231 protein-coding genes, 1 pseudogene and 1 riboswitch (2 of these 233 running past the window's edge) are annotated in these 230,686 nt (G+C 36.9%); of the genes and pseudogenes, 96 read left to right on the top strand and 136 right to left on the bottom strand.

The window, feature by feature from the left end; all coding sequences use genetic code 11:
• From E4O04_RS12485 to E4O04_RS12515, 7 genes are all read right to left on the bottom strand, one after another.
• Nucleotides 1-714, bottom strand: the 5' portion of a protein-coding gene (locus E4O04_RS12485) for an LIC_12708 family protein (RefSeq protein ID WP_253708367.1). The gene continues 492 nt to the left of window position 1, outside the view; 714 of the gene's 1,206 nt are visible here — the first part of the coding sequence; it begins with the start codon at nt 712-714; the stop codon falls past the left edge of the window.
• 15 nt (nt 715-729) lie between these two features.
• The gene (locus E4O04_RS12490; protein WP_253708368.1) at nt 730-1,917 is read right to left on the bottom strand and encodes a class II aldolase/adducin family protein; all 1,188 of its coding nucleotides are present in this window, start codon (nt 1,915-1,917) and stop codon (nt 730-732) included.
• A gap of 5 nt (nt 1,918-1,922) precedes the next feature.
• Nucleotides 1,923-2,492, bottom strand: a complete 570-nt coding sequence (locus tag E4O04_RS12495; RefSeq protein ID WP_253688107.1) for a response regulator — start codon at nt 2,490-2,492, stop codon at nt 1,923-1,925.
• 54 nt (nt 2,493-2,546) lie between these two features.
• On the bottom strand, nt 2,547-3,215 hold the full coding sequence (gene recX, locus E4O04_RS12500) for a recombination regulator RecX (RefSeq protein WP_253708370.1): 669 nt from the start codon (nt 3,213-3,215) through the stop codon (nt 2,547-2,549).
• Nucleotides 3,181-3,570, bottom strand: a complete 390-nt coding sequence (gene rpsI / locus E4O04_RS12505; RefSeq protein ID WP_253686918.1) for a 30S ribosomal protein S9 — start codon at nt 3,568-3,570, stop codon at nt 3,181-3,183. Before rpsI ends, recX begins: the two co-directional genes overlap by 35 nt.
• 10 nt (nt 3,571-3,580) lie before the next feature.
• The gene (gene rplM, locus E4O04_RS12510) at nt 3,581-4,009 is read right to left on the bottom strand and encodes a 50S ribosomal protein L13 (RefSeq protein WP_253686917.1); all 429 of its coding nucleotides are present in this window, start codon (nt 4,007-4,009) and stop codon (nt 3,581-3,583) included.
• A 98-nt stretch (nt 4,010-4,107) separates the two neighbouring features.
• Complete coding sequence (locus E4O04_RS12515; protein WP_002670146.1) at nt 4,108-4,341, bottom strand: hypothetical protein; 234 nt, start codon at nt 4,339-4,341, stop codon at nt 4,108-4,110.
• A 412-nt stretch (nt 4,342-4,753) separates the two neighbouring features.
• Between E4O04_RS12515 and E4O04_RS12520 the strand changes: the two are divergent.
• The 3 genes and pseudogenes from E4O04_RS12520 to E4O04_RS12530 form a co-directional block, all read left to right on the top strand.
• A pseudogene (locus E4O04_RS12520) lies at nt 4,754-6,319 on the top strand (methyl-accepting chemotaxis protein); the annotation flags it as partial.
• 102 nt (nt 6,320-6,421) lie between these two features.
• A complete protein-coding gene (locus E4O04_RS12525) occupies nt 6,422-8,569 on the top strand; it encodes a methyl-accepting chemotaxis protein (RefSeq protein WP_253708372.1) in 2,148 nt (715 codons plus the stop codon).
• A gap of 81 nt (nt 8,570-8,650) precedes the next feature.
• A complete protein-coding gene (locus E4O04_RS12530; protein WP_253708374.1) occupies nt 8,651-10,816 on the top strand; it encodes a methyl-accepting chemotaxis protein in 2,166 nt (721 codons plus the stop codon).
• 74 nt (nt 10,817-10,890) lie between these two features.
• Here the strand turns inward: E4O04_RS12530 and E4O04_RS12535 are convergent, their stop codons facing one another.
• From E4O04_RS12535 to cfpA, 7 genes are all read right to left on the bottom strand, one after another.
• Nucleotides 10,891-11,604, bottom strand: a complete 714-nt coding sequence (locus tag E4O04_RS12535) for a queuosine precursor transporter (RefSeq protein WP_253686913.1) — start codon at nt 11,602-11,604, stop codon at nt 10,891-10,893.
• A gap of 49 nt (nt 11,605-11,653) precedes the next feature.
• Nucleotides 11,654-12,340: a YkgJ family cysteine cluster protein gene (locus tag E4O04_RS12540; RefSeq protein ID WP_253686912.1), complete on the bottom strand. Its 687-nt coding sequence runs from the start codon at nt 12,338-12,340 to the stop codon at nt 11,654-11,656.
• Nucleotides 12,341-12,346: 6 nt separating this feature from the next.
• The gene (locus E4O04_RS12545; RefSeq protein ID WP_253708376.1) at nt 12,347-14,518 is read right to left on the bottom strand and encodes a DUF4954 family protein; all 2,172 of its coding nucleotides are present in this window, start codon (nt 14,516-14,518) and stop codon (nt 12,347-12,349) included.
• A 21-nt stretch (nt 14,519-14,539) separates the two neighbouring features.
• On the bottom strand, nt 14,540-15,217 hold the full coding sequence (locus E4O04_RS12550) for a TIGR00266 family protein (protein WP_253686910.1): 678 nt from the start codon (nt 15,215-15,217) through the stop codon (nt 14,540-14,542).
• 63 nt (nt 15,218-15,280) lie between these two features.
• Nucleotides 15,281-18,076, bottom strand: a complete 2,796-nt coding sequence (locus E4O04_RS12555) for a putative PEP-binding protein (protein WP_253708378.1) — start codon at nt 18,074-18,076, stop codon at nt 15,281-15,283.
• Between the two features lie 10 nt (nt 18,077-18,086).
• The gene (locus E4O04_RS12560) at nt 18,087-19,115 is read right to left on the bottom strand and encodes a hypothetical protein (RefSeq protein WP_253708380.1); all 1,029 of its coding nucleotides are present in this window, start codon (nt 19,113-19,115) and stop codon (nt 18,087-18,089) included.
• An 85-nt stretch (nt 19,116-19,200) separates the two neighbouring features.
• Nucleotides 19,201-21,246: a cytoplasmic filament protein CfpA gene (gene cfpA, locus E4O04_RS12565; RefSeq protein ID WP_253686907.1), complete on the bottom strand. Its 2,046-nt coding sequence runs from the start codon at nt 21,244-21,246 to the stop codon at nt 19,201-19,203.
• A gap of 167 nt (nt 21,247-21,413) precedes the next feature.
• Between cfpA and E4O04_RS12570 the strand changes: the two genes are divergently transcribed.
• From E4O04_RS12570 to mnmG, 11 genes are all read left to right on the top strand, one after another.
• A complete protein-coding gene (locus E4O04_RS12570) occupies nt 21,414-22,076 on the top strand; it encodes a vWA domain-containing protein (protein WP_253708382.1) in 663 nt (220 codons plus the stop codon).
• Nucleotides 22,077-22,107: 31 nt separating this feature from the next.
• Nucleotides 22,108-23,583 (top strand): pallilysin-related adhesin, encoded by a 1,476-nt coding sequence (locus E4O04_RS12575; RefSeq protein WP_253708385.1) that lies wholly within the window; start codon nt 22,108-22,110, stop codon nt 23,581-23,583.
• A 74-nt stretch (nt 23,584-23,657) separates the two neighbouring features.
• Nucleotides 23,658-24,344, top strand: a complete 687-nt coding sequence (locus tag E4O04_RS12580) for a rhodanese-like domain-containing protein (RefSeq protein WP_253708388.1) — start codon at nt 23,658-23,660, stop codon at nt 24,342-24,344.
• 61 nt (nt 24,345-24,405) lie between these two features.
• Nucleotides 24,406-25,824 (top strand): electron transport complex subunit RsxC, encoded by a 1,419-nt coding sequence (gene rsxC / locus E4O04_RS12585; RefSeq protein ID WP_253708391.1) that lies wholly within the window; start codon nt 24,406-24,408, stop codon nt 25,822-25,824.
• Nucleotides 25,824-26,840, top strand: coding sequence for an RnfABCDGE type electron transport complex subunit D (locus E4O04_RS12590; protein ID WP_253708394.1), 1,017 nt, complete (start codon nt 25,824-25,826; stop codon nt 26,838-26,840). The genes rsxC and E4O04_RS12590 overlap by 1 nt, the downstream gene beginning before the upstream one ends.
• Complete coding sequence (locus E4O04_RS12595; protein ID WP_253708396.1) at nt 26,837-27,412, top strand: RnfABCDGE type electron transport complex subunit G; 576 nt, start codon at nt 26,837-26,839, stop codon at nt 27,410-27,412. Before E4O04_RS12590 ends, E4O04_RS12595 begins: the two co-directional genes overlap by 4 nt.
• Nucleotides 27,409-28,068 carry an electron transport complex subunit RsxE gene (gene rsxE / locus E4O04_RS12600; RefSeq protein WP_253686900.1) on the top strand — a complete coding sequence of 220 codons (660 nt, stop codon included), beginning with the start codon at nt 27,409-27,411 and terminating at the stop codon, nt 28,066-28,068. The genes E4O04_RS12595 and rsxE overlap by 4 nt, the downstream gene beginning before the upstream one ends.
• A 4-nt stretch (nt 28,069-28,072) precedes the next feature.
• Entirely contained in the window at nt 28,073-28,645 is a 573-nt protein-coding gene (locus tag E4O04_RS12605) for an electron transport complex protein RnfA (protein ID WP_253686899.1), read from the top strand.
• 232 nt (nt 28,646-28,877) lie between these two features.
• On the top strand, nt 28,878-30,890 hold the full coding sequence (locus E4O04_RS12610; RefSeq protein WP_253708398.1) for a lipoprotein 17-related variable surface protein: 2,013 nt from the start codon (nt 28,878-28,880) through the stop codon (nt 30,888-30,890).
• A gap of 97 nt (nt 30,891-30,987) precedes the next feature.
• Complete coding sequence (locus E4O04_RS12615; protein ID WP_253686897.1) at nt 30,988-32,280, top strand: M18 family aminopeptidase; 1,293 nt, start codon at nt 30,988-30,990, stop codon at nt 32,278-32,280.
• Nucleotides 32,281-32,311: 31 nt separating this feature from the next.
• Nucleotides 32,312-34,198, top strand: coding sequence for a tRNA uridine-5-carboxymethylaminomethyl(34) synthesis enzyme MnmG (gene mnmG / locus E4O04_RS12620; protein ID WP_253686896.1), 1,887 nt, complete (start codon nt 32,312-32,314; stop codon nt 34,196-34,198).
• 595 nt (nt 34,199-34,793) lie between these two features.
• Here mnmG and mtnK (E4O04_RS12625) read toward each other — a convergent pair.
• From mtnK (E4O04_RS12625) to E4O04_RS12660, 8 genes are all read right to left on the bottom strand, one after another.
• Entirely contained in the window at nt 34,794-35,993 is a 1,200-nt protein-coding gene (gene mtnK / locus E4O04_RS12625; RefSeq protein ID WP_253686895.1) for an S-methyl-5-thioribose kinase, read from the bottom strand.
• 29 nt (nt 35,994-36,022) lie between these two features.
• Nucleotides 36,023-37,078 (bottom strand): S-methyl-5-thioribose-1-phosphate isomerase, encoded by a 1,056-nt coding sequence (locus E4O04_RS12630; RefSeq protein ID WP_253686894.1) that lies wholly within the window; start codon nt 37,076-37,078, stop codon nt 36,023-36,025.
• Between the two features lie 24 nt (nt 37,079-37,102).
• Entirely contained in the window at nt 37,103-38,395 is a 1,293-nt protein-coding gene (locus E4O04_RS12635; protein WP_253686893.1) for a Na+/H+ antiporter NhaC family protein, read from the bottom strand.
• A 67-nt stretch (nt 38,396-38,462) separates the two neighbouring features.
• Nucleotides 38,463-39,104, bottom strand: coding sequence for an L-fuculose-phosphate aldolase (locus tag E4O04_RS12640; RefSeq protein WP_253686892.1), 642 nt, complete (start codon nt 39,102-39,104; stop codon nt 38,463-38,465).
• An 18-nt stretch (nt 39,105-39,122) separates the two neighbouring features.
• On the bottom strand, nt 39,123-40,316 hold the full coding sequence (locus E4O04_RS12645) for a trans-sulfuration enzyme family protein (RefSeq protein WP_253686891.1): 1,194 nt from the start codon (nt 40,314-40,316) through the stop codon (nt 39,123-39,125).
• Between the two features lie 10 nt (nt 40,317-40,326).
• Nucleotides 40,327-41,352, bottom strand: a complete 1,026-nt coding sequence (locus E4O04_RS12650) for a 2-hydroxyacid dehydrogenase (RefSeq protein WP_253686890.1) — start codon at nt 41,350-41,352, stop codon at nt 40,327-40,329.
• Complete coding sequence (locus E4O04_RS12655; RefSeq protein ID WP_253708400.1) at nt 41,349-42,920, bottom strand: FGGY-family carbohydrate kinase; 1,572 nt, start codon at nt 42,918-42,920, stop codon at nt 41,349-41,351. The genes E4O04_RS12650 and E4O04_RS12655 overlap by 4 nt, the downstream gene beginning before the upstream one ends.
• A gap of 226 nt (nt 42,921-43,146) precedes the next feature.
• Nucleotides 43,147-44,775 (bottom strand): UDP-N-acetylmuramoyl-L-alanyl-D-glutamate--2,6-diaminopimelate ligase, encoded by a 1,629-nt coding sequence (locus E4O04_RS12660; protein WP_253708402.1) that lies wholly within the window; start codon nt 44,773-44,775, stop codon nt 43,147-43,149.
• A gap of 107 nt (nt 44,776-44,882) precedes the next feature.
• On the opposite strand from E4O04_RS12660, the gene E4O04_RS12665 reads away from it, so the two are divergent.
• The gene (locus E4O04_RS12665) at nt 44,883-45,584 is read left to right on the top strand and encodes a CAP domain-containing protein (RefSeq protein WP_253708404.1); all 702 of its coding nucleotides are present in this window, start codon (nt 44,883-44,885) and stop codon (nt 45,582-45,584) included.
• A gap of 3 nt (nt 45,585-45,587) precedes the next feature.
• Here the strand turns inward: E4O04_RS12665 and fabZ are convergent, their stop codons facing one another.
• Complete coding sequence (gene fabZ, locus E4O04_RS12670) at nt 45,588-46,019, bottom strand: 3-hydroxyacyl-ACP dehydratase FabZ (RefSeq protein WP_253708406.1); 432 nt, start codon at nt 46,017-46,019, stop codon at nt 45,588-45,590.
• 277 nt (nt 46,020-46,296) lie between these two features.
• Between fabZ and E4O04_RS12675 the strand changes: the two genes are divergently transcribed.
• From E4O04_RS12675 to E4O04_RS12700, 6 genes are all read left to right on the top strand, one after another.
• Nucleotides 46,297-46,941 (top strand): TetR/AcrR family transcriptional regulator, encoded by a 645-nt coding sequence (locus E4O04_RS12675; protein ID WP_253708408.1) that lies wholly within the window; start codon nt 46,297-46,299, stop codon nt 46,939-46,941.
• Nucleotides 46,942-47,294: 353 nt separating this feature from the next.
• Nucleotides 47,295-47,876, top strand: a complete 582-nt coding sequence (locus tag E4O04_RS12680; protein WP_253708409.1) for an MptD family putative ECF transporter S component — start codon at nt 47,295-47,297, stop codon at nt 47,874-47,876.
• A 122-nt stretch (nt 47,877-47,998) separates the two neighbouring features.
• Entirely contained in the window at nt 47,999-48,703 is a 705-nt protein-coding gene (locus E4O04_RS12685) for an energy-coupling factor transporter transmembrane component T family protein (protein WP_253708411.1), read from the top strand.
• The gene (locus E4O04_RS12690; RefSeq protein WP_253708413.1) at nt 48,703-50,268 is read left to right on the top strand and encodes an ABC transporter ATP-binding protein; all 1,566 of its coding nucleotides are present in this window, start codon (nt 48,703-48,705) and stop codon (nt 50,266-50,268) included. The genes E4O04_RS12685 and E4O04_RS12690 overlap by 1 nt, the downstream gene beginning before the upstream one ends.
• Before the next feature lie 39 nt (nt 50,269-50,307).
• Nucleotides 50,308-52,044, top strand: a complete 1,737-nt coding sequence (locus E4O04_RS12695) for an ABC transporter ATP-binding protein (RefSeq protein WP_253708415.1) — start codon at nt 50,308-50,310, stop codon at nt 52,042-52,044.
• A 398-nt stretch (nt 52,045-52,442) separates the two neighbouring features.
• Nucleotides 52,443-54,164 carry an ABC transporter ATP-binding protein gene (locus E4O04_RS12700; RefSeq protein ID WP_253686877.1) on the top strand — a complete coding sequence of 574 codons (1,722 nt, stop codon included), beginning with the start codon at nt 52,443-52,445 and terminating at the stop codon, nt 54,162-54,164.
• A gap of 73 nt (nt 54,165-54,237) precedes the next feature.
• Here the strand turns inward: E4O04_RS12700 and E4O04_RS12705 are convergent, their stop codons facing one another.
• Entirely contained in the window at nt 54,238-55,122 is an 885-nt protein-coding gene (locus E4O04_RS12705) for a radical SAM protein (RefSeq protein WP_253686876.1), read from the bottom strand.
• Between the two features lie 325 nt (nt 55,123-55,447).
• On the opposite strand from E4O04_RS12705, the gene E4O04_RS12710 reads away from it, so the two are divergent.
• The 4 genes from E4O04_RS12710 to E4O04_RS12725 all read left to right on the top strand — a co-directional run bounded on the left by E4O04_RS12710 (nt 55,448) and on the right by E4O04_RS12725 (nt 59,193).
• Nucleotides 55,448-56,641, top strand: coding sequence for an amidohydrolase (locus E4O04_RS12710; protein WP_253686875.1), 1,194 nt, complete (start codon nt 55,448-55,450; stop codon nt 56,639-56,641).
• Nucleotides 56,642-56,646: 5 nt separating this feature from the next.
• Nucleotides 56,647-58,035, top strand: a complete 1,389-nt coding sequence (locus tag E4O04_RS12715; protein ID WP_253708418.1) for a YfcC family protein — start codon at nt 56,647-56,649, stop codon at nt 58,033-58,035.
• A 98-nt stretch (nt 58,036-58,133) separates the two neighbouring features.
• Nucleotides 58,134-58,481, top strand: coding sequence for a winged helix-turn-helix transcriptional regulator (locus E4O04_RS12720; protein ID WP_253686873.1), 348 nt, complete (start codon nt 58,134-58,136; stop codon nt 58,479-58,481).
• Nucleotides 58,482-58,623: 142 nt separating this feature from the next.
• Nucleotides 58,624-59,193, top strand: a complete 570-nt coding sequence (locus E4O04_RS12725) for a flavin reductase family protein (protein WP_253677242.1) — start codon at nt 58,624-58,626, stop codon at nt 59,191-59,193.
• A gap of 66 nt (nt 59,194-59,259) precedes the next feature.
• On the opposite strand, the gene E4O04_RS12730 is transcribed toward E4O04_RS12725, so the two are convergent.
• The gene (locus tag E4O04_RS12730) at nt 59,260-59,574 is read right to left on the bottom strand and encodes a hypothetical protein (protein ID WP_253708420.1); all 315 of its coding nucleotides are present in this window, start codon (nt 59,572-59,574) and stop codon (nt 59,260-59,262) included.
• A gap of 249 nt (nt 59,575-59,823) precedes the next feature.
• Here E4O04_RS12730 and E4O04_RS12735 point away from each other — a divergent pair, with 249 nt between their 5' ends.
• The 4 genes from E4O04_RS12735 to E4O04_RS12750 all read left to right on the top strand — a co-directional run bounded on the left by E4O04_RS12735 (nt 59,824) and on the right by E4O04_RS12750 (nt 62,256).
• Nucleotides 59,824-60,651, top strand: coding sequence for a pirin family protein (locus tag E4O04_RS12735; RefSeq protein WP_253677244.1), 828 nt, complete (start codon nt 59,824-59,826; stop codon nt 60,649-60,651).
• 9 nt (nt 60,652-60,660) lie between these two features.
• Entirely contained in the window at nt 60,661-61,233 is a 573-nt protein-coding gene (locus E4O04_RS12740) for a nitroreductase family protein (RefSeq protein WP_253677245.1), read from the top strand.
• 266 nt (nt 61,234-61,499) lie between these two features.
• Nucleotides 61,500-61,904, top strand: a complete 405-nt coding sequence (locus E4O04_RS12745; protein WP_253708421.1) for a YbgA family protein — start codon at nt 61,500-61,502, stop codon at nt 61,902-61,904.
• Nucleotides 61,888-62,256 carry a TIGR02328 family protein gene (locus E4O04_RS12750; protein WP_253677247.1) on the top strand — a complete coding sequence of 123 codons (369 nt, stop codon included), beginning with the start codon at nt 61,888-61,890 and terminating at the stop codon, nt 62,254-62,256. The genes E4O04_RS12745 and E4O04_RS12750 overlap by 17 nt, the downstream gene beginning before the upstream one ends.
• 30 nt (nt 62,257-62,286) lie before the next feature.
• On the opposite strand, the gene E4O04_RS12755 is transcribed toward E4O04_RS12750, so the two are convergent.
• From E4O04_RS12755 to E4O04_RS12765, 3 genes are all read right to left on the bottom strand, one after another.
• A complete protein-coding gene (locus tag E4O04_RS12755) occupies nt 62,287-63,873 on the bottom strand; it encodes an ATP-binding cassette domain-containing protein (RefSeq protein ID WP_253708423.1) in 1,587 nt (528 codons plus the stop codon).
• Nucleotides 63,857-65,470, bottom strand: coding sequence for an ATP-binding cassette domain-containing protein (locus E4O04_RS12760; protein ID WP_253708425.1), 1,614 nt, complete (start codon nt 65,468-65,470; stop codon nt 63,857-63,859). The genes E4O04_RS12755 and E4O04_RS12760 overlap by 17 nt, the downstream gene beginning before the upstream one ends.
• Nucleotides 65,471-65,577: 107 nt before the next feature.
• Nucleotides 65,578-66,543 (bottom strand): helix-turn-helix transcriptional regulator, encoded by a 966-nt coding sequence (locus tag E4O04_RS12765; protein ID WP_253708427.1) that lies wholly within the window; start codon nt 66,541-66,543, stop codon nt 65,578-65,580.
• Between the two features lie 168 nt (nt 66,544-66,711).
• Here E4O04_RS12765 and E4O04_RS12770 point away from each other — a divergent pair, with 168 nt between their 5' ends.
• The 18 genes from E4O04_RS12770 (at nt 66,712) to E4O04_RS12855 (ending at nt 85,463) form a co-directional block, all read left to right on the top strand.
• Nucleotides 66,712-68,100, top strand: a complete 1,389-nt coding sequence (locus tag E4O04_RS12770; RefSeq protein WP_253708429.1) for an MATE family efflux transporter — start codon at nt 66,712-66,714, stop codon at nt 68,098-68,100.
• A gap of 130 nt (nt 68,101-68,230) precedes the next feature.
• Nucleotides 68,231-70,069 (top strand): methyl-accepting chemotaxis protein, encoded by a 1,839-nt coding sequence (locus tag E4O04_RS12775; protein ID WP_253708431.1) that lies wholly within the window; start codon nt 68,231-68,233, stop codon nt 70,067-70,069.
• A gap of 246 nt (nt 70,070-70,315) precedes the next feature.
• Nucleotides 70,316-70,915, top strand: a complete 600-nt coding sequence (locus E4O04_RS12780; protein WP_253708432.1) for a DUF4194 domain-containing protein — start codon at nt 70,316-70,318, stop codon at nt 70,913-70,915.
• The gene (locus E4O04_RS12785) at nt 70,912-74,301 is read left to right on the top strand and encodes an ATP-binding protein (protein WP_253708434.1); all 3,390 of its coding nucleotides are present in this window, start codon (nt 70,912-70,914) and stop codon (nt 74,299-74,301) included. The genes E4O04_RS12780 and E4O04_RS12785 overlap by 4 nt, the downstream gene beginning before the upstream one ends.
• 23 nt (nt 74,302-74,324) lie before the next feature.
• The gene (locus tag E4O04_RS12790) at nt 74,325-75,542 is read left to right on the top strand and encodes a Wadjet anti-phage system protein JetD domain-containing protein (protein WP_253708436.1); all 1,218 of its coding nucleotides are present in this window, start codon (nt 74,325-74,327) and stop codon (nt 75,540-75,542) included.
• Nucleotides 75,539-77,053 (top strand): DUF3375 family protein, encoded by a 1,515-nt coding sequence (locus E4O04_RS12795; protein WP_253686860.1) that lies wholly within the window; start codon nt 75,539-75,541, stop codon nt 77,051-77,053. Before E4O04_RS12790 ends, E4O04_RS12795 begins: the two co-directional genes overlap by 4 nt.
• A gap of 102 nt (nt 77,054-77,155) precedes the next feature.
• Nucleotides 77,156-77,431 (top strand): autorepressor SdpR family transcription factor, encoded by a 276-nt coding sequence (locus tag E4O04_RS12800; RefSeq protein WP_253686859.1) that lies wholly within the window; start codon nt 77,156-77,158, stop codon nt 77,429-77,431.
• Complete coding sequence (locus tag E4O04_RS12805; protein ID WP_253686858.1) at nt 77,424-78,011, top strand: SdpI family protein; 588 nt, start codon at nt 77,424-77,426, stop codon at nt 78,009-78,011. Before E4O04_RS12800 ends, E4O04_RS12805 begins: the two co-directional genes overlap by 8 nt.
• Nucleotides 78,004-78,315, top strand: a complete 312-nt coding sequence (locus tag E4O04_RS12810; RefSeq protein ID WP_253708438.1) for a DUF1648 domain-containing protein — start codon at nt 78,004-78,006, stop codon at nt 78,313-78,315. The genes E4O04_RS12805 and E4O04_RS12810 overlap by 8 nt, the downstream gene beginning before the upstream one ends.
• Before the next feature lie 62 nt (nt 78,316-78,377).
• On the top strand, nt 78,378-79,109 hold the full coding sequence (locus E4O04_RS12815) for an ABC transporter ATP-binding protein (RefSeq protein ID WP_253708440.1): 732 nt from the start codon (nt 78,378-78,380) through the stop codon (nt 79,107-79,109).
• A 241-nt stretch (nt 79,110-79,350) separates the two neighbouring features.
• Nucleotides 79,351-80,613: a hypothetical protein gene (locus E4O04_RS12820; RefSeq protein ID WP_253708442.1), complete on the top strand. Its 1,263-nt coding sequence runs from the start codon at nt 79,351-79,353 to the stop codon at nt 80,611-80,613.
• A 67-nt stretch (nt 80,614-80,680) separates the two neighbouring features.
• Entirely contained in the window at nt 80,681-81,826 is a 1,146-nt protein-coding gene (locus tag E4O04_RS12825; RefSeq protein ID WP_253708444.1) for an immunity 26/phosphotriesterase HocA family protein, read from the top strand.
• Nucleotides 81,827-81,831: 5 nt separating this feature from the next.
• Entirely contained in the window at nt 81,832-82,455 is a 624-nt protein-coding gene (locus tag E4O04_RS12830) for a class I SAM-dependent methyltransferase (RefSeq protein ID WP_253708446.1), read from the top strand.
• Nucleotides 82,456-82,473: 18 nt separating this feature from the next.
• Nucleotides 82,474-82,944, top strand: coding sequence for a GNAT family N-acetyltransferase (locus tag E4O04_RS12835; protein WP_253708448.1), 471 nt, complete (start codon nt 82,474-82,476; stop codon nt 82,942-82,944).
• Nucleotides 82,945-83,456: 512 nt separating this feature from the next.
• Nucleotides 83,457-83,753 (top strand): hypothetical protein, encoded by a 297-nt coding sequence (locus tag E4O04_RS12840; RefSeq protein WP_253708451.1) that lies wholly within the window; start codon nt 83,457-83,459, stop codon nt 83,751-83,753.
• A gap of 127 nt (nt 83,754-83,880) precedes the next feature.
• Nucleotides 83,881-84,186, top strand: a complete 306-nt coding sequence (locus tag E4O04_RS12845; RefSeq protein WP_253708454.1) for a hypothetical protein — start codon at nt 83,881-83,883, stop codon at nt 84,184-84,186.
• A gap of 100 nt (nt 84,187-84,286) precedes the next feature.
• Nucleotides 84,287-85,030, top strand: coding sequence for a hypothetical protein (locus tag E4O04_RS12850; protein WP_253708456.1), 744 nt, complete (start codon nt 84,287-84,289; stop codon nt 85,028-85,030).
• 10 nt (nt 85,031-85,040) lie between these two features.
• Nucleotides 85,041-85,463: a YkvA family protein gene (locus E4O04_RS12855; RefSeq protein ID WP_253708458.1), complete on the top strand. Its 423-nt coding sequence runs from the start codon at nt 85,041-85,043 to the stop codon at nt 85,461-85,463.
• Nucleotides 85,464-85,849: 386 nt separating this feature from the next.
• On the opposite strand, the gene E4O04_RS12860 is transcribed toward E4O04_RS12855, so the two are convergent.
• Together E4O04_RS12860 and E4O04_RS12865 are read right to left on the bottom strand one after the other, a co-directional pair.
• Nucleotides 85,850-86,164 carry a DUF4469 domain-containing protein gene (locus tag E4O04_RS12860; RefSeq protein ID WP_253708461.1) on the bottom strand — a complete coding sequence of 105 codons (315 nt, stop codon included), beginning with the start codon at nt 86,162-86,164 and terminating at the stop codon, nt 85,850-85,852.
• Nucleotides 86,165-86,171: 7 nt separating this feature from the next.
• The gene (locus E4O04_RS12865; protein WP_253708463.1) at nt 86,172-86,825 is read right to left on the bottom strand and encodes a hypothetical protein; all 654 of its coding nucleotides are present in this window, start codon (nt 86,823-86,825) and stop codon (nt 86,172-86,174) included.
• 266 nt (nt 86,826-87,091) lie between these two features.
• On the opposite strand from E4O04_RS12865, the gene E4O04_RS12870 reads away from it, so the two are divergent.
• From E4O04_RS12870 to E4O04_RS12880, 3 genes are all read left to right on the top strand, one after another.
• Nucleotides 87,092-87,454 carry a DNA methyltransferase gene (locus tag E4O04_RS12870; protein ID WP_256488901.1) on the top strand — a complete coding sequence of 121 codons (363 nt, stop codon included), beginning with the start codon at nt 87,092-87,094 and terminating at the stop codon, nt 87,452-87,454.
• A gap of 65 nt (nt 87,455-87,519) precedes the next feature.
• Complete coding sequence (locus tag E4O04_RS12875; RefSeq protein ID WP_253708466.1) at nt 87,520-87,858, top strand: hypothetical protein; 339 nt, start codon at nt 87,520-87,522, stop codon at nt 87,856-87,858.
• Nucleotides 87,859-87,897: 39 nt separating this feature from the next.
• Nucleotides 87,898-88,188, top strand: a complete 291-nt coding sequence (locus tag E4O04_RS12880; RefSeq protein ID WP_253708469.1) for a BrnA antitoxin family protein — start codon at nt 87,898-87,900, stop codon at nt 88,186-88,188.
• Here E4O04_RS12880 and E4O04_RS12885 read toward each other — a convergent pair.
• Nucleotides 88,180-88,347 carry a hypothetical protein gene (locus E4O04_RS12885; RefSeq protein ID WP_253708473.1) on the bottom strand — a complete coding sequence of 56 codons (168 nt, stop codon included), beginning with the start codon at nt 88,345-88,347 and terminating at the stop codon, nt 88,180-88,182. The two genes, E4O04_RS12880 and E4O04_RS12885, sit on opposite strands and share 9 nt — an antisense overlap.
• Before the next feature lie 231 nt (nt 88,348-88,578).
• On the opposite strand from E4O04_RS12885, the gene E4O04_RS12890 reads away from it, so the two are divergent.
• Nucleotides 88,579-91,956: a helicase-related protein gene (locus E4O04_RS12890; protein WP_256488902.1), complete on the top strand. Its 3,378-nt coding sequence runs from the start codon at nt 88,579-88,581 to the stop codon at nt 91,954-91,956.
• Nucleotides 91,957-92,033: 77 nt separating this feature from the next.
• Here the strand turns inward: E4O04_RS12890 and E4O04_RS12895 are convergent, their stop codons facing one another.
• Entirely contained in the window at nt 92,034-93,236 is a 1,203-nt protein-coding gene (locus E4O04_RS12895; protein ID WP_371922250.1) for a DDE-type integrase/transposase/recombinase, read from the bottom strand.
• Nucleotides 93,237-93,395: 159 nt separating this feature from the next.
• Here E4O04_RS12895 and E4O04_RS12900 point away from each other — a divergent pair, with 159 nt between their 5' ends.
• Nucleotides 93,396-96,650 (top strand): Eco57I restriction-modification methylase domain-containing protein, encoded by a 3,255-nt coding sequence (locus tag E4O04_RS12900; RefSeq protein WP_253708478.1) that lies wholly within the window; start codon nt 93,396-93,398, stop codon nt 96,648-96,650.
• A gap of 108 nt (nt 96,651-96,758) precedes the next feature.
• Here the strand turns inward: E4O04_RS12900 and E4O04_RS12905 are convergent, their stop codons facing one another.
• Both E4O04_RS12905 and E4O04_RS12910 read right to left on the bottom strand, forming a co-directional pair.
• Entirely contained in the window at nt 96,759-97,541 is a 783-nt protein-coding gene (locus E4O04_RS12905; protein ID WP_253708481.1) for a TaqI-like C-terminal specificity domain-containing protein, read from the bottom strand.
• Nucleotides 97,542-97,773: 232 nt separating this feature from the next.
• Nucleotides 97,774-98,379, bottom strand: a complete 606-nt coding sequence (locus E4O04_RS12910) for a master DNA invertase Mpi family serine-type recombinase (RefSeq protein ID WP_253708485.1) — start codon at nt 98,377-98,379, stop codon at nt 97,774-97,776.
• A 227-nt stretch (nt 98,380-98,606) separates the two neighbouring features.
• Here E4O04_RS12910 and E4O04_RS12915 point away from each other — a divergent pair, with 227 nt between their 5' ends.
• Nucleotides 98,607-99,746 carry a hypothetical protein gene (locus E4O04_RS12915; protein ID WP_253708488.1) on the top strand — a complete coding sequence of 380 codons (1,140 nt, stop codon included), beginning with the start codon at nt 98,607-98,609 and terminating at the stop codon, nt 99,744-99,746.
• 62 nt (nt 99,747-99,808) lie between these two features.
• Here E4O04_RS12915 and E4O04_RS12920 read toward each other — a convergent pair whose 3' ends face one another.
• The gene (locus E4O04_RS12920) at nt 99,809-100,558 is read right to left on the bottom strand and encodes an alpha/beta fold hydrolase (protein WP_253686834.1); all 750 of its coding nucleotides are present in this window, start codon (nt 100,556-100,558) and stop codon (nt 99,809-99,811) included.
• Nucleotides 100,559-100,689: 131 nt separating this feature from the next.
• Between E4O04_RS12920 and E4O04_RS12925 the strand changes: the two genes are divergently transcribed.
• Nucleotides 100,690-101,817 carry an RtcB family protein gene (locus tag E4O04_RS12925; protein ID WP_253708490.1) on the top strand — a complete coding sequence of 376 codons (1,128 nt, stop codon included), beginning with the start codon at nt 100,690-100,692 and terminating at the stop codon, nt 101,815-101,817.
• 7 nt (nt 101,818-101,824) lie between these two features.
• Here the strand turns inward: E4O04_RS12925 and cls are convergent, their stop codons facing one another.
• Nucleotides 101,825-103,228 (bottom strand): cardiolipin synthase, encoded by a 1,404-nt coding sequence (gene cls / locus E4O04_RS12930; RefSeq protein WP_253708493.1) that lies wholly within the window; start codon nt 103,226-103,228, stop codon nt 101,825-101,827.
• 50 nt (nt 103,229-103,278) lie between these two features.
• Complete coding sequence (locus E4O04_RS12935) at nt 103,279-104,757, bottom strand: hypothetical protein (protein WP_253708496.1); 1,479 nt, start codon at nt 104,755-104,757, stop codon at nt 103,279-103,281.
• 81 nt (nt 104,758-104,838) lie between these two features.
• Here E4O04_RS12935 and E4O04_RS12940 point away from each other — a divergent pair, with 81 nt between their 5' ends.
• The 6 genes from E4O04_RS12940 (at nt 104,839) to E4O04_RS12965 (ending at nt 108,214) form a co-directional block, all read left to right on the top strand.
• Entirely contained in the window at nt 104,839-105,066 is a 228-nt protein-coding gene (locus E4O04_RS12940) for a DUF2281 domain-containing protein (protein WP_253677300.1), read from the top strand.
• The gene (locus E4O04_RS12945; protein WP_253686830.1) at nt 105,063-105,470 is read left to right on the top strand and encodes a type II toxin-antitoxin system VapC family toxin; all 408 of its coding nucleotides are present in this window, start codon (nt 105,063-105,065) and stop codon (nt 105,468-105,470) included. The genes E4O04_RS12940 and E4O04_RS12945 overlap by 4 nt, the downstream gene beginning before the upstream one ends.
• A gap of 206 nt (nt 105,471-105,676) precedes the next feature.
• Nucleotides 105,677-106,312 carry an SDR family oxidoreductase gene (locus E4O04_RS12950; RefSeq protein WP_253686829.1) on the top strand — a complete coding sequence of 212 codons (636 nt, stop codon included), beginning with the start codon at nt 105,677-105,679 and terminating at the stop codon, nt 106,310-106,312.
• Between the two features lie 73 nt (nt 106,313-106,385).
• A complete protein-coding gene (locus E4O04_RS12955; RefSeq protein WP_253686828.1) occupies nt 106,386-106,820 on the top strand; it encodes an Rrf2 family transcriptional regulator in 435 nt (144 codons plus the stop codon).
• Complete coding sequence (locus E4O04_RS12960; RefSeq protein ID WP_253686827.1) at nt 106,817-107,332, top strand: GNAT family N-acetyltransferase; 516 nt, start codon at nt 106,817-106,819, stop codon at nt 107,330-107,332. Before E4O04_RS12955 ends, E4O04_RS12960 begins: the two co-directional genes overlap by 4 nt.
• Nucleotides 107,333-107,341: 9 nt before the next feature.
• Nucleotides 107,342-108,214 (top strand): ketopantoate reductase family protein, encoded by an 873-nt coding sequence (locus E4O04_RS12965; RefSeq protein WP_253708498.1) that lies wholly within the window; start codon nt 107,342-107,344, stop codon nt 108,212-108,214.
• Here E4O04_RS12965 and E4O04_RS12970 read toward each other — a convergent pair.
• Entirely contained in the window at nt 108,209-108,991 is a 783-nt protein-coding gene (locus E4O04_RS12970; protein ID WP_253686825.1) for a glycerophosphodiester phosphodiesterase, read from the bottom strand. The genes E4O04_RS12965 and E4O04_RS12970 overlap by 6 nt on opposite strands.
• Before the next feature lie 97 nt (nt 108,992-109,088).
• On the opposite strand from E4O04_RS12970, the gene E4O04_RS12975 reads away from it, so the two are divergent.
• On the top strand, nt 109,089-110,417 hold the full coding sequence (locus E4O04_RS12975; RefSeq protein ID WP_253686824.1) for an MFS transporter: 1,329 nt from the start codon (nt 109,089-109,091) through the stop codon (nt 110,415-110,417).
• Nucleotides 110,418-110,455: 38 nt separating this feature from the next.
• On the opposite strand, the gene E4O04_RS12980 is transcribed toward E4O04_RS12975, so the two are convergent.
• Both E4O04_RS12980 and E4O04_RS12985 read right to left on the bottom strand, forming a co-directional pair.
• Nucleotides 110,456-110,740: an acylphosphatase gene (locus tag E4O04_RS12980; protein ID WP_253708500.1), complete on the bottom strand. Its 285-nt coding sequence runs from the start codon at nt 110,738-110,740 to the stop codon at nt 110,456-110,458.
• Nucleotides 110,733-111,566, bottom strand: a complete 834-nt coding sequence (locus tag E4O04_RS12985; RefSeq protein WP_253686822.1) for a PHP domain-containing protein — start codon at nt 111,564-111,566, stop codon at nt 110,733-110,735. The genes E4O04_RS12980 and E4O04_RS12985 overlap by 8 nt, the downstream gene beginning before the upstream one ends.
• Before the next feature lie 442 nt (nt 111,567-112,008).
• On the opposite strand from E4O04_RS12985, the gene E4O04_RS12990 reads away from it, so the two are divergent.
• Nucleotides 112,009-112,371 carry a TIGR02328 family protein gene (locus tag E4O04_RS12990; RefSeq protein WP_253686821.1) on the top strand — a complete coding sequence of 121 codons (363 nt, stop codon included), beginning with the start codon at nt 112,009-112,011 and terminating at the stop codon, nt 112,369-112,371.
• Between the two features lie 49 nt (nt 112,372-112,420).
• Here the strand turns inward: E4O04_RS12990 and E4O04_RS12995 are convergent, their stop codons facing one another.
• From E4O04_RS12995 to tuf, 29 genes are all read right to left on the bottom strand, one after another.
• Entirely contained in the window at nt 112,421-112,636 is a 216-nt protein-coding gene (locus E4O04_RS12995; RefSeq protein ID WP_253686820.1) for a hypothetical protein, read from the bottom strand.
• Entirely contained in the window at nt 112,620-113,159 is a 540-nt protein-coding gene (gene rplQ, locus E4O04_RS13000) for a 50S ribosomal protein L17 (protein WP_253686819.1), read from the bottom strand. The genes E4O04_RS12995 and rplQ overlap by 17 nt, the downstream gene beginning before the upstream one ends.
• Nucleotides 113,149-114,204, bottom strand: coding sequence for a DNA-directed RNA polymerase subunit alpha (locus tag E4O04_RS13005; RefSeq protein WP_253708503.1), 1,056 nt, complete (start codon nt 114,202-114,204; stop codon nt 113,149-113,151). The genes rplQ and E4O04_RS13005 overlap by 11 nt, the downstream gene beginning before the upstream one ends.
• A gap of 10 nt (nt 114,205-114,214) precedes the next feature.
• Nucleotides 114,215-114,595, bottom strand: coding sequence for a 30S ribosomal protein S11 (rpsK, locus tag E4O04_RS13010; RefSeq protein WP_002670039.1), 381 nt, complete (start codon nt 114,593-114,595; stop codon nt 114,215-114,217).
• Between the two features lie 24 nt (nt 114,596-114,619).
• A complete protein-coding gene (rpsM, locus tag E4O04_RS13015) occupies nt 114,620-114,985 on the bottom strand; it encodes a 30S ribosomal protein S13 (RefSeq protein WP_002670034.1) in 366 nt (121 codons plus the stop codon).
• A gap of 16 nt (nt 114,986-115,001) precedes the next feature.
• Nucleotides 115,002-115,115 (bottom strand): 50S ribosomal protein L36, encoded by a 114-nt coding sequence (gene rpmJ / locus E4O04_RS13020; RefSeq protein ID WP_002672206.1) that lies wholly within the window; start codon nt 115,113-115,115, stop codon nt 115,002-115,004.
• 47 nt (nt 115,116-115,162) lie between these two features.
• Nucleotides 115,163-116,479, bottom strand: a complete 1,317-nt coding sequence (gene secY, locus E4O04_RS13025) for a preprotein translocase subunit SecY (protein WP_253686817.1) — start codon at nt 116,477-116,479, stop codon at nt 115,163-115,165.
• 13 nt (nt 116,480-116,492) lie between these two features.
• Nucleotides 116,493-116,945, bottom strand: a complete 453-nt coding sequence (rplO, locus tag E4O04_RS13030) for a 50S ribosomal protein L15 (protein WP_253677316.1) — start codon at nt 116,943-116,945, stop codon at nt 116,493-116,495.
• Nucleotides 116,945-117,130 carry a 50S ribosomal protein L30 gene (gene rpmD / locus E4O04_RS13035; RefSeq protein WP_253686816.1) on the bottom strand — a complete coding sequence of 62 codons (186 nt, stop codon included), beginning with the start codon at nt 117,128-117,130 and terminating at the stop codon, nt 116,945-116,947. The genes rplO and rpmD overlap by 1 nt, the downstream gene beginning before the upstream one ends.
• A 4-nt stretch (nt 117,131-117,134) precedes the next feature.
• Nucleotides 117,135-117,656, bottom strand: a complete 522-nt coding sequence (rpsE, locus tag E4O04_RS13040; RefSeq protein ID WP_253677317.1) for a 30S ribosomal protein S5 — start codon at nt 117,654-117,656, stop codon at nt 117,135-117,137.
• An 8-nt stretch (nt 117,657-117,664) separates the two neighbouring features.
• Nucleotides 117,665-118,027: a 50S ribosomal protein L18 gene (rplR, locus tag E4O04_RS13045; RefSeq protein ID WP_253677318.1), complete on the bottom strand. Its 363-nt coding sequence runs from the start codon at nt 118,025-118,027 to the stop codon at nt 117,665-117,667.
• Nucleotides 118,028-118,037: 10 nt separating this feature from the next.
• Entirely contained in the window at nt 118,038-118,577 is a 540-nt protein-coding gene (gene rplF, locus E4O04_RS13050) for a 50S ribosomal protein L6 (RefSeq protein ID WP_253686815.1), read from the bottom strand.
• A gap of 10 nt (nt 118,578-118,587) precedes the next feature.
• Nucleotides 118,588-118,986 carry a 30S ribosomal protein S8 gene (gene rpsH / locus E4O04_RS13055; protein WP_253686814.1) on the bottom strand — a complete coding sequence of 133 codons (399 nt, stop codon included), beginning with the start codon at nt 118,984-118,986 and terminating at the stop codon, nt 118,588-118,590.
• A 10-nt stretch (nt 118,987-118,996) separates the two neighbouring features.
• Nucleotides 118,997-119,182, bottom strand: coding sequence for a type Z 30S ribosomal protein S14 (locus tag E4O04_RS13060; protein WP_002670020.1), 186 nt, complete (start codon nt 119,180-119,182; stop codon nt 118,997-118,999).
• An 11-nt stretch (nt 119,183-119,193) separates the two neighbouring features.
• Entirely contained in the window at nt 119,194-119,745 is a 552-nt protein-coding gene (gene rplE, locus E4O04_RS13065) for a 50S ribosomal protein L5 (protein ID WP_002670018.1), read from the bottom strand.
• On the bottom strand, nt 119,745-120,059 hold the full coding sequence (gene rplX / locus E4O04_RS13070) for a 50S ribosomal protein L24 (protein WP_253677322.1): 315 nt from the start codon (nt 120,057-120,059) through the stop codon (nt 119,745-119,747). The genes rplE and rplX overlap by 1 nt, the downstream gene beginning before the upstream one ends.
• Before the next feature lie 9 nt (nt 120,060-120,068).
• Nucleotides 120,069-120,437 carry a 50S ribosomal protein L14 gene (rplN, locus tag E4O04_RS13075; RefSeq protein WP_253686813.1) on the bottom strand — a complete coding sequence of 123 codons (369 nt, stop codon included), beginning with the start codon at nt 120,435-120,437 and terminating at the stop codon, nt 120,069-120,071.
• Between the two features lie 18 nt (nt 120,438-120,455).
• Nucleotides 120,456-120,728: a 30S ribosomal protein S17 gene (rpsQ, locus tag E4O04_RS13080; protein ID WP_253686812.1), complete on the bottom strand. Its 273-nt coding sequence runs from the start codon at nt 120,726-120,728 to the stop codon at nt 120,456-120,458.
• 10 nt (nt 120,729-120,738) lie between these two features.
• Nucleotides 120,739-120,948: a 50S ribosomal protein L29 gene (rpmC, locus tag E4O04_RS13085; RefSeq protein ID WP_253677325.1), complete on the bottom strand. Its 210-nt coding sequence runs from the start codon at nt 120,946-120,948 to the stop codon at nt 120,739-120,741.
• A gap of 12 nt (nt 120,949-120,960) precedes the next feature.
• The gene (gene rplP, locus E4O04_RS13090; RefSeq protein WP_002670003.1) at nt 120,961-121,380 is read right to left on the bottom strand and encodes a 50S ribosomal protein L16; all 420 of its coding nucleotides are present in this window, start codon (nt 121,378-121,380) and stop codon (nt 120,961-120,963) included.
• Nucleotides 121,381-121,382: 2 nt separating this feature from the next.
• Complete coding sequence (gene rpsC / locus E4O04_RS13095; RefSeq protein ID WP_253708506.1) at nt 121,383-122,102, bottom strand: 30S ribosomal protein S3; 720 nt, start codon at nt 122,100-122,102, stop codon at nt 121,383-121,385.
• 2 nt (nt 122,103-122,104) lie between these two features.
• Entirely contained in the window at nt 122,105-122,467 is a 363-nt protein-coding gene (rplV, locus tag E4O04_RS13100; protein ID WP_002670000.1) for a 50S ribosomal protein L22, read from the bottom strand.
• Nucleotides 122,468-122,471: 4 nt separating this feature from the next.
• Nucleotides 122,472-122,750: a 30S ribosomal protein S19 gene (gene rpsS / locus E4O04_RS13105; protein ID WP_253677329.1), complete on the bottom strand. Its 279-nt coding sequence runs from the start codon at nt 122,748-122,750 to the stop codon at nt 122,472-122,474.
• A gap of 12 nt (nt 122,751-122,762) precedes the next feature.
• Entirely contained in the window at nt 122,763-123,593 is an 831-nt protein-coding gene (gene rplB, locus E4O04_RS13110) for a 50S ribosomal protein L2 (RefSeq protein WP_253677330.1), read from the bottom strand.
• A gap of 33 nt (nt 123,594-123,626) precedes the next feature.
• Nucleotides 123,627-123,911, bottom strand: a complete 285-nt coding sequence (locus tag E4O04_RS13115; RefSeq protein ID WP_002672216.1) for a 50S ribosomal protein L23 — start codon at nt 123,909-123,911, stop codon at nt 123,627-123,629.
• Between the two features lie 2 nt (nt 123,912-123,913).
• Nucleotides 123,914-124,549, bottom strand: coding sequence for a 50S ribosomal protein L4 (rplD, locus tag E4O04_RS13120; protein WP_253686810.1), 636 nt, complete (start codon nt 124,547-124,549; stop codon nt 123,914-123,916).
• Nucleotides 124,550-124,563: 14 nt separating this feature from the next.
• On the bottom strand, nt 124,564-125,190 hold the full coding sequence (gene rplC / locus E4O04_RS13125) for a 50S ribosomal protein L3 (RefSeq protein WP_253677332.1): 627 nt from the start codon (nt 125,188-125,190) through the stop codon (nt 124,564-124,566).
• 57 nt (nt 125,191-125,247) lie between these two features.
• The gene (rpsJ, locus tag E4O04_RS13130) at nt 125,248-125,556 is read right to left on the bottom strand and encodes a 30S ribosomal protein S10 (protein ID WP_253688106.1); all 309 of its coding nucleotides are present in this window, start codon (nt 125,554-125,556) and stop codon (nt 125,248-125,250) included.
• A 63-nt stretch (nt 125,557-125,619) separates the two neighbouring features.
• A complete protein-coding gene (gene tuf / locus E4O04_RS13135; RefSeq protein WP_253686809.1) occupies nt 125,620-126,807 on the bottom strand; it encodes an elongation factor Tu in 1,188 nt (395 codons plus the stop codon).
• A gap of 259 nt (nt 126,808-127,066) precedes the next feature.
• Between tuf and E4O04_RS13140 the strand changes: the two genes are divergently transcribed.
• Nucleotides 127,067-127,216, top strand: a complete 150-nt coding sequence (locus E4O04_RS13140; RefSeq protein WP_253708509.1) for a hypothetical protein — start codon at nt 127,067-127,069, stop codon at nt 127,214-127,216.
• Nucleotides 127,217-127,366: 150 nt separating this feature from the next.
• Here the strand turns inward: E4O04_RS13140 and prtP are convergent, their stop codons facing one another.
• From prtP to prcB, 3 genes are all read right to left on the bottom strand, one after another.
• Entirely contained in the window at nt 127,367-129,640 is a 2,274-nt protein-coding gene (gene prtP, locus E4O04_RS13145) for a dentilisin complex serine proteinase subunit PrtP (protein ID WP_253708512.1), read from the bottom strand.
• Between the two features lie 10 nt (nt 129,641-129,650).
• Nucleotides 129,651-131,528, bottom strand: a complete 1,878-nt coding sequence (prcA, locus tag E4O04_RS13150; RefSeq protein WP_253708515.1) for a dentilisin complex subunit PrcA — start codon at nt 131,526-131,528, stop codon at nt 129,651-129,653.
• A gap of 85 nt (nt 131,529-131,613) precedes the next feature.
• Complete coding sequence (gene prcB / locus E4O04_RS13155) at nt 131,614-132,183, bottom strand: dentilisin complex subunit PrcB (RefSeq protein WP_253686806.1); 570 nt, start codon at nt 132,181-132,183, stop codon at nt 131,614-131,616.
• 166 nt (nt 132,184-132,349) lie between these two features.
• Nucleotides 132,350-132,533, top strand: a riboswitch (cobalamin riboswitch).
• A 160-nt stretch (nt 132,534-132,693) separates the two neighbouring features.
• On the opposite strand from prcB, the gene E4O04_RS13160 reads away from it, so the two are divergent.
• The 5 genes from E4O04_RS13160 (at nt 132,694) to E4O04_RS13180 (ending at nt 137,727) form a co-directional block, all read left to right on the top strand.
• Nucleotides 132,694-133,689 (top strand): ABC transporter substrate-binding protein, encoded by a 996-nt coding sequence (locus E4O04_RS13160; RefSeq protein ID WP_253708516.1) that lies wholly within the window; start codon nt 132,694-132,696, stop codon nt 133,687-133,689.
• A gap of 1 nt (nt 133,690) precedes the next feature.
• Nucleotides 133,691-134,758, top strand: coding sequence for a FecCD family ABC transporter permease (locus tag E4O04_RS13165; protein ID WP_253693232.1), 1,068 nt, complete (start codon nt 133,691-133,693; stop codon nt 134,756-134,758).
• Entirely contained in the window at nt 134,758-135,519 is a 762-nt protein-coding gene (locus tag E4O04_RS13170; RefSeq protein ID WP_253708519.1) for an ABC transporter ATP-binding protein, read from the top strand. The genes E4O04_RS13165 and E4O04_RS13170 overlap by 1 nt, the downstream gene beginning before the upstream one ends.
• A gap of 99 nt (nt 135,520-135,618) precedes the next feature.
• On the top strand, nt 135,619-137,094 hold the full coding sequence (locus E4O04_RS13175) for a Na+/H+ antiporter NhaC family protein (protein ID WP_253708521.1): 1,476 nt from the start codon (nt 135,619-135,621) through the stop codon (nt 137,092-137,094).
• A 141-nt stretch (nt 137,095-137,235) separates the two neighbouring features.
• A complete protein-coding gene (locus E4O04_RS13180) occupies nt 137,236-137,727 on the top strand; it encodes a hypothetical protein (protein WP_253686801.1) in 492 nt (163 codons plus the stop codon).
• Nucleotides 137,728-137,754: 27 nt separating this feature from the next.
• On the opposite strand, the gene E4O04_RS13185 is transcribed toward E4O04_RS13180, so the two are convergent.
• Nucleotides 137,755-140,886: a type I restriction endonuclease subunit R gene (locus tag E4O04_RS13185; RefSeq protein WP_253708522.1), complete on the bottom strand. Its 3,132-nt coding sequence runs from the start codon at nt 140,884-140,886 to the stop codon at nt 137,755-137,757.
• Nucleotides 140,887-140,977: 91 nt separating this feature from the next.
• Between E4O04_RS13185 and E4O04_RS13190 the strand changes: the two genes are divergently transcribed.
• From E4O04_RS13190 to E4O04_RS13220, 7 genes are all read left to right on the top strand, one after another.
• Entirely contained in the window at nt 140,978-141,637 is a 660-nt protein-coding gene (locus E4O04_RS13190; protein ID WP_253708524.1) for a restriction endonuclease subunit S, read from the top strand.
• A 117-nt stretch (nt 141,638-141,754) separates the two neighbouring features.
• Nucleotides 141,755-142,114, top strand: coding sequence for a type II toxin-antitoxin system RelE/ParE family toxin (locus E4O04_RS13195; protein ID WP_253708526.1), 360 nt, complete (start codon nt 141,755-141,757; stop codon nt 142,112-142,114).
• Complete coding sequence (locus tag E4O04_RS13200) at nt 142,107-142,388, top strand: helix-turn-helix domain-containing protein (RefSeq protein WP_253708528.1); 282 nt, start codon at nt 142,107-142,109, stop codon at nt 142,386-142,388. The genes E4O04_RS13195 and E4O04_RS13200 overlap by 8 nt, the downstream gene beginning before the upstream one ends.
• A gap of 300 nt (nt 142,389-142,688) precedes the next feature.
• Nucleotides 142,689-143,672, top strand: coding sequence for a site-specific tyrosine recombinase/integron integrase (gene xerA, locus E4O04_RS13205; protein WP_253686799.1), 984 nt, complete (start codon nt 142,689-142,691; stop codon nt 143,670-143,672).
• Nucleotides 143,673-143,678: 6 nt separating this feature from the next.
• A complete protein-coding gene (locus E4O04_RS13210) occupies nt 143,679-144,797 on the top strand; it encodes a restriction endonuclease subunit S (protein WP_253708530.1) in 1,119 nt (372 codons plus the stop codon).
• 164 nt (nt 144,798-144,961) lie between these two features.
• Nucleotides 144,962-145,273, top strand: a complete 312-nt coding sequence (locus tag E4O04_RS13215; RefSeq protein ID WP_253686796.1) for a type II toxin-antitoxin system RelB/DinJ family antitoxin — start codon at nt 144,962-144,964, stop codon at nt 145,271-145,273.
• 1 nt (nt 145,274) lies between these two features.
• Nucleotides 145,275-145,688 (top strand): PIN domain-containing protein, encoded by a 414-nt coding sequence (locus E4O04_RS13220; RefSeq protein ID WP_253686797.1) that lies wholly within the window; start codon nt 145,275-145,277, stop codon nt 145,686-145,688.
• 29 nt (nt 145,689-145,717) lie between these two features.
• Here the strand turns inward: E4O04_RS13220 and E4O04_RS13225 are convergent, their stop codons facing one another.
• The 5 genes from E4O04_RS13225 to trxB all read right to left on the bottom strand — a co-directional run bounded on the left by E4O04_RS13225 (nt 145,718) and on the right by trxB (nt 149,933).
• Nucleotides 145,718-146,290 (bottom strand): restriction endonuclease subunit S, encoded by a 573-nt coding sequence (locus E4O04_RS13225; protein ID WP_253708533.1) that lies wholly within the window; start codon nt 146,288-146,290, stop codon nt 145,718-145,720.
• Nucleotides 146,280-147,785, bottom strand: coding sequence for a class I SAM-dependent DNA methyltransferase (locus tag E4O04_RS13230; protein ID WP_253708536.1), 1,506 nt, complete (start codon nt 147,783-147,785; stop codon nt 146,280-146,282). The genes E4O04_RS13225 and E4O04_RS13230 overlap by 11 nt, the downstream gene beginning before the upstream one ends.
• A 200-nt stretch (nt 147,786-147,985) precedes the next feature.
• Complete coding sequence (gene grdA / locus E4O04_RS13235; RefSeq protein ID WP_253677343.1) at nt 147,986-148,459, bottom strand: glycine/sarcosine/betaine reductase complex selenoprotein A; 474 nt, start codon at nt 148,457-148,459, stop codon at nt 147,986-147,988.
• A gap of 132 nt (nt 148,460-148,591) precedes the next feature.
• Entirely contained in the window at nt 148,592-148,909 is a 318-nt protein-coding gene (locus tag E4O04_RS13240) for a thioredoxin TrxA (RefSeq protein ID WP_253686793.1), read from the bottom strand.
• Nucleotides 148,910-148,979: 70 nt separating this feature from the next.
• Nucleotides 148,980-149,933, bottom strand: coding sequence for a thioredoxin-disulfide reductase (gene trxB, locus E4O04_RS13245; protein WP_253708539.1), 954 nt, complete (start codon nt 149,931-149,933; stop codon nt 148,980-148,982).
• Nucleotides 149,934-150,154: 221 nt separating this feature from the next.
• Between trxB and E4O04_RS13250 the strand changes: the two genes are divergently transcribed.
• The 5 genes from E4O04_RS13250 (at nt 150,155) to holA (ending at nt 156,089) form a co-directional block, all read left to right on the top strand.
• A complete protein-coding gene (locus E4O04_RS13250) occupies nt 150,155-151,471 on the top strand; it encodes a hypothetical protein (RefSeq protein WP_253686791.1) in 1,317 nt (438 codons plus the stop codon).
• A gap of 16 nt (nt 151,472-151,487) precedes the next feature.
• Nucleotides 151,488-152,810, top strand: coding sequence for a DUF6175 family protein (locus E4O04_RS13255; protein ID WP_253686790.1), 1,323 nt, complete (start codon nt 151,488-151,490; stop codon nt 152,808-152,810).
• Between the two features lie 60 nt (nt 152,811-152,870).
• Nucleotides 152,871-153,527: a hypothetical protein gene (locus E4O04_RS13260; protein ID WP_253686789.1), complete on the top strand. Its 657-nt coding sequence runs from the start codon at nt 152,871-152,873 to the stop codon at nt 153,525-153,527.
• Between the two features lie 97 nt (nt 153,528-153,624).
• Nucleotides 153,625-155,007: a hypothetical protein gene (locus tag E4O04_RS13265; protein ID WP_253708542.1), complete on the top strand. Its 1,383-nt coding sequence runs from the start codon at nt 153,625-153,627 to the stop codon at nt 155,005-155,007.
• A gap of 65 nt (nt 155,008-155,072) precedes the next feature.
• The gene (gene holA, locus E4O04_RS13270; protein ID WP_253708544.1) at nt 155,073-156,089 is read left to right on the top strand and encodes a DNA polymerase III subunit delta; all 1,017 of its coding nucleotides are present in this window, start codon (nt 155,073-155,075) and stop codon (nt 156,087-156,089) included.
• A 7-nt stretch (nt 156,090-156,096) separates the two neighbouring features.
• On the opposite strand, the gene E4O04_RS13275 is transcribed toward holA, so the two are convergent.
• From E4O04_RS13275 to loaP, 24 genes are all read right to left on the bottom strand, one after another.
• Nucleotides 156,097-156,942, bottom strand: coding sequence for an FAD binding domain-containing protein (locus E4O04_RS13275; protein ID WP_253708547.1), 846 nt, complete (start codon nt 156,940-156,942; stop codon nt 156,097-156,099).
• Nucleotides 156,943-156,947: 5 nt separating this feature from the next.
• Nucleotides 156,948-157,427 (bottom strand): (2Fe-2S)-binding protein, encoded by a 480-nt coding sequence (locus E4O04_RS13280; RefSeq protein WP_253708550.1) that lies wholly within the window; start codon nt 157,425-157,427, stop codon nt 156,948-156,950.
• Nucleotides 157,417-159,504, bottom strand: a complete 2,088-nt coding sequence (locus E4O04_RS13285; RefSeq protein WP_253708553.1) for a xanthine dehydrogenase family protein molybdopterin-binding subunit — start codon at nt 159,502-159,504, stop codon at nt 157,417-157,419. Before E4O04_RS13285 ends, E4O04_RS13280 begins: the two co-directional genes overlap by 11 nt.
• A gap of 3 nt (nt 159,505-159,507) precedes the next feature.
• On the bottom strand, nt 159,508-160,683 hold the full coding sequence (locus E4O04_RS13290) for a DegT/DnrJ/EryC1/StrS family aminotransferase (RefSeq protein ID WP_253708556.1): 1,176 nt from the start codon (nt 160,681-160,683) through the stop codon (nt 159,508-159,510).
• A 98-nt stretch (nt 160,684-160,781) separates the two neighbouring features.
• Nucleotides 160,782-162,077 carry a S41 family peptidase gene (locus E4O04_RS13295; protein ID WP_253708558.1) on the bottom strand — a complete coding sequence of 432 codons (1,296 nt, stop codon included), beginning with the start codon at nt 162,075-162,077 and terminating at the stop codon, nt 160,782-160,784.
• A gap of 227 nt (nt 162,078-162,304) precedes the next feature.
• Nucleotides 162,305-163,498 carry a retropepsin-like aspartic protease gene (locus E4O04_RS13300; RefSeq protein WP_253708561.1) on the bottom strand — a complete coding sequence of 398 codons (1,194 nt, stop codon included), beginning with the start codon at nt 163,496-163,498 and terminating at the stop codon, nt 162,305-162,307.
• A 1-nt stretch (nt 163,499) separates the two neighbouring features.
• Nucleotides 163,500-164,771 carry a S41 family peptidase gene (locus E4O04_RS13305; protein ID WP_253686780.1) on the bottom strand — a complete coding sequence of 424 codons (1,272 nt, stop codon included), beginning with the start codon at nt 164,769-164,771 and terminating at the stop codon, nt 163,500-163,502.
• 72 nt (nt 164,772-164,843) lie between these two features.
• Nucleotides 164,844-165,020, bottom strand: a complete 177-nt coding sequence (locus tag E4O04_RS13310) for a hypothetical protein (RefSeq protein WP_253686779.1) — start codon at nt 165,018-165,020, stop codon at nt 164,844-164,846.
• Nucleotides 165,021-165,174: 154 nt separating this feature from the next.
• Nucleotides 165,175-165,777 (bottom strand): hypothetical protein, encoded by a 603-nt coding sequence (locus E4O04_RS13315; protein WP_253708563.1) that lies wholly within the window; start codon nt 165,775-165,777, stop codon nt 165,175-165,177.
• A 236-nt stretch (nt 165,778-166,013) separates the two neighbouring features.
• Nucleotides 166,014-166,409 carry a hypothetical protein gene (locus E4O04_RS13320; protein ID WP_253686777.1) on the bottom strand — a complete coding sequence of 132 codons (396 nt, stop codon included), beginning with the start codon at nt 166,407-166,409 and terminating at the stop codon, nt 166,014-166,016.
• A gap of 233 nt (nt 166,410-166,642) precedes the next feature.
• Complete coding sequence (locus E4O04_RS13325; protein WP_253686776.1) at nt 166,643-167,911, bottom strand: S41 family peptidase; 1,269 nt, start codon at nt 167,909-167,911, stop codon at nt 166,643-166,645.
• 65 nt (nt 167,912-167,976) lie between these two features.
• Complete coding sequence (locus E4O04_RS13330; RefSeq protein ID WP_253686775.1) at nt 167,977-168,165, bottom strand: hypothetical protein; 189 nt, start codon at nt 168,163-168,165, stop codon at nt 167,977-167,979.
• A gap of 128 nt (nt 168,166-168,293) precedes the next feature.
• On the bottom strand, nt 168,294-169,679 hold the full coding sequence (locus tag E4O04_RS13335; RefSeq protein ID WP_253686774.1) for a hypothetical protein: 1,386 nt from the start codon (nt 169,677-169,679) through the stop codon (nt 168,294-168,296).
• Nucleotides 169,676-170,818, bottom strand: coding sequence for an HlyD family secretion protein (locus E4O04_RS13340; RefSeq protein ID WP_253708565.1), 1,143 nt, complete (start codon nt 170,816-170,818; stop codon nt 169,676-169,678). Before E4O04_RS13340 ends, E4O04_RS13335 begins: the two co-directional genes overlap by 4 nt.
• Nucleotides 170,815-172,968 carry a peptidase domain-containing ABC transporter gene (locus E4O04_RS13345; RefSeq protein ID WP_253708567.1) on the bottom strand — a complete coding sequence of 718 codons (2,154 nt, stop codon included), beginning with the start codon at nt 172,966-172,968 and terminating at the stop codon, nt 170,815-170,817. The genes E4O04_RS13340 and E4O04_RS13345 overlap by 4 nt, the downstream gene beginning before the upstream one ends.
• Nucleotides 172,969-172,974: 6 nt before the next feature.
• A complete protein-coding gene (locus E4O04_RS13350) occupies nt 172,975-174,207 on the bottom strand; it encodes a S41 family peptidase (RefSeq protein ID WP_253708569.1) in 1,233 nt (410 codons plus the stop codon).
• A 62-nt stretch (nt 174,208-174,269) separates the two neighbouring features.
• Nucleotides 174,270-174,467, bottom strand: a complete 198-nt coding sequence (locus tag E4O04_RS13355; RefSeq protein WP_253708571.1) for a hypothetical protein — start codon at nt 174,465-174,467, stop codon at nt 174,270-174,272.
• 267 nt (nt 174,468-174,734) lie between these two features.
• Complete coding sequence (locus tag E4O04_RS13360) at nt 174,735-176,006, bottom strand: S41 family peptidase (RefSeq protein WP_253708573.1); 1,272 nt, start codon at nt 176,004-176,006, stop codon at nt 174,735-174,737.
• 51 nt (nt 176,007-176,057) lie between these two features.
• A complete protein-coding gene (locus E4O04_RS13365) occupies nt 176,058-176,315 on the bottom strand; it encodes a hypothetical protein (protein ID WP_253686766.1) in 258 nt (85 codons plus the stop codon).
• 244 nt (nt 176,316-176,559) lie between these two features.
• A complete protein-coding gene (locus E4O04_RS13370) occupies nt 176,560-177,840 on the bottom strand; it encodes a S41 family peptidase (RefSeq protein ID WP_253708614.1) in 1,281 nt (426 codons plus the stop codon).
• A gap of 68 nt (nt 177,841-177,908) precedes the next feature.
• Entirely contained in the window at nt 177,909-178,100 is a 192-nt protein-coding gene (locus tag E4O04_RS13375; RefSeq protein ID WP_253686763.1) for a hypothetical protein, read from the bottom strand.
• A 340-nt stretch (nt 178,101-178,440) separates the two neighbouring features.
• Nucleotides 178,441-179,742, bottom strand: a complete 1,302-nt coding sequence (locus tag E4O04_RS13380) for a S41 family peptidase (RefSeq protein ID WP_253708617.1) — start codon at nt 179,740-179,742, stop codon at nt 178,441-178,443.
• Between the two features lie 165 nt (nt 179,743-179,907).
• On the bottom strand, nt 179,908-181,383 hold the full coding sequence (locus tag E4O04_RS13385; RefSeq protein ID WP_253708620.1) for a polysaccharide biosynthesis protein: 1,476 nt from the start codon (nt 181,381-181,383) through the stop codon (nt 179,908-179,910).
• Nucleotides 181,370-181,906 (bottom strand): antiterminator LoaP, encoded by a 537-nt coding sequence (loaP, locus tag E4O04_RS13390; protein WP_253686760.1) that lies wholly within the window; start codon nt 181,904-181,906, stop codon nt 181,370-181,372. The genes E4O04_RS13385 and loaP overlap by 14 nt, the downstream gene beginning before the upstream one ends.
• Before the next feature lie 185 nt (nt 181,907-182,091).
• On the opposite strand from loaP, the gene E4O04_RS13395 reads away from it, so the two are divergent.
• The 3 genes from E4O04_RS13395 (at nt 182,092) to msrB (ending at nt 184,453) form a co-directional block, all read left to right on the top strand.
• Nucleotides 182,092-182,862, top strand: a complete 771-nt coding sequence (locus E4O04_RS13395) for a threonine/serine exporter family protein (protein WP_253708623.1) — start codon at nt 182,092-182,094, stop codon at nt 182,860-182,862.
• Entirely contained in the window at nt 182,862-183,320 is a 459-nt protein-coding gene (locus tag E4O04_RS13400) for a threonine/serine exporter family protein (RefSeq protein WP_253708626.1), read from the top strand. Before E4O04_RS13395 ends, E4O04_RS13400 begins: the two co-directional genes overlap by 1 nt.
• Nucleotides 183,321-183,388: 68 nt before the next feature.
• Nucleotides 183,389-184,453 carry a peptide-methionine (R)-S-oxide reductase MsrB gene (msrB, locus tag E4O04_RS13405; protein ID WP_253708629.1) on the top strand — a complete coding sequence of 355 codons (1,065 nt, stop codon included), beginning with the start codon at nt 183,389-183,391 and terminating at the stop codon, nt 184,451-184,453.
• Nucleotides 184,454-184,541: 88 nt separating this feature from the next.
• On the opposite strand, the gene E4O04_RS13410 is transcribed toward msrB, so the two are convergent.
• From E4O04_RS13410 to E4O04_RS13420, 3 genes are read right to left on the bottom strand one after another with little or no spacing between them, the layout of a single operon-like run.
• Nucleotides 184,542-185,057 carry a nitroreductase family protein gene (locus tag E4O04_RS13410; protein ID WP_253708632.1) on the bottom strand — a complete coding sequence of 172 codons (516 nt, stop codon included), beginning with the start codon at nt 185,055-185,057 and terminating at the stop codon, nt 184,542-184,544.
• 15 nt (nt 185,058-185,072) lie between these two features.
• Complete coding sequence (locus E4O04_RS13415; protein ID WP_253708635.1) at nt 185,073-187,385, bottom strand: MFS transporter; 2,313 nt, start codon at nt 187,383-187,385, stop codon at nt 185,073-185,075.
• 15 nt (nt 187,386-187,400) lie between these two features.
• Entirely contained in the window at nt 187,401-188,513 is a 1,113-nt protein-coding gene (locus E4O04_RS13420) for a DNA adenine methylase (RefSeq protein ID WP_253708638.1), read from the bottom strand.
• A gap of 241 nt (nt 188,514-188,754) precedes the next feature.
• Here E4O04_RS13420 and E4O04_RS13425 point away from each other — a divergent pair, with 241 nt between their 5' ends.
• From E4O04_RS13425 to E4O04_RS14115, 4 genes are all read left to right on the top strand, one after another.
• Nucleotides 188,755-189,684 carry an SPFH domain-containing protein gene (locus tag E4O04_RS13425; RefSeq protein ID WP_253686754.1) on the top strand — a complete coding sequence of 310 codons (930 nt, stop codon included), beginning with the start codon at nt 188,755-188,757 and terminating at the stop codon, nt 189,682-189,684.
• Nucleotides 189,677-190,594 (top strand): SPFH domain-containing protein, encoded by a 918-nt coding sequence (locus E4O04_RS13430; RefSeq protein WP_253686753.1) that lies wholly within the window; start codon nt 189,677-189,679, stop codon nt 190,592-190,594. Before E4O04_RS13425 ends, E4O04_RS13430 begins: the two co-directional genes overlap by 8 nt.
• Before the next feature lie 78 nt (nt 190,595-190,672).
• A complete protein-coding gene (locus E4O04_RS13435; RefSeq protein WP_253708641.1) occupies nt 190,673-191,773 on the top strand; it encodes a hypothetical protein in 1,101 nt (366 codons plus the stop codon).
• A gap of 129 nt (nt 191,774-191,902) precedes the next feature.
• Nucleotides 191,903-192,184 (top strand): CC/Se motif family (seleno)protein, encoded by a 282-nt coding sequence (locus tag E4O04_RS14115; RefSeq protein ID WP_305880129.1) that lies wholly within the window; start codon nt 191,903-191,905, stop codon nt 192,182-192,184.
• A gap of 38 nt (nt 192,185-192,222) precedes the next feature.
• On the opposite strand, the gene E4O04_RS13440 is transcribed toward E4O04_RS14115, so the two are convergent.
• The 10 genes from E4O04_RS13440 to E4O04_RS13485 form a co-directional block, all read right to left on the bottom strand.
• Nucleotides 192,223-193,389 (bottom strand): ABC transporter permease, encoded by a 1,167-nt coding sequence (locus tag E4O04_RS13440; protein ID WP_253708643.1) that lies wholly within the window; start codon nt 193,387-193,389, stop codon nt 192,223-192,225.
• Nucleotides 193,376-194,431 (bottom strand): ABC transporter permease, encoded by a 1,056-nt coding sequence (locus E4O04_RS13445; protein WP_253708646.1) that lies wholly within the window; start codon nt 194,429-194,431, stop codon nt 193,376-193,378. The genes E4O04_RS13440 and E4O04_RS13445 overlap by 14 nt, the downstream gene beginning before the upstream one ends.
• Nucleotides 194,431-195,363, bottom strand: coding sequence for an ABC transporter ATP-binding protein (locus E4O04_RS13450; RefSeq protein WP_253692193.1), 933 nt, complete (start codon nt 195,361-195,363; stop codon nt 194,431-194,433). Before E4O04_RS13450 ends, E4O04_RS13445 begins: the two co-directional genes overlap by 1 nt.
• Nucleotides 195,364-195,551: 188 nt before the next feature.
• Complete coding sequence (gene thiD, locus E4O04_RS13455) at nt 195,552-196,361, bottom strand: bifunctional hydroxymethylpyrimidine kinase/phosphomethylpyrimidine kinase (RefSeq protein ID WP_253708649.1); 810 nt, start codon at nt 196,359-196,361, stop codon at nt 195,552-195,554.
• A gap of 84 nt (nt 196,362-196,445) precedes the next feature.
• Nucleotides 196,446-198,032 carry an ABC transporter transmembrane domain-containing protein gene (locus E4O04_RS13460; RefSeq protein WP_253686746.1) on the bottom strand — a complete coding sequence of 529 codons (1,587 nt, stop codon included), beginning with the start codon at nt 198,030-198,032 and terminating at the stop codon, nt 196,446-196,448.
• 114 nt (nt 198,033-198,146) lie between these two features.
• Nucleotides 198,147-199,247 (bottom strand): tRNA 2-thiouridine(34) synthase MnmA, encoded by a 1,101-nt coding sequence (gene mnmA, locus E4O04_RS13465; protein ID WP_253710865.1) that lies wholly within the window; start codon nt 199,245-199,247, stop codon nt 198,147-198,149.
• Nucleotides 199,247-200,452: an S-methyl-5-thioribose kinase gene (gene mtnK, locus E4O04_RS13470; RefSeq protein WP_253708652.1), complete on the bottom strand. Its 1,206-nt coding sequence runs from the start codon at nt 200,450-200,452 to the stop codon at nt 199,247-199,249. Before mtnK (E4O04_RS13470) ends, mnmA begins: the two co-directional genes overlap by 1 nt.
• A 30-nt stretch (nt 200,453-200,482) precedes the next feature.
• Nucleotides 200,483-201,988: a hypothetical protein gene (locus E4O04_RS13475; protein ID WP_253686743.1), complete on the bottom strand. Its 1,506-nt coding sequence runs from the start codon at nt 201,986-201,988 to the stop codon at nt 200,483-200,485.
• Nucleotides 201,989-202,053: 65 nt separating this feature from the next.
• A complete protein-coding gene (purE, locus tag E4O04_RS13480) occupies nt 202,054-202,539 on the bottom strand; it encodes a phosphoribosylaminoimidazole carboxylase (protein ID WP_253686742.1) in 486 nt (161 codons plus the stop codon).
• Nucleotides 202,536-203,486: a phosphoribosylaminoimidazolesuccinocarboxamide synthase gene (locus E4O04_RS13485; RefSeq protein WP_253708655.1), complete on the bottom strand. Its 951-nt coding sequence runs from the start codon at nt 203,484-203,486 to the stop codon at nt 202,536-202,538. The genes purE and E4O04_RS13485 overlap by 4 nt, the downstream gene beginning before the upstream one ends.
• Before the next feature lie 155 nt (nt 203,487-203,641).
• Between E4O04_RS13485 and E4O04_RS13490 the strand changes: the two genes are divergently transcribed.
• Nucleotides 203,642-204,439, top strand: coding sequence for an SDR family NAD(P)-dependent oxidoreductase (locus E4O04_RS13490; RefSeq protein ID WP_253708657.1), 798 nt, complete (start codon nt 203,642-203,644; stop codon nt 204,437-204,439).
• Nucleotides 204,440-204,527: 88 nt separating this feature from the next.
• On the opposite strand, the gene E4O04_RS13495 is transcribed toward E4O04_RS13490, so the two are convergent.
• A complete protein-coding gene (locus E4O04_RS13495) occupies nt 204,528-204,923 on the bottom strand; it encodes a single-stranded DNA-binding protein (RefSeq protein WP_253708660.1) in 396 nt (131 codons plus the stop codon).
• A gap of 272 nt (nt 204,924-205,195) precedes the next feature.
• Here E4O04_RS13495 and yajC point away from each other — a divergent pair, with 272 nt between their 5' ends.
• Genes yajC through secF form a run of 3 tightly spaced genes read left to right on the top strand, consistent with a single transcriptional unit; the run spans nt 205,196 to nt 208,668 of the window.
• Complete coding sequence (gene yajC, locus E4O04_RS13500; RefSeq protein WP_253686738.1) at nt 205,196-205,609, top strand: preprotein translocase subunit YajC; 414 nt, start codon at nt 205,196-205,198, stop codon at nt 205,607-205,609.
• A 52-nt stretch (nt 205,610-205,661) separates the two neighbouring features.
• Nucleotides 205,662-207,443 (top strand): protein translocase subunit SecD, encoded by a 1,782-nt coding sequence (gene secD / locus E4O04_RS13505; protein WP_253708662.1) that lies wholly within the window; start codon nt 205,662-205,664, stop codon nt 207,441-207,443.
• Nucleotides 207,427-208,668: a protein translocase subunit SecF gene (secF, locus tag E4O04_RS13510; protein WP_253686736.1), complete on the top strand. Its 1,242-nt coding sequence runs from the start codon at nt 207,427-207,429 to the stop codon at nt 208,666-208,668. The genes secD and secF overlap by 17 nt, the downstream gene beginning before the upstream one ends.
• 72 nt (nt 208,669-208,740) lie before the next feature.
• Here secF and E4O04_RS13515 read toward each other — a convergent pair whose 3' ends face one another.
• From E4O04_RS13515 to sufC, 18 genes are all read right to left on the bottom strand, one after another.
• Nucleotides 208,741-209,892: an aminotransferase class V-fold PLP-dependent enzyme gene (locus tag E4O04_RS13515; protein ID WP_253686735.1), complete on the bottom strand. Its 1,152-nt coding sequence runs from the start codon at nt 209,890-209,892 to the stop codon at nt 208,741-208,743.
• Nucleotides 209,879-210,166, bottom strand: a complete 288-nt coding sequence (locus tag E4O04_RS13520; RefSeq protein WP_253686734.1) for a putative Se/S carrier protein — start codon at nt 210,164-210,166, stop codon at nt 209,879-209,881. Before E4O04_RS13520 ends, E4O04_RS13515 begins: the two co-directional genes overlap by 14 nt.
• A 42-nt stretch (nt 210,167-210,208) precedes the next feature.
• Nucleotides 210,209-210,802: a sulfurtransferase-like selenium metabolism protein YedF gene (yedF, locus tag E4O04_RS13525; RefSeq protein WP_253708665.1), complete on the bottom strand. Its 594-nt coding sequence runs from the start codon at nt 210,800-210,802 to the stop codon at nt 210,209-210,211.
• A gap of 307 nt (nt 210,803-211,109) precedes the next feature.
• Nucleotides 211,110-211,406, bottom strand: coding sequence for a HigA family addiction module antitoxin (locus E4O04_RS13530; protein WP_253686732.1), 297 nt, complete (start codon nt 211,404-211,406; stop codon nt 211,110-211,112).
• A gap of 9 nt (nt 211,407-211,415) precedes the next feature.
• Nucleotides 211,416-211,697 carry a type II toxin-antitoxin system RelE/ParE family toxin gene (locus E4O04_RS13535; RefSeq protein WP_253686731.1) on the bottom strand — a complete coding sequence of 94 codons (282 nt, stop codon included), beginning with the start codon at nt 211,695-211,697 and terminating at the stop codon, nt 211,416-211,418.
• 88 nt (nt 211,698-211,785) lie between these two features.
• Nucleotides 211,786-212,106 carry a hypothetical protein gene (locus E4O04_RS13540; protein WP_253708667.1) on the bottom strand — a complete coding sequence of 107 codons (321 nt, stop codon included), beginning with the start codon at nt 212,104-212,106 and terminating at the stop codon, nt 211,786-211,788.
• Between the two features lie 106 nt (nt 212,107-212,212).
• A complete protein-coding gene (locus E4O04_RS13545; RefSeq protein WP_253708669.1) occupies nt 212,213-212,623 on the bottom strand; it encodes a putative toxin-antitoxin system toxin component, PIN family in 411 nt (136 codons plus the stop codon).
• Nucleotides 212,620-212,868, bottom strand: coding sequence for an AbrB/MazE/SpoVT family DNA-binding domain-containing protein (locus E4O04_RS13550; protein ID WP_253708671.1), 249 nt, complete (start codon nt 212,866-212,868; stop codon nt 212,620-212,622). The genes E4O04_RS13545 and E4O04_RS13550 overlap by 4 nt, the downstream gene beginning before the upstream one ends.
• A 174-nt stretch (nt 212,869-213,042) precedes the next feature.
• Entirely contained in the window at nt 213,043-213,342 is a 300-nt protein-coding gene (locus E4O04_RS13555) for a HigA family addiction module antitoxin (RefSeq protein WP_253708673.1), read from the bottom strand.
• Nucleotides 213,343-213,355: 13 nt separating this feature from the next.
• Complete coding sequence (locus E4O04_RS13560) at nt 213,356-213,526, bottom strand: type II toxin-antitoxin system RelE/ParE family toxin (protein ID WP_371922300.1); 171 nt, start codon at nt 213,524-213,526, stop codon at nt 213,356-213,358.
• The gene (locus tag E4O04_RS14090; RefSeq protein ID WP_256488833.1) at nt 213,504-213,638 is read right to left on the bottom strand and encodes a hypothetical protein; all 135 of its coding nucleotides are present in this window, start codon (nt 213,636-213,638) and stop codon (nt 213,504-213,506) included. Before E4O04_RS14090 ends, E4O04_RS13560 begins: the two co-directional genes overlap by 23 nt.
• Before the next feature lie 189 nt (nt 213,639-213,827).
• Entirely contained in the window at nt 213,828-214,265 is a 438-nt protein-coding gene (locus E4O04_RS13565) for a HEPN domain-containing protein (protein WP_253708675.1), read from the bottom strand.
• Nucleotides 214,255-214,569 (bottom strand): nucleotidyltransferase family protein, encoded by a 315-nt coding sequence (locus E4O04_RS13570; RefSeq protein ID WP_253708677.1) that lies wholly within the window; start codon nt 214,567-214,569, stop codon nt 214,255-214,257. The genes E4O04_RS13565 and E4O04_RS13570 overlap by 11 nt, the downstream gene beginning before the upstream one ends.
• Before the next feature lie 231 nt (nt 214,570-214,800).
• The gene (locus E4O04_RS13575; protein ID WP_253708679.1) at nt 214,801-215,538 is read right to left on the bottom strand and encodes an endonuclease/exonuclease/phosphatase family protein; all 738 of its coding nucleotides are present in this window, start codon (nt 215,536-215,538) and stop codon (nt 214,801-214,803) included.
• A gap of 100 nt (nt 215,539-215,638) precedes the next feature.
• Nucleotides 215,639-218,017, bottom strand: a complete 2,379-nt coding sequence (lon, locus tag E4O04_RS13580) for an endopeptidase La (protein WP_253708681.1) — start codon at nt 218,015-218,017, stop codon at nt 215,639-215,641.
• Nucleotides 218,018-218,064: 47 nt separating this feature from the next.
• Nucleotides 218,065-219,180 carry a Fe-S cluster assembly protein SufD gene (gene sufD / locus E4O04_RS13585; RefSeq protein ID WP_253708684.1) on the bottom strand — a complete coding sequence of 372 codons (1,116 nt, stop codon included), beginning with the start codon at nt 219,178-219,180 and terminating at the stop codon, nt 218,065-218,067.
• 2 nt (nt 219,181-219,182) lie between these two features.
• On the bottom strand, nt 219,183-220,649 hold the full coding sequence (gene sufB / locus E4O04_RS13590) for a Fe-S cluster assembly protein SufB (RefSeq protein WP_253678031.1): 1,467 nt from the start codon (nt 220,647-220,649) through the stop codon (nt 219,183-219,185).
• Nucleotides 220,646-221,386, bottom strand: coding sequence for a Fe-S cluster assembly ATPase SufC (gene sufC / locus E4O04_RS13595; RefSeq protein WP_253708687.1), 741 nt, complete (start codon nt 221,384-221,386; stop codon nt 220,646-220,648). The genes sufB and sufC overlap by 4 nt, the downstream gene beginning before the upstream one ends.
• A 152-nt stretch (nt 221,387-221,538) precedes the next feature.
• On the opposite strand from sufC, the gene E4O04_RS13600 reads away from it, so the two are divergent.
• Nucleotides 221,539-222,723, top strand: coding sequence for a dicarboxylate/amino acid:cation symporter (locus E4O04_RS13600; protein ID WP_253686717.1), 1,185 nt, complete (start codon nt 221,539-221,541; stop codon nt 222,721-222,723).
• 386 nt (nt 222,724-223,109) lie between these two features.
• Here E4O04_RS13600 and E4O04_RS13610 read toward each other — a convergent pair whose 3' ends face one another.
• Nucleotides 223,110-223,988, bottom strand: a complete 879-nt coding sequence (locus E4O04_RS13610) for an Rpn family recombination-promoting nuclease/putative transposase (RefSeq protein ID WP_253708689.1) — start codon at nt 223,986-223,988, stop codon at nt 223,110-223,112.
• 317 nt (nt 223,989-224,305) lie between these two features.
• Here E4O04_RS13610 and E4O04_RS13615 point away from each other — a divergent pair, with 317 nt between their 5' ends.
• From E4O04_RS13615 to E4O04_RS13630, 4 genes are read left to right on the top strand one after another with little or no spacing between them, the layout of a single operon-like run.
• Nucleotides 224,306-225,079 carry a DUF1295 domain-containing protein gene (locus E4O04_RS13615; protein ID WP_253708692.1) on the top strand — a complete coding sequence of 258 codons (774 nt, stop codon included), beginning with the start codon at nt 224,306-224,308 and terminating at the stop codon, nt 225,077-225,079.
• Nucleotides 225,080-225,096: 17 nt separating this feature from the next.
• Nucleotides 225,097-226,740: an outer membrane protein assembly factor BamB family protein gene (locus E4O04_RS13620; RefSeq protein WP_253708695.1), complete on the top strand. Its 1,644-nt coding sequence runs from the start codon at nt 225,097-225,099 to the stop codon at nt 226,738-226,740.
• A gap of 20 nt (nt 226,741-226,760) precedes the next feature.
• The gene (locus E4O04_RS13625) at nt 226,761-228,416 is read left to right on the top strand and encodes a P83/100 family protein (protein WP_253708698.1); all 1,656 of its coding nucleotides are present in this window, start codon (nt 226,761-226,763) and stop codon (nt 228,414-228,416) included.
• Nucleotides 228,417-228,439: 23 nt separating this feature from the next.
• Nucleotides 228,440-229,744 (top strand): 2-hydroxycarboxylate transporter family protein, encoded by a 1,305-nt coding sequence (locus E4O04_RS13630; protein WP_253686713.1) that lies wholly within the window; start codon nt 228,440-228,442, stop codon nt 229,742-229,744.
• Nucleotides 229,745-229,846: 102 nt separating this feature from the next.
• On the opposite strand, the gene E4O04_RS13635 is transcribed toward E4O04_RS13630, so the two are convergent.
• Nucleotides 229,847-230,686 carry the end of an MFS transporter gene (locus E4O04_RS13635; RefSeq protein ID WP_253686712.1) on the bottom strand. The gene runs 1,017 nt beyond the window's last position, so only the last 840 of its 1,857 coding nucleotides appear in the window; its start codon lies beyond the right edge, outside the window; its stop codon occupies nt 229,847-229,849.

The raw sequence follows: 230,686 nt of genomic DNA on the forward strand, positions 1-230,686 counted from the left end.
TTTAACGGAACCTTCATAGGGATTCGGTATAGCATTAAAAAAGATAGGTATCTTATATAAAAGATCGCCCATGCGGTTATACCAATAAATTTTTAAACTCGTCTGTGTCCGGCAAACGACTATTATATCGTTGGAAGAATTTGTATGAATCCCCTCAATAGAAGGAAACGGTGTCCCGCCGAAACCTTCCTGCCCCAGGTAGTCTATAAAATTTCCGTTTTCGTCGAAATGCAGGATTATATCCCTTAGAGCCAAATTCTCCTCATGATCGTACTCGATTCTTTCATCTAAAACCGAATCTACAACAAAGAGGTCCTTAGAAGAGCTTACGGTTAACAGAGCAGGATGGTTAAAGGGATATTTTACGGATCCCCTTGTAGTCGCCTTAACATCCTGAGGATTATTCTGCATAAAGGAAGGTTCCATATTTGACTCGGGATTATAAAAAAAGGTAAGCAAATCTCCGAATGAAGAGAGTTTTAAAATTTTTTGCCCGCCGGAATTTACAATATAGAATATACCTTCCTTCATTAAAATCTGAGTATCGGGGCGTGAGTAGGTACTGTTCAAATTAAAAAGATTTAGCTCATTTTCAAAAAGTCCGTAATTAAGGGTAAACTTTTCTTCTCTTTCAAGCTCTAAAGGAGTTTCGCGTCTACAGCCGAATAAAAGGCCGATAAAAACTACAAGCAATATTTTTTTTATATTTTTCATCTTAAATTTAAACCTCTAAATTTGTAAACTCATTTTGGAATACTCTCCGATGTAACCGCTTCTCATTCTTTGTGCACTTCTTCTGCTGATCGGAAAATAATTTTTAAATTTCCATGAAAGGACGAAGGCCAAAAGATTTTTTTCTAAAATTTCGTTTAAGGGCCGAATATCATCCTTATCGGAAACACAGCAGAGGCCTCCGCTTTCATTTATCAACACGCAAGAACGGTTTTTCAAGGCATCCACAATTTCGCCGCTCATCTCTTCAGCCCGGCTTTCAAAAAACGGAAACAAAAAGATGTTTTCTCCGGCAATCTGAGCAAAATCATCTAAAAAAGCGGGGATGCAGTTATCTATGTTCATTTTTTTTGAAACAAAAAAAGCGGAAGGCATGGAGCTTTGCTCTATAAAGTTAATCTCGGGATATGTATCATATATACGCCTATGTAAATCGGCTTGAAAATCAAAAAGGCCTTCCGTTATATTTCCGGATTTTATATCCATCTTGCAAACGGTAATATTGGTAGTTTTATCGTAAACAGTACATGAGTCTCCTTCACGGCAGCTTGCATAAAAATTAATCAAAGGCTGCAAGGCCTTTCTTTCATACCTCCTGTAAGCAAGGGCAAGGGCCGGAACTTCAGCAAAGATCAAATTACGGCAAAGTTCTTCCAAAGCCTCAGCTTGTTTAAAAGCTTCATCTGCATCAGCACCAAAACAGACCGCCCCATGTTGAGACATTATTATTGCTCCGGCCGGCCTAGTTAAACATTTTACGGTGTTACGGGCGATTTTTTTTGTACCCGAAGAAGCATACTTCGCAACAGGTACGGATTCCCCCAAAATAGAGCTTAACGCCTTGTCCTCCACAGGTATGGAAGAAAAACAGCCCGAAACGGCAGAGGCAAATTTTTGATGTGTATGGATTATAAATTTTATATTTTGATCGGCTTTATAAAGACCTGCATGAACATAGCATTCAGAAGAAGGCTTGATAGGCCCTGAGCTTTCAGGCCTGTTTATTTTAAGAACAACTATGTGTTCGGGCTTTAAGTCTTCATAAGCATAGCCGGAAGGAGTGATAGCAAAAGTATCGGCATCAATACGGACACTTACATTTCCCCATGTACGTACCGTCAAACCGGACGTTAAAAGCCTTTTTCCCGTCTCTATTATAACACTTTTTGCTTTATCAAGGGTCATTCGCTCTAGCTTACAACCTCGTTTATTTCTCTCAATATAGCATTGAAATCTATAGGCTTCCTAAAGAAGGAATCTGCCCCCAGATCTTTCATTTGCTTTTCTAAGGTATCGTCGTCCAATCCGGTTATAACGATTATATAAGGCTGACCGAAGAAGGGGTCTGTCTTTATTTTTTTGCATATTTCCTTACCGTTGACTCCGGGAAGGTCTATATCCAAAATAACAAATCCGGGTTTATGTTTTACAAGCTGGGTCCCTGCATCAAAGCCGTCGAAGGACTTGTATACAGTCAAATTAGGAAGGTTTTTATTAAAAAATGAAGCGACAGCCTCATTTAAAACAACGTCATCATCTATAATTATGATGGAATTCCAATGAGCATCATCCAACGAATCTTGCAACTCAGGAGGAATCTTCATTCCTCTTTCTTTTATAAAGAGGAGCAAGTCTTCATAATATACCCTATATTGTCCGCCCGGCGTATTAAAAGCTTTTAAATAACCGTTTCTAATCCAGTTAATGGCAGTCTGATTTACAACTCCGCATATATTTGCAACCTCAAGGGCGGAGTACATTTTAACTCGTCTTCTATTTTCGCTTTTACCCATAGTATAACAATGAAACAAACCTTAAAAAGAGTCGGTAATGTTTTCAATTCCCTCCAAACATATATTTACAGTGCTAACGGAAAAACCCAGTCTATACATTTTTTGCATCAACCGAGGTTTATCCAATCCATTTATCAGCTGTTTTTCCAAAGCTTTTCGGCAAAGTTCTTCTTCTGAATGCTCCGAAAAAAACTCATTAAGCACATCCTCAACAATTTTAAAGCTCACTCCTCTTAGGGCCAGCTCGGAGGCCAATCTATTACGGCCTTCTTTTTTACTGATAACTCTGGTGTTAAGCCAAGCTACGGCAAACCGCCTGTCATCAAGTAAACCTTTTCCCGTAAGGTAATCGAGTGCCGGATTAATTTCAGAGGCTAAAAAGCCTTTTTTTCTGAGCTTCAAATCCAACTGAAACCGGGAATGTTCAGCTCTGTACAAATAGGCTGCAGCGGCACACTCAGCCTCATAAATTCTTACCGCATTAAGAAGAGCATCAAGCGACTCTTCACTTATAGGGCAACCGCATTCACCAACAAGACCGTCAAAGTCATCTTCATCAAAATAATTAGGCCTTGTTACAAAAGACACTCCTTCAGAATTGATGATTTTCACCAAATCCGAAGAAGTGCTGCATATATCCGCAATAGAAAAAGGATTAACGCTTGCTGAACTGGAATCTTCGTCTTGCACCGCGCTGACCGAATTTTTTTCGTTCAACCATTCGTGAGTCACGTGTAAGCAAGCCGTTAGCCTTTAGGGATGCATGATTTGATGCATCTACCTGAGCTAAAGCTCTTGCAATTCCGTGAGAGCACGCACCGGCTTGGCCTGTAAGACCTCCGCCTCGTACAGTGATGATAATATCATACTTAGATTCACCCGCAGTAACCATTAAGGGTTCTTTTGCTTTTTGGATTTGTTCCGGAGTAGCAAAGTATTCGTTAATGTCTTTATCATTGATCATTAACTTACCTTTACCATCCCGAATGTATACTCGCGCCACTGAAGTTTTTCGTCGGCCTGTTCCCATTCCAATATTTTTCACTTTACTCTCCTTATACTTCAACCGCTATGGGGTTCTGTGCTTGGTGAGGATGTTCGGGGCCTGCATAGACCTTAACATTCGTTAAAAGCTTTCTTCCAAGGGGGCCCTTAGGAAGCATACCTTTAATTGCAATCATCAAGGGCTCAGCCGGTTTTTTAGCGATTAAACCGCTAAAGTTGATGGACTTTAAGCCGCCTACATAACCGGAGTGAGTATAGTACATCTTATCCTTAGCCTTATTTCCTGTTACGGCTACTTTTTCGGCATTAATAATAACGACATAATCACCGATTTCCTGATGAGGTGCAAAACCTACCTTGTGCTTTCCTCTCAGCATAGCTGCAGTCTTAGCAGCAACGCGGCCAAGCGGCTTCCCGGCGGCATCAATAACGTACCAAGAGCGCGGCGCTTCATGTTCTTTTAAAAAAATAGTTTTCATTTAATGTATACCTTCTACAAACAATATATGCAGATAATGTGGGTTCTGATATTATAACTAAATATAGAATAAGTGTCAATAACTTAATGCAATGACAATTACTCGGCTTTATTTTCGGCAGCCTTCATAGCTGCTTCTTCTTTTCTTGCGTCTTGCTTGTCTTTAATATCGGCAATTCCGATAAATACGGAAATAAGGCCGACAAAGGCTGCAAAAATAGGTAAACCGCCTCTTAAAAATAAGAGAATATCCTGTCCCCAAGCCAAGCCCATGGGGAGGGCTGCAATAACCGTAAAAGCGATTAAAACAATACCAATAATAAGTGCTAGCATTTAAAGCCTCCTAATTCTTTTTAATTATTACATATTTAAGCACTTTCGTCAACTAGAGACAAAAAATCAAAACATGGAATAAAGAAACTTGACATATTGATTCTACGGGTTTAAAATATATGTATTAAAATTGTAAAAGGAGAAAAAAATGCCAAATAGTACAAAATCAATAGGTTCAAAAAGAAGAAGTCTTATTCTTAAAATCGGGGGAATTTTTTTTATATCCTTGCTTGTTGCTATAGGAGTTTTAACCGGAATCAGTGTTTATTCGGTCAAATCAACATCTCAAAGTGCAGTTTACAGCAGTGTAATTCATCAACTCGATGGAGACTTGGCAATAATAGAGGCCTATCTTGAAGCAGTTTACGGTAATTTACGTATCAAGGACTCTGTTCTAACAGGAACAAAAAAAACTGTCGATCACGAAATAATAGATATGCTTTCAAAAAAGCTGGGAGCCGAAATTACAATCTTTGCTTATGAAAATAATGAATTCAAACGTATCATTACGACAATTTTTGATGAAACAGGAAGAAGAGCTTTAGGAACAACGCTTAGTCACTCAGAGGCCTATGAAGCAATATCGCGAAGCAAAGAATATAGCGGAAATGCTCTAATCTTAAATAAAGCCTTTATCACAAAATATAAGCCTATAGTTCGGGACGGTAAGATACAATTTGTCCTTTTCTGTGGGACAGAAATTACCGACATCAATAGCGAAATAAGCTCGAAACTTCATTATGCTGTTATCTATACTCTGATAGGCTCAGGTGCTATTTTAGTTACTGTAATACTTATAACCATAAGCCTCCTTCAAGGTCTAATAGTAAGGCCCATCTTAAAAGTTGTTTCAGTATTTAAGCAGGTTGGAGAAGGCGACCTAACTGTCTCCATTCCTCTAATCGGAAATGATGAAATAACGGCTCTGTCGTCCCACTTTAACCAGACAATAGGAAAAATGAGTTCTGCACTCCGCTCTGTACATAATAGTGCCGAAAAAATGGTTCAAACAGGCAGCGAACTTGCAGGAAACATGACCGAAACGGCGAGCGCAATCCATCAAATAAGTGCAAACATAGACGGCGTTAAGCAGCAAACTATAAATCAATCGGCAAGCGTTACGGAAAGCGTTTCAACTGTAGAGCAAATTATCCATACAATCAAACAACTAAATGACAGCATTGAAAATCAGGCAGCCAGCGTCAGCGAATCTTCTGCATCGATAGAAGAAATGGCGGCAAATATTTCTTCTATAACCAAAACACTGGCTAAAACTGATGAAATAGTTAAAAATCTTACAGAGGCCACCGCTGACGGACAAGAAACCATTATACAATCCAACAATCTTTCTCAAAAAATAATAGAAGAATCGGGAAGTCTTTTTGAAGCCTCAAGCGTTATACAGCATATTGCAAGCCAAACAAACCTCTTAGCCATGAATGCGGCAATTGAGGCCGCTCACGCAGGAGAGGCCGGAAAGGGCTTTGCTGTTGTTGCAGATGAAATCAGAAAACTAGCAGAAGAGTCAAGTTCACAGGGTAAAGCAATCACCTCAACTCTAAAAAATTTATCAAATGAAATAGAAATGCTTTCAACTTCATCAAGAACCGTAGAAGATAAATTCAATATTATCTTTAATCTTGCAGAAAATGTAAAAGAAATGAGCAATACCATAATGTCCGCAATGCTGGAACAAGAAAACGGAAGCAAGGAAATTCTAACCGCAATACGGAATATTAATTCGGTAACGGAGAAAGTAAAGGGAGGCTCAGCCGAAATGATCTTAGGCGGAGAAGGCATTGCCGACGAAATGCGGAAACTTGAAAACATGACACGAATGATAAATGACAGTATAAACGAGATGGCATCAGGAGCAACCCAAATAAGCAGGGCTGTAGAAGAAGTTAACGATATAACTCAAAAAAATAAGCAAAATATTGAAGTATTAGCGGGAGAAGTCAACAAATTCAAAATATAAATTGTAAAAAGCAATAAATAATGAGGTAACAGCTTGAACAAATCCTAATATCCGTATAGATTGTCTTCTCTGAAATGACACAAAGATATTTAGGAGCATATCATGAAAGAGAAAAATCAAAAGACAAAGGGATTATCAATCCGGACAAAATTTATCATAGCTTTTACCTCTGCAATTATTGCAATAATACTTTCAATTTGCACGATAATAGGAATACAGGTATATAAAGCAGGCATCAATCAATTTGAGCAGATCATATCGCAACAAGCATCAATTGTTCAGCAAATGTTTGAACTTTTTACAAAAAACAATAAAAACATAGTTACAACTTTAAGTGAAAATCCTAAAATAAAAAATTTAAGAGATAACCTTAGAAACTATAGCTTTGATAAAACAAAGGCACCGGATCCTGAATTATATGATACGGTTTTACAAGAAGAAATAAATTCAATCCTAAAAAATGCTTCAAAGAATTTTCCGGAATTTGATGAAGTTTATTTGGGAACAAAATGGGGTGGGGACTCTACATCAGGAAACGGAGAAGATCCGGGGTATGACCCTCGAACCCGTTCATGGTTTGTTAAAGCCAAAAGTAATCAGGAAAAAGTCATAATTACCCCGGCCTACATTTCCACCAGCGGTAAGGCGGTAATAACCTTTACTAAGGCAATTAAATCTCCCAAAAATGAATTTGTCGGAGCCTTAGGTATAGATATAAGTCTTGATGAATTAACCGGTTTTGTAAATAATATCAAAATAGGAAACACCGGTTATGCAATGCTTATCCAAGATGACGGCATAATTCTAGCAGATCCTGCCCACCCCGAAGTAAATAATAAAAAACTGGAAGACTCGGGAATTCCGGCTTTTAGTATGTTCAAAGAAATGATAGAAGGTTCCATAAAATTAAAAATAGACGGAAAAAACTGGAATGTAAGAATTTTTCATATCGATGAGCTTAACTGGAAGCTGGTTACACTTGTAGAAAGGTATGAGGTAGTTTCTACTTTTGACAAAATCATTCAAAATATGATAGCAATAGGTGCAGGCTTAATTATTCTTTGCCTAATAGGTGTTTTCATTTTTTCAAAACGGCTTTTAGCCTTTTTTAAAAAAATAGGACAAATACTGGAAAAGATTTCTAAAGGAGATCTCTCAGATAGGCTTACATACAAAAAAAGAGATGAGCTGGGCCGGCTGGTAAATTATTTTAATTCCTCTTTGGATAATATAAGCCGCATGATAAGCTCTCTCAGAAAAGAGGCTGACTCAATGAACCAAATTGGAGCAGTTCTTTCTACAAATATGACAGAAACTGCAAGTGCAGTAAAAGAAATAAGCAGCAATGTAGAAAATGTCCGTGAACAAATTTATACACAGTCCGCAAGCCGCAATAAAACGGCTGAGACCATAGAACAAATAATCAAAACAATAAAGGTTTTAAATGAAAGTATCGAGGTGCAAAATTCAAGCATAGGCCGATCTTCTTCATCGATTGAAGAAATGGTAGCAAATATACATTCAATAAGTCAAATACTTGATAAAAACAACAGTTTAATAAAAGATTTACACGAAAAAACTCAAAAAGGAAAAGAAGGTGCAAGAACAGCAAACTCAGTTGTTACAAAAATAGCCGAAAAGTCCGATTCGCTTGTTGAAGCCAGCTTGGTTATCCAAAACATTGCAAGTCAGACCAATCTTTTAGCTATGAATGCCGCTATAGAAGCAGCCCATGCAGGAGAAAGCGGCAAAGGCTTTGCTGTTGTTGCCGACGAAATAAGAAAATTGGCAGAAGAATCAAATGCTCAAGGAAAGCAGATAGGTACGGTTTTAAAAGAATCTATAGAAATAATAAACAACCTTATCATTGCCGGCAGCGGGGCAGAGAAAAATTTTGATGAAGTCTATGAGCTTACCACAAACATTTCCAATCAAGAAGATGTTATAAATCAGGCCATGAAAGAACAATCTATGGGAAGCACCGAAATTCTTGAAGCTATAAGAGACATAACGGATGTTACCGAAAAAGTTAAAAACGGCTCAGCAGAAATGCTTGCAGGAAGCGAAAATGTTGCAAAAGAAATGTCCAAACTGGAAGAGTTGGGCAATATTATCAGCAACAGCGTAAATGAAATGGCAGCAGGATCGGCACAGATAAATAATGCCGTACAAGAAGTAAATCTGATTACACAAAAAAATAAAAACAGCATTCAAAATCTTGTAGACGAGGTACAAAAGTTTAAAATTTAAATATATAATCTTGCATTATTTACAATATGGGTGTAAACTATTTATAAGACATAATCTAAAGTGTATTTTTTAGGAGGAAAAATGAACGATAAAGAATTAGTTGTTGCAAAGCCTGCTGCAAAAAAAGAATTAGTTATGCGGGATGGTGTATCGGAAGATAGGATATTTTCTATTGGAAAAAAACTCCTTATCCTTTTTGCTGCAATCGTTGTTATTTCCGTATCTACTCAGGGAATAATAGGAGCCCTTATGGCAAGAAAAGCAATTCTTCAAAAAATAGAGATACATTTAACCGATAAGGCTACAGATACCGCCGGCATTATAGATTCGATGGTGTATTCTTTTTTGAATTTTGTATCAAGTGCATCCAGGGCTTCAGAGTTAAGAAATATTGATGTCCCATATTCCGAAAAAATAGCCTACTTAAAAAAAGAAGCGGCTTTTAACCCAAGAATATCCGAATTTTCAATAACGGATATAAACGGAAACTGTCACACACTTGACGGACGGGTATTTAATGTAAATGATCGTGAATGGTTTAAAAGAGCTTTAGCAGGAGAACAATTCGTATCGGAGCCGTATAAGTCAAGAACTGACGGAAGTCTTGTAAATACTCTTTCTGTTCCCGTATATGATTATGATAATAAAATAATAGGAGTACTTGCAGCAGATACTCCGGGCACAGAGCTTTCGGACGACATAGATCACATTACAGTCGGAAGAAGCGGCTACTGTTTTATATTGGGCAAAACCGGTAATGCCGTAGCCCACCGCAACAGAGACTTAGTAATCAATCAAGACAATTTCCAAGAAAACGCAAAAACAAATCCGGCATTAGTGTCAATTGCAAACTTTGCAAAACAAGCCATGCAGTCAAAAAAAACCTCCATCGGTTATTATACTTTTAATGGAGAAGAAAATATCGGATCCTATGCTATTATGCAGTCAACAGGCTGGATGGTAGTAATAAGGGCGCCGGTTGACGACTTTATGGACACCGTAAAAAGCCTTCAATATCTTATGGTTGTAACGGGCTTTACACTCTTGGGTGTAGCCTTAGTATCGACATTTATTGTAACACGCCGAATGATCCTGCCTCTGCAAAAAGTTGTTTTGGCTTTAAAAGATATTGCCCAAGGCGAAGGAGATCTCACAGTTCGGCTTCCCGTTGCAAGCAATGATGAGGTTACTTTGCTGTCAAGATATTTTAACCAGACTATCGAAAAGATAGGCAATTCGATAAAATCTGTAGGAACAAATACAAACACCATGCAGTTTATAGGAGATGAACTTGCAAGTAATATGACCCAAACTGCAAGTGCCGTAGAAGAGATTAACTCAAATATCGACAACATAAAAGAGCAGGCTCTAACTCAGGCAGCAAGCGTAACCGAAACGGCAGCAACGGTTGAGCAGATCATCCGTACAATAAAACAGCTTAACAACAGCATCGAGACACAGGCAGCAAGCGTTGCCGAATCCTCTTCATCCATTGAACAAATGGTTGCAAATATTGCATCGATTACACAAACATTGGGTAAGAGCGATAACATTATAAGAGAGCTGGCAGATGCTACAGCAGAAGGAAAAGGCAAGGTTTCTACGGCAAGTGAAGTAACCCAAAAAATAGCTGAAGAATCGGGAAGTTTGATGGAAGCCTCCAATGTTATACAGCATATTGCAAGCCAAACAAACCTCTTGGCGATGAATGCGGCAATTGAAGCAGCCCATGCAGGAGAAGCCGGAAAAGGCTTTGCAGTAGTAGCTGACGAAATAAGGAAGCTTGCAGAAGAATCAAGTGCGCAAGGAAAAACCATTACATCTACCCTTAAAAATCTTTCAGGTGAGATAGACCTATTGGCTGAATCAGCTAAAACCGTTGAAGGAAAATTTAACTCAATTTTTACTCTTGCAGAAAATGTAAAAGAGATGAGTAACAGCATTATGGAAGCAATGAGTGAACAGGAAAACGGCAGTAAAGAAGTCTTAGCTGCAATCCGGAATATCAATACTGTAACACTGGAAGTCAAGCAAGGTTCATCAGAGATGCTAAAAGGAGGAGAAGGTATAGCTCAAGAAATGAGCAAACTTGATGAGCTTACCAGGACAATTACAAACCGGATGAATGAAATGGCATCAGGAGCATTGCAAATAAATCATGCCGTCCAAGAGGTTCAAGGTATAACTCAAAAGAATAAAGAAAGCATAGAAGGCTTGGCTGGTGAGGTAATGAAATTCAAGGTTTAGCATAAAATCATCAAGCAATAAAGTTATAAGTTTGACCCATCCTTAAAAATTTAAGGATGGGTATTTTTTAAAGTCTATTTTCCCGGAAGGGGATTATAGCTCACATTGTAATCATAAACGTCAATCTGTTCATGTTTTTTTACAAAAGAAATTACTTTATAAGTCAGCGGCGTAAAGATAACTTCTATAAAAGTTTTAAAAAGATAGTTTGAAAAAATCATTATGATGAGAACATTTAAACTGTAAAGGCCTAAGAAAGCAATCACAACAAAAACGATGCTGTCCAAAAGCTGTCCTACTAATGTAGAGCCTATTGTTCTAAGCCATAAATACTTGCCCTTTGTTGCTACCTTTAGCTTAGATAAAACCACCGAGTTGGAATACTCGCCGATAAAATAACCGCAAAGGCTGCCCGCAGAAATACGTGGCATCTGCAAAAGAATGTTCTCAAAATCTTTTTGAAATATCCACTCTGCTTCGGCAGGAAGAACGCTTATAAGCCGGATATTTAGACTCATAAGAAGAAGCATAAAAAACCCGGTCCAAATAACCTTTCTTGAAGCCCTATAACCATAGACTTCAGCTAAAACATCTCCAAAAATATAAGAAAAAGGAAAGAGAAGAGTACCTCCGTCAAAAACGAAGGGGCCAAGCTGTACCATCTTTGCCGCAAGAATATTCGACAAAACCAAAACGCCTACAAAGAGTCCGGAAATTACCGGCAAGAAATTCGTTTTCTTAATGGGGTCATTTTCATTTACCCCTTGAGTTAGTTGTGTATTTTCCATGGCCGCGATACTAACACAAAGATAAAAAAAAGTGAATAAGCCCAATTTACTACGATGCAAGAGGAGGCGTTTCAGGATCCGTATCGGGTTCAAATTCAGGATTATGAGAATATTTTTCAAGCATAAGAATTTTAGAAATTGCAGCCGGTAAGGCTTCCCGCATCGGAAGAGGATGGGAAGAACCCTCAGTCATAAAGCATAAAATTCTTGAAGTAAAATCGCTCATTACCGGGGGCAAAGTACCGAATGTATCCATCAAATCATTTTGAGAATATTGCTTAATCTTAGATGCAGAAAGATTCTTATCCATTGAAACAAGATATTTACATGGCCGCCAGCGGACAGAAAAATCTTTGCCTCTATCTCCGGAATAACCGAAAAGACGGCATATCAAACAACGCCCTCCATACACGGTGCAATGATAAGGATTATCAATATCAAAAAGAAGACACCCGTTTTCTTTATCCATAACATTTTCATTAAATTTCCCTTCAAGTATTTGTAAGGCTCTTCCTCTTTGATGAAAAACAAGCCATGACGCAAGATAAAGAGCTTCGACTTCATAAATTTCCGGTTCAAAATGAATACAGCAGGCTCCGCAGCCGTCAATGCATTTGATTGGACACCTAGCCATCCACTCCGCTTCGGCTTCTTCAATTTCCTTATATACCCTATCCAAAAGCAAAATCATTTCGGCAGCCTTTGTGTGTTTAAAACTTTCCGTTTCTTTTTCCATAATAATTTAAGCCTTACATTTTTCAAAAAGGCTCAGATAATACTCCGTGTCTTTTTTTGATTCAATAATTAGGGCATTATCTTCAACAGTTCCCAAAACAGCCTTTCTTTCTTCAGCATTTCGGTATGTTATATCCCTAAAATGATTATTATAATCCTTATTCTTTGTGTAGAATATTTGTTCTTCAATATATTTTCTTATTGCAGCAGCTTTATCTAAGAGAGTATTCCAAAGGATTCTATCTAAACTATTTACCTTCATAATTTTACATAGAACAGCATAAGCATTTTCCGCCTTATCACGGCAATAAGCATCATGGGCTTCATCATAGGATTTGTGGATATCCTGCCATGTATTAAGGTTACCGGCCTTTATATCTTCTTTAATCGAGTCGAGTTTTTTTTCGGGGATTAGCTGCCCCCCAATGTTCACCCAATTAAAATCAAATTCTTCCTGAATCTTAAAGTCCTCAATATTTGTTTTAGCTTTTTCTAAATCTTTATCAAAATATTCGGCAAAGGTTGTAACTCCGTACCATATAAGCATATCCCGATAGGCCTCATAAGATTCGATAGCCTTGATGATTTTTACAGTGCGTTTGGATCTTTCAATATTCTCGCCTTTTACAAAAAGTTTTTTTGCCTCTTCTTTTTTTTCTTTAAGAATTTCATCTATACTTAAAGGAGGTTTTCCGGCTGCAATCCAAGCGGCAGTTATCCATTTTTCAAGAAGAGAGCGGGCATTTAAAATTTCGGCAACAGTGTCGGGGGCAAGATAGTTAGTTTCAATGTGCTGAGTTTTTGTTATCCTTTTATCCCTTTTTAAAAATTTTTTATTATTGCGTTCGATGGCGTACATATTGTACATCCAATAATATGCCGGCATAATTTCAAGTCTGTCTTCATGTGCATCATTTAAAACTAAACTAAACGGAAAAGGAATATCAAGTTCGGCTGGATAATTAGCCTTTGCCAAAATAACAAAGGAAGCAAATCGGCTGTTATGTTTTAGGGTTGTAGACAACCCCGGCCAAAAGCCTCGGCCTGCTATAATCTCGCCGTCGTTTCCTCTTGTGTTGTGATTGGAACCGACCGTAGCTCCCGCCGCCATATTGGACTGTCCCTGAATCATAGCTGCAATCAAAAAAGAGTTATTGTGATGCTGTTCATGGTACGGGAAGATGAGGGCATTTAGAACCTCACAGCATGAAATGGTCGAGTTATCTCCAACTATTGAATGTATCAGCCTTGTGCCGTATTTTAATTCACAGTTATTACCGATAACAAAGCGGACAGCCTTTACTCCATAAAACACTCTGGACCCGAGGCCTATTATACCGTTTACAAGCTCTACACCCTCCCCTATCTGCGAAGGTTCCTCAGCCGTTGATTTTATGGTTAAGTTTTTAAGCTTATTTGCTCCCTTCACATACACTGAAGAACCGAAATTAACGTCTTTGATAATCCGGCAGCTCTTTATTGCAGAATCGGAGCCTACCTCACCGTAATATCCTCTTTTTGAGTCTCTAGAATTTTGAGTTATTTCTTCAAACCTTTTTATAAGCTCAGTTTCATCCCTGTACCTTGCCCATAAAAATGCATCGGCTGTAATCATATCATAAAAAGGAAAGACCTCTCTTCCGCCGGCCTCATTGATCGTGTCTATTGTTACCCTAACCTTTTCATCTTCTCCGTCTTTTACTAAACCTTCTCCGAATTTTGAATGATTGGTCGTACACATTTCATCAATACGGCTCAAAATAACCCTGTCGCCTATTATATAATGTGAAAGATAGGCACAATAATGAATTGCACAGTTCTCACCTATATCGCAAGAAATAACCTTACTGTTTGTTATGCCTACCGGAACAGTAAAATCATGATATTTTAAGTAAAAATTTTGAGTTGAAGCAATCCGGACTAAACCTGCAAAGAGACTATTTGTTATCAAATCGGTATCAAAGGGATCTTCTACAAGAACCTTCGTCCAGTCGGTACTTGAATTTCCGTTTTTGATTAAGCGTTCTATTTCATCTGAGCTTAGCCGCCGGTAATTATGCTCTTTTTTACTTGTCTGGTTAAAGCGTATATAATATTCATCTTTACCGGCCGGCAAATATTTATCATAAATAAAGTCATAGCCGAAATCTTCCGATTTTACGATCTGCATTTTTGCCATAGAAGTCTCCAACTCAATTTTCTAGGACTTTATACCTGCAAAAAAAGGTCTTAGAATTTCTGCAACGGCATAAATAGGCATGGTCTGAATAATAATTTTTCCCGGGCCTGTAACCTTGGTATTAAACAAACCTTCTCCGCCGAAAAGCATATTTTTAACTCCCTTTATCATCTGTATTTCCATTGAGCAGGTATCTTCCATAGCTGCAAGGTAACCTGTATCCAAGATCATAGATTCACCGGCACCCAAGGTATATTCTACTGCGGATCCGTCAATCTCTATAAAGGCAGTTCCGGTACCTGAAAGCTTCTGCATAATAAAGCCTTCTCCCCCAAAAAAACCGGCTCCCAATTTCTTTTGAAAATGGATTGAAAGCTCGACACCTTCCGTAGAAGCCAAAAAAGCAGTTTTTTGAACAATTAACGAAGAGCCTGAGTTTATCTCGACAGCTCTAATTGTTCCAGGGAATCTTGATGCAAAAGAAATTTCGCCTTCAGACTGTGCCGTATACTTGTTTAAAAAGAGACTTTCTCCTGAAAACATCCTGCCTAGGGCCTTTCCCAAGCCTCCTGCAGATGTTTCCATAGAAACGCCTTCACTCATCCATGCCATTCCGCCTGACTGACTTATCATTGTTTCTCCGGCTCTAAGTCTACATATAACAGCCGGAAAGGACTCTCCTATTATTTTGTATTCCATAAAACACTCCTAAAATTAAGATGAATTTAAAACGGCTCCATACGGAGCCGTTTAATTTAGATACTACTTAGACTTCTTTTTAGCCGGCGCGGCCTTTTTTGCTGCTGCAGGCTTTTTGGCCGCAGTTTTTTTAGCTGGGGCCGTCTTTTTTTCGGCCGGCTTAGATGCTGCCGAAGAAGGCTTTCGCGAAACATGAGCTTTAGGCTCAAGTTTTATTCCGGCCTTTTCTGCATTTTCAAGCTCGGCTTGTGCAATCGAAAGCAAGGCAATAGGTACGGAATAGGATGAACATGAAACATAGTTCAGTCCCGCTTCCATACAGAAGCGTACGTTTTCGGGACGGGCACCGTGTTCACCGCAAAGCCCCAGATGTAAATCGGGGCGGGTAAGTTTTCCGCGCTGAATTGCTATTTCGATTAAATCCCTTACCCGGCTGTCAAGAACGGCAAAGGGGTTTCCGTCGATAAGATCGTACATGGTATAGTCAGGCATAAAGCTGTTAAAGTCATCCCTCGAAAGACCTAAGGTTGTCTGAGTCAGGTCATTTGTTCCGAAAGAGAAGAACTGTGCATATTTTGCAATCTCATCAGCACTTAAGGCTGAGGCAGGAAGCTCGATCATAGTTCCGACCTTATATTCAAGGTCGCCGCCCTTTACGGCAGATTTTACCTCATCGGCAATAGTAGCTATACCTGCATAGGTGTGTCCCTCGATCTTTTTTCCATAAACAATTTGCTTTAATTCCCTAAAGTTCATGATAAGAGGAATCATAATTTCAGGACGGACATCCATTTTTTCCTTTTTAAGCTTGTATGCGGCTTCAAAGATAGCCCTGATCTGCATAGCATAAATTTCGGGATATGTTATTGCAATTCGGCAGCCTCTGTGACCAAGCATGGGGTTGATTTCGGAAAGTTTCTCAATTTCTTCAGCCAGATCTTTTTTGCTTACCTTTTTCTTTTGAGCCGTCAAGTATTTTACAAAGCCGTCAAGCTCAACCTCATTATGAGGAAGGAATTCGTGCAATGGAGCATCCAACAAGCGGATAGTAACCTCCTTGCCGTTCATAGCCTTAAAGATACCGTAGAAATCTTCAGTTTGAACTTTTTGAAGTTTATCAAGAACCTTCTTTCTTTCAACTTCGCTTGGAGCTAAAATCATTTCGCGGAAGGCATTTATTCTCTTTTCATTAAAGAACATATGCTCGGTTCGGCAAAGACCTATACCCTCAGCACCGAACTCCAAGGCTAGCTGGGCATCGCGGGGACTGTCGGCATTGGCCCTTACATGGAAGTTGGATAAGAAGCTCTTTGCAAGGCTTATAAAGTCTAAAAGGCCTGATGTTTCCGGATCAGGTTCAATGAGCTTAGCCTCACCGAAATAAACGGTAGAGTCGCCGTAATAAGGAACATTTAGGGTAATATAGTCGCCTTCATTTATTGTAACGCCATCAATAACGGCTTTTTTTCCTATTATCTTCATATCTGGGCGGACAAGAGATATTTTACCGTACTGTCTGGCAACAACTGAAGCATGGGCCGAGTAACCGCCCTCGTTCGATATAACGCCTGTAGAAACTTCAATTCCCTTTACATCCCCTGCATAGGTTGCAGGCATACAGAGAATACACCTTGTATCCATGCCCTGGAGCTTGGCCGCTCTTTGAGCTTCGATAAGGGAGTCGGCCGTAAAATAGACCCTTCCTACAGCAGCTCCGGGAGCTCCTGCTATACCGCCCTTTGAAGACTTCATTCCCTTTGTGCTCATAATATCGATAACGGGATGCAAAATCTCGTTCAATTGGCCGGGCTTAACGGCGCGAACAACATATTCTGCATCTACAATCTTTCTGTTGTACAAATCAAGTAAAATCTGAACCATTGAGATTGTGCTCTTAGCCTCAACGGATTTTTGTTCGATAAGCCAAAGTCTTCCTGCCTCGATTGTAAAGCGGATATTGCGGATATCCTTTGTATAATCTTCAAGCTGCCATGCAATCTGCTGGAGGTGCTTTAGGTATTCGGGCTTGATGGAGTTTATATCCTTACCTTCTGCATTTACCTCATTGAATTTTTCGGCAAAGAATTGACCCTGCAATTTTTTCTCGCCGTTTACAATATTGCGGCTGAAGAAAGAACCTGAATATGAATCTTTGCCGTAGTTGCCGTAGACCATGGGCTGAATCAAAAGAGCAACATCATGATCGGTATCTTCTTCAAGGGTTAAAAGCCGGCCGATAAGGCGGATAGACTCTTCGAGCTGTACCTTGTAATCATCAAAGAAGCGAGCTGGTAAAAATTTGGCATATTTATCCATTATGGCACCGGGCTTTACATTCATTTTACCTGTATTCATTGTTGATTTGATTTCCTGTAAGGCCTTTTCCAACTCTGAAACCTTCTTTTCGTTTTCTTCCAGCTCCTCTATCTTTAGGACAACGGTTAAAATACCGTTAAGCAAAAAGAGAACCTCATTTGCGGCAAAATCTTCTCCTACATTTTCTTGAAATCCTATTACCGTATCCTTGGTAAGACCGAAGTTATGCAAGGTCGGGTAACTGGTAATAAGCATGTTAGGCGAAATAACTAATTTTAAAAGCAAGGGAGAGTCAGCATCGCCGTATGTCTTTTTTACTTCTGAGCCGAATTTACTTAAATATGGAGATATTTCGGAATATATATTTACATCGCCTATATCCTGCATCACAGAAGCATCGATTATAATACCCGGCAAGATTGGAAGTTTCAGTTCTGCAAATTCGTTTGCCTGTCTTCCTCGGATACCCAATAAATTCTTGTCAACTTTTTTACTGACTGTCTCTTTACTGTTAAAAAAATGTATATTGTTTGAAATTTTCATTTTTTACTCCTTAAAATAGATTTAATACGGTATCCGGAGATCCGCGCAAAAATGCTTCAAACATGGGACTGGCTCCCTGCCTAAAATATTTTGACAACTTTGAAAGGTCGTTTATTTCTTGTGCAGAAACGGAAAATTGGATTGTACTTCCATGTTTAACCTTTCCCCATTTAAATAAGGTATTTATATCTACAATACGCTCTCCGTCATAGTATACCATAACTTCAGCATCTTGATATTTTGCAGTATAACTTCTTATAATTCGCTTCCATGCTTCAACATTTCCGTTATGGAATAGCTCATTTGAAACAGGAACGGAAACAAGCTGCGACATCTTTTTTGGTCCTGTGGATACGGCTGACGGGCGTTCCAAATGTGAGGGAACTGAACTTGCCTGAGCCTTTGCAACAGGAGCAGACGGAGCCGGAGCTTTTTTACCGGGTCTTTTAGCAACAGCTTTCTTAACTTTTACAGTAACAGCTTTTTTTGGTTCAACATATATAAAGGGACCTGCTTTTACGGATGCAGGTACCGAGCAAGCTTTTTTTTCAAATAGTTTATGAATAGCAGAAATAACGGAATCGGCAAGACCTGCATCAACAGTACCCTTGTCTTGTTTTCCTACAAATATTAGAAGAAGCTCATTTTTTCTAAAGCCCTGAATAACTTGGGCAGCCGCAGGGTTTTTAGGATTTATAACAATAAAACCCAGATCCGGATGATCGTAACCGAAGACTAAATCAATACCCGTCCATTTGGCAACCTCAGCAACAAAGGAGGATGCGTCATCCAAAATAAATTTCAAATTTTCAGATACAACTTTATAATTCCATTTATCAAGCAGAGAAACCGAAAGAATAGCCCTAACCTGCTCGGGCTTTATCGTCTGTTCTCTTATCATAAGATTTATCTTGTCCGCAATATTCTCTTTGGGATCACAGTCCTCTAAAATTTCTATAACAGACTGAATATGTTTAACCGAAACATTAAAATCAGTCTTTTTAGCCAGCGGAACAAAAAAATTAGTCATATTAACCATAATTACTCCTTTTTAAGCGAAAGCCCCCGAAACGGGGTTGTTCCAGGGGCTTAATGTTTAATCAGTTAAGCTCTAAAATTCCAAATTAAATTTCTTTAATTCCTGACTTAGCCTTTCGTCGGCCTCGTCCTGCATCAACAGAGCCTGTCTTTTTTGCCTTAACGGCGCCCTTCTTGGGTCCTCTGCGTTTAGCCGGAGAACTTACTGCCTCGGCTGCAGGAGCTTCGATAGCAGGAGTGCTGTTCAGCATATCGATAAACTGCGAACGTCCTGCAATCTCACCGGCTTTGGGATCCTCATCGGAAGTAGCAAAGCTCTGTGCGATATCGGCACGGACTGTGGATCGTCTGCGGCTGAACGAAGCAAATGCTGCGTCGGCAAAGCCCTTTGATACACCGTGCAAGAATTCGTTGAGCACGTTGGCCATTCCGTCCAAGGTAGCCTTCTTTCTCTTGATAGATGTAATATCGATATCAAGCAAGAGACCGGGCTGGATGTGGAAGGGGTTGATTAAATAATCGAATTTGTTGAATTCGGCTTCTAAGAACGAAAGTCTGTCTTCGATAACACGTCTTTCGATAGGATACTGATAATCATATAGATCCTTCATCTTTCTGCGCATGATGATAAGCTTCTTGCGGAGCTTGTCTTTTTCGTAGACATAGGTTCTGTTCATTTTTTCAACTTCAGTTTCGGGGGCCTTAACAAAGGAGATTTCATCCCAAACCTTAGCTGTGTCTTCATATACAGGTTCGCCTGACTGATCCTTGTACTTTCGTTTGATGAATTTCTTGTAATTTGCAGCCAAATCGTTAAAGTCTGTGATCTTTGTCATAAACTTGGATTTGTCGTATGTGGCACGTACTACATCCCACAAGTGCTGAATCTCAGTTTCAAAAGAGCTCATCATTACTTCATAAGCTTGTCGTTCTGCGATCAACTGAGCATTGTCATAGTACTTGAGGCGGATTTGATACCTTTCATCAGGAAGATTAGCGATATCTGTGTCATCATATTCGCGCAAGATAAGTTCACGGGCATTCTTTAAGTTCTCGATGTACTGATATCCCATCTTTGAAGTGTCAAGGATTGAAGTAATCGAGTTGATAGCTGTGTTGAATCCGCGGTTTCTGATGTTTTCGAGGTCGATAATCTTTTTGATGTTTTCTCTGATGTTAAGCTGATCAAAGGTCTCAGGATCGATTTCAGCTCTTAAGTTGTTGATTCTTTCCATAAGCTGCTTGGATACAACATCGTATCTCTTGCTCTTGGGATTCTCAACATCGTCATCAGTAATATCGCCTACCTTGTCGATTTTTGCAAAAACGATCTCGCCGTCAGACAATTCATCCAAGCCCTGATCAATTCGTCGGTCCTTTATCTTTTCAATTTCCTTGTCAATTACATCCATATAGTGATTTGACAAGAGGTCTTTGATAAGATATTCAACCGTTGACTGATACTGGAAGATCGGGCTGATTAGTTCAGTATCAAGAATGTTTACTGAAAGCTTAACATCGGTTACCGTTTTTGGTTTGTAGAGGTTGTCTTTAAATGCACACTTTACGATTGAATATGCGTTTTCACCTCGAACAAAGGCTCCTACGTCCGTCTTCTGTCTTAACAATGAGTTTGTTAAGGTTTCCAAATCATTAACACCGCGCTGTACATGGCCCTGTAAGTGTCCGTACATGTTTACAATCGACTTTTCGATTTCGCCTGTGTTAAACTTGTCAGCACCGCCGACTGCATCAAGAAGGGTTGCGATTTCTTTCGGAGTGTAGCGGTCTAAAACCTTCATTTCTTCCCGATCGATAAAACCTCGAACCTTTTTGAGCATCTCATCTTCAGCCGTTACCATGTATCGGTTGAACATGTTCTGGTAGTTCTGGTTAAAGTAGTTATACAGCTTTTCCTTAACACCGCCCATAACGTCCAATCTTTCGAGGACTTCCTTGGGAAGCTTTGTGGTCAAGTGGTGTAACACTTTATTTGTTTCTTCTTCAATCAGCTGATTTACTTCTTTCTGCTGATCACGGTAATCTTGAGCCAATGAGTTTCTTGAACCGACAGCACTGGGCTTTTCGGGATGGAACACATTAGGGCTCTGTGGTAGATCTAAATTTGCCATTCTTATCTCTCCTTAATTTTAGCAATTTTGTTACATTACAATATACATCACTACTATATAATTATAAACATATTTTGCATAATGTAAAGACTTTTTATTTAAAGTTGATGATTTTTTTTCGAATATGTTATATAATACTGTATATAAAGCACTAAAAAGGAGTATTTATGAAAATTAAAAAGCTTATTTTTATATTTTTGCTTTTAGCAGGAGTTTTATTTAATTTAAATGCCGGCGAAAGAACGATGCCTGTCGATATGATTATAATGATTGACAAGTCATTATCCATGCAGGATCCCGGCAAATTTGATAGTCTAAAACAATGGGTTCTTGACGAATTAATCGGTGAAATTATTATCAACGGCGACTGGATAAGCATTTATCAGTTCTATGAAAGTCCCGAGCATTTGGTTTCAATTGAAGTAAAAAACAAAGAAGACACAGACAGGATAATCAAAACGATAAATAAAATTCGCCCGAACGGAAGATTTACTGATGTAGGAAAGGCTCTCGATAAAATACAGGAAGCCGTAAATGAAAGAGGCGAAAACGGAAGGTATAAGGTTCTTTTTATGCTCACCGATCTTGAACAAGATGCTCCTATAACCTCCAAATACAGCGGTAAACAAAAAAAGTTTTCAAGTCCTTACTTAGTTGAATCAAGAATTATAAAACACGATAATTGGTATGAAATTACTGTTGATATGGGCCTGCAAGACAGGGTTGTAAAAACAAGCAAGGCTCTTTTTTCGGATTTAATAAAAAACGAAGGAAAGGACAGGGTGCAATCTGACGAAAATACAGCCTTAATCAAAAAAGATAATCCGTAACCATAATTGATAATAAGGATTTAAACAAAGTATGCTCAAACGGATAATGTATCTTACTTCAGCCTTTATTGTTTTGGTTTTGTTGAGCTTTTTAATTTACTTAAAGTTTATACGGTCAAACACAAAAACTGAAGAGAAGATTGTTACACAAACAATAATTCCCATAGCTTCTTCACAAATAGATAAAGCAGATAAAAAGACCGAAAATGATTCGCCTAATACGGAGGCAAAAATATTTTTAGAGCTGCTCAATGATGAAGCCTTTGTTGATGCAATTTCAGATGACTTAAATGAAGACGGTGTAGAAGATCAAATTATTGCCGTAAAAAAGCTATTAGATCCTTTTTTGTACCTTATAATTTCAATCCAAAACCCGATAACTCAAAAATGGGACAGAGTTGAAGAAATAAGAACTACAATCACACAGCCTAAGTCTCTTACATTCTACATTATGAATTTGACGGAAGATCCTAAATCCCTCATTTATTCGGGAATGACATCGGACAACAGACAGGTTTTGTCCATACATACCATCAAAAAAGAAAATAACGGTAGTGTTAAGCTTGATCAAATAGCCGACTTACATGCGGATATGCAGATTCAGATAAAGGAAATAGAAACTCAAGAAGAAACTGCATCAAGCCTATCTTCATATCGGGTATACACTTACAACTCCGATCCTTCTGCACCTAATACCTTAAACCAAATTGAAACGGAATATACATGGAATGTAAAAACAAAAAAATATGAAGAAGGCTTCCAAAGGACAATTCCGGGCGAAAAAATAGAGATTCAGCTTTTAAGAAAACTTCAAAGCGGAAATATGGAATCTTTTATCGACTTTTTATCGGGATTATGGTTTCAAGAAGAGGGAAATAGAGAAACAGGCAGAAGCGTATATTTTGACAAAAACGACAGTCATATTATTTTTAATTTAGACAATGTTGAAGAAATATATGAAATAAAAACAACCTTACCCCGAAGATACGGTTTATTTTTTACAACAAACAATAAGTCAATTCCGAATATCGTAAGACGAGTCGAAATAGAAATTAAGGGACTTGACGAAATACAGGTGCGTGTAATAGAAGACGTTTTAAGAATTAAATTCGGAACGGCATCTCTTTGGAATGGAAACTATAAAAAAAATACCAATTTACTTTTGAGTAACACAAACCAAAAGGAAAATAATGCGGAAAAAGCAAAAAAAATTTTATCAAAATCTTCAAATCAGTGGAAATCGATAAATAACACCATTTTAGACCTTTTAGGTAACTCATATACACTTCAGCAGTCTGAAGATATCGAAAAAGGTTATTTTAACATATTAGAAATAAATGAAAGAGTTATCATTCAAATGAAGTCGGAAAAGGATACAAATAAATTTTATCTGCTTGAACTAAGTGAAAAAAACAATGTACAGCGGATGGTTTGGACAAAAATTAAGTTGAGCATAAATGATGTAATACCTACAGGTGATGAGCCTATCATCTTTGAAAGAGAATAAGCATCCCTTTTGACAATGAGAGTAAAAGTCATTATAATAATCTCAGCGTATTTTAGTGTTTTGGAGATTAAATTATGAAAATAAAATTTTTACTTTTTATTGTTTTAATTGTAAATATATCGCTAATTTCATGCGGTATCGAAGTAGAAGTTGAAGATGTTAAAGGCTCAAGACTTGAATATTTAAATTCCGATTCCAACAAAGATTCTATATTGATAATTGATGTCAGATCCTATGATCAATATAAAAAAGGACATCTTTTACACGCTATAAATATACCTGTAAATGAAATAGAAAACCATCTAAAAGAAATAACCGATTGGAAAAACAAACCTATATACTTATATTCCGAAACTAATGATGAAAGCTTTAAAGCGGCAGAGATATTGGCGGAAAATAGATTTTCTCAAATTTACAATGCAGATGGAGTTAATCAATATAACTATAAAACCATCACTTACAACGCTGTACGGGGCATAGTTTTTGAAACAATGCTGAAAGATCCCGATGTTTTAATCCTTGACTGCAGAAACAAATCGTCTTATGATACAGGTCATATAGAAGGCGCCTTGCTATTCCCCATATCGGAAATAAAAAATAATCTTAACAAAATACCTGACAAGAAGAAAAAATTACTTTTGTATTGTAATGTAGGCACAGCTTCTTCAAGAGCTGCTCAAGAACTGTCAGAGCTGGGTTACACGGAAATTTATAACGCTATTGACGGAGTTTTAGAATATCCTTTTAAACTTGTAAAGTAAACAAAGGTAAAATTAACTTTATCCTCTTGAAAGTTTCATTACTTATGTATAAAATGGCGGTATGGGTATAAAATCATTTAAAGGCGGAGTGCATCCGCCCGAGCGAAAGGCGGTCTTACCGAGCGAAAGCGTTATTGAGGTATTGCCGTCAAATAAGTCAGTTTGGATTCCTGTTACACAGGGAGGAATGCCTAATACTCCTCTTGTCAATGTTGGAGATCAGGTAGCGCGCGGACAAAAGATAGCAGAAACGGACAAATTTATGTCTGCGCCTGTTCATTCTTCCGTTTCAGGAAAGGTAAAAAAGATTGAGCCGCATCTGGTAACCGGCAATACAGAAAATCTTTGTTTTTTGATCGAGATAGATGAAGAAAACAGAGAAGAGTTTATGCCGCCCCTTGATCCGTTTACATGTACAAAGGAAGAAGCTCTTAAAAGGGTAAGAGATGCAGGCATTACGGGTATGGGAGGAGCATCGTTTCCTACCCATGTAAAATTAAACCCTCCGCCTAATGCAAAAATCGACTATGTAATTGCAAACGGAGCGGAATGTGAACCCTATCTTTGCACAGATGCTGCCGCAATTTTTACCGATTCAGATGGAATTATCGACGGGCTAGCAATAACCATGAGGATAGTAGGTGCAAAACAAGGAATTATAGCCCTTGAGGACAATAAAAAAGACCTCGTTCCCATCTTGGAAAAAGCAATCTCTAAAATTAAAGCAAATCCTATTGCTGCAGGAGCCTACGATATAAGTGTTCAGCTTTGTAAGACAAAATATCCTCAAGGAGGAGAAAAAACTCTTACGGATGCAGTTGTAAACAGGGAAATCCCCTCCGGCGGCCTTCCCTTTCAAATAGGCTGCGTTATTCAAAACGTAGGAACCTTAAAGGCAATTTCAGAGGCCTTCCGCTTAGGAAAGCCGCTTATCGATAGAGCCTTAACAATAGGCGGCGGAGCCTGCGAAAAACCTTTAAATGTAATAGCTCCCATAGGAACCTGCGTAGGCGACCTAATCCCCGATGTAGTTTCCCTTAAACCCGGAGTTGTAAAAATAATCTCAGGCGGCCCGATGATGGGATTTGCCATGAAAAATGCCGACTTTCCCATTCAAAAAAACACCTCAGGTGTTCTCTTTTTAACTAAGGAAGAGGTTTCCTTAGAGGAAGAAAGCCCCTGTATAGGCTGCGGTAAGTGTATTGACGTATGCAGCTGCCGCCTTTCACCGGTTTTAATCATAAGGGCCTTAAATGCGGGAAACACGGAAGAAGCAATCCGCTGCGGTCTTTTAGACTGCGTAGAATGCGGAACCTGTGCTTACACCTGCCCTGCCCGAATCAAACTTGTTCAGCGGTTTAAGGTGGGCAAGCAGATAGCAAGAGAAGAAAAGCAAAAACGGGAAGCTAAGGCTGCTGCAAAAGCCGCCGCGGAAGCAGAAAAGCAAGCAGCTCAAACAACCGAAGAAGGAGGCAAATAATGGCAGAATCAGATAAAAACGAAATTTTTATGTCTCCGGCACCCCATGTAGTAACACCGGTTAAGACTCAAACCTTGATGCTGGATGTAATTATCGCCCTGCTCCCCCTTACAGCTTACGGAATTTATCTTTTTTCGATACCTGCCTTGGTTCGAATTATCGTTGCCGTACTTTGCTGTGTAGGTTTTGAAACTTTTTTTAGACTTATATGCAATCTTGATGTGAGAGTAAAAGATCTTTCGGCCGTAATAACAGGCCTTTTACTGGCTCTTGTAATTCCGCCCAATCTTCCTATATGGATGCTTATTTTAGGCTGCTTTTTTGCAGTAGTTATAGGCAAAGAATTTTTCGGAGGCCTTGGAGCCAACGTATTTAACCCGGCCTTGGTAGGAAGGGCCTTTATGTTTGCAAGCTTTTCGGGAGCGATGACCAGCTGGATCCAGCCGGGGAATTCTTTCTTTGACGCAATGAGCACTGCAACACCTTTAAAACTAATAAATGCAAAAGAAGGCGTTGCCATAAGCGCTTCAGAAATAGCAAAAACTCTTAATTTAAGCTCTGCAACAGACCTTTATACCCAACTTATTTTGGGAAATCATGCAGGATGTATAGGAGAGACAAGTATTTTGTTAATTCTCCTTGGCTTTGCATACCTCTTCTTTAAAAAGGTTATAGACTGGAGAACCCCGGTAACCATGATGGCAACAGCCGTTGCAATTACTGCCATAGGCGGCATAGATCCGATTTTAACCCTCACTTCGGGAGGTTTAGCCTTCGGAGCTGTTTTTATGGCAACCGATTATGTAACAAGTCCTGTAACACCCAAGGGTAAATTCCTTTTCGGTGCAGGCTGCGGTCTTATAACAGGTCTTATCCGATTATTCTCAGGTATGCCTGAAGGCGTTATGTACAGTATTCTTATAATGAATGCCGTAGTGCCGTTTTTAAACAAACTTATACCCGTAAAATACGGCTATGTAAAACCGCCTAAAAAGAACAAGGAGGCTGCAAAATGAAACAGATGATAAAATTGGCATGCACCCTTTCAGCCTATGCCGTCATAGCATGTTTAGCCCTTGCTGCAGTTTACAGCTTTACAGCTCCGCGAATTGCAGAGGTAAAGGCAGAAAAGACAAACAGGGCTTTAAAGAAAGTCTTCCCTGAAGCTGAAGACTTTAAAGAAATAAGTGCTGAAATACCTCAAACCCTAAACAAAACAAAATTTTTAAATGCCTATGCGGCAATGAAAAACGGTGAAAATGTCGGCATAACTATCACAGCAAACGGACCTACTTATGCCAAAGCCACTATACTCGTAGCCTTTGATCTAAACAAAACAATCCGCAAGATCGAATTCCTTGAGCTTACCGATACACCAAGCTTAGGAAGCAAGGCAGCTGAAGAGCCTTTTAAGGGACAATTTACAGGTAAACCAATAGATTCTCCTTTTGAGGTAAAAGGAGATATAAACGCCATAGGAGGAGCTACAATTACTTCAAAGGGAGTTGCAGCTATTTTAAAAGATGCCTCTTCGGCTGCAATGGAATATATTAACAAAAACAACCCGGGGGAGGGGGAAAATAAATGAAAAACTTAACTATTTTCACAAACGGAATTATAAAGAACAACCCTCTTTTGGTGTTGATGATCGGTCTATGTTCGGCCCTAGCCGTTACAACCAATGTTTTAAATGGTCTTGGAATGGGTATGGCAATGACCTTTGTTATCGTTATGAGCGAGTTAATTATAAGTATTTTTAGAAAATTAATTCCTCAGGATATAAGAATTCCGGTTTTTATTATTGTAATTGCCTCTTTTACAACCATTGTAGACCTTTTGATGCAGGCCTATACACCTGCTCTTTCAGATGCAATGGGACTTTTTATTAAGCTCATAGTTGTAAACTGTATTATCATGGGCCGGGTTGAATCCTTTGCTTCAAAAGAAAACCCCGGAAAATCCGTTTTAGATGCCCTCGGTATGGGAGTCGGATACACAATAGTTCTTGTGCTTATTTCGGCCATAAGAGAAATTCTAGGGTCGGGCGCCTTGGCAGGAAATGTCTTTATACCTGAAGCCTATCATATACGATTTTTTGCAAATGCACCCGGAGGTTTTTTTGTATTCGGTATTATGATTTCCATAAACCTCTTTGCAAAAATGCTTTTAGAAAAACCCAAGAAGAAGATTCAAAGCTCGCCTGCCCCGCAAGCCGGGCCGGAAACCAAAAAAGAGGAGGAGTAAAAAAATGCCTGAAACAATTAGTATTTTTCTTTCTGCGATCCTTGTAAAAAACGTAGTTTTAATGCGCTTTTTAGCCCTTTGTCCCTTTATAGGAATGTCATCCGACGTAAAAAAATCGGTCGGCATGGGCTGGGCAGTACTCTTTGTCACCCTCTTGGCTACAGCCGTAACCTATCCCATATACAATTACGTCTTGATAGGGAACCTTGAATTCCTTCAGACCCTTATCTTTATCCTGGTAATTGCAAGCTTGGTTCAGCTGGTAGAATTCTATCTAAAAAAAGCTGCCCCGGCTCTTTACAGCTCGATGGGTGTATACTTGGCCCTTATTACTACAAACTGCGCCATTCTTGCAGTTACAATAGACGCCATCGATGAAGGCTACACCTTTGTACAAGCCCTCATTCATGCTGCAGGTTCGGCCTTCGGCTTTATGATCTCGCTTTTGCTTTTAGCAGGCTTAAGACAGAGAATAGATAATGCCCCTGTTCCGAAATTCTTAAAGGGAACTCCCATTCTTTTTATAGCAGCAGCCCTCTTATCCATGGCCTTTGAAGGCTTCGCAGGACTGATTTAAAAGATGAAGTACGAATGACGAAGGACAAAGTTCAAATGTCGAAGTATAAAATGCAAATTGCAGCTCGACATTTGAACTTCGGCGCTTGCCCTTTGCCGTTCGGCACTTTAACTTCGCCATTTCTACCATTCAAAAACTGCGTTAAAAGTAACCTTATCTACACATAATTTGTTCTAGTTATTGCTTTGTATCGTGTTTTTAATTAACATATATGGAATTTAGGAGATATCTCATGAAAAAAATAATTTTAATAAGTTTAAGTCTTTTTTTACTTTTAACTAATTGTGATCATAAAACCCTTTCTAAACAAGAAGATATAAATGACGAGTTAAAAAAAGTTATACTTGAAATCAAAAACAAAGAAAACATAACGGCAGGAGAGCTAAGGCAAGAAGACATAAGGGCCTATGGTTTTAATGCCAATGTTTATGCAATAAATTACGAAAAAATCGAAGCTGACAGCGAAAAAAGAGAGGTCTACATTACCGTATCATTAAAAAAAGCCGGAACGGAGTCGGTATCGAAGGTTTTTACTATAAGCGGATTTAAAGCTCCGGAGCAAAACCTAAGTGATCAAGAGCTTATAAACATTGAAGCCGATAAGGTAGTATTAAGTATACCCGATATCGAAAACATAAGCTTTGATGAACTTACAACAGACAAGCTTATTGCATCGGGATATAAAAAACAATATTCTATACAATACATTGCAAAAAAATATAATTCACAAAAAAAAGAAGTAGAAATCACCTTTTATCTTACAAAGAATCATCTAAGATCTAAAATCAGAACCTTTACAATCAGCGGCTTTAAAGAATCCCTCCCTCCTCAAGGGCTTATCGACATAAAAGAAGAATATCTCTTTTCGGCCCTTTCCTTGACCGAAACAAAGATTACCGCCTCAGCCGCTGCAAAAAAAATTAAAGAGGCCTCAAATAAAACCATAGGTAATTTTATTTTTGGAGAAAATACAATTCTTAACTATGACGATAAAAAAGGGATCTTTACGGTTTATATAAAGGGAACATACAAAGAAAAACCGTTCAGCAAAAAAATGAGAATAAGCGGCTTTTCTCATCCTTATGTTAATCCGCCCGAATCGGTTTATAAAAAAGATTTGGATTTTACCGCAGGTATTGAAGAAAATCTTTTAATTGATGACTACATTCAAAGAGCAAATTCCGATATTGAAAATTTCTTTAAAGAAAGCTTATCTTTTATGCTCCATAAAGGAAACAGGCTCATAAACGAGGTAATAGTTTTAGGTGAGCATGATTCATACAGCATGACAGCCGAACTTGAAAAAATAGATAATACCGCTTTAAAAATTATACCTATTTTTAACATAAAATATAAGCTAAAAACCGATACGGATAAAACGGAAAAAGAAGAAATAGAAACTTTCAGTCTGGCCGGGTTTTTACAGCCTGTAAAGTATTTTAGCGAAAATGATGTTTATATTCATATCTTAAATGAATTAAACAAACGTAATGACGTTGTAAAAGTTTATCCTCACCGCTTTGCATCGGAATTTTATGCAAACGCCGTTGTAACAGGCAGGACACCCAAAGAATTATTTAACGATTCGGCAATAGAAAAATACCGAAAACTTTACACTGAAAAAAAACCGAATAAGTATTTAACTTTTGACGGGCTCAATATCGGAATTTCAGAACCTCGAAATGGAGGAATTGAAGTTGATGATTATGAAGGCTCTTTATCATTAACTTATTATGTTGCTTCAAACAAGATAATCGGTGATGCAGATAATATAAATTTTGCATTAAGGCAAAATACCGTAAAAGTAACAGGCTTTAGACAGGTAAATGAAGAAACAATAAAAGATTTATTCGGTTTTTCTATCGTAAAAAGCAATGACAAAGACGGAAACCCGGGAACTCTTAATTCGTGGAGAAAAAAATACATACCGGAAAATATGTATCTCGTGCGGGAACAAGGAAATAAAGGGGAAAATGATTGGCTGACATTCTCCAATACGGCTTTGGACTATGAAAATAACAGCGGTTTTATTTTAAGCCTTAATGGGGATGCAAATTTACATGAACTTTTAGCAAATCCGATCAATAAGTTTTTATCGGTAGGACGAAGCGGTGAGCTGCTCCTTATTACACGCATAAACTTGAAAAAAGAACGCCAAAGTGACTATCTTGAAATAAAAATGAATTTTTTAGGTACCGGAGAACCTATTACCCTTATTAGAAATCCATATATCCCAAGAAATTAGCTTAGAATAAAGTTTTAAATTTGATATTGCTTATAATTCCATATTTTGATATAATCCTCAACACCAATATATTAGAATAATTAAGGAGCCTAAATATATGAAAAAAGCGGAAGCATTGATGAAGTTCATCGACAAGAGCCCCTCAGTTTACCATGCAATCAAAAATGCAGGTGAATTCTTAGAAGCAAAGGGCTTTGTTCATTTAAACAGAGAAGACACCTTTGAGCTAAAACCTCAAGGAAGATATTTTGTAACAAATAACGGAAGTGCCTTGATTGCATGGCAGATGCCTAAGTCAGGTAATGCAGAAAACGGTTTTAGGATTGTAGGAAGCCACAGCGATTCTCCCACCTTCCGCATAAAGCCCAATCCCGAAATTAAGGTAAACAACCATTATTTAAAACTCAACACCGAAGGCTACGGAGGAGTTATCCTTTCAACCTGGTTTGACAGGCCCCTTTCGGCAGCAGGAAGGGTTGTAATAAAAACGGATGATCTTTTAAAGCCCGAAGTTAAACTCATCAACTTCGATAAAAACCTTTTGACAATTCCCAGCCTCGCCATTCACATGAATAGGGAAGTAAACGACGGCTATAAATTCAACAAGCAAAAGGATACCCTCCCCCTAATCGCTTTGATAAACGAAAAGCTTGAAGAAAAGGGCTTTTTGATGAACCTTATAGCCGAAGAAGCAGGCGTAAGTGTGGACAAGATTTTGGACTTTGACCTCTACCTTTATGACAGGCAGCCCGGCTGCTTTGTAGGGGCCAACAACGAGTTCTTTTCGGTAGGAAGAATCGACAACCTCGGAATGGCCTGTGCTTCAATAGATGCCCTAGGCGATGCCCTTCCTTCAAACTTTGTGCAGGTTGCCGCCGTCTTCGATAACGAAGAGGTCGGATCAAGGACAGCCCAGGGAGCGGGCAGCCCCTTCCTCCACGACACCTTACAAAGAATAATAGCTGCAACTTCAAAGGGAAATTCCTTTGAAGAATTGCAAAAAGCCTTGGCTAAGTCCTTTTTGATTTCGGCAGATCAGGCCCATGCCCTTCATCCCAACTATACCGAGAAAAACGATATTACAAACTTCCCCCTGATGAACAAGGGACCTGCCGTTAAGGTAGCCGCTTCCATGAGCTATACAACGGACGGAATATCCGGCGGAATCTTTAAGGATATCTGTGCGAGGGCAGGAGTTCCATGTCAAAACTATGTAAACCGCTCTGACGTTGCAGGAGGCTCGACCATAGGCCCGATTTCTCTTTCTAACCTCAACATAAAGAGCGTCGATATAGGAAACCCCATCCTCGGTATGCATTCCGTACGCGAACTTGGAGGCACCGAAGATCAAGAGTACATTACCAAGGCCTTTGCAGAGTTTTATAAATAGAGCTTTATAAATTAAGAGATTGATGAGTTAAATGTACAGATTTTCCGATTATGATGTAATCGTCGTAGGAGCAGGACACGCAGGCATTGAAGCCGCCTTAGCTTCCGCCCGAATGGGGGAAGCAGTCCTTCTCATTACCCAGACCCTTGACAGTGCAGGCCGCCTTTCATGCAATCCATCGATAGGCGGCATCTCCAAGGGGAACATAGTCCGCGAGATAGACGCCCTTGGCGGCGAAATGGGAAAGCTCGCCGATGCCTCGATGATTCAGTACAGGCTTTTAAACAAGAGCCGGGGCCCTGCAGTACAGGCTCCGCGAGTTCAAGCCGATAAATTCCTTTATTCGCAACTTGCAAAGCACGCGATTGAGCTTGAAAAGAACCTCCATGTTTTCCAGGACACCGTTATCGACATAGTTTCTTCAAATACTCTCATTTCAGGCTATGTAGAAAAGGGAAGCGTTCAGTATGTAAAGACGGAAAGAGGGCGGGAATTTTCAGCTAAGGCCGTAGTCCTTGCAACAGGCACCTTTATGGAAGGGAAGATCTACATAGGCGAGTACGAATCCCCTGACGGGAGGCTCGGAGAACGGGCAGCCCTCGGCCTCGGCCCCGCCCTGGCAAAAAAAGGCTTTACCGTCGGAAGGCTTAAAACGGGAACACCCATGCGTATCCTCCGCCGATCCTTCGACCCTTCCCTTACGGAAGAGCAGGAGGCCGATGAGATTATGCGGCCCTTTTCTTTTGCAAATGCCGAAATACACAGGCCCTATGCAAAGTGTTACATTACCCACACAAACACCGAAACCCACGATATAATAAGGGAAAACCTTCACAGGGCAGCCCTTTTTTCAGGCCGAATAACGGGTACAGGAGCCCGCTACTGCCCTTCCATCGAAGATAAGATTAAAAAGTTCCCCGAAAGGGACCGCCATCATGTCTACATAGAACCGGAGGGCTTAAACACGGAAGAGCTTTATATAAACGGGCTTTCTTCTTCTCTCCCGGAAGATGTTCAGGACAGGATGATAAGAACCATTCCCTGCTTTAAGGATGTAATAATTACACGGCCTGCCTATGCCGTAGACTATGCCTATGTTTCGCCCATTCAGCTTTCATCGGATCTTCAAACCCGCCGTATCGAAGGCCTTTTTTTGGCAGGGCAGATTAACGGAACCTCAGGCTATGAAGAGGCCGGAGGACAGGGCATTATAGCCGGAATAAACGCGGCCCTTTTTTCGCGCTCCCTAAAATTTAAGGATGAAAAATATGTTCCCTTTGTACTCAAAAGGGATGAAGCCTATATAGGCGTTATGATAGATGACCTTGTAACCCAGGGTGTGGATGAACCTTACCGAATGTTTACCGCCCGTGCGGAGTACAGGCTGAACCTCAGGCACGACACAGCCGATGAAAGGCTAACAGAAAGGGCCTACCAAATAGGCCTTCAAACCAAGGAGGCTTCCGGCCGCCTAAAGGAAAAACTTTTACAGAGAGAAAAAATTATTTCCGGCTGGCAGGATATAAAAATTACTAGGGAGCTTGCATCGGAGCACCCTGAGCTTAAAAACCATATAGGGAAGAGCCTTGCCGATGCTCTCCATGACCCTCAAGTGTCCCTTGAATGTATCAGTGAAATAGATAAGAGCTCTCATACTTACAGTGCAGAACTTTTAGAATCGGCCGAGCTTGAAATAAGGTACGAGCACTACATAGCTGTTCAAAACAGGAAGATAGCCAAGGTTAAGCGTATGGAAAACACCAAGATTCCTCCCGATTTTGACTATGACGCCGTCTCAGGCCTTTCTACCGAATCCCGAACCCGCCTAAAAGAAGTCCGCCCCGAAACCATAGGCCAAGCAAGCAGGATTAGGGGGATTAGGCCTTCGGATGTTATGCTTTTGTCTATACTCTTGTAAATTAGGGGAGGGAAGACACTTTTTCGGATAAAAGTTTCTTCACCTCGAAACTTCGTTGGTTGTACCTCCCCTATAACCCCTCCTATCTTCAAAAGAACCGCTTAGGGCTGGGATTGCTACGCCGGCTTGCAATCGCTAAGAACCCGTATATTTAACCAAATTTTTGACATCTTCTTTGGTTGAGGTTAGAAACAAAAGATTTGAGCTAAATTTAAAAGTTCTTATAAAATAAGCTTGCGGGCGTTTTTTGTTCGTGGCTTGAATCTGCTCCGCCTATTTACAAGAGGCTAATTAAAAACCGAGGCGGACATACTGTCCACTCGCGCTGCCAAAGGGGGCATCCCTTTGGAAACCCCTAATATCAAGGAAGTTTATAGCAGGTTCTTTGGTTGAGGTTAGAAACAAAAGAATTAGTAATATTGAGATTGGAACTGTTTATGATGAAGAAGGATTTTTAACAATAAAGCGTTAGTTGGTATAAATAGTTATTATGTCAGCTTCAATATTGATATTTATTTTTTTATGACTAAATTGCCTTCTCCATCTTTAGAATAAAAGAAAAAGGTGTCACCTTTTTTGGTTATTTGGTCATAATTTAGTCCATTAACATTAACAGATTTTTCAATTCATCGGTAATATTTACAATTGTCCCGCCTAAGATCATTTTCTTAGATAATTTTATTAATGCTTTTTCCATTTTTATTCTCGCGGCTTTATCCGTTGTAAATTCTATTTCTTTTACCTTTGTATCGCCTACTGTCCGTCTAATTATTTCCAAACCTGCTGTAGCAAGAGAGTTTTTCTTTATTTTTTGTATAAACCAATTTTTAAAGTCAGGATTTTTAAAAGCAGGCTCCTCTACAAGTGCAGTATAACGGTTGTCAAACTTTTCCAAAAAAACAGGCAGAATTTTATTGATTGCCTTTTCAATCCAGCTAAAAAATTCTTCATCAACTTGTGTATGATTTACATAATGATAAGTATAAGATAAAATTAAATGAGCTATTACATTACCGACATCATAACCTATCGGGCCGTAAAAAGCAAATTCGGGGTCAATTACTTTCATGCCTTTTTCGTTTATAAAAATCGAGCCTGAATGTAAGTCTCCGTGAATAAGAGCTTGAGTTTCTGTCATGAAGGCATATTTTAATTTTGCAACTTCAAGCAATAAGTTCTTATCTTCGTATAGTTCTTCTTGTACAAAGTCTTCCATACCTGTATAGACAATGTTTCTGTTTTTATAATTTATATAAGGCTCGGTAAATACAAGGTCTTCGGAAATTTCGCAAAGATCGGGGTTAACAAATAAAGCCATTCTTTTCTTTTTAGTTTTATTGTCGCCGACCATATCCGTAGTATAAATTAAAGTTTCTACCATAAAATTAGTTATATCATCGACAAAGAGCGGAAAGCTTTTCCCGGCAAGAAGTTCCATTCTCATATTTTTATATTCGCCCACATCTTCCATAGCTATTACTGCCATTTTTTCATCATAAAAATATATCTTGGGAACATACTCGGGGCAGAACTTACCCTGTATTTTTAGAATGCTGTGTTCAATTTTATTTCTGCCTATATCCAAGGGTCTACCGGAAGACCTGAGTAAAATGTCCGCCTGTTTTATAATAAGGGATTTCCCCGTTTTTTTGCTTTTTATTCTAAAAACAAAATTTATATTGCCGTCTCCGATTTCTTCGGAAAACAGCGGTTCGCCTTTATCGAAAAAGTTTACTTTTTCTTTTACATATTCTTTTACCGTATTTGTGTCCAATAAAAAATGTTTATCATACATAGCTACTCCCTAGTTTAATTATAACACAATTAATAAAAAACACTTACGCCTTGTTTTAAATAGCGGTTTAAATCGTATGGTGCAAAAACTCCTTTATCGGTAACAATTGCACTTACTAAATGCGGAGGCGTAATATCAAAGGCAGGATAAAAGGCATCAACCCCTTCCATTGTAACCTGCATTCCTCTAAAACATAAAACTTCGTTTTTATCACGCTCTTCAATAACTACATCATTTCTATTTTTTTTGTCTGCATCTGGAATACCTGTTACAAAGTATGGTACACCATAAGTTTTTGCAATGGTTGCAATTTGTAAAGTACCTATTTTATTTACAATACTTCCATCCATGCATATTGTATCGGCGGCAGAAGTAAAAATATCTACTCCATTATTTTCCATTACCCATGCAGGCATATTATCGGTGATAACCTTAACCTCAAAGCCCATATCATAAAGTACACTTGCAGTAAGCCTTGAGCCTTGTAAATATGGACGAGTTTCCGGTACGAAGAATTTAACACTAAGTCCGCGTTTTTTTATTTCTCTTGCCATGCATCCGACTATAGTTTCTCCAAAACATTGGGTCATTACCGTTGTTTTTGTTTTGGGAAATAGGCTTACTAGATGCTCTGCAATGGTTTGCATAGTTCCGTATCTTCTTTCAAGCGATTGTACTGTCCTATTAAATGCCGCATCTATAGCAGAACATCCGTTTTCCAAAGCTTTTTTTTGTTCCGCTAAGCAGCCTTGAGTTATAAGGGTCATTCTGTTTATGGTAGTCGGTCTGGAATGAGATATAACAAAGGCTGCTTCTTCTAAAAATTTTAACTGTTTTTCTTTTGGCAAGTCCTTACATTGATAGGCGGCAAGAGCCATCCCCATACCGCAAAGGGTATAGGGACCTGCACTTTGTGTAACCATATCTTTTATTGCCTTGGAAACTTCTTGATAAGTACAGCACACTTCAAATCTGACCTCAGAGGGGTATACTCTTCTATCAAGGACTTTTACTTTTCCATTATCATACCATGCAACATTTTCATATTGCAGCATAAATGCTAAGTTTTCATCATTTCTTTTCATTACTATACCCCTCAAAAGTTCAATTTATTTGTTAACAGTTTTAATTTTTGGAAAGCCGGTAATAATTGAAATTATTCCCATTAACAATATCAGCATCGGATACCAAGCATAAGGCACTATTGAAACCGGCGAAATTTTAGCAAAAGCTCCGGCAACTAAAAGCTGTCCGCCGTAAGGAATTAAACCTTGAAAGCCTGATGAGAATATATCCAATAAACCGGCTGTTCTTTTTCGGTCAATTTCGAACTCATCCGAAATATCTTTTGCAATTGGTCCTGCGGTGATTATTGAAATAGTATTATTTGTAGTTGCTATATCCAATAAACTCACTAACGCGGCAATACCCAACTCAGCAGTTTTTTTAGATTTTATCTTCGCCTTCATTGATGACAATAACCACTCTATACCTCCGAAGTGCTCCATCAAAGCAACAACACCGCCCACTACAATAGCAATAATGGCAACATCTTCCATCCAGCCCATACCTCGCTGCAGATAAGCCAAGGATTCTATAAATGTAAAGCTGCCATTTGCATATCCGATTACGAGACCGATTAGTACACCTGCACCCAGTACAAAAAATACATTTAATCCTATCAAAGCCAATACAATAATTGAAACATAAGGAATTATATTTACTAATGAATACTCAAAACTTTCTAATCCCGTTACTTCAACTTTTATAAAAAATAAAATTATAGCGGTTATGATAACAGCAGGTAAGACGATTAAAACGTTTACCTTAAACTTATCTTTCATTGAAACTTCTTGGGTTCTTGTTGCAGCAATTGTTGTATCAGAAATGAATGACAAGTTATCGCCAAACATCGCTCCTCCTACTACAACACCGCAAACCAACGGCAACGATAGCGTTGTATTTTCTGCCAAACCAATAGCAATTGGACACAGAGCACTAATTGTTCCCATTGAAGTTCCCATAGAAAAACTAAGTACACATCCAATAAGAAATAAGCCTGTAAGTAACATATTAGGCGGCAGTAGACTAAGCCCTAAGTTTACGGTTGATTGTACTGCACCGCAAGCGTTGGCTATCGAATAGAATGCACCTGCTAAGATAAAGATGATTACCATAATCATCAAAGTAGGCTCTCCCGCTCCTTTAGAAAATATATCTATTTTCTTGTCAATGCTTAACTTTTCATCTTTCTTGTTTAAGAATAGTGATACGCCGGCTGTTATCATAAAAGCAACTAACAATGGCATGTTATCAAATTTACCTGAAATAATACCTGTACTGCAGTAAATCAGCAAAAACACAATAAGTGGTGTTAATCCCCAAAAATTACCTTTTTTCATTTTTTTCTCCTCTTAATATTTACTAAATTATAAACATAAAAATATTTATAATATCCACATTGTAATTCTAAACCTGTCCATAAGTTTTGAATTTACCAAGCATAGCTTCCATCTCTTCATCAGATAATATAACCGGTGTACCGCTGGCAAGAGTTCGCATATAAAGCTCACAGCAAAATTCTATTTCCTCGGTAATGTTTATAGCGTTAGGCATATCTTTTGCCCCCACTAACATTCCGTGGTTAGCCAAAAGGCAGGCATACCTATTTTCCATGGCTTCCAAAGCGTTTTTTGCCAATTGCGGCGTACCAAATGTTGCATATTTGGCGCATCTAACATTTTTTCCTCCGCCCATCGCAACCAAATAATGCACTGCGGGCAAGTCCATATTCATGCAGGAAACCGCCGCTGCATAGGTTGTATGGGTGTGAAGAACCGCATCTATATCATCTCTATTCTTGTAAAGAATGGAGTGCATGCCATGTTCACTTGAAGGTTTTTTAGTTCCTTCAATAACATTTCCGTTGAGATCCATTAAAACAATGTCTTCAGGTCTTGTATCATGATAGGGAATTCCGGTTGGCGTAATCAGCATTAAATCCTTTTTTACGCGTAAACTAAGATTACCGCCGGTTCCCTTTGTAAGTCCTATGTCCAAGACTTTTTTCCCGTATTCAACAAGTTCTTTTCTCTCTTCTAAAAATTGCATTCCTTTTAATCCTCCGACTTATATTTTTGAAAGAGCATTATCAATATCTTTTATAATGTCCTCCACTGCTTCTATCCCGCAGGATAGCCTGATTAGACCATCGGTAATTCCATTTTTAATACGAGTTTCACGAGGTACAGATTTATGTGTCATACTGGCAGGATGTTGTACCAAGGAGCCGACATCACCAAGACTTACCGCTAAATGAATCATCTTTAAGTTATCACAAAAAGCCCTTCCTGCTTCAATACCGCCTTTTACTTCCAAAGAAATTAAACCGCCAAAACCCTTCATTTGTTTTAAAGCAAGCTCTCGTTGCGGAAAAGATTTTAATCCAGGATATATAACCTTTTCTATTGCCTTATGCCCCTCTAAAAATTCTGCAACCGCCATAGCATTTTTATTATGCCTGTCCATTCTTAAAGGTAAAGTTTGAATACCCCGCTTCATTAAAAATGCGGTAAAAGGAGAAATAAGACCGCCTAGTTTTGTTACAGGCTCATGCAATCCTTTCGTTATAAAATCTTTTTTACCGATTACAGCTCCGGCGATCAAGTCCCCGTGTCCTCCCATATATTTGGTTCCGGAATGCACAACTATATCTGCACCTAACTCTAATGGTCTTTGAAAATAAGGAGTCATAAATGTATTGTCTACAACCAAGGTTATATTGTGAGCCTTGCATATTTTTGCCGCCTGCTCTATATCTGTAAGCCTTAAAGTCGGATTAGCAGGAGTTTCTAAATATAATAGGACCGTATTCTTTTTAATTTGCTTTTCGACATTTTCCAAATTAGAGGTATCCATAAATGTTGTCTCGACACTGTATCTGCTAAATATTTTTTCAAATAACCCGTAAGAGCCTCCATATACAACATCACTACAAATTACATGGTCTCCGGCTTTTAATAATCCGACAGTAGTAGCAGCAATTGCAGCCATTCCGGAAGCAAAAGTTTTACAAGCTTCTCCGCCTTCCAATGCGGCAATTTTTTCTTCCAATTGAATTTGGGTTGGACTGTGGTCTCTTCCGTAAAGGTAGCCAAATATCTCTCCGGAAAAAATCTTACCGGCTTCCTCCGTATCCTTGTAAGTGTAGGTTGATGTTTGATATATTGGCGGAACCAAGGCTCCCGTTAAAGGACAAGGTTCGCTGCCTATATGCACCGCTTTTGTGTTAAAGTCCCAATTTTCTTGTATTAAATTTTCCATAAGGCTCTCCTTATAATTTATATTCATAACTGAGTTTTCTATTGTCTAGAATATTTTTTACTTCTTCCAACACCATTTTACTATGATTTTGTATTGCTTCATAAGTAGCACCGCCCAAGTGCGGCGTTATAAGAACATTATCTAACTCAGTAATAAACGGATGTTTTTCAGAAATAGGTTCCGATTCAAATACATCCAAAGCAGCTCCTGCAATTTCCTTATTTCTTAAAGCTTCTATCAAGGCTTTTTCGTCAATCAAAGAGCCTCTGGCTGTATTCACGATATATGCTGTTTTTTTCATAAGTTTGAAAGCATCAGCATTTATAAAATGCTTGTTTTCCGGTGAAGGTTTAACATGTACACTTATAAAATCACTGTGCTTTAGTAAATAATCAAAATCAACAAATTCCGCAATTCCATCCGCCGCTTTACTGTATTTATCATAAGCCAAAACCTTCATTCCCATAGCATTAGCAATTTTAGAAACTCTCCGCCCAATATCACCGTAACCTATTATACCCAAAGTATTACCGCATAATTGGTTGCCCTTAAAAATAACATAAGGTGTGTCGGCACTAAGAGCCCATGTTACATCTTCTTTTAATCCATCTTTAAGTTTTTTTTCAGATTGTGATTTTTTCGTATACTCGCCTCGTTTTAAAGCAGTATATGACTGAGCAATTTTTCTGCCTATAGTCATCATAAGTGCAATTGTATACTCCGCTGCACTATCGGAATTTCTTCCGGGGGTAAAAGATACTTTTATACCTTTTGCATTTGCATAGGCAATATCCACATTAACAGGAGATGCTCTGGTACAAATTATATTTTTTGTTTTATCGGCTGAATCTATAACTTTTTTTGTTATTTCATCATAACTGGTAATTATTATATCATAACCGGCAACTATTTTTTGCATTTCATCTTCATTAAAAACTCTAAACTCGGTCTGCCATCCATCTTTTGTTACAGTTCCTAAGGTTGAAAGCTCTTTAACTACATGCTCCGTTAATTCGGCAGTTATCAATATTTTCATTGTTCTTTCTCCGTAATTAAGCTTTTGCTTATATCTCTTATTTGTTTGAGTTCATCCCACATTTCAGCCTGCGATAATCTTAATTTGTAGTATAAATTATACATTTTTTCATATAATTTATGATTTTCTATATTTGGTTTGAAAAGTTTAAAAGTAGAAAAATCTACAAGGTTTGTTTTATCAGGGGCCGTTTTATAATAACAATATAAAGCCGAATATGCAGCCCCTCTTGCAGAAAAAGCTTTTCCGTCTATAACCATTATATTTTTTCCTAATATATCGGATATAATTTGAGGCCACACAGCACTTGAAGCTCCTCCTCCTGAAAGAAAGATTTTATTGTCTTGACTAATTTTATCCCAATCGCTTAAATGTTTTAGACAGTCCAAAATAGAAAAACCAACTCCTTCCATAACAGAGCGAATCATCACACTGATAGATACATTTTGTGATAAGCCTACAAAACTTGCTCTGGCGTTAGGATTGTTAAAAGGCATTCTTTCTCCGCCTTGACTTATAAAAGGCAAATACATTACACCCAAAGCCCCGGGCGGAATTAGCGGAATATTTTTATCCAAGTATTCAAAAAAGGTTTTATCGTCAATATTTGTTTCACAGCCTGTGTCGGTAAAAAATATTTTTTTTATCCAGTTTAAATTACCGGCCCCACTCATAGTAGCCATTACTTCTATTAGTTTAGAATCGATGTAGTGCATTTCAAAGCCTGCAAGAGTGTTTAAAGACGTGTCATTATTTAATATTATACCTGCTGAACTTGTAGTACCGAGAGTAATACTCACATCATTAATGTTCTTTGCTCCGTTACCCATAAATGCGGAAACAAGATCCAACATACCTACAGACACAGGAGTACCTTCCAACAAACCGGTTAACTTTGCAGCTTCCCGACTTACTGTTCCGCCTAAATCAAAAGGTGATTTTAACTCCGGTAATTTATCGATAATATCCGAGATACCCAATAAGGAAAATAATTCTTCTGAATAATTTTTTGTTTTTAAATTTAATAAAGAAGTAGAAGCATCCGTATAATCAGTATATATTTTTCCTGTTAAACAAAATCTAATATAATCTTTACAAAATAAAACATACTGAATATTTTTATAATTTTTAGGATTGGTTGTTTTTAAATAAGTAAGCAAAACACCGGTCGCACCGGAAAACGGAAAAGAACCCGTTATATTTTTTATTTTTTCTCTAATTTTAATATCTTCATTTAATGAATTTACCAAAGAAGCTGCTCTGTTATCATTCCATAAAATAGCATTTTGAAAAGGCTTTTTATTTGCATCTAAAGCAAAAAGGCCTTCACCTTGACCACAAATTCCCACAGCTAAGATATTTCTAGATTGAAGGTTGTGTTTTAAAATGGTATCTTTTATTAAGGTGCAAACGCTATTCCATAATACAGCCATATCCAGTTCTTTGCATCTCCCTTTTGTAATTACTACATTAGGTATCGATTCAGTAAAAAGATGATCCGCACTCTCATTTATACCTATAATTTTTAAGGAAGTTGTTCCTAAATCAATACCTATAAAAACACCCAACTATATTCTCTCCATAAAATTTACATAACTATTCCATTTCAAATGTCCCACATTATATAGCTTATGGGCACCTATAAAAACCGGATTTTAAACCCTTGTTTTATATTTTGGCTTAATTTTTGGTAAATGTCAAGTCTAAAATTTTATAATTATGATAATTTTCATATATAACGATCGAGAAACTTTAAGTGAGGCTTATATGTATCTTTCAAATAAACTTAGGCTCTTATTTTCCAAGCAAGGCCTTTAACAATTCTCTTGCCGTTGTTTCTTCATCGTAGGGCATGGTTCTACCCTTAAAGATGATGGAGTTTTCATGTCCCTTTCCCAGTAGAAGGACTGCATCGTTTTTGACGGCAAGGCTGAAGGCTTTTTTGATGGCTGAGGTGCGGTCGGGGATGATAAAGAGTTCTTCGTTCCGTTTTTTTTCGGGACAGCCTGCTGCTATCATTTCCAAAAGCTCAACGGAATCTTCTCCGCGAGGGTCTTCATCTGCAAGGATTACGATATCGGAATAAAGGGCCGCTATCCTGCCCTGCTCAGGTCTTTTCTTTACATCACGCTCTCCGCCGGAACCGAAAAGGCTTATTACCTTTCCGCCGGATTTTTCTATACGACTCTTTATCGAAGGAAAAATCGTCATAAAGGAAGAAGGAGTGTGGGCATAGTCTATGCGTACTTCAAAATCCTGCCCCTCATCTATGAGCATCATCCTGCCCTTTACGGGTTTTACAAGAGAAAGCTTTTCGATTATGGCTTCGATATCGAGTCCCGTAATTTTTTGAACTGCCAAGATAGAGGCCAAAATATTTTTTACGTTAAAGATTCCGGCAAGTTTTAGCTCGCACCCGTATTCTTTTTTAGAAGAAAAATCGCAAAGGGTAAATTTAATTCCGTTTGACGACTCTTCAATATCCTTTGCAAAAAGACCACCGAACTCTTCAATCTTTTTTAGGTCTTTAGGCTCGGTGCTGAAAGGATATACATTTTTTTGAGTTGCTTCCATAAAATAAGGAGCTGAGGGGTCTTCATAGTTTACTACCCCGAATATCGGCGTACCCTTACCCTCATTTTTATCCAAGGCTCTAAAAAGATTGGCCTTGTCATAGCGGTACTGCTCGATGGTTCCGTGGAATTCCAAGTGCTCCTGAGTTACGTTCATAAAAACACCTGCATCAAAGATCACATCTTCAAGGCGGGCCGTCCTCGGGGAAAGACCGTGTGAGGAAGACTCTACCACAGCGTAACCGCAGCCTGAATCCCTCATTTGAGCAAGCCGCAGCTGGACAATATTCGATTCCGGAGTGGTCTGGTGTTCAGGATTAGGAATTACCTTTCCGTCTATGGAGTATTCGACTGTAGAGAAAAAGCCGGCCTTTTTTCCGCAAAGGTTTAAAAGCTGAAAGATAAAAGAAACCGTGCTGCTCTTGCCCTCGGTTCCGGTAACACCGATTACACCCAGTGCTTTTGAAGGTTCATCATAAAGAAAGGCAGAGACCTTGGACATGGCCTTGCGCACATCATCCACCTGAACAAAGCAAACATCCTTGGCCTTCTCTATGGCTGCAGCACTCGTCTTATCCGCAGCATCGGCGGCTTTTAAATCCCCCTCATAAAAAACACAAACGGCTCCGTTTTCGATTGCAGAATTTATAAATTTTTTTCCGTCGGTATGAATCCCCGGAAGGGCAAAAAAGGCAGCTCCTTTTTTTAAGCCCGTTTTATCATCCACACCGCAAGGCCGAACCTTACGGGAATCATATTCGGTAGAATTTATAAGAGACCTATCGTTTCCAAAATAATTTACAACTTCAACAACCTTGATGCATTCCGCAATCGATTTTACGTATTCCATATTAAAAAGTATAATTGATAAGACTAAAATTATCAAGTCATATTGATATGAAGGCAAAACTTATGTTACAATCTCATTTAGGAATTAATTTATATGGAGTTAAGATTATGAAAAATAAACTACGTATTATATGGCTTTTTATTGCTATTATTTTATTAGGCTCTTGTGAAAGTCTTTTTTCCCAACTTAAAGAAAATAATGTGCAGCAAGCTCCCGCCTCAGGAATTTCTACAAACGGAAAAAATATACTTCCGATTGTAAATGAAATTTTGATGGAACTTAACAGGGTAAGAAGCAATCCTCAAAGATATGCAGAAGAGGAGCTTAAACCCAGACTTAAATACTTTGACGGAAAACTTTACAAGGCTCCCGGAGAAATTCCTATATTAACAAATGAGGGAACAGCTCCTTTAAAAGAATGTATAAATGTTTTAATGAAAACAGAATCTATGGGAACTTTAACGCTTGAAAAGGGTCTAAGTCTTGCAGCCCAATGGCTTGCCGATGACCAGGCTAAGACAGGACAGGCAGGCCATTACGGAAGCGACGGATCTTCTCCCTTCGACCGAATGAACCGTTACGGTAAGTGGCTTATAACGGCCGGAGAAAACTGTGCATACGGACCTAAAACAGGAAGAGAAATTGTAGCACAGCTTTTAATCGATGACGGGGTTCCGGACCGAGGCCACCGCATAAATATCCTCAAAAAAGAATTTAAAAAGGTAGGTATCGGTTATAATGACGGCGGTAAGGCCCCCTACGGTGCCGTAAGCGTTATGGACTTCGCAGGGGACTATGTTTCAAAATAGGCTTTAAGCCTCCTTGCCGACAAGGCACATCCATTCGGCTTCGGCGGCAAGGGTATCACCTACATAGACCTTACCCGCCTGCTTAATCATTCGAGGAGAGATGCGCAAGTTTGTAACTTCCATTCTAACTTTATCGCCCGGCTTAACCTGAGAGCGGAATTTAACCTTATCGACTGTAGCCAAAAAGAATAAAGAGCCTTCTTCAAAAATCTTTTGAAAGCTCAAAGCTGCTCCTCCGGCTTGAGCCATTGTTTCGACAAGGATAACCCCAGGCACTACAGGATATTCGGGAAAGTGTCCCTTAAAAAAGAATTCTTCTTGCGTAAAAACATGCTCGCTCACGCTTCCCTTTTCATCGGCAGATATAATCTCATCCACAAACAAAAAAGGCTTTCGGTGAGGAATCAAACTTTCTATATCTTTTGTAAGACTCATAAATTTCTCCTTATCTTCCATAACTATATAATTACTTGATTGTACACAAAACAAAAGAATTAAACAAGGAGGAGCCTTTTAATAAAAATTCCCTTAGATATTTTCAAAAATTTATCGAAAAAAAGTTATCAATAGTTGACTATTTTTTTCTTTTTTGTATAATGTTACCCATCGATGACAGTTCAGCAGCTTTCTTTGCTGTGATGACTGTTTTTATTTTTACATTTTTTAATAACAGTGTTATTAAAAAATATCACTGTTATCATTGTATGGATTTATGAAAGAAAAAATTTTAGCAGATAAGGAAGACCTAAATACGGCTGCAAAAATTTTAAAAGCAGCCAAAGAAGAATTTCTTGAAAAGGGTTTTATGGGAACCGGAGTCCGTTCCATTGCCGATAAAGCAGGTCTTACAACGGGAGCAATTTATAACCTATTTAAAAACAAAGACGCAATCTTCAAAGCCCTTGTCGGAGAAGTTTTTGATGAGATGCTAAAAGCCTTAAAAAAAGATACATCTCCTTCAGACAGCAAATATAATATGAAGACAAGCGACCTCTCTGTGATTGTTGAAAATTCACGCAAACGTTTTTTATACATGATCGATTTTTTCTTCGAAAACCGGGATGAGATGAAGCTTCTCATTTGCTGCGCAAAAGGAAGTTCTTATGAATATATTTTTGATGAAGCCGCCGCAATGATGGAAAAAGAAACCATACGCTGGTTGGAATATGACGGAGTAAAAATTACAAAAAGAATAAAATTTTTTATTCATGTCATGGCTTCTTCGCATTTCGATAATTTAAAAGAAATATTCTATCATGACTTGACAAAAAAAGAAGCTATAGAATATGTAATGGATTTTAACACCTATCACTGTGCCGGATGGAAATATTATTGGATGGAAAAAGTTAATTCATAATTTACAATTTTTTTGGAGGGGCGTTGAAGCTTCAGACACAAATAGCGTCTTCAGCTTCAACTTGAGTTTTGCGCAAAAGCGCAAAACGTCATATTATTATATGCACTTTCTCATTGCATTACGAAAGTGCGTAAAAATTATATTCGCAATTCTGAAGAATTGCTCATTTAATTTTTTTGGAGGGGCGTTGAAGCTTCAGACACAAATAGCGTCTTCAGCTTCAACTTGAGTTTTGCGCAAAAGCGCAAAACGTCATATTATTATATGCACTTTCTCATTGCATTACGAAAGTGCGTAAAAATTATATTCGCAATTTTGATAAATTGCTCATTTAATTTTTTTGGAGGTTGTTTATGAACAACAAATTGGCTTTAAAGGATCTTATAAATATCGGTATTTTTTCCGTTATTTATTTTGTCGGACTTTTTGTAATCGGTACGCCCTTAGGTTTTTTGGTTATAACCTATTTGACCTTCCCTTTTACAGTAAGCTTAATTTTAGGAATTGCTGTAATGTTTTTGCTTGCAAAGGTACAAAAACCTTTAGGTCTTTTTATATTTGCAGCAATTCCCGGCTGTCTTATGACTCTTATGGGACACACACCGGTAGTTGCAATTCACAGTCTAATCGTCGCAGTCCTTGCAGAAATCGTACGAAAGATACTCGGCTATAACACAGCAAAGGGAAGCATCGTAGGATATTCTATAATGTCGCTGTGGCTCTGCGGTGCGTTTTGGCAAATCTTCCTTTTAAAAGATCAATACTTTGCCCTCACCGAAAAAATGATGAGCACCGAATATGCAAGAGAATTAACAAGTCTCCCGTGGTGGATTATGCCCATACTCTATGTTACTGCTTTTGCAGGAGGAATCCTCGGCGGACTTTTAGGTAAAAAAGTTTTAAAGAAGCACTTTGAAAAGGCAGGGCTTCTGTAAAAGAATTGACATCCGTGTCAATTCTTTTACAACGAGTTTTGCATTATGCAAAACTCGTTACTGCTTAAACCACCGCCATCCATGGCGGAATCTAATTCGGAATTATGGTAAAGGAGGTTTTGATGAAAAAAGACGCATTCTTGGTTCTTGATCCGCGGACAAAAATATTTTTGGTTTTGGCAATGGGAGCCTCGATAACAATTCTTGTTCCTATATATTTAGAAATTTTAAGCGCTGCCCTTTTGGCCTTTTTATTCTTGATGAACGGGCAAGTTAAGTCTGCAATAAAATTGATGGCAGTTTTTTTATTTCTTGCAGCTCTTACCTATTTACCTCAAAATCTTCCCGGTGTTACAACCGTCGTATTGCCGGTCGGTTTTATGGTACGCCGTTTTATGATGCCTATTGTCGCAGGAAATTATCTCATTGCCTCAACTCCTGTAGGACTTTTAATGAATGCCCTCGAAAAATTAAAACTGCCTTACTCAATAGTCATAATCGTAGCGGTTATGTTCCGTTTTTTTCCTACATTAAAAGAAGAATATGGAAATATTAAAAATGCAATGAAGATGCGCGGCATCGGACTTAACGCGGTAAACGTAATCACTAAACCTTTTTTAACGCTTGAATATGTGATGGTTCCCCTTCTATCATCCGCTTCAAGAATCGGAGATGAACTTGCTGCAGCAGGACATACAAAGGGAGTAGATGCTCCTTCTAAAAAAATCCGCTATAAGACTTCCCGTTTTACAGGCGCCGATGTTGTGATTTTTATTTATATCATCGCAGTGTTTATCGCTGCAGCCCTAACAAGGATACATGCATAATGGAAACAGCCGTCAATCTTCAAAACCTTTGTTTTAATTATCATTCTTCGGAAAATACGGATCAATCAAACACGAAAAATTTATCTGCCATAAATGATATTTCAATTTCGGTCAAAAAGGGAGAATGCATTCTGCTTACAGGAATTTCCGGCTGCGGAAAAACCAGTTTACTGCGTACAATAAACGGTTTAATTCCAAACTATTACGAAGGAAAACTTTTAGGTTCCCTTGAAGTTTCAGGAGAACCGATACAGGGAAAACCTATTTACGAGATTTCAAAAAAAGTTTCTACCGTTTTTCAAAATCCGAAATCTCAGTTTTTTAATTTGGATACTACTTCCGAAATTCTTTTCTTCCTTGAAAATATGGGAACACCTTTTGAGGATATGCATGAAAGGCTGACATTTATTTCGGAATTTTTAAATATCAAACATCTTCTCGATCGGAATATTTTTAATCTCTCCGGCGGAGAAAAGCAGATGATCGCTATAGCATCTGCCCTCGCTGCCGATACGGATATTATTGTTCTGGATGAACCTACTTCCAATTTGGATTTATACTATATAGAAAAAATAACTGAAGTTCTTAACCTTTTAAAAAAATCGGGAAAAACTTTAATCATAAGTGAACACCGTCTGTATTTTTTAAAAAACCTTATAGATAGGGCTTTTTTAATAAAAGAAGGCAAAATTGAAAAAGAATTTTCGCAAAAAGAATTCATTTCTCTTTCGGAACAAAATAGAAAAGAACTATTACTTCGCCCCATAATGATGGATAAAAATGTTTTTAATCGTTTAGAAGATTCGGATGATATACAGTCACAATCATCAAACTTTATGACCGTAGAAAATTTATGCTACCGTTTTAAAAAAGAAAAAGATGATTTTCTCCGTGTGAAAAACTTAAAAATGGGATTCGGCAAGGTGATAGCCCTTACCGGAAAAAACGGGCAAGGTAAAAGCACTTTTGCTAAATGTCTTACAGGTTTACTCAAGGCAAAAAAAGATTCCGTTTTGCTGAATGAAAAAAAAATAACGGCAAAACAGAGGCTTGCTCTTTCGTACATGGTATTGCAGGATGTAGGTTATCAGCTTTTTACCGAAAGCGTTGAAGATGAAATAGCTTTAGGAAAAAACAAAACGATTAAACGAGAACAAAACGCCGCAATCGAAAATACGGAAAACCGCACTCCGAGTGTTGAAACAATTTTAAAGTCGATAAATTTAACGAATTTAAAAGATAAGCATCCATTAAGTTTATCGGGAGGACAAAAACAAAGAGTTTCAATCGGAGCTGCCGTCAGTTCAAACTCGCGAATCATCATAATGGATGAACCGACTTCGGGTATGGATTACTTTCACATGAAAGAGACTGCAAAACTAATTAACTCGATACGCTCGCCCGAAACACTTATTTTAATTATCAGTCACGACTTTGAATTTTTAAGTCTTGTTACCGATGAAATAATTTTAATGGAAAAAGGAGCTGTGATTTCTCATTCGGAATTTACAAAAGAAAAAGCCGAAGAGGTCTTTAATTATTTGAAAGATGGGGAAATTAATTAAATGAAATATAAATTAAACAATAGGAGGTTTTAGATTTTTATGGACACATATAAAAGATTGTTTAAATACACGCCTGAAAAAATGCACTGCGTGTATATTTCCATTGTTTGCTCCGCCTTGGGCGTTGCTTGCCAAATGGGAGCATTTTGGTATTTATGGAAGTTTTTACACGCTCTTTTGGTAACAAAAAGCGTTACGGACGGTTCATTTTACGCAACTGTAATTGTTGCACTGATGTTAGGATATTCCGTTGTGTATTTTGCTTCCTTGTGGGCTTCTCACGTGCTGGGATTCCGGCTCGAATCGAATTTACGTAAAGAAGCAATCAAACATTTGATGAATGCATCCTTTGCTTTTTTCGATGTAAACAATTCGGGAAAAATCCGCAAAATCATCGACGACAACGCACAAGAAACACACATGATTGTCGCTCACCTTATTCCCGACAATGTTGCAGCCTTTCTTACTCCGATTTTGATGTTCATCATCATTTTTATGGTGGATATAAAACTCGGCATCTTGCTATTGATTATTGCCGTTATCGGAGCTGTGCAGATGATGTTTATGATGGGCGACAGGCACTTTATGCAAAAGTATCAGGCAGCCTTGGAAAAAATGAACGGCGAAGCGGTTGAGTATGTTCGCGGTATGCAGGTTATAAAAATTTTTAAAAGCACAGTAGAATCATTTAAAGCGTTTTACACAGCAATCACAGAGTATTCCGATTTAGCATACAAATATACGCTCAGCTGTAGAAGACCCTATGTAATGTTTCAAGTACTGTTCAATTTATTTGCAACTTTTACAATACCGGTTGCAATTTATTATATGAATAATGGTGCCGACGGAAGTATAATTATTACAAAAATTATATTTTATATTTGCTTTACAGGAATTTTATTTAGTTCATTTATGCGTGTTATGTATGTCGGTATGTATAATTTTCAAGCTAAAAGCGTCGTAGATAAATTGGAAAATCTTTTTACCGAAATGAGTAAAGATAACATTCAGCACGGAACCGAAGAAAAATTCGATAACTTCGGCATCGAATTTAAAAACGTTTCATTCGGTTACAATGAAGAAAAGATTTTAAACAATGTCAGCTTTAAACTTGAACCGAATAAAACCTATGCTCTTGTCGGCTCTTCCGGCGGAGGAAAATCTACAATTGCAAAACTTATTTCGGGTTTTTATAAAATCAATGAGGGAGAAATTTTAATCGGCGGAAAAAATATCGCTTCATATTCCAAAAATGCACTGATGAAAAATATTGCCTTTGTATTCCAAACTTCTAAACTTTTTAAGACAAGCATTTTTGAAAATGTTAAAATGGGAAATAAAAATGCAAGCGATGAAGAAGTAATGAAGGCCTTGACTCTTGCCCGATGTGATGACATATTGGATAAGTTTAAAGATAGAGAACATACTTTAATCGGCTCAAAAGGCGTTCATTTATCGGGCGGAGAAGTTCAGCGGGTTGCAATCGCAAGAGCTATTTTAAAAAATGCCGATATAATCATATTGGACGAGGCCTCGGCCGCAGCCGATCCCGAAAATGAATACGAAATTCAGCAAGCCTTTTCCAATCTTATGAAAAATAAAACGGTTATCATGATTGCTCACCGTTTAAGTTCAATTAAAAACGTAGATGAGGTCTTGGTTGTTGAAGACGGAAACATAATAGAACGCGGCAGCGACAAGGAGCTTATGACAAAAGACGGAAAATATTGTCAGCTTCAGAAGTTGTATTCTAAGGCAAACGAATGGCGCTTTTGAAAATATGCGGGCAATTACTGCGTCGCACGTCAAAACTAAATGCTCAACGTATAAAAATACGTCTCCGCTTTATTTTTGCCTAACTCCTTGTACTTACCTCGCCTATTTTCAAAAGAGTGAACAGTTAAGGAATTATGAATTAAACAAAGTACAAATGTACCTTTGCAATTATTAAATCGGACGTTGAAGTATTCGGGAAAAACATTACTGATTACTTCAACTTAAAAATACACCTAAACCTAGCGATAAAAGCCGGGGTTCTTAGGGGCCGCGCCCCTAAGCGGTTCTTTTGAAGATAGGAGGGGTCATAGGGGAGGTACAACCAACGAAGTTTCGAGGTGAAGAAAACTTTTATCCGAAAAAGTGTCTTCCCTCCCCTAAAATTGGAGAGTTTAAGAATGATAAAAAGATTACAAAAATTATTTGCAGTTACCGAGCAAGGAGCTCGGGATTTGGTTACGGCATCGATATGGTCAGTTATTTCAAATATTGTATATATCTTGCCCGTATTTTTAACTATGTTTTTTTTACAAGGATACTTTGAAGGCTCATTAAAAGGTGCTTGGTTTTATGCAGGGTTTATAGCAGCAATTGCTGTTGTAATGCATATTTTTTTACGTATAAATTACAATACTCTTTATACCGTCACATTTAAAGAATGCAAAGAATTAAGAGTCGAAATTGCAAACAGACTTAGAGCCTTACCTCTTGCATATTTTTCCAAACATGACATATCGGATTTATCTCAAACTGTTATGGCCGATGTTGCGGTAATAGAACATGCAATAAGTCATGCCATTCCTCAAACTATAGGCCTTGTTATTTACCTTGTAATTGTAGGAATAATGATGATAGCGGCTCATCCGGCATTAGGACTTTGCGTCTTTATTCCCATTATCATTAGTTTTATTTTACTTGTTTTATCAAAAAAGATTCAAATACGCGAAACCACACGGGACTTTCACAAGCAAAGACAGCGTTCCGAATTTTTTCAAGAAGCAATTGAGCTTCAGCAAGAAATTAAAAGCTACGGCCGCACAGATACAGTTGCAGAAAAACTAAACCGCAATGTTGATGAAGCCGAAAGACTTCATCTTTCCGTCGAGGCACATCAAGCAATTCCGCTTAATATCGCCATGGCCGCATTGAAATTTTCTATAGGCGTAACAGTCTTCTTCGGATTAAAAATGTACTTGGCCGGTACAGCATCTCTTCTTTACTTTATAGGTTATATTATTGCAGCAGCCCGTGTCGTTGATGCGGTTGCAGCTGTTGAAGCAAACCTTGCAGAACTTATGTACATTGATTCGCGAGTTAAGCGTATCAATGAACTTAGAGAAACTGAAGTTCAAGAAGGAACTCCTGCAAACTTACAAAAATACGGAATTGAATTTAAGGATGTAGAATTTTCGTATAATGATGGACAAAAAATTATTGACGGTATTTCTTTTACAGCAGAACAAAATCAAGTTACGGCCCTTGTCGGCCCTTCAGGCTGCGGAAAAACAACGGTGCTCCGCTTAGCCTCCCGCCTATACGATTACAACAAGGGACAAATTCTTATCGACGGAAAAGACATTGCAAAAATTGACACCGACAGTCTTTTCGAAAAAATTTCGATTGTATTCCAAGATGTCGGTTTATTTAACACATCGATTATGGAAAACATCCGCGTCGGGAATAAAAATGCAAGCGACGAAGAAGTAAAGGAAGCAGCCCGCCTTGCAAACTGTACGGACTTTATCGAAGCCTTGCCGGAAAGCTGGAATACCTTTGTCGGAGAAAACGGCAGCCGTCTTTCAGGCGGAGAACGCCAGCGTCTTTCAATCGCCCGTGCATTTTTAAAAAATGCCCCGATAATTATTTTGGATGAAATCAGCGCATCCCTAGATGTCGAAAATGAGATGAAGATTCAAGAGAGTTTAAATACGCTCATAAAGAATAAAACCGTCATCATCATTTCACACAGATTAAAATCGGTTGAAAATGCCGATAAGATCATCGTGATGAACGAAGGTAAAATTGAAGCCGAAGGCAAACACTCGGAGCTTTTACAAAAATCGGATTTGTACAGAAGTATGATCGATAAATCTACAGCCACGGAAAAGTGGGTGTACTGAAATAATTAGGTGTGGAGAAGTTAAAGCAAAAAACTTTACTTCTTCATTCCTAATTGAATCTTGTCAAACCTCATCACAAATGTACTATTCCGTTCCTGTAATGTTTCAGCATTTTCTCATCGATTGTATCTATAGCATACTGCAAGTGCTTCAACATCTTGTCCCTGTCGTGAGGAAGTTTGCCTGAGATAGGAGCCGTATTTGAAACCGTGTTCGCATAAATCATGGTTTCGATATTTAGATTTTCGATTAAGGTTTTTTGTTCTTTTAATTTTTCTATTTCAGAAGTTTCAATAAAAAGACCTTTTTGTATTTCATCATAAAGTTCCGATTCGGGGAATACGGTAAGAGCAACGATACTTATACTTATCGGCTTTATTCGGTTATAAATTGCAGCCGTATTTAAGGCAGCACGGTTTCCGTTTCCTTCTCCGGAAAGCCCGTTCAAATATGAAATATGATAGCTTATTCCTGCTTCATCCAATTTATTCAATTCATAAACTATATCTTGAGCCTTGTAGCCCTTGCGCATAAATAAAAGAGTTTCGTCATCACCGGTTTCGGTTCCGATAATAATTTCATCATAACCTAATTCTTTAAGCTCTCGAAGCTCATCCAAACTTTTCGGGCTTATATCCGTTACCCGTGAAAAACAGCCTATCGTTTTAATCATGGGCAGGTATCTATGAATCTTGTCCGCAAGAGCTTTGAGTTTTTCTACCGATAGGGCAAAGGGATTTGCACCGGTTAAAAACATCCGCTTCCCTTGCGGATAGTAAATACTCAACTCCTTTAAATCCGCTTCTATTTCATAGCCGGGTGAAAGGCGGAATTTAAAGGGCAGATCCGAATAAAGAGAACAGAACTTGCACTTATGATGTGTGCAGCCGGCTGTAACCTGTAATAAAGACGATGAGGCCTCATAAGGCGGCCTCCAAATAGTTCCCGTAAAATGCATAACTTCCTCCATAAAAACATATTTAAAATTTATCAAAATTGCAAAGTAATTCTAATATAAGACTTTTACAATTATAAAACAAGTACTATTATTTTTTAGCGTACTTGTTTTTATATAGCTTTTGTGATTTTATAAAACCAAATACTGCGTGTGAAAAATACCGAGAGTACTTCATCAAGATTGTTAGAGGGTTTTCCCGATAAAATGAAAAGCGTATAAGTTTATTACAAAAATTTCTATTTTTGGCCTTGACAACTGAGCATTATGATAGTAGTATATAGTTAAGCTATTTAATCATTAAAGTGCTAAATAAAGGAGGTACAAAATGTCAAATGATTTTATTCTGAAAAATGTATCTAATCTTGAAGACTATCTAATCTCCACTCGAAGGTATCTTCACGAAAATCCGGAAGTTTCGCATAAGGAATATCAAACTTCAACTTTTTTAAAACAAGAAATTAAAAAACTTGAATTTGAAATTATCGAGACTCCCGGTACGGGATTCATTGCAATTTTAGATACGGGAAAAGAAGGTAAGACTGTTGCACTGAGAACAGACATTGACGCTCTACCAATTCAGGAAAATGCTATGAATTTGAGGAAGAAAAAAGTTAGCGTCTCAAAAAATGCCGGGGCTATGCATGCGTGTGCTCATGATGGTCATATGGCTATAATATTAGCTGCCGCAAAAATTCTTAATGAAATGAAGGATTTACTAGCCGGAAAAATAATCTTTATGTTTGAAGAAAGTGAAGAAGCAGGAGGAGGAGCTGAACAAATCATTGAAATTTTAAAAAATTATAAAATTGATGCAATTTACGGAAATCATCTAGTTTCATTTCTAGAAGCTGGAAAAATTTCTGTTGATGCAGGGCCGGTAATGGCAGGTGCAATATTGGTAGACTTTAAAGTTATAGGTAAAGGAGGGCATGGATCAAGACCGGACTTGTCAGTTAGTCCTATTTTCGGTTCTGCAAATGTTTTAAATGCGTTGGCATCCGCTTGGTCAAACCAAATTGATGTAACTAAAACAGTTACACTTGGCTTAGGTTCGATAAATGGAGGCACAGCATTTAATGTTATTCCGGACGAAGTTAAAATTACAGGCTCGTTAAGATTTTACGATTCTGAAGAGGGGGAAAAAGCGATTAACATTATGAAAAACACTTCAAAACATGCGGCAATGTCACAAAACTGTTCAGTAGAGTTTACAGAAGGCGCCAATCAAATAGCAGTCCATCCGGTAATCAATGATATTGAATTATCGAAAATTGCCAGAGACGGCATTAATGAAATTCTACCGGGAGTTTTAATACAGGGTGTGAATTGGTTTGCATCAGAGTCTTTTTCCAAATACAGCTGTTTAGCTCCTATTGTCTTTGCCTTTGTCGGTATAAAAAATTTAGAAGAAGGGATGGGAGCAGAGCATCATAATGAATTTTTTGACATGGATGAAAAAGCATTATATTATGGAACGGCTGCTCAAGTAAAATTTGTTTATGATTATTTAAGAGGGTAACTATTATGACTGAAAAAAATAAAAAAAAATTTAAATTACCGCATTTATTCTTTATCATGATCGGTTTAATTATAATAATGTCTTGTCTAACATATATTATTCCCGCAGGAACATTTTATAAAGATGTAGACGGTAATATAGATGCCGGTAATTTCCAATTTTTGGAAACACAACAACCTGTGAGTTTAATCAAATCTATGTTTATGTTTATGAAAGGATTGGTAAATTCAGGTTTAGTGGTTTGGGTTGTTATGATCAGCGGAGCAAATATGGCTGTAGTTTTAGAAACAAAATCTATAGATAATTTTCTAAATTGGGCAACTTATAAACTGGAAAAACAAAGTACCAAGGTATTAATTCCCGTCTTGTATTTTTTAATATTATATATTGCCGGATTTGCCGGAACGGATGCTTTGATAGCAGTGGTCCCTATAGGTGTTATTTTTGCTAAAAAGTTAAAATTGGATCCCGTCAGCGGATTGGCAGCCACTTTTTTCCCATCGATGATCGGATTCGGTATGGGGCCGACTCTTAAAGTACTGATTCCCCAAACTATGCTAGGAGTGGAATCTCTTTCAGGGTTTGGGCTTCGATTTATTATGATGAATCTTTTCGGAATTATCGGTCTAATGTTTACGATGAGGTACGTTAGAAAAATAGAAAAAGATCCGAATAACTCTATATTAGGAACGGATTGGCTTCAAGAAATTAATAGTGACGAGCAATTTGCAAAAATCGAACTTCCTGTTGGATCTGTAATAGTTTTGATTTTAACAATTTTACAGTATGTTGCTTTGGTAGTATACTCTTTAACGGTAGGTACGAATATCTATGAATTTTTAATCGGATTTTTTATAGTAACTTCCATAATAATCGGCTTCATAGGAGGTTTGTCGGCTGATCAATTAGGCAACTCTTTTGCTAAAGGTTTGGGAGCAATGGCATTTGTTACCTTTGTTATTGGACTTGCTTCTACAATGCAAATGATTATGGTAGAAGGAAAAATATTGGACACAATTGTATATTTTATAACAAAACCACTGATGAACTTAAATAGAGGTATGTCAGTAATTGGAATTACATCAGTTATCACAATATTAAATCCGATAGTACCGTCTGCTACAGCAAAAGCTGCGGTACTAATGCCGATTTTGGAACCAATTGCCAAAACTTTAGGAATAACATCACAAGTTGCAGTGCAAGCTTTTCTATTTGGTGATGCTTTTACAAATATGATTTCACCGGCTCTGGGCTGGACGATGGGAGCTTTGACAATAGCCAAAGTTTCTTATGATAAATGGTTTAAATGGGTAATTAAACCGGTAATAGCCTTAATTCTATTATCTTTTATATCTGTATTTTTACTGGATTTAATAAGCTGGACAGGGATGTAGTTTCTAAATATTAGTTATACTATTCTATGATAAAACAAGTACTATTATTTTTTAGCGTACTTGTTTTTATATAGTTTTTGTGATAAAATCATCATAATATGAAAAAAACGGCAGAAGCTATAAAAAAATGTGAAACGGTTTCGGCAATTCAAAAAATGCTGGGCGGAAAGTGGAAGATTGAAATTCTCTACTATATCGGAATTGAAAAGATTAATCGTTTCGGACAATTGCGCCGCAAGATAGGCGAAATTAACGAGTCTTCTTTGACTAAGCAATTACGCGAACTTGAAGCGGATGGGTTTCTTTTACGGTATGACTATAAAGAAATCCCGCCGCGTGTAGAATATTCTCTAACCGAGATGGGGAAAAGTTTTATGAAGGTCTTAAAGTCCATGCAAAAATGGGGAGAGGAGAATCATGAAAGGATGGAAGCAAGGTGCCGATAGCATATTTTTCCGGAGCCTGCCCGAAAGCAAGATTACTGCAAGACTATGCGAATTCCGAAAATACAAAAATGCGAGGCAGCTGAATAAATAACAAAAAAGTGATAGTATGTATAAAATCATTTAGAACAGAAGAGAGGTAGATATGAAAAAAGATTTAGGAGTACATCCCTTTGTGTTTCCGATGCCGGTGTTGATGGTTGCAACATACAATGAAGACGGCTCTGTCGATGTTATGAATATGGCCTGGGGCGGAATCTGCGATAATAACATGGTCGCATTAAACCTTGACGAATCGCATAAAACTTCAGCCAATATTAAAAACCGGAAGGCCTTTACGCTCAGCGTGGCGGATATTCCGCATATTGAAGCGGCGGATTTTTTCGGAATTGCGAGTGCAAATACCATGCACGATAAATTTGAACGCTCGGGATTGCATGCGGTAAAAAGCAGCCGTGTGGATGCTCCCATCGTAGAAGAATTTCCGTTGACGCTTGAATGTACGGCAGCCGCCATCCAGAATGACCGCTTCGGCTTCCGCGTTGTAGGAGAAATAGTCAATGTCATAGCCGATGAAAAAGTACTCGACGAAAACGGCAAAATAAACCCTGCAAAACTAAACGCCTTTGTATTTGATCAATTTCAGTACGGTTATTATGCAATCGGCGAAAAAGTCGGTCAGGCATGGAAAACGGGAAAAACGTTAATGCCGTAAATGCTTAGGGCATTGCCGCGAGGCGATTCAAATAAAGAAGTAACTTTATCAAATACTAATTGATTCTTAACTGCCAGGCTCTATTTCTTTTATAAAAGCATCTACTTCTTTTGCCCATCTCCGGTATGTTTCCTTTTTTAAGGGAAAATGCGGACCGGGAAAATCCCATAGACACCAGCATATTAATCCGTCGGCGAGATTATATCTTGCATCGCAAGCATAAGCTAAGGGGCCGCCCATACCGGCTCCTCCGAGAAATACTTTCCCGGTAAAGTTTTTTCTCGCATATTCAACTTTTACATTTTTATTCCATTCGGCTATCAGCTCATTTCCGAACCATCTATCCATGTAATTCTTCCAAAAATCAACACCCGTATGCATAGCCCGCCTCCAAAAAAGATTTGCCCGCCTTTTTTACGGTTTATATTCTATCATTTTTAACTGTTTTTGCAAACTCTGTGATTATTATCTATCCGCTAAAAATATAAAACGAGAATTATGATACGTATAAAGGTGTTAAAGCCCATGCAAAAACAAGATGAAAAGAATATATATTCTTAAAATACATAATTAAATTTGACTAAATGCTATGTATTATGTATTTTATATCTCAAGGAAAAGGAAAAACCTATGGAAAGAAAAATAAAAACAGCAGTTACAGGCTTCCCTACACAAGACGGAGCAGGAGTTCATCTTGTACGGGTGTTGGGGCACGGAACAACAAGCGATTTTGATCCCATCTTAATGCTTGATTCTTTTGACAGCACCAATCCAGATGATTACACGGCAGGTTTCCCAATGCACCCTCATAGAGGAATTGAAACAATCAGCTATGTGTACAAGGGAAAAATGCAGCACAAGGACAGCCTTGGTTTTGAAGACACGGTAGGCGACGGCGAAGTACAATGGATGACAGCCGGAAAAGGAATTCTTCATGAAGAAAAGCTGCCTGCAAGCGATCGTCTCCTCGGTGTTCAGCTTTGGCTCAATTTGCCTGCGGCTAAAAAAATGGTACCGCCGGAATACCGCAGCATAAAAAATACGGAAATTAAGGAAATACCTTTTGACGGAGGTTATATACGCTTGCTTGCAGGCTCATATAAAGAACACACAGGCTTTAAAAGCAAGTATCTTCCGCTTAACTATTACGACATTACACTCAATGCAGGTGCCGAAATAACAATCGAAACGGAACATGACGATTCGGTTATGCTGTTTACCCTCCTTTCGGATGCGGTTATAAGCGGTCAGACCGTAAAAGAAAAAACGGCAGTAAAACTGACTGAAGGAAACTCCGTTACGATAAAGGCAGGAACAGATACGGCAAAAGTTTTGTTTGTCGGCTCAAAAACCTTAAACGAATCCATTGCATGGGGAGGTCCCATCGTAATGAATACAAAAGAAGAATTGCAAAAGGCTTTTAGTGATTTGCATAACGGAACATTTATTGATAAATAGGAGAAGGATATGGGAATTATACAATCTTTAGAAAAACGCAGGTCTTATTACAACATTAATAAAAACCTGCCGGTGTCTGCCGCAGAAGCCGGTGCTTTAATAAAAAAAGCGGTAGAATTGGTGCCTGATGCCTTTAATATGAAAAGTGCACGGGTAGTTACAGTATTCGGCGAAAAGCATGATTTATTGTGGGATTCGATATACGAGGTATTCGGCGGCAAAGTTCCGCGTGAAAAAATCGATTCTTTTAAGGCGGGAGCAGGTACGGTTCTGTTCTTTTATGACGAAAAAACCGTAAAGGCTCTGCAAGAAAAATTCGCTTCTTACGCCGCCAATTTCCCCGTATGGGCAAATCAGGCAAACGGAATGCTTCAGCTCGCCGTTTGGACAGCCTTACGGGAAGCAGGCATTGGAGCTTCACTGCAGCACTACAATCCCGTTATTGATGAAAAGGTAAAATCGCTTTTTTCCATTCCGCAGGAATATGTGCTGATTGCTCAAATGCCCTTCGGCGGTATCGGCAGCGAGCCCGACCCGAAAGAAAAAGAAAATATTGATGACAGAGTAACGATTATAGAATAGCATAATCTTATCTTTATACTCATGAACACCTTGCAAAAAAATCATCAGTAATTTTTTACAAGGTGTTCTAATGTCTTTTTTTATAGTATTTATCCCAAGATGGAAATAAAAAGAAGAATATAGAACGAATGAATATGTGATGTTAAAAAAAATATTGTCTGATTAATAAATTTCATTTTATCAAACTAATATACAATTAAATAATTGCAAAGGAAACATAAATAAGGCACAATAAAAAAGTAATAAAATCTTTTTTTAGGATATATATGAATACACAAAAAAAAGCGGCTCAAAAGTTATGGGCTGAAAACAAGTATCTGGTTTTAAGTAAGTCTCAAAAAATATATAAAGAAATACGGGAGTATTTAAAAAAGGATACGGCAAATCCGGATGAGCTTAAACTGTTAATTGATAATGCCCTCAAACTTGATGAAAATAAAAGCGAAATAATAAATACATTACAGCATATATGGGGCTATTTTAAAAACAGTGCAGACGAAGATGAAAAAACACATTTTTTTTATCTAATGTCCCGCTATAAGGAAAATAAAATATATAAAAATGAGGTGTTAAGCTATCTTTCAACATTGTTAAAAAAATATCCTAACAAATATTTGGAAGCTTCCACTATCTTTAATAAAACGGAGGAAAACAATGCGGTTATGGCATGAAGACCTTATAGCAAAACTTCCGGCTCAGCAGCTTCTCGGGCAGCACAGAGAGTGCTGTGCATTACGCGGAAACGGCTGGGGTAAAAAGCATTCGGTAGTGGATTATGTATTTTTATACTCGCCGTACAAACTCTTTCAGTACCATGAACTTATCATGAACGAAATGCATAAAAGAGGGTATAAGGTTTCTGAAGAATGGTTAGATAAAAATTATCGCGGCAAAAAATGTATTCCGTATGAGGATTTAAAAAAAATAAAAAAAACACATCCTATTTACAAAGAACACAATCAGGCATATATGGAAGAATGCATTAACAATTTACTTGGGAAAAGTATTATACTAGATTTCTAAAAAACTTTGATTTTTATAAGATTATTACAATTATCTGCCTATCTTCCAAAGAGAAACGGATTTTTCTTTAATTCTGTCATTAAGCTGATGAGTTACAATAAAAACTTTCTTATCCCTTAAACCTAAAATAAGATCTTCTACCCTTCCTATGTTTTGAGCATCGATATTTGCAAAGGGTTCATCGAAAATTACTACAGGCGTATCGCGCAATAGGGTACGCACAAAACTTAAACGCTTTAATTCTCCGCCTGAAAATTTATTTTCGATGTGCGTAAAGTCCATGTTCAAAGATTCGGCATTTGCAAATTTTTCTAAACCTAATTTTTCCATCAAGGTAAAGATTTTTTCTTCTGCAATATCTTCACCTAAGGTTAAATTGTTTTTTAAACTATCGTCAAAGAAAACGGCTTCTTGAGCTAAAAACGAAATAATCGCGGACCTATTCTTGATGGAACAAATATTTTTTTCATCGAGTAAAACATTTCCTTTTTTGGGTTTTAATAGGCCTAAAAGAATTTTCATTGCAGTGGACTTTCCGCTTCCGCTTTCTCCATAGATAATATGTATTCCGTTGCCAGTAAATTTTTTATTTACATTTTGAAGAACGGGTAATTCGCTGTAAGCATAGCTTACATCATCAAAAGATATATTGCTTGACGAAACCTCGGCTTCAATCTTTTTTTCTTCCGATTCTTTAACCACCAAACTCTTATAACCGTCGAAGATAACCTTGCTCATAATAAAGTGATTAACATACATCGAAATATAATAAACTTGAGATTTCAGCTGTACAATCAAACCGTTAGCCATCATAAATTCGGCAATGCTTAATTCGTTTTTATAAATAAGATAAACACCGTAAAAAACAACGGTAATTATACTTAATTGAGAGGCAAGAGAAGAAAGATTTCGGGATAGGATACTTACGGCTGAAACGGAAAATTGTTTTTTTGCTAACCTTTCTACCGACTTATTTAAGAGATTTTGAAAGCGTCCTTCACTGCCGTAATTTTTTATTACTTCAAAACCTTTTAACCAATCCGAAAATTCCCCCATGTGTCCGTTTAAAATGCTTATGGACTCGGATTGTTTTTTATCCAAAATCTTTTTAAATAGTTGCGGAATAAGAGAGGTTATTAAAACAAAAAATAAACTTACAAGGGCTAATTTTAAATTAATATATAAAAGAAAGCCGGAAGCAAAAATAGTTTCCATAAGAATCTGACCCATTCCGTAGAAGGACTGATAATATAGTCCGTTGAGGGAAGGAAGCTGTTGTTGGTAGTATGAAAGTTTTTTTCCTTCATCAATATTATAAAATTCTTCGTACTCGGCTCTTACCCAAGAATGAAAAAGACCTTGCCTGAGAAACTTTAAGCGGCTTGTTTTAAATCTTCCGAAAAAATAAGAATAAAATCCGTGTCCTCCGGCTCTTACCAGTATTGCAACAAAATATACGGAAATAAAAACAATAACTTTTTGAATATCCTTACTTACGGCGGCATCGGCTATCTTTCCGCCTAGCCATGAAAAAACCGTAACGGCTGCAACCGAAAAGACTAAAAATAGAAGAGCAAAAAATATAAATAATTTTTCAAGATTAGACAGCTTCTTCATATAAGCTCCTTTCATTTGTATCGAATTTATAAATTCGATCAAACAGTTTTTTTGTTTCGGTATCCGCAATGTGCGAAATAATTATTACTGTAGAATCCTTTATAGAAAAAATTAAATTTTTTACCCGCTCAATATTTTCGTTATCGATATTTGCAAGAGGCTCATCGAATATCATAATCGGGCGTTTATGCAAAACGGCTCTTGCAATGCTTATACGCTTTTTTTCTCCGCCCGAAAAACCGTAGGTTTCACCTATGACGGTTTCTTTCAAATACTTATCTTCGGTGTACTTATTTAAACCTACGGAGTTAAGAACATCCTTAACTTTTTCTTCAGTAATTTCCTTATCCAAAAATAAATTATCTAAAAGGTTCATTTTAAAGATATAAGCTTCTTGCTGCTGAATGGAAACCACATCGGAAATATTTTTTATTTTTTGGGGAGCGGTTCCGCCTATCGTAATTGAACCGGAATCGGGAGCGTGCATTCCTAAAAGTAGACGCATTATAGTAGATTTTCCTGAACCCGATTCACCTAAGATCAATATTTTTTCGTTTTGTTTAAATGTAAAATTCGTATTGTTTAAAATCTTTTTTTCATTATACGAAAACGATAGCCCCTTAGCATCAACAGTAAAATCTTTTAATACTTCATCCTCCCCTATTTCAGTTTTAGCATCTATAAATTCAACCATTGCATCACGCACAGGACGGGAAGAAAAGAAAGTTTTTAATAAATTTGCAGTCCAATACATGGGCCGCGACATCATTGCGACTAAGCTCATTATGGTATAAAGCTCTCCGATAGAAAAAACATCCTTGTAAACATAGTATGCACAATAAGCTGTCATAAGCAAATTAACTATAGCAGATACAAAAAAACTCAAAGCCGTTTCAAAGGAGCTTACCTTTACGGCATCCATTTGTTTTTTTCTTAAAAACTCGTTTACTTTATCATATCTGAAAATTATATACTGCTCGCAAGAAAAAACTTTTATAATATCAATTCCTTTTAACCATGTCCTTACAGCCGAAAAATGTTTTTCGACCGCTTCCATCCTTTCCTTTGAAACTTTAGCCAAAATATTTTTTAAAACCGTCGGAACCATAAGAGGAATCATTAATAAGACAACAGTAACAAAAGCAGTCTGTATATTTATTGTTAAAAGCGTTATTATCGTTACAGAAAAAATCAAAACATTATCGGTTAAAGCAGTCCATACATAAAAATACTCTCCGCTTACGGCATCTATCTTATCGGTATAATCTGCACTTATTTTTCCTTCAGGTATGTTGATATACTCTCCCATATTTTTTTTAAGAAGGGCATCAAAATAAGTTTTTCGTAAATCAGCCTCAGCAACAATTACAAGTTTTGATTTTACAAGATCATAAAAATAGGCAAACAAAGCTGCAAAAATCATTGCCCCTAATGACAATAGCATTAGGGTAGACATAGAGTAGGAAGTTTTTCCTAAGGCCGTATCAAGAAGCCGGCCATTCCATATTTGAAGCTTCATTGTACATAACAAATTAATTCCGCCTAAGGCAAAAAAAAGCACAAAATATTTTTTTTGCTTGAATATAAACCTAAACAATTATTACCTCCTTTCGTAAGCATGAGCTAACATTTAAAAGTATAGCATTCTGGATAATTATTGTCAAGAATGAATTAAGATATAGAACAAAATAAGATTAAACTATTTTATTTAAATAATTCTTTTCGCATCTTATGAGGTGTAAGACCGTAAACTTCCCGAAACACTTGTTGAAAATACCCCTCTCCCTTATAGCCGGAAAGACGGGCGATATCTCCAATCAAAAGATTTTCATCCCGTAAAAGCTGCAAGGCTTTTTCCATTTTAAGTCTTTTTACATAAGAATACACCGTCATATTGTAACGCTCCTTAAAGCCCAACATCAGTTTTTGCTGATTTATACCGAAGCGTTTTGATAATTCTTTTATCGAAGGAGGCGAAAGCATTTCGGTTTCCAAAAGTTTACGAATCCCGTCTAAGGCTTTAATATCTGAATCGGAAAGATAAACGGCTGATTTTTTTTTATTCGCATAAACATAATCAAATAAAATTGAAAAGACTTCAAGACATTTTGCCCGAATAAACATATTAAGAGCAATGCCTTCTAATCGGCAATCTTTTACCTGATTACAAATCTCGGTAATTTGAGGAACATAAAGCACTCCGGGGTTTAAAATCTTTGCGGAAGTTTCCCAAAAATCTTCAGGCAGCTTGCAGCCGATTTTATCTTCCATCTCATCAAAAAATAACTGCCTAAAAACAAAGCCGACATTTACCAAACGGACACCTGCACTAAAACGCTTAAAGTCCGAAAAATAAGCGTTATTCACAAAGGCATTAAGACCGTGTTCGCAGGGCAACAGTTCGGAGCTGTCTTTTTCATATATGTCCAGCTCACCTTCATAAAACTGACCGATAGAAACGGTTTTTTCGTTTACATTCTCTAATAAGGTTATGGATTCAAAAAATTCCAAATCTGCAATCGATACCAAGGCTCGATCAAAATCTCCTAAGATTGTAACCGCCCCCTTCCCCAACTTAGGCGGCACCTCATATCTTATAGTTCCCCTATCCTCCGCACGGGTAAAGCCTAACCTTTCCAAATCATTCCAATGTTCTTCCAAACTGCGCATATCTTTCCTCAAAATAAAAACATTCCATTTACTATTATAAACATTCCAAAATAAAGAAAATTACATTGAAAAATTAAAAAATATTCAAACAATAATTCCAATATAAATAAAAACCTATTGACACATAGCGATAAATTACGCATTATACGAGGCAAGGATTTTACACTGATGGAAAACGAAAAACAAAAAGAATTTATATTGAACGAAAACTTGTGGAAGGTTATCTTCGATCTTGCATGGCCTGCAATTATTGCAATGATTTTACTGGGAGCAAACAATGTGCTTGACGGAATCTTCGTAGGTCATTTTGCCGAAGATGGAAGTCTTGCAGGCATCTCGGTCGCAATGCCTCCAATTATAACAATAATAGGTTTAGGAATTCTCGTAGGATCAGGAGCCGGAACTCTTTTAAGTATTGCAATAGGTGCGGAAGATATAAAAGTTCAAAAAAAGATTTTAGGTAATGTCAATTTTTTAGTGCTTATACTCAGCGTGATTGTAATGTCCTTAGGTTTTCTATTTTCGGAACAAACTCTTTTTTTAATGGGAGGAAGAGACAAGGCCTTAATATACGGCGGAGAATATTACCGCACACTTTTATGGGGCACACCGATTTGGATATACGCCATTGCTCTTAATAACCTTATCCGATCGGAAGGCAAGATGAAAACGGCTGCCGCAATTATGGGAATAAGTTTAATTGTAAACGGATGTGCAAACTACATATTAATGGTTGTATTTAATTTCGGCGTAAAGGGAGCAGCCGCCGGAACAAATATAGGCATGGCAGTTCAGGCCGTTATCGGAGCCTTTTATTTTGCAAAGAAAAATACTGATTATCCTGCTTCAGCATTTACAATCAGAATTGAAGGAGAAATTATATCTAAGATTATTTCGATGGGGCTGGCAGGTTTTATAATGCAGTTTATGGGAACAGTTCAGATGCTTTTAGTTTTAAATGTATTAAACCACTACGGATCACAAGAAGACATTGCATTCTATGGAATTGTTACACGTATTTTTTCTTTCCTATTACAACCGCTAGGAGGCTTTATGTTTGCTCTCTCCCCCATAATAGGAATAAACTTCGGAGCAGATAAGATAGAGCGTCTTATTTCAGCCTTTAAAAAATTTGTATTTGCAGCTCTTGTTTTGATAGCTCCATTCTGGATTTTAATGCTGATTTTTCCGCAAGCCGCAATTTCATTGATGATGAAAACAACCGGTATAAGCACTCAAAATATTTCATATTTTAGAATTTATATGGCCCTCCTGCCGGTCATGCCCTTAGTGTTTTTTGCCCTCGCCTTTTTTCCTGCAGTAAACAAAGGAAAGATCAGTGCAATATTGGGAATTTTGCAGCAGATCGTATTTTATCTTCCCGTCATGCTGATTCTTCCTATATTTACCGGCGTTGCAGGCGTATACTACGGAACATTTCTCATTGAAGTTTTAAGCGGTATTCCTGTTTTTATTCTAATAACAAGGGAATTTCGGCTTTTACGGGCAGGCATTACTAAATGGAAAACAACAGCAGAAACCTCCATTAAAGAGTAACCTATTTGCATTAAAGTTATTTATATCGTAAATATGGTAGTTACTGTGTAATGGTTTTTTATAAACAAAACTGAGCCTCAAACCATCCCTACAGTAAAATAAGTGTCTTAAAATATTGAAGGAGTATGCAATGAAAAAAACAAATATGGATATTTACAATCCGCCTAAAAAGATATTGATATTTGATTTATTAACTAACCTTGCGTGGATTTTATCCACAATTTTAACTAACCGTATTGTTGGCAGCTCAGGAAACATTATGAATATTCTGAGTACAAAAGCTTTTGCAGTTATCATGATAACTTCAACTTTTAACCCGATACTAAAATGGAAATTTATTATACCCTCAATAGTAAATTGGAAAGAAAACCCCGTAAAAGCACAAAAAAGTATCTCCTTGTATGTAATGATTGCATTTATTATTCCATTGATGATTGCCCTCTTCGGTCCGTTTTTTACTTCATTGGAATCGGGCCTAATCACCGAAACAAGAACATTCATTTCGTACATGAGTATAACCATGGGAAATATGTTCTTGATGAGCACATTCTTCAGCAGTTTTATGACAAGAGCATTGGAAAGATGGGCAACTTTTTTGCCCTTAGAAGAAAAGCACTTGGATCTTTCTATGACTCGAAGAACAGCCATTGTAAGTATCCTAAGTATTCTCTCAATCGCTTTTTTTACGATAGCTCCGCTGGTTAGAACAAAAACAGACGATATTTATATGCAGCTTTTGACAAAGGTACTTCCGCTTTTTAGCTATGGAATTACTCTTTCAATAATAAATATAGTCCTTATAACTCAGTCTACCAAAAAGAAAATAGCAAGTCTTCAATCGGCAATCAATAATCTATCCTTAGGTAATTATAATCAAGAATTTCTTACAGCAGATTCTCGAGATGAGGCCGCCCTTTTAATAAAAGATTTTAACACTCTTTTAGCGTTTAATAAAGAATTTTTTAATGACGTAAAAAATTCGGGAGAGACTTCGCACAGTATAGCAAATAAACTTTTGTCAAATATGACTACAACAGGAAATGTTGTCGATCAAATAACAGGAAATATTGCTTCAATCAATAACAGCATTCAAAATCAATCATCGGGAGTTTTGCAAACTCAATCCACTCTGGAACAAATTGCAAAAAATCTTGAACAGCTTGACCAAAACATTGCAAATCAATCTTCGGCCGTTACCGAATCCGTTTCTGCAATAGAAGAAATGACCGCAAACATAAAATCCATTACATCGGTTTTAAAAAGTAATTTAGATTCTATGAAAGAATTAAATATTGCAGCCGAAAAGGGAAGAAGATCTATTTCCGAAACAAACGAATTTGTGAAGTCCTTGAGTGAAAAATCGGAGGGACTTTTGGAAACGACTTCTATCATACAAAACATAGCAAGCCAAACGAATCTGCTGGCTATGAATGCCGCCATAGAAGCTGCCCATGCAGGTGAAGCCGGAAGAGGCTTTGCCGTCGTTGCAGATGAAATAAGAAAACTTGCCGAAGAGTCCGGAACTCAGGGAAAAGCAATAACCGGCGTTTTAATGGAATTAAAAAATCAGATAGAAGACGTTACTAAATCATCCTTGATGGGTGAAACACAGTTTATGGAAGTCATGCGTATCCTTAATCTTGTCAATAACAGAAACGATGAAATAATGAACGCCATGAATGAACAAGATGCAGGCAGCATACAGATTCTTCAAGCAATAAAAAATATTATGCAGATAACCTCTGAAGTTAAAAGCGGTTCTGAGGAAATGCTTATAGGAAATACCGAAGCAGGAAAAGAAATGACCAGGCTTGCAGATATTTCCAAAAGCATAAGCAGCAATATGAACGAAATAAATCAAAAATCGGAACTTATTTCAAGCGAAATCGAAAGAGCGATGAACATGACCGAAGAAAACAAAGAAGCAGTCTCCAAAATATTTTCTTATCTGGAACAGCTTGCTTTATAAAACCTAAGTTAATTGCTGCCCAACAGCCTACTTAACTATCTCTTAAAAATCTTCTATAATATAAAAAGTTTTTATGGAGGTAGGATAAACAGCTCGGCAGAAATTCCGCCTCACTGTTTATCTTACGAATTTTGTACACAAGGTACAAAATATCGCATTATTGTATGTTTGTGCTATACAGCACAAACTTGAAAAAACTTTTTTCGAAAATTAATATTTCCTACAAAAAGTTTTTTGGAGGTAGGAATGACGGCGGTTTGGGCGGTACCCTGTATAAAGCTTTTACAAGGCCCCTTGTATGAAAATGAAGGAGACTCCGATGCTTGGAGGCTCTTGATTCAATACCAAGGGGAAATTACATCTTTTTTCGATCAAATAGGAATAAGCGTTTTTATTGAACCTGCAGAAGGCTATGCCTTTTTAGAGCAAAAAGAAGATGAAGAAGGTGCGCCAGAATCGGTGAGGCTGATACGCCGCTATCCTCTTAGCTTTGAAATGTCCATCCTCTGTGTTTTATTGCGGGAAGCCTTAGAACAATTCGATATTTCTCAAAACGATTCTTCTATTTTGGTTTTACCTGAAAGCGAAATCCGCAGTATGCTCTCGGTTTACTTTAAAGAAAAAACCGATCAAACAAAACTCTATAACGAACTTACCAAATATTTGAATCAGGCAGTAGACTTAGGCTTTTTAAAAGAACTGCATCAAGACCAAAACGGAAGAATCGGCGACGATTTAATCGATAGAAAATTTGAAGTACGCAGAATTCTTAGGGCAAAAATCACAACCGAATTCTTATCCGAATTTAAAAAGCGGCTTGAAAATTATAATAGGGAAGAAAAATGATGCAATTTGAATTGATGAGTGAAGAGAATAAAAACGGCTTTTATTTGGATTTTTTTCAAGTGTACAACTGGGGCATCTTCGATTCGAATATCTACACAATGAGATGCAGAAAAAAATCTTCCCTTCTTACAGGCTTAAACGGCTCAGGAAAAACAACCTTAGTCGATGCTTTTTTATCGCTCATTGTTCCGCCGAGGCGCAGGTTTTATAATCAATCGGCAGGAGCCGAAAGCAAAAAAGAAAGAGATGAGGCAAGCTACGTGCTCGGTACTTACGGAAGCAAGAGGGATGAAGAATTCATTTCGAGTACGGCAAAAAATTTGCGTTCAAAGGATAAGTGTTTTTCCATTTTATTGGGCTGCTTTGTATTGGGAGACGATCAGGGACCTGTAACCCTCATGCAGATGAGATTTTTTTCTCAGGCAGGCACCTTGCAAAGAGTTTATTCTATAACAAGAAAAAGGCTTTCTATCGAAGATATTCAAAAAGAAGTCGTAGACCTTACACCTCACAGCAAATGGAAAAAAATCATGGCCGAAAAATTCAATACGGCTTTTTACGGGGATAATTTTTCTTCTTATTCGGAAGCGTTCTCGCAGCTTGCCGGTTTACGTTCAGACAGGGCACTCTATCTTTTTTCGCAAACGGTCGGTTTAAAAGGAGTAGGAAACTTAAACGAGTTTATACGGACGCACATGTTCGAGGGGCAAAACACCGAAGCCGAATTTGAAGGATTGGTAAAACATTATGAAGAGCTTTCACAAATTTATAACGAGATTGAAAAAGCACAAGAACAGATACGGCTTTTAAAAGAAGTTTTGGAAGCAGGCAAAACCTTTGAACTTTGTGAAAAGAAGGATTTGGAATTAAAAGAAATTAAAAACAGCTTACAACTTTGGTACTTAAAAACAGCTCTCGCCTTAATCGAAAAAAGAATGATAGATTTAAACCAAGAAAGGCTGATAATCGAAAACAAGACAACTTTAATAGAAGAAGAAATAAAAAAGATAGACTTCGATCTCGACTCCGTAAAATCGGCAATTCAAAAAAATTCCACTGCAATGCTCATTGCTGCGGCAGAACACAAAATAGATATTAACGAAAGGGAATTAAAAATACGCAGAGAAAAGATAAGGGACTATGAGCGATGTGCCGAAGTTCTTTCTTTGGAAACTCCCCAAACGGAAAAAAAGTTTAATGAAAACTTAAAGCTTTTACCGGAACTAAAAAAAGAACTTACAAAAAAAGAAAACTCCTTATTTAATTCCATTCTTGAACTCAATGTCTTAAATAAAGACACAAAAAATGAACTTACGGAACTTACCGAAGAACTTGAATCCTTGAGCAAGAGGAATACAAATATCCCCTCTCAAAATATCAGAATAAGGGATGAAATATGTGAAGGCATTAATTGTTCTCAACAGGAACTTACCTTTGCAGGAGAACTTTTACAAGTGTTAAAAACCGAATCCCATTGGGAAGGGGCAATAGAAAAGCTTCTCCATTATTTTGCTCTCTGCCTTTTAGTGCCGGAAAATCTTTATTCAAAGGTAAATACCTATGCCGCAAAAAATAATTTAAAAGGAAGACTGGTTTATTTAAAGACGGATAAAAAACCTCAGCTTAAAAATTTTAGACTGCAAAGCAATTCCCTTATTTCCAAACTTGAAATAAACAGAAAGCATGAACTTTCCGATTGGATCGAAAGCTATGTAACCGATAACTTTGATTATATATGCACCGATGATATGCAAGAATTTAATCATGCGGCTAAGGCTGTCACTTCAACTGGTTTAATTAAGGCAAAGATAAGGCATGAAAAAGACGACAGGCCTCAGCGTTCCGGGACTCAATCATTTGTCTTAGGCTGGGACAATATCCAAAAACGAAGAGGGCTTTCCTTTAGATTGGATAAACTCAAAACCGAAATTGAAAAAAACACCGAAAAATTAAATAAATATAAAATAGAACAAGATGAAATAAAGAACAAGCTTATCATCTTGGAAAATTTATTTAAGCTTACTATTTGGGATGAGATCGATGTTCAAAAATATGCTGCAGCCCTTAATGCAAGCCATGAAGAAAAAGCTAAACTATTAAAAGATGATAAGGAACTCAATCAGCTTGAAGAAAGGCTTAAACTTTTAAAAGAGGAGAGACAGTCAAAGGAGGCAGAACTTTCCGAGCTTACACAGGAAAAGGGAAGACTGGAACAGCAGCTTGCAGATATAAACTTAAAACAAGAAAGGATGCAAATTCAATTTAACGAACACTACTCGAATAAAGATAATGAAGAAATAGAAACCTTAGTTTTAAATTTTGAAAAATATTTTAAAATCAACAAGAGCTTTGAAAACTTAGATGTCCTTGACACGGCAAAAGAAAATTTTTCATCCAAACTCGAAAAAGAAACGGAAAAATCGGAGCAAAGTTTAAAAAATACGGAAAGAAAACTGCGCGAAAAGATGTCGGCCCTTACAAATGCCAAGGATGAAATAAAAATAAAGTTTCCTTCATGGAGTGCGGATGTAAGAGATTTGCAGGCTGAATCCGCAGCCCTGCCCGACTTTAAGGCCTTTTATGAAAGGTTAAACCATGACGATTTACCAGCCTGCTTAAAAAAATTCAAACGAAAATTTAACGATAGCGTAAAACAAGATATTACAGACTTTAAAGCACGTTTAGACGGAGGAACACAACAAATTATTGAAGGTATCGGAGAACTTAACAAAAGTTTAAAAACAATTCCTTACAGTAAAAATCCTCCGACCTATATAAAACTTGAACACCGTTTTACAAATGATATTCAAATAAAAGAATTTCAAGGTATCTTACTGGCCGCCATACCCGACTCAGCCTCCGTATTTAATAAAGAAGCTGATTCCGAATTCGAGAATTTTAAAAAAATAAAAATATTGATTTCATATTTAAAAGAGAACGATCAAAGGCGGAAAAAAGTTCTTGATGTCCGCCAATGGTTTATATTTGCGGCAATAGAATATTACCAAAACGATAATACTCAAAAACAATACTATGAAGATTCCGCAAGTTTATCGGGAGGCGAAAAATCCAAACTCACCTATACGATTTTGGCTTCGGCCATAGCCTTTCAATTCGGAATAACAAGCGGTTCACCTCGTTCCCTCCGTTTGGTAATTATAGATGAGGTATTCAGCAAGGTCGATATTGATAATTCCTGTTATGCAATGGAACTTTTTAAGCAGATCGGTTTACAGATGATTTTGGTAACACCTATGGATAAGATAAACATTGTCGAAGATTATATCTCTTCAATGCACATTACCGAAAAGAAAAACGACAATACTTCCCGTCTGCTTGAAATAACAATCGAAAGGTACAAGCAAGAAAAGAGAGATTTAAGTTAAGACAGTTACTTTAAGGGAATAAGATGATAAGTATTGATGAAATAAAGAAAAAAGCCGAAAATAAATTTTTACCGTTTTTACACTCGATTATAGATGAAAAAAATTTCTTTCCTCTCCTCATTCCGTCTGCAAAGGGTTCCGTAAAAGATGCCTTCGATGAAAGAAAACTTGAAGCGGAAAAGCTTTACAAGGACTCAAAGAACGCTAAGGGAATAGGCTATACCGTAGAAACAAAAACCCTTAAAACTCATAAACAAGGAATGCAGACAATAATAGAAAAAATATATTTTGAAACTGAAATCGATTTTATAAGTTTTATAGGAAAAGAAAAAGAAACTGAAAATTTTAAAAAGCATCTTTCCATTGTTAAAAAACAATTTTCAAATTTAAATGCCGAGGATATTCAAAACGATTGGCTAAATAAACATCTGCGTAATCTTATTACCGAGGTTGAAGCCGATTATTGGCAAAACATTTTTCGTTGTGCAATCTGGTTTTTAAATAATCCTAATTGTAATTTGTATCTAAGAGAAATTCCCCTATCGGTACACACAAAATTTATAGAACAAAACACTTCATTGATTTTTTCGGTTTATACAGCCTTAAACAAAAACAAGGATAGCGATAAGATAAACTCAAATGCAGAAATATACAAAAGATGGGGAGCACGCACACTCGAGCCCTTTATAAGATTCCGCAGTTTGGATAAAAATATAAATTTAAAAATTCTAAACGAAGAAATTACAAGCTATGAAGCTCAAATTCCTTTAGGAGCCTTTGCAAAAATAAATTTTAATTCCGTAGAATATATTTTTATTGTTGAAAATTTAATGGTCTATCTTACACTTCCGCCTTTTAGCAAAGCTCTTTGCATTTTCGGTTCAGGTTTCGCTGCCGTAAACTTAAAAGAAAACAAAGCATTAAACGAAAAAAAATTATACTATTTCGGAGATATGGATGAACACGGCTTTGAAATACTTTCAAATGTACGCGGCATTTTTCCAAATGTAAAATCATTTTGCATGGATAAAAAAACTTATGAAACTTTTTCGATCTTTGCAGTAAGGGGAGAAAATTCTCACTCAAAAATTGAAGACCTTAATCTTAATGAAGAAGAATTAATACTTTTTAAGTTTTTGCGAGAAAGAACCGGAAGGCTTGAACAAGAAAAAATATCTCATGCCTTTATCAAAAGCCGTATGGAAGAAATATTTAACAATATAAATGAGGAGGAAAAATGAAAAGTTCGGACAGTGCTTATATATCGGCCATGCTTTCAGAAGATTCGGGCATAAGACTTTTAAGAACAAAAAATGCAGCTCTTACTATTTCCTTCTTATATAAGATTTTTAGAGAAAAGCATATTCAAACAATTTCAGCCGACCGCTTTGAAACCCTGCTCGCAGATTTTTTGAGGGATCAAGAATTCTCAAATACTCATTATGATTTTGATTCGGAAGAACCCGATAACGGAGAATTTCGGCTTGCAATGCAAACCATCGAAAGCCGCTCTCATTTTTTAGCCAATAAATGGTGCTCCGAAAAAATAGGATTTATCAGAAAATATTATAACGAAAATCAAGAATTGATTATAGAATTAAGTGCAGGAGTAGAGCGTCTTTTTACATGGCTTGACAATATGGATTCAAGAACTTTTATCGGAACGGAATCCCGCTTTAAAGACATCCTATATAAATTGCGTGAGCTTTCTGAAAACACAACCCATGACCCGGCCTCTCAAATTGCCGACTTGGAAAAAAAGAAAAAAGAATTACAAGACCGCATAAACCGAATTAAAAAAACCGGTAAGGCCGAAATATACACGCCTGTTCAAATGGTTGAACGCCTCCATGAAATTTCAAGAGCGTCAAGAGAACTTTTATCGGACTTCCGCCAAGTCGAAGAAAACTTTAAATCAATTCTTTCGGATGTTTACAAAAAACAATCTGTAAGTGAAACAAAGGGAGCTGTTCTCGGCTATGCCTTAGATGCATATTTGGAAATGAAAGAAACACCTCAGGGACAAAGCTTTGATTCTTTTTGGGACTTCCTCGCAGCCGATGCAGGTAAAAATGAAATCAACAGCTTGACAGAAAACATAATCGAACAGGTGAGAAATCAAGGCATAGAATGGGAAGACGGTTTTCTTTTTCACTTAAAGCAATATCTTCACGAAGCAGGCGGAAAAATAATAGATACAAACCGCTCCCTTACGCACCGGTTAAATCGGGTTCTTCTTTCTCAAGGAAGACAAGAACACAAACTTCTCACAGAATTAATATCCTTTATAAAGACAAGAGCCTTTGAATTGGCCGGCAGCGATTTTGAATTACGGGAACCTCTTTCGATTGAGACAAGACCCTTTTTATATTTTCCTCAGGCACGCACTTTAAAATTTCCTGAACAAGAGCAAAGTTTTGAACCTATCACAAGTTTTACCGAACAAGAATCGGCAGAGCTTTTGAGGCAAAGCGGAATATTCAATCAGTTTTATGTTGATGAAAATCTTCTTAAAAAAAATATCTTAAACTACCGCAACGAATTTTTACACGGAAGACCTCAATTTTCTCTTGCAGAGCTGACCGAAAAGTTTCCCATTCAAAAAGGCCTATCTGAAGTTGCCGCCTACTTTGCCCTCGCCCCCAAACTCAAACCGGAAGCGCTTATATTGGAAAACACATCCGAACAAATATCCTACACCTTTAACGATAAGACGGTTTTGCTAACCCTGCCTAAGATTGTGTTTGGGTAAAAACTATTTTGAAAAAAATCAAAATAGCTATTGACTTTTCATCCTGCACATATTATAATCTATTTAGATAAAAATCGAAATAGATTGAGAGGTATAACAAGGATGAGTTTTGAAAGTACATTCAAAGCATTGGCAGACCCTGTAAGAAGAGACATTTTGATTTCTTTAAAAGAAAAATCGCTTACGGCAGGTGAAATTGCCGATAAATATGAATTATCAAATTCCACCATCTCATATCATCTATCCTTGTTAAAAAAAGCCGATTTAATAAGTGAAAGAAAATATAAAAATTTTATTTACTACGACATCAATATATCGATTTTTGAAGAAGCAATTATGTGGCTGTCACAGTTTAAAGGAGATAAGAAAAATGACTAAAAGAATAGTATACATGATTATTATATTACTCAGTTTTTCTCCAAGTATTTATTATATAATAAATATTGGAAATGAAAATATAAAAAATTATGATTTATATATACTGCCTATATTAATAATTATTTTTAGCATTGTAATGGAAATTGCAGTAAATACATTATCGAATAATAATAAACTGCCTAAAAAACTATATATTCCAATTGTTTTAAGCACTCCTCTATTATTTGCAATCGCTCAAAGCAGCAAATATATATTTAAAGATTCAATCAGTTCCGGCATTGAAAAATATATTCATATCTTAGCCTCAATGATTATCATAATAATCGGAAACTATTTGCCTAAAACAAAACCAAGCAGATTTGTCGGTTTAAAATTTTTTTGGTTATTGGATAAACCTGTGTTATGGTATAAAACTCATCGCCTTGCCGGATTTTTATGGATAATCACAGGAATTCTTTTGTTGAGTTTTGGAGTATCTGCAAGATGGGAATATCTAATAATTTACTTTTCCCTATTGTATGTTATTCCATTAATATATTCACTATTACTTTTAAACAAAGAAAGGAGATTGTATGAGTAATTTATCTGACAAAAAGCATTTGATTATCGGAAGCTTATTATGTTTAGCTACAACGGTTATTTTTATAGCCTTTGGAAGCAAACTCCCGGAGACGGTTCCCGTATACTGGGATTCAGCAGGAAATGTAAACGGCACCATCGAAAAGGTATATCTGACATTCGGAGCACCGTTTGCATATCTTCTTATCAATCTTATCGGGTTTATAAAATTTCAAAATCAAAAGGGAAATATATGGAAGTACTATATCATACCGGTATCTGCTATTATAATCAGCTTCCTAGTTATTTTCTTGGCAATTTTATAATTAAATTAAACACACTACAACCTCAGTTTAGAGAACTTACTGAGGTTGTAAAAAGAATAACTATGTTGGAAATTAAGAATTTAACAAAAATCTATCATAAAAACCGCATTGCAGTAAATAATATAAACTTAAAAGTTTCTCAAGGCGATATTTATGGTTTTATAGGAACAAACGGCTCCGGGAAAACATCAACAATTAAATCCATTGTAGGAATTCATGATTTTACAGGAGAAATATATGTTAATGGAATTTCCATAAAAGATAATCCTGTAGAATTTAAAAAAAATATAGCATATATACCCGATAACCCGGATATATATGAATATCTTACAGGGCGGCAATATATCAATTTTATAGCAGATTTGTATAGAGTATCTATAAATGAGCGGATACAAAAAACAAAATCATTCAGTGAAATATTTGAAATGAGCTCATTTTTAGATAATACGATATCTTCATATTCTCACGGAATGAAACAAAAGATTGTAATTATTGCAGCCCTTATCCATTCACCAAAATTATTAATAATGGATGAACCCTTTGTAGGTTTGGATCCAAAAGCTTGTTATCTTTTAAAAAAAGAAATGAAAATATTAGTAGAAAGCGGAAATGCAATATTCTTCTCTACACATGTTTTAGAAGTTGCAGAAAAACTATGTAACAAGATAGGAATAATAAATAAAGGCAGATTAATTGTGCAAGGAAACGTAAACACTGTTTTGAGCAAGACCGATTCATTAGAAGAGTATTTTATGGATATTATTAAAAATGAAAAATATAATAATACTTTTTAAAAATTCCGTATTTCGGTACTCAATTTTTACAAATTCGGAAAAAACCAACTATCATTTATTAGGATTTATCGTAATATTTTTTTTGTTATGCCTATATAATATTATTTCGATAAATTCAATAATGAAATTAGGGCTGCATTCTTTTACCCTATCCTATTCGGCAGCAATATCAAGTTTTTTTATTTTTATGATGACTGTGCTAAAAAATAACTCAATGTTTTTTTATAATAAAGATTTTAATATGTTATCGGCTTTACCGATCACACAAAAAGATATTATTATAAGTAAATTTCTAGTACTATATTCTTTAAATCTTATTATCAGTTGCAGCTGTATATTTCCGGCAGTCATTCTTTTAATTTTTAAAAAAATTATCAGCGTCTCTGCCGGAATAATATTTTTACTGTCAGGCTTAACCATTCCGGTGATACCTATGTGTGCAGCTTCTATATTAAGTACTATTATAGAATATTGCAGTGTATTTTTTAAAAGAAAAAATCAAATATCAATTTTATTTTTTTATTTATTGATGACAGGATATTTTATAACCGTATCATTTAATCGCGATCTAGATTCCATTTTATTAGACAATTTACTTCAAACACAATTATATAAAATATTTCCGTTATCCAAATTATTTTATATAGATCAAAATATTTACCTAAAGATTTTACAATTTATAAGTCTTACAATTATTGTAACCATTGTATATATATTTTTTATAGGTAAAAACTATAATAAAATTCATCAAAAACTAAACACTCAAAGCTTTAAAAATAAAAAAACAAAATCTATTTTAAGATCTCCATTTTTTAGTTTATATTTAAAAGAGTTTAACCCTTTTATTACTTCGCCTATTCGTGTATTAAATTGCGGATTAGGTATTATATCTTTATGTGTCTTATGTGTCGGGTGCATGATATTGGGATTTAACAAGATTGAAATATTACTCGGTATTAGAGGTCTTGAACATATTCTTACACAGTACGGTTCATCGGTAATAGGGGCATTTTTTCTTATGAGCTGTACCACATCTTCATCAATATCTTTGGAAGGAAAAAATTTATGGATACTACAAACAGCTCCAATCGGCATATCCCAAATTTTAAATAGTAAAATAGCAGTCAATATGAGTATTCATTTAATAGGATATCTTTTTGCAATGATTGCCATTTTACCGAATATACGGAGCGGTTTTTTACAAATTTTATTAACAGTCTTTGTACCTGTTTTTTATTCCTTTTTTATTTCGGCTGTAGGAATTTTTTTTAACATCAAATATTTAAATCTAAATTGGAATGATGAGATAAGCGTTATAAAGCATAGTCCGGCATCTATTATCACACATCTAATTGCTATAATCACTATTATAATATCAACTTCATTATTTTTTATTATAAATTTTATTTATATAATAATTCCAATATGTCTAAGTTTCGGCATTGTCGGAATTTATTTATATAAAAAAAGCATAAAAACAATATATCTTATTCAAAAATACTGAAAATTAGATTAACCTCGCCCTTGCCTAATATTATAAAAAAAGGTATAATTATTAAAAGGAATTAAGCATGTCTAAAAAATTTATCTTAACCAACGAACAAAGAAAGTATCTGGGTCTAAATCCGATTGAGGCTCACTGGGAAGTAATGGATATAAAGGGCAGCCTCTATTATTTTGACGGAGATACTATCAAAAAAGAAATTTCCGCATCGGACTATGAGGGAGAAGCTTTTTACTATAAAGAAAATGAGCTTGATGTTGAAACGGGAGAAAACAGAACTATTGTTCTTCCCAAGACGGCAAAAGGAAAGCCGAAAAAATTAAACTTTACGGCAACTCAATCATTTAAAGGAATCGGAGTGTATTTTTCATTCGGAAGCGGACATGTGCTTATCGGAAACTACACCACACAAAAAACCTACTATTCGGAAAACTTAAAAGAAAGCAAGGCTTCGGCTCTCAATTCTTGGATTGAAAAATGGATAAAAGAAACATCAAAAGAAGATTTAGCCGATTTGGAAAATTTTAGAAACGAAAAAAGAGCTCACCAAAAATATAAAGAAGGAGATATCTTTGCTTTTAAAATAGGAAGACGGCAATACGGTTTCGGAAAAATTTTAATCGATATTGTTAAGTTAAGAAAAAATCCGGAATTTAAAAAGAATAAAAACTACGGTCTTAACAACCTCATGGGAACCGCTTTAATTGTAAAGGTCTACCATAAAATCAGCACCGGCATAAACATCAATCTTGACGAATTGGAACAATGCCCTTCCCTCCCCGCACAGCCCATAATGGATAACAATATCTATTACGGCGAATACAAAATTATCGGAAACAAAAAAGTTACTTACCAAGACTTAAATGACGCTCCAATATCGACAAGCAAGAGTATAAATCATCAAGACAAGGATATTGCCTATCTCCAATACGGCTTGATATATAAAGAAATGTCTTTAAAAGAATACGCTCTATACAAAGACGAAGAATGGTATCATAAAAATTACCGGGCAGAATCAATAGGCTTTTCTTTAAACATAGAAAAATTGGAAGAATGTATAAAAGCAAAATCAAACGCCCCCCTTTATCCGGCAACCGGCGGCGGCCTAAATAATCCCGCCAACAAAAAAGATAAGAATTCAGTTTTCAAAGCCTTCGGTTTGGACGGTGATTTGGACTATGAGGGAAACTTAAAGCTCGCAAAGGAAAAGTAAAACCTATGATAGAATATTACAAAAAAAGAGCAAAAGAATATGAAGACATATATAAAAAGCCTGAAAGACAAGAGAGTATTCTTGAATACCAAGATTATATTAAAAAACTTTTTCAAAACAGGAATGTGTTAGAGCTTGCCTGCGGAACCGGATTTTGGACGGAAACATTAACCAAGACTGCAAAAACCGTACTTGCAACCGACATTAATAAAGAAGTACTGGAACTTGCAAAACAAAAAATTTTTAAAGCCTGCAAGCCGGAATTTGCAATTTTAGATTATAGAAACTATGAACCTAACAACGAATACAACGGCATATTTATAGGCTTTTTGGCAAGTCATCTGACAAAACCTGAATTTATAAACCTTATCGAAAATCTCATAGAAAAAACTAAAAAGTCTTCTTTAATTTTTTTTATGGACAACCTTTTTGTAGAAGGCGAAAGTACCCCTATATCCAAAACCGATAAAAACGGCAACACCTATCAAATACGAAAACTTAAAGACGGCACCGAGTATGAAATAATGAAAAACTTTTACTCCGAAAAAGAATTTGAAATTTTACTAAAAGGCAAAACTTATAAATATTTTTCCAATAAATATTATTGGTCTATTGAAATTTACACTTAAAGTTCATATTATGTTTTTATGAAATCTAATCACCCTACTCCCGATAGCCTCGAATTTAAAGAGATCACTCCCGATAACTGGAGAATAATCAATTCTCTTTCCATAAAAAAAGAACAAAAAAATTTTGCAGCCTCGAATGTTACCATCCTTGCAAAAGCCTTTGCTTACAGAAAAGAAAATGCAAAAGTTTTCGCCGTCTATTATTCGGATAAACCTGTAGGGCTTATAATGCAGAGAGATTGGATTGACGGCAAAAAAACTATCTGCATTATGGATCAATTTATGATAGATAAAAAAAGTCAAGGAAGGGGTTTAGGAAAAGCAGCTTTAAAAAAATGGCTTTCAATGATAGAAGCAGAAAAAAAATATCCATGTATTCAGCTTTGTTATGTTGAAGGCGATATAGCAGCAAAACGCCTCTATGAAAATTTCGGCTTTTATGAAATCGACAAAGACGAAGATGAGATTATAATGCAGAGGGATATATAAATAAAAATTAATTTAATCTTTGTTCACAATGCTTGACAAAATAGATATTTTTATGCTAAGGTAAGCACATGCAGGATTTTTTGAGTTTATGCTTTTTTAAAATTTTCTCATTAAATGCTTTAAATGAGGTAAAGAACCGCAGTGATCTTATAAATAAAATACTGTGCCATTTTACCCCCCCCCGTGTATCAAAATGACACAGTTTATAAACTAAGTCAAAATCTTTTATATCATTATTTTTTTCTCTTTTGTAATAAACGCATAAGACAATTATGTTATTTTGTCTTGTGTGTTTTTTTATATATTTACCGCCTTGAAATTAAATTTGAAAGTAAATCAAGATTTTTGTTTTACAATTTAGTAAGGCGGTTTAGTAGCTTAGGTTTTTACGGTCAACCTGTACGAAATGACAGCCGGCATTTCTTTACAAAATCCGTCTGTGCAGAACCCTTTCGATTATGGGTTGAACGGGAAAATATAGAAAATAAATTTTTATAAAGGAGAGTTAAACAATGGAAGAATTTATGGATAACCAATATACCATTTCCATAATAGAAGTTATATCTGATGGAAAATTGAACATACATGAATTTGGTGAATATCACTTTAAGGCAAATGTTTACTGTCGAAAACATAATTTTGGAAAATGCGATGTTTATATGATAAAGGATTTACCAACGATACATAAAATGAGTCAGTTTAACTATAACTTTGAGAATCGGACTATAGATGTAATTATGGAAAAATCTGATAACAATTCTTTTACTATCAACGAGATTTTGAGCATAGAAAAAAATCCGCCTAATTAAATAAGGAAAAGTTTTTGTTCATTGTTTGTCATGTAAGATGTAAAAACTGAAATTAATGCCTGCCTTTTAGGTGTTATATATAAATTAAAGAAGCAAACAGTAAATACTGCTTGCGGAGGAGAATAGTATGGAAAATGCAAATGGACCAAAGGAATGTACGCTAAAAATATTAAGCGGCATTGATCATCACGGTGATGGGAACTTTAAAGCATATAGTTTCAATGCAGACATAATCAGATTAAATGGCGAATTGCTGGAAAATGTAAAAGTAGACATTATACATGGTGTATTAAATGACAAAGAACTGGCAAGAATAAGTAAAGGTGCTAATCTAAAAGCCATGGTTTCTGGGTTTTATGATTGCAATACCCCAGTTGGTTGTTCAATAACCAGCACTAATAAAAATTACTTTTTGCATAATATATTGGATTAGTAACATAGTAAATAACTGAAACGATGCCTAGTCTCGTGGCTAGGTATCAAACATACATTTAAACGCAAGTAATAACGGCTGCTTGCAAAGGAGAATTAATATGGGACTTTTTGGTGATTTATTACGTGCTGCTGGTAGTGCTGCATTTGAGGCCATCGATTCAGCTTTGACTGCTCAATATAATGCACATTGGGAAAGTGAGGAAGATAAGGCTGTGTTTTTTAAACTGATGGAAAAATGGAATGATTTCTTTTCAAATCTTGAGATTTCAGACTCTATCAATTTCATAGATACAGGTAAGAAAGTTTTTTGTGCTTCGACCGGACATATTACAAGTCGAGAAATGCCTGTGTATTTGTATGATGATGGAAATAATTTAAAATTTAATTTTGCAAATACTGAAATAAATACAAGAGTGAACGATTATGACTCTATACCTACTCATAGCTATCATTTTTATTATGAATTCACGAGGAACAATATAAACTTCATTATACATTCTGCTATTATACATGACGAGTATATCATTGAACTTGAATCCAGCATACTTGAGAAGAATGTGGCTGTAAGCTTTTCACATGCTGATAATTCTAATTATTTTGCTATTCGAGATGTAATGAAATCGATTGGCTTACCGGAATTAGGTGAAAAAATAAATTTAATCACAGTAAAATTGCACGAAATCGAAAGAAACCGACAAAAAGAACGAGAAAGAGAAGAAGAAGCTAAAGAAAGAGCAAAAAAAGAATTTGAAGAAAAAATACAACAACAAGCCGAGGAAAAACGTATTGCTGAAAAGAAAAAAGAAACTGATGAACTTTTAAGAAAACTTGATGAAATATAAGGAGAGACTTATGTCCGACGAAGAAGAAGAAAAAAGAGTAAGTGAAGAGGAATTAGTAAATACTTATCAAAAACACTTTGATAAGAATCTTGCCTTAAAGTTATTAAAAAAATTACGCAAGTCAACACGCAACAAGTCGAAAATAATTGCAGGTACGGCAGGTGCGATTGTTAGCTCACTAGGTAAATTACTTTCTACACTGGATAATCCTGACATGTCTGTACACTTAAAAGCACTTGTAATCGGAGCTATCGGCTATATTATTTTACCGCTTGATTTAATTCCGGATATGTTGCCTGCAGTCGGTTACGGTGATGACCTTGCAAGTGTTGCAGGCGTAGTCGCAGCTGTTGCTGCTTACAGTGATTTTTCACTTGATGAGTTAGACAAAGAAATAGATGCTGACTCTGTATTAAAAATAACAGGAGAATAAAATATGATATGCCGTTTTTGTGGACAAGAATGTAACGCAGGCTCCAGTCAAAAACTTTGGACAAAATACGGACCTGCTTGTAAAGGAAATTCCTCCGGAAAGCATGTACTTGTCTCTGATGGAGTACATTGCGTTTATTGCGGACATGAGTGTAAGCCCGTGAGTACCGGAATAATTACCAAATTCGGTAAGCAATGTCCTAACTCACCAAGCAAAAAACATTCATTGCAGTGAGAACTAACAGATATAACATTAAAACCTCATAACAATCCGGCTAATTTCTTTCACAGGATCAGCCGGAAAAGTTTAACAGTGTAAGAGGTTGTCCCAAAAACAAAGTTTTTTAAGACAGCCTCGGTTTACGTTACGGCAAAATTGTTACCGTCTTACACCGCTTTTAGATAAAAATCTGTTTCCGCAGTGCGAAGATCTTTGACGGGTACTGCACTCGATGAGAACTGAGTGCAAATACGGATGGCGTATTGTTTATCTTTTTCAAGTTCGGCGGGAACAAAGAATTCCACCAACGAAGGAGTGTTGGTAAAGATGTGTTCCTCTTTTACCTTTATAGGTTCCGAACCGTCTTGAGGTACACAGTATACACCGCAGTCTTCCAATGTACCGAGAATGCGGATTCGGTTTCCCGAAACCCTAAGCGATTTTCCGCAAGTAATAATCTCATTGTCTTGTTGAGTAAACAAATATCTGCTACATATTCCTAAAAGATGTTTTTTTGTCGAAGCCGTGATTAATTATCTTTTCGGAATCCGTTAAACCTCTTGATTCACAATTTTGATCATTTTTGAGTGAAAATAAGTAGGTTTCCATGCCATAGTAAATTTGCTCAGGAGGGATAATAGAAGGAATGCCGATATTTTTTAAAATATAAAAACCATCCGGTAAACCCATATTTTTAATAACCAATTCTGGAAGTTTTATGTTTTCAAACTTTTTTTTATTTATTGCGGTAATAAGAAGGTCTGAGTGATCAACAGAAACTATATCCAAAATTTTTCCTCTATAATTAAAGTCTTCAAAGGTTTTTATAAACTCCATTTTATAAGACTTTAAAATACAGTTCCGAAAATCGGTTTCATCAATTTCCAATTTTAAACCGATCAAGAATAACTTAACACCTGCACGGACTGCAAAAAATTTATTGTATTTAGACGGTTCTTCTTTCCAAAGCCACCAATATCGGCGATAATATTCATGATGTTTGACATGCTCACTCAAAATATTAAAAAAATCTTCACTCCGCAAAGGAATAGAACCTCGTCTATCAAATGTTACACCGTCATCACTATCCGGCTGATGAGCCAAATAATCATAATAATCTTTGTTTTTGTCTATGATTCGCAATAGAAAAGCCTCTTATAAAAATATATATTCAAGTTTATTTTACATTTATTAGTATACACAAAGTGAAAAATATATTAAAAATGTACAGCCTAAAAATATTACTTGGTATTTTTTTTGTTTTTCTCGGAATAAAACAATTCCTTTCAATCAAATCTCTGTGAACAGGAAGAAGGTTACTTTCAATATTTTGAATAAGCCCCATATCGGGATCAGATAAAAACAATGTTCCCAGAATAAAGCACTTTTTATCTGAAGCTAAGCAAGGTATCACTGCAATAACTCTATGGAAATATACAGAAGTCGGTCATAATCAAGATGCACGAAAAGAGGTAAAAGAATTCAACTCAGAATCCGTATTTCCCACCCCTAAACCTGAACGGCTGATGGAGCGTATCATTACCCTTGCAACCTCTCCCAACGACCTCGTGCTTGATTCCTTTCTCGGTTCGGGGACAACCGCTGCCGTGGCCCATAAAATGAGACGGAGGTGGATCAGTATAGAAATGGGAGAGCACACCTACACCCATTGCAAGGTTCGGCTCGATAAGGTTATTTCAGGCGAAGACCAAGGCGCATTTCAAAAGCCGTCAACCGGCAGGGCGGCGGAGGCTACACCTTCTACAAATTAGTCCCCACTCTTATCAACCTCGATTCTTTCGGGCAGCCGATCATTAATGAAACATACAGCCCCGATATGCTCAGTGCCGCCGTTGCCCTGCACGAAGGCTTTACCTACAAGCCCGATACAACCCTCTTTTGGAAGCAGTCCGTTTCAAGCGAAAAATCCTATTTGTTCGTTACTACCCGCCATGTAACCGCCGCTTACCTGCAATCAATTCAAAACACCATGCAGGAAGGAGAATACCTTACCATCGCCTGTACCTCATTCGACTCCGCAGCGGCAAAAGAATATCCCACTATCACCGTCAAAAAAATCCCCCAAATGCTGCTTGAAAAATACGAATTCGGCAAAACCGGCTACAGCCTCAACATCGTTCATCCTCCTGTATATGAAGAAAATGAAGACTCATAGGCAGTTCAAATAAACGGCAAAATGTGATATAATGGTAATATGAAAACTATGACTCTCGATGAAATTAAAAACCTTCCTCCGATTACCGAAAAAAGGTTACAAGAGATTGAAGATTTTAAAACAACAGATTTTTCCGACTGTCCGGAATTGACTGATTTGCAATTAAAAAAATTACAACCGGCATACAGTGCAAAGTCTGAATGGTTTAGCGGTAAAAAAGAAACGATACAAGTAAACATTGATACGGACATTATAGAAGCCCTGAAAGCTCAAGGAAAGGAGTATCAAACTTTCATAAACGCAATTTTAAGAAAAGCCATATTAGGTTAAAAAGAGGATTATAAGAGCGTTGCCTAACCCTTTTCCCGAATACACCACCGACTGCATTGCAGGAATCATGCACTTCATAAAACCTGTTTGATGGGAATCTTCATTGACTACCGCTATAAAAATCCTGAACACTTCGGTTCCGATATCCGCTTTTTTCACTCACCTTACCAAAAACTACACCGCAATTCCTTATAACCTGATTGAAAAAATCATATCTTCATGTTAAAATCTATAATAAAGGCAGGTAATCTCAATATGGAAATAAAACCCAATATGTTAATTGATAACTCGGAAAATGGTGTTTATATGAGAGATATATTAAAAAACTATTTTTCAAATGAGAAAATCAATACGGTAATGATAGCTTCAGGTTATTGGGATTTACCCGGAATGGCCCTTATATATGATGAGCTTAAAAATTTTTTAGAAAAAGATAATAATAAATTACTCCTTTTAATAGGCGAAGACCCTCTTATACGAGCATATCAACAAATAAAACCTAAAATAAAAGATCCTAAATTTCCTGATGACTATATCAAAACTGACCTTGAAAACCTTGAGCTAAAATCCGAATATCAAAAAGTTGCCGAACTTTTATTAGAATATTCTTCAGATGATAATAACCCATCAATAGAAATAAGGATATATAGAAATAAAGATAATCCCAATACAAGATTTTTACATTCAAAATGCTATATTTTTGAAGGAGAAGATACTGCAATAGGAATAATAGGCTCTTCAAATTTTACAGCTAAGGGTTTGGAAAGTAATGAAGAATTAAACTATTTAGAAAATGACTCACGCATTGTTGCCTCCCTTAATATTGCTGTAAAAGCCCCCAAAAGCCATCATGTTTGGTTTTATGAAAAGTGGGAAAAAAGTGAAGCATGGAACAAAATCTTTTTAACTGAAATTTTAAAACCCAGCCCCTTTGGAAAAAAAGTGATAAAAAATATACAAAATAAAATCACTCCTCATGATATTTATATAAAATATTTACAATATTTTTTTGATGAAATAATAGATATTGATAAAATAAAATCATTAGAAGAATTTTTACCAAAAGAAATATCAAAATTGGAATATCAATTTACAGCTGTAAATCAAGCATATTCCATAATGAAATCACATGGAGGCTTTATATTAGCAGATGTTGTAGGGCTCGGCAAAACAATAGTCGCATCTCTAATTATAAAAAAATTTTTAGATGAGGTTTCTTTTAACAACAAAAATAAGAAAGTTTTAATTATCACGCCTCCTGCCATTAAATCTTCTTGGATTGAAACCATAACACTTTTCGATAAAAATGAAAAAAATAATTTTAAAAAGAATATAGATTTTATTACAATAGGAAAAATAGAAAGTATAAACGAGTATGAAACTTTTGAATTTAGAGAGCCTGAACTTTTCAATGAAGAAAATAAAACCGAAGTCATAAAAAATAAAAATTCATATGGACTAATTATTGTTGATGAAAGTCATAATTTTAGAAATGATACAAGCCTTATGTATAAAAACCTTGACGAGTTGATAGGAGAAATAAAGCCTACACCATATATAGGACTATTGTCTGCTACTCCTCAAAATAATTCACCTAACGATTTAAAGAATCAAATATTTTTATTTCAAAGAGAACATCAGAATTGTACTCTACCCGGTATTCCCGGTAGAAAATTAGAAACTTATTTTAATCAAAAGCAAAAAGAATTTATATATTTACGTAAACAGAAAAATAATCAAAAGGCATTAATCAAACTCTCTGCCGATATCAGAGAAAAGGTTTTAATGCCCCTGTTAGTACGTAGAACAAGAACCGATATAAAAGAATGGTATAAGGAAGATGCAAAAAATCTAAATTTTCCTAAAATAGTAGGACCTGTATCTATAAATTATGAAATGTCCGAAAATATGACAAAATTATTTGTCAATACAATGAATATTATTGCAAGCTATGACGAAGAAAAAGAACATTTTGTGTTTAAAGAAAAGAATTTACAATATTACAGATATAGGGCTATCGAATTTTTAGAAGATGAAAAAAATAGAAAATTATATGCAAAACGCTCAAACGTAGATAATGTTTCAAAACGTTTGGCACGGCTTATGCAAATACAATTAGTAAAAAGATTAGAGAGCAGTATTGCAGCCTTCAAAAAATCATTACAAAATTTAAAAATATATACCGATAATATGATTCAAATGTTGTATGACGATAAAGTTTTTATATGCCCTGATTTAGATGTAAATGAGGAAATAAAAAAAGCAGGCAGCTTTCAAGCAGCATATATAAATATCGAAAGAAAGATGAAAAACAAAAAAGGAAATAATAGAGTTTTTTCAAAACAAGATTTTGATCCTAAATTTATAGAATATTTACAACATGATAAAAAGATACTTGAAACACTGTACAATAACTGGACAGAAATTGAATACGATCCTAAACTTGAAGCCTTTAAAAATGCGTTAAATAATACATACTTTGACGGTTATAAGGGAAACAGAATTTATTTTTTTGATCCTAAGAAAAACAATCCTCATTCAGATGAAAAAAAACTAGTAATTTTTACTGAAGCAATAGATACAGCAAATGCAATAGAAAATATTATTAATGGAATAAACAATTCAAGTAATAAAAAAAAATATTCGGTTCTCAAAATAACTTCCGAAAACAGGGAACGGGATAAAGAAAAAATTAAAGAAAATTTTGATGAAAACTATGAAAATAAAAAAAATGATTATAACATTTTAATAACCACTGATGTCTTGGCAGAAGGAATAAATCTACACCGATCAAATACTATCTTAAATTACGATGCTCCTTGGAATGCGACAAGGCTTATGCAAAGAATAGGGCGTGTTAATCGTATAGGCTCAAAGGCCGAATGTGTACATGTATATAATTTTATGCCCACTGCACAAAGCGATAATCTAATACAACTAATAAGCATAGCACATGCAAAACTACAATCTTTTCATTCAATGTTCGGAGAAGACAATCCGGTTTTTACTGATGATGAAGAAATATATTCATTCGGCGAAGCTCCTGAACAAATAGATTTAGTAAAGCTATTGGAAGGAGAAAAAACAGAATCGGAAAAGTATATTGCCGAGCTTCGTGATTTTAAAATTAAAAACCCGCAAGAGTATAATAGAATAAAGGAATTAAAATTTCCTTTGTTTTCTAATTGTCATTCTGATCAACAGCACGATAAATCATCAAAGAAATCTGTCTTTTTTATTGTTCCAAAATCAACTAATACTAGAGCGGGAGGGCAATCTTATTTATATACCGATGGCAATATTGAAGCTATTAATCATGAAATGATGATTGAAATTTTAAAAGCAAACAAAGACAAAGAATCTTATTCTATATCTGAAGAATTTTTATTAAAATCACAAGAAGCTATTGAAAAATATGAAAAATATATAAACAGAATGAAAACTTCTGCCGATGAAAAAAAACTACAAACCGAAACTAAAGGCTATATACAAAAAATGCTGCAAAATTCTTCCAATAAAGAAATAAAAGACCTATTAAAATTATCCAGAGAGTATATAGAAAATGGTAATTTATATGTTCAAAAGAAAATAAAAAAAATATATGAAACATATTGTGAATCATTAAATGCGTCTAACACAAACTATGAATTAATTGAACAAGAAGCTTCCGAACCTGAAAAATATCTTAAACACGCTTTAAATGAGCTAAATCTTTCTTTAAACATAAACGCTCATAAAGGAGAATGTATATTAGGTTTAGAAACATAGAATAAAAAGTCCGTATTTCCTCATGTAAAAATCTAACCCAAATGATATGCATTACTCAAGTAAAAATCTAACCGTAGTTATGTAGACCAGCTGTGAGCCATTGAAATAAGTTTGCTCTGTAGCTCTTGTGTTTTATCAATCAGCTGTTGTAAATCTAGTCTGTCCTTCCTACGTCGCAGTTCATCTTTTTCAGCATCGCTTATATCAGAACTCTCCATAAGCCTACGATACGGTGTCTTAGCTTCATCATATTTCTTTATGACCTTTGCGTCTACCCTGTGCTTTGAAATAATCTTCATTGAAGGAAAAAAGAAGTTTACAAGCATGTTATATTGCTCATAAAGGTCAGCCATAACGCTTCGTGTCTCCTCTCCCTCAAATCGATAGTAGCCGACAATGCGTCTTACCACACTGTCATTTTTCTGTTCAACAAAACAATTATCATTCTTTTTATACGATCGGCTTCGAGTAAAGATAACATTATTCGTGTTGCACCATTGCAAAAGCTGCATATTCTTAAACTCGCTTCCGTTGTCGCTATCAATACCTTTCATCTGAAACGGTAAGTTTATTTTCACATCCTCTATCGCTTCTTTTACCCATCGGTGAGCTTTGTTTAAAAGGGCTCTATTTTCCGTCCAACCTGAATGAACATCAGTAAGGGTAAGTGTGCAAATATACTGTCCTTTAGTACTTATACCACAGTTTGCGACAGTGTCAACCTCAAAAAAGCCCGGTTTGCGTTCATCCCAGTCGAAAAAGGTGCGGATTGGAATGAGCTTATTAAGATTCTTTGAAGGCCGTGTTGTTGAAATACCTCGGATAGAATGTTTTGGAATTTCAGGCTTGAGAATCCTACCGACCGTTGCGCTTGATATGCGAGCAAGTTTTGCTTTAAGTTGTTCATCATAACCGAACTTTTGAGCAAAGTAATCGATATTATCACGTATAAAAGGCACGAGCCGTTTTGAACATAGGTACATCGAAAAAATCCATAGCCGGATGACTTGCTCTTGTACGTCTTGACCGTAGTATTTTTCATAGGTTCGCTTTTTTCGTGTCTTTTTAATAACATTCACACTCTTTTTGGCGACGTTGTTAAAATGCGTTATTTTTATGTATGCACTGTTTTTCAGAATGTGAATTGCATACTTTCGGTTGTATTTGGTTGTTGCGACAAACTCATCGAGGATTTTCGTCTTTTGTTTCTTGCACGCAGTGCAGTACCGTTTCACTATTTCCTCAGTCAGCTTCTTTCTCATTTTCATATCTAACCTCATTTTGCCCTTCCTTAGGGCTTCTATTTTAAGTTAGATTTTTACGTGATGAACAGCTTTTTTTTCGGTTAGATTTAACGTGAGGCAATGCGAAGTCTTGACAAGTGCTGAAAAAAAAGGTACTATTATTTATACAATTTACATGCACTTATAGGGAAAGTTATGTTTAATCAAAATTATCCGGGTTCGGCATTTATAATGCAAAATTTGTTAGTAAAAGTTTTTGGAAAAGCCTATGATGAGTCAAATGAAGACCTTCTTGAAAGCAATCCTGAATATCTCACAGCAGCAAAAGATACAGGTATAGAAAGTATAAATAAAATTGCAAAATTTGATATTGACCGTCCGCTTTTTATTTTTGACATAACGGTATCCGATAAGATCAACCTTTATAAATCAAGAGTAAAAATTCAAAATGTAGTAAGAAGACTCTCTACATCCTATACATCGTACTTAATATTTTTTCATTATGCAAACAACAAAGGAGATTGGAGAATATCCTTTGTAAATAAAGATGACTCATTAGCTTCAACTTCGGCACCCAAACGATATACCTATGTTGTAGGAGAAAACTACTCTTGCCGAACAGTCAAAGAAAGATTTGAAAAGCTTGAAAAAATGGAATCGAAAACGCTGAAATCCGTTATGGATGCTTTTTCGGTTGAAACATTGAGCAATGAATTTTTTGATGAGTACCGTAAAATATATGCTAAATTTGTTGAATTTATAACCGGAAAAAGGTATGAAAAAAAGGCTTCCAAATGGGAAGAAAAGACAGTATCAAAACCGAATCCTCAATTGAAATCCATATTCGAAGGTGATGAAAAAGCTGTAAGAGATTTTGTAAAAAAGATGATGGGACGATTAGTTTTTTTACAGTTTTTACAAAAAAAAGGATGGCTGGGTGTTCCATCAGACAAAGATTGGGGCGACGGTAATAAAAATTATTTGCAAGATCTTTTTACGACCTCAAAAGAGCAAGATAACTTTTTAACAAAAGTATTAGACCCGCTTTTTTTTGAAACATTAAATAATGACCGCAAAGAAAAAGATTATATTATTCAAGAAATACTTGGTAAAAATCAAAAAATACCTTACTTGAATGGAGGTCTTTTTGAAGCCGATAAATTTGATAAATGTAATATAGTTTTTTCGGCAAATTTATTTAAAGAACTATTTGATTTTTTTGCAAGATATAATTTTACTATTGATGAAAATGACCCTAACGAAAAAGAAATTGGTGTAGATCCCGAAATGCTGGGTAGGATTTTTGAAAATTTACTTGAAGATAATAAAGATAAGGGTGCTTTTTATACTCCAAAAGAAATAGTCGAATATATGTGCCGAGAATCTATTATTGCATATTTAATTACTCAAACTAATTTAAAGGAAAAAGATTTAAGGCATTTTGTATTAGATAGCATCTTAAATTTTTCCGATAAAGAACAAAAAGATATTCTAACTAAGCTAAAAAACGTAAAAATTTGCGATCCTGCAGTAGGTTCCGGAGCCTTCCCTATGGGCATTTTAAAAGAACTTTTGCATTGCCGGCTGCTCCTCGAAAAGAATGTAAATGCAAATACAATAAAAAAAGAAATAGTAAAAAACAATATATATGGTGTAGACATTGAAAAAGGCGCGATTGACATAGCCCGTTTACGGTTTTGGCTTTCAATAATTGTTGATGAAGACATTCCTATGCCTCTGCCCAACCTTGACTATAAAATTATGCAAGGAGACAGCCTCATCGAAAGCTATAAAGGAATTGAATTTCCTGATATGATGAACATGACAGAAAAATCTCCTAAAAGAGATATGTTCGGAAATTTAGAAGACCCTGTAGAAGAATTAACCTTTATCCAAAAAGGAACTATAGATACAATCCGAAAAAATATTGCCTTATACTTTAGTACTCATAATCATAATGACAAACACAAATTAAAAAAAGAAATAGAATATAGCATAAGGGATCATATAAAATATAATCTTGCTTTGCGTAAAGAAAAATTACATACCGATTTTGATACAAGAAAAAATAATATCACAACCAAAAAAGACCAAAAGGGTTTAGACGTATTATCTGAAAAAATAAAAACATTAGATGCAATTCATGATGAGCTGGATTCATTTGAATTTGAAAATCAATTATTTTTTCTTTGGCGTATTTTCTTTTTTGATATTTTTAAAGCCGGAGGTTTTGATATTGTTATTGCAAATCCCCCTTATATACAATTACAAGATGATAACGGCAAATTATCCAAATTATATGATTCAGTTGGTTACCAAAGTTTTGATAGAACGGGAGACATATATCAATTATTTTATGAAAAGGGTATTAATCTCCTAAAAGAAAAGGGGCATCTGTGTTATATAACATCAAATAAATGGATGAGGGCAGGCTATGGAGAAGCAACACGTAAATTCTTTGCAGAAAATACTCAACCAAAGATTTTAATAGATCTGGCAGGCGAAAAAGTTTTCAAAAACGCCACAGTTGATGTAAATATCTTACTACTACAAAAAGCCAAATATAACGATGAGACTATTGCAATAACAGGAGATTTAAGCTGCCTAGAAAAAAAGAGCGATTTAAATAGCTGTCAAAATCATGTTAATATAACATTCCCAAAGAATGGAGATAGCTGGATTATTCTTTCGGATATTGAACAAAGTATCAAGAAAAAGATAGAAGCAATTGGAACACCGCTAAAAGAATGGGATATAAAAATTTATAGAGGAATATTAACAGGTTGTAACGAAGCATTTATAATAGATAAAGAGAAACGGGACGAGCTAATAAGAAAATGTCCTCAAAGTGCTGAAATTATACGCCCGATTCTTCGCGGCAGGGATATAAAACGATATTCTTACGAATTTGCAGATTTATATTTGATAAATACCCATAATGGAATACGCGAAAAAAACATTCCTCCTATAGATATTAATGATTATCCTGCAATAAAGGAACATTTAGATCAGTTTTGGGATAAAATATCTGTAAGAGATGATCGTGGTAAAACCCCATATAATTTACGAAATTGTGCATATATGGAGGATTTTTCTAAACCACGTATTGCATATTGTGAAATTGGAAGTGAGATGAATGCATGTTTGCTTGAGCCAGAAATTATGATTAATAATAAATTATATATGGTTTCAGGTAATAATTTAGAATTCTTACTTTTATTTTTTAATTCAAAATTATTTAATAAAATAATTTTAAGGTCTGTGAATTTAACTGGAGGTAAAGGAACTAAATTTTTGCATTCAATATATACAATTAAACCAAATTCTGAAATGCAAAAACAAGCAAAAAAATTATTAATAAATTCATCTGAAAAAGAAAAAAACGAATTCATTAATAACATATATAGTTTGACAAAAACAGAAATAAAATACCTTGATAACATTAAGTAATATATGATTTTTATATCTTTAAAATAAATAAATTCAACCCATAATCATAATTTTACCTCTAAAATTAATAGAGTGGCATATATTAAACTAGAATATTTAAGCACAGTATCAGTGTATCTTTTTTTCAATAAAAGAGATTTCATTTTGTGAAAGAGAATATAAATTATAAATTATTGTATCTACATTTTGTTCTGACTCTTGAATAGCATTTACAGACGCTTCAATTCTCTTTCTTGTTTTATAATCAGGTAATGGTATTTTTAGCGGTTCTATGGCTTGAATACTAATTAGTAAATCACCAGTACCAGTCATAGGAGCATTTTGTAACATATATTTGCACATCTTTGAATTTAATAAAACTGTTAAATATTTTGCATAGCTACCAGTTGCAAAGCATGCACTGTCTAATATTAATAGCCCTGTACTGTCAAATGCAAATTTTAAAACTGATCCAACTCTTTTCCAAATTACTTTCTGCTTAGAAAAATCCTCCCAATAAGCTATACTATCTTGAAGTTCAAACCACTTATTATTTGTTTTCTTTCTGCTGCCTTTATTACCGGATTGTTCTAATCTTTTTTTACCCCAACAGTTTTTTCCATATTTCGATAAATGCACAGTATCTGTTTTTCCAAAATTGAGTAAGTACTCTTTAACAGATGGGTAATCATCGATATTATATTTTTTGCTTGGGAATGTGGTTATTAAATACTTGTCGGCAAAATTATAGGTATATCTTCTAATATCTTTGCCTCTTAATATCGGGCGTATAATTTCAGCAGAATTTGGCGATGCTTCAATCAGTTCTTTTCTTTTTGCACCATCGATAATAAAGGCTTCATTGCACCCTGTCTTTATTCCATAATTTATCTTTATATCCCAGTCTTTCAATGGGGTTCCTATTCTCTCAATTTTTTCTTTTATACCCTGTTCGATGGGATTTAAAATAATCCAAGAGTCTTTTATAGGAAATTTTATTCTTGTACAGCTATTTAAATCGCTGCAAAATTTTAAGTAAAAATCGATTATAAAAAATATTATAAAAATTGATCGTATAATTTACTCAAAAACTGACGGTCTTGTTTTATATTTGCTACAAAACAAAACCGTAATTTAAGCGTATCTATAACTTAGTATTTATTTTCTCTTTTATAAATTTATCTACAGTCATTCTATGAACATCAAAAAGACGGCCAATCGCAGCCTTTGATATTTTTTTGTTTAAGAGCTGTATAATTTCATCTTCTTTTCCGGTAAGTTTTAACATTGAATTTTTTTTACCCTTAGGGCGGCCAAGAACAATACCTTGACTTTTTCTCAGTGCTAAAGCTTCTTTAGTTCTTTGACTTATCAACTGTCTTTCAATTTCGGCAGCTAAAGAAAATGCAAAGGCCAAGACCTTAGAATTAATATTATTTGCAAATTCAAAATTTTCTTTGATCGAAAATATTCTTACTTTTTTTTCAATACAAGAATTTAAAAAGCTCATCACATTTAAAAGGCTTCGTCCTAATCTCGAAAGCTCCGGAACAATCAAAATATCGCTTTCTTTAAGCCGAGAGCCTAAAGTTCCAAGTTTACGGTGTCCAATCGAAATACCGCCTGACATAACCTCTTCAACAAATTCATCAATTGTAATCTGCCTATCATTAGCCCAATTACAAACCTCAAAACGCTGATTTTCCAGTGTTTGCTTCTCTGTACTTACTCGTAAATATGCATATATCATTTTATGCCTCCTATGCAAGGTAAAACATATTTAAGAGTCTTCCGTATCTAAGTGATACCAATAAACAGCAATGGATATAATCTTATTAATTACTTCCTTAATGTAGAAAATATATATAATTTCTGCTGTACAAAATAAATTCTCCAACTTTCCTCGCTTCAATTTTTAAAAAATCAAAAAAAATTCTTATATTATAAGTTGGTAGAATTCTTTTTATGGGAGTAAAAATGACTAAGAATGATAATCTTTACAATGCCTATGACGGAAAAAATAATGCCTTTCATGCCTTAGCAGATAACAGTGCCAGGCAGGCTATTTTTCGCATTGATGATGAATCTTTTGAAAAAAAGATTATTGCTTACAAAAAAGCGGCTTATGAAGAAGGAGCTATTTCCATCGAAACAAAAAAAATATTTGAAAATTGTAATATAATTACTCTCTCTTATCTTGACAGCTGTGGAAATAAAAAGTCTTATGAAAAATATTGTTGGCAGTATGACATCAGTTTTGAAAATGCACATTTTTTTGCAAGCCTGATGGGATCCGAGACTCTACTCTATAAAGACGGAAACAAGATAATTGTTTACAAATCTCAAACCCCGCAGAGCATTATAACCCTCTATCCCGAATCAAATGCTTTTGAAAAATACGGAATAAAGACTATATTTGAAATGATGTTTTGGCTTTTAGGGAGTGCAAAAAATATTGTTTCAATTTCCGTTCCTAAAGCAATTTTTTTACAAAGAGTTCAGTATAAATATCTTCGCGGTGCAGGAATGCGTATTCCTCGAAAATCATATACGGAACTCATGGAAAGTGCACCCTTTATCTATATCAACAACGAAAATCATGAGCACCGTAAAAAAGACTACGCTGAATATATTCCGCCTGAAGAAGATAGGTATAAAACATGCAAAACAAAAAGCCGATGCCGAAGACTTATAAAAAACAGCGGAGTACTTTTTTTGTGTAATAAAGAACAAGTTGATACAATGAAAAAACATCTTGATGAATTGACTGAAGAATGGAATAGCGAATATAAGTCTCTTACATTTCAATTTTTAACCGAAGATGAAAATCCCGAGCAAATAATTTATTCCGGATTTTATGTTTTCTTAGATCATGCAATAAATGGCCGGGAAAACATGCAATCACTATCTGCAGCAGCCCGTAAAGCAGGCATTTCGGTTACACTATATGTACCTTCCAAAGACTCAAAAACCATACAGATAATAAGTACCGAAGATTCAAAACCTATATTCACTCTCAAAATGGAAGACGGATACGAACTCTTGTCTATTCTTGTTCCATTTTTAAAAATAGATGATAAGGGTAAAAGGTTTTGGGATATGAAATATTGCGAGTAAGGTATAAATCAGAATGATGAAGACTTATATTTTTTTCTTATACTGAATTGTAGAACTAAATTTCACATCCCCACAATCATCTCTTTAAAAAGCTCAGGTTTAAGCAAAACAAGCCCGCCATGCCCGAGCTTAGGCAGAATCTTAAAATCTGTTTGGGGGAAATATTTTTTCATATAGCGGATATCCCAAGAGCGAGCTTTTTCTTCAGTCTCGGCATACCAATAATGAATTTTTGTGGAAAGGACGGGAATAGGAAAAGGCATCTTATAATTATTGCAGGAATCAAAACTCCTCCACAGAGTCTTCCGGCTGCTGTGCCGCAAAACTTCAGCTGCGTATTTGATGTCTTCTTCGCTATACTCATCCGTAGAAAAAACTCTTGACAATAATTTTACACCGCCTATCCTTCCTATCATCACCATAAGATAATCGCGCAAGGCAATAAAACGTGTCAGGAGCCAAGGCAGTTCATATGGAGTAATTCCGCCGTCCATTATGCAGTGATCTATTCGTGTTCTTTTCTCCAGCGTTGTCAGTAAGGCTATTGAACCTCCCATAGAGCAGCCGTAGACTGCATAAAGGCCTTCGATTTTTTGTTCCATCATCCATTCATTCAATTCCGAAGCAATTTGTTCAACGCTTGTAAAATCACTTCCTCGATCAAAATCATAGCCGGGCAAGGCAGGAACAATTAAGTGATATCGGTCTTCAAGCAAGGTAATCACTTTCTCAAAATAATCCCATCTTACACAAGAAGGATGAATCAAAAGTATCTTTTCAGTATTTTTACGTCCGAATTCATGAATTGTCATTTGCCCCCCTTATTCAATTTTTTTCAATACAGGATAATTCATTATACCACTATCCGCTTTATATTTCTATATAAATATACATCCTATAAATCCAATTTGACTTTTTACCTTCCTTATGCTAAAATAAACTCATGCAAATAATTGAAGGAACATACAACAAAGCTAGTGTAATGATCGATTCAATCGATTCTGAAACCGAAAAACAAATCAAAACCTTTCTCAATCATAAGGCCTTTGAAGGCACAAACATAGCAATAATGCCGGACTGCCATGCAGGCAAGGGAGCCGTTATCGGTTTTACGATGAATATAGATAAATACATAATCCCAAACATTGTGGGTGTAGATATCGGCTGCGGAATTCTTTCCGCCCGGCTCAATATAAAAAATCCGGATCTTGCAGAGCTGGATAACTTTATCAAAAAAAACATTCCTCATGGAAAAAGCGTCCATCGCTGCATGAAAATAGACAATAAAGAATTTGAAGAAGAAATTATAGAAGAATCAAAAAATGTTAATATGGATGAGGACAGGGCCTTAAAAAGTATAGGTACCTTAGGAGGCGGAAACCATTTTATAGAGCTTGGAAGAGACTCTCAAGGAAGATTATGGCTGACTGTTCATTCAGGAAGCAGAAATCTAGGTCTTCAAATTGCCGTTTTTTATCAAAAAAAAGCACAGCAGCTTTTAGATGAACAGAAACTTCTCACCCCTGAAGATAAAAACTTAGAATACCTATTTACAACAAGTGATGAAGGAAAAGCTTATCTAAGGGCAACCTATTTTGCTCAAAAATATGCAAAAGAAAACCGAAAAAAAATGATAGAACTAATCTCGCAATTTTTAAGTGCAGAAATTGAAGAAACGGTAGAATCAGTTCATAATTTTATAGGTGAAGACGGCATTATTCGAAAGGGGGCGACTTCAGCAGGATTAAATGAAAGACTTATTATTCCCTTTAATATGCGTGACGGATTTGCATTTTGTGTAGGAAAAGGAAATGATAACTACAACCAATCGGCTCCTCATGGGGCAGGAAGAATTATGTCCCGCTCCAAGGCATTTAGTGAGCTTTCACTAAATGCCTTTCAAAAAGAAATGAAAAGTGCCGGAATATTTACTACAACTGCAACAAAAAATACATTGGATGAGGCTCCCTCTGCTTATAAAAATAAGGAAATAATTTTAAAACACATTAAGCCGACTGCCGATGTAAAAGATTTTGTAAAACCGATATATAACTTCAAAGCACCTAATTAGCATACTCCTACAATACCGGGGCAAACATAGTACTGAATTTGGACTTTAGACGAATCCAAAAAGATTGTTTATTTCCATAATCGGCCGTAGCATCTGAGCTTACAGCAAAATCATTTAAAAGCATTTGTTCTATTTCCGATGCAAAGGGTTTATCTGCTATCAAAGCCGTAATCTCAAAATTTAATCTAAAAGATCTGTTATCAAAGTTTACGGTTCCGACAGCCGATAAAGAATCGTCTATGAGCATAACCTTTTGATGCATAAAACCGTTTTCATAAAAATATATTTTTGCACCGTCATCCGCTAATTCATCAAGGTAAGCATTTGCAGCATTAAATACAAACCAATTATCGTACATCCTCGGAGTTAAAATACGAACTTCAATTCCTTTTAACAAGGCTAACCTAAGAGCCGTCATAGTTGCTTCATCAGGAATAAAATAAGGCGTTGCAATCCAAATTCTTTTTCTTGCAGCGTTTAAAAGATTAGTAAAAAATAAACTTGCAGTTTCGTATTTATCTGCCGGCCCCGATGCTAAAACCAATACGTTCTTATCGGAATTATCACCTTTAAAAATATTAGGCTCCCAGTTTAAACCGCTTATAAGTTCTTTACTTGCCCAATGCCAATCAACCAAAAAAGTTGCTTGCGCCGCAATTACTGAAGGCCCTTCAATCATCAAATGAGTATCTCGCCACGGCGTAAAAACGGGATCTTTATCTAAATGGTCATCACCTATGTTGAGCCCGCCTACCCAGGCAGCCTTACCGTCAACAACAACAATCTTCCTATGATTTCTAAAATTAATTTGAAAGCGGTGATCTTGCTGAGTATTAAACGGAAGAACTTTTATTCCATTTACAGAAAAAGAATTTAACCATTCTTTGGATATTCCCCTGCTTCCTAACTCATCATATAAAACATAGACGGCAACACCCTCTTTAGCTTTGCGTAGCAACTGATCTTTAAACTTTGTTCCAATCTCATCATCTTTTAAAATATAAAACTGAAACAAAACATATTCTTCTGCTTTTTCAATTCCTTCCTCAATGCTTTTATATGTTTCCGCTCCGTTTAATAATAAATCGATCTTGTTCCCGTTTAAAAAAGGAGAGAGAGCTAATTTTTTCAGCACTTCATATTCAGGGAAAACATCCGGCGGCTCTACAAAATAAGGTTCCAAGTTTTTCGATATTTCTTTTATCCGGTTTTCAGTAATATCGGAATTAGCCTTCCACTCTTCTGCATAACCGTCAAATCTATTCCGGCCGAATACCCAATAAGCAGGAACGGTTATAACCGGAAAAGAGTTTAATCCTACAGTCCAAGCAATAGCTCCTTGAGAAGTCCGCGATGTTATAATAGCATTCAAGGAGCTAAAAAAGCCGAGAGTATGAAATACTGCCAACACAATAGAAATAAATATTGCTCGTTTTTTATTTTTCTTCTCGCTAATTTTAATTACCTCCGCTCTATATATTGCAGGCTCTTAATTACATTACACAACTCTTTACCGTTTGAACTAAGACTGCCGTAATTGTTAATCAAATTCATTGAATTACCTTCATTCATTAATTCGGGAAAGAATTTTTTATACTGCCCGGCTTCATATAAAAATCCGGGATTAAAATCTGCAGGCTTTGCTTCAGGAGCTCCGCTGTAATACCGCACTGTAAAATTTTTAGACAATTTATTTGTTTCATTATTAAAATAACGTAATTCGGTTTTTCTCCATGTTCTAATATCGTATAGCACAAAATCATTTTGAGCATATACAGTAACAAGCTGACTTTGCTCAGTTATCGTACCGGTGTATAAAATTCCATTTATAGTCTTTGATATATTTTTATTTACAGTTTTAACAGGTCCATATGTTTCTTTAACATTTCCATATTTATCCGAAGGCATAAAAACCAAATCTGCATCTCTGATATCTATAAGATTAAAAATAGAACTCATTCCGCCTCTGATAAAATTTATTTCTATAGTCTCAGGGCCTGACTTTGCCGAAGCAAGCTCGGAAGTTATTGCCCTCCGTATTCTATCTTCATCATTGTAGCTATTATCGGGTCTTACAATAACAAGCCTCACTGTAAGGAGCCGGTTTACTTCTGCAATTTCTCTTGAAGCTATACCCGGAATTATTTTTTCCGCTTTTTGAAAAGAAACTTTTGCATGGCGGAATGCAGTATAGTCTTTTAGTTTTAAATTGTAAGTACCTTCTTCGATATAAAGATAAGCAGCTTTTTCTTTTGCGAGCCTGCCCTTTTCCAAAGCCCCCCTATATCCGGGAACCCATGAGTGAGCAAGCATATAATATTCTGAAGCTTGGAGAAGGTTATCGGGCTTATTTGTATAAGCAAGAGTTTCGGCAGCATTATAGGCTATATCGGCACCTAAAGAATTTATTTCGTTATCCAAATGGCGGGAATATTTTTTTGCACGTTTTAAATCAGCCAAGGCCTTTGAAATATTTTTAGAATTGTTTCCCGACATCTGCACAATACGCAAGGCTTCATTATAAAGAGCTTCTGTTGCTCGCGTATAAGCGGTATCTTTTAGGCTGCTATAATCGCGGGCTTCAAATACTACAAACTCTTTTTTTCCGCGTAAACCTTCGGGATACATTCTTTGAAGAGTATAAACACGGTTGTAAAGAAGCAGCCAATCGGAAATATTATCTGCAATATCGGCATAATATATATCGTTTCTTTCAGCCTTGCTTATCGTATCCATTATAGACCTCTCTGCCTGCGAAACCTCAGTTTTATAAACCCGTATATAGTCATCCGATACATTGCCGTCAATAAGAAGTTCGGCAGCTGATACTGCCCTTTGAACAGGTGTTGAACCGTGAATATACATGCTTGCACATCCGGTCATCAACACAAACAGACTCAATAAAATTAAAGATAAAGAAAATAGTTTAACAGTTTTCATGTATACATTATATTAAAAAAAAGAAAAATAGTATACTACCGATAAAAAATATGATATAATATGAAGATAATGGGGTAAAATATGAGTTATAGTGCATTAGAAAAAGAATTGAAAACACTGCCCGAAGAATACCTTGAATCTGTGGCAGAATATATTGAACTATTAAAGTATAAGATTTCCTTTTTAAATCAAAATCAGCTTTCAAAAAAAATTCCTATTATAGGACTTGCAGAGGGAAAATTCCCCACGCCTGATGACATAAATGCATATGATGACGAAATAATTGATATGTTCGGGGAATACATATGAAAATCTTATTAGATACACATATTTTAATATGGCTGCACCAAAATGATAAAAGACTTTCTCAAAAAGCTAGAAAAATTATACTAAATCCTCAAAATGACATTTTTTATAGCTCAATAAATATTTGGGAAGCTCAACTTAAACATTTAAAATATCCTGATTCTTTTCAATTTTCAGGAGAACATTTGGATAAACTAAGCCTTAAAGCAAATTTATCTTGCCTATATGTAAAACCAAATCATGTAACTGCACTTGGAACACTTACTTATTCTAAAAAGGCACCAAAAATACATAACGATCCATTTGATCGCATATTAATTTGCCAAGCAAAGGTAGAAAATATGTTTCTCATGACTCATGATGCATTGATTCCATATTATGATGAAAATTTTATCATATCCGTGTAATTAATGATTTGGAAATAAAAATAGAACTATATGTGAATCTCAAATCAACAACTCCGACGCAAAGCGTCGGGGTATTAAACCCTCCGCACGAATAAAATATATTAAAAAATTTTAGCTGTAACCATTGACATTACACCAACAAAAGATTATACTATAGCTGTAACAATTATAGTTACAACTATAGTATAAAAATATTGGAGGTTCTAATGAAAAAGATTGCAATTATCGGAGCAAATGGAAAGCAAGGTCAATGCCTCACAAATGAAGCTGTAATGCGGGGCTTTGATGTAACTGCCGTTATCCGTCAGTCTTGCGCTAAAAATGAAAAGGCAAGAGTTCTTCAAAAAGATTTATTTGATTTAAAACCTGAAGATTTGGCAAGCTTTGATGCGGTCATCGATGCCTTTGGCGCGTGGACACCGGAAACTTTTAATCTGCACATCACTTCATTAAGGCATTTATGTGATTGCTTAAAAAACACTAAAACGCGGCTTTTAGTAGTCGGAGGAGCAGCTTGCCTTTACACGGACAAGGAGCATAAAACAATCTTACTTAATGCTCCCAATTTCCCCGAAGAATTCCGGCCCTTAGCACAGGCAGAAACGGATGCTTTTTTTGAATTAAAAGAAAGAAAAGATGTTTTGTGGACTTACTTATCGCCGCCATTGGATTTTAAGGCCGAAGGTGAACGTACCGGAAAATATAAACTTGCAGGTAAAGAGCTCGCTTTCAATTCGCAGGGAGAGAGTACAATAAGCTATGCCGATTATGCCGTTGCTATGATTGATGAAGTAGAAAATGCAAAATTCGTTCAAGATAATTTTTCGGTTGTAAGTTTATAAAAGCTCCATCAGCCGTCCGCCCTATTGTATCTTATATAGTTTTAGTATAAACTATATAAGATCAGGACGGCTTATGCAAATAGGAACAAAATTTTCGGTGTCAATTCATATCCTACTCTGCGTGGAATTCTTTAAAGATAAGTGTAAGGTAACCAGCGATTTTCTTGCCGAAAGTGTAAAGACAAATCCGGTAGTTATACGCAAACTTATGAGTGCGTTAAAAGATGCCGGACTTATAGAAATTACTCAAGGGACAGGCGGTATCGCATTAAAAAAAAATGCAAACCAAATCACCTTCCTCGATATCTTTAATGCAGTAGAATCCGTAAAAGACGGTAAACTTTTTAAAATACATGATACACCTCCAAACGAATGCCCTGTTGCACAAAGAATAAATTTTTTACTTGACGGCTACTTTATAGACGCGCAAACCGCCCTCGAAAAAAAATTAAATTCATTTACCCTGCAAGCCATTTTAAATAAAATAAAAAACATGGAGTACAAATGAAAACAAAAGATATAGAAACGGAAAGACTTATTTTACGCAGCATGACACTTGACGATGCAGATTTTGCAGCAAAGCTTTGGGGTGATCCTGAAAACGGAAAGTATCTTGCAGATGCACCGTATAAAAACGGCGATGAACTTAGAAAGGTAATTTACGATATAGACGAATGGGAAGATGAATATCCTTTTATTGCTGTTTGCAAAAATACGGGCGAACCCGTTGCAACCTGCTGTTTAGGGACGGAAGGACCAAAGGGTCATTGGGGTTTCGGCTATACGGTAAAAAAAGAGTTGTGGGGCAAAGGACTTGCAACCGAGATGGTAAAAGCTTTGATAAATTTTGCGTACTCATTCGGCGTGCGTAATTTTTATTGTACAGTTGCAAAAGAAAATAAGGCCTCGTGCCGAGTGATGGAAAAATGCGGATTAAAAATAAAAGAGACACAAACATTTAAAAAACGCGGTACCGATATGGAATTTGAATCAAATATTTATACAATGAACATGGAGTAAGCTGTACAAATGAAAATTTTAATTTATGGGGCCGGGGTTATAGGCAGTTTATATGCGGTTTATTTTTCAAAAGGAGGCTCTGATGTTTCAATTTATGCAAGGGGAAGCCGTTTGCAGGAGATAAAAGAAAAAGGTCTATCCTATTTTGAAAAAAATAAAATAAAAACTGTAAATGTGAAAGTGCTTGAAAAAGTTTTTGATGATGATATCTACGATTTTATTTTTTTGACCGTCCGTGAAGATAACTTAAAAGAAGCATTGACCGAATTAAAAGAAAACAAGAGTAAAACCATCGTTACAATGGTAAATACCATAAGCCCCTATGCCGAGCTTGAAAAACTTTGCGGAAAAGGAAAAATTCTACCGGCCTTTCCGGGAGCAGGCGGCAGTATTGATGACGGTATCTTGGATGCAGCTCTCACTCCCCGTCTTATTCAGCCTACAACATTCGGGGAAAAAGACGGCAAACACACTGAACGATCAAAACTTCTAGCCTCTCTTTTTAAAAAGAGCAGAATTCCTTATCAGATTGTCCCCGATATGCATAATTGGCAGCTTTCCCATCTTGCAATGGTCGTTCCGCTTGCGGATGCTTATTATAAAAGCGATGAACCTGAAACCGTATACTTAAACAAAAAAATTATGTACGAGGCGGGTAAAACGATGAGGGATAATTTTAGGCTCTTGGCAAAACGGAAAATGCTTTCGCCCAATAAATTTTATCTTGTTACAATTTGTCCTCTTTTTCTTATCGCCTTCATCTTAAAACTAACATATATGAGCGAATTCGGAAATAAGTTTATGTACCGCCATTCAATGAAGGCTCCTAAAGAAATGCAAAAACTAAAAGAAAACCTTAATCTTGTTTTAAAGAATTTATAAAATCTCCTTTATATCCTGAGGCCTATTAGAAGTAATTCCGCTTACTCCTTTTTTGATAAGCTCCGCGGCCTTTTCCTTATCGTCAACAGTCCAGCACCAAGCTTCTTTATTTCTCTTTTTAGTAAAGCATTTATAAGAAGGCTTTAAAATATCAGGTTTACAAAATAACAGTCCCCTGCCCTTTTTTAAAAAGAAGGGAGTATTGGGATGGTTGTCATAGATTAAGGCAGTAGGAATATAGGAACATATCTTTGAAAAATATCTTATTGCAAAGGGATTAAAAGAAGAAACCAAAAATCTATGCGGATTTTCAGGCAGAATTTTTAAAATATCCTGCAAAACCTGATAAGTTTTTTCTACAACACCCTTGTATTTTAAGTTATCTATTTTAATTTCTATATCGACATAGATATCGGAACCTAAAAGCTTAAGCACATTGTACAGCAATGGTAGCCTTTCTCCCTCATATTCTTTTGAAAACCAAAGACCGAAGTCGTATTTTTGTAATTCTTCCCAAGATAAATCTTCAACTTTCAAATCCGGAGCCTCAATAAGCCTTCCATTTTCATAGATTCTTCCGGTGCGCTTAATTGAGGAATCATGAATAACAACAAGTTCTCCGGTCTTGGTTAAATGCACATCCAATTCGACTCCGGGGATACCCATCTCTACAGCCTTCTTAAATGAGGCAATTGTATTTTCGGGCACAAGACTCGGAACACCCCTATGGCCAAACAAAAGAGGCCTTTTTGCATTAGGTAAAATTTCTTTATGCATATTTCTTTTCCTCATAAATGAAATAATTTTTATTTTTACTATAGAGATTATACCAAATATAGGTTATACTGTTAAGTGTATTACATAAGGAGAAACTATGAAACCACAAGACGGATTTAGAAAATACCTTCCGATAACTTTTTTGATCGGAGCAGGTTTTTTTACGATGGGACTTATGGATCCATTGTATGACAGCTATGTAACGATTTTTTTAAGCCGTTATATTCCATTCAAATGGCTTGTCGGAATGTTGATGTCGCTTGATAATGTTTTGGCAATATTATTAATCCCCATCGTTTCGGCATGGTCGGATCGAACACGGACAAAAATAGGAAGGAGAATGCCGTGGATTATAATTTTGCTTCCATTGTCTGCAATTTCTTTTAGCTTTATTCCATATGCAGCAAAAACCTCGTTGGCCTCATTGGTTATAGTTTTAGCTCTATTAAATTTATTTAAACAATCGGTGCGGGGCCCCGTTATCGCCTTAATGCCTGACATTGTTCCTGCCGAATTCCGCTCGCAAGGCAACGGAGTTATAAATACTATGGGAAACATTGCAGCAATAGTGGGAACCTTATTTTTAGCCCGTTTAATGGACGTAGATACAGTCCTGCCCATTATAGGTCACACAAAGGATGTTCTTTCTTTTCCTGCAGCAGGTCTTTTGGTAATCCTTGCAACCCTAATGCTCTTTCTCTTCGTAAAAGAAAAGAATGTTCCGCCTCCCGATTCTCCCGAAAAAGAAGAAGAAAAAAAAGTTCCATTTATACAGGCAATGAAAACCGTATTGGCAGGCAGAAAAATTGAAGGAGAAGAAAAGCCTGATAAGAGCGCCCTCTTTGTTCTTGTTTCGCTTTTTTTATGGTTCCTAGGTTATCAAGGAATGCTGCCCTATATCGCCGAGTACAGCATAAAAAATTTCGGCGTATCAACAGGTCAGGGAGCCTTTGCGGCAGGAATGGTAGGCATAGCCTCAGCCCTATCGGCCATTCCAATGGGCTATGCAGCAAGTAAGTGGGGACGAAAAAGAATGATAAGAATCGCCTTGGTCGTTGTTGCAAGCTTGTGTCTAGCTCAATTCTTTTTAACCGAAATTGCCTCCATCCTAGGACTTGCCGGAGGACAAATAAAATATCTTTTTTGGGGTATGATGTTTATCTTCGGTATTTTTTGGATCTGCATAATAGCAAACTCCTTCCCAATGCTTTGGCAAATGGCGGGCTTTTCACACATAGGTCTTTACACAGGTTTATACTATACCTTTTCTCAAGGAGCTGCAATAATAGCTCCCTTCCTTGCAGGTCTTATAATCGACTTTGCAGGCCACAGAGCAGTCTTTGTATACTGTGCATGTTTTTTCCTTCTTGCCTGGCTTATGATGGGAAGGGTTACTCGCGGCGAAAAGCACGATAAGGTAGAATAAACTTTTATTTAAGATGTTTGAATGTAGGTTTAAGTTTATTATACTTCAATTCGGAAGTCAGCATATCCTTTCACCTGAACTTCTTCGGAACTAAGGCTTTCAACACGGGCATAGGGATGCTCGTGTTTGAGAGCATAAACAAATTCTCCGAGAGTTTCCGTATCGGCTTCTGCAAGAATCTCTACCGAGTAATCTGCACGATTGCACACCCAACCTTTTACTTTAAGGCTCCTTGCAAGAGAACGCGTCCAATAACGGAAGCCCACACCTTGAACCCTGCCCTTGACTATAATATGAAGAGCTATCAAATTTTCTTTATTCATTGGCTGCTATAAGTTTAGAAGAGTCCAAATATTCAAAACCCAGGGCTTTAGCCGGATCTATGGGCTTAATTCCTATACTCTTAGCAAAAGCTATTGCATTCCTACAGCCCAAAATAGTATGCTCAGGAAAATGAGCATCGGAATTACAGATAATTCTTGCCCCCATATCCCAAGCAAGCTCCCAAAACTGCCGGACAGGGTAAATAAACTCATCAGCTCCGGCACGTTCAATCTTTCTTTTAAAAGTGCCGTAACCGTTTATTTCTATAGGCATATCAAGATCAATAGCTGCCTGAATCAAAGCTTTGGAGCAAGCCATGTGATCGGCATCTATCTTTGAAACATTCGCCAAAAAAAGATCGGGGTGAGCCAAAAAATTATAAAGCCCGGATCTCATCCCGTCAATTGTAAAATCTATATATCCGAAAAGTTCTTTTTTTGTAAGATTAGGTGCATATTCCAATACTCCTTCAGAATCATACCAGTGGGAACCCAAAACCAAAAAATCGGATTTCATTTCTCCTCTTAAAAAATCCTTGTACCAGTTCTTATAGCGAGGATGCCACTCGCACTCAAAGCCGAAATATACCGGGAAGGGCGCATCAATAACGGCTTCCTCCACCATGCTCTTATAGAGATTTATCTCATACTCTCCCATACGGCAATAATCCCATGAAGAATCGGGATAGGGGCAATGGTCCGAAAAACCTAGGGCCGAACAGCCGTCCTTTATAGCTTCTTTTACATAATCGACGGGCCTGCCGTCAGCATGTTTACACAAATAAGTATGGGTGTGGAAATTGCTTATTAAGTTGCTTTCTTTCATCAACATAATTTTATTTATTATGGAAGTCTTTGTCAATCGGAGAATATAGCGGCAAACACATCATCGTTTTATCCTCGCAAAAAACGTAGGCTGTTCAACCCGCCTTTCGCCGCTATGCGGCTGCAAGAGGGGTATTCACAGCCTATTTTTTTGCTATTTTATTTAACCCCATGATGCGTTTGCCCTTTTTTGAAAAATGTGCGAAATTTTGTTTAAAATTTCGCACAGAAAGAAGGCAACCGCTTCAGAAACATTCCGGTGCAGTTGCCTTAATAGAAGAATAAAATATAGAATTTTGTGAAAATAAAGTCAAAAATAGTCGGAATTTTGTGATTTTTTTTAATAATTTTTACCGGAATTTTGTGAAAAAATGCTTGAAAAAGGCCGGAATTTTGTGATACAGTTTCTACATAAAACAAAAAATATCATAGAGTGTTAAAAAATGAGACTATGGCACCAAGACCTGATACAAAGACTACCGACACAGCAGCTATTAGGCCAGCACAGAGAATGCTGTGCATTACGAGGAAACGGCTGGGGGAAAAAGCATTCTGTAGTAGACTATGTATTTTTATATTCACCGTACAAACTTTTTCAATACCATAAACTGGTAATGGAAGAGATGCACAAAAGAGGCTATAAGGTTTCAGAAGAATGGTTAGATCAAAATTACAGAGGAAAAAAATGTCCGCCATACGAGGACCTAAAAAAAATCAAAAAGACCTATCCTATTTACAAGGAACATGATGAAAAATATATGCAGGAATGTATCACTAATCTCCATGGAAAAAACATAGAGATATAAAAAAACGCCCGCATCCAAGGCGGGCGTTGTGCAAAAAAGGCTTAATAATTTATTCGGCCGATGCTTCAGCCGGTTTTTCTGCAGATGGTTCGGCAGCCTTTTTATTCTTGATGTTTGCTCTGCATATTTTGCAGATCTTTGATTTTGCACCGTTAATCTCTTGTTCGTATAAAACTTTGATTCCGGTTTTGTTACATACGGGGCATACCCCGCGTCCGCGGTTTTGCTCTGCGCGGATACCCTTACCTCTATGAGCCTTTGACACGGTTGTACCTCCGATTTGATGAACTATCTACTACCTGGTCGGTATTCTTTTTGTGTTCAGATTCACTCTTTGATGATTTAAAGCCTGCTTCTTTTTTGGAAGCTTTCTTGTCATCGGATTTTTTTGAATCATCTTTTTTCTTTGTATCCTTTTCCTTTTTTTCAAAGTCATAGTCTACAAGTTCCAAGATAGCAACATCAGCTGCATCGCCTTCACGGAAGCCGATTTTTAAGATCCGGGTGTAACCGCCGTTTCTGTCTTTCATTCTAGGACCGATATCGCTGAATAGTTTTTTTACAATATCATCATCCCAGATATACTTTGCAGCATGCCTTCGGTTGTTGAACGTATCAACCTTTGAGCGGGTAATCAATTTTTCCGCAGTTCGGCGTACTTCCATCGCTTTTTGTTTTGTTGTCGTAATCCGCTCGTACTTAAATAGCGATGTAACCATATTTCGGTGCAAAGCACGGCGATGTGCAGTTGTACGCGAGAGCGGATTAAAGCCGTTCTTATGCTTCATCTGTTTCTTCCTTCTGTCTTGATACTTTTATCGTATTTTTTAGATGACTGTAATCAGTCATACCCAAGCGCAAATTGTATTCCGCTAACTTAGCATGAATTTCATTCAAAGTCATTCTGCCGACATTGCGCATACTTTCGATCTCATCTTCCGACTTTTGAGCCAACTCGCCGAGAGTTTTAATACCGGCAGAGTCCAAGCAGTTTTTAGCCCGAACGGAAAAATCGAGAGTAGTAATCGAGGTTGTTAAAAGCTGCTTTATTGCCGCTTCTTCATCATCATCTTCATCTTCACCAAGATAATCATTTTCGTTAAAATTAATAAAGATGGAAAAATGATCTTTTGCAATTTTTGCAGCTTCGCCCAAAACATCCTCAGGTCTGACTGTGCTGTCAGTCCAAATTTCAAGGATGAGCTTATCGTAGTCGTTTCTTTGTCCTACTCGGCAAGGTTCAATAGAATAGCTTACCTTTAGAACAGGACCGTAGATTGCGTCCATCGGAATGGTTCCGACAATTTCAATGTATTTTTCATTAACTTCTGCCGGTACATAACCTCGGCCGAAATCTACTTGAACATCAAACGAAACATTAGCACCCTTCATCAATTCCATAACATGGAAAGGTTCGCCTAAAATTTCAAGCTGTCCTTCAACGGCAAAATCTTTGCTGGTTATCGACGCAGGCCCCTTAAATTCAAAATGAAAGTCACCTTGTTCCGATTCATCCGATAAACGGAGGCGGATCTGCTTTAGCTTATTCAAAATTTCCAGCGTATCTTCAGAGACATTCGGAATATTTTCAAACTCACTTGAAATCGTATGGGGTACTCCGTCGGCATCATGCGATGTTATAAGCACTGCCGATATGGCATAACCTTGAATAGAGGATAATAAAATTCTCCTCAAACAATTTCCGATTGTGGTTCCAAAACCTGTCTCAAAAGGGGATGCCGTAAACTTACCATAGCTTTCGGTTGATTCTTGCTGAGCAAATTCCAAGCCTTTCGGCTTCTTAAATCCTTTTAAAAGATTTTTACGGGCCATTCACGTCTCCTTATATTCGGCGCGTCTTCTTGGGACGGCAGCCGTTATGCGGAATGGGAGTTACATCGCTGATTGAGCGAACCTTTAATCCCATTGTTCCAAGCGTTCTGATAGCCGATTCACGGCCGACTCCGGGTCCTTTTACAAAAACATGAACCTCATGCAAGCCGTAGGGCTGGCATTTTTGTACAGCTGTTTCTGCAACGGTCTGAGCCGCAAAGGGTGTTGACTTCTTGGCTCCGGCAAAACCTAAGCCGCCTGAAGATGCCCATGAAAGAACATTTCCCTTTAAGTCGGTTATCGTAATAATTGTGTTATTAAAGGTTGCTTGAATATAAACATTGCCTTCATATATGCTTTTCTTTTCTTTTCTTTTCTTTACAGTAGCCATGTTTTTAATTACCTCCAACCACGATTATTTCTTCTTACCGGCAACGGTCTTCTTCTTACCCTTGCGTGTTCTGGCATTTGTCCTAGTTCTCTGTCCGCGTACCGGGAGACCCTTTCTGTGTCTTTGTCCTCGGTAGCATCCGATATCCTGAAGACGCTTGATATTTAAAGCCACTTCGGTTCGAAGGCGGCCTTCTACCTTGTATTCTCTGTCAATCACTTCACGGATTGCAGCTAATTCGGCTTCATCCAAATCATTCATTTTTTTCATCGGATCAACCTTTGTGGCTTCACAAATTTTGTTTGCCGATGAAGTCGAAATTCCATAAATGTACGTTAATGAAACATTAACATGTTTATTAGGGAGGTCAACTCCCGCAATACGAGCCATTATCCAGTGTCCTCCGTTAACCTTGTCTTTGTTTATGCTTCGGGTTTGTACAGATTATCCGTACTATTCCGTTGCGCTTAATAACCTTGCATTTATCACAAATAGGCTTTACACTTGTTCTAACCTTCATATCCACTCCTTTAAAGAATGTATTTTATATCATTCTTAAAAAAAATTCTATAGGTTCCTTGATCTAATCTTGCCTTTTTTAAGCAAGCCGTCATGATGGTGCATTTTAAGCAATGCTTCAACTTGGCTCATGGTATCCAAGTCAACACCAACCAAAATAAGCAGTGAAGTTCCGCCCATCAACATCGAAATATTTCTGGGGAAACTAAATGCCCACTGAATTACAGTAGGAAGTACCGCAATTGCAGCCAAATAAAGCGAACCGGGCAATATCAACCTGTTTAAAATCTTCTGTAAATATTCTTCAGTTTTGTCGGTTCTGATTCCCGGAATCGATCCGCCGTTTTCCCTTATTTGTTTTGCTATTTCCGTGGGGTTAAGTGCAACCTGTGTATAAAAGTAAGCAAAGAAAACAATCAAAACAACATATAGAATGTTATAGCCCCAGCCGTCTGCACGCAAAAATCTTGCAACTGCAGCCAACCAAGAAACATTCGGACCCCACATCTGTGAAAGCATGAGGGGGAAGGTCAAAAATGACGAAGCAAAAATGATGGGGATAACACCTGAAGGGTTAATCTTGAACGGAATATAGGTATTCTGTCCGCCATACATTTTTCGGCCGATAACGCGCTTTGCATAATGAACCGGTATTTTGCGCTGACCTTGTTGTTCGTAAACAACCAAGGCTATGATTCCGACAAACATTGCAAAAGCAATAATTACGAACACAAGGTTCAATTCGTTAGTGCTTACAAGCTTGATCAATTCCCAAACAGCCTGAGGAAGACGGGCAACGATACCTGCAAAAATCAACATTGAAATACCGTTTCCGATACCTCTTGCAGTAATCTGCTCACCCATCCAAACGGTAATCATGGTACCTGTTGTTACCGTAACCATCGTAATAAACAAGTGTAAAACAGGACTTGAAATTACAACGGCACCCGGAATTGCTCTGGCCCATGTACCGACAGCGGAAGATTGAAGAAGGGCAACAAAAACGGTTATGATTCTTGTCCAAACCTGAATCTTTTTGCGTCCTCCGTCTTCTTCCGCTATTTTTTTAAGGCGCGGGAAAATAATCATGGCAAGCTGCATCAATATCTGAGTCGAAATATAGGGCATTACACCGAGCATAAATACCGAAAAGTTCGAAAATGCTCCTCCGACAAAGAAGTCCATGTGATCTGCAAAAGCATTTCCCTGACCTTGACGGAAATACATTGTAAGAGCCCTAGGATCGATACCGGGGATGGTGAGTACCGAACCTAAGCGGAAAACTGCTAAAACTATGATCGTAAAGAAAATACGGTTTCGTAAATCCTTTATTTTGAACATATTTGCAACTACATTATTAGCCATTTTTTACCGCCTTTTATGCTTCAGACTGAACTATTGTTCCGCCTGCCTTTTCTATTTTTTCCTTAGCTGATGCAGAAATCTTATCTACATCAACCGTCAATTTTTTTGTTATATCTCCTGTTCCCAAAACTTTAACATAAAGAGAACCTTTTCGGAGAAGCCCTTTCTGCATTAAGGACTCTTTGTTTACGGTTTCACCATCGCTGTACTTTGTTTCGAGCATGGTAAGGTTTACAACATAGAATTCCTTTTTAAAAGGATAGTTTGAAAATCCTTTTTTTGCAACACGTCGGTACAAGGGCATCTGACCTCCTTCAAAGCCGGCATAAACCTTGCCGCCTGAACGGGCTTGCTGACCCTTATGTCCCTTTCCGGAGGTTTTACCCCAGCCGGAAGAAGAACCGCGTCCTACAATCTTCTTTTTATGAGTTGCTCCTGCAGGAACAGTTAAATTAAATTCGGACATTAGTTTAACTCCTTAACTTCAACCAAGTGAGCAACGCGTTTTACCATACCTAAGACGGCAGGATTTGCATCATGCTCAACTGTGGAATTAAGCTTTCTTAATCCCAAAGAGCGGATAGTCGAACAAACCGGCTGCTTTTGACCGATTGTACTTTTTACTAATTTTACACTAATTCTCTTTGCCATTTACTTACCCCCATACATCCAAAAGGGTTTTTCCGCGGTTTTTAGCAATCTTTTTGCCGTCCATCAAAAGACTTGCAGCATCAAAGGTTGCCTTAACTACGTTTACTGCGGAGCTTGATCCCAAAGACTTTGAAAGCAAGTCGGTAGCACCGGCAGCTTCCATAATAGCACGGATTGTACCGCCTGCGATAATTCCCGTACCGGAACAAGCAGGGCGCAAAAGAACTTCAGAGCCCTTGAACTTGCCTTGAACCTCATGAGGAATCGTACCGTTTTTAAGCGGAAAGGTTACCATATTGGCTTTTGCCTTTTCGATACTCTTTCTGATAGCATCGCTTACATCATTTGCCTTACCGAAACCGTATCCGACTCGTCCTTTTTGATCGCCGACAACAGTCAGAGCAGAAAAGGAGAACCTGCGTCCGCCCTTTACAACCTTAGCTGTTCGGTTCAATTTAACAAGCTTTTCAACATATTCTTTATCGGTATGCTGGTTATCTCGTTTTGATTCTTTTTGATGACTCATAACCTCTCCTAAAACTTAATTCCTGTTTTTCTTGCACCGTCGGCAACGGCCTTTACAACACCGTGGTAAAGATATCCGTTCCTGTCAAAAACAACAGTGTCAATATTTTTTTCCTTGAGGCGCTTGCCGATTTCTTCACCGACCTTTGCCCCAGATTCAACATTAACCTTAAGCGATCGAAGATCTTCTTCCATCGTAGAAACGGCAGCCAATGTCTTGCCCTCTACATCGTCAATAACCTGAACCGAAATGCGCTTATTGCTTCGGAAAACGGTCATGCGCGGGCGTTCTGCAGTACCGAAAATAGACTTTCGAATGTGCATCTTTCGCTTAAATCTTTTTCTATCTTTATCATTACGTTTTTTGTCCATAATACTACCCTTACTTTACACCGGACTTACCGACTTTTCGCTTGATGATTTCGTCTTCGTAACGAATTCCCTTGCCCTTATAGGGTTCAGGGCCTCTCAACTTTCGTACCTGAGAAGCAAACTGACCGACTGCTTCCTTTGAATTTCCGGAAATAATAACCTTTAACTGATCAACCTTTACTTCAATTCCTTCAGGAATAATAACTGAAAAGTCGTTTGAATAACCTAGGGCCATTACAAGGAGTTTGCCTTGAACTTCAGCTCTATAACCTACACCATTGATTACCAAGGTTTTTGTAAAGCCTGTGCTTACGCCGGTTACCATGTTGCTGAGAAGGCTTCGGTATAAACCGTGATAAGCCCTTGTCTGAAGGGCATCATTTTTTCTTGTTACAAGAACATGGTCGCCTTCAATCTTAAAGTCAACAGCTTCGGTATGATAGCTTTGTGAAAGTTTTCCCTTGGGGCCTTCAACGGTAAAAGTACCGTTTGCAACATTTACTTTTACACCTGCAGGAATAGCAACAGGCATTTTTCCAACTCTTGACATATTGCTCCTCCTACCAAACCTTGCAAATAAGCTCGCCGCCTACTTGGCTTTCGCCGGCAGCTTTTCCGGTAATGATACCCTTTGAAGTCGATACAATAAGAGTACCGTAGCCGTTAAAAACTCTCGGTAAGCTCTTATAACCTAAATATACTCGGCGGCCGGGTGTTGAAACTCTTTCGATTCCGTGAATAACCGAAGATTCTTTATCATCGTATTTTAAGAATACACGGATATTGCTTGCCCCTTCTTGGGTCATCTTTTTAAAGTTTTTAATATACCCTTCCGATTTAAGAATACTGATAATTTCCCATTTCATTTTTGAAGAAGGAACATCAACCGATTCGTGACCGGCGGAAGCAGCATTTCTAATTTTAGTGAGCATGTCTGCTATTGGATCTGAAACACTCATTATCTACCTCCTACCAACTTGACTTTGTAACGCCGGGGATTTGCCCTTCGCTTGCTAATTTTCTAAAACAAACACGGCACATCTTGAATTTTCGCAGATAACCTCTGGGGCGTCCGCAAACCTTACATCTGTTATACTGTCGTGTCGGATACTTCGCTTTTCTGTTAGCTTGATTAATTTTTGCAACTGTAGCCATGAAATCCTCTCTTACTTTCTAAAGGGCATACCAAACTTTGCAAGAAGCGATCTTGCCTCTTGATCAGTCTCGGCAGAAGTTACTACGTTCACATTCAATCCCGAAATACGTTCGATCTTGTCGAAGTCGATTTCGGGGAAGATGATCTGCTCGGTAATACCCACTGAATAGTTTCCGCGACCGTCAAAACCGTTCGGGTTAACTCCGCGGAAATCCTTAACACGCGGCAAAGCAACATTGATAAAGCGATCTAAGAATTCATACATTCTGGCACCGCGTAATGTTACCATTGCCCCAATCTCATTTCCCTCACGAAGTTTAAAGTTTGCTATACTCTTTCTTGCCTTTGTTTTCACAGCTTTTTGACCGGTGATTGTTTCAAGGTCAGTTACTGCAGCATCAAGTAGTTTCCTATTCGTGAGAGCTACACCAACACCCATGCTTACTACGACTTTTTTAAGCCGAGGAATTTGCATAACAGAACTGTAGTTAAATTCCTTTTTAAGCTCGGGCATGATTTGTTCTGTATAGACTTTCTTAAGCCGAGGTACGTAATTACTCATTATAACGTTTCTCCACACTTACGGCAAACTCTTATTTTTTTGCCGTCCTTTATTTCGTATGCAATTCGGGTTTTGCCGCATTTTTTGCATATAATCATAACATTGGATGCAGATATCGGAGCTTCAATTTCTACAATTCCGCCCTGATCCTGCTGGCTTCTTTTGCGCATGGCTTTTTTTATCATATTAAGCCCGCCGACGATAACCTTGTTATCTTCCTGCAAGACCTTTACGACTTCGCCCCGCTTGCCCCTTTCCTTACCGGCAATGATTTCAACACTATCATTGCGGTGAATTTTCATCTTTCCTGCCATAAACTCTCCTTAAAGAACTTCCGGAGCAAGAGAAACTATCTTCATGTAATCATGATCACGAAGTTCTCTGGCTACAGGGCCGAAAATACGTTTTCCCTTAGGGTTTTTATTATCGTCGATGATTACGCAAGCATTATCATCAAAACGAATATAAGTTCCGTCGGGACGACGGTATTCTTTTGAAACACGCACAATAACGGCTTTTTGTACCGCGCCCTTTTTAATAACCGATGTAGGCAAGGCTTCTTTAACTGCCACAACGATTATATCCCCAATACCTGCATATCTGCGTTTTGATCCGCCGATAACCTTAATACATTCGACGAGTTTAGCGCCTGAGTTATCGGCAACGTTTAATCTTGTTTCAACCTGTATCATTTACCTTAACTCCTTGCCTTACTTAGCCCGCTCAATAACTTCAGTAAGCATCCAAGCCTTATCCTTACTGATAGGCTTATGCTCTACAATTCTTACCGTATCGCCGATGTGAGCTGTGTTCTCTTCATCGTGCGCCTTGTATTTTTTACTGCTCGATACGTATTTTTTGTAAAGCTTATGAAGCTTTTTGGTTCGGACTTCAACAACGATGGTTTTTTCCATCTTGTCGCTTGTTACGATTCCGACAAACTCGCGCTTCCCGATTTTTTTTGTGTTTTCTGTTTTTTCCACGGGTTAGCTCCTAATTTGCACCTTCGCCTGCCAATTCTTTTTGGCGGATAAAGGTATTTAACATCGCTATTTCACGACGCATAATTCTCTTTTCAAGAGGGTTATCCAAATGGCCTACCACAGCTTGAAATCTCAAATCCATGTATTTTTGCTTTAGATCATTGCGTTTTGAAACAAGTTCCTTATACGACATTTCTCTGTACTTTGACTTCTTTTTCATTTTAAACGCTCCTTAGTCGGCCTGAATCTGCTCGGCAAACCTTGTCTTAAAGGGAAGCTTGCTTCCTGCCAAGGTCATAGCTTGTTCGGCCAAATTCTTATCAACGCCGGCTAATTCAAAAATAATAGTTCCGGGTTTTACAACCGCTACCCAGTATTCGGGGGCGCCTTTTCCGCCGCCCATTCGAACTTCAGCGGGTTTTTTTGAATATGGTTTATCCGGAAAAACTCGAATCCACAATTTTCCGCCTCGCTTAATCTTACGATTCAAAGCAACACGGGCAGCTTCAATTTGTCTGTTTGTAAGCAAAAAAGGCTCAAGAGAAACTAAGGCGTAATCGCCGAAATCGATGTTGTTGCATCGTGTAGCTTCGCCCTTGATTCTACCGCGCTGAACCTTTCTATGTTTTACACGTTTGGGACTGAATGCCATAATTATTGCCTCCCTGCTTGAGCGGGTTTTTCAGATCGGGGTCTTCTTTGCTTTTTGAGCAAGGCGCCTGCATCTTCTTTTTGTTCTCCGCCAAACATCATTCCGCTGTAAAGCCATACCTTAACACCTATCTTTCCATAGGTTGTATCGGCTTCAGCAAAACCGTAGTCTATATCTGCCCGAAGTGTGTGAAGAGGAACTCGTCCTTCCTTCATTTCTTCGGTTCGCGACATTTCAGCACCGCCTAAGCGTCCTGAAATTCTAACCTTTATTCCTTGAGCACCGGACCTCATCGTATTAAAACAAGCCTGCTTTAATACCTTTCGGAAAGAAGCTCTTCCGGCAAGCTGGCGTGCAACGTTTTGAGCAACTAAAGAAGCCCTTAATTCGGCTCTCTTTACTTCCTTAATCTTAATCTGCACTTTTTTGCCTAGCTTTTTCTGTACAATGGCTCCGATATTTTCGATATTGGCGCCTTTTACACCGATTATAACGCCCGGGCGAGCCGTATGAATCATAATTGTAATCCTCTGGGGATGACGGATGATTTCAACTTCGGCAATGTCGGCATTTTTGCATTCAGGAATTTCCTGAATCATAGCTCGAATTTTTAAATCCTCAAGCAACAAGTCGGCATAATTTCGGGGGCCTGCATACCAGCGAGACGACCAAGTTTTGTTTATACCAAGTCTTAATCCTGTAGGGTTTACTTTCTGTCCCATATCTACTCTCCTGCTCTCTCGTCAACGACAACTGTGATATGACACATTCGCTTTAAGAGAATGTCCGCACGGCCCTTGCCGCGACACCAAATTCTTTTTAGCCTAGGCCCTTCGTCAATCATAATTTCCTTAACAAAGAGCATGTCTTCATCAAGCTGCTTATTTTTGTAAAGAGCATTTGAGGCAGCCGATTTCATTGTCTGAGAAATTAAGACGGCTCCCTTTTGCGGCATATTTTCCAAAATAGCCATTGCTTCCGGATAGGGCTTGTTTTTTACAACATTTGCTACCGGTCTTACCTTGGTAGGTGATGCAATAAGAAATTTAGTTGTTGCTCGATATCCTGTTCTTTCAGTCATCTTCATTCACCTATCTTCCAACCTTCTTGTCAGAGTTTGCATGCTTGCGGAATGTGCGCGTAGGAGCAAACTCTCCAAGTTTATGTCCAACAAGATTCTCGGTTATATAAACCGGAATCCACGTCTTACCGTTATGTACCGAAATAGTGTTACCGACCATTTCAGGTATAATTGTAGAACAGCGGGAATAAGTCTTAATCGGCTTCTTTTTGCCCGATCTGTTCATCTCGTTTACGTTCTTAAAAAGACTCTTTGCAATAAAAGGTCCCTTTTTAACTGATCTTGACACTTTTGCAACCCCCTACTTCTTCTTCTTTCGTCTTGAGACAATGAAGCTATCCGAAGGATTGCGCTTCTTGCGGGTCTTATAACCCTTACAAGGCTGACCCCAAGGAGTAACGGGATGTCGTCCCTTTCCTCGTCCTTCACCGCCTCCGAGGGGGTGATCAATCGGGTTCATAGCCATACCGCGAACGGTGGGTTTAATTCCAAGCCATCTTGATCGACCGGCTTTGCCAAGACTTGTATTCATGTGATCTTCATTGCCGACTTCGCCTATTGTTGCATAACATTTTTTGTTTACCAAGCGAGTTTCTCCGGAAGGCAACTTTATGGTAACATATTCACCTTCTTTTGCAGCAACCAATGCGCCGGCACCTGCCGAACGCGCCATTTGTCCGCCTCTTCCGATTGTAAGCTCAATATTGTGCACGGTAAAGCCGACGGGAATTGCTTCCAAAGGAAGAGCATTTGCAACATCCAATGTAGCCATTTCGCCGCTCATAACTTTTTGACCGATTCTTAAACCCTTGGGAGCGATGATATATCGCTTTTCTCCATCAGCGTAAAAAATCAATGCAATATTTGCACTGCGGTTAGGATCATATTCGATTGTCCTTACAGTGCCCGGAATACCATATTTGTTTCGCTTAAAATCGATTTGTCGGTATTTCTGTTTATGTCCGCCGCCTTGGCCTCGAACTGAAATGCGTCCTCTTGAATCGCGTCCTGCTCTGTTCTTTTTGCCTGTAGTCAAGGACTTTTCAGGCTTTTGAGCTGTAATTTCATCTTTTCGCAAATCAATTCGTCCGCGCAATCCGGGCGTCATCGGCTTATATTCTTTTAGAGCCATTTTGCTATCCCCTTAGCATAAGCACATTAAGGCTTACGCACCTTCAAAAATCTTAATCGTCTCGCCCTTAGCAAGTTTTACGGTTGCCTTTTTCCAAGATGAAGTTTTACCTTCCTTGTAGCGGAGACGTTTAGTCTTTCCTCGAACATTAACAACAGTACAATCGGTAACTTTTACATTGAACAATCTTCGTACTGCTTCCTTTATCTGAATCTTGGTAGCCTTTGGCGCTACTTTGAAAACATATTTGCCCTGCTCGCGAAGTTCTGTGCTTTTTTCGGTAAGAACAGGCGCGATAAGTATATCATTGTATTCCATTATTATTCGGCCTCCTTACATCCGTAAAAATCGGAAAGATTTTTTGCGGCAGATTCAAGCACGATAACTTTTCGGCCGTAGAATAAATCATGGGCTCGAAGGCGGTTATATGCCAAGAATGAAAGATGCGGAATATTGCGTCCTGCTCTTTTTACCAAGGAATCGTCGTCCTTTAGAATAACAACAGTGCGCTCGTCCTTTGCAAAGTTATTTAAAATCTTTACAAGGTCGCGTGTTTTACCGCTTTCTACCGTAAAATCTTCAACAACCACTAACCTGTCGTTCTGAGCTTTAAGGCTCAAAATTGACTTCATAGCCAATCTTTTTGCTTTTTTAGGCATAGAATAGCCGAAATCTCTCGGTTTAGGTCCAAAAATAGTTCCTCCTCCGACTAAAAGAGGGGATTTTTTATCACCGCGTCGTGCGCGTCCTGTACCTTTTTGGCTGTAAGGCTTGGAATTTGAACCGTGAACCTCAGCTCTGCCCTTTGTACAAGCCGTTCCGACTCGTTTATTGGCTAGTTCATTATTGATGGCGTAGTAAATAACATCATCATTTACGGGAAGACCGAACACCTTGTCATCAAGATTAATTGTCCTCAATTCTTTACCATCGACTGAATAGACTTTCTTTTCCATGTCTTCTACCGTCCTTATTTAGCCCGCTTTACTGCGGATTTTAAGAATACAGTTGCATCCTTTTTACCCGGAACAGAACCGCGAACCATTATAACACCCAATTCAGGATCAATCTTTACGATTTGCAAATTTTGAACGGTAACCTTGTCAAAACCCATTCTTCCGGGCATTGTCGTATTTTTAAAAGAACGGCCCGGAGTTGTACAGTGTCCCGTCGAACCTGCTTCACGGTGAAACTTAGAACCATGGCTTGCTCTACCGCCTCCATAGCCCCATCGCTTCATAACACCCTGAAAACCTTTACCTTTTGAAATTGCCGTAATGTCTAAATACGGAACCTTTTCAAAAACCTCTACACCGAGTTTATCACCTACTGCAACTTCTTTGTCAAAATCACGGAATTCCTTTAAAAGTTTTAAAGGCTTAATGTCTCCGCTGAACTGTCCTGCATAGGGTTTACTGGTGTGCTTTTCTTTGAGTTCACCCAAGCCGAGCACTACTGAAGAGTATCCGAACTTTTCCTTGTCCTTTAGTGCAACAACGGTATTGGGTTCTACCTGAATAACTGTAACCGGCATAAGGTGACCGACTTCATTGAAGATTTGGGTCATACCGATTTTTTTTCCAATCAGTCCAATCATTTAATTTCTCCTAAGGTACGCACCCCTGATTAAAGGCCGTCTACCATTAATTAAATCTTATTGTTTAATTTCTACATCAACACCGGCTGAAAGTTCCAATGCCAATAAGGCATTCATAACATCCGCCGAAGGTTCGATAATATCGATTAACCTTTTGTGCGTTCGCATTTCAAACTGCTCACGTGACTTTTTGTTTACGTGGGGTGAGCGAAGCACTGTAAATTTGTTAATCCGAGTGGGAAGCGGGATAGGACCGCAAACCTTTGCGCCTGCTTTTTGAACAGCCTGTACAATAGCCTTTGAACTCTGATCAACCAATTCTACATCGAATCCGCGAAGCTTTACGCGAATCTTTTCCTTTGTCATCATTCCCTCCGAAGAGATGCAAACGGCACTTACAAAAGCGCAAGCGCCGTTTTTTTGCATCATTTATTCGATAACTTCAGTTACCTGACCCGAAGCAATAGTTCGTCCGCCTTCGCGAATAGCGAGTTTAAGACCTTGATCCATAGCTATGGGGTGAATAAGTTCACCGATAATCTTTGTATTATCGCCGGGCTTAACCATGTCTGTTCCTTCAGGAAGGTTTACAGTTCCTGTGATATCGGTTGTTCTGAAATAGAACTGAGGTCTGTAACCTGAGAAGAAGGGACTGTGTCGTCCGCCTTCCTCTTTTGAAAGAACGTAAATCTGAGCTTCAAATTTGGTGTGAGGATGAATTGAACCGGGTTTAGCGAGAACTTGTCCGCGTTCAACTTCTTTCTTTTCAATACCTCTCAAGAGAAGACCTACGTTGTCTCCGGCTTCTCCCTGATCAAGAAGCTTGTTGAACATTTCGATACCCGTAACAACAGTCTTCTTTGTGGGGCGGATACCGACGATTTCAACTTCTTCGTTCATCTTGATGATACCGCGTTCGATTCTTCCTGTAACAACTGTTCCTCGACCCTGAATTGTGAAGATGTCTTCAATGGGGAGAAGGAAGGGTTTTTCGGCATCTCGAACAGGATCCTGGAAGTAGCTGTCCATTGTCTGGAGCAATTCTTCGATACAGGCTGTATCTTCGGCAGGAGCGCCTTCCTGAAGAGCTTTAAAAGCAGACCCCTTAATAATAGGCGTATCTTCAGGGAAGCCGTAAGAAGCCAAGGTGTCTCGAACTTCTTCTTCTACCAACTCTACAAGGTCGGGATCATCAACAAGGTCAATCTTGTTGAGGAATACGATGATTGAAGGTACACCTACCTGTCGGGCAAGAAGCAAGTGCTCTTTTGTCTGGGGCATAACCGAGTCCGGAGCGGAAACTACGAGAACACCGCCGTCCATCTGGGCAGCACCCGTGATCATGTTCTTAACATAGTCAGCGTGGCCGGGGCAGTCGATGTGTGCATAGTGTCTCTTATCGGACTGATATTCCAAGTGTCGGGTATTGATAGTAATACCGCGCTCTTTTTCTTCCGGCGCATTGTCGATCTCGTCATATTTTAGAAGCTTATCACCGTACTTCTTTGCACAATACGTAGTGATCGCTGCCGAAAGAGTGGTCTTACCATGGTCAACGTGACCGATGGTACCAACATTCATGTGAACTTTCGTTCTGTTAAATTTTTCCTTTGCCATGAGATCCTCCTAAAAGACGTAGGCAAGTCTAATATTTCCCGCATTAAAAATGACGAGATTAAAAAGTTAACCGGTCTTTCGTAACCGAAAAACAAGCTTAACAAAGAAACAAACCGGAGAAACATAAAGCAGTGATTAAAATCAGATAAGATTTAAGCATTTTCTCTATTTTATAGAAAGAAAAACGCTTTTTATCCACCGCCCATAGGTTTTCGGACAGCATTCGGACCCACCTGATCACCTTTAAACCGTAACTCCGATGACTGGTTTGGCATCCTGCGAAGTTTTAAAGATTTCTTTCCTTATTTGCTTAAACAAGGACGGCATCCGCCTGCCTAAAAGGCTTTACGGCAATGCAAAACTTCTAAAGAATACCGATCTAAAGCCCTTTTTAGGCCTTAAATCATAATGTAAATATCAGCGTTCTTTATATCATAAAGAATAAAAAATGTCAATAGGAAAATTGTTTTGTTTTGTTTATAAACAAATAGATTCCTGTTTAAAAAAGGCAGCGTACTTAAAACAGCACACTGCCTATACTTAAGTTATAATCCCTTTTTTACGGGTACTCTACATAGAACCAATCTTCATCAGTGTTTGCAGAACCTATAGAATGAGCCACAAGGTTACAGGCATACTTTTGCTGCCAGGCATTACCTTTTAATTTTGCAGCAGCAGCCGTATCATCGTCTTCGTGGCTGTCATTTGTTACAGCATTATTCGGTGACCGTGCCGGATCATCAAGATCCAACCCTGCAGGATTAAGAGGAACACGGTCTATACCTATAACATAGTTTTTAGGCCCTGTAAGAGCACCATAGCCGGTAATTTTTACGTAGTACGTTTTACCATGTTCAGCCTCAAAATAAGCCGTATCAAGAGCACCAGAATCATACCTTAAAATCGGTTGGGCATTTGCAGGGAGATCACCTGAGGCATCAGCCTTGTAAACGGTGATTATAGTATCGGTTTTATCATTACCGCCGTTATAATGAAGATTTTTAACGGTCGAAACAAAGACAAGCTTCTTATTAAACTGGAAGGTAATATTCTTATCGGCATCCCCCATAGTAAAGGTTTCTTTTTTTACCTCACCGAAGAAAGAAGTGTAAACCGAATATGAACGGCCCTTGACCAAGCCCTTAAATATAGCGGGATCATTTCCAAGTCCTGCAACATAGGCTAGAGGAGCCTTGGTAACTTCATCTACAAGAGTAATCTTAGCCGGAACTATATCGTTTGAAATACCGTCATTATTTTGTACGGCAACCTTAACTTCTGCCTCGCTATAAATATCATTAGCCGGAGGTATATTACCGCCTTTTACTGCCCTGGCAGCCTTGTACACATTGACGCGCCCATGTCCTAAGCTGTCGGTAAAACCTGTTGCCCCTTCAATCTTATCGCAAGTTTTTTCAAGCAAGGTTTTAATTTGGTAGGGAGTCAAGTTATGAGCCTTAGGGAAGGAAAGGAGATAGCTTATAAAACCGGTTACAAAGGGGGTAGCCATTGAAGTACCGCTCATAGTTTCATAATCATCATCGCTATAAACACCGCAAGACTTAATACCGTCGCCGGGGGCCGAAACGCTTATCCAAGCCCCCGAATTGCTGAAATGCACCTTTTTGTCCTTGCCGTTAGTAGCCCCTACAGCCAATACGCCCGGGAAGGCGGCAGGATAGGCAGCAGTGTAACGGCCCTCATTTCCCATGGCAATTACGGGAAGAACATTGTTTTGTACAGCATTGGTTAAAACCGCAAAAGCAAATTCAGTACCGTAAGAGCCGCCCAAGCTCATGTTTACAGGAACCGTTTTTTGGGTAATTTGAAAATTTGTACCGTTTAGGTAAGAAGGCAAGGCAGCATTATCTGCCGGAGTTCTGCTTGCCTTAGGTTTGCGCAAAATCGTAACTATTTTCGTAAGGTCAAGCATTGCGCCGTATACCGACCAATTTGTTCCGCTGCCTGCAACTCCAAGCGATTGATATGAGATGAGTTTTGTGTTTTTCCATGCAACGCCTGCAATGCCGGTGCCGTTATTGCCGCGGGCGGCGATAGTGCCCGAACAATGGGTACCGTGTCTGGCCTTATCCCAGTTTTCTCCGATGGGAATTTCGGTAAAGGAGCTTCCATCACCGATATATGTATTCCCTGTACTATCCGTAGCACAGGACTTTGCATATAAGACTATGGAGTCACCGTGTTCATCTTTGAAATCCTTATGCTCCATGTTTATACCGGTATCTATAATACCTGCAACTACGGTTTTATCCCCATACCCGATTTCCTCATATGCCTTTAAAGCCTCGGTTATCGAAAGTCCGTAATCGGAATTGTGAGCTATAGGGTCATTCAGGTAGTTTCCATCCGTAAGCCCGTAGGTTCCTTCACCGGCAGGGTCCACAAGCTGAGTGTTTTGATTATTTACCTTAGTACCGTCAGGCTCTGCAACCTTATAATCATGCTCGGCTGAAAGCACTCCTTCTACCGAAGCTGCAAGGGATAGATTCTTTTTATTGTTTCCTTCTTTATTGAGATACCAGTAGGTAAAACCCGTACCTGTAAGAGAAATATTTCCCTTGACTGCAAAACCCTTTTCTTCAAAAATCACCTTATTGAAGCCGTCTTTTGTCTTAACGATAAAAAAGCCGTCAACTATATCTTCATCCTTGGGTGCATAATTTGCACCATTCGGCAATTCAATTGACGAACCGCTTATATCTTGCGACGTATGCCCGCCGTATACTCCCGAACCGGCATTATACATGCCTAAATTACAGGAAGAAAGGATTAAAGTCATTGCAATTAAAAAGAATAATATTTTTTTCTTCATATCAAACCTCCTATTCCGTTATCACGAAGGTAAATCTGCCGTTTACGGCATTGGAACCGCTTGAACTGTTGTTTCCCATAGACCTAGATTGATTAGACCCATACATTTTAACTATTCTTAAGGCCCTGTCGTCGTCTAGTCTATAAGGATCTTTTCCCCAATCCTGTATATCCCATTGGTAGTTTACACCTGCTTGATATTTCATCGGGGAGCCCGAAACTAAGTTAAATTGTGCTATCTTTAGAAATTTATCGGTAATTGTGATAATGCCTCTAGAAGAGTCAACGGTTATAAGGTCATCAAGGCTGTTAATGCTGTAGTCGGTGTGCAATGGTGTTGCGAGATACTGTTTATATGAAAAGGGCACAGGGTCGTTGCCCGGAGCAAACCCTATAGTATAAATCAGTAAATCGGGGCCGATTGATGAGGTGCCTACGAACCTGTCAAAGACATAGCGGAATTTTGAACCGAAAACAGCTTTTCCTTGTCCGTCGAGGATCAATAGGCCCAAATCGCACCAATCGGCTTCTTCCTTGGTCAGCAGCTTTTTATTGCTTATTGTGCACGAATATGACATATTTGCAGCAGTAGCAACCGAAATCTTTTTACGGTTTTCGGGAGCTTTGAGGGAATAGGTAAAGGCTTCCATAACTTTGCCCGTCAATACGGGAGACTCAAGTATATCCGTTGCGGTAAACGCTTTAATTTTATACTCGTATTCTTTGCCTTCTTCAAGTTCTGAAGATGTATCAAAGCCTTGATGTACACCCAAGCGCGGCCTTGTTTCGGTTTTAGGCCTATCATAGTGAGTTCTGCTTACAAATTTAAAGCCCTCGGTACTACCCTTTTCCCTACGGAATACATCAAAGCCCATAATAGGAACGGGATTGTTTGGAGGAGCATTACCTACAACGCCGAAGACGAAGGCTGCCATATATGAAGAATTGTGTCCTTCAATGGGGTTTAAAGCCTGCGGCATCACTTCGTGTCCGCTGCCTAACTGCACCAGCCCCTGTCCGGGTTCGGTTGAGAATGTATTGTTTGTAAATGGAACCCTTTCTATTATCATAAAAGGATCTTCAAATTTAGCATTCGAAAGGGGAGCTGCAGCAGGGGTTTTATTGAAACTTACGGGAATGTGTTTTTCGACCCTGTTGTTTGCGATATCGTAACCTACTATTATAAGCTCGGTGTCCCCGTTAGGCAATGAAGCATGTTCTATGTTAAAAACATATTCCGACTTAAAAATTCCGTCATTAGGGTCGGAATCGGCAGTATAAGTCCCGTAAATACCGCTTGAACCTGAAGGGACAGCTCCTATTCCGAGCTTTGCCCCAAAGCCGTTCCAAGCAACATTTTCTACAGCACCTACCTCAGAAGTAAATTCTACATAAACTTTTTTTTCCGTATTGCCCATCGTATGGCCGTCAGTTATATCTGCACCTACGGCATTGCCGATTTTAACCTTTTCGATACGAGGAGGAGTAACACCTCTTGTTATCTGCCCATGCTTAAACTGAAATATTGTCAGCTTTTGCTGCAATACTTTATCCACATAATAGTCTTGAATCAGTGAACCGGCCCACTTTCCCTTTTCTCCAGCAAGACTGATGTCATATTTTTTCCCGGAAGTAAGTACCAAGCTTGCTCTTCCATTGGATACAGAAACAGAGGAATAAACTGTATGATTGGTTTCACAGTCAATTACATTTAGCTTTGTACCGTCAACCACAGTTCCTCCAATCGAATCTACAACAAAGATATCTAAAAAGGCAATCCCGTCTTCCGGCCCGAAATGTTGACCTGCTTCATGAAAACAAGATCCAAGCAGCACAGTCAAAACAATAACAACAAATAACGCAAAAGCGTTCCATTTTTTTTGTGACATAAAAGTCCCCCTTATTTATCAAAATAATCTAAAAAATGTCATCCATAAGTAAATATTTTTTATACCAAATAATACCTTAAATCATTTAAAAATTAGATTTATATTTTTTCTTTTTATTATTCCCTTTAACCTCAATAAAGATATCATCATAAGGATCTGCATCCACAGCAACTATCAAATAGGGATGTGTAAAGGCCTGAGTAACTATATCCATAGGCCCCGGAGCCGATACCTCAAAAACAAACTTTATAATCTTACCTGACTTTGTTGCAGACACAGGAATAATGGAATAACCTCCCGTGCTAAAAGGCCCTGCTTCAACTATAACTACTGCCTTTTTGGAAAAATCTATTACTGGAGCCTTTACGGAATCTGCATATAAAATGGAATAAAGCTTATCAAGATCTTCTTGTAACCGAATAATTGATGAAAGACCTTCCTTAAAGTTATTTCCTTGAGCTAAAATTTCATAAGCGATCTCAACAATTTTCAGCGAAGATTTATCGGCTTCTTCAATTTTTTTTAAATCAGAATCAATGCTTCTTTTAAATGTTTTATCGGATTTTGTTGCAGAAATTTCGGAAAATTTCTTAGGCGTAGTTTTACAGCCAAACAAACTTAAAAATATAAATAACAATACAACATGATATTTCATGTAAGAATTGTAACACAATTGATTATATTAAACAAGATTTTTTTTCATATTTTTGGGAATTTTTATAAAAATAATTAAAATTATAGTGTAAATCTTAGTTTTATTATAAAAACGGCGATAAATTATAGCCTTGACATTAACCGGTAAAAGCATTAAAATCGGACGCGACATTTCAAACCTTTCAGGTGCCGAAATTCGGTTAAAAGGGAAGTACGGTGTAATTCCGTCACGGTCCCGCCGCTGTAAGAGAAGAGTCTTTTTAAAATATGTCACTCGAGAGGAATCGGGGAAGGCTTAAAAAGATGATGAAGCTCGAAGTCAGAATACCTGCCTGTAGAGGGCTTAAACCTTGTGCTTTACGAGCGATAAAGTACCGGACGCTTGAAGGAACTTATAGCCTTTTTGTTTTCTCTATAAACTAATAAGATCCCCAAAGTATCTTTGTACCTGCTGCATAAACTCAAGTCTTTTAAGTTTGAAACCGTAAAATTAACACATTTGGGGGGAAGTATGAAAAAAACTTTTTTTTACTCACTACTGCTAGTATCGGCAGTTTCGTTTTTTTTAGGGTGCAGTCCTAAAGAAAATCAATCACAAAATTCCGGCAAAACGATGCCGAAAGCGGATGGACAGTATTATCCTGTAACAATCACGACTTATAACTATGCGGCAGAACCTATCGAGCTTACATTTGAAAAAGCCCCTGAAAAAGTCGCTGCCTTTTACCAAAGCCCGATAGAAACTATGCTTGCACTCGGACTTTCAGACAAACTCATTTTAGCTGTCGGTCTTGATGATCCTGTAAAAGATGAATTTAAAGAAGCTTTTAGCAAAGTAGATTACCGTGACAAACGCCCTACAAAAGAAGAGGTTATCGACATGGAGCCCGATTTTATTTTTGCATGGTCATCTTTATTCGGCGAAAAACGTTATGGGGATGTAAATTTTTGGCATGATAGAGGTACAAAAACCTATATATGGCAAAATTCCGGCTTAAAAAAACAGGATTCTCTCGAAAATGAATATCAGGATATTCTTAACATAGGTAAAATTTTCAATGTAGAAGACAAAGCGCAATCGATTGTCGATAAGATGAAAGGCGAAATTGAGGCAGCAAAAAAACATGTTGAAGGAAAAACAAAAGTAAAGGCTATAATAATTGAGGTAGAAAAAGAAGGGCAATACCGTGTTTATGGAGAAAAAACAATCGGCGGACAAATTGCGATGCAAGTCGGGGCAGACCTTGTGGGCAAAGAAAAAAACGGCATAGGAAAAGAGGAGCTTATAGAGCTTAACCCGGATGTTATATTTACCGTTTATTTTGGAGACTATATTGAAAAAGATCAATCTATAGAAATGCTGACAAAAGATAAGGCCTTACAAAGCATAGCAGCAATTCAAAATAAAAAAGTTTTTCCGATTAATTTAAGTGAGGTTTATGCAAGCGGCATAAGAACCTATGACGGAATAAAGACTATCATTTCAGGTCTATATCCTGACCTATAATATGCAAAACAATAAAACTAAGGTGCTGAAAATAATTTTTATATCTTCAGCACTTCTTTTTCTTTTGGCGGGACTTCTACTCTCAATAATCCTATCGGTAGGATTCGGAGCCGTAAATATAGTGCCCGCCGATATTTTAAAAATCGCTCAATATAAAATCTTCGGAATAGGCAGCCTTGAAGGAGTAAAAAAATCTACTGTAGATATCGTTTGGATTGTAAGGATGCCTAGAATTATCTTAGCCTGCCTTACCGGTATGGGCTTGGCTTTAACGGGGGTTGTAATGCAGGCTATCGTAAAAAACTCGTTGGCAGATCCTTATATATTGGGTATTTCTTCAGGGGCTTCTCTTGGAGCAACCTTGGCTATTGCCCTGGGGATAGGAGCAAGTCTGGGCCCCAATTATGTAGGCTTGTCTGCTTGTTTTTCTGCATTCGGTGCATCTGTAATTGTGATGACAGCTGCAAATATAAACGGCAGAGCCAATTCCGTAAAATTATTAATGGCCGGAATCGCTATAAGTACAATATTTTCGGCATTTTCTTCATTCATAGTTTTTACTACAAAAAACAGAGAAGCTATACGAAGTATTTCTTTTTGGCTGATGGGAGGTTTCGGAGGAGCAAAATGGGAAAATTTAGGCTTATTATCCGTTATCGTATTTTTGAGCATTTTTGCCTTTATGACGCAATACAGAACTCTTAATTTAATGCTCCTGGGCGACAGCGTATCAATTACCTTAGGTAAAGACTTACATATTTACCGCCAAATCTACCTTTTAATGTGTTCTGCAGTTATAGGTTTTTTGGTATATAATGCAGGTATTATAGGCTTTATAGGACTCATAGTACCTCATATTGCAAGAATATTTTGGGGGACTAATCATAAAAACATAATACCGGCTTCAGTATTAATCGGTGCTATCATTCTTGTTTGGGCGGATGTACTTGCCCGATCAATCTCTTCTCTTGGAGAAATCCCTGTAGGAGTAGTCATATCCCTTGTAGGAGCCCCTGTATTTTTATATTTATTGATAAATAAAGAATACGGGTTTGGAGGGAAATCGTAATGCTTCTTGACATTAACACTCTTTCATTTAACTTCGGTGATAAAAATATTTTAAACGGCATTGACCTTGCAATTACGGATAAAGGCATTGTCGGTATAATCGGCCCCAACGGTTCGGGAAAAAGCACCTTGCTCAAATGTATATACCGTGTCCTTAAACCCAAAACAGGAACCATATTTATAGACAACAAGAACATAAATGACTATCCCTTTAGAGAAACGGCGAAAAAGATGGCTGTAGTTGCCCAGCACAACGAAACTCATTTTGACTTTAACGTACTTGAAATGGTTTTAATCGGACGCTCTCCACATAAAAAATTTATGGAGCGTGATTCCGCCGAAGATATAGCACTTGCGTATAAGGCACTCGAACAAGTCGATATGAAAGACTTTGCAGAACGAAATTTTTCAAACCTTTCGGGAGGAGAAAAACAAAGAATTATTTTAGCCCGTGCCTTGGTGCAAAATACCGATTGTCTCATTCTCGATGAACCTACAAACCATCTGGACATAAAACACCAACTGCATTTTATGAGCCTTGCAAAAGATTTAAAAATAACCGTCATATCGGCAATCCATGACCTTAACATAGCTGCAATGTATTGCGACAAAATATATGCACTAAAAGAAGGAAAGATTATCGCCTCAGGCAGCGTAGATGAGGTCATAACGGAAGAAGTAATTAAGGCCTTATATGATGTGGATGCTAAAATTATTTATGATGAAGAAAAAAAGCCTCATGTAATCTTTAAAAGCGTTTAATCCGATTTTTATGATGTAAATCTCTATATCCAACACCTATACACTTTTTTTTACTAATATGATACACTGGCACCCTTATTTCACATAAAAGGAGACTTTATGCGCGCTTTTTTTAAGCTCTCTCCGGTTTTATTGCTTGCAGGTCTGATGATGATTTCGAATATTGAATCATTTTCGACTGCCTTGGGATTTAAACTGGACATTTTAATCATAGCCCCTATTGCCGTAATATATGCGTCCATCGTTGCTATGATAACCGAAAAATTCAAATTCAACGATATTTTAAACTCTGCCGTAGACAATGTTAAAGAAATGCAATTGGTATTTTTTATTCTCATGTTTGCCTATGCCATGGCAGATGCCTTTATGTCTACAGGGGTTGGAGCCTCGATTATTACATTGAGTCTGAACATAGGTATATCGGCAAGAACCGTGGCCCTTGTTGCCTTTTTGGTTTCATCAGTATTGTCGGTTGCCACAGGAACATCATGGGGAACCTTTGCAGCCTGTGCCCCGATTTTCTTGTGGATGACCCATATTTTAAGCGGAAACATGGTTTTAAGCATTGCAGCTATTGCAGGCGGCTCCTGCTTCGGCGATAACCTAGGCCTTATCTCGGACACAACAGTCGTAAGCTCCGGTATTCACAGAGTTGAAGTTACCCACCGTATGAAAAATCAAGGGCTTTGGTCTTTAATGTGTTTGGTGCTTGCAGGCAGCCTATTTCTAATTGCGGGCTTGAGCCTCCCGGGAGATGCCGTAAGCCCGCAAAAAGCCATCGAAGCAATTCCCCAAGACGTTTGGGAAAAATTGGCTGAAGAAAAACCTGTTGCAGTAGACCTTCTCCATCAGGTACAAAACGGAGTTCCCGTTTACATGGTAATTCCTCTCATATTGGTTATAGGAATTGCCTTAAAAGGCTACTCTACCCTCCTTTGCTTGGGAGCAGGCATTGTATCATGCTTTATCTTAGGACGCTTTGCAGGAACGGTTTCAGGTCTCCTTGCCTTTTTTGACATAGTATATAACGGCTTTGTAGGAGCCGGCTCATGGGTTATCATAATGATGATGTGGGTTGCAGCCTTCGGCGGCATAATGTCGAAGATGGATGCCTTTAGACCTCTATCAAACCTTGCCGTAAAACTCTCCCGAAACGTAAGACAGCTCATGTTCTGGAACGGCATCATCTCTTTGCTAGGAAACGCAGCCCTTGCCGACGAGATGGCTCAAATAGTTACGGTAGGCCCGATAATCAGAGACATTACGGAAGAAAACGTAGAAGGAGACGAAAAAGATCTTTATTCTTTAAAATTGAGAAACGCAACCTTCTCTTCTGCCCTCGGCATCTTCGGATCCCAGCTGATTCCTTGGCATGTTTATTTAAGCTTTTTTATCGGCATCGCAGGCACGGTATATCCTCTTTACCAATTCAGCCAAACCCAGATAATAAAATATAACTTTATGGCCCATATTTCGGTTGTAACTATTTTATTATTCACCCTCTTCGGAATAGACAGAATCTTCCCCAAATTCGGAATCGCAAGCGAACCTAAGGTAAGGTTAAAGAAAAAATAAGAGCAAACAAAGGCTGCATTGTGAAAAAGCACCGTGCAGCTTTTTTTAATTTCCGGCTATCATTGCTTAAATAAACCTGATTTTTTGTGCTTGCATAACTACAATCGGTAAAACTGACGATTTAGAATTTATGGAGGAGAAATGAGTTTTTTATTTGATGAATTTAAGACTATTTGTTTACATTTAAATAAAGCCGGAATCATACCTACACTAATGGGTTCTTTAGGATTAGAATTTATATCAAAAGAAGATTGGGAGCCGTCAGATATTGATATTCATGTTCCGGGCGATCCAAGAGGATGGGAAGCTCCTGACGAACTTAGAATTTATAATTGGGACAAAATAATGGCGGTTATGAAAGAATTAGGATATAATTTAATAGATGTTCATGAGCATGAATTTCAAAAAACCGGAGTGAGCGTAGAATACGGCACAATTGATGCATTGTATGATTTTGCAGGTATTTATGAATCGGATATAGAACTTATTCAACTAGACGGAATAAAGTTTCGTGTACCAAGTCTAAAACAGTTTTTAGGTATTTATGAAGCATCATCAAAAGATTCATATAGAAACGATAATAATAACAATAAAGACTTCAAGAAGATTTGTTGGCTAAATAGTCATTTATAATTTTTAGTTTACCGCAGGAAAATTGGGCTACAGATAAACCTCTTCTCTATCTGCGGCAATTTCTGCATAGTTATTATTTTCATTTTCTAAATAATAAGAGTCCATTAGATTGTCGGCCCAAAGCTCGCACTGGACCATAACGGTTTGAACTGCGTCATCCATACCTTCGGGCGGATATTTATGCTTCTTTAAAAGTCTTTTAATGAGCATACGCATATGAGCCCGTGCACTTTCTCTTTTCTGCCAATCTACGGCTTTATTTTTACGCAAGGTTTCGGTGAGCTCCTTGGTTATTGCAATCAGCTCTTCATTTTGATAGAAGTCTTTTATGGCCTGAGGCTTGGTGAGGGCATCGTAAAAGGCGGCTTCTTCAGCATTTAAGCCGAGGTCTTGCCCTTCCTTTTCGGCACTTACAATCTGCTTGGCAAGTTTCAGCATCTCGGCTATAACCTCTTCATTTGTGAGAAGCCCGTTTAGGTACGAATTAACGGTTCTCTGCATTATCTCGCTGAATTTTTCGGACTTAACTACATTGGTTCTTCGATAAACTCTTACCTGTTCTGCAATGAGTCTTTTTAATAATTCGACAGCTAAATTTCTTTCTTTCATCTTGGAAATTTCTTCAAGAAACTTGGGAGAAAAAAGAGAGAATTTTTCTTTAATGTCAGAAAAGAGGTTTATAACGCCCTCGCTTTTTATACTCTGCTGTAAAAGAGAATTTATACGCTCATTCATTTCGGGTAAAGAAATCTTTTTTCCGCTTCCCGCATTTGTGAGCCTTGAAAGGAAAACTCTGACAGATTCAAAAAAAGCTGCCTCAAAGCGCAAACTTTCTTCAACTACGGATGAACAAAGGGATAAGGCCTGCCTCATCATAAGAGCTTCTTTTATAAAGATATTTTTTTCTTCTTCTTTTTCTTGAGCAACTATAAAGTTTACGGCACCGCTTATTGTCCTGGCTCTTTCAAGATCGCTGCCCTTCATAAAACTTGAATAATCATATCCATGGAACATATCTTTACATATAGAAAGCTTTTCAAGAAAGGTAGGATAGGCAGCGGTTAAAATGTCGGTATCGCCGTAATTATTTTTATCGCGGTTTGTATAGTCGTTCATAGCCTGCTTTAAGGCACCGGCTATTCCCACATAATCGACGATCAATCCTCCCTCTTTATCTTGAAATACACGATTGACTCTGGCGATAGCCTGCATAAGATTATGTCCTGCCATAAGTTTATATATGTACATAGTCGCAAGGGAAGGAACATCAAAGCCTGTCAGCCACATATCTACTACAATTGCAATTTTTAAGGGACTGTCATTGTCTTTAAATTTTTTAGCCAACTTGTCCCTGTGATTTTTGTTCCCGATAATTTCTCTCCACTCTTCGTCATCGGTATTTGCAGAAGTCATAACAACGGCAACCTTTTCTTCCCAGCCGGGACGAAGTTCCAAGATTCTTTTGTAAATCTTCATAGCTATGGCACGGGTGTAAGCGACTATCATTGCCTTACCTGTAAGCAGATGTTCCCTGTTGTTTTCATAATGGAAGAGTATATCGTTCACTAGGGAGTTTATAGTTTCATCATTGCCTAAGAGCACTTCCATCTTGCCGAGTTCATGCTTACTTTTTTCGATAACTTCTTCATCGGCATCTTTAGTCATGTGATCATATTCTTCATCAATCAGCTGCAAAGTTTTTTTATCAAGTTTAAGTTTTATAACCCTGCTTTCATAGTACACGGGGCGAGTTGCTCCGTCTTCCACTGCCTGAGTCATATCGTAAATATCGATGTAGTCTCCGAATACTTCACGGGTACTCCTGTCAGCGGCAGAAATAGGAGTGCCGGTAAAACCTATATAGCTCGCATTGGGAAGGCTGTTCCGAATAATACGGGCAGTGCCTATAACCCTCTTTGCGACATCTTCTCCGGCCTTATTTTTTATTATTTTAATTTGTTCGGTAAGTCCGTATTGCCCTCGATGAGCTTCATCAGCCATAACAACTATATTCCGCCTTTCTGAAAGAGCATCGGCAGACTCTTCAAATTTTTGCATCGTCGTAAAAATTATTCCGTTTGCTTTTCTTCCGGCAAGAAGTTTCTTTAAGTCTTTTCGGCTTTCAGCCTGTATAGGTTCTTGGCGTAAAAATTCTTTGCACTTAACAAACTGACCGAAAAGCTGATCATCAAGATCATTTCTATCCGTTATAACTACAATTGTCGGACTTTCCAAGACTTCCTGCAATAGGTGCGCATAAAACACCATTGATAAAGATTTTCCGCTGCCTTGGGTATGCCAAAAAACTCCGCCTTTTCCGTCACTGCATGCAGCCTTTTTGGTGGAGAAAACGGCCTTACGAACCGCAAAATATTGGTGGTAGCCTGCAAGAATTTTAAAAGTTTGCAAACCCTCGTTTGAAAAGCAGATAAAGTTTTTTATAATATCAAGCAGCCTTTCTTTTTGAAAAAGGCCTTCAAAAAAAGTATCGAATTGGGCATATTGAGTGTTTTCGTAACTCCCGTCCTTTGTTTTCCATTCCATAAAGCGGTCTTCGCCTGAAGTTATGGTTCCCGCCTTTGAAGTTAACTGATCGCTCATAACGCAGATTGAGTTGTAGATAAACATAGAAGGTATTTCGGTCATGTAATTACGGATTTGGCGGTATGCATCGGAAGCATCGGTCTCTTCCCTTGAAGGAGACTTTAATTCCATCAAAACTAATGGAAGACCGTTTAAAAATAAAATTATATCGGGGCGTTTATTGCTGTTTTCGATAAAGGTCCACTGATTTGCAATTATAAAGGAATTGTTTTGAGGATTTTTATAATCTGCGAGATATACAATTCCCGACCGTGTTTCATTTTTATCAAGATAATGTACAGGTATGCCGTTTTGAAGATAGTCTGTAAAAATTTCATTTTTATGAGCGAGCTCCCCGTTTTCAAAATGCTTTAATTTAAAAAGAGCATTTTGTATAGCCTCCCTTGGCAGCCCGCTGTTTAAGCGGTAAAGACAATCCTCTAAAACCTCATCATATAGCGGACTCGAAAAATTGCGCTCGACATCAGGACCGTAAACATAAGTATATCCCAAATTATTTTTAAACAGCTCAATAATTGAATTTTCATAATCGTTTTCGGTAAATGATGTCGACATATCGGCCTCTACATGTTTTTTCTGCCTTCTATGGCTTTTTTTAGATTATAACCTTTTATCGATGAATTGCCAAGTCAAATAAGACGGTATTATGATAAATGATAATTTAGAGCAGCAAGCACAGGCCATTTTTACAAAAAATTTTATAAATATTTCTCATATTCCTAATGACTGGAAAAAGAAAAGTTTATTGGATATAGCCGATTTTTTAAATGGTTTACCAATGCAAAATTATCGCCCTGTCGAGTCTGAAAAAGGGATTCCTGTTATGAAAATAAAAGAACTTAGACAAGGATTCTGTGATGCTAATAGCGAACAATGTTCACCAAGTATAAATTCAGAATATCTTATACAGGCAGGTGATGTTATTTTTTCATGGTCAGGAAGTTTAATAGTTGATTTTTGGTGTGGGTTAACTTGTGGACTAAATCAACATCTTTTTAAAGTTACTTCAAATAGATATGATAAATGGTTCTATTATTCTTGGATTAAATACCATCTTTATAGTTTTATCAATATAGCTGCAGATAAAGCTACTACACTCGGTCATATTAAAAGAGAGGATTTAGCAAAAGCGGAAGTCATAGTTCCTAATCAAAAGGATTATATAAAATTTGCTAATTTATTGGAGCCAATATATAATTTAATAATAGCAAACCGAATAAGCAATACCATGCTTACATCCCTTCGTGACACCCTTTTACCGAAACTCATGTCGGGAGAGATAGATGTTTCAAATATAAAGGTATAGGATGCATAACCGACAGCCATTTAAGAAAAAATAATTGATTGTCTCTTAAAGTTATTTTTTTATAATAATTCATTAGTATGCTTGATAAAAAGTATCAAATTTGATACAATATATTTAATGAAAATGGATAAAATAGTTGTAGCCAAATTTTTTAAGACCGAAACGGGAAATGAACCTGTTCGTGATTTTCTAAAAGATTTAGCACCGGCTGATCGAAAAACAATAGGAGCGGATATAATGGCAATAGAAATGTCTTGGCCTATTGGATATCCTGCCGTAAGAAAGTTTGATTCAAATTTATGGGAAGTACGTTCGAATATTTCGGATAAAAGAATTAGCAGAGTGTTTTTTACGATAGAATACGGTAACATGATATTGCTTCATGCAATTATAAAGAAAACTCAAAAAACTCCGCAAGAGGATATAGATTTGAGTAAAAAAAGAAGAAATTTAGTATTAGGAAGGCATTATGAATGAGAAGTACATAGGAAGTTCTTTTGAAGATTTTCTTGAAGAAGAAAATATTGAGGTTGAAGTTAGAAATGAAGCTATAAAAAGATTAATTTCATGTGATTTATTGAATGAAATGAAAGCTCAAAATATTAACAAAACAGAAATGGCAAAAAAAATGAACACATCACGAGCCGCATTAGATAGACTTCTTAATCCTAAAAATGATTCGGTTACCTTGGCTACGCTAACAAGAGCTGCTAATGTATTAGGCAAAAAGTTGGTTTTACAATTACAATAGTATATTGAGTTCTTTTAACCAAGGTTTATTTTAAGCGGAACAAATAGTACCGCTTAAAAACACTGCGAGTTTCGGCCTTACTGTCTGCTTGCCGAAACGTCGTTTTATTGTATGCCGTTTCTCGTTTCACTGCGAAATGGCGGTAATTCATCAATCCTCGACTTTTGATAAAGTCTGCGGTTGATGAATTTATAGGAATGTTTTAATTTAACCGCTATTTAAGCCGATAAATTATCATTTATCTAAAAAGAGCTAAGTTAAAATTATGCCGATACCATAGTAATTAAGGAGAAAATAAGAATGAAACAAAGACTTATTAATGACATTACTCAAAAAATGCTGCCTCATTTGAATAATGCTCAGATCGAAAAATTACAAACGGTAATTCAGCATGTTCTTTTTAGTTATGAAGTAAATAAAAAAGAAGAAAACTCGGAAGATGAAAAAATTGATTTTGTAAATCTATTCTTGTCTGCAAAGAGGGTGGAGGGCTGTTCTGAAAAATCCTTAAAATACTATTACTCCACAATTCAATCTATGCTTAATTATATGAAAAAAAATGTAAAAGAAATTGAAACTGAGGACATACGCTCTTATTTAACAGATTATCAATACAAAAACAATTCCGGTAAGGTAACCATAGATAATATTAGACGTATTCTATCAAGTTTTTTTTCTTGGCTTGAAGATGAAGACTATATTTTAAAAAGTCCTGTAAGAAGAATCCATAAGGTTAAAACTGCAACAAATATAAAAGAAACCTACTCCGATGAAGCTCTTGAGCTTATGAGAGACAGCTGCATGGAAAAACGCGACCTAGCCATGATAGACATGCTTGCTTCAACAGGCATGAGGATTGGAGAAATGGTTCTTCTTAACCGGAATGATATAGATTTTAATGAAAGGGAATGCATCGTTTTAGGAAAGGGAAACAAAGAAAGAATAGTATATTTTGATGCAAGAACTAAGATACATTTAAAAGATTATTTACGACATAGAACCGACAATAACCCGGCTCTTTTTGTATCGTTAAGGTCTCCGCACAAACGAATGAACATCGGAGGAATTGAAGTAAGATTAAGGCGGATCGGTAAAAAACTTGGTATCTCTAAGGTTCATCCTCATAAATTCAGGAGGACATTGGCAACAATGGCAATAGATAAGGGAATGCCCATTGAGCAGCTCCAACAGCTTTTAGGGCATAAACGTATAGATACCACCTTGCAATACGCAATGGTAAAACAAAGCAATGTAAAAATTGCACATAGAAAATACATAGGGTAGGAAAATATGAATAAGATTACAACGCTAGAATATATATGCGACATTATAACTGAAAAAATTCCACTTAACAAAATTATAAATGACCATCTCATAAATTTGAATTATATATCTACAGAAAATATGTTACCGAATAAAAACGGAATTATACCATCAAAATCTATTCCTGATATTAAAAGTACTAATAAATACAAAATCAATGATATTTTGGTATCAAATATTAGACCGTATTTTAAAAAAATATGGCTCGCAACACATGATGGAGTTTGCTCCAATGATGTTCTTGTATTTCGAGCTAAAGAAAATTATTATTATGATTTTATTTATTATAATTTAGCGAACGATCGTTTTTTTGACTATGTTATGAAAACTTCTAAGGGTACTAAGATGCCTAGAGGTGATAAATCTGCAATAAACAAATTTGATATACATGATTTTGAATATAAAATTCAGAAAAAACTAACCAAAATACTTAGAGCAATTGATAGTAAAATTGAGATAAATAAGCTCATAAATGATAATTTAGAGCAGCAAGCACAGGCCATTTTTAAAGCATGGTTTGTCGATTTTGAACCGTTTGGCGGTATAATGCCTGATGACTGGAAAGTATATAAACTAGGAGACTTTTTACCTGTTATAACCGGTAAAAAAAATGCTAATGTTTCTTCCTTAAAAGGGAAATATCCTTTTTTTAGTTGCTCCCATGATATAAGCTGGACTGATGAATACTCTTTTGACGGATATGCTATCCTAGTAGCAGGTAATGGTGATTTCAATGTTAAGTGGTATGACGGAAAATTTGAAGCATATCAACGTACTTATGTATTAATTCCGAAGGATCCAAGATATACAAGTTGGTTATATTATGCCGTTAAACATAATTTATCCGACATTACAAGGGCTGCTAGGGGATCCGTTATCAGTTTTATTACAAAAAGTAATCTGGAAGAGTTCAGTTTTGTTGCTCCTAAAAATCTTGAAAAATTTAACCTTATTGATAAATTTATATCTATTAACAAAATAATTGATCATAATATAAAACAAATTTATCTACTAACATCCCTCAGAGACACTCTTTTACCAAAACTCATGTCAGGCGAGATAGATGTTTCAAATATAGAGATATAGTACGCAGAAATAAGATTTTCATTAATTAGCTGAAAAAAGTGGGACGAGGCAAAATGGCTGCCCTGTTAATCAATTATAGATTTATACTGACAATCTAATATTTTATTATTATATTGTACTTGCAAATTTTTTATTTTGTATTATAATGTTATATGGAGGTAAGTATGGCAAGTACATTAGTACAAATTCGAGTTGATGAAAAATTGAAAAATGATGTGACTGCTGTATATGAACAGCTGGGCCTAGATTTATCAACAGCTGTACGTATATTTTTTAAGCGAAGCATTGCTGAAAATGGAATTCCTTTTAGTATGAAGTTGGAAAATACCAAGCAGAATGATATAAAAAAACAAATTCCGCCTGAAATTCTGTCTGCAATGCGTACTATGTCGCAAAGTGCTGCTATAAATGGTGTGGCAGAAATGAACCTTGATGAAATCAATAATGAAATAGAAGCTTCCCGTAAAGGACTATAATATGCCTTTGTATGCTGTCATTGATACAAATGTTCTTGTTTCGGCATTTTTAAAAGAAGATTCTATTCCCCGCTTTGTTATTAACTATATGTATTCAGGTAATATTGTTCCAATCTACAATGAAGATATTATTGCAGAATATTTTGATGTATTGCATCGTCCTAAATTTTGTTTTCCGCCAGAAGCGGTTGATATTGCCGTTAATGAAATTCAAAAAATAGGCTTAAAATTTGATGGTATAAAAGTTTTAGATACAATGCCTGATCAGAAAGATACCGTTTTTTATTCAGTCACATTACATGCTAGGCGTACTTTCGAGACTTATTTAATTACAGGCAATATAAAACATTTTCCCAGAGAAGATTTTGTATTAACGCCTCATCAAATTTTGGATATAATTGAATGTCAAACTTAGTGAAGTTTAAAACCATTTTAAGCCTCGGCTTAAGCCGATAAATTATCATTTATATGCATATTATTCTTTATCTTTTCATCCAATAACCACAGTATTTGAATTATTTTATCTCGCGTTGTAAAATCAATAATATCAATAGGTATATTTCGTAATGATACCAGAGGAATATACCCTTGTGTTGTACCTCTAATAAAAGAATAAATATGTTTTTTTGCTTTAGGAGTCTGTAAATAATAATACAACCACTTAGATTTATTTTGATCATTGCCGCATTGGAATATGCCTACATTTTTACATGCATAATCAACATTAGGCATTGTTTCAATATAAATATTTCCTACTGTGCCTATCATACTGAATAAAATGTCCCACTGCTCAACATTACTTCTTTTTATTATTTTAAGATAATCTTCTTCGGAAATATAATTGGCAGATTGAAAATCTAATGCATATCTTCCTAAATGCTTAGATGTAATAAGTTTTCTTCCAAAATTTGTTCTTTTTGGTGAATCATGAGTACCATCTGTAACAAATTTACAATATTTGTATGCAGGAATAGTTTCCATCTTTATAACACCAACATCTCCACCTTCACATCTCATAGCCGATAGCTCCCAGGTTTTTGCGGATTTCGGTTTCAAGTTCATGGGATTTTGCAAAAAGTTCGGATAGTTCGGAGGTAAGACGCTTCATCTTATCGTCAAAGGGTTCACCGTCATCTTCTTGTTCTTCTACCCCGACATAGCGCCCCGGAGTTAAGATATAGTCTTGTTTTGCTATATCTTCAGTTGAGGCAACTGCGCAAAAGCCCTTAACATCTTCTGTTTTTCCGTTTTGAAAGTCTTCAAAGACCTTGCCGAGCTTTTGAATATCTTCATCGGTAAAGTCTCTGTGGTTTCTGTCAACCATGTAACCCATTTTTCGGGCATCGATAAATAAGGTCTTTCCTTTTTGTTTTTTAATTTTTGAAATAAACCAAAGAGTTACGGGGATTGTAACGCTATAAAAAAGTTGGGTCGGCATAGCTACGATACCTTCAACAAGATCATCTTCTATAATTTTTTTTCTTATTTCTCCCTCCCCGCTCGTTTGAGTTGACAAGGCTCCGTTTGCAAGAACAAGGCCGATTTTTCCGTTAGGGGCAAGATGATAAATCATGTGCTGAATCCAAGCATAGTTTGCATTTCCGGCAGGAGGAACTCCATATTTCCATCTTACATCATCCTTTAGTTTTTCCTGTCCCCAGTTTGACAAATTAAAGGGAGGATTTGCCATAATAAAGTCTGCTCTAAGAGCCGGATGAAGATCATTAAAAAAGGTGTCCGCATGATAGGAGCCGAAGTCTACACCTATTCCGCGAATAGCCATATTCATTTTGGCCATCTTCCATGTGTCGGCATTGCTTTCCTGTCCATATACCGATATGCTGTACCGCTTGCCTGAATGTTCTTTTAAAAATTTTACGGATTGAACAAACATTCCGCCCGAACCGCAGCAGGGGTCATAAACCCGGCAGTTTGAATAAGGCTTTAAAATTTCAACTATCGTTTTTACGATGCTCGCAGGAGTATAAAATTCTCCGCCCTTCTTCCCTTCATAGGCGGCAAACTGGGCTATGCAATATTCATAGGTTCTTCCTAAAAGGTCCTTGCTATCCTCCGTTTCTTCCATATCCATGTTGGTAAAAAGATCTACAACATTGCCCAAAACTCTTTTATCCAAATCGGGGCTCGCGTAGTTTTTAGGCAACACATTTTTAAGACTTTTATTTTCTTCTTCAATAGAATGCATAGCCTTGTCGATTACCAAACCTATTTCGGGAGTGTGGGCCGAAGCAGCAATAACCTTCCATCGGGCTTTTTCGGGTACAAAAAAAATATTCCTTTCGGCATAGGCATCCCTATCATCTTCAAACCCTTCGCCGTCGGCAACAAGCTCTGCATACCGCTTTTCAAAAGCATTGGAAATATAGCGTAAAAAAATTAAACCGATGATGACCTTTCTATACTCAGCGGCAGGAATAAATCCCCAAAGCACACAAGCCGCTTCCCAAATTTGTTTTTCAAAACCTATGTTTGCGTTATTTTTCTTAGCCATTATTTATCCTTCTAAAAGTCGAAAAAAAAACATACTTGATATGTAATTTTATTTTATGAAAACCTATCCCGCTGTAAATAAAAAAAGCGGTGCAGCTACAAGATGCTCCATTTTAAAGAATGGAATCATTTTTGTATAACCGCACCGCCGACTAACACGAAAGAAGCCTATGGTTTAAAACTCATAAGCTCCGAAAGGCATTACAGAAATTTGCAGCCTTTATTTCGGTATTCCGAAATTTCCGCGATAATAGCATCGACGTCCATAACCATTTCCATCATGCTTACCTGCTCTTCATAGACCGCAGGGTCTATTTGGCTCTTAATTTCCGGTTCTGCCACGTGATAGCACAAGAGTCCCAACGAGACTCCAGCCAACGGACCTGCAAAAGTCGGGTCGCCTACTGTAACAGTTTCGCAGGCTAAACCTGAAGATTCGGCTTCTGCACCGCCCAAAAGAACGATTACGTTCTCAGGACCGTATTTTTCAGCTAAATCTTTGACTCGCTTTTGGTTTTCCAAGTCCATTGCTCCTGCGCTTGTTCAGACAAAGCATTCGGTTGCAGCATATACAACCTCAGCACCTGCCGATTCTGCACAGAGCTTAATAGCCTCCCCGGGAACGCCGTCTCGGTCACCAATGATGATGACTTTTTTGGTTTTCAATTCAACCATAGCATCCTCCTAGGATAAAATTTATTGAGGCAGGGAGAACCTGCCCACGGTCTATTAAACCGTATCTTTAAAAAGCCGTCAAAAAAGTTTATCACCTTTCCTCCGGCTTAAAAGATTAAAAATTAAGTAAAATTAGATGTATTTTTTTACCATCTCTTCGATTTGATCGATGGTTAAGTCGCTTCCTGTAACACCGTCTTTTCGCTCTCCGTCAACATAGATGAGCATTGTAGGAAGACCTAAGACCTGCTCTTTCATGGCGACTCGTCTTGCACCGTCAATATTGAATGAGCAAAACTTAGCCTTTCCTGCATGGCGTTCTGCCATTGCATGAACATCAGGCATTAATTGTTTACAAGGGACGCATCCGTCCGACCAAAAATCTACAAAGGTTACACCCTTTGACTGATGAACTTCTTGTTCAAAATTTTCTTTTGTCAATTCAATCATTTTTTTCTCCTATAAAAACTTTTTGTAAACAGTGAGGCCGAATTCCTGCCGAACTGTTTATCGTATCTCCTTATTTTTTCATAGCCATTTTGGCTTTGATATCGTCGATATAGTGACCGGCCCAGATACCTGCAAGGGCACCGTCGGCTGCGGCTGTAACAACCTGGCGAGATTCTTTTTGAATAACATCGCCCACGCCGTAAATGCCGGGTACATTTGTTTCCATTCTTCCGTTTGTGAGGATGTAGCCGTTTTCATCGAGATCTACCAAGCCCTGGATAAAGGCTGTCTGAGGATTGTGTCCGATAAATACGAATACACCTTCAGTATCGAATTTGGAAGTTTCTCCTGTCTTTGTATCCTTTAAGATAACGCTGTCTACAAGGCCTTCTCCGCAAACTTCTTCAACAACGGCATTCCACTTAAAGGCCATCTTGGGATTGGCAAAGGCCTTGTCCTGAATGGACTTAGCAGCTCTAAGTTCATCTCTTCGGTGAACGATAGTTACCTTGTCGGCAAACTTTGTAAGGTACATAGCTTCTTCAACAGCAGAGTCGCCGCCGCCGATAACTACGATTTCGCATTCTTCAAAGAAGGCACCGTCACATGTTGCACAGTATGAAACACCCTTGCCCCAGTGTTCTTTTTCACCCTTACATCCGAGTTCTCTGGCACTTGCACCGGTTGCTACAACAACAGCCAAGCATTCATATTTTACGCCGTCACTTCCGTGAACGATTCGTGTAGGTGAATTGGGAACAAGCTCGATTTTTTCGGCCCTTGCTCTTTTGAACTCAACACCGAATTTCTCGGCATGTTTTTGAAAGGCCTCGGTTAGTGCAGGACCTGAAGATTCGGGGAAACCGGGGTAGTTTTCGATTTCCTCTGTTATGAAGCACTGTCCGCCCTGGTTGGGCTTTTCTTCAAGAATAACAGTCTTTAACTTTGAACGGGCTGCATAAATTCCTGCGGCCATACCGCCGGGACCGCCTCCAATTATAACCAAATCATATTTTTCTGACATAAAGTCCTCCTAAATATTTCCTCACAAATATATCAGGTTTTATCATTTTAATCAAGATGTAATCAGGGCAAACACATCAGAGTCTTATATTCGCAAAAAAATATGCGAAATTTTGTCTAAAATTTCGCACAGAAAAAAGGCAACGGCTTTACTTGAAAATACCTAATAAATGGTATATACTGCCAATAAACTAAGGAGAAAGGCAAAGTAAGCAGACAAAAATGAAAAAAATTTGTTTTTCCGTACTTTTTATGACATTTTTCTTCTCACTCCCTTTTTATGCACAAAAGGTCAGCGAAAAAAAGGATGTAGCCGTATTTGCAACACTCTATGAAGATCTTTATACTTCAAGCGAATTCATTGCCATGATTGATGAAGCAATCATGGATGTTTTTTTTAGCTTAGAAAGGTTTAATATAATAGGCTTAGAATACAGGTTAACTACAGAGGATGCAGATGCCTTTACCGAAGTCATCCTCAAATCCCGTGAAGAAAATGTTTCCATACCTGAGGATGTATTAAGGGGCCTTGAAGCCTTTACAAGAGAAGATTGGGAGAAACTAGTCAACTCTTACTATGTAGCCGTACCGGTAGTCAAAAACATTTCCATCAAAAAAGAAAAATACAATGATCTGTTTTTGGGAGAAATTGACGGATTTTGCGTAAAATTTACAGCTAAATTTACCGTATATTCTCCAAAAGAAGATCTAAAAGAAGAATTTCTTGTAGGAATAGAATCTGCAAGTTACTCTTATGAAAAAGCCTGTAAGGCAGCCGCTTCAAGCTTATCAGATAAACTTGATCTTGAGCTGCGCAAAATAGAAGCATTTAAGATAAAGACAGGTATAATCAAGTCCGAAAAAAACACCATTACATTTGAGCTTGGGAAAAAAATGGGTGTGAAACTTGGAGATGAGTATGTTGTTTTAAACGAGGACGGAAAGAAAGAAACAGGCTTAATTGTTGTTACCAAAACAGAAAACGATTTTTCGGAAGGCTTAATACTTTATTCAAAAAATCCCTTAAAGTTAGGAGATCCTATTAAGGAAGTTCCTCACGGGCCATTTGAATACAGGGCTTATGCCCTAGGAGAAATAGGCGTTTTTTCTCTCGAAAATGGTTTATATGACGCAGGAGGGACTTTCGGCCTTCATATTTCGGGGACAAGAGGATTTTACCGATTTAGACCATGCTTTGGAACTGAGATGACGATTGACACGCATTTCCCAAAACTGCTTTCTTTAGGGGCTCCTATAACAATATTCGCCGGCGCCGAAATAGGAAATACCTACCTTAGACGTTTACAAATCTTGCCTACTGTGCAATTTTATTATACAATGATTATAACCGGTTCTAAAGAAAAGATTCCGCTTCCTGGAGGAGCAGGACTTAGGGCCTTTGTACATGCAAGCTTTCTTGTAACAAAGAATTTTAAAATAGGGGGCGATGCGGGCGTAAAAATAGGTTCAACCTTTCACGATGGGATAGGAGGAATCCTAAGATTTACCGCAGGAGTCGGCTTTACAATAAAATTATAACTTTAGGAGAAATATAATGAGAAAGATTTCACTTTTTTTGTTTTTATCTGTACCCTTATTCTTTTTTTCATGTGCAAGTATTGAAGATGCCTTAGACGTAAAAAGGCCGGCTTACACTGAAACAAAAGAGTATACTTCAATGGGAGAAGATGTTTCTTTTTTGCAGGCAATAAATAAGGCAAAAGTAGGAGCAATCCGTCAAGGAGTCATAGATATTATAGGCCCCGAATCGGAAAAAAACAATTACGAACGAATTAGAGAAGAGCTTTACAATACTGAATATCCAAACAAGTATGTAGTAAATGAAAAAATGGATGTTTTACAAAAGTCAAAAACAGGCGATGTATATATAATCAAGATTAAGATCCCCGTAAAAATGAATGAGGTTTCGGCCGCTCTTTCTGCAGCAGGGATTTTTTCACAAAAAACTTCAAACAATAAAACTATGGATGACTTGGTTTTCGGAGATGGACAATTGAATGAAAACCCCAACTCCGCACAAAAACCTAAGGATGCAGATCTTATTTTAAAAGAAGCCCAAGCTTCCGGCGAAGGCAAAAAAAATCTTCAATTTTTAAATAATTACATAGAAAACATGACCTATATGGTCTTTGATGCAGAAGAAGCAAATGCAGACAGATTTTTACTAAAAGCAGCAGTAGAAACGGGCAATGCCTTTCTTCTAAAACAGGGATACAGGGCAATAGATTCCAAAGAGGTAGAAAAACTAAAAAAAGACCAAGCCGTCATATATCAGGAAAGCAGCGAAGAAGGAATGTCTGCCATTCAGCTGATAGCCCAAAAGCTGAATGCCGATGTCTATATGGAAATTGATGCGGTAACCGAAGGCGGTTATGAGTCAAACGGCTATTACGGTTCGGCTAAAATAACCTTAAAAATATTTAATCCTTCAACAGGCGAACTGTTGGGAGCTGTTCCGTACACAAGTCAAAAAACTTTCAGCCGAGTAAGCAGCTATGATGCCCAATCGAATGCCATCCAATCAGCAGTAAACAAGGCTTTACCTATGGCTATAGACCAGGCAAAGATTCTTTTGGCCAAGGCCTATTCACGCGGTATAAGATATGAAGTTATCATAAACGAAACTCCCGACAGCAAGAGCATGTCCCGCCTTAGAAAGGCTTTAAGCGAAAATCTCAATGATATAAAAACCTTATATCAATCCTCGGCACAAACAAAATACGCCGTTTCATTTTTCGGAACGATTGATGACCTTGAAGCCGTTATTTACGATGCAGCAGATTCCGTCCCGGGATTCGAAAATATAAAATTGGTAATGCTAAGAGGTAAGACCTTAACATTTAAATCGGGCTTTTAAATTGGACGTAAAATACGCCTAATTTTAAAAATATATTTGCATTATTTTAGGAGGCAAGATATGAAAAAAGCAATTAAAATTATGTTCCTTGCATTATTTGCAGTTATAGCCTTATCAGGCTGTGCAAACAAATTAAAACCGCTTGGAACCGTCTCGAGCAAGGTTAAAAAGCCGGAAATGCTCGATCACAAAAACCTTAAATGGGATAAGCCTGTCCCCGGCTGGGTTGCAGAAGAACCCAATGTTATCGAAAGAACGGATGACTATAAGAGCAAGGACGTTTATCTTTTTAAGTTTGAATCACCCAGATCAAAAAGTTTGGAGGGAGCCGAATTATGGACAAGAGATTTTTCAGTCCCTTCCGAAATGGCAAGGATGGTTAAGGTAAGAGTAGAAAGCAAGGCTGCCGCTGCCGCTGCAGGCGATAAGGATAAGATTGAAGGCTACCTTGAAGACATAGTCAAAACGGTTACTTCTACAAAACTTTCCGGCTTTAAGAAAGAAACTGATTATTGGGTTCAGATGAGGTACTTTGACGCCGATGGAAATCCCACTGGAGATGATTATACCTACCTAGTTTTATACAGCATCTCCAAAAAAACCTTGGATAAGCTCATTCAGAACGCAATCAACGGAGCAGACGAGGATAAACCCAAGAGTGAAGAAGAGAAGGTTGTCCGTGAAAGAGTAAGGGAAGCTCTTTCAGAAGGCCTATAAATCTTTTAAATTGCGGAAGAAAGAAAAGCCTTTATTTATAAGCTATAAATTATAAAATTTTCTTTCTTTCGCATTATTCCTTTAAAAAATAAAGAATATGCAGAAAAAAAAACAAATACTAATTTTATTGATTTTAACCTTAACCTTATTCTCTTGTGCAAGTTATAAAAACAAAACCGAGGAACAGTATCCTGCTTGGATAGAGAAGGTACCGGCAGGTGATGAAAATTACGAATACTTTACAGCCTCAGGAACAAACACAGATTTTACCCTTGCAGAAACGGATGCAAAAAATAATCTTATAAATGAAATCATAAGATACTTAGGTGTATCAATAAAAACGGAAACGACGACGACAGCTTTAGGTTCCGTTGAGAATCTTGAAAAAATATTAAAGTCCGAAATTTCTCAGTCTTCAGCTGCTAATATAAAAAAATTAAAAATCAAAAACCGCTATACCGAGAAAGGCAAAGACAGCGTTACCGTTTATCTTTTGGCCGAATACGATAAGCATGAGCTTCGTAAAGAACGAAACCGCTTATTAAAAATTGCAGAAGAAAAAATCTTATCGGTGAGCGAACCTGAAAAACAAGCCCATGAATTTTTTGAAGACAAAAAATATTACTCTGCAACCCTTTATTATATTAAAGCAGCCTCTGCAGCATTTAACTCGCAAATAGAAAACTATGACATAAAATATAGAAACAATATTTCAAAAGCAAAAGAGAGCTTAAAAAAAATTAAACTTAATGTACAAAAAGCAAACCTTGAAGATCCTTCAAACGAATTTTTAATTCCCATCGATATAGGAAGCCTTGAAGAAGGAGTTCCCTTATTGATAAGCTACAAAACAAAAATAAAAAATACTACATCCATAATAATCGAAGGTGTTGAAACGGATCAAAACGGAACTGCACATTTTATTTTACATGATGAAAAAATTGAAAACAAAAGCCGGATAAGAATAGAATTGGATATTTCCGAAATAAAACAAATCCTCGGATCAAAAGATTTTGATGAATATAAAGAAGCTGTCAGAGATCTTCAGCAAATTGTTTTTAAACAAGTGATAAATTTTGAATTTAAAAAACATGACAATAAAATAAAAAACGAAAAAAAAGGAACAGTTTCGCTTTTTATAGAACAGGCTGATATTAAAAGCTCAATTACCGAAGAAAAAACTTCCGATATTTTAGAAGATATGAATTTTAAAACCATGTCTGCAAAAAACGAAAACCAATCTACGGATTTTTTTATTCACGCAAGGATAGAAACAGACGAAGTCTCAAAGGCTGCCGATGGATTTTTAGTGAGGCTTAATGCACATATAGAAATAAAAAATCTGCGCACACAAGAAATCCTTTATAAAAAACATATAAGCAAAAGAGGTGCAGGCTTTACCGAAAAAGAAGCTCATAGATCGGCCTCAGTTGCTATTGCAAAGGCAATAGCTTTAGCCTTTAGTGAAATTGTAGAATAGAGCGGCTGACAAAGTCCTGTATTTATTGTATACTGCTGTGTATAAATTTTTTTAGGGAGAAACAATTGACAAGTCCTGTTTGGCTTTTTATGGGGCCTGAAATCGGAGAAAGAAACACCGCTGTCGACACAGTGTTAAAAACTCTTTCAAAGCAATACGGTGATATTGAAACGCATACCGTCTATGCAGGAGATACAGGCATGGGCAGTATAATTTCACTATTACAAAACGCATCTCTTTTTTCTTCGGCAAAGCTCCTCATATTAAAATCGGCAGAGCTTATCAAAAAGAAAGAAGACATCGATCTGCTTACAGACTGGATTCAATCCGTTTCAAAAAAAGAAAATACAAACGATTCTTTTTTAATTTTAGTTTCCGACGAAACATCTGTTGCAAAAAAAATAAGCGATACGGTTTCTAAAACTCAACAAAAAATATTTTGGGAACTTTTTGAAAACAAAAAACAAGAGTGGATAAGATCTTTTCTTTTTAGAGAAGGCATTGAGATTGAAGATGAAGCTGTAGATGAACTTTTGGAATTAGTAGAAAATAATACCGACGCTTTAAAAACCGCCTGCTCTCACTTGGTACTCTACTTTCAAAAAGGCTCACATCTTATGCAGGAAGATATCGAAAAACTTTTTGCGCACAATAAAGAAGAAACGCCTTTCAGTCTTTTTAATGCCCTAACAATGGGAAGCCTTGAAACAGCCTTGTCCATAAGTCAAAAGATAATACTTTCAAAAAATTCTTCACCGGTTCAAATTATTGCAGGCTTAAGCTATTGTTTTAGGCGCTTACAGGATTGGCACAAAATACATCGGGATAATGAATACTTGGATGATTTTGCTTTAAAGCGTTTCGGTTTTTCGGGAAAGACTGCACTAGCTCAATACCGAAGAGCTGCAAAACTATGGAATGAGGTTCAGTGCGTAAAAATAATTGCTCTCTTATCGGAAACGGATTTGGAGTTAAGATCCTTAGGAGCAAGCCTCCAAAACATCGTTATGGATATGTGCCTATATGAAATAGCTTGTAAGTCCGGAAATAAAATAGAGCAGTATACCTTGGATAATATTTAAAACCGGCTTATGTCAGATTGTACAAATTATCTTCAAGTAAATTATAAAAACAAGAATGATGAAACTCCGAAGAAAATTGTTCGGGAGTAAAAATCTGTCTTGCTTTTTGAATAATTACCGGAACTTCAGATTGTGAAAGAGGCAAAGATCTTCCTAAAAGCAAGTTATCGAATTCCTTATTCCTTATAAGTTTATCTGATGCAAAAAACAATCTCATATCTGATAATATATTCTTTTGGATAAGAATCAAAAATAAAAATGAGGCCGTATCGCTTCCTATATATCCGGGAGTGCCGAGCCTTGTATAAAAACTCTTTGTCCATGTTTCGTTGGGAATTCTAATCCGGCTGATAATATATTTTTCTTGTCTTTTTTCGGCATAACTCTTATCAATATACCTTGCAAAGGGCACCCATTCAATATCTTCGGCTGTTCTGATTTCCAGCTTTGCATCAAGAGCGAGCATAGGTAAAAAAGTTCCTGCAAGAGGGTTTGCCGTTGCTATGTTGCCGCCTATTGTTGCAAGAGAGCGTATGGCATTATTTGCAATTTTTTCTATCGAATAATATAAGGAAGGCGGAATATTTTTTTTACCTAGATCCAATATATCATTTAATGTAACGGCGGCACCGAACTCGAAATAGCGCTCGGTTTTTGAAATAACTTTTAATTCGGGTAAAAAATTCAAATCCAAAATCTGTTCAGGTAAATCAAGTATCTCTTCAGTCTGATGGTTTAAAAAACCTGTCGCGCCTGCAATAGGTTTTATATTTGAAATATTTTTTAAGATAGCCTGCATTTCCTGCATATGACGTACCCTATAAACAATACTATTTTTAGTTAATTCAATCATAAGCTCTATTTTCTCCGTTGATTTTTACCTATTTTTTCAATAGCCGAAAATAAATCTTCAAAGCTTGTACATCGGCACATCGTACTCGAATAATATTTTCTTACAATCTCTTCTGCATCAGAGGAACTAATATCTATATTGGAATTTAAAATTGCATATGTAAAAAATATTTTTCCTGCATCGCAAAAGCCGCACATATCGACACCGGCCTGATCAAAACCTGTTGCAATTATTTTATATTCTTCGGTTGTTTTAAAATATTCCAAGGTTATTATATTTTTTCCTTCAACATTAAATACAGGAACAAAACATGCAGGTACGGGTTTATCGTTCATTAAAACGGTGCACGAACCGCACTGACCGCTTAGGCATGAACTTTTTAAGCTTAAAAGATTAAACTCCCTTCTCAGCACCGATAAAAGCCTTTCATTTGCAGTAGCATCAATTTGAACTGCGGTTTTATTTAAATTAAAACTAATCTTCATCTACAGCCTCGCTTTTTGTAACGGCATTAAAAATATCTTCAGTAAAGACAGGTAAAAAATCTATACGTTCGTGGTTAAGCATAATTTGGTTCAGTGCAGAAATATAGGCTGCAGGTACAAGACTTTCAGCTAATTCTCCCAGACCTCTGGTTTTTAATTCGCTGTCTAAAATAAAATCTCTTATAGGAGGAATCGCCCCTGTTGCAATTATTTTATAATTTGAGGGAAGTAAATTATTTTCTCTAATATCTTCTACAGAAATATTTGAGACGGCATTTGCAATTGTCTTATGAATATTTCTATGCACCATTTTTTTTGAATATATTTTTCCGGGATCACAGGCAAACCAAATACCTCTTACATTAATTTGATAGGTACTCGGATCAAGTTCAAGCTCAATAACACAGGCCCCGGGAGTTTCGGAAATAAAGGGATGACCTGTTAAGCTTTCGTTATCCCAGTCTTTAGAACGTGAAAGCTTGTAGGTTCTGCTTACGGTAATAGGAAGAGGCTTTCTAAATCTTTGATTTTTTATTCCCGTACAGCATTTTGCAATAAGGTCAGGCAAGATGCTGATACCGCAGGATGCAGTTGAAGCTCCTGTGGGAATCATTTCATCGGTTGAAGCTCCTAAAAAAACAATTTGATTTTCTTCAACTTCCAATTCTTTTGCAATTTGTTTTTTTAAAATACGCTTTAAGCCCTCTGAGGTAGGTTCGGCCTTAACCAAGACCTTATCGTCCTTTGTCAAAGTTATTTCAGCACTATAATTCATTCCCGATTTTACAAGAATGTGTAAGCCGTTATATTGACAACCTACAGCAATTCCTATACCTCTCCAGTTTCCGTCATAACGGTTTTTACGGCCCTTATTCATCAATCGATAAGCATAAAACTTTCTATAAAAATCACTGGTGTTGCAAACAGCCTTTAAGATATTTTCAAAAATAAAATTTTCTTCTTTTTTTATTCCCGTAATTGTTTTTTGCCCTACTTTCAAATTATTTTGAAGTCTAAATTGAATGGGACATAAATCCAGCTGATTGATTATCTCACTGATATGTTTTTCCAATGCAGATATTACATAAGAATCTCCCCAGCCTGAAAATAAACCCGTCAAACCTTTTTCGGTTTTTATTGCGACGGCACTAATCATATAAACGGGAAGATGATAAATACCGGCAGCAGTTACAACCATCTGCTTAAGCATTTGAGTTATAAAAGGATTAAATGAACCAGCATCCACAATTATCGAAACATCCATAGCCGTAATTTTTCCCAATTCGGAAACGGAAGTTTTATGCTGAATCATAACGACAGGAGTCTTCGCCGTATATAGAAAATCTTCTTGACGGGAAAATTCAATCACTATATTTTTTTTTGTCAAAAAAGATGCAACGGAAACTTGTGCAGCAAGTAATGAAGGAAACCAAATTCTTCCGTCAAGAGATTCTGCTTCTGCATGTGAAACTACATTTATCTTTTCTTTCGGCACGTTTAAAACATTACAAACGGAAGTTAAGACCTGATAAGGCCACTGTGTTGCAAGATGAACTTCAAGCCTGTCATCAACCCAATTTGTTTTAACGCAGGCAGTTTCAGCATGATAGTGATATCTTTGTTTAAAAGAAAAAGTAGAATAAACCACTTGTGAGCTTTTTTCAAACACTTCTTCAGCATTTCCAGAACTTAAACTTTCCCGAGAAATTATAGGATAATCAAAATAATTTTTTTCTTCTTCCTCAAAGGTAAATTGAGCTTTGGGACGTGAAAGGCCTTGAGTTTTGATTTGAAAAAGATTTGAAAGTTCTAAAAGCTTTTTTTTATCAGGACCGGTCAAAATTCCTACAGCCTGGCCGGCATACTCTATTTTCTCGTCAGCAAAAACAGACATCTCCGTTTTTAAAAAACTGATTGAATTTTTTCCTACAATATCCTTTGCAGAAAAAAAAGAAAAACCTTCAGGTAATTCGGGAATTTCTATATCTAAAATTTTAGCATCTGTATCGGAAGATCGTATAAGACAAGCCCATTCTTGATTTTCAAATTCCAAATCGGAAACAAAAGTTTTATCCATAAATTAACGCCTATTTAATTTTGCAAGTTTAATTGTTGTTTCAATAACATAATCGGCATCATCTTCACTCATTGAAGGATAGAAGGGTAAACTTAAACTTTGCAAATATTTTTTATTCGATTCCGGAAAATCGGAACTATCTAAACCGTATCTTTCTTTTATATAGGACATTTCAAAATGAGGTATAAAATGCATCGAAATGCCCAAACCTCTTTCTTGTAGGGCTTGACCGAACTCGTCTCTGCCTATTTTTAAAGTATCTAGGTTCAACCTTAAAATATAAAGATGCCACGCATTGCCTTCTCCATCGGGTGGAAGAATAAAAGAATCGTTCCCTGCAAATGCAGCATTATATTTTTCGGCAATTTTTTTACGCTGTTCAAAAAAACTTTGAGCCTTTTTAAGCTGAACCCTTCCTATTGCAGAAAGAATATCCGGCAGGTTACACTTCCAACCCTCAGCCGTAACATCGTACTTCCATGAGGCCTTTGTGTCTGTGTACCGGTCCCAGATGGTGCGGTTTATACCGTGAGAACGCATGAGCCTTATACGCTCTGCAATTTTATCATCATTGGTACAGATCATTCCGCCTTCGCCCGTCGTAATTGTCTTTGTTGCATAAAAAGAAAAAACGCCGCAGGTTCCGAAAGTACCGGCATAGCCTTCTTTTGTCTTTGAAGGAAAAGCATGAGCCGCATCTTCTATCACGGCAACGGAATATTTTTTTGCAAGATCATTTATAGCCTTCATATTGCAAACATTTCCCGCAATATGAATTGGAACAATAGCCTTCACACTCTTATCTTTTTTTAATATATTTTCAATTTTTTCAGGGTCGATACTGTAAGAGTCTTTTTCTATATCGGCATAAACTACATCACCGCCTAAGTGTAGGGCTGAGGTTGCCGTCGAAATAAAGGTATAAGGACTAGTCAAGATTTTAGTTCCGCTCTTTATACCGCAGGCATCCATTGCAAGCATAAGCCCGTTTGAAGCCGAGTTGACGGCAAGAGCGGCCTTACTTCCGGTAAAAGCGGCAAACTCTTTTTCAAACTCAAGAGTTTCTTTTCCAGTAGTAAGCCATCCTGAACGGAGCACCCTTATCAGAGCTTGTTCTTCTTCATCAGAAAAGGAAGGAGTAAAAAAAGGAATCGTTTTTTTAACCGGAGCATCTTGCATAAATCTTAGTCCTTTGCCTCATAAAATCAGCAGCAAAGTATACTAAAATTTTAAGAATTATGCAATAAGACACCTTTTTCGCGGTTAAGCATGCTCCATCAAAAGTTTGTCTTTTCCCCTAATTTTTTTATTTCTTCCAAGCAGGTTCCAAGAGCACTTTTGCCGGGAAGATTATAAATATCCGGAGCAGTACCGAATTCATCAGAACAATAACCTTCCTCATTTAAACCATACAGGCCATCAAACTTTATCAATAAACCGCTGTTGGGAAGAACAATATACGCAGGTGATTTACCGTTTGTTCCGGCTCCACCTGTATTGGTCCCGACCACAGTAGCAAAACCTGTTGCTTTGCACACATAAGCAAATCTATCCGCTTCAGAGTATACACCGCCATCAACAAGAAGCCAAAATTTTTTATCTTCACAGGGTTCATATCCCATGATAGGACGAAAAGAAATTACATCTTTTAATTTATAAGTTTTATCATTTTTTATAGTGCTGCTGTTTTTTATATTAGGAATCTCATCCTTTTCGATCTTTTCTATCCCCATATAATTTATATCCAAATAAGTATCCGTATATTTATTTTCGTTATAAAGGCCATAAAAAAATATATTCATATCTTTCGTTATATGCGGAGATATTATCGCTTCATAATTTTCTGAACGGCCGCCTCCATTATTTCGTATATCTATTATTATATGTTTATAGTTTGCCGTTTCAATAAAAAAATCTTCTAAAGTTTTTAGATACGTTTGTTGTTTTTCTACTCCCGTTGTAAAAAAAGATTTGATTTCTATATATGCAATACGGCCGGTCTCGATAATCTGTATAAACGGCTTTGAATATGTACGTGTTCCTATTAACGGAGCAATCCTATCACTAGAGGTTCTCGCATACACCATATAGTCTTTATCACTAATAGCATCTGCCTGATATATATGATAATAAAAGTTATCTATCAAAGTCTCTTTCTTAATAAATGGATTTTGAGCTGAATCATTTTTAAGTATTGTTTTATAATTAAAATAATAATTGAAGTAATAATCAAAATAATCGGAAGGATAAAGATGCCCCAGATATTTATTTCCCGTAATTTTTCTGCACAAATCTTTATAAAAAAAATAATAAGAATATTGCATCATGGGATCAGATAAGTATTTATATCCTTCTTGCCGTATTTGTTCCAAATCCACACCTTTGCGCTCACATACTTCAGTAAAAGGATAGCCGTTATAAATAAAATTCCAGAAATATTCATAATCAGCCTTCATTTTTTCTTCAGAAATAAAACCAAATACAGTGTCATTTTTCTTTGATACAATAAGAGCTGTTATAACAAACACCAAAACAAGAACAGATACTACAGTTCGGAATATTAATTTTTTCATAATATTTATTTTACCTCCTTTACCGAATTCTATTTTAATTATATCACAACTCTGCAATAAATCAAGGGCTTTATAAAAATAAACCGCAGAGAACGCCAAGACCGCAAAGACTAATTAAAATATTGCTTATAAAAGCTACCTTAAAATTCCTTTGCGCCCTTCGCGAAGTTGAGCATAAGCTCAACGCTTTGCGGTTAAATTGAAAAGTGAAACAAATACATTCCTAGTTATTTTTTTCGCTTTAAGATAACTTTTTTATCTTCCCGTATAACAGTGATAGAATCAAAATCTAAAGATTCAATCACAGATAAAAAAACATCATAACCTTTTTCATAACCCAGTTTTTCAATACACTCTTTAAAAGACACTCCGTTGACTTCAATAATTTTATCACTGCTTTTAATATCCGTTATATTTATAAGAGGATTTTCATTATTTTCCCATTTTAACCATAGAGCATTTAATTTACGATACGAAACAACTTCTTTAATTTTATGTTCTTTGAAATCAGAAGTAAAATTGTCCGGTTTAAAAATATACACCGAATTATTGTAATAATCAAAAACCCAATCCAATTTGGATATAAATACAATACCTGCTATTATTTTTTCAGAATTAAATATAACTTTTTTAGATAATTTATATGTCTGATACACAATATCATTAATAAGAATGTTATTTATCTTAATTCCTTTTTGCGATCGGCATAATTTACCATCAATTTTAACAGAAGAAATAATAGTATCATACTTAGATTCAATATTCTTTACAACAACCGAATCAGTAAAAGTTATTCTATTATCGATATCCAAAAAGATACCTTCTGCACCGGAATCTACAAGTAACTTATATTTTTTATTTTCAATTTCGACAGGCATTAAACTTTTTCTGTCTATTTTTAATTTCTCGTATTTTGAATATTCTTTATCATTGAAAATTGATCGGGGGATAAGATATCCTTTTCCTTTTGAATAATTTAAGTTTAAAATACATTTTTGTAAAATATCGGTACCGATTATTCCGTGAATATTTTTTAACATAAAATCATCAAGCTCACCGATAACAAATTGTAATTTTCCGAAATTAAAACTTCCTATTCTTAATACATCTTTTGATTTCCATCTACCTCCAAGACTAATACCGCTCCCGGAAAATGTCTTAATAACCGTAGGAAATAAAAAACTTTTACCGATTTTATTTGCAAATTCTTCTGAGAGAACCGAGAAATCACATCCTGTATCTATCATAAAGTTACAAGATACATTACCAAGTTTTGCCGGAACAACTATCCTAGCCATAGGCCGTATTTCAAATTCAAATACTTCTACTTGGTTATCAATATTTTCTTCAATGGAGACCTTACATGAAAATAAAATCAAACCAAGTAAAAAAAATAAAAACTTTAGGTAAAACTTTATCATTCTATTTTCCTAACTTTCTTATTTCTTCCAAACAGGTCTCTAAGGCATCCTTACCGGGAAGATTATAAATATCTGGAGCAGTTCCCACTTCGTCTGTGCAATAGCCATCGTCGGTTAGACCATATATAAAATCAAACTTTATCAATAAGCCGCTGTTGGGGAGAGCAATGTACGTAGGCGATTCACCATTTGTTCCGGCACCTCCCGTATTGGTACCGATCACTGTAGCAAATCCTGTTTTTTTACACACATAAGCAAAACGATCTGCTCCTGAGTATACATCACTGCTTATAAGAAGCCAAAACTTTTTATCATCACAAGGTTTATATCCCTTAGCAGAACGAGAAAAAATTATATTTTTTAATATATAAGCCTTATCGTTTTTTATAGTACCGCAGTTTTCTATATTTGGAACTTCATTCTTTTTTATTTTTTTTACATCGTTATAGTTCAAAAACATACCTAAATAAATATCAGTATATTTATTTTCATTATAAAGACCATAAAAAACTATTGTCAGATTTTCCTTTATATTGGGAGATATTATTGCTTCATAATTTTCAATATATCCGCCTCCGTTATCTTGTATATCTATTATTATGTGTTTATAATTTGCCGTTTCAATAAAAAAATCTTCCAAGACTTTTATATACTCTTGCTTTTCTTTCCCTTCCGTTATAAGAAAAGAATTGATTTTTATGTATGCAATATAATCAGTATTTATTATCTTTGTATATGGTTTTGAGTACTTACGAGTCCCCATCAACGGAGGATTTATATTTTTAAAATCATCTGCATATAGCATATTGTTTTTCTCGGCAAAAGCACCTGTTTTAGGCATTGAAGCATAAAAATTATCTATCAAAGCTTCTTGTTCACGCAATGGAAACTGAGCTGTAGTCTGCTTAAATATTTTCTTATAATCAAAATAATCTGAAGGATAAAGATGGCCTATATATCTATTTCCTGTAATTTTTCTGCATAAATCACCATAGAAAGAATAATATCCATGTTGCATCATAGGATCCGATAAATATCTATATCCCGCTTGTTGTATTTCTTTTAAATCTATACCTTTTCGTTCACACACTTCACTAAAAGGATAGCCGTTGTAAATAAAATCCCAAAAATATTCATAATCAGCCTTCATTTTTTCAGCAGAAATAAAACCGGATATTGTATCATTTTTTTTTGATACACTAAGAGCTATTGCAACAAACACGGAAACAAAAATAGATACTATAGTTCGGAATATTAGTTTTTTCTTTTTCATTGTAGGATGCCGATAAAAAGGACTACACAACCTAAAAAACGTCATGCAGTCCTTTCGTTGAATCATATTACCTTACTGATTGGAATATGAATTACCTCCGCCTCCTGATGGAGGTGGTGGAGGTGTCGGTCTTTGAGCTCCAGGATTATCACCATCTATTACCATATCTGAAGCACCTCCTCCCCCCTCAACCATTACCATCTCTGTTTCAGACACTATCTGAAACCCATTGTTCAATAAATCTTTCATAAAACGACTCCTTCGTTTAGGTTTTTACACCTAAACTCAAATATTTTTAGTCTTTTAAAAAGACCTTAATTTGAGTGTACCATACTTTTGCAATATGTCAAGTGTTTTTTACATAAATTTATAATTTTTTTATTTTAATTTTTTTACTTTATTACTAATTTTTATTAGCACTTTGACTTAAGCCATAAAAGGGGAGTGAAAGTGTTATGCCTGCACTACAAAAAAAAGAAGGTTTAGCCGGATAGTCTAATCTGAAACCTGTCTTAGCTGAAAAAGCCTTAAAAATAAGTGGAAATTTCCAATCGCAAAATGGAGACATCTCCGCCATTATTGAAAATTCAAGACCGGACATAAATCTATATTTATAAGTATTAGATTCTGTAAGCCAATTTATTCTAGCAAACACTGCTAAGCGAAATATTTTATATAGATTATTAAATGTGTTATATGAAAATTCAGCATTTATAAAAAACAGATTGGTTTTCCCTAATTGTTGATTTGATTCTATTTCTAAAGGCGAGAAAGAAAATGCTACCCCTGTGTCAGCATCTGATAGGTTTATATCAAATAAAGTTCCAGAACCATATAGGATTTGTGAATCTTTTGAAAAACTTCCTGCAATGTTGATGTGTCCAAAATCCCACGAGGGAGCAAAATCGAAAGCAAAAAGCAAATCAGCACAGCAAAAAATATAAATCAATACACTCATAGCTAATATTTTTTTTGTGATAATTTTTTTAGATTGAATAACTTTCATTTTCTTTCCTTAATTTAATAGTTTAGTAACTAAAACCTATAGAAAATCTAATAGAATGAACTGAAAAAGAACCTCCTCCGCCTGAAACTTTAACAAATGAGCCGTTTCCAAATTCTAAATCCCAACCATTTCCTTATCTCTCCTCAAAACGCATTATAACACTATTCGCATATTATGTTAAGCAGAAAAGATTTATTTGTTAAGTATTTTTTATAAATACCAATAACTCTTTTTTATTAATTTTTATAAAAAGAAAAAACTATCCCAGATTTGTTATCAGGAGTAATTTTATAATATTTTCCGCTACACATTATTTCAGCAGGTTGCTCCTCTGCAACAACTTTAGCTATAATAGAGTCATAAAATACCAATGATTGATCAAACATCTCACCCGCCTTAAAAAACATTATTCCTTTTTCAAATAGTGAATCATTATTTACACCTTGCCTATGAATTTTAATTATAGAATCATTTTGATGATGATATACAGAATGTTGACGTATAAGTTCTATCCGCACTTTTCCTGATAATATATAAATCGGTAGTTTATTTTTAGCTGCATGTTTACTATTCATTGTTGAGCAAGAAAATATAAATACACACAGTAAAATGACTAGAATCTTATTTTTCATTTAAACTCCTTATTTGCAAGTATTTTTCGAAACCATACTAAAATTTTAAGAATTATGCAATAAGACACCTTTTTCGCGGTTAAGCTTGACCCCGAAAATAAACCGCAAGAAACGCCAAGAGTTGAGCTAAAGCTCAACTTCGCAAATGGAAAAGATTATTAAGAAAAACCGCAGGTTTGTCTTAATGATAATTCATACCGCTATATTAGGGGAGAAGAAAAACTTTTGCTCCATCAAAAGTTTGTCTTTTCCCCTAATTTTTTTATCTCTTCCAAACAGGTCTCTAAGGCATCCTTACCAGGTAGATTATAAATATCGGGAGCAGTGCCGAATTCATCCGTGCAATAACCGCCATCGGTTAGACCATATATAAAATCAAACTTTATCAATAAACCGCTGTTGGGAAGAACGATGTACATAGGCCATAAACCGTTATTTCCGGCTCCTTTTGTATTAGTCCCAACAACTGTAGCAAAACCCGTTTTTTTACACACATAAGTAAAACGATCTGCTGCTGAATATACACCATCGCTTACTAAAAGCCAAAATTTTTTATCTTCACAAGGCTTATAATCTAAAATATAAGAAGGTTCAATTACATCTTCCAATTTATAAGCCTTATCATTTTTTACGGTACCGCAGTTTTCTATATTCGGAACTTCACGTTTTTCTATCTTTTTTATATCTCTATAATCTTTAAAAAACATTTCCAAATAAGGATTCGTATATTTATTTTCGTTATAAAGCCCATAAGAGACTATTGTCAGATTTTCCTTTATATTTGGAGATATTATTTCTTCGTAGTTATCGGCGTACCCGCCTCCGTTATTTTGTATGTCTATAATAATATGTTTGTAATCGGCAGTTTCAATAAAAAAATCTTTTAAATCTCTAAGATATTGATGTTCTATCTCCCGGTTTACTATTAAAAATGAGTCCAATTTTACATAAGCTATTTTACCCGGTTCTATTATGCGTTTTAAAAACCCCGTATAAATATCACATGAATAACAAGGAAGTTCATCATTAAAAAAATCACAATAGAATATATTTTTCTCAGCTTCAATACTTGATCTTCCGCCTATCAGCTTAGAATAAAAACCGTCTATAAGTGAAACCTTAGTAATAAACGGACCTCCTATCATTGATGTCTTAAATACATATTTGTAATCATATTTATCCACAGCATATAAATGGCCGATTGATTTTCCTATCGTTATTTGTCTGCACAGTCTATCATAAAAGGCAAGATAAGCATTTTCAGAGGCCAGACCCGATAAGGACTCATAATTTTTTATTTTCATTTTCTTTAAATCGGCACCATTACGCTCACATACTTCACTAAAGGGATAGCCTTTATAAATAAAATCCCAAAAATATTCATAATCGGATAGCATTTTTTTATAAGAAATAAATCTGACTTCATCGCCATTTGTATAATCCGAACATGAAAAAGAAAAAATAAAAATAAATATTAAAATAAATAAAAATTGTTTTTTCATATCGATAATTTCCCCTCACAATTCAAATCATAGAATTGTGAGGGGGTGTCCTAGAATTAGAGTTCCTATCTCATCTCAACCCAATTTACATCACCACATCCGCCGCCATTAGAAGGAGGTGGAGGCGGTGTTGGTCTTTGAGCTCCAGGATTATCACCATCTATTACCATATCTGAAGCACCTGCACCGCCCTCAACCATTAACATCTCTGTTTCAGATACTATCTGAAACCCATTGTTCAATAAATCTTTCATAAAACGACTCCTTCGTTTAGGTTTTTACACCTAAACTCAAATATTTTTAGTCTTTTAAAAAGACCTTAATTTAATTTTAACATACTTTTGTAATATGTCAAGTCTTTTTGCATAAATTTGCAATTTTTTTAAAAGATTTCAAAAATCAGGTCTTTAAGTTTTTTCAATTTTAAAAGTTTTTGGTGGTAATGGCTTACGGTGTATTCCAATAAATTAAGGTTTGTTATAACTCCATCTTTATAAAGCTTTTTATATTCTTCATTTAATTCAAGATAAAGATTTAAATTCTCAGAAAGAATATGTAAATCTTCTTTTAGATTTTTTATTCGTAATGTTTTAGCCTTATTTTTAATTTCTTTTTTTTCTTTTAAAGTTTTAAGTTTATTTTTTGCATAAGATATTTTTAAATCGATTAAATCTATTTCTTTTTTTTGTGTAAAAGTATAGTCGGGAGTCCAAGAAAAGGATATAAATAATTCAGGCAGCCATTCAGTTTTTTTAAGGCTTTGCCATGAGGATGTATAAGAGGAAAACCTGTTTTTTAAGGGATTAGGATCAACCGAAAAGCCTATACTAAAACGGGGAGCATTTTTAATATGGGCTTGCTCCTTTTCCGAGTTTAATAAAAATATTTCATATTCGGTATTTTGTATATCAAAAATATACGAATCAAAAAAAACGGTTTCCAAAAAATCAATAAGAGAAGAAGAATCTTTTTCATTCATTAAAGAGTACTCATAATTATAATTTAAGACAAACTCTTCCTTTAATCTATTTAAAGAATTTAGATTTAGATCGTATTCCTGCTTTGCTTCAATCATCTTTTGTTTTACTTTTAATAATTCACTTTTTTTAAATCTTTCTTTTTTAAACTCAGCTTCGGCTGCAGAATATTGTTCTGCTGCATAAAGATAATTATTTTTTAAGTATTCCGATTCTGCACTTAAAACTTCGATATTTAAAGCCGATTTTAAAAATGTTTTAATAAAATCGGCATAGAGTGCAAATCTTTTTTCTTTAACCGAGCTTTTTAAAAAGTTTATTTTTTTTGCTTCATTTAAAAACCCGAAACTATATTTAGTTATAGGCTGAGTAAATTGAATCGCAAAAGAAGGAGTATGTTTAAATTCTTTACTTTGTAATAAGTTCTCATAATTAAAATTAAATGAAAATAAAATATTTCCGGCTGAGGGCAAGGCTTGATTTAACAATAGAGAATACTTACCGCTAAAAACATCAGCATATTTTTTCTTAATTAATGAATTTGTATTAGTAAGTTCTACAGGAATATTTTTCCATGCAAATAGCTTTGGAAAGTCAAAAGAAAGAGAGGGTATCCATTTTGTTTTTTCTTTATATTCCAAAAGCTCTATTTTTTTTAATTCGATATCGTTTAAGGATGCTGATAAAGAATATGAAAGCCGTTCATTAAAAAATTCTTCCCAATCACGGCTTTCAGTAAAAAGTAAATATGGGAAAATCAAAAACAACAATATTAAACCGATACGCTTCATTTAACAAAATCCAGTTTTTCTAAAATAAATTTTATAATTGTTTTACGTTTTATTATAATATGGGCTTCGGTACTCATTCCGGGCTTTAACTTAACTTCCTTTTGCTCATTATTTTTTAAAGAAGAAGAAAGGATATCGGCATCGACTAAAAAAAATGAGGGAGTATTTTGATTATTAAAGCTGTCATTGGAAATATTTGTAATTATACCCTTTAATACACCGTATTCGGAAGGCGGCAGTGCCGTAAATTTTAAATTTACTTCCATACCGATTTTTAATTCGGCTATATCCTTATCGGATATTATCAACTCAGCTTTTAATTCTTCTATCATATCCGGAATGATACGGAGTATTTCCGTACCTGAAAATATATAGTCTCCTTCATTTATTCTAATTAATTCTTCTACTGTGCCGTTAAGAGGAGATGTTATTTTACTTTCGTATATTTCTTTATTAAGACGGGTTAAAGTTTTTTTAGCAGATTCAAGTTTTTGTATAAGTAGATTTTTTTCGGTTTCTATGTTTATTATTTCTTGCGCACTAAAAGTTTTATAATCCAGTTCTGCAATCTTAAATTTATCTAAAAGCGAACTTAACGATTTTTTTGTTTTCATCGAAGAAGGCAATCCTTTTTCGTGAGCATATTCTTCTTTTGCCTCTTCATAAAAGATTCTTAACTTTTCTTTTTTTGCAAAATATATTTCGGCTCTGGCCTTAGCTATGGCTTGTTCCAAAGGAATATTATTTTTATCCGAATGAACAGCCTTTTCGTATAAAAGGAGATTATTAATTTCTTTGTTTAACCGATGTATTTCGTTTTCGGTATTAGTCTTATCTTCTTCAATATCGGCAGTTTCTAAAATCAAAAGAATATCCCCTTTCTTTATTTTAGAACCGGATTGAAATTTCTTTGATTTTACCGTGCCGGAATAAGCCGCCTTGCCTATTGAAGTATTTGTTTTTAACCGTAAGACACCGGCCGCCTTTACCGTCTGATCCATTTCTGCAAAACATATCCATAAAATAGTAATCATAAAGACGGATAAAATTATATAAATAAAGCAGGTATAAACTATCGGAAGCCTGTACTCAAAAAAAAGAATTCTATTTTTAATCGTTTCCAAATCCTTTACTTTCATAGAACATCTCCATTCCACAGCTTATAGTATAAGCCTTTTTTTTCTAAAAGAGATGAGTGATTGCCTTCTTCGGCAATTGTACCGTTTTGCATTACAAAAATTTTATCGCAATTTTTTACGGTTGTAAGTCTATGCGCAATCATAAGAGTGGTTATTTTTTTTGTTTTTATGTTTTCGATTATGCCGTGAATTTGTTTTTCGGATATTGTATCAAGATTACTTGTAGCTTCATCAAAGATTAAAAGGTCAGGATCCGATATAAGGGCGCGGGCAAGAGCTATGCGCTGTCTTTCTCCGCCCGAAAGACTTGCACCTCTTTCTGCAAGAATGGTATTATATCTTTCAGGCAGGTTTTCTACAAAAGAGTGTACTCCCGTTTCCATAGAAACCCTTATAATATCTTCAATAGAAGCATTGTCATCATGAAGAGAAATATTTTGTGCAATGGTTCCGGAAAATAAAAAGATATCTTGCGGCACATAGCCTATTTTTGCACGGAGAGCTTTTGTATCTATATCTTCAATATTATGTCCGTCAATTTTTATTGAGCCTGATTCAGGCGAATAAAATTTTAAAAGCAGTTTAATAAGGCTTGTTTTTCCCGAACCTGATGCTCCGACAAAGCCTATACTTTCTCCTGCATTTATGTTTAAAGATATCTTATTTAAAACAGGCTTACGCGTTCCATATCTAAAAATCAGGTCTTTGATTTCGATGTTACCTAAAATTTTTTCAGGTTTTATCCAACGTCCTTCATCTGCTATTTCCTTTTTTAAATCGAAAATTTCTCCCAAGCGGCTTCCTGCAACAAAGGCTTCCTGCAAACTAGGCTGCAATGTTAAAAGCCTTTGAAGAGGACTTGTAAAAAAGCCCAAAAGAGCATTGAATGAGATGAGCTGTCCTACGGTAAATTGATCTTTTAAAATTAAATAAGTCCCTACAAAAAAAATAATGTTGGAACTCCAACCCGTCAAAATAGAATTTAAAAAAGACTGAATATTGCTTAAAACTCCAAGCCTATAGTTTATTTTTACGGCCTTCACCTCTCTTTTTTCATATTCATCATAAACTGAATCTTCTGCATTAAGAGCTTTTAATGAGGCCGCCCCTGAAACGGCTTCAACCAAGTATGACTGTACTTCGGATAATTGTCCCATAAGTTCACGGTAGGCCTTTGCAAATTTTTTTGAAAAAAGCCATATTATAATAGAAGATAATGGCACGGTAATAAGACCTATCCAAAAAAGAAAGGGAGATTTAAAATAAAGGACTACACCTGCAATAATTACCATACAAGAATCAATGACAACCGAAACGGCTGTTCCGGAAAGGGCAGAACGGACCTTTTGAGCATCATTTATGCGGGAAAGAATTTCGCCCGTTTTTCTTGCATCGAAAAATTTTATAGGAAGAGAAAACACATGCTTAAAATATGCAAAGATAAGATGATAATCCATCTTTAATGAAAAAAACAAAATAACATGAGAACGCACCGCAGAAAGTCCTGACGAAAAAAGAGTTAAAACAATTATTCCTATAGAAAGACTTGTAAGAGATGTAAAAGCTTTTGAATAAACTACATCATCTATTATGTATCTAAAATAAAGGGAACTTATAATACCGAAAAAGGTCAATAAAAAAGATGCTATTATAACTTGAATTATTTCGTGGATATAGGGTTTTAAAAGTGGAGCAAAGCGTTCAAAAAAACCTTTGGTATTATCCTGTATTTTAAACTCGGCTGAGGGACTAAGAAAAACAGTATACCCCGTCCATGCTTTTACAAACTCGTCAATATCAATTTTTTTCTTTTCCCCGGAAGGATCGTATATTGTAAGCTTTTTGTTTTTTATTTTTTTTACAACAACAAAATGAAAAAATTCTCTTTTTTCTTCACATTTTTTTATATGTACAATAAAGGGAAGGGGCAGGTCTTGAGTTAGGGCTTCCTTATCGCCTTTTAAAACTTGAACCGAAAAGCCCATAGCCTCACCCGCTTTTACAAGTCCCGCAAGATTTGTACCGTGTGTATCGGTTCCGGCAATTTCACGGATCGATGTTACAGAGTATTTTGCTTTGTAATGGGATGCAACCATAGCAAGACAAGCCGCCCCGCAATCCGTCCCGTCAAATTGCCTGATAAGTTTCATCCGCCGTTAATTTTTACCTTCTAACTTTCGTATCTCTTCCAAACAGGTCTCTAAGGCATCCTTACCGGGGAGATTATAAATATCGGGGGCTATGCCTACTTCGTCTACACAATAGCCTTCCGAATTTAATCCATACAAGGGATCGAATTTTATAAGTAGTCCGCTTTTCGGAAGCATCATATAAATCGGTGAATGTCGGCCGTTATGTCCTAAGCCTCCTGTATTAGAGCCTACAAGGGTCGCAAACCCCGAAGCCTTACACAAACCCGCAAGGCTATCAGCGGCCGAGGCTGTTTTTCCGCTTATCAATAACCAATATCTCCTATCCTTGGGCGGAGCATAGCCGGGAGCCAGCTCTTGAAAACTGGCAGCATCTTCTTCATAAAGAGCTATAGTATTTTTTTTAGTATTTGCATTTTCTATATTGGGCACTTCTTTTATATCTATTTGATTGTTTTTAAATGAAGGATTAAGCTCGGTATATTTGTTTTTAGAGCATAAAAAATATATTTTTTGCCGGATATTTCTGCCAATATTATTATAACTCAAAATATCACTGTCATAACATTCCGCACTTCCTCCACCGTTATGGGATACATCTATTATTATATGTTTATATTTTTCGGTATCTAAGAAAAACTTTTTCATATCCTTCTTATACTGTATATACTCTTTTGCGTATCCTCCCGCCCAAAAAGAGTCAATTCTTACATAAGCTATCTTACCTTCTTCGATTATTTTTATATCGACCTTAACCATTCTTGCACCGCTGCCGATTAAAGAATTAACGGAATACGAAGGCTTAACTCTATAAAAAGAGTTCATTAAATCTACATCGTATAACTTAAAATAGGAATCGGAAACAGTCATACAATATTCATAATCTCTCATAGATGCAGGATAAAGATGACCTGTAAAATAGCGGGAAGTGATATCTTCACAAAGTTTTGCATAAAAAGATATATATGTGTTTTGACTATATCTAGGAGATGAAGATTTTATTTCTTTGTAACCTTCTTCTTTTATTTTTTTTAAATCGGCCCCTTTTCTTTCGCATACTTCGGTAAAAGGATATTCGTTATAAATAAAATCCCAAAAAGTTTCATAATCGGTTTCGGAGTCTTCAAGACTTATAAAACCTGATATTTTATACCGGTTTTTTGAGATAACAATTGTACATATTACAAAGGCGGCTAAGAATAAACATTTTATAACTGTAAATATACGAGATTTTTTCACAAAGCGCTCCTAATTAATAGCCGATTTAATATTAAATCGGCTATCTTTTAATAATAACTTATTTAACTGTGACCACAGCTTGAACCAGATCCACCGCCGGGAATAGGATCAGGTTTTTTCGGTTTTCCACCGCCTTCATCAGGCAATGGACATAAAGGATCTTTACCTTTTTGCGGCCCATTATCACCTACACCGCCTTCAACCATTAACATCTCTGTTTCAGACACTATCTGAAACCCATTGTTCAATAAATCTTTCATAAAACAACTCCTTCGTTTAGGCTCCTACACCTAAATTCAAATATTTTTAGTCTTTTAAAAAGACCTTAATTTAATCTTAACATACTTTTGTAATCTGTCAAGTGTTTATTTTAGAAGTTTACAATTTTATTTATTTTTAATAACCCGTAAGGAACGCAAAGGGAAAAGATTATTAAGAAAAACCGCAGGTTTGTCTTAATGATAATCCATACCGCTATATTAGGGGAGAAGAAAAACTTTTGCTCCATCAAAAGTTTTTCTTCTCCCCTAATTCGTTTTTTCCCCTAACTTTCTTATTTCCTCCAAACAGGTCTCCAAGGCATCTTTACCGGGGAGATTATAAATATCGGGAGCTGTGCCTACTTCGGAATTACATGAACCATCCGGATTTAGACCATAAAACATATCATATTTTATAATTAACCCGCTATCAGGTAATTTTAAGAATACGGGATGAAAACCTTGTAATCCATCACCCCCTGTATTGTAGCCTACTACTGTTGCAAATTTCGTTTGCCTACAAAAAGATGCAAACCTATCTGATGCAGAAAAAGAATTTGAATCAACCAAAACCCAAAATTTGCCTTCAAAATTATAACTTGAATTTATAGGATTTAGTTTATAGAACACTGTGTAAAAAATGTTAAATTCTTCTTTATCATCTTGATTAATTTTAGGTAAATCCAAAATTTCATTTTTACTAATTGAAATTTCAAGTTCCTGTTTTTCTTGGTTAAAAAAATAAGGAATATATTTATCAGAAAATTTAGTATATCTATACATTACAAAAGCCTTGTAGATTTTATTTTCTTTTAAAAACGGATAAATAATAAAATCCTCACAATTGCTCATAGATCCGCCCATATTATTTTGAACATCAATAATTATATGTTTATAATTTTTTATGCAAATCTCCTTCCATACATCATGAAATTTTTCCCAATCAAAATCATCTGAATTCATAAATGTAGGAATTTTTATATAAAATATTTCATTCTCTTTAAGAGGTTTAAATTCAAATTTTTCAATAGTGTTTGAATAAGGTTTATTGCAAAACATTTTAGAACTTGTAAAATTCTTATATAAAACAGTTTCATATTCAATCAAACCTTTATCATAAAATTTAATTATATTTTCATCTTCTTGAATAGGTTTAACTAATTCATAATCATCATACTCGGGTAACCACGTTTTTATATCATAGTAATACATAGTATAGTTTAAAGGATAAAAATGTCCATAATACTTATGTCCGGTTATTTGAGCAATAAGATATTTATAAAATTTATAATACTGAAATTCGTTTTTTATACTCTCCAGATTATTTTTATATATCTGTTCGATATTTTCTAAATCAATACCATTTCTAATACATACATTTTTATAAGGATAAGCTTCGTAAATAAATTTCCAAAAATATTCATACTCTTTTTCCATTTGGCTAAGCGACATAAATTTATTATCTCGACTTTCCATCTTTTTTGAACAAGAGAATAGTAAGTTAATAACAAGAAAGATACCTAAAATTTTTTTAATCATAAAGAGTTACTATACGCAAAAAAATATCTTTAACAGCAATAAAAACTAATATTAACGATATAACATCCATGGAGTAATTGGTAATACCCCACCTATAGTATCTGGACCAAAACGTTCTTCAGGAAAACGAGTGAGATCCCAAGTCTTTTTCTGCTTTTTTTTACGTCCAATTCTCCCACCACCTTCATCAGGCAATGGACATGAAGGATCTTTACCTTTTTGCGGCCCATTATCACCTGCACCGCCCTCAACCATTACCATCTCCGTTTCAGACACAGGCTGAAACCCTTTTCTTAATAAATTGTTCATGTAAACTCCTTTGTTTAGGCTCCTACACCTAAACTCAAATTTAGTATTATGTTAAGTATAGCATACTTTATTTATTTGTCAAGTGATGTTTACAAATATTTATAATATTTTTTTTCGTTTTTATTTATTTATTTTTAATAACCCGTAAGGAACGCAAAGGGAAAAGATTATTAAGAAAACCGTAGGTTTGTCTTAATGATAATCCATACCTCTAAATTAGTGGAGAAGAAAAACTTTTGCTCCATCAAAAGTTTGTCTTTTCCCCTAATTTTCTTATTTCTTCCAAGCAAGTCTCTAAGGCATCTTTTCCGGGGAGATTATAAATATCGGGGGCGGTGCCGAATTCGTCTGTGCAATATCCTTCAGAATTTAATCCGTACAATAGATCGAATTTTATAAGGAGTCCGCTTTTCGGGAGCATCATGTGAATAGGAGAATAGAAACCGTTATGTCCCAAGCCTCCCGTATTAGAGCCTACAAGGGTCGCAAACCCTGAAGCCTTACACAAACCTGCAAGCCTATCAGCGGCCGAGGCTGTTTTTCCGCTTATCAATAACCAATATCTCCTATCCTTGGGCGGAGCATATCCGGGAGACAACTCTTGAAAACTGGCAGCATCTTCTTCATAAAGAGCTATAGTATTTTTTTTTGTATTTGCATTTTTTATATTGGGAACTTCTTTTATATCTATTTGATTGTTTTTAAATGAAGGATTAAGCTCTGTATATTTGTTTTTTGAGCATAAAAAATATATTTTTTGCCGGATATTTCTGCCAATATTATTATAACTCAAAATATCACTGTCATAACATTCAACACTTCCCCCGCCGTTATGAGATACATCTATTATTATATGTTTATATTTTTCGGTATCCAAGAAAAACTTTTTCATATCCTTTTTATACTGTACATACTCTTTTGCATATCCTCTTTTCCGAAAAGAATCTATCCTTACATAAGCTATCTTACCCTCCTCGATTATTTTTATATCGGCCTTAACCATTCTTGCACCGCTGCCTATTAAAGAATTAACGGTATAATAAGGCTTAGCACTATAAAAAGAGTTCATTAAATCTACATCATATAACTTAAAATAGGAATCGGAAGAAGCCATACCATATTCATAATCTCTCATAGATACAGGATAAAGATGACCTGTAAAATAACGGGAAGTGATATCTTCACAAAGTTTTGCATAAAAAGATATATATGAGTTTTGACTATCTATGGGGGCTGAATATTCAATTTTTTTATGTCCTTCGTCCTTTATTTTTTTTAAATCGGCTCCTTTTCTTTCACATACTTCGGTAAAAGGATATTCGGTGTAGATAAAATCCCAAAAAGCTTCGTAATCAGCGATGCAATCTTCAAAAGAAATAAAACCCGATTTGAATGAATTAAAACTAAACTCTCCATTTTCCTCTTTTTTTGATAAATATATAGAAAATGCAAAAAAAGAAATTACTAGAACAACTAAAGCACAAATAAAAAAAAATTCTACTTTCTTTTTAGCATCAGGTTTCATAAAAATTCTCCTTAATATGATAATTGTTAATCGTTGAGACAGAAATCCATCTCAACGATTAACAATTATCATACATTAAAATTTTGTAGGTCACCACTGCCTCCGCCGGAACCAGGATCTGGTTCTTTCGGTTCTTTCGGTTTTCCTCCGCCTTCATCAGGAAATGGACATAAAGGATCTTTACCTTTTTGCGGCCCATTATCACCTGCACCGCCCTCAACCATCAGCATCTCTGTTTCAGACACAGGCTGAAAACCCATTGTTCAATAAGTCTTTCATAAAAACTCCTTTGTTTAGGCTCCTACACCTAAATTCAAATATTTTTAGTCTTTTAAAAAGACCTTAATTTAATCTTAACATACTTTTGTAATCTGTCAAGTGTTTATTTTAGAAGTTTACAATTTTATTTATTTTTAATAACCCGTAAGGAACGCAAAGGGAAAAGATTATTAAGAAAAACCGCAGGTTTGTCTTAATGATAATCCATACCGCTATATTAGGGGAGAAGAAAAACTTTTGCTCCATCAAAAGTTTTTCTTCTCCCCTAAAAATTTCTTTGCGCACTTCGCGTGCTTGGCGGTTAAATTAAACGGTAAAAAACTAGTTTTTATTTTCCAATCTTTTGATTTCTTCCAAACAGGTCTCCAAGGCATCTTTACCGGGGAGATTATAAATATCGGGAGCTGTGCCTACTTCGGAATTACATGAACCATCGGAATTAAGACCGTACAAAATATCGCTTTGGATAAGAAGGGAACTATTGGGTAGTTTTAAATAAAAGCGGCTGCTGTTAAGACCGTTTCCTGAAGTATTTTCTCCAATCACATTCCCAAACTTTGTCTGCTTTGCAAATGATGCAAATTCATCAGCCGCAGATTCGGCGGCCGATCCTATCAATAACCAAATCTTTCCTGAAAAATTAATAGAAGGCTGCAAGGGTTTAATAATTTTTGTATAACTGCATATAGAATCAAAATTTTCTTTATCGGGTTTATTTTTGCTGCTAAAACTAAAAGAATCGAAATTTCTATTGGGTTCAAGTTTACTGGAATGAAAATCTTTTATAAAAGCCTTTGTAAATTTATTATTACTATTATAAGCAACCTCCCAGCAAAACTCCTGCTCTTTTTTAATTAAGGGAGAAACAATACAATCTTGCCAAAGGCGTCTAACACCCCCTCTATTTTCCCGCAGGTCTATGATTAAATTTTCATAATCTTGAAATGAAGTTAAAATTGAATTCAGTCTTTTTTTATATGCTTCTTTAATTTCATTAGTATACATATAAAAGCTTTTTATATTTAAATAGGCAATTTTTTTATCTTCAATAATTTTTGTTTCAAAATAAGATTGAAGACCATTCTCCTCTTCCAAATCAATAGTAGGCTTTAAGTTTAAATCATATTTTTTTAATATCTCTTCCGAACGATTTTGCTCTATTGCAGAGTTCATTCTCATAAGAAGTAAATAATAAAACGAATTTACTTTTACATCATTATCATATACATTAGTATTTTGTACTCTATATGTATCCGAATTTAATGAATATACATCATATACATCAAGATGCCCAATATGTTTATTATTTTGTATTTTAGAAAGCAAACTCATATAGAATAAATAACACTCCAATTCATCTTTTATATCGGGTAACTTTTTAAAATAATCTTTTTTTATTTTTTCTAAATCAGTTCCGGCTCTTATACAAACATTTTTAAAAGGATAACCGTTTTCTATAAAATCCCAAACAAAGGCGTAATCTTCTTCCAATTCTTTTTTTGACATATAAGAATTTTTATATTTTTGCTCATCTGCTTCGGAGTATTTTGAAAATAAAATAAAAAAAGCGGCAGTTCCAATAATCAAAACAGCAATAACAATTCGAAAGATAATTTTTTTCATCTTAAACTCCTGCTTGCAAACACCTTTCAAAAGCATACTAAAATTTTACAAATTACGCAACAAGACATCTTTTTCGCGGTTTTATTAAACAGTAAAATTAGTTTTCCGTGGTGGTTATAAATATCATCTTTATAAGTATAACACAGCTCAAATATATGTCAAAGTTTATCTTAAAAGCTCTTTTTCCTCTAAAAACTTGCGCATCTTTTCTTTGTTGCGGAAGTCATCTTTGTTTTCTTCACTATAAAAACAAAACGGATGCAGGGTATTTAAAATTTCGTTTAAGATTTTAGAATCGAATTCTTTTTTATCGCGGAGACGCATAATTTTTTCGTAATCGGTTTTTTCAAGATATTCGGTTGATGACCAAAGAGGTTCTTCCAAACGCTCCCCTTCTCTGGGGCCGATTATTTCTATCTTAATATCCTTCTCAGGTTCAAAGCCCATGTAGCTTATCAACTGTTTTGCCGTCTCATAAATATTTACAGGTTCCCCCATATCAAGAAGATAGGACTCGCCCGATTTGCCGACACCTCCGGTCTGCAATACCAAGGAACAAGCTTCGGGGATTGTCATAAAAAAGCGGATCATCTTTTTATCGGTTACGGTAACGGGACCTCCGTTTTGTATTTGCTCTACAAATAAGGGAAAGATAGAACCTCTTGAACCCAAAACATTTCCGAAGCGGACAAACATGTAGGCCGAATCTTTTTTTTCTTTTACGGTTTCGGCAGCCTGCAATACCAATTTTTCGCTTAATAGTTTTGAAACGCCGTAAACCGAAACAGGCTCAACAGCCTTATCCGTCGAAATTAAAACAAAACGCTTTACGCCGAATTCGATACAGGCATCCAAAAGATTCTTTGTTCCGAAAACATTGTTTTCTATAACGGCAACAGGATTTTCTTCCATCAACGGAACATGTTTATAAGCTGCAGTATGAAAAACCGCATCGCATTTTAATTGCTTGATGATGTAGCGCATATACTCGCGGTCTTTTAATTCCCCGATTACAGGAACAATTGTAGCTTTGTCGCCGACACCGCCTGCCTGTAATATTTTAAGCTCTTTATAAATTTGATAAATGGAATTCTCTCCGTGTCCGAAAAGATAGAGGCGCTCAGCACCGCCTGATAAAAGCTGCCGGCAAAGCTCGCTTCCGATAGAACCTCCGGCACCCGTAATTAAAACACGCTTGCCTCTGAGGTATGCCAAACTTTTTTTTAAAGAAATTGTGACGGGAGTGCGAGTAAGTAAGTCCTGCGGGTCTATCTCGCGGGCCTGCACCAAATGCGCCGAACCGTCAATGATTTGAGAAATTGCAGGTAACAACTTTATTTTTGAAAACCCTGCCGATTTTAAAAGCTCATATATTTCCCGCAAACGTTCGGAGCGTATACTGGGAATTGCAATCAGAGCCACATCTCCTGCATCTATTCTTATTAAATGAACCGTTTCACTTATGGGACCGAATACCGGGATTCCATCAATCTTGGTTCCGATTTTTTTAGAATCATCGTCCAAGAATGCGGCAACCTTACCGAATATTTTTTTTGCCGAAATTTCATGCGCAATCATAGTTCCGGCAAGACCTGCGCCTACTATATATATAGAGGATTTTTGCTTATTAGGACGGTCCATTTTTTTCTTCCTTCTTTATTGTTTCAAATCCTAAGTCGATAGAAAAAGCAGTCTGACACATATCCAGACAAACGGTAGCTCTTCCCTTCCTCTTATTCACTCTTACAATATAACCTTCAAGTCCGCTTAAAGGACCTTCAATAACTTTTATTCTATCATTTTCATCAAATACGACTTGTGAAATTTTCGCAACCCCTCCAAAAGAAATAAATTGATTAAGGATTTCCAAATCTCTTCCTTCTAAAGATCTGGGTTCTTGATTATTAGGTAAAAATCTATAAAAGCCTTTACACTTTCTAATATGCTGATACAACTCTTTTGAAATCTCATCAGCACCTATAAACAAATACCCAGCAAAAACAGGCAGCTGCTTCTCCGTTACCTTACCGGACTTTCTTATCTTTAAAATTCTTTGAGGAAAAACTATAGAATAAGATAGTTCTTTAAATTTATTTTTAAATTCCGCATCTTCGATAAAATTCTTTTCTTTACCTGTACTGACCTGAACTACATAATAATCCATATTTGAGTGATTATATCATAAAATCCGCATTAAATAAAGTACTGCCTCTAATTTAAGTTTTACCGATTAAGTCGTACCGTATAAATTGCAAGCGGTATTACCCTTACATAACACAGGATTACTTGTTTTTTTCAATCGCCTGTGCTATATTTTGGTTCAAGACTTTAACACGACTGGGGAAAATAATGGAAGAAGAAAAAAAAGCGGTTTCAATTTTTAGAATCGCTTTAGCGGCCGGAGAGCTTTTAATAAAAAACGGAGCCGAGATGAATAGAACCGAAGAGACTATTTTAAGGATCTGTGCTTCGCGAGGTTTTACAGATATAGCCGTTTTTATAAGTCCTACCGTAATAATGATAGGTGACGACAAAAAAGAAGGCACTACGTATATTAAAAATATAAAGAGCCGCGGCAGCAATATAAAAAAGATTTCATTGGTAAACGAATTTTCAAGAAACTTTACGCAAGGTAAAGTATCCGAAAATGATGCTTTAGATATTTTAAAAAAGATTGACACAGAAAAAGGTTATCCCTATTGGCTTATCTTGACGACGGCCGGAATAGGCTGCGGAGTTTTCTCTGTTCTCCTTGGCGGTACGGTAAACGATTTTATCGTTACCTTTCTTGCAACCTTTGCTGCCGTATTTTTAAATGATAGGATTACCCGGTTTTCCAAAACGGTATTTTTAGGGAACTTTGTTGCAGGTTTTTTTGTAGGGATAATAACCATTCTCTTTTATCATGTAGGCTTTGTAAAAAATCTCGATATGATAATAGTCGGAGCCGTTTTGTCTTTAGTACCGGGAGTAGCATTTACATCGGGTATACGGGATTTTATTTTGGGAGATTTAATTTCGGGAATAGCCCGTACCTGTGAGGCTGTACTCATCGCAGTCGCAATCGCCTTCGGTATAGGTTCCGTTCTTTTCGCTTACTCTCTTCTTGGAGGAATATAATGCCGCTCTACATACATGCAATAGCATCTTTTATAGCAAGTTTTTGTTTTTGTTTTTTGTTTTCGGTTCCGAAACAAAATACGGTTTTAAGCGCCCTCTGCGGAAGCATCTCTTGGACGGTCTTAATATTTTTTCAGAATATGGGTGTCAATTATATATTTGCAACCTTGGCAGGAGCCTTAGCAGTAGGTCTCTTAGCTGATTGGTTTGCCGTCCTTCAAAAGACTCCGGTTACATGCTTTATCGTTATAGGCACAATTCCATTGGTTCCCGGCTTTAAGGTTTATAAGACCATGCTCTTTTTCGTCACTGACAGGTTAGAAAAAGGGGTAAGCGAAGGAGTTCAAGCCGCTTTTATCGCCGTAGCCATATCAATAGGCTTAATTATTTCTACATCGGCAACCCGTCTTATTAGAACCATAAAGAAAAAAGCGGCAGACAAAAAAACAAGAAAATAAATTTTATTATTGAAACCTCTTGTTTTGTATAAAAAAAAGAAGTACATTTTTTTCGAGAGGAATTAGATATGAAAAACAAAAAGATTATATTGCCGGTGAGTCTTGTATTTTCGATAGTTTTATTTTTATCGTGTACAAAGGCTCAGGCAGAACAAAAACTATCTATCGGAGGAAAAGGAATGATTAGAGAGATATATCTTGCAGGCGGATGCTTTTGGGGCGTTGAAGGATATTTTAGACAAATACCCGGAGTAAAAGAAACGGACACGGGCTATGCAAACGGTAAGAGCGATTCTGCAAACTACAAGGGACTGCACAGCAGTGACCACGCCGAAACAGTAAAAATAGTTTATGATGCATCTGTAGTAAGTTTGCAGGAGTTACTTGCACACTATTTTAGAGTAATCGACCCTACATCCTTAAACAAACAGGGAAACGATGCAGGCCGTCAGTACAGGACAGGCATCTACTATGTAGATGATTCTATGGTTAAAGAAATACAAAGCTTTGTAAAGTTTATGCAAAAAAAATATTCAAGGCCGATTGTTGTTGAGGTAGAAAAACTGCGTCATTTTATTCTTGCAGAAGATTATCATCAAGACTATCTTGAAAAAAATCCCGGCGGCTATTGCCACATAGACTTAACCCTTGCTTTAAAACCGCTCTATGACGAGAGTAAATTTAAACTGCCGTCAAAAGAAGAATTAAAAAAATCTTTAACGACAATACAGTTTTCCGTTACTCAAGAAAAAGCGACCGAAAGACCTTTTACAAGCGAGTACGATAAATTCGATGCTGAAGGAATTTATGTCGACATCACAACAGGGAAGCCTCTTTTTTCTTCATTAAACAAATACGATGCAGGCTGCGGCTGGCCCTCATTTACAAAGCCTATTACCACTCAAGCCCTTGACTATTTGGAAGACAGAAGTTACGGTATGGACCGTATCGAAGTTGTTTCAAAAACCGGAGAAGCACACCTCGGCCATGTATTCGATGACGGACCTGCCGATGCGGGCGGTTTAAGATACTGCATTAACGGCGCTGCCCTGCGCTTTATACCTTACGATAAAATGGAAAAAGAAGGTTACGGAGATTATCTCCCCTATGTAAAACCTACAGGCAATTTTTAAAACCGCTTGTAAAAAAAATTATTAAATATCTAAAATAAAAAAACGGTTTAACTCAAATGAGGTTAAACCGTTTTTTATTTTCTGTCCGTTAATTTATGAATTCTACAGGCTCGGTACGTGTTTTAGGTTCGGGATGTTCAGCAGGATAACCTATAGCGGATATTCCGCAGACAACATGATTTTTAGGAATATTAAAAGAATCTAAAACGCGCCTTATTTCGGGCGAATTACATTTTTCCCTCAGCTGATTTATCCAAACCGACCCCAGCCCTAAGGCATGGGCTGCAAGATAAATATTTTGAATTGCAACCGAAGAATCGCAGTAGCCGAAGCGGTCATCCTCTTCAAAACTTATGAGTATCAACGCATCACAGTCATAGATTCGATAATTCGGAATATCAAGCACGGAAGAAACAGCCTTTGCAAGTTCCTGTATTTTCTCCCTATTATGCACAACGGTAAATTTTCTCATCTGCCTGTTTTTACCCGTCGGAGAAGCCTTAGCACATTCTACAATTGTTTTAAGCTTTTCGTCTTCGACCCTGTCTGCCGTAAACTTACGCACACTCACACGGGTGAGCATGTTCTTAATAACCTCATTCATATTCCACTCCTTAGTTTAGATTGCTGCCAATTTCGGTTCCTTAAAAATCGACACGGCCCAATAGCACAAGAAAAATCTAAAGGATTTATTTGTAACCATATCGACATCCATTATAACGCTTAAAAGAAGAGCCGTGTTCATGCCTAAAAATTCTTCGGCCAAATCCAAAAACCATTTTATAAATTCGGTATCGTTTGAAGCCTCGCTTATAAATGTTAAAATTATCTTTTTAAATTCAAGATCAGAATTTTTTCTTTTTGCAAAGGCTTCATCCAGCATGTCGGTAAAAATAGCTCCCGTATCTCTCGCTTCGTTTTTAAAGCGGTCATAAGCAAAATAAAAACCGCCCTCCACATTCATCATCGAAGCCAAACTTAAATAAGCCTCATCTTCTACCAAGGAAGGAAGTCCCTCCCTGCGGAGCAAGTCGATTATAAAAGGAATAGAATTTACCGACCTATAAGTTTCCATAGCCTTAATGCCTGCAAGCAGAATTTTAGGATTTTGTGTTCCCGATAGGATTTGATAAATTTTAAATTGAGAAGCCTCATCTTTAAGGCGGGCAAGAGCAACCATCGCCTCTCCGGCCAAAAGATAGTCTTCACTTTCAATGGCTTTTCTCAAAGGTTCGACAGCTTGGTAAACATTAAAATGGGCAAGGGTTTTAGCAGCAAGAGCGGCCGTAGTAAATTCTCCCTTATTCAATTCTTCTAAAAGAGATTCCCTATTTTTTGCCGAAAGTTTTTCTAAGGAATTTAGCGACTTCATTGCAGAATATCTTATCGAAAAACGGGGAGACTTCATATATTGATTTAACTTGTCGGCCGATTCTTGAGAAGCTGTTGCCGTAAGTTCATGCAAAATTTTTTCTTCCGTTTGAAGGCTTTCACTCGAATCCAGTTTATATAAAAGGTTTAAAGCCTTCATGTCGCGCGGCGAAAAAATAACTGCAAGAGCATCTTTTACAAGGCGGCCTCCAAGATTTAAAAGCCTAATCTGAAAAATCATTCCGAAAAGGATGCAGATTATAACGCCCGAAAAAAATAAACGGTACATACTCAAATTGGAAAAGCCTGAGGTTTGGAGCATATCCAAAATGCGGCCGCCCAAGATTGAACCAAGAGCTCCTGTAATACCCATAACAAAAAAATTAAGCATACTCAAATCCATCAAGGATTTTGACGGAACTATTCCGAAGAAGTAGGCCTGAGATGCATCCATTTGAGCGGAAAAGCCCATGTTGGTTATCATCGAAAACAGAATTAAAAATATAAATGCGATAAGCTGCATTTCTCTCGCAGGAGCTACAATTGCAGGAAAAAGAGCTGCAACACTGAGTGCCGTAAAAATAACATACATCGGCTTTGCTCCCATCCTGTCTATTAAAAGGCGCATTAAAAGCCCGACCAAAAGGGAACCCATAGTTGAAGCAAGAGAAAAGATAATTACAAAATTATCGGGTATACCATAAACCGATCTTCCATAAACAATTATAAAGGGACGGGCCAAACTTATTCCGAACTGAATTATAAAAAACGAAAAAATATAGAGCGCAAAATTTTTATCGCCAAAGGCTTCCTTTGCAGCAGCAAAAAAAGAACCCTTTTGCAGGTTTTGGTTTCCTTTCTTTAGCTTTCGTATTTCCTTTCGGCTTCTTCCTTCTGCCCTAGCCTGCTTTACAGCCTCCATTCTTCTTTCAAAATCGGGATCGGGAAGTTTAAGCAAAAGGGCCGAGGCTGCAAAGCCCGTAATAATTCCTATTATTGCGGTTATATTATATGTAGAAACTATATCGATTCCGAGTCTTGGAGAAAACCATAAAAAGACGGTTAAAAATATTATGGCTGCAAGTGCAGCCGTATTGTTTGTCAATGAGATTTTGACTATATAAGAATTTCGATCCTTACCGGGAGCCAAAAGGCTTATAACCGGATTGTTTGCAACTATTCCGGCACCGCGAAAAAAATTAAAAAGGGCTACTGCAAGTAAGAGCATAAAGATGGCTGCTTCATTTTCGCCTCTAAAATAAAAGAACGGAATAAACAAGATGGGTAAAAGCGAGCTGTTTCGCAAAAACCAAGTATAAGCAAAGGTTTTTACAATTGTAAAACGCCGAGCCATAAGCTTGCCTAAAGGAATTGTAAAATAGCACATGTACATAAAGGCTGTAAGCAAACCTATGACGGTACTGTTAGCTTTTAGAGCAAGAGCATAAAGAGTGATTGTGTTTCCTGTAACGAGAGCAAATGAAAACGAGTTGATTCCATTGTACGCACTAAAAACGCTGCGGCCCTGTTTAATTCTAAAATTAGATAATTGTTCTTCCATCACAGGTATTTTAATCTATTTTTTTAAAACAAACAAGTATTCCGAAACATGAATGTTTCTATTGTTAAGATTTCGGCTTCCACGAAAAGTATTGTATTTTATTTCGACGGTTTTTAATTCTCCGTATTTTTGCAGCATCCCGGTCATATCTTCAAAAGAAATAAAGCCCTCCGAATTATAAGAAATAACTGCATACTTCGAATCAAGAGATGATATAATTTCTTCCATAGATTTTAAAGCCAGATAAGGTTTATTAAAGGCGGAGCGCTTCCAGTCTTGGGTAATTCCGCTTACCTTGCTTATAGGAACATCGAGTTTATTTTTAAGAATTAAATTAAGCATAAAATAATTTGAACCGTAGGGGTGTTGGTTATAAGGCGGATCGATATAAGCGATATCTATTTTCTTTATTTTTTTTGAAAGCTCTACAGCGTCCGTTGTAAAAAATTCAAGTTCGGAATTAAAATTACTAAAGACGGGTTCTTTTAATTCCACCTCGCCTAAGATTCTTGTTAGGGCATTTTTTCCGCTGGCGCCGAAGCAGCCTATCCCCGTATTTTTGTCCTTATAAAAACCCTTAAATACACCGCTCGTATTTACGTGAATTGAAGCTTCGGTAATTAAGGGGACCAAAAAAAATCTCTTTAAATTTTCTTCCGGTACAATTTTATCGATAAGATTTCTATAGGTATCGATTAAAAGAGCATTCTGATGTGTATAAAAAACTCTTTCTCCTTTTTCGATTTTGTTGTCATCCTTGGGAGCGTAGTTTTCGGTAATTATGCCCGGGATTTTTTTATCTGAACAAGAAGAGATAATTTCTTTTCTTAATTGATCGCAAAGTTTTTTAGGATATTCTTCTTTGTTTGTAAGATAACATGAGTTTATCACATACGAATAATTTTCCAAATCATTAACGATTATTTTTAAAGCATATTTTTTTAACATGCGTGCAACTATACCGGAGCCTGAAAAAAGATCCGCACAGATAAGTTTTTCCTTGTTTAAGCTTTTTGAAATAAGCTTCACCTCTTCCTCTATTTTATCTATCAGAGTTCTTTTATTTCCGAGATACGTAATTATCTGTGTGGTAAGAAAGTCCTTATTTTCTTCTTGCTGCTCTTTCATAGGTTCAATGCGTCTTTTTAAAGAAAACTTATATTACTACAAAGATGAGAAACTTACAAGGAGATAGAGAGGAGAATCACGCAAACACTTAAAAAAATAAAAACATAAATGAGAAAAAAATCGATATAATAAAATTCACCATATTCAAACTATAGACAAATCTCATAAAACAAGTTACAATCAAAAGGGTCATTAAAATATAAATTTTAGTAACCAAGAATTAAATTAGGAGGTCGCTCTGATGATAGCTTTATACATTGCTCTGGTCATAACGGTTATTATTTTATTTTCTATAGCCGTTGTAGTTCCGGAACAGGAAAGTTATGTTATTGAAAGGCTTGGAAAATATTCGCGGACTCTTACTGCGGGTTTCCATATCTTAACCCCATTTATAGACAGAGTTGCTTATAAGCAAAACCTAAAGGAAGAAGCCTTGGATGTAGATCCGCAAGTTTGTATCACAGCAGATAACGTTCAGGTACAGGTAGACGGAATTCTCTACCTCAAGATTTTTGATCCGGTTAAGGCCAGCTACGGAATAGACAATTACCGCTATGCCGTTGCTCAGCTTGCAAAGACAACTATGCGAAGCGAAATAGGAAAGCTGGAACTTGATAGAACCTTTTGCGGAAGAGAAGGCCTAAACGACAATATTGTAAAGGCTTTAGACGAGGCTTCCGACAACTGGGGCATAAAGGTTACCCGTTACGAAATACGGGATATCACTCCTACCCGCACAATCCTCGAAGCCATGGAAAGGCAAATGAGGGCCGAACGCGAAAAGCGGGCTAATATTCTTTCGAGTGAAGGAAAACAGCAATCCCGCATAAATATTTCTTTGGGTAAAAAGCAGGAAGCCATAAACAAGGCTATGGGCGAAAAACAACGAAGGATCAATCTCGCTGAAGGACGCTCAAAGGCTATCGAGATAACGAGTAATGCGACAGCCGAAGGTTTGCGTTTAATTGCAGATGCCCTTTCTCAGCCGGGAGGAAGAACGGCTATGGGTATCCGCCTTGCCGAAAACTATATTCAAAGGTTTGAACACATTATCAAAAAATCCAATGTTTCGGTTTACCCCGAAAACATTGCAGGTCTTGCAGCCTTTACCGACATTATTAAAAATGCCGGTAAGGAAATAAAGACACCGGAGGGAGGTAGAAATGCTTAATTTTATAATCCCGATTGTTATTGCAGCAATCATAGCCATAGTTTTTATTGTTGCCCTTTTTAGAAGCATCCGCATTGTTCCTCATAAGGTAGCTTTAATTGTAGAGCGCTTAGGAAAATACCACACAACCTTGGATGCCGGTTTCCACATCCTATTTCCATTTTTGGATAGGGTGAAATATAAGCAGAATTTAAAGGAGCAAGCGATAGATGTTCCGGCTCAAGACTGCTTTACAAAGGACAACGTTCAAGTACGTATCGACGGCATCCTCTACCTTCAAGTATTCGATCCCATTAAGGCAAGCTACGGTATACGGGATTACCGCTATGCAACCATCTTGCTTGCACAGACAACCATGCGTTCGGTGGTAGGACAGCTTGATTTGGATGACACCTTCGAAGCACGCGAGCAGATAAACGCTCAGGTCGTAAAGGCTGTAGATGAGGCCTCGGATCCTTGGGGCGTAAAGGTTACACGCTACGAAATTCAAAACATAAGAGTTTCCGATTCTATCATGGATGCAATGGAAAACCAGATGAAGGCCGAACGCGAAAAGCGGGCCGAAATAGCCCATTCTGTCGGAGAGATGGAAACGGTTATTAACCTTTCAAGAGCCGCTTACGAAGAAGCCGTAAACATAAGCGAAGGCGAAAAAGAAAGAATGATAAACGAAGCGGAGGGGCAAGCCCGCGAAATCGTTGCCGTTGCCGAAGCAACAGCCGAGGGTATTAAAAAGATTGCCGCTTCTACCCAAATCCAAGGCGGTATGGAAGCTGCAAAGCTTACCGTTTCTCAAGAATGGATAAGTGCTCTAAGCTCTATAGATGAAAAAACAAAGATAATTATGTCGGCAGATCTTACAGATATAAAGAAAATGACCATAGACATGGCCGAAGAAATAATCCAATAATTTTTATGCACTGTGGGACTTCTCGCAGTGCATTTTCTTTTTACCTGCAAAATTTTATAATAGTTTTATGGGGGCAATATGTTCAATCTAAAAAAAATCGGTTTTGTTTTTTTTGCATTAATTTTTATACTATCCTGCTCAAAGAAGCAGATTGAATTTAGCGGAAAATATTTAACCTATACAAATACACAAGAAGGTTATGAAATAGACTATCCTTCAGAAATTTTAAAACCTGTCGATGGAGCTCCTTCAGAACAAGTTTTTATAAGCAATGACGGAGAGGTGAGACTATCGGTTTCCGTTTCGGATATAGAAGAATCCGGTCCTGAATTTATTTTTAAAACAGCCGACACTTATGAAAAAAAAGAAGCTCAAAAATTTACTGTAAGCGATAAAAATATGGGACGCGACGGCTTTATTTTAAAAGGTTATTCAAAGGACAAAATGTTTTATTGTCAGGCTCTTTCGATAAATGAAAAGTTTTATACAATCAGGTTTGAATATAACAAAAAAGACTATGATACTTATAGGGATATTTTAACCCATATAGTAGACTCTTTTGAACTGACATCGGCCTCCCTTGCTCAAGAAAAGACAGAAGATGCAGCATTGAAAGAAGCAGCGGCTGCCGGCAATAAAAATTCTTATGATGAAGGAAAGCTTATTTCTTTTGCTTTTTCATTTTTATCGAATGTGTATTGGGAAAACAATTTTAATCTTCTTTTAAAAAATTCAAGCCCCAAATTAGCCGATTTTGTACATCCGGAATATGGAGTAAGACGTTTTTATAATCCCGGAACAACTGTCAGGCTTTTTTCGGCAGAAGAAAACTTCGGCTTTGATGAAAGCACCGACTTTTCTACAATCCCCTCAGCAAATAAGTTCGGAGGTTCAATACCCTTTTATGAAAAAATGCCCAAAGGAGGCTTTTGTGAAGAGTCAAATGATAAAGACGGTGTATATTGTGCCATCGTACAAGAGCTTCCTACAGCCGTTGATCCTGCAAGTTTTGAAAGCGATGAAATAAAGAACTTAAAAATAGAACTCCCCAATGACTATAAGGCAATTTTAAAAATCCTTATTTTAGATGAAGGCTTTATCAAAAAGACCTTTTACTTTTTCGATATTGAAGATAAGTGGTTCTTGTTCTTTGTAGATGATTGTGACTGCTCGGCGTAGTTTAAGCCAAAAATATTTCAAAATTTTCTTGACTTTTACGATAAAAATTTTTATTTTAAGTCTGTAAGAGCCTGAACAATTCACACCGTATTGATAAGGCGGATTGCAATTATTTTTTGGAGGCCCAACATGAATGTTAGAGTTGAAGATTCTGCAAGAGATAAGATCAAAGCAAAAAATACAGACTCGGTTTATTGTGCACTTCAAATGTGCGCATCTTGAGGGGGCACGAGGTTAGAACCGACCGTGTATGTCGGAGTGCCCAATAATCTAGGTAATTTCGATAAATTAGAGGACAATGGAATTACCGTTTACGTTAAAAAGGGAACACCCTCTGTTAACGGAACCTTAACGATTACAGTCGGATCATTTTTATGGTTCGAAAAATTAATGGTTGAAGGAATGATTTAAATAAGAAAGCCGATAAGATAAAATCTTATCGGCTTTCTTTATTGCTGGCTAAATTCTATTCTTCTTTGAGACCTTCCTAATTTTGAAAAGTAAGTTCCTATCGTAAAATAAAGAAATAGGAATAAAAAGAGCATTCCGATGCTTTTCCAGTCAATCGATAAATTAACTTGAGTAAATTCGTTTGCGCTTATGTAATAATATGTCGGGAAAAGCCGGGAGATATTTACAATAAAATCGGGAAGCAATTCCTGCTCCACAAAGACTCCGGAAATAAAAGCCAGGGAGAGAGGAAGAACTGAACCAACTATCCCCATAACCGAACCCTTCTTTAAAAAAGAATTAAACATAAAGGTGAGGCTCAAAATAACAGCCGTATAAATTAAAGCATTAAATATATAGAATAGAAGAGGAATGTTATCAAGTCTTGTTATATTTGTAATAACGGCAAAGCCTATTAAAATTGAAAGAATTGCAACTACTACAGTTAATTGAGCCAAAAAGTTTTCACAAACAAAGCGCAAGGTAGAAAGGGGCGAGATATTATTCCTCATCTTTAAGCGCTCATTATTAAGCTCGAACATTGCCCAGCCTACCGAATTAAGAATAACCGAAAAAACTATCCAGCCCAAAAAGTTAAAAAAGATTTTAAACCAAATATTTACCGAAATGTTTTTTTGAAAATTAACCTTATTCACCTTTGTGTTTACTTTCAAAGCATCTTCTATTTTTTGAAAATCAAAATTTCCTTGAGCTTTTTTTACGCTTGCGGCAAAAGCCAAATACATGTTCACCTGAAGATCTATATAAAAGCCGGATTTTTTTCTGTCATCTTTAAAACTTATTACGGACTGTTTACCTTTCATCACATTTTCTTCCATGTTTTCATTTATTATAAGCCCCGCATGTATTCTCTGCAAGGAAATGTCTTTTTTAAGTTCCCGTAAAATTTCTTCATTAGTCTTGTTTTTTTCGCCTATGATAGAAACATTATGTTTTGACTGTAAATAAGAGATTAAATGCTTTGATAGTTCAGAGCCGTCCCGGTCAATTATGTTTACGGTTAGAGGAGTTTCTGCAAATTCGCTTACCTGAGAGTTTTGAGATTTTAATGTCATAAAACTTATAAACAAAAAGATAACAACATAAATCATGGTACTCACTTTTCTTGTCCAAACCAATCTTAAAAAGTTTTTATAAACTGTCATATTGCACCTTCCTTGAATTAATAAATGAAAGCGATAAAAAAATGATAATACCTATTGTGTAGACGATAAAAAATTTGGATATTGCATTATATTCTCCCAAAATATTTATATTGTAAAGATTGGTTGTAAAAATCGCTATAGGATTTACCGTTCCTAAAATAGGTATTGCATTTTCAAGCGATATTTTTATTTCAGGGTTCATCATTCCTGATAGAAAGGCTAAAAATAGACTTGCAAAAACACAGATCATACTTTTCGATCGGATATCTCCTATAGAAGTAGAACCTATAAATAAGCCGGCTGCTGATCCAAAAATATTTGCATAAACCAAGAGTAAAAGAGTAATCTTAAGATCGGTAATAAAGGGTATCTTTAAAACAAAGAGCACAAAGGAAATATATATGAGATTGGCCGTAAGATTAAAAGTGAGATAAAATACAATTCCTGCAAGATAAGAATAAAAGCGCTTAATAGGCGTTGTACAGATTCTTGAGCCAAGCTTTGAAATATTCCCTTGGATTTTTACGGCAATATCCAGTGAGCCGAACATTGTATAAAGCGAAACCATTGCTAAAAGAGAATAGAACAAGATAATCATCAAACTCATTTTTTCATTTTTACTTTCTATATAATTGTTACCGTGTTCAAAAGAATTGATTGGAATCTCTAAAGCTTCAATTTGTTTTATTTGATCTATAACCGTTTTTGTTATTGTCTGAGATAATCCGTCTTCGCTTAGCCTTAAAGATTGATCGGTTTCAACAAAGGCCTTTATTTTTTTTGTACGGAGCATCTCGTTTGCATCACTTTCGTCTATTATGCTTGTATTGAACATTCCTGTAAATTGAAGAGTATGGTAAATGGGATTATTTTTTTCGATACCTATTGCTATCTTATCCGTATCATAATTACCCACGGCGGAAAATACTGCAAAAAAAAGTGAGGACAGGAGAATAGGATATATAAGAGTCCAAAACATTCCGTCTAAAGAATGAAGCATATCTATGCCATAATATTTTATTTCGCGTAAAAAGAATTTCATCAGTCTCTTAACTCCTTTCCCGTAAGCTCCAAGAAAATGTCGTTTAAACTGGGTAATTCCGAATATAACTTGGTATAAGCCAAGTTGTTATTGTTTATAAATAAGATAAGTTCATTTAAGTTGTTAATCGAATTTTCAAAACTGATTAAAAATTCGTTTCCGTTTTTGCTAACTTCCAAAACGTGAGGGATTTTTTTTAGATCTTCCTGGAGGTTATCCTTAGTTTCGACAAATTCGACAACCATTTTTTCACTTGTGCGGATCAGCTTGTGCAATTCTTCCAAAGTTCCGTTCGCAATATCTCGTCCTTCATCCATTATGATGATTCTGTCGCAAAGCTCTTCTACCTCTTCAAGATAATGGGTAGTGTACACAATGGTACTTCCTTTTTTTGCAAGTTCCTTTATTCCTGAAAGAATGAAGTTGCGGCTTTGAGCATCGACGGCAACTGTAGGCTCATCCAAAAAAATCAGCTCAGGCCTATGAGCTATGCCGCAGGCAATGTTAAGGCGGCGCAAAAGCCCCCCTGAAAGTTTTTTTGCACGGAAAGAAGCATAATTATTTAAGCCTACAAAATCGATCGCCTCATCGACCAGCTTTTTTCTCTCCGCAGCATTGCTTACATAAAGGCCGCAAAAATAATCTATATTTTGTCTTACGGTAAAATTATAGAAAACCGAAACCTCTTGAGGAACAAGGCCTATCCTTTTTTTGATATGGAGGGCATTGGGCTTCATCTCTTCACCGAAAATATTGATTTCGCCCTTCCCGTGTTTTAAAAGAGAAAGCATACAGTTTATGGCTGTAGTTTTTCCGCATCCGTTCGGCCCCAAAAGACCGAGAATTTCACCTTCTTTAACTTCCATGTTAAAATGATCAAGTGCCGTTTTTTCGTTGTACCTTTTTACAAGATTTTTTACCGTTAAAATCATAATTACCCCCTATAAATATAGATTATACCTTATTTTTAGAATTTTAAAAGTAAAAATTGTCATTTTTTTTGAGGTTTAAATATGACATTTGTCATATTAAATTGATGATTGATGTCTTTATTGAAGATAAATTTAAAAAGCCGTTTTCTAAGTTATCTTAAAAAACGGCTCATTATAGTTCTTAATAATTAATTAAAGCTCTTTCGCCATGCGGCAGGATTACCGGGGCCTACCCATTTATTAAGTTGGAATCCGTTTTGGAGACTCAATGTAATAAATTTCTTTGCTCGTCTTACGGCTTCATACGGTTCAAGGCCGACACCCAGACCTGCAGCAATAGCTGCGGCTGTTGTGCAGCCTGCTCCATGTGTCCACTTTGTGTCGATAAGACCGCCTTCCACTTTTAGGAATTGTTCTCCATCATAAAAAATATCTACAGCCGACTGCTCGCCTTCCAGCTTGGCTCCTCCCTTAATAAAGACATAGGGAACGCCCATTCCGTGAATAATTTTACAGGCTTCTTTTATTTCTTCGATTGTAGAAGGCGTCGGCATTTTGGCAATTTGTCCGGCTTCAAAGAGGTTCGGCGTAATCAGTTTTGCCAAAGGTAAAAGTTTTTCGATGATGAGATTGTTAAGTTCAGGGTTTAAAGCAAGGTCTCCGCCCTTACAAACCATTACGGGGTCGAGAACATAGTTTTCGACATTATATTTTTTGAGATATTCGGCAGAAAGTTCAACTGCATAGTTTGTTGCAAGCATTCCCGTTTTAGCGGCGTTTACACCTATGCCCTTAAAAATTGTTTCAAGCTGGGCTCTTATTGTCTTCTCATCAAGGGGGAAAACTTCATGTCCCCATTCCTTGTCGGGATTCATTGTTGCAATTACCGTAACGGCCGCCATTCCGTATACACCGTATTCCTGAAAAGTTTTTAAGTCGGCCTCTAAACCGGCTCCTCCGGAAGCATCCGATCCGGCAATTGTTGCAAGTTTTATCATATGTCAATCTCCTAATAGTTTATCTTCTATATGCTGGGATTATATCATTTTTTTTGAACTTTGTCTTGCGGTTAAAAAATTCAATTAACTTTCTTTAAATTCAAAAACCTTATCGCAGAGAGCAAAGGATTTTTTGCGGTGAGTTATAAAAAGAATAATTGAATGAGGGAATGCCTTACGCAAGGTTTCAATAGTCCGCCTTTCCCTTAGCTCATCAAGACCCGAAAGAGCTTCATCCAATATGATGATTTTAGGTTCTTCTTTAAGGGCAAAAAGTCTTAATAAAACAACCCTTTGCTTTTGGCCTAACGAAATATTTGCTCCTTCAGTTTCCAATTCTGTTTCAAGAGAAAGATTATCGCTTTCATCAAAAATAGAATCAAAGACTTCTTTTGTAATATTTGCATTTTCCGTAAGTTCAGCATTTTCTTTAACAGTACCTTGAAAAATTATCGACTTATCGTTTATGTAAAAAATATTTCCGTTAAGAGAATCAGGGTCTAAGCTTTTCACTTCCTTCCCTCCAATATACAGGCCGGCCGTTTCGGAATATAAAAGACCTGAAAGAATTTTTAAGGCTGTACTTTTACCCAATCCGGAGGGGGCGGAAATGCCGTAAAATCCCGAAGTAGAAATATCTATATCGGTTTTAATGTTGATGTCCTTACTTTCAAACGAATGTTTTATATCCTTTAATAAAAGTGAATTAAAATCGACAGCCTTATCATGCCCTGCCAAATCTGCGGCAAATTCCTTTTTTATCTCATCAACCAGTTTCTTTTTTTCATTTGAATTTAAAATTGCCATACGCAAGTCGGCAAGGTTTTGTACGGGTTCGATAAAATGCCCGACATACATATAAAATGAAATTGTAGAACCCAATGTGATTTTACCGTATTTCATTAATATAAAACCGGCAACCAAATTTATAAGAGGCAAGGATGTGTATAAAAATCCGTTTATATCCCTATAAAGCCTCTGATAAAACTCTTCCGATTTTTCCACTGTCAGCATATCTCTTCTTACCTTCGTTAAGGAGGTTTTTATTTTCTTTTCGGCAGAAAAAATTTTTATATCCGAAAAACCCTTTAAGGCTTCGCCTAAGTGTAAAAGAAATTTTTCGGAAGTTAAAGAACTTTCTTTCGAATACTTTATAATGTTTTTTCTTACAAAGCAGCCTATAAGATAAATCAGCGGAATAAAAAGAGAGGTTAAAAGTAAAAGCTGCCAATTTAAATATAAAAGAACACCGGAAGCCAATACAAACATCATAATGTTGTTGACAAGCATTACGGGACTTATCCCATAAAGAGAGCCTAATTTATAAGGTTCATTTGCGATACGGTTTAAAAGTTTTTCGTTATTAAAGGTACCTGCCAAATTAGACTTTGCACTTAAAAACTCGTCAAAAAGAATTTCGGTCTCGGAGGCGGCAACAATATTTTTTGCCGTATTAAAATTATAGTTCCAAATAAAATTAAAAATTTTTTGAACAAAGATAACGATAAAACAAATTGTTATTGTTCTAAATACTTCGGGTGAAAACCCCTTGCTTAAACTATCTATTATTTGTCCTAAGAGCAAAGGAATCGCCGCAGAACATGCAAGCGGAATAATGGAAAGCAAAACAATTTTAGCATGTAATTTAAAATAACATTTTTTATACAACATGAACAGTTTCTCCTATAAAAACTCGCCGAATAAACAATGAGGCAGAATTTCTGCCGAGTTGTTTATCATAACTCCTTACTTATTATACAATATATATATGCGGTCAAGTCTTTTTTAAAGTATTCCCGGTCTCTTTACCGATTCTATTATGCCGCCGCCGATAATATAATCCCTGTCATAAAAAACTGCGGCCTGTCCTTCGGCGACGGCTTTTTCGGGCTCTAGAAATTCTACCTTAAATTTTCCTGTAGGTTTAAGATCTTCAGTTTTTAGCGGAATTAATTTTGCTTTTTTCTTTTGTTGGCGGTAGCGTGTTTTTACCTCGATATCTATTTCCTTATATATTAGTTTTTTTGAGATTATATTTACATTTGAAGCGATGAGGCTTTCGGCAAAGAGTTCTTCGTCCTTACCTACAGTAACAGTGTTTGTTTGTGCATCTTTTTTTACGACATAGACGGGATAGCCCATCGCGATAGCAAGCCCGCGCCTTTGGCCTATCGTGTAATATTGAAGGCCCTTGTGCCTGCCTATTTCTTTTCCTTGCGTGTCTACAAATTTGCCTTCTTTAAAAGAATCTTTTGCAAGGGCATTTATTACCCTCGTGTAATCATCATCGGGAACAAAGCAGATGTCTTGGCTGTCGGGGCGGTGAGCATTTATAAGCCCCGCCTCTTCGGCCATACATCTCACTTTTTCTTTTGTAAAATCTCCCAACGGAAAAATAGAACGGGAAAGCTGCTTTTGATTAAGAAGAGCTAAAAAGTAGCTTTGATCTTTTTGGCTGTCTTTAGCCTGTTTTAGTAAAAATCTTTCCTCGCCTTCAATTTCGGTTTTTTCTATTTTTGCATAATGGCCTGTTGCAATCTTATCAAAGCCGTCCTTTAAGGCTTGCTCCAAAAAAAGGCCGAATTTAATTTTGCTGTTGCATATAAAGCAGGGATTCGGCGTTCTTCCTTCTTTGTACTCTTCAACAAAATAGTCGATGATTGCAGTTTTAAAAGTTTCACGCATATCGTACACCATGTGTTTTATACCGAGTTTTGCGGCAACTTTTTTTGCATCTTCAATATCATCGGTCTGCTCCTTATAAATGCCGGATAGTTTCGGCAGAAGCTTCATCGTAACTCCTGTAACCTCATAGCCCTGATCGATTAATAGTTTTGCTGCAACGGCGGAATCAACGCCTCCGCTTAAACCGGCAAGCACCTTCATCAAGCTTTAATCCCTCTTAAAATTTCTTCGGGGTTTAAAATCATGGCACATCCCGCCTCAGCTAATTCTCTTTCGAGGAGGATGCGGTTTTCTATCTGTTTTATACCGGTAATTTCAGGCGTTTTTGCAGAACCGATTATCCGTCTGTTTAATTCGGTACCGCAAAAAGAAACTGCATCTATTTTTATTTTTTCGATATAATCGTCAATAAAAATTTCATTTTTATACATCGGGTCTTTTATATTCTTAATAAGAAATTCTTTTGCAAAAATAGAAAAGAATTTAAGCAGATCTTTTTTTGCATTTTCAATCCAAAGTAAAAATGAAGCCTTTTTATTTTCATCATCAAAGATAAACGAGTACTTTGCATACCCTTCAGCGAATATAAAATGAGCAAGCACATTTCCAAGGTCATAGGCTATCGGTCCGTAAAATGCGAATTCAGGATCGATTATTTTTATCTTTGTTTTTTCATTTTCGATTTTTACAAAGATAGAACCGGAATGTAAATCCCCATGAATAAGCCCTTGCGGGTAATTATTGAATTTTTCTTTTAAGGCCGCAACTTTTGCAATGAGCTTTGAGTCTTCATAAAACTTTTTTTTAAGCCAATCGGCATTTTCGGGCAGGAAAATATTTCTTCCCCTCACACCCTTATAGGGATGAGTAAAGACTAAGTCTTGAGTAATCTTACAAAGATCGGGATTATAAAATTTAAAAGCTGCTTGACATTTTTTTTGATAGCCCAAACCTAAATCGGTAGAGGGTAGGGATGTGTCTACAATAAAACCTGCAATTAATTTTTCGAGTCCGTAAAATATTTTACCGGCCATCAGCTCCTTTCTTAAATTGGAATAAGAACCTATGTCCTCCATTATGATTGCGGCCATCACGGGATCGGCATAAATTACTTTCGGCGAAAAATCTGGAGCACATTCATTATACAGTTTTAAAACTCCGGCTTCCCGTGCGCTTCTATCCGGATTTAAATATCCGTCGGGGCGCACCCTCGTTTGAACATCGGCTTGTTTTAAAATAAGGGATTTTTTTGTGCCCTTTTCGAAAATTCGGTAGACGTAGTTTATATTGCCGTCTCCTATTTCTTCATAAACTAAATTTTCATTTGCATCGAAAAAATTGCTGTGCTCAAAGACATAATCGATGATATCATCGCCTTCCATTTTATAATGGGAACTAAACCGCATTCTGCCTCCATATTTTAGGAATACTTTTTTTTAATAATGAAGACCTATACCGATAAAAATTTCGGAAACGGGCCCGCCGTCACGCTTTGCATAGCCTTTTCTATTTTTTATTTCTCTTAGATCATGCCCATAGCTTATACGCGCATAAATACTTCTCATTTTTATCGGATACATTATTATTTCTAAACCGCCCGAATACCAGCCGTATTTAGGATTATAATAAGTGTTTGATTCGGTATCATGTACCAAGGCCATATCTAAAAATGGAGATATATGTAACTCAAATCCGAAAAAGCGGGTCCATTCAATTCCGGTAATTTCTTCCCATTTAAAAACTCCGATTTTTACAGGTACGTCAAAGTTAAAACTAATAGCCGTATCTGTAGAAATCCGTTTATTTAAAATACCGCGCAAAATTTCTCCGCCCCTGTTTGACTTTTTAGTAAATAGGTTATAATGGAAATCAAGCCGGCCGTACAGTCCTACCCTATCCAAGAAAGAATAAAAGCCCTTTGTTTCGAGTTCAAAAGAAACATCTACATTTCCCTTTCTATATGTATTATAAGTATACGTATTGCTTAAATCTAAATTAAAACCCTGCCGGAAATTATTTATCCAGTTCACTCTTCCCATATCAAAACTATGGGCCCAATTAATATTTAATCCTTTTCTATTCTCATCGATAATTTTTGTGAACTTCCAATTACCGTTTATACCAAAAGAAGGAGTCCATGTGATTGTACCTAAGGTCTGATTTTTATATATGTCAAAAGACAAAGATGTATAAAAACCGTTTGTAAGATAATAATTTTTTTCTGACGGAGATGCATAAACATTTATACCCTGAGTTATACCTGCCGTTAAAGTAATCCAATCAACACCCGGTTTATATGAAGCATTTAGCCCAGTACCAAAGTTAAATCCGAAATTTTTATCCTGATCTATATTCATTCCTGCATTAGTGCTCCAAAGAAGCTTCACCGGATTAATATAAAAGGGCAGAGCAAAATTTGATCCTAGTGAAAAAGAAGATTTTCCATCATTGTTACGGTTATATATTAAGTCCATTGTAAGAGGCTCAAGAGAACCTAAAAAATTAAAATCTTTTAACTTAATTTTAAACTCAAGCCCTTTGTTCGAATCAAAGCTCGGATAAGGCAAGGCTATGATATTCCATGTATCTTTAACATATATTTTAAGCTTTACAGGAGTAATATTATTTTGAGACTCCAAAAAATCGAAAGTAATTTCATGGGACTCTATTGTCCTCATATTAGTGAATTCCGAATTCAGTTCTGCTATATATAAATCAAATTCTTCTTTAGAGGTAAACACTCGATTTGTATCCACAGGAACTTTAGCCGATAGGGGTTTCACCTTAGTAAAACCTTTTATGATGTATTCAACACTTTCAATCTTATAAGCCGTAACAGCAACCGGCTTACCGGCTTCGAGTTTTTCATCAGTGTTTTGAGTATAAAGATTAGTTACAAAAAGGCAGCATAGTGCAGCCGTTAAAAAAAATCGTTTGTGCATTTTATTCCACCATAATATTATTTAGGCAGTCTTATAGTACATATAAAACTGCCTTGATTTTAATTTTAGTTTGTTAATTTTAGTTTGGAATCATCTTCAATTATTTTTTGAGCATTTGATTCCATATAAGATCTGACTGCGCCTGCTATTTCCTTATCGTAAAGCGAAAAGATTCTTGCAGCGAGGAGGGCGGCATTTTTAGGCTCCAACACCAGGGCAGGAGAAATGCCTGATGGCATCCTAAGAGAAGAATAAATGTCTGCCCCTGCAAAGCTGTCGGAAGAAGGAGGACAGGCAATTGTCGCACCCTTTACAAAGCCGTCCACAAAACCTGAAAGAGCATTGCTTCTTCCGGCAATTGTAATATATAGTTTCGGCCTATCGAGAGCCTCATATTCTTTTAGCATAGAAACAACATGCTCTGCCGTTTTATGAGCCGAGCCGATTCTTATAGCATACTCTATTCCAAAAACCTTTAACTCTGAGGCTATTTTTTCTGCATGGCTCATATCCGAGGACGAGCCCATAAGTATTATTACGAGAGGTTTCACATCAGACCTGCCTTTTTTAAGTTTTTTGCTATGCGCTCTTCGGCCGGATATTCTCCCGGAACAAATTTCGATTTTGTCAACTTTTCGTAGGCCGTAATATAAAGCTGAATAGCCTCGTTCCAGACATCTTCATCAAGTTCCGGTATTTCGCCGTCGCCTCGGTAGCCCTTTGCGGCGTAGGCCATTCTTACAAATTCCTTATCGAAGTTTTCGGGCTCCTTACCTTCCTTTAGTCTTTGCTCATAAGTGTCGAGCTTCCAATAGCGTGAAGAATCCGGGGTATGAACCTCATCTATCAAAAGAATATTATTATCCTTATCTACACCGAATTCGTATTTTGTATCAACCAAAATTAAGCCTGCTTCTTTTGCACTTTTTTGGCCGCGCTCAAAAAGGGCAAGAGCTGCCTTTTGCACAGAGTTCCACTGCTCTTTTGACAGATAGCCCTGCGAAACTACCTCATCGCAGGTAAGCCTTTCATCGTGACCCGTGGGACCGCCCTTTGTAGTGGGTGTAATAATCGGTTTAGGAAGAGCCTGATTTTTTGTCAAGCCTTCAGGAAAATCGTACCCGTAAATGTTTCTTTCGCCTAAGGAATACCTATACCATAGAGCCGTTGAAGTTACACCCGTAATGTATCCCCTCACTATTACCTCTATGGGAAGGGGCTTAACCTCCGTTACGAGAATGCAGTTAGGATCCGGACAAGAAATTATGTGATTTTTGATTATATCCTTGGTATTTTCAAACCACCAAAGAGAAAGCTGGTTTAAAACCTGCCCCTTATACGGAAGAGCTGTTAAAACCCTGTCAAAGGCAGAAATTCTATCGGTTGTTACAATCAAGCGCTTGCCTGCTTCAGGTGAATACCAGTCCCTGACCTTTCCGGTTTGTTTTGAAGGAAGAGGTAAATTAGATTCTCTAAAAGCTGCATTTCGTGAAATCATTTTAAACTCCTTAGGATAAATTTTTACCCGCCAAGTATATATGAAGATTTATAAATTTTCAAGTATCCGCACAATTTACAATTTTTCCGATAGAAGAAAATTATATTTTTACCTATAATGAGGCAGACTTCAATTAAATAAAAGAGGATATAGTTGTGAAAAAAATAGCGGTGGTAAGCGGAGGCTCAAGCGGTATAGGCCTTGAGATTACAAAGGCCTTGGTTCTAAAAAATTATTTTGTATACACCATGAGCCGCAGAGAATTTTTAAGCTTGCAGGAAGATAAAGTTAAGCATATTTCACTTGATATTACGGATGAAGAAAAACTGACAAGGGCCTTTGCCGATATTTGGGAAAAGGAAGGAAGGATTGATTTAGCCGTCTGTGCCTCAGGATTCGGCATTTCGGGAGCTGTGGAATTTACAAGTCTCGAAGATGCAAAAAGACAGATGGATGTAAATTTTTTCGGTGCTTTTTTATTTATAAGGGCTGCAGCCTCGTATATGAGACCTCAGTCTTTCGGAAAGATATTTGTGATCACCTCTATAGCAGGAGAAATTGCCATCCCCTTTCAGGCCTTTTATTCGGCATCGAAGGCTGCTTTAGGAAAACTCTTAGAAGCTTTTAGAGCGGAACTTCAACCCTTCGGTGTAGACTGTGCCTTGATAATGCCCGGAGACGTTGCTACCCCCTTCACGGCTGCGAGGGACAAATCAAATGCCGGAGACGATATTTATGATGGGAGAATCTCAAAAAGCGTTTCCAAAATGGAAAAGGACGAGCAAAAAGGAATGAACCCCGAAAGATTAGGAAAATTCGTTGTCTCCCTCGCCGAAAAGCGGAAAATCGGATTTTTTTATCCTTATGATTGGACTTACGCCTTCTTGCTGCTTTTGTATAGAATTTTACCCCGCAGATTAGGCCTTTTTATAGTAAAAAAGCTATATGCCTAATAAGGTGCTATCAAGGCCCGATGAGTGAATAACCTGTAAAGCAGCTTTTAGGTAAAGAAATCGTTTTAGGCCCTGATAGCACAATTATTTAAAATGTCATTACTTTTTCTTCAATAAGCACCTCCTCTCTTGCCGCAGCCTTATCGCCCGAATTTTTAAAGACGGGCTTAAATTCTACATGTTCTGCAACGACCTTTACCTTGCTGTAATTTTTCCCATCCGTACCAACCCACCTGTCCTGCTTAATTCTGCCGACAACACGGACTCCCCTGCCCTTAGCCCCGTTTTGTTCGCATAATTTTGCAAGACTTGCCCATGTTTCTACATCAAAATATGAAGTTTCCTGCACAAATTCATTATCTTTTTTGTAGTTTCGGTTTGAAGCAATAGCAAAGGTACATAAGGCAGTCCCATTTGCCGTAGTTTTTAAAACAGGTTCCCGAACCATGTTTCCTTCAATAATTAGCGAGTTTAATGATTTCATTTCATACCTCCAAAAATCAAAAAATAACTTTAATTTGAACACTTGTTCAAGAATTTTACTAAAGCTTAAGGCGGCGCCGCTCCCTTGCTTTCAACTAATTATAGGCTTGTAAACGCAATTTTTAGTAAAATTTCAGAAAAAAAGTTTTATAAAATTCAACATAAAAAAAACTATTTTTTAAAAGTTTACCTCTTATTGACTGAATATGTAAAAATATGGTATTGTGTTTCACTATATTTATATTTTAAATTACTTTAAAAAGGATGGGTTTTATGAATTTTATGCCTTTATTACAAGGAGCAGCTCCGGGCGGTTTCGGCTCCTTCGGTTTTTTAATACCAATGCTCTTGGTTTTCGTTATTTTTTATTTTTTGCTTATACGCCCGCAAAAAAAAGAACAGCAAAAAACAGAAAGAATGATCTCTCAGCTTCAAAAGGGAGATAAGATAATCACTATCGGCGGTATTCATGGTGTTGTGAGTTCTACAAAAGAAAAGACCATTATCATAAAAGTTGATGATAACTGCAAAATCGAAATTAACCGTTCTGCAGTAGGAGCCGTTTTAAAAGATGAGCCTCCCAAGCCCGATTTCGGCGGGGAAGGAGAAAAGAAAAGATCTTTATTCGGAAAAAAATCAAATGACTCCGAAAGCAACGATAGCGCCTCACAAAACGAATCAAAATAAAACAATTTGCGGTTTTAAATTTTAAACTTAGAACCGCAAAGGGAGATAAATAATGAGCAAAAGATTTAGATTTATCGTTGTTCTTCTTGTCATTGCCTTGTGCTTTGTTTTCTTACACCCTACCCTTAAATGGTATTTTTGGACAAATCAAGAAGATAAGGCATTAGCCTTGGCATCAAGAGAAAAGATTAAAGATTATTCCGAAAACATGGCAAGAGCTGATGTGGACAAACTTATAGAAATGGCTGCTTCAAATTCAACAGAGCCTCTTTCGGAAAAATATGATCCTATCATTAAAGAAGCTAAGGCCCGTAGAAAGGCCTTAGGTATGGAAATTCCCTCTCAATGGACAGCTCAAGATGTGGCAGCAAGTTTTAAGCTTTCCTCAAAGGAAAAGTTCATTCCTGTAGCCCAGCCTATCTTAGAAACTGCGTATAGGGATTCGATTTTAGGTATAAAAAAATATCAAACAAATGCCGTAAAATTAGGACTTGACCTTTCAGGCGGTATGCTGGTTATTATCAAAGCCGACTTGGATGCAGCTATTTCTGCAGACGGAGCAAGCAGCGAGACCATAGCCGACTCAAAGAAGGCCGCCATGACTTTAGCCATGGACACCCTCAGAAGCCGAATAGACAAGTTCGGCCTTACAGACCCTGTAATTAGACGCCAAGGAGATGATCGAATCTATATTGAAATGCCGGGAGCGGCCGATGCAGATAAGATAAACTCCATTATCATGGGACGCGGTATTTTGGCTTTTCATATAGTGGATGATGAGGCAACACAGGCCTTTAGAGAGTACTACCGAAACAATCCGGGAAAAACCTTTGATGCAGAATACAATCTTTTAAACCCCGGAATTATCCCTGAGGACTGCATGGTTCTGGGCGTATATCATAAAGATGCCTACGGCATAGACGAAAGAGACGACAGAGAGCCCTTCCTAGTTGTAAAAAAACAGGCAGGTCTTGAAGGAAAGCATCTTGTAAGCGTAGACACCTCAGCAGATCAAAGATCCAATAATCCTTTAGTAAACTTCTCACTTGATGCCGAAGGAGCAAAGATATTTGCAGAATTGACGGCAAACAATGTCGGAAAAAGACTCGCCATAGTTTCGGACAATAAGATAAAGTCTGCCCCCAACCTCAAAGAACCTATAACGGGAGGAGCAGGAAGTATAAGCGGAATGTCTGCAACAGAGGCAAATAACCTTAAAACGGTTTTAAGAACTGCATGGCTAAATGTTCCTCTCCAGCTTGAAACACAGCAGGTTGTAGGAGCCAGCTTAGGAGACGAAAAGATTAACGAAGGTATTATGGCCTTACAGTGGGGCTTAATAGCCGTTTTGATCTTCATGCTTGTATTCTATAAAGAAGCGGGTATCAACGCTTGTATTGCCCAAATTTTAAACCTTTATATAATGTTCAGTATTCTTTCAGCCTTTAACCTAACTCTTACCTTGCCCAGCATTGCCGGTATGATTTTGACCATAGGTATGGCTGTTGACGCTAACGTTGTTGTTTTTGAAAGAATAAAAGAAGAACTTAAACTCGGTAAAACAAGGGAAGCCGCTATAAATGCAGGATTTGAACATGCATTTTCTGCAATTATGGACTCCAACATTACAACATTTATTGCAGCCTTCTTCTTATCCATCCTAGGAACAGGACCGATAAAGGGCTTTGCATACAGCTTAGCTATAGGCGTTGTTTCTTCAGTATTTACCGCCTTGTTTGTTTCGCGCTTAATATTCGACTTCGGAACTCAAACTCTAAAATTAAATAAGATTCATATCAGCTGGAGGAAGTTAGAAAATGAAAAAAGTAATTAGTTTTTCAAAATTTTTTGTTCCGGGCGTAATTATCAGTATAGGGCTTATGACCTTTGGAATTATAGGCTATTTCACCAAAGGAATAAATTTTGGTATTGACTTTCAGGCCGGTTTTATTGAAAAGATCAAGATTGCACCTACGGCAGTAGAGCTTTCCTATGAAGGGCCTTTAACAGTTTCCTTTTCACAAGGTATATCCGACATTTCAATTACGACCACATCTCTGGATGCAGAAAACAAATCTTACGTATTTAAGTTTGCCGATAATCCGACTCTTAAAGACTTTGCTGACGGTATTGCTTCTATCGAAGGTCTAAAGGTTAAAATAAATGCATCTGCAAACACACTGCTCAAAGACTTGTTTACGGATTCGGAATCCTCACCCCGTCTTTCTCAAGAAATTTTTAGACTCCATTATTTGGATAAAAATCTTAAACCAATAAGCACTGATGAGGTGCGCCACGCTCTTTCTTCCATTCCTTCGGTTTCAGTTCAGCAATTGGGAACACCTGAAGACAGGTATTTTCAGATAAGACTAGCAGATGACGGAAAATACGAAAATGCAAACAAAGAGCTGCGCTCAATTATAACCTCTGCTTTAAATGCTGCCTACGGCACTGAAAACATTGCAGTTATGGGAACAGACTTTGTAGGTTCGCGCTTTTCTTCTTCATTGGCCAAACAGGCAATTTTACTTGTGGGCGGTGCCTTGGTCTTAATCTTTGTTTATGCAATGTTCCGCTTCCAGTGGAATTTTTCTGTAGCTGCTATCTTAGCCCTGCTTCACGATACAATGGTAATGGTTATGTTCATCTCATGGACTCAGATGGAATTTAATTCGACGACCATAGCTGCAATCCTTACGATTATCGGTTACTCGATAAACGATACAATCGTTATCTTTGACCGTATCCGTGAAAAGATTCATCTTGAGCCAAGGCTTGAATGTAACGAAGTTTTGGATAAGGCTTTAACTGAAGTATTTACCAGAACAATTATTACAACAATGACGACAATGGTTGCAGTTGTAGCTCTTTATGTGTTTACAACCGATGCCATGAAGGACTTTGCCTTAGCCCTAATTGTAGGTCTTATAAGCGGTACCTATTCGTCAATTTATATTGCATCATATTTTATCGCTGCAACGTCAAAGGGTAAAAAAGCCGGAGAGATGATTACCAGAGGCAAAAAGGCCCCAGGCGAGCTTTCAGGAGCAGTTATCTAAACGGATAAATAATTCTTAATATTTATTAAAAGATTTTAAGCAAGCGGCCGATTTTAAAATCGGCCGCTTTTTTTATGACTTGCCGGCTATTTCTTTTAAGGCCTCGGCAGCTTGCTTGATTTCTTCAAAGGTATTAAACGAAGAAAAGCTGAATCGTACTATGCCCTGCTCTTCGGTGCCCAAAGCCTTGTGTACCAAGGGAGCACAGTGGGCTCCCGGGCGGCTTGCAATACCGTAATCCTCATCGAGGAGGCGGCTTATTTCGCCCGACGGGATGGAGCCTATGTTTAGGCCTACAACAGGCCCCGTTTTTTCGCTCCAAGGGGTTCCGTATATTTTGATATTGGGAATGTTTTTTATTTCTTCGATAAAGCTTAATTTCAAATCGGCCAATTTTTTTTGAATGGAATCAATGCCTGTTTTTAAAACATAGGAGGCGCCGGCATTTAAGCCCATAAAGGAGGGAACATTCATGGTTCCGGCTTCAAAGATGTCTGGCATTTCGGAAGGGTGAGCCTTATCAAAAGAATGAACCCCGCTTCCCCCCGAAAAGACGGGAGCAAAATCGAAGGCGCCGTTTACGACAATTCCGCCCGTCCCTTGAGGCCCGTAAAGCCCCTTATGCCCCGTAAAGCAAAAGATACTTTGCCCGTATTTTGAAACATCTATAGGAATAGTCCCCGCACTTTGAGAAGCATCCACAATCATGATTAGTCCGTGTTTTTTGCATATGGAATGAACCCGGTCCAAATCACAGATTGAGCCTATGACGTTTGAGCAGTGGTTTACTATAATCGCCTTGGTGTGCTCTTCGATTTCTTTTTCGATTAGATCATAACGCAAAAAGCCTTCTTCGATGGGAATAACCGAAAGGTGAGCCCCTTCTTTTTCAAGCTGATAAAGGGGGCGCAAAACCGAGTTATGCTCAAGGGCGGTGGTTATGATGTGGGTATCCTTTTCTTTGCCTAAAAATAAGCTTTTTATTACAAGGTTTAAGGCGGAAGTAGCATTTTGGCAGAAGGCAACATTTAAGGTTTTTTTTATGTTAAAAAGCCTTGCAAGGGTCTGCCTTGTTTTAAAAAGCTCCGTGAGGGCTGCATGGGCCGAAGAGTGAGCTCCTCTGCCCGGATTCCCGAACTTGTTTGAAGCAAGCCCGCGAAAAACTTCTTGAGCCACGCTTTCGGGCTTTTGAAGAGTGGTTGCACTATTGTCAAGATAGATCATATTTTTCCACAATCCTCTCACCTTTTTCTGTTTTTAATAGATAGGTTCCCGTGTAGGGAATCTCGGCCTCGGCTAGGAGGCGAGCGGCTTCTTTTATTCCGCCTTCATTTACCCTTAGAACAAGTCCGCAGCCCGCAGAAATCTCAGGCGGCAGCGGAATAAGCCTCGCCTCAGTCAGCCCCCCGTCCTCCGAGGCTCTTCCGCCTGAAGTTACGGCTTCAGCCGCTATCGCATGATGAGAAGACGAAAACGAAAAAATGCCGTAGGTTTTCAAAATCTTTTAACCTCGATATCTTCTTAAATTATAATTTGAAGCTTAGGGACGCACTACAAAATGGGTACGCATAATTTCGGTGATGCGGTACATATTTGTGGGAGAACCGACCTGAAGCTTTTCTTTAAGCCCGTAAAAGTCAAGACATAGTCCGCAAGAAAGAACCTCACAGCCTTGAGAAGCAAGAGCCTTTAGGTCGTTTACGGTTTTTTCGTTTTCTGTTGTAAGCCTTACTCCCGAATTATAACAGATAACGAACTTGGGAAGCACATCCTGTTCTGTGAGAGCATAGATAAAGCCTTCTAAAAGTTTTTTTCCGAAGCCTTCATCTCCCGATCCCATCTGATCCGAGTTTATAACAACGGCATATTCACCGCTTGAAGTTTGAGGCACCGCAACAGGATTTAAACTTACACCCTCCGCGGCCTTTAAAAGAACGGTAAACTCTTTTTCATTTGTCTTGTTTACTTCAACCCCTATACCGAGCTGAGCTGCCATCTTCGAAAGGTTTTGAGTTGCAACCTCATTATCCACCTTAACCAAAATATTTTCTTTCCCCGTATTTTCTCTTACAGCCTTTTTTGCCATAATAACGGGAATAGGACAAGCCTGTCCCATAGCATTTACTTCTATCATAATGACCTCACAATATATTAAATTTTTAGATATATTATCATAAATGATTATAATTAGTCAATGAATGAGGGTTAGGGAAAAGTTGAATTAGAAACTTATATTTTACTTTCATAATAGCGGGATAATTTTGAAATGATGATATCCTCAAAATTTCTTCTACCGTCAATAATTGTATGTATTATTGCAGCATCACTTAAAATTTCATATACAATTCTATAATATCCTTGAATAAGTTCCCTGTATTGCAAAATACCCTGTTTTTCAAGTTCAAGAATACTATTTATATTATTGCTCTGACGGCATTTTTTTACGCATACACATAAGTCTTTATTTCTTCCAGCTGGGGAGCAAGTTCCAATTTGGCATTCCGAATATCTATGTCATTCTGCAATGACATAAAATATCCGTCGGACATTCCGAAAAATTTTGCAAGACGCAAAGATGTATCTACGGTAATTCTCCTGCGGTTATGGAGAATATCCTGAATTCGGGAAGTTGGAACATTTATTTCTTTTGCAACTTTATAGGCAGAAAGACCAAGAGGAATGAAAAATTCTTCATTAAGGATTTCTCCCATTGTAGGTGTTTCAATATAATCAGACATAGTTTGCTCCTAGTGGTAATCCACAATTTCTACATCATAATAATGCCCGTCTTTTTCGGTAAAACAGACACGCCATTGGTTATTTATACGGATTGAATGCTGACCTTTTCTGTTTCCAACAAGAAGTTCCAGATGATTGCTAGGCGGCATTCGTAAATCTTCCAGACATTTTGCGTTATCCAACATCATCAGTTTACGCAAGGCAACTTTCTGTATTGTAGTAGGAAGCCGTCTAGAAAACTTTTGATTGTAGATAAGTTCCGTATCTTTATCCGCAAAACTCTTTATCATAGTCATATTATATACGTTTTGCGTGTATATGTCAAGCAGATAATAGTTTAGTAAGCAGTGAAAAGCTGCATACTACCGCTGCCTGTCGCTATAACATTATTTCTTTTTTTATTGTAAGCGCATATATCGCTTCAATTTCATCATTATGAATTTTTCTACTTAAATAGCACAAAAAATTATAGTTAATATTTTCATTTATTTTAAATATTTTAAGTTCATCAATGACAGCAAGAAAATATTTATTTATATTATCATAATCATCTGAATTTAAGCCTGCCAAAATATATATGTTTTTAGATTCAATTTTTTTATCTAATAAATAAAAAGCAAAATTTACGCATTCATACCATTTATTTTGAAGCTTAGCAGCGGAATAATTTTCTTTGGCAATATTTTCTATTTCTCTCAATTCCAGTTTTAATACCTTCCTTTCATACTAAGACTATGGTTTGTGAGCATAACATTCGCTTAACCTACAAACGGATTTGTCCTAGTTGTCAGCGTTGAAGCGAGTGTTAGGTTATTTCTTCAATCAAGTCAAAATATTTTGTTGGCGTAAAAATTAATGGCTTATCAATTTTTAGATCTTCAAAATCTTTGTCTCCGGTAATCAAAATATCGGAATCAGATAAAATTGCAGATACAAGAATCGGTAAATCTTTTATGTCCCGAATTTTTGGATAGTGATCTTCATCAATTTTCTCAGAACTTTTAAATTCTTCATAACTAATTCCATCAAAAAAAACACTCAACAGTTCTTTTTTCAACGGAAATTTCTTTTCAAAAACTTCTTCGCATTCTTCCCTTGTGTACGAAGAAATTATCACCGTATGCTTTGAAAGCAAATGGGAAAAAACTCTAGCTGTTTTACCATTAGGAAAAAGTATCGCAGAAATAACGATATTTGTATCTACGAAAACTCTCAACGCGCTTTCCTTAATTCCTTGATATAAGTAATAACATCATCTTCTGTTTGAAAGCCTGCTTTTTCTGCTTCTCCTTGCATTTGAGCTTGAATATTTGACAAACTTATTTGAGACGCGTTCGTAATATAAACCTTTCCTCTATTCTCCTTAAAAAAAACTTTATCACCGGTTTTTAACCCAAGCAGATTTCTTATCGTAATAGGAATTGTAATCTGACCTTTTGAAGTTACTTTTGCAAGTTCCATAAAACACCTCCTTACTTTCCTTACTTATACTATAATAAAATTAGGTACTTGCTGTCAATAACTTTTATTAAATATTTAATATTTTTATCTCCCGGCAAGCGTTTAGCTTGTTAACCTAACATTCGCTTAACCTGCATTTGCGGCTTGTCCATGTTGCCAGCGTTAAAGCGGGTGTTATGCTATCTGTTTACATCTTGGGATTTTCTCCAAATCATTTACGAGTTTTTGTTCTGCTTCTCTTAAATCCAATTCATTCTGCATATTAAGCCAGAACTTGGAAGTCGTTCCAAAATATTTAGAAAACCTTAAAGACATTTCAACAGTTATTTTTCTTTTTCCGTGTACTAAATCCAAAATTGAACTGGAAGAAACACCTAAATCTTTTGCAAGTCTATAAGGAGTAATATTTAAAGGCTTGAGGAACTCTTCTACTAAAATTTCACCTACTGTCGGTAATTCAAATCTTTTATCCATGGCGACCCTCCATTTAGTGGTAATCCACAATTTGTACTTCATAAGCTTCATTGTTTAAAAACTTAAACTGTATTCTCCACTGTTTATTTATTCTTATAGAACAATAATCTTTTAAACCTCCAAGAAGATGCTCAAATTTATTTCCCGGAGGTATTCTTAAATCATCTTCTTTTTTCAGCTGAATTAATTATCAATAATTTGGCGAAAGCTCTCTTATGTATTTCAGGCGGGAGCTTAGATGATTTGTTACCCTTCCATATTTTTTCTGTTTCTGAATCTGCAAATGATTTAATCATAATTATATTATCTGTTATTAAGATATATCTGTTAAGTAGCTATATATTTTGAAAGTACCAATAATATATTCATTATTAAATATTTTTTATTTATAACTTCTTAAATTACCACGCATCCGGCGTGTGAGCATAACATTCGCTTAACCTAACATTTGCGGCTTGACCATGTTGTCAGCGTTAAAGCGGGTATTAGACACTATTTTCTTTATTCAATTCTTCTACCGGTGGAGATAGTTTAAGTTCTTCCATTTTATTTTTCACAAAATCATAAACTGTCTTCATATCTGAAATAGCTTTTGCAACATGTGATTCTTCTATATTTAATTCTTGGGGGTAACGGATTTTTACGCCATAAGGTGTAAGCGCATCAACCGAATTCAAAATATTTTCGGAAAAAGTTACAAACTCTGAAAGTTCATCTGTAAGTAAACCTAAATCATGAGTTTTTTGCAACTCTCCGTCATAGGCAATAATTAGTGCCTTTAGCATTTTTTCTGCAGCCTGCCGGCAATGATAACAAATTATCTCAAGCGGCTTTGGATACTGAATTCCATTTAGATGATTTGCAGCAAGAACATCCATATCAGCATAACGAATCCATTCTTTTACGTCAATTTCATTTTTCATACAATACTACGCCCTCACGGTGCACAATATTTTCAAGCGTCTTTCGGGTTTTTCTTTCTTCAAAACCCGAAACCGAGCCGACAACTATATCGACTGAACGGCGCTTCAAACCACGCAAAGAACGGTAAGCCTCCTGAGAAACTGAGAGTCTGTCTGTAACAGAATCTGACATTACAAGATAAAAATCATAGTCACTATCATCCTTTTCTTCATTTCGTGCAAAAGAACCAAAAAGGTATATTTTTTGTGGGTTTACGATTTTTTGAATCCGTTCGGCAATAGTACGGATTTCATCTGTTATCATCTTTTACTCCTAACAACTTTATTATATCACAACACCCTATTTTTGTATATAAATTAAATAAATTTTTACTATAAAAGGCTAAAGTTTCGTTCTCATCAATAAATAATTATTATAATTACTATGACCGTCCAAAGGAGTTTTAAAGTCTTTAGATAAAAATTTATTTTTACTTATCCAAATGTAGATACTATAACAAAACTTTATTCCATGCAAACGGGCTTGTCCTGAATGTCAGGTTGAAGCGGGTGTTAGAGAATCTTCATATTCCCAAAATATTGGACAATGGTCACTTATATGTTTATCTATTTTTAAATCTTTAATCATATCCCAAGGAATAATTGTAAATGCTTTTGTTTTATCTATATACTCAATTGGAGCGAAAATATAGTCTATATGGTTTGGTCTCAGCCTATTGTATAGATGATAACTTGTATATTCCATTTCTTTTCCATGTTCGATTTTATTATTATAATGATAAATGCTATATATATTTTTTTGATTAAGCACTCTTACTAAATCTGAGTGTTTCCACCATGCATCATATTTTTGATCATCCCATTTAGTGTTACTATTAAAATCGCCAAGTATTATTGGCTTTTTATCCAAAAAATCTCTATTCATTTCGAGATAAAAATAAAGTTGCCCGGTATAATCCAACACACTATTACGATCACCTTTTGTCCAAACAGCAATAAAAAATTGATCATTCGATATAAACGGAATAAATTCATCAAGTCTAATATTGTTATATTTATTTATTTTATTATCAGCAATTATTTTTATTTCATACTTACTATAAATACCTATTCCTTTTGAATCTGATAAACCTTCCCAATGGTTATAATTATACTCTTCAAGCTTTTGATTATTACCAGACTCAGGAATAACCAAAATATCTGAATCAAATTGAGCTATGTATTTATATTTATTGGCAATATTCTCACAACAATTCCATGTTATTATCTTCATTATTTGGTCTCCATGAAAGTATGTCTGCTCTCGTACTATACCTTAAAAAAATTTACTCCCCAAGCATCTAATCTGTTTTGAGTATAATTAAAGTCTTCCCCTACCTCTTCCTCTTCTTCGTCAAGGCTCCCTTAAAGGCTATTTCCAAGACTTCTTCGACATGCCTTACGGGGTGGAAGCTTATGCCCTTTTTAATATGGTCGGGGATTTCGTCCAAGTCCCTTGTGTTAGCCTGCGGAATGATGACGTCCTTTATTCCGTTGCGGCGGGCGGCTATGGTTTTTTCTTTTAGGCCGCCTATGGCAAGGACTTGGCCGGTGAGTGAAAGCTCTCCCGTCATTGCAAGTTTCGGCTTGATTGTTTTACCCGAAAAAAGAGATAAAAGAGCCGTGGCCATGGTGATACCTGCGGAAGGTCCGTCCTTGGGAGTCGCCCCTTCGGGTAGGTGAAGGTGAATTATATTTTTGTCGAACCAGTCGGCATTTTTTATCTTATGTTTTACGGCAAACATTCTTGTCCAAGAAAGAGCTATACCGGCAGATTCTTTCATAACGTTTCCGGCCTGGCCCGTAAGTTTAAAGCCTCCCTTTCCGGCCATCGATGCCGTTTCTATCAAAAGAGTATCTCCTCCCATCGAAGTCCAAGCAAGACCAATCGAGGTACCGGGAACATCGGCCTTTTTGATATCGTCATCGCGAAATATAACCTTGCCGAGCATCTTTTCAATATCGGCTTTTGTTACTGTCAGCTTTTCGTCTTCCTTTCTTTTACCGTTTACAATTTCGGTTGCGACCTTGCGGTGAATCTTATCAAGCTTCTTTTCAAAGTTGCGCACTCCGGCTTCCCTCGCATAAGAGTTGGCAATATAAAGGAGCATCTCCTGACTGTAGACCGCCTGATTTTTTTTGAGGCCGTGCTTTTCAAGACTCTTCGGAATAAGGTGTTTTTTTGCTATCTGTACCTTTTCGGCATCGATGTAGCCCGAAAGCTTTATTACCTCGGCCCTGTCCAAAAGAGGACGTGGAATGGAATCGAGGGTGTTAGCCGTGAGGATAAAAACTATGTTGGAAAGGTCAAAGGGCAAATCCAAATAGTGATCTCTAAAGTTTATATTTTGCTCGGGATCTAAAACTTCAAGGAGGGCACTTGAGGGGTCGCCCTGATAGCTTTGCCCCATCTTATCGACCTCGTCAATCATAAAGACCGGAGAATTGGTTTTTACTATCTTTAAGCCCTGAAGGATTTTACCGGGCATGGCACCGATGTAGGTTCTTCGGTGTCCCTTTATTTCGGCCTCATCCCTCATGCCTCCGACCGAAAACCTAAAGAAGGGCTTCGACATGGCACGGGCGATAGACATTCCGACACTCGTTTTACCTACGCCGGGCGGGCCGAGTAAAAGGATGATAGAACCCTTGGTGTCTTTTTTAAGTTTGCGTACTGAAAGGTATTCTATTATTCGGGTCTTTACGTCTTCAAGCCCGTAGTGATCCTTATTTAAAATCTTTTGAGCCTTTGCAATATCGTATTCCTCCGGCTCAGAATTCTTCCACGGAAGGGAAAGAATGGTTTCCAAGTAATTGCGGGTAACTATGTATTCGGAGGAATAGGGATCGAGCATCTTAAACTTTTCGAACTCGGAATCCACCACCTCTTTTACCTCGCCCGTAAACTGAAATTCTTCTATCCTCTTTGCAAAATTTTCTTCTTCATTGGTCTTAGGGTCAGATGTGAGCCCAAGCTCTTCTTTGATTGACTTTAGCTCTTCCCTTAAAAAATAGTCGCGCTGATTTTTCTCGACCCGCATGTTGAGGTCTTCCTGAATCTTGCGCTGAACCTGTAAAAGTTCTTGTTCTTTTTTAATGTGAACAAAGACCTCTTCCATCCTCTTTTTTACGTTTAGGGTTTCAAGAATTTTTTGCTGGTCTTCTTTTTGAATGTTTAAGATGCTTGCAATAAAGTCGGCTATTTTTCCGGGATGGTCAATGTTAATCATATTGAGCCGCATCTCTTCGGAGAATAAGGGATTGTTTTCGGAAAGCTGCTTCATCTCGCTTATGAGGGCTCGGGTAAGAGCTTCCACCTCGTGGCTTTTTTCTTCTTCATCATCCAGATACTGAACGGCTACAACTATCGGATTTGTATCGTTGACCGTTTTGCGTATCTTAAAGCGCTTTTGCGTTGCGATAAAAACATTGAGTCCGCCGTCGGGCAGATTTATCTTGCGCACAATTTTGGCGGCACAGCCCACCTTGTACAAGTCCTTGGCTTGAGGATTTTCTATATTGTTTTTAAGAAGGGTAAGCCCTATAAAGCCGTCGCCCGCATAAGCATCTTCAATCGATCTTATGTCTTCGGGTGCATTAATTAAAAGCGGCGTAAAAATGCCGGGAAAAATGGGCCTGCCGCTCAAGGGAATAATATTCAGCTTTTGCGGCAGCAAACTTTCAATCGGAACAATTTCTTTTTTATCACTCATTCTCTAAATATCTCAATATTTGAAAAAAAAGTCAATCGGAAAAGGAGTTATTCCGTTATCTCATCCAAGCTCACCCTAAACTCTTCCAAAAGCTTTTCTCTGATTGCTTCATCGTCAATTCGGTTAAAGACAGGTTTAAAGGCGGCTTCGATTATAAGTTTTTTGGCACTCAGCTCGTCAAAGCCGCGGGTCATAAGGTAGTAAAGCTTTGCCTTGTTTACGGCCTCAAAGCTCGCAGCGTGCTCGCCGATAACATCATCCTCATCGCAAAAGATGGTCGGGATTGTAGAGCCGACGGTAGTCTTATCCAGCATAATCGTGTTGTCCGAAAAGCGGGCAATGGACTTTGAGCAGCCCCTGTTTAAAAAGATATTGCCCCGGAACATCTTGTGAGCCTTGTTTTTTAAGGCTCCTTTTGCGGTAATTGCGCCGAGGGAGTTTTTTCCGTTGACGATAAAATTTTGCTCCAAGTCGATGCGCCTTGTCTTATCTGCAAAGTAAAGGGGGTATATTTGAACCTCGGCCCACTCCTCCGGCATATAGGTAGAAGTTGACGCTCCGTTTATCTTTGCTCCAAGCTGAATATCGTAAAGAGTAACTTTAGCCTTCTCCATCGCATAAAGCTTTACGGTTTCAAAGTTGATGCCGCAATGGCTCAAATTTTGCACCTTTATAAATTCCGTTTGAGAGTTTTTTCCGGCAACAACGCTTAATAAGCCGTTTCTAAAAATATCGGCCTTTGAGCAGTCGTAGGCCTTCACATCATGGTAAAAAAAGATTTTGGCCCTTGCTCCTTCTTCAACTACAATGAGATTTTGATCATAAAGAACATTGTTAGCCTGATCCATTGTAAAATTGATGAGGACATTAGCAACATAATCCTTATCTTCCGATTTTTTTACCCTTACATAAATACCCGAATTCCTTTTATCCTTTACCTCTTGAACATAATTATCCCCGAGGCCGCAATTTTTTTCGCGCCTTGTTTTTGTAAAGTCAAAGAAGTTTTCTATATCTTCCGATGGGGCGGTTTTTAAAAATTGCTCAATCGGCATTTGCTCTATACTTTTATCTTCGGCCCGGCAGTTTAAGTTGCAAAAAGGCTTTGTAGGAACATCCGCTTTTGTATAGTCAAGCCGTTTAAAATAAGTTCTGTCACTCATATCTATCCTATTGTTCCTTCTAATTCGATTGTAATAAGGTTATTCAATTCAACGGCATATTCCAGAGGGAGCTCCTTCGAGATGGGTTCGACAAAGCCCTTGATGATTAGGGATTTTGCGGCGGCCTCATCCAAGCCTCTTTGCATAAGGTAGAATACCATCGATTCGCTTATCCTTCCTATTTTTGCCTCATGGCCTATGTCCACATCATCGGTATGAGCTTCGATAATCGGAATCGTGTCGGAGCGGGATTTATCGTCGAGCATTAGGGATTCGCATTCAGCTAAAGCCTTAGCCCCCGCTGCATTTGCTCCTATATACAAAAGTCCGCGGTAGTTTGCCTCTCCTCCGTTTTTTGCGATGGAGCGGGAGCGCATTTCCGAAACGGTGTTTTTTCCGATATGGACGGTCTTTGTTCCCGTATCGAGGCACTGTCCTTCCGAAGCAAAGGTAACCCCTGTAAACTCCGAGCGGGAGCGGTCTCCCTTTAGGATGCTCATCGGGTAGAGCATCGTAACCCTTGAACCGAAGGAACCTGAAACCCATTCAATAGCTCCGTCTTCTTCGACTATGGCCCTCTTGGTGTTTAGGTTGTATAGGTTTCTCGACCAGTTTTCGATGGTAGAATAACGCAAGGTTGCTTTTTTGCCTACATAAAGCTCGACGGCTCCTGCATGGAGGGCATTTTTATAGTACTTTGGAGCGCTGCATCCTTCTATAAAGTGGAGGTAGGCTCCTTCTTCTACAACTATGAGGGTGTGCTCAAACTGACCCGACTGTTGGGCATTCAATCTAAAATAGGATTGAAGCGGAAGCTCGACCCTTACCCCCTTGGGAACATAGACAAAGGAACCTCCCGACCAAACAGCTCCGTGGAGGGCTGCAAACTTATGGTCATTCGGCTTTATAAGCTGCATAAAATGTTTTTTTACTATATCTTCGTACTTGTGTACGGCGGTTTCCATATCCAAGTAGACCACGCCCTGCTTTTCCAAGTCTTCTTTTAGGCTGTGATAAACAACTTCCGAGTCATACTGGGCACCAACTCCTGCGAGGGAGTTGCGTTCTGCCTCAGGTATACCCAGCCTGTCAAAGGTCTTCTTGATTTCCTCGGGAACATCATCCCATGTTTCAGCCAAGGGCTTTGTATCGGAAACAATGTAGTGGATAATCTCCTGAATATCCAAGTCGGAAATATCCGCTCCCCAGTCCGGCATGGGTCGGGCATTAAAATATGCGAGGGATTTAAGGCGCAAGTCCAGCATCCAATCGGGCTCTTTTTTGCGTTCGGAGATTTTTTTTACGACTTCTTCGTTTAAGCCGAGCCCTGTCGAGTATTTATAATCGATGCTGTCCTTTATGTCATAGATTCCGCGTTCTATGTCCGAAACAAAGGTACGCTTTCTTTCTTGAAAGAGAGTTGTCTCCTCTGTTTCTTTATCTGTGTTTTGGTTTATAGGCTTACTCATAGGCTTTCTTTTATGTTTTCGTAACCGTTCTTTTCGATATATTCTACCAGTTCAAGACGGCCTGTTTTTACAATGCTGCCGTCAACAAGGATGTGAACAAAGTCAGGTCTTATATAATCTAAAACTTTATTATGATGGGTAATAATCAAAATTCCCATATCGGGGGTGCGTATTTTGGAAACGCCTTCAAAGACGATCTTTGTAGCGTCTATATCCAGCCCCGAATCCGTCTCATCAAGGATTGCGAGTTTCGGGTTTAAAATAGCAAGCTGTAATATTTCGTTTTTCTTTTTTTCTCCGCCCGAAAAACCGACATTTAAGCTTCGGTTTGCATAGGCAGGATTAATCTTAAGCTGCTTCATCGTGTCCGATAAAAGCTTGTGAAATTTTATCATGGGTATTTTTTCGCCCGTTACAGCCTCTTTTGAGGCACGCAAAAACTCTTCAATCTTTAAGCCCGGCACCTCTTCAGGGATCTGAAAAGAAAGAAAAATACCTTTACGGGCCCGCTCATATACGGGAACATCGTTTATAAGTTCATCTTCAAAAAAGATTTTGCCTTCATCAATTGTGTATCTTGGATTTCCTACTATGGCCGCCGCCAAGGTAGACTTCCCGGCTCCGTTGGGGCCCATGACTACATGAACCTCACCCTTGTTTATACTCAAATTAAGGTTTTTAAGAATCTGCTTCTCATCAACCGACATTTGAAGTCCTTGTATATCTAATAGTTTCATCAAAACTCCTATAATCGTCCATATAATATACCAATTTGAGGGGTAATATTCAATAAGAAATAGAATAAAATTAATAGAAGCTTCTTATCGTATGGACAAATTTATTTAAAACTGCTAAAATATCACATCATAAAAATGTGAGGAGTTTTTTTATGGCAAACGAAAAAAAGATTGGGCTTTTGCCCAAACTCGGTATCGGTATTGCGGCCGGTATTTTGCTCGGACTCTTTGTCCCCGCATCTGTTATGGCCGTCATCAACACAATTAAGGCAATCTTAGGTTCGGTTATCTTCTTTATCGTACCTCTGGTTATCTTCGGCTTCATTGCTCCTGCAATCTGCGGCTTAAAGCACAATGCAGGAAAAATGCTTGGAACCTTTTTAGGTTTATCTTATATGTCTGCTGTAGGTGCATCAATATTCTCTGCTATTGTGGGATATATTTTGATTCCATTTTTGCACGTACCCAGTTCTATGAGTTCATTGGCTGACATTCCGAAAACAGCCTTCGTTTTATCTATTCCCCCTCTGATGCCTGTTATGACAGCTTTAATTATGGCAATTCTTGTCGGCATTTCCGTATTATGGACAAAGGCCGAAACCGTCGAAAAGGTTTTAGTAGAATTCCAAAAAATGATTTTGGAAATTGTAAACCGCATAGTTGTACCTATTCTGCCTTTCTTCATAGCAACTACCTTTGCAGAACTCGCATACAGCGGAAGCTTAACAAAGCAGCTTCCGGTATTTTTAAAGGTTATCATAATCGTTTTAATAGGGCACTTTATCTGGCTTACCCTCCTTTACCTTATCGGAGGAGCTGTTTCAAAGAAGAACCCCTTAGACGTTATCAAACACTACGGTCCAGCTTATACTACAGCTGTAGGAACTATGTCAAGTGCGGCAACCCTTCCTGTAGCCTTGCGCTGTGCCCATAAGTCCGATGCTCTTCCTTCAGAAGTTGCAGACTTTGCAATTCCGCTCGGTGCTACAACACATCTTTGCGGTTCGGTTTTAACCGAAACCTTCTTCTGTATGACTATAGCTCAAATGCTTTACGGCTCTCTTCCTTCTTTCGGAACAATGATTTTATTCTCATTCTTATTCGGTGTATTTGCAGTAGGAGCTCCCGGCGTACCCGGAGGAACGGTTATGGCCTCATTGGGACTTGTTTTAAGCGTTTTAGGTTTTGACAGCACAGGAACGGGCTTACTCATAGCTATCTTTGCTCTTCAGGACAGTTTCGGTACTGCATGTAACGTAACAGGCGACGGAGCCTTGGCCTTGATTCTCAGAGGTATTTTCTATAAACCTGACGGAACCCTAAAAAAACAAGCCTAAATTAAACCTGTTCGGCAACATAGTTATCGAACAAGCCGATTATCGGCTGATTTTTAGCTTAGAAACCCTCTTCGGTTTAAAATCGGAGAGGGTTTTAATTTACGGCAAAACAAATTACTGTCATACCGCCATATTCGCCGATAATATGTTTACCTTATAGGACTTCTATTTCTTTTTTGCTTAGGCCCGATATTGTGCAAATATCACTAATCTGGTAATTCATATCTTTCATCAGTTTTGCTGTTTCGATAGCTTTTTGGTAAGAACCGTCAGAAAAGCCTTGTTCAATTCCTTCGGCAAAGGCTATTTCTCGCTCTTCTGCACTGTACAGCTATATCTGTTTCATAATCATATTCTGCCGGTAACATATTGATTACCAAACATCTTTACAGCGCTTCTACTTCTAATTCGGAGAGCCCTGTAACTTGTGTAATTTTCTGAATTGAATCTCCAAACTGTTTTAATAACCTTGCCGTTTCGATAGCTTTTTGGTAAGAGCCCTGTTCAAGACCTTGTGTAATACCTTGTTTGATTCCAATCATCAGACTTTCTTGTCTTTGTACTGCAATATCCGTATCATAATCATATTCTGCTATCAACATATTTATTACCTCCCGTGATTTTCTCGTCAAGTATTCTTTTAAGATTCCTTTTTCTATACATATCTTTACTGCATTGGTAAAGCCGTTTTCATGGTCAAGCTGCGTTTGCTTTCTTACCTCTTCTACAAATAGGCTGTATTCTTCAAGCGGTTTGCATGCTGTTAGAACTTTGTTTGCCTTATCGGTATTGATGTTTAAAACCTGCACTGTCAACTCCAAAGGTATCTGTTCAGGTCTCGTAATAAAGGCATCGGAGAGTTTTAGCGTTGCAGTTTCAGGATAATCGTCTGTGCCGTTATAAAATACATAAAACTCCGGTGTCGGTATTTTTGACAACTTTTTTAAATACCTGTCGGTCGGTGCTTGAAGTTTTTCATACAGTCTTGCTGTATATTGTAAAAAGCGTAAGGGCATATTTTCATTGATTATGGATTGGTGCTCAGCCAATACGATGATTTTACCGTCTACAAGGCAGGATACATCATTGATTATGTTCATGTACATAACATTATCAAGCCTTATGTTTTCTACAGGACAAAATAATTGTAAATTTGTACCGTGCAAGGCATTATAAAGCGATAAAAAGTTTTCTTTAGCCTTTTCATCTTCTGCGAAAAGATCAACGAATACCGAATCTTTATATTTTCTGTTTGCCGTACTCATAACTCTGCCCTCTAGTTTATATTCCGCCATGGACGGCGGTGGTTTCATACATTATAGCATAGATTAACTGATTTTAAAAGGGTATAAATTTTTATTGCAAAATTGATTTCCTTGGCCTTAGGACAGGGCAAACGCATCATGAGGGTAAATAAAATAGCAAAAAAATAGGCTGTGAATACCCCTCTTGCAGCCGCATAGCGGCGAAAGGCGGGTTGAACAGCCTATTTTTTTGCGAAGATAAAACTATGATGCGTTTGCCCTGAGCCTTATACTCCCTCTCTTGACCTTGATACACGGATAATCTATACTTAACACCTATGGAAAGACTAATATTTACCTTTAATATTGCACAGCTTGTCCTATTCGGCGTAGGCTTAATTTGTTTTGTAGTATTGTTTTTTGTTCCGGCCGGATACGGTAAGATGATAAATAAAAAATGGGGCTTTTCTTTTAACAATAAGCTCGGCTGGTTTTTAATGGAAGTTCCTACTCTTATAACAATGATAGTGCTCATGTCCGTCTGGGCTAAACCTGAAAATTTTGTGAGAATTATAATAGGTCTTTTTTTTGTACTGCACTATGCTCAACGAGTTTTTATATTTCCTTTTTTACTTAAGGGCAAAAGTAAGATGCCCCTCCTCATAGTTTTGATGGGAATTACATTTAATACCATAAATGCCTTTTTAATCGGAGCATGGCTTTTTTACCTTTCACCCAAAACCATGTATCCTATCTCTTGGCTTTATGATCCTCGTTTTATAATCGGAGTTCTTGTCTTTTTACTGGGAATGGCTATCAATATAGATTCGGACAGGTATATCCGATCATTACGAAAACCGGGAGATAGTGCACACTATTTTCCGCATAAAAGGATGTACCGCTATGTTTCGAGTGCAAATTATTTCGGCGAAATCTTGGAGTGGTTCGGCTTTGCCCTCCTGTCATGGAGTTTTGTAGGCCTCCTATTTGCATTTTGGACCTGTGCCAACCTCATTCCAAGAGCCTATATCATAAACAAAAGATACCGGGAAGAATTCCCCGAAGAATTTACGGCTCTAAAACCTAAGAGGGTATTTCCTTTTATATTTTAGCCGATAGGGGTAAAATTATGAAAAAAAAATATACGTTTTTTCTTTTAATTATTCTCTCCTTTCTTTTTTTTAAAGTATCGGCTCAAACCCTTGATGCCCATTGGACCTTGGTTTTTGCAGGTAAGAATATAACGGTTCCCGTTTTTTGGAACGGAAACATTTACACTGCAGGGGACGATAAGGCTTTAAACTGCATTACCTCACAAGGCACCTTTTTATGGCGCAGAAACACTAAAGGCTTCCCCGGCAAGTTTTTATCGGTTTCTCAAGCAGGAATAGTCTTCATGGTGAACGCAGAAGGAAATATTGAAGCCTTTTCCTCTCAAGGAATGCCTCTTTGGACCTATCCTTTAAAGAAAAAACCGATTTTTCCTATTCACACTGCACGGGATGGACGTATTTTTATAATCCAAGAAGATAATATAATTTGTCTTACCTCCGGAGGAAAATTAAAATGGTCTTTGCCCCTTGTTTCGGCTCCAGTCTTTCAACCTGCAGAAACAGGTTCAAAAGATATAGTTTTGATTTTAAAATCGGGAGATTTCTTGCGCATTTCTATCTTCGGATCGGTTGTAGAGCAGCATAGGCTTAAAAAGACCGTTTCGGCCATAGGAGAAGCCCCTGACGGATATATACTTGCATGTACGGACGGCTCGATTTCCTATTATAAAACGGGAGGCGGATCTGAAGCCCTTTGGCAAAGCATTGAACCTGAAATATGTAAAAATGTTTTTTATAAGGGCGGAAAAGTTCTTTACATGTTTGAAAGCGGCAAGCTGATTTTTAAAGATCTAAAAACAAATGAACTTATATGGGAAGAAAAAACTTCGGGTAATTTTTCGGGCGGAGTTAATTGCTATGCAATCTCTAACGAATTCAATATTACTGCAAAAGGATTCGGCTGTCTTATCACCGACACAGGGCGCATTAAATGGGAAAAAAAGATACCTGAGACTCTCTTTTTTCCCATTATAACCGAAAACGGACTCTTGGTCGGGATAACAAACGAAATTTTAAACGCCTACAGGGTCGAAACCAAGCTTTTACGCAAGGGAACAAAACGCGAGGCTCCTGAAAATTTTTATTCTATAATACAAAAAGACGACAAGGGAAAGGAAGATTTACCTTTTTTTGTGGAATATGCTACTGCGGCAGAACTTTTAGATGTTATACAAAAAGAGATAGAAGACGGAACGGTAGGCGAAAAAGAGCCCCGCTATGCCTTCCGGCTAAAAACCATATTAGAAAATAAGCGGAAGGCCTCGTATTTTTCGCAAGATTTTAACTCGTTTGACAGGTCAAGGGCTGCCGAGCTTTTAGGAAGGCTTGGCTCCTATGAGTATCGGGATATTCTTTTGGGTGCAATGTATAAAATAGATAATCCCGATGTTCTTGCCGGGATTTTAAGGGGCTTGGAGCATCTTGCCTACGACCCCGACGGGCGGACAATGGACGGAATCCGCTTTGTCATGGGAAGGGCAAAATACGATGACATAAACCTTATGGCCGCAGTTTGCGATTGTTTGACTGCCTTGATGAGGTTCGGTTCCAATGAGACAGCATCTGCTGCAATTTCAAATATTTTTTACATTATTAAGGGCCCTTATTCCAATATTATTCAAAATTATGCAAGACAAAAAATCAAAAATATAGTAAAATAGAAAGAACGGAGGATTTACTTATGAGAAGGCTATTAGTTTTTTCGTTTTTTTTAATTATGGTAGTTTTTTCGGGGTTTGCAATTGAAGTTGACAAGCCTGAAATTGATTCTGTAAAAAACAAGACTATAGAATTTATTAACTACACCGGACCTCATGATGTGGTAGATAGTGCTGACACAATTAGAGGAATAGGATCGAATCTTGCAGGAGCCGTAAAAAGCGGACGTGCAGGCGATATGAATAGATATGCAATTATTCATTGTGTTGATCCTGCAATAAAAGAAGGTCTTGATGCAGATATTTTCATTATCGGGAAAAATGCCGGTGTTGATCATATTAACAACGTCAGGCTGATAATTGCAGGATATTTGAAAGCCGCTTACGGATATTCCGATAAGGATGCCGCAACCCTTGCACACTTTGTTACAATATATAATGCCGTCTACCGCGGAAATATGGATTTTTTTAATCAAAAATACAAGCCTATTGTTACAAAGAATTTAACAAAAGAAAAAGCCGGTATCGCCTTACGTTACGATGAATGGCCGGGACAAACCCAAATAGTTATTCCTCTAACGGATCAAAAATATACGGGAACAATAAGCACCGTAGACACTACTTCAATCTCGGATAAAAAGGTTGTCGAAAAAATGCGTGAAGATAAGGGCAAGGACCTTGAAAAACGCAAAGACATGGTAGACCTAAAAGAAAGAGAAAGTGAAGAAGCCGCTAAGCGTGCAGAGCTTGCAAAAAAAGAAGCCGTAAAGCAGCAAAAAGAAGCCGATAAGCAAAAGAAAGAAGCCGATACAAAGCAAAAAGAAGCTGCAAAGCAAAAGAAAGAAACAGAGCAAAAACAAAAAGAGGCTAAAAAAGCTGAAGAGAAGGCAGTAAAAACAGGTAAACCTGAAGATAAAAAAATAGCCGAAGAAAAGAAAAAAGAGGCTGAAAAGTCTCAAAAAGAGACCGAAAAGAAGACAGAAGAGGCTAAAAAGGCTAAGGAAACTGCCGAAGAAAAGCAAAAAAAAGCTGATGAGGCCAAAAAAGAAGTAAAAGAAGAAGAAAAGATGGCCGAAAAAAAGACTGAAGAAGCTCAAACTGACAGAAAGGACATTGCTTCAGATACACAAAAAATTATCGAAGAAAAGAAGGCAGAGAAAAAGGCTGAAGGCGATGCTGCCATTGCCTCATCAATTCCCGGCTATGGTTTAAAGGTTGTAGACGACTCAAAGATGCTTTCTGAACTTGTTCTTTTAGACCTTAAAACCGAAGAAGAGCTTAGAACCTCGGGTATCAACACAATCAGAGGAAGAAACCTGCATATTGTAGGCAAAAACCTTATGGCAATTGCAGGCACTAAATCAGGAAATGCAGTTATAGCTTTGGTTCTTATCGATGCAAAATCTTTAGAGATTGTTAAACAAAGTCAAGAGAATATTGCAGCAGAGAGCGTTTTAGTTAAAAATGAGGCAGACTATTATGCCGTAATCGATAATAACGGAAAATACCTCATCGGACGCTATAACGATAAACTTGAACTCCAAGCCAAGTCGGCAGTTGAAGTATTACCTTACACACCTATAACAGTTAGCGACAGGGGATTATTGGTCCAAGACAGTAAGAACGCTATTAGATTATTAAAGTTAACCGATTTAACCAATATAGTCGTTTCTGAATAAGAAAAAAATAAGGAGGTTATGTTATGGTAAACGAAAACAAAAAGTATGAGATCTTAGGCATGCCCCTCATACTATTCGTTATTGTTGCAGCCGTTGTAATTGCTGCAACCTGGTGGAACAAGCTGCCGGGTGGAATGATAGGAGCCCTTCTCTTGATGATGGTGCTTGGCGAAGTGCTAAACATTATCGGAGACAATACTCCTATAGTAAAGACATTCTTCGGCGGAGGACCAATCGTAATTATATTCGCCTCAAGCGCCCTCGCTTATTATCATATCTTGCCTGAAGGTATCCTAAAAAATATTTCGACCTTTATGAAGGGAGGAGGCTTTTTAGACTTTTACATTGCAGCCCTTATTACAGGCTCAATCCTAGGAATGGATAGAAAACTTTTAATTAAGGCAGCTATACGCTATTTCCCGTGCATCATAGGCTCTGTTGCTGTAGCCTTACTCTTTGTTGCTATAGGAGCTCCGCTTTTTGGAATGAAAGCAACCGAAGCCATTGCTCACATTGGTATTCCCATAATGGGAGGAGGAATGGGAGCCGGAGCCGTACCTATTTCGCAAGTTTTTGCTTCTGCATTAAAAATTCCTGCAGAGCAAATCCTTTCTAAACTTGTCCCGGCTGTTGCCTTGGGTAATGCTCTTGCCATAGTCGCAGGCGGAATGCTTAACAAGCTCGGAAAAATTAAACCGGCTTGGACAGGAAACGGTCAACTTCTTGCAAGCGGAACATTCGAAGTTCCAAGCGATGAAGCAATGCAAAAGAATTTTTCTTTGCAAGAATTCGGAATCGCCATAGTAATTGCAACAGCCTTCTTTACCTGGGGAAATATAGTATCCAACCTATTTAAACTTGTAGGTTTAAATATTCATACCTATGCTTGGATGATTATCAGCGTTGCTGTTGTAAAAGCTGCAAACATCTTACCTAAGACATTTGAAAACGCTTGTGCCTTATGGTATAAATTTGTTGCAAAGAATTTTACCGCAGCCCTCTTGGTAGGTATCGGTATAGGTTATACAAACCTCGGTGACATTATCGGAGCTTTCAGTCTCGCATATGTAGTACTCGTACTATTGGTTGTAATAGGTGCAATAATCGGCTCCGGAGTTATAGGAAAATTTGTAGGCTTTTATCCGATTGAAGCTGCGATCACTGCGGGTCTTTGTATGGCAAACATGGGAGGAACAGGAGATGTTGCCGTTCTTACAGCTTCAAAGCGAATGGAGCTGATGCCCTTTGCTCAGATATCGTCCCGCTTGGGAGGGGCCTTTATAATCTTGCTGGCCTCATTCTTGGTTCCGCTATTTTTCGGCGGCTAAGCATAAGACTTTTATAGAATAAATAAAAAACCTCCTAGTCTTTACGGATTCGGAGGTTTTTCTTATTGTTTTTGTTATCTTTGATTTTTATTGTGATAGCTTTTAAGAAGTTCTTCCGTAAGGTTCACCTATCAAAAGCTCGCAAACCTGCTTGGTTTTTTCATCAGCATCTTCTTTTTTGCCTCCGGCTTCCAATCTGTTTAACTCTTCAAGGATAATTTTATGGTTTTCGGGGCTTACATTAAATTTAAGGCCGAAGAAGATACCGAAAAGAATCATAAACAAAGGCATTATTATAAAAGAAATTTTGACACCTCTTAAGGTGCTTTCCTTTTGCTGTGGTTTTTGGACCTGCCCTATACCTGAATATTTAAAATCTATTTTATCCAACAAAACTTTTAAATCATACAAATCGGTCTTAGTATAAAAATCTTTCGGTTCTATTTTTTTATAAACAGCTCCCGATTTTATATAAGAAGCCTCAAGCAAGAATTTTTCATCGATCTTTTCAAAGTCTTTTTTATCAAAAGAAGAAAGTAAACTTTCAAAAACAGCTTCGGGTATCTCATCAAAGTTACCTTTTACTTTTTTGTCGATAGAGCTGATAATCTCATCAGTGTTTCGGCTCATGTATTTTAAATGAAAATTTCCGTCTTCCAGCAAAGAATAATACTTGTTTATTTTTTCGAAATTTTCATTATTTTTTACGGCCAAGTCTTGAGCTTCTTTAAATTGCTTTTGAGTCAAAACCGAGGGGACGGGATTTTTATAACCTATGCCGCTTAAAACAAAGCCTATTGTGGTCATTATCACCAAGCCTAAAAACAACTTCCGGGTAAGAGTCATAGCCGCCGAATAAGTTCCGGCACGGTTTTCTCCGCTCATAAGCTTATCTATGTCGGCCAAAAAAGGAAGCAGCTGATGAGGAATCAAATTGTTTGC

Origin of the sequence: Treponema sp. OMZ 799, assembly GCF_024181365.1 — a bacterium.
Taxonomy (GTDB): domain Bacteria; phylum Spirochaetota; class Spirochaetia; order Treponematales; family Treponemataceae; genus Treponema_B.

Excerpts from the sequence above, each read along its gene's own strand:
- E4O04_RS13620 (WP_253708695.1), top strand. The coding sequence starts at position 225,097 with ATGAAAAAAAAATATACGTTTTTTCTTTTAATTATTCTCTCCTTTCTT.
- E4O04_RS13425 (WP_253686754.1), top strand. The coding sequence starts at position 188,755 with ATGATAGCTTTATACATTGCTCTGGTCATAACGGTTATTATTTTATTT.
- E4O04_RS12595 (WP_253708396.1), top strand. The coding sequence starts at position 26,837 with ATGAAACAGATGATAAAATTGGCATGCACCCTTTCAGCCTATGCCGTC.
- E4O04_RS12545 (WP_253708376.1), bottom strand. The coding sequence starts at position 14,518 with ATGGCAAAAATGCAGATCGTAAAATCGGAAGATTTCGGCTATGACTTT.
- E4O04_RS13195 (WP_253708526.1), top strand. The coding sequence starts at position 141,755 with ATGAAAATGGATAAAATAGTTGTAGCCAAATTTTTTAAGACCGAAACG.
- E4O04_RS13530 (WP_253686732.1), bottom strand. The coding sequence starts at position 211,406 with ATGTCTGATTATATTGAAACACCTACAATGGGAGAAATCCTTAATGAA.
- E4O04_RS13285 (WP_253708553.1), bottom strand. The coding sequence starts at position 159,504 with ATGGATAAAACTTTTGTTTCCGATTTGGAATTTGAAAATCAAGAATGG.
- E4O04_RS12755 (WP_253708423.1), bottom strand. The coding sequence starts at position 63,873 with ATGAAGAAGCTGTCTAATCTTGAAAAATTATTTATATTTTTTGCTCTT.
- E4O04_RS12770 (WP_253708429.1), top strand. The coding sequence starts at position 66,712 with ATGGAAAACGAAAAACAAAAAGAATTTATATTGAACGAAAACTTGTGG.
- E4O04_RS12805 (WP_253686858.1), top strand. The coding sequence starts at position 77,424 with ATGACTAAAAGAATAGTATACATGATTATTATATTACTCAGTTTTTCT.
- E4O04_RS12665 (WP_253708404.1), top strand. The coding sequence starts at position 44,883 with ATGAAAAATAAACTACGTATTATATGGCTTTTTATTGCTATTATTTTA.
- E4O04_RS12570 (WP_253708382.1), top strand. The coding sequence starts at position 21,414 with ATGAAAATTAAAAAGCTTATTTTTATATTTTTGCTTTTAGCAGGAGTT.
- E4O04_RS12630 (WP_253686894.1), bottom strand. The coding sequence starts at position 37,078 with ATGAAAAGAAATGATGAAAACTTAGCATTTATGCTGCAATATGAAAAT.
- msrB (WP_253708629.1), top strand. The coding sequence starts at position 183,389 with ATGAAAAACAAAAAGATTATATTGCCGGTGAGTCTTGTATTTTCGATA.
- E4O04_RS13240 (WP_253686793.1), bottom strand. The coding sequence starts at position 148,909 with ATGATTGAATTGACAAAAGAAAATTTTGAACAAGAAGTTCATCAGTCA.
- rpmD (WP_253686816.1), bottom strand. The coding sequence starts at position 117,130 with ATGGCAAAGAGAATTAGTGTAAAATTAGTAAAAAGTACAATCGGTCAA.
- E4O04_RS12915 (WP_253708488.1), top strand. The coding sequence starts at position 98,607 with ATGACTAAGAATGATAATCTTTACAATGCCTATGACGGAAAAAATAAT.
- E4O04_RS13265 (WP_253708542.1), top strand. The coding sequence starts at position 153,625 with ATGCAGAAAAAAAAACAAATACTAATTTTATTGATTTTAACCTTAACC.
- E4O04_RS13555 (WP_253708673.1), bottom strand. The coding sequence starts at position 213,342 with ATGGATAAAAGATTTGAATTACCGACAGTAGGTGAAATTTTAGTAGAA.
- cfpA (WP_253686907.1), bottom strand. The coding sequence starts at position 21,246 with ATGGCAAATTTAGATCTACCACAGAGCCCTAATGTGTTCCATCCCGAA.
- E4O04_RS13280 (WP_253708550.1), bottom strand. The coding sequence starts at position 157,427 with ATGAAGATTAGTTTTAATTTAAATAAAACCGCAGTTCAAATTGATGCT.
- E4O04_RS12635 (WP_253686893.1), bottom strand. The coding sequence starts at position 38,395 with ATGAAAAAAGGTAATTTTTGGGGATTAACACCACTTATTGTGTTTTTG.
- E4O04_RS12790 (WP_253708436.1), top strand. The coding sequence starts at position 74,325 with ATGATAAGTATTGATGAAATAAAGAAAAAAGCCGAAAATAAATTTTTA.
- E4O04_RS13260 (WP_253686789.1), top strand. The coding sequence starts at position 152,871 with ATGAAAAAAGCAATTAAAATTATGTTCCTTGCATTATTTGCAGTTATA.
- E4O04_RS12690 (WP_253708413.1), top strand. The coding sequence starts at position 48,703 with ATGGAAACAGCCGTCAATCTTCAAAACCTTTGTTTTAATTATCATTCT.
- E4O04_RS12830 (WP_253708446.1), top strand. The coding sequence starts at position 81,832 with ATGATAGAATATTACAAAAAAAGAGCAAAAGAATATGAAGACATATAT.
- rplX (WP_253677322.1), bottom strand. The coding sequence starts at position 120,059 with ATGGCAGGAAAGATGAAAATTCACCGCAATGATAGTGTTGAAATCATT.
- rplN (WP_253686813.1), bottom strand. The coding sequence starts at position 120,437 with ATGATACAGGTTGAAACAAGATTAAACGTTGCCGATAACTCAGGCGCT.
- rsxC (WP_253708391.1), top strand. The coding sequence starts at position 24,406 with ATGGGTATAAAATCATTTAAAGGCGGAGTGCATCCGCCCGAGCGAAAG.
- thiD (WP_253708649.1), bottom strand. The coding sequence starts at position 196,361 with ATGATAAAACTTGCAACAATTGCCGGATCGGATGCTTCCGGAGGAGCC.
- E4O04_RS12825 (WP_253708444.1), top strand. The coding sequence starts at position 80,681 with ATGTCTAAAAAATTTATCTTAACCAACGAACAAAGAAAGTATCTGGGT.
- E4O04_RS13435 (WP_253708641.1), top strand. The coding sequence starts at position 190,673 with ATGTTCAATCTAAAAAAAATCGGTTTTGTTTTTTTTGCATTAATTTTT.
- E4O04_RS12875 (WP_253708466.1), top strand. The coding sequence starts at position 87,520 with ATGCTCAGTGCCGCCGTTGCCCTGCACGAAGGCTTTACCTACAAGCCC.
- rplC (WP_253677332.1), bottom strand. The coding sequence starts at position 125,190 with ATGATTGGACTGATTGGAAAAAAAATCGGTATGACCCAAATCTTCAAT.
- E4O04_RS12555 (WP_253708378.1), bottom strand. The coding sequence starts at position 18,076 with ATGAAAATTTCAAACAATATACATTTTTTTAACAGTAAAGAGACAGTC.
- E4O04_RS13550 (WP_253708671.1), bottom strand. The coding sequence starts at position 212,868 with ATGGAACTTGCAAAAGTAACTTCAAAAGGTCAGATTACAATTCCTATT.
- E4O04_RS13565 (WP_253708675.1), bottom strand. The coding sequence starts at position 214,265 with ATGAAAAATGAAATTGACGTAAAAGAATGGATTCGTTATGCTGATATG.
- E4O04_RS13175 (WP_253708521.1), top strand. The coding sequence starts at position 135,619 with ATGCGCGCTTTTTTTAAGCTCTCTCCGGTTTTATTGCTTGCAGGTCTG.
- E4O04_RS12815 (WP_253708440.1), top strand. The coding sequence starts at position 78,378 with ATGTTGGAAATTAAGAATTTAACAAAAATCTATCATAAAAACCGCATT.
- rpsK (WP_002670039.1), bottom strand. The coding sequence starts at position 114,595 with ATGGCTACTGTAAAGAAAAGAAAAGAAAAGAAAAGCATATATGAAGGC.
- E4O04_RS13575 (WP_253708679.1), bottom strand. The coding sequence starts at position 215,538 with ATGAAGATAATAACATGGAATTGTTGTGAGAATATTGCCAATAAATAT.
- E4O04_RS13495 (WP_253708660.1), bottom strand. The coding sequence starts at position 204,923 with ATGAAATCATTAAACTCGCTAATTATTGAAGGAAACATGGTTCGGGAA.
- rpsJ (WP_253688106.1), bottom strand. The coding sequence starts at position 125,556 with ATGACAAAGGAAAAGATTCGCGTAAAGCTTCGCGGATTCGATGTAGAA.
- E4O04_RS13340 (WP_253708565.1), bottom strand. The coding sequence starts at position 170,818 with ATGAAAGTAAAGGATTTGGAAACGATTAAAAATAGAATTCTTTTTTTT.
- prcA (WP_253708515.1), bottom strand. The coding sequence starts at position 131,528 with ATGTCACAAAAAAAATGGAACGCTTTTGCGTTATTTGTTGTTATTGTT.
- rpmC (WP_253677325.1), bottom strand. The coding sequence starts at position 120,948 with ATGAAAAAGAAGTCAAAGTACAGAGAAATGTCGTATAAGGAACTTGTT.
- E4O04_RS13515 (WP_253686735.1), bottom strand. The coding sequence starts at position 209,892 with ATGATCTATCTTGACAATAGTGCAACCACTCTTCAAAAGCCCGAAAGC.
- rsxE (WP_253686900.1), top strand. The coding sequence starts at position 27,409 with ATGAAAAACTTAACTATTTTCACAAACGGAATTATAAAGAACAACCCT.
- E4O04_RS12780 (WP_253708432.1), top strand. The coding sequence starts at position 70,316 with ATGACGGCGGTTTGGGCGGTACCCTGTATAAAGCTTTTACAAGGCCCC.
- sufD (WP_253708684.1), bottom strand. The coding sequence starts at position 219,180 with ATGAGTGACAGAACTTATTTTAAACGGCTTGACTATACAAAAGCGGAT.
- E4O04_RS12740 (WP_253677245.1), top strand. The coding sequence starts at position 60,661 with ATGGGAATTATACAATCTTTAGAAAAACGCAGGTCTTATTACAACATT.
- tuf (WP_253686809.1), bottom strand. The coding sequence starts at position 126,807 with ATGGCAAAGGAAAAATTTAACAGAACGAAAGTTCACATGAATGTTGGT.
- rplQ (WP_253686819.1), bottom strand. The coding sequence starts at position 113,159 with ATGAAGCATAAGAACGGCTTTAATCCGCTCTCGCGTACAACTGCACAT.
- E4O04_RS13380 (WP_253708617.1), bottom strand. The coding sequence starts at position 179,742 with ATGAAAAAAATTATCTTTCGAATTGTTATTGCTGTTTTGATTATTGGA.
- rpsH (WP_253686814.1), bottom strand. The coding sequence starts at position 118,986 with ATGAGTGTTTCAGATCCAATAGCAGACATGCTCACTAAAATTAGAAAT.
- rplR (WP_253677318.1), bottom strand. The coding sequence starts at position 118,027 with ATGGACAAAAAACGTAATGATAAAGATAGAAAAAGATTTAAGCGAAAG.
- mnmA (WP_253710865.1), bottom strand. The coding sequence starts at position 199,247 with ATGAAGGTGCTTGCCGGTTTAAGCGGAGGCGTTGATTCCGCCGTTGCA.
- E4O04_RS13185 (WP_253708522.1), bottom strand. The coding sequence starts at position 140,886 with ATGTCGACATCATTTACCGAAAACGATTATGAAAATTCAATTATTGAG.
- E4O04_RS12960 (WP_253686827.1), top strand. The coding sequence starts at position 106,817 with ATGAAAACAAAAGATATAGAAACGGAAAGACTTATTTTACGCAGCATG.
- E4O04_RS13400 (WP_253708626.1), top strand. The coding sequence starts at position 182,862 with ATGCCGCTCTACATACATGCAATAGCATCTTTTATAGCAAGTTTTTGT.
- E4O04_RS13395 (WP_253708623.1), top strand. The coding sequence starts at position 182,092 with ATGGAAGAAGAAAAAAAAGCGGTTTCAATTTTTAGAATCGCTTTAGCG.
- E4O04_RS13445 (WP_253708646.1), bottom strand. The coding sequence starts at position 194,431 with ATGAAATTCTTTTTACGCGAAATAAAATATTATGGCATAGATATGCTT.
- fabZ (WP_253708406.1), bottom strand. The coding sequence starts at position 46,019 with ATGAGTCTTACAAAAGATATAGAAAGTTTGATTCCTCACCGAAAGCCT.
- E4O04_RS12580 (WP_253708388.1), top strand. The coding sequence starts at position 23,658 with ATGAAAATAAAATTTTTACTTTTTATTGTTTTAATTGTAAATATATCG.
- E4O04_RS12920 (WP_253686834.1), bottom strand. The coding sequence starts at position 100,558 with ATGACAATTCATGAATTCGGACGTAAAAATACTGAAAAGATACTTTTG.
- E4O04_RS13370 (WP_253708614.1), bottom strand. The coding sequence starts at position 177,840 with ATGAAACCTGATGCTAAAAAGAAAGTAGAATTTTTTTTTATTTGTGCT.
- E4O04_RS13275 (WP_253708547.1), bottom strand. The coding sequence starts at position 156,942 with ATGATTGAATTAACTAAAAATAGTATTGTTTATAGGGTACGTCATATG.
- E4O04_RS13535 (WP_253686731.1), bottom strand. The coding sequence starts at position 211,697 with ATGATAAAGAGTTTTGCGGATAAAGATACGGAACTTATCTACAATCAA.
- E4O04_RS13060 (WP_002670020.1), bottom strand. The coding sequence starts at position 119,182 with ATGGCTACAGTTGCAAAAATTAATCAAGCTAACAGAAAAGCGAAGTAT.
- E4O04_RS12975 (WP_253686824.1), top strand. The coding sequence starts at position 109,089 with ATGAAACCACAAGACGGATTTAGAAAATACCTTCCGATAACTTTTTTG.
- E4O04_RS12660 (WP_253708402.1), bottom strand. The coding sequence starts at position 44,775 with ATGGAATACGTAAAATCGATTGCGGAATGCATCAAGGTTGTTGAAGTT.
- E4O04_RS13475 (WP_253686743.1), bottom strand. The coding sequence starts at position 201,988 with ATGCACAAACGATTTTTTTTAACGGCTGCACTATGCTGCCTTTTTGTA.
- E4O04_RS13335 (WP_253686774.1), bottom strand. The coding sequence starts at position 169,679 with ATGAAGCGTATCGGTTTAATATTGTTGTTTTTGATTTTCCCATATTTA.
- E4O04_RS13320 (WP_253686777.1), bottom strand. The coding sequence starts at position 166,409 with ATGAAAAATAAGATTCTAGTCATTTTACTGTGTGTATTTATATTTTCT.
- E4O04_RS12705 (WP_253686876.1), bottom strand. The coding sequence starts at position 55,122 with ATGCATTTTACGGGAACTATTTGGAGGCCGCCTTATGAGGCCTCATCG.
- E4O04_RS13330 (WP_253686775.1), bottom strand. The coding sequence starts at position 168,165 with ATGAAAGATTTATTGAACAATGGGTTTCAGATAGTATCTGAAACAGAG.
- E4O04_RS13325 (WP_253686776.1), bottom strand. The coding sequence starts at position 167,911 with ATGAAAAAACAATTTTTATTTATTTTAATATTTATTTTTATTTTTTCT.
- E4O04_RS12540 (WP_253686912.1), bottom strand. The coding sequence starts at position 12,340 with ATGGAAAAAGAAACGGAAAGTTTTAAACACACAAAGGCTGCCGAAATG.
- secF (WP_253686736.1), top strand. The coding sequence starts at position 207,427 with ATGAAAAAAGTAATTAGTTTTTCAAAATTTTTTGTTCCGGGCGTAATT.
- E4O04_RS13485 (WP_253708655.1), bottom strand. The coding sequence starts at position 203,486 with ATGATTTCACGAAATGCAGCTTTTAGAGAATCTAATTTACCTCTTCCT.
- E4O04_RS13250 (WP_253686791.1), top strand. The coding sequence starts at position 150,155 with ATGAAAAAAATTTGTTTTTCCGTACTTTTTATGACATTTTTCTTCTCA.
- mnmG (WP_253686896.1), top strand. The coding sequence starts at position 32,312 with ATGTACAGATTTTCCGATTATGATGTAATCGTCGTAGGAGCAGGACAC.
- trxB (WP_253708539.1), bottom strand. The coding sequence starts at position 149,933 with ATGTCAGAAAAATATGATTTGGTTATAATTGGAGGCGGTCCCGGCGGT.
- E4O04_RS12895 (WP_371922250.1), bottom strand. The coding sequence starts at position 93,236 with ATGAGGTTAGATATGAAAATGAGAAAGAAGCTGACTGAGGAAATAGTG.
- E4O04_RS13140 (WP_253708509.1), top strand. The coding sequence starts at position 127,067 with ATGACTGGTTTGGCATCCTGCGAAGTTTTAAAGATTTCTTTCCTTATT.
- E4O04_RS12945 (WP_253686830.1), top strand. The coding sequence starts at position 105,063 with ATGAAAATCTTATTAGATACACATATTTTAATATGGCTGCACCAAAAT.
- E4O04_RS12785 (WP_253708434.1), top strand. The coding sequence starts at position 70,912 with ATGATGCAATTTGAATTGATGAGTGAAGAGAATAAAAACGGCTTTTAT.
- E4O04_RS12710 (WP_253686875.1), top strand. The coding sequence starts at position 55,448 with ATGTCAAATGATTTTATTCTGAAAAATGTATCTAATCTTGAAGACTAT.
- E4O04_RS12795 (WP_253686860.1), top strand. The coding sequence starts at position 75,539 with ATGAAAAGTTCGGACAGTGCTTATATATCGGCCATGCTTTCAGAAGAT.
- E4O04_RS12820 (WP_253708442.1), top strand. The coding sequence starts at position 79,351 with ATGTTATCGGCTTTACCGATCACACAAAAAGATATTATTATAAGTAAA.
- secY (WP_253686817.1), bottom strand. The coding sequence starts at position 116,479 with ATGGCTAATAATGTAGTTGCAAATATGTTCAAAATAAAGGATTTACGA.
- E4O04_RS12855 (WP_253708458.1), top strand. The coding sequence starts at position 85,041 with ATGTCCGACGAAGAAGAAGAAAAAAGAGTAAGTGAAGAGGAATTAGTA.
- E4O04_RS12900 (WP_253708478.1), top strand. The coding sequence starts at position 93,396 with ATGTTTAATCAAAATTATCCGGGTTCGGCATTTATAATGCAAAATTTG.
- E4O04_RS12940 (WP_253677300.1), top strand. The coding sequence starts at position 104,839 with ATGAGTTATAGTGCATTAGAAAAAGAATTGAAAACACTGCCCGAAGAA.
- E4O04_RS12575 (WP_253708385.1), top strand. The coding sequence starts at position 22,108 with ATGCTCAAACGGATAATGTATCTTACTTCAGCCTTTATTGTTTTGGTT.
- sufB (WP_253678031.1), bottom strand. The coding sequence starts at position 220,649 with ATGAGTAAGCCTATAAACCAAAACACAGATAAAGAAACAGAGGAGACA.
- prtP (WP_253708512.1), bottom strand. The coding sequence starts at position 129,640 with ATGAAGAAAAAAATATTATTCTTTTTAATTGCAATGACTTTAATCCTT.
- E4O04_RS13415 (WP_253708635.1), bottom strand. The coding sequence starts at position 187,385 with ATGGAAGAACAATTATCTAATTTTAGAATTAAACAGGGCCGCAGCGTT.
- E4O04_RS13180 (WP_253686801.1), top strand. The coding sequence starts at position 137,236 with ATGAGTTTTTTATTTGATGAATTTAAGACTATTTGTTTACATTTAAAT.
- E4O04_RS12535 (WP_253686913.1), bottom strand. The coding sequence starts at position 11,604 with ATGGAAAATACACAACTAACTCAAGGGGTAAATGAAAATGACCCCATT.
- rplM (WP_253686917.1), bottom strand. The coding sequence starts at position 4,009 with ATGAAAACTATTTTTTTAAAAGAACATGAAGCGCCGCGCTCTTGGTAC.
- E4O04_RS13610 (WP_253708689.1), bottom strand. The coding sequence starts at position 223,988 with ATGAGTACGGCAAACAGAAAATATAAAGATTCGGTATTCGTTGATCTT.
- rpsM (WP_002670034.1), bottom strand. The coding sequence starts at position 114,985 with ATGGCTCGTATTGCGGGAGTTGACCTCCCTAATAAACATGTTAATGTT.
- rpmJ (WP_002672206.1), bottom strand. The coding sequence starts at position 115,115 with ATGAAGGTTAGAACAAGTGTAAAGCCTATTTGTGATAAATGCAAGGTT.
- E4O04_RS12615 (WP_253686897.1), top strand. The coding sequence starts at position 30,988 with ATGAAAAAAGCGGAAGCATTGATGAAGTTCATCGACAAGAGCCCCTCA.
- E4O04_RS12980 (WP_253708500.1), bottom strand. The coding sequence starts at position 110,740 with ATGAATAAAGAAAATTTGATAGCTCTTCATATTATAGTCAAGGGCAGG.
- E4O04_RS12890 (WP_256488902.1), top strand. The coding sequence starts at position 88,579 with ATGGCCCTTATATATGATGAGCTTAAAAATTTTTTAGAAAAAGATAAT.
- E4O04_RS12495 (WP_253688107.1), bottom strand. The coding sequence starts at position 2,492 with ATGTACTCCGCCCTTGAGGTTGCAAATATATGCGGAGTTGTAAATCAG.
- E4O04_RS12850 (WP_253708456.1), top strand. The coding sequence starts at position 84,287 with ATGGGACTTTTTGGTGATTTATTACGTGCTGCTGGTAGTGCTGCATTT.
- E4O04_RS13255 (WP_253686790.1), top strand. The coding sequence starts at position 151,488 with ATGAGAAAGATTTCACTTTTTTTGTTTTTATCTGTACCCTTATTCTTT.
- E4O04_RS12955 (WP_253686828.1), top strand. The coding sequence starts at position 106,386 with ATGCAAATAGGAACAAAATTTTCGGTGTCAATTCATATCCTACTCTGC.
- E4O04_RS12745 (WP_253708421.1), top strand. The coding sequence starts at position 61,500 with ATGAATACACAAAAAAAAGCGGCTCAAAAGTTATGGGCTGAAAACAAG.
- yedF (WP_253708665.1), bottom strand. The coding sequence starts at position 210,802 with ATGATAGAAGTAAATGCTATGGGACAGGCTTGTCCTATTCCCGTTATT.
- E4O04_RS13305 (WP_253686780.1), bottom strand. The coding sequence starts at position 164,771 with ATGAAAAAGAAAAAACTAATATTCCGAACTATAGTATCTATTTTTGTT.
- E4O04_RS13570 (WP_253708677.1), bottom strand. The coding sequence starts at position 214,569 with ATGATAACAGATGAAATCCGTACTATTGCCGAACGGATTCAAAAAATC.
- E4O04_RS12590 (WP_253708394.1), top strand. The coding sequence starts at position 25,824 with ATGGCAGAATCAGATAAAAACGAAATTTTTATGTCTCCGGCACCCCAT.
- E4O04_RS12490 (WP_253708368.1), bottom strand. The coding sequence starts at position 1,917 with ATGACCCTTGATAAAGCAAAAAGTGTTATAATAGAGACGGGAAAAAGG.
- E4O04_RS13220 (WP_253686797.1), top strand. The coding sequence starts at position 145,275 with ATGCCTTTGTATGCTGTCATTGATACAAATGTTCTTGTTTCGGCATTT.
- E4O04_RS13410 (WP_253708632.1), bottom strand. The coding sequence starts at position 185,057 with ATGAATGAGGTTATTAAGAACATGCTCACCCGTGTGAGTGTGCGTAAG.
- E4O04_RS12880 (WP_253708469.1), top strand. The coding sequence starts at position 87,898 with ATGAAAACTATGACTCTCGATGAAATTAAAAACCTTCCTCCGATTACC.
- E4O04_RS12990 (WP_253686821.1), top strand. The coding sequence starts at position 112,009 with ATGAGACTATGGCACCAAGACCTGATACAAAGACTACCGACACAGCAG.
- rplO (WP_253677316.1), bottom strand. The coding sequence starts at position 116,945 with ATGTCCGAATTTAATTTAACTGTTCCTGCAGGAGCAACTCATAAAAAG.
- E4O04_RS13420 (WP_253708638.1), bottom strand. The coding sequence starts at position 188,513 with ATGAAAGAGCAGCAAGAAGAAAATAAGGACTTTCTTACCACACAGATA.
- E4O04_RS13630 (WP_253686713.1), top strand. The coding sequence starts at position 228,440 with ATGGTAAACGAAAACAAAAAGTATGAGATCTTAGGCATGCCCCTCATA.
- E4O04_RS13450 (WP_253692193.1), bottom strand. The coding sequence starts at position 195,363 with ATGATTTTAACGGTAAAAAATCTTGTAAAAAGGTACAACGAAAAAACG.
- E4O04_RS12675 (WP_253708408.1), top strand. The coding sequence starts at position 46,297 with ATGAAAGAAAAAATTTTAGCAGATAAGGAAGACCTAAATACGGCTGCA.
- E4O04_RS13440 (WP_253708643.1), bottom strand. The coding sequence starts at position 193,389 with ATGACAGTTTATAAAAACTTTTTAAGATTGGTTTGGACAAGAAAAGTG.
- rplV (WP_002670000.1), bottom strand. The coding sequence starts at position 122,467 with ATGAAGATGACTGAAAGAACAGGATATCGAGCAACAACTAAATTTCTT.
- E4O04_RS12645 (WP_253686891.1), bottom strand. The coding sequence starts at position 40,316 with ATGGAAAATTTAATACAAGAAAATTGGGACTTTAACACAAAAGCGGTG.
- E4O04_RS13160 (WP_253708516.1), top strand. The coding sequence starts at position 132,694 with ATGAAAAAAACTTTTTTTTACTCACTACTGCTAGTATCGGCAGTTTCG.
- E4O04_RS12800 (WP_253686859.1), top strand. The coding sequence starts at position 77,156 with ATGAGTTTTGAAAGTACATTCAAAGCATTGGCAGACCCTGTAAGAAGA.
- E4O04_RS13460 (WP_253686746.1), bottom strand. The coding sequence starts at position 198,032 with ATGTTGTATAAAAAATGTTATTTTAAATTACATGCTAAAATTGTTTTG.
- E4O04_RS12970 (WP_253686825.1), bottom strand. The coding sequence starts at position 108,991 with ATGCATAAAGAAATTTTACCTAATGCAAAAAGGCCTCTTTTGTTTGGC.
- E4O04_RS14090 (WP_256488833.1), bottom strand. The coding sequence starts at position 213,638 with ATGATTAAATCATTTGCAGATTCAGAAACAGAAAAAATATGGAAGGGT.
- E4O04_RS13295 (WP_253708558.1), bottom strand. The coding sequence starts at position 162,077 with ATGAAAAAATTAATATTCCGAACTGTAGTATCTGTTCTTGTTTTGGTG.
- E4O04_RS12525 (WP_253708372.1), top strand. The coding sequence starts at position 6,422 with ATGAAAGAGAAAAATCAAAAGACAAAGGGATTATCAATCCGGACAAAA.
- E4O04_RS12730 (WP_253708420.1), bottom strand. The coding sequence starts at position 59,574 with ATGCATACGGGTGTTGATTTTTGGAAGAATTACATGGATAGATGGTTC.
- rplE (WP_002670018.1), bottom strand. The coding sequence starts at position 119,745 with ATGAGTAATTACGTACCTCGGCTTAAGAAAGTCTATACAGAACAAATC.
- E4O04_RS12605 (WP_253686899.1), top strand. The coding sequence starts at position 28,073 with ATGCCTGAAACAATTAGTATTTTTCTTTCTGCGATCCTTGTAAAAAAC.
- E4O04_RS13165 (WP_253693232.1), top strand. The coding sequence starts at position 133,691 with ATGCAAAACAATAAAACTAAGGTGCTGAAAATAATTTTTATATCTTCA.
- E4O04_RS13170 (WP_253708519.1), top strand. The coding sequence starts at position 134,758 with ATGCTTCTTGACATTAACACTCTTTCATTTAACTTCGGTGATAAAAAT.
- E4O04_RS12845 (WP_253708454.1), top strand. The coding sequence starts at position 83,881 with ATGGAAAATGCAAATGGACCAAAGGAATGTACGCTAAAAATATTAAGC.
- mtnK (WP_253686895.1), bottom strand. The coding sequence starts at position 35,993 with ATGTATGATAAACATTTTTTATTGGACACAAATACGGTAAAAGAATAT.
- rpsE (WP_253677317.1), bottom strand. The coding sequence starts at position 117,656 with ATGAGTCATCAAAAAGAATCAAAACGAGATAACCAGCATACCGATAAA.
- lon (WP_253708681.1), bottom strand. The coding sequence starts at position 218,017 with ATGAGTGATAAAAAAGAAATTGTTCCGATTGAAAGTTTGCTGCCGCAA.
- E4O04_RS12810 (WP_253708438.1), top strand. The coding sequence starts at position 78,004 with ATGAGTAATTTATCTGACAAAAAGCATTTGATTATCGGAAGCTTATTA.
- E4O04_RS12765 (WP_253708427.1), bottom strand. The coding sequence starts at position 66,543 with ATGCGCAGTTTGGAAGAACATTGGAATGATTTGGAAAGGTTAGGCTTT.
- yajC (WP_253686738.1), top strand. The coding sequence starts at position 205,196 with ATGAATTTTATGCCTTTATTACAAGGAGCAGCTCCGGGCGGTTTCGGC.
- xerA (WP_253686799.1), top strand. The coding sequence starts at position 142,689 with ATGAAACAAAGACTTATTAATGACATTACTCAAAAAATGCTGCCTCAT.
- E4O04_RS13290 (WP_253708556.1), bottom strand. The coding sequence starts at position 160,683 with ATGCAAGATGCTCCGGTTAAAAAAACGATTCCTTTTTTTACTCCTTCC.
- E4O04_RS13005 (WP_253708503.1), bottom strand. The coding sequence starts at position 114,204 with ATGGCCCGTAAAAATCTTTTAAAAGGATTTAAGAAGCCGAAAGGCTTG.
- E4O04_RS13310 (WP_253686779.1), bottom strand. The coding sequence starts at position 165,020 with ATGAAAGATTTATTGAACAATGGGTTTCAGATAGTGTCTGAAACAGAG.
- E4O04_RS13210 (WP_253708530.1), top strand. The coding sequence starts at position 143,679 with ATGAATAAGATTACAACGCTAGAATATATATGCGACATTATAACTGAA.
- E4O04_RS13200 (WP_253708528.1), top strand. The coding sequence starts at position 142,107 with ATGAATGAGAAGTACATAGGAAGTTCTTTTGAAGATTTTCTTGAAGAA.
- E4O04_RS13215 (WP_253686796.1), top strand. The coding sequence starts at position 144,962 with ATGGCAAGTACATTAGTACAAATTCGAGTTGATGAAAAATTGAAAAAT.
- E4O04_RS13115 (WP_002672216.1), bottom strand. The coding sequence starts at position 123,911 with ATGGAATACAATGATATACTTATCGCGCCTGTTCTTACCGAAAAAAGC.
- E4O04_RS13600 (WP_253686717.1), top strand. The coding sequence starts at position 221,539 with ATGGCAAACGAAAAAAAGATTGGGCTTTTGCCCAAACTCGGTATCGGT.
- E4O04_RS12735 (WP_253677244.1), top strand. The coding sequence starts at position 59,824 with ATGGAAAGAAAAATAAAAACAGCAGTTACAGGCTTCCCTACACAAGAC.
- E4O04_RS12550 (WP_253686910.1), bottom strand. The coding sequence starts at position 15,217 with ATGGAATACAAAATAATAGGAGAGTCCTTTCCGGCTGTTATATGTAGA.
- E4O04_RS12700 (WP_253686877.1), top strand. The coding sequence starts at position 52,443 with ATGATAAAAAGATTACAAAAATTATTTGCAGTTACCGAGCAAGGAGCT.
- E4O04_RS12775 (WP_253708431.1), top strand. The coding sequence starts at position 68,231 with ATGAAAAAAACAAATATGGATATTTACAATCCGCCTAAAAAGATATTG.
- E4O04_RS13300 (WP_253708561.1), bottom strand. The coding sequence starts at position 163,498 with ATGATAAAGTTTTACCTAAAGTTTTTATTTTTTTTACTTGGTTTGATT.
- prcB (WP_253686806.1), bottom strand. The coding sequence starts at position 132,183 with ATGAAATATCATGTTGTATTGTTATTTATATTTTTAAGTTTGTTTGGC.
- rplB (WP_253677330.1), bottom strand. The coding sequence starts at position 123,593 with ATGGCTCTAAAAGAATATAAGCCGATGACGCCCGGATTGCGCGGACGA.
- E4O04_RS12725 (WP_253677242.1), top strand. The coding sequence starts at position 58,624 with ATGAAAAAAGATTTAGGAGTACATCCCTTTGTGTTTCCGATGCCGGTG.
- E4O04_RS13230 (WP_253708536.1), bottom strand. The coding sequence starts at position 147,785 with ATGGCTAAGAAAAATAACGCAAACATAGGTTTTGAAAAACAAATTTGG.
- E4O04_RS12650 (WP_253686890.1), bottom strand. The coding sequence starts at position 41,352 with ATGAAAATATTGATAACTGCCGAATTAACGGAGCATGTAGTTAAAGAG.
- rplD (WP_253686810.1), bottom strand. The coding sequence starts at position 124,549 with ATGGAAAAGAAAGTCTATTCAGTCGATGGTAAAGAATTGAGGACAATT.
- E4O04_RS12715 (WP_253708418.1), top strand. The coding sequence starts at position 56,647 with ATGACTGAAAAAAATAAAAAAAAATTTAAATTACCGCATTTATTCTTT.
- E4O04_RS13430 (WP_253686753.1), top strand. The coding sequence starts at position 189,677 with ATGCTTAATTTTATAATCCCGATTGTTATTGCAGCAATCATAGCCATA.
- mtnK (WP_253708652.1), bottom strand. The coding sequence starts at position 200,452 with ATGCGGTTTAGTTCCCATTATAAAATGGAAGGCGATGATATCATCGAT.
- E4O04_RS12530 (WP_253708374.1), top strand. The coding sequence starts at position 8,651 with ATGAACGATAAAGAATTAGTTGTTGCAAAGCCTGCTGCAAAAAAAGAA.
- E4O04_RS13360 (WP_253708573.1), bottom strand. The coding sequence starts at position 176,006 with ATGATTAAAAAAATTTTAGGTATCTTTCTTGTTATTAACTTACTATTC.
- E4O04_RS13315 (WP_253708563.1), bottom strand. The coding sequence starts at position 165,777 with ATGAAAGTTATTCAATCTAAAAAAATTATCACAAAAAAAATATTAGCT.
- E4O04_RS12750 (WP_253677247.1), top strand. The coding sequence starts at position 61,888 with ATGCGGTTATGGCATGAAGACCTTATAGCAAAACTTCCGGCTCAGCAG.
- E4O04_RS12560 (WP_253708380.1), bottom strand. The coding sequence starts at position 19,115 with ATGGTTAATATGACTAATTTTTTTGTTCCGCTGGCTAAAAAGACTGAT.
- E4O04_RS13615 (WP_253708692.1), top strand. The coding sequence starts at position 224,306 with ATGGAAAGACTAATATTTACCTTTAATATTGCACAGCTTGTCCTATTC.
- loaP (WP_253686760.1), bottom strand. The coding sequence starts at position 181,906 with ATGGATTATTATGTAGTTCAGGTCAGTACAGGTAAAGAAAAGAATTTT.
- E4O04_RS12720 (WP_253686873.1), top strand. The coding sequence starts at position 58,134 with ATGAAAAAAACGGCAGAAGCTATAAAAAAATGTGAAACGGTTTCGGCA.
- E4O04_RS13375 (WP_253686763.1), bottom strand. The coding sequence starts at position 178,100 with ATGGGTTTTCAGCCTGTGTCTGAAACAGAGATGCTGATGGTTGAGGGC.
- E4O04_RS12515 (WP_002670146.1), bottom strand. The coding sequence starts at position 4,341 with ATGCTAGCACTTATTATTGGTATTGTTTTAATCGCTTTTACGGTTATT.
- E4O04_RS13355 (WP_253708571.1), bottom strand. The coding sequence starts at position 174,467 with ATGAAAGATTTATTGAACAATGGGTTTCAGATAGTGTCTGAAACAGAG.
- E4O04_RS12935 (WP_253708496.1), bottom strand. The coding sequence starts at position 104,757 with ATGAAAACTGTTAAACTATTTTCTTTATCTTTAATTTTATTGAGTCTG.
- rplF (WP_253686815.1), bottom strand. The coding sequence starts at position 118,577 with ATGTCAAGAGTTGGAAAAATGCCTGTTGCTATTCCTGCAGGTGTAAAA.
- secD (WP_253708662.1), top strand. The coding sequence starts at position 205,662 with ATGAGCAAAAGATTTAGATTTATCGTTGTTCTTCTTGTCATTGCCTTG.
- E4O04_RS13365 (WP_253686766.1), bottom strand. The coding sequence starts at position 176,315 with ATGAACAATTTATTAAGAAAAGGGTTTCAGCCTGTGTCTGAAACGGAG.
- E4O04_RS12910 (WP_253708485.1), bottom strand. The coding sequence starts at position 98,379 with ATGATATATGCATATTTACGAGTAAGTACAGAGAAGCAAACACTGGAA.
- sufC (WP_253708687.1), bottom strand. The coding sequence starts at position 221,386 with ATGAAACTATTAGATATACAAGGACTTCAAATGTCGGTTGATGAGAAG.
- E4O04_RS13190 (WP_253708524.1), top strand. The coding sequence starts at position 140,978 with ATGATAAATGATAATTTAGAGCAGCAAGCACAGGCCATTTTTACAAAA.
- E4O04_RS12835 (WP_253708448.1), top strand. The coding sequence starts at position 82,474 with ATGAAATCTAATCACCCTACTCCCGATAGCCTCGAATTTAAAGAGATC.
- rplP (WP_002670003.1), bottom strand. The coding sequence starts at position 121,380 with ATGGCATTCAGTCCCAAACGTGTAAAACATAGAAAGGTTCAGCGCGGT.
- rpsC (WP_253708506.1), bottom strand. The coding sequence starts at position 122,102 with ATGGGACAGAAAGTAAACCCTACAGGATTAAGACTTGGTATAAACAAA.
- E4O04_RS12840 (WP_253708451.1), top strand. The coding sequence starts at position 83,457 with ATGGAAGAATTTATGGATAACCAATATACCATTTCCATAATAGAAGTT.
- E4O04_RS12925 (WP_253708490.1), top strand. The coding sequence starts at position 100,690 with ATGCAAATAATTGAAGGAACATACAACAAAGCTAGTGTAATGATCGAT.
- E4O04_RS13225 (WP_253708533.1), bottom strand. The coding sequence starts at position 146,290 with ATGAGATGTGAAGGTGGAGATGTTGGTGTTATAAAGATGGAAACTATT.
- E4O04_RS12695 (WP_253708415.1), top strand. The coding sequence starts at position 50,308 with ATGGACACATATAAAAGATTGTTTAAATACACGCCTGAAAAAATGCAC.
- E4O04_RS12950 (WP_253686829.1), top strand. The coding sequence starts at position 105,677 with ATGAAAAAGATTGCAATTATCGGAGCAAATGGAAAGCAAGGTCAATGC.
- E4O04_RS12610 (WP_253708398.1), top strand. The coding sequence starts at position 28,878 with ATGAAAAAAATAATTTTAATAAGTTTAAGTCTTTTTTTACTTTTAACT.
- E4O04_RS13385 (WP_253708620.1), bottom strand. The coding sequence starts at position 181,383 with ATGGACCGTCCTAATAAGCAAAAATCCTCTATATATATAGTAGGCGCA.
- E4O04_RS12640 (WP_253686892.1), bottom strand. The coding sequence starts at position 39,104 with ATGCAATTTTTAGAAGAGAGAAAAGAACTTGTTGAATACGGGAAAAAA.
- E4O04_RS12680 (WP_253708409.1), top strand. The coding sequence starts at position 47,295 with ATGAACAACAAATTGGCTTTAAAGGATCTTATAAATATCGGTATTTTT.
- E4O04_RS12685 (WP_253708411.1), top strand. The coding sequence starts at position 47,999 with ATGAAAAAAGACGCATTCTTGGTTCTTGATCCGCGGACAAAAATATTT.
- E4O04_RS12965 (WP_253708498.1), top strand. The coding sequence starts at position 107,342 with ATGAAAATTTTAATTTATGGGGCCGGGGTTATAGGCAGTTTATATGCG.
- E4O04_RS12985 (WP_253686822.1), bottom strand. The coding sequence starts at position 111,566 with ATGAAAGAAAGCAACTTAATAAGCAATTTCCACACCCATACTTATTTG.
- E4O04_RS13345 (WP_253708567.1), bottom strand. The coding sequence starts at position 172,968 with ATGAAACTTATCAGGCAATTTGACGGGACGGATTGCGGGGCGGCTTGT.
- E4O04_RS13625 (WP_253708698.1), top strand. The coding sequence starts at position 226,761 with ATGAGAAGGCTATTAGTTTTTTCGTTTTTTTTAATTATGGTAGTTTTT.